Below are 230,686 nucleotides of genomic sequence, written 5' to 3'. Positions count from 1 at the left end.
AATCCAAATACATTCCAATGAATTCAAACTCTACCCCTCTTACAATTTGCCTGATTGACGATGATTTCATATATCAATTTACTGCTAAAAGAATTATTGAACTTGTAGATCCGTTGCAGAAAGTGTTGGTGTTTTCAAATGGAAAAGAAGCAATAGACTTTTTCTCTCAACAGCCTCCAAATAGCGAACTTTTACCCGATGTAATCTTTCTTGATATTAATATGCCTGTTATGAACGGGTGGGAATTTTTAGACGCTTATAACGACATAAAACCTGCGCTTGATAAGCCAATTAGTATTTACATGATTAGCTCATCAGTTGACGAAAAAGACAAAATACGCAGTAAAACCTTTAATGTAAAAGACTTCATAGAAAAACCTATAAACAAGGAGATGATGGTAGCAATCCTGCGTTTAACGCGTGCAGTAGCGTAGAGAAATTTTATAACTTGTTTGTCGCCGGTATCACAACTATGCTCAGCTTTTGTTGTGTCACTCTCTTGTACAATTTGCACTTCATTCATCTTTTTCCCCATTAGAAAAATCCGGCTAATTATTCTTTAAACCTCCCTATGGCTTTCGTGAAATACATTGGTAAATTCTCCCACAATCGATTTATCGTTTTTGAATCTTAGCCTTTCAAGTTTTAGTGCAGCAATGTCTTCGGCAAAAACTTTCCTGTGCATCGGGTGCATGGTACCTCCCGTTACTCCCGCAGGTTTTGATGGATCATACTGAAACTCCGCATCAACCAACGTTCCCCGCGGGTACATGATTCCAGGAACACCCTTACCCCTGTAATCGCAATCGTCCGGATGCTCCAGTCCTAAAGTATGACCATATTCATGTGCAGCAGTGGTAGAACCTACATACAAATTCTCGAGTTTAAAATAGCCGGTATTGCATCCCAGGCCATCTACAAAAGAGATATTTCCGTGAGCATAATCTTCAATTCTAAAATAATTGTTGCGAGGGTCAGTGTTTGCAAGTACTTCTTCCTCATCAATCATAGGTCTGCACTCAGCCGTAATTTTAAACTTTACCAGGAATGAAATTCCCTTTAGAGAGATCGTTCCTCTCGGCTCGTTCCACATGGTTTCTATCTCCGCTCTGATCGTCTCAGTAACCTTCTCATCGGCGGCACCACCATAGGTTATAATGTGTGAACTGATAAGAATAACCTGATCTTCCTGGTTTATTTCTACTTCACCCATTTGCCTGCTTTTATGCTGTTACTGAAAAAACTGCCCAAAAATAAACGTAGTATAGAACAGAAGAACTTATTACTCGTAGAAGAAAAACTGTGCTATTTTTTTTTATTATTTATTGACAGCACAAGTTATTGAATAAGAAGAGCGTTGTATATTTATAACAAGTTCTCTTACTTAAAAACGCCAACTATTGCCATCGTTAACTATTCGACAATTCAATTCTCTCGCGCAGGATGAGAAGGCAGACGTTGTCTATAACTTTGGCGTTTACCTCCTGGATTATGAAAATGTAAGACACCTTTTTTCTTTGTATCAACTGTCTTCTTTCTACGTCGAAATGGTCTACAACTTAAAAAATAAAAAATCGCTGGTTAGAATTAAAAGCCACGCTACACCCGATACCATTCAAAAGTATCTTTTAAGAATCGACATCAACGAATTGAAATATTAAGAAGGGCACTTCGTCAACGCTTGATATCTCTTCGCCAATTATTTGCTCAGAACAAGCGTGTTTTCTTTGTTATTCAAAACCCAATTGCTGAATTTATTTAAGAGCCCCTTACCGGCGATGATCCTTTTTCCTTTATCTGTTACTGCAACCACAATATTATCAAGCGAAAAACTTCCGATTTGTATATTACTCATTTTGTACCTGCGGCATGTATCAATCATTCCATTAGCCATTTCATATTCTGCTGTTCCCAAATAGTTCATGTTTCCCAATAAACCTTCCGCCTTCAAAGTTTCTTCCATCTCTTTATTGATCAACATGTCAGCCGCGCCTGTATCCAATAACCAAAATTGAAACATACTGCCGGTTTTTATTTTCACATAGGTCATACCATTGAGCGTAAGCACTTTAATGCTATCACTTGCCGGACCTTTAATGTCATTAACCAATGTCGCGCTCCAGCCCTTCTCAACAGTTTTCGTGTCCTCATAGGGGTTACCGCAAGTAGACATCATTTCATAAAACAGCAACGAGTTGGGATTGCTTAGTGTCTGCATTTCTGCATCTGTAATCCTCTTTGACTTGACCATACTCAGCTGGCAAGCGCAAAAATTATTTACCTTATCCTCATCCAGTTTTCGTTCGGTACTTTTTTGAATGTTGGTTTTACAATTCTCAATAAACTCCTTTTCAAAACCTTCAGCCTGTAGTAACAGAGACACGCCTGAGTTGGTGTAACACGCGTTGAACTGCTTTTCTAACGAGCTATCTGACTTAATCATTCCACTAATATCAATTACACCATTTGAAGTATTCTGCCTGTATTGCTTCAAACTAAAATACCGGTCTATCTTCTCTAATTGGCAGTTACAAATAGAAACTGCTGTAGAGTTTGTTCTGTCTTTTTTCATAGACTTCAGACAGTTGTTAACCATTTGAGTTCTACTAAGTATTACCCTTCCCTCCTTGGTATAAATGAAATCTTTCTTTTGTGCATAAGAGCAGGTAGCGGCCAGGCAGGAAAATAAAAAAATCAAACAGCAGTATTTCTTGAGCATTTCAGATAAAGGATAGGTTAGAAACGGGTTGAAAGAAAAAGAGGAAAAGTAAACCTCGTTTGTTTTTCGGCCAAAAAATTTTGTCAGTTAAAACCTACGAAAGATGCTCTTCCAAAGCCATCTTAACCATTGAAATCACTGGCCACCACAATCTTATCAACATTGCTACCTATCGCTTAACCTCACTTTGTGCAATTGCTTTATTTACTGTAGGTTTGTTTTTCTACAACTTTTTTAAACCGACCAAAGCATGAAGTTTATTGTTTCGTCATCATCGCTATTAAAACATTTGCAACAGATTAGCGGTGTAATTAATTCCAATACAGTTTTACCCATACTGGAAGATTTCCTTTTTGAAATAGAAGACAGAAAACTATCTATAGTTGCAACCGACCTGGAAACAGTGATGCGAGTGCAAATGGAGGTGGAAAGTAAAGTGAACGGAAGAGTTTGTATTCCTTCTAAAATTCTGATTGACTCGCTTAAGAACATTGCTGACCAACCGCTTACTTTTAATATTGACACCAACTTTGCAGTAGAAATTACTAGCGACAATGGTAAGTACAAAGTGATGGGCGAAAACCCGGACAACTTTCCTAAAGAGCCGGGCTCAGACGATACCACCGCTTTTACTATGCCAAGCAGCGCCTTGGTTACTGCTATAAATAAGACCTTGTTTGCTGTTAGCAACGATGACCTTCGCCCTGCCATGACAGGCGTATTTTTTGAGTTAAGCAAAGACTACATCCAATTTGTTGCCACTGACGCTCACCGGTTGGTTCGGTATAAAAGAACCGATGTAGCGTGCCCGAAGAACGAAAGCTTTATTGTTCCTAAAAAGCCGTTGAACCTTTTAAAGAACGCTTTACCGGATAACGACGACCCACTTACCATTAGTTATAACAGCAATCACTTGTTCGTTTCTCATGGTACCACCCAGCTAATTTGTCGTTTAATAGATGCCCGTTTCCCGGACTACAAAGTGGTAATCCCTACTGACAATCCATATAAACTTGTTGTGAACAAGGGAGATTTCCAGGGTGCACTTCGTCGCGTCAGTGTTTTTAGCAATAAGAGCACTAACCAAGTGGCGCTAAATATCAGCGGAAGCGAATTGCAGATGGCCGCGCAGGATGTTGACTTTAGCTTTGAAGGAAATGAAAGAATGAATTGCACCTACGATGGCGAGGACCTGCAGATTGCCTTTAATGCCCGTTTCTTAATTGAGATGCTAAATGCTGCAGAGACAAGCGACGTAAAAGTTGAATTAGCCACTTCTACCAAAGCTGGCATTTTGAAACCAACCGAAAGCGAGGACAATGAGGATTTGCTAATGTTGGTGATGCCATTGATGTTGAATAATTAGGTCTGAACCATGATTTAGAAGGATTTTTTGAATTATGGGAAAATAAATTGTTTTAAAGCCTCTTCTTTTTAGAAGGGGTTTTTTGTTTGTAGTTTCTTTTGGTGCCAGCCGCAGTTCTTTGATCGTTCATCCTTGCGTCGCATTTCGTTCTTTTCTTGTCTGAACTGGGAAAGTGGGATGACTGGGATTAATGGGACACGTACAGCGATCGCTACTGCCTTGTTGCCTTACTCCCTTTGCCTTACTCCCTTTGCCCCGCGACTTTTTCTTTTTATCTTAGATATCCCAACGCTTCCGACTAATGTTTCAAAATATTATCGACTATTTTCAAACCCTCGAACATCGTCCTTTGGAAAGGCTGGTGTTTTTAGTTGCGGGGATGCTTTTGCTATGGTTGGTTGAAGGCGCTATTCCCTTATTGAGCTTACCATACAGAAAGAACAAAGTGAGGCACGCTACTGTCAATCTCTCGTTTACTGCTATTCACCTCGTCATCCATACAGGCTTTGCTGTGCTGATCGTTTTGCTGTCCGACTGGACAAAAGCTCATGGTTTCGGAATTATTCACTGGTTTCATACTTCTGCTATTGCGGGCATCATCATCACAATTTTTGTCCTCGACTTTTTTGGCGGTTGGCTGGTTCATTATACTCAACACAAGATGGCTGGCTTGTGGAGATTTCATATCATCCATCATGCAGATAACCATGTGGATGTTACCACCGGTTTGAGACACCACCCTGTTGAAAGTATTTTGAGAGGACTATTTTTTCTTGCAGGGGTTATGGTTGCCGGCGCACCTATGTACGCGGTGATGATCTTCCAAACACTGCTGGTCGTTACTGTTCAGTTTACACACGCTAACATCCGTTTACCCAAATGGCTCGATAAAGGCCTCAGTTGGGTTATAGTTTCTCCTAACATGCACAAGGTTCATCATCATTTCGAATTGCCTTATACCGATAGTAATTACGGTGCTGTTTTTTCCATTTGGGATCGGGCTCTAGGTACTTTCATGTCGCTTGACACAAAAGATATCACTTACGGAATCGATAAGCATTATCCCAATGAAAAAGATGAAGATTTTTTGCGGTTGATGAAACATCCCTGGATGAAAAAAGTCTAACACGAAATGTAAGACTTGAGCATCATCCCATTTTCATACGACTTCAACTGCTACCTTCCAACTGCCAACTTTTAGTTGTCATCTTCGAAATCTTCTCAATCAATTTAATCAACTTATTTAACTCCCATAAGAGTAGGGAGCCTATTTTTGCCACCTAAACAACAAGCATGAAGAACACTCCTTTTACAGAAAAGCATAAGTCGATGGGAGCTAAAATGGCGGAGTTTGCAGGATACAATATGCCTATTAGTTACACCGGTATTAACGATGAACACGCGACAGTAAGAACCAATGCGGGGGTCTTTGATGTAAGCCATATGGGCGAGTTTATTCTAAAAGGAGAAAATGCCCTTAATTTGATCCAAAGGGTAACAACTAACGACGCCTCAAAACTAACTGCTGGAAAAGCTCAATACAGCTGTTTTACTAACGAAAATGCCGGTATTGTTGATGATCTTATTGTATACTGCTTAGAAGAGAATAGGGCGTACATGATAGTAGTAAATGCATCGAATATAGAAAAGGATTGGAACTGGCTAAATAAGTTCAATAGTAAGCAGGTAGAGATGCATAACGTTAGCGAGAAGACATGCTTGTTGGCAATACAAGGTCCGAACGCAACCAAAATATTGCAACCCCTAACGGAAACCGATATTATGAACCTCAAGTATTACACATTTGTAAGAGGCAAATTTGCGGGAGTAGAAAATGTGATTGTAAGCGCAACAGGTTATACAGGCAGCGGTGGTGTAGAAATCTATTTTGAAGATAAAGATGATAATGCGGATAAGATCTGGAACGCCATCTTTGAAGCAGGTAAGCCAATGGGATTAAAACCGATAGGTCTGGGAGCGAGGGATACCCTTCGTTTGGAAATGGGTTATTGCCTGTACGGGATGGATATAGATGACACCACAACTCCCTTAGAAGGCGGTTTAGGATGGATCACAAAGTTTACGAAAGACTTTACTGCAAGAGAAATTCTCGAAAAACAAAAAGCAGCAGGTATTACCCGAAAGCTGGTAGGTTTTGAAATGGTCGAAAAAGGAATTCCACGTCATGGCTACGAGATAGTAGATGAAAGTGGAAACAAGATTGGTGAAGTAACAAGTGGCACACAGGCTCCGTCGTTAGCGAAAGCAATTGGGATGGGGTATGTAGCTAAAGAATTTGCTGCGATAGATTCAAAAGTGTTTGTAAAGATCCGTGAACGTCAATTGGAGGCAAAGGTGGTTAAGATGCCTTTTGTATAAATAACAGCACAATAAAGATTATTAGCCGGGGCCATTATTGCTCCGGCTTTTTTATGACCAATAACGGGCTACGTGTGCATTACACATTCTACAAATATTATTAATCCACTTTTAAGGTCTTCCTTTTCTATACTTCTAATTTTGAAGAATGATGTGGAGGATAACCTGTCTTGCGCTTATAATGTCCCTTGTTTCCTGTTCTCATAAAATAGTAGAATCTGGAAAGGCCTCTTATTATGCTGACAAATTTGATGGCAGGCAAACTTCCAACGGAGAAATTTTTAAGCAAAGAAAAAAGACTGCTGCTCATCGCACCCTTCCTTTTGGAACTAAAGTAACCGTCAAAAATCTATCAAACGGAAGAACCGTAAAAGTTCGAATCAACGATAGGGGTCCATTTGTAAAGGGGCGAATGATTGACCTAAGTAAAAAAGCAGCGAAAAAACTGGATATGGTAAATGCAGGTGTAGCAGATGTAGAAATTAAATATAAAGGCGGCTCTATTAAATAACTTTTCAGCTGGCACTTCCCGCTTCTCTTCCTATTCTTCTTACAATCAGACACTGACAACCTTTAAGTAGTCTTTTGCAACAATTGAGGTGAGAAGACTCTCGTCGCACTCCTATCAGTTTTATATTTGCCGACATGAATAAAAAGCCGACGCTGTTTACGTCTTTATCTCCTGCATTACTTCACCTTACTAACCTAAAAGATGCCATAGTTGTAATTATCGATGTTTTTCGTGCTACCTCCACTATTTCCACAGCACTCTTTAATGGAGCAGAAAAGGTTATTCCTGTAGCTGCGGTAGATGAATGCAAAAGGCTGGGTGATGAAATTCCTAATGCGGTAACTGCAGGTGAACGGGAGGGTAAAGTAATCGAAGGCTTACAATATGGAAACTCCCCCGCAGAATATCCAAGAGCTTTTATCGAAGGAAAAACACTTGTATTAACGACTACCAATGGAACAAAACTACTTCACATGGCTTTTGAGAGAGGGTGTGCTGAAGTTGTTACCGGTTCCTTCACCAATCTAAGTTCCGTCTGCGAATACATTACAAACCAAGAAAAAAATGTAGTGCTTGGCTGCTCAGGATGGAAAGACATGTTTAACCTCGAAGACACTTTGTTTGCCGGCGCGGTCATAGACCGGGTAAAAGAGCGCTTTATTATACATGATGATGCGAGCCTGATGGCGCAACAGATATACAGGCTGCACGAGAATAACCTGTATAAGTTCATCCAAAATACAACCCATTGGCATCGCCTGGCGGCGTACGGTTTACAGAGAGATCTTCAATACTGCATCACCCATGATATCGCTAATGTTTTACCCATTTTTAAAAATGGAGAACTGGTAGTTTATCAATAAAATTATATCAGCCAGAATAAGCTGCAGCTGAAATCGTCCAAATTTTTACTTCCTACTTTGAAGCTTTTTTCGGGTCTTTTTTCTTAACAAACATTTCATTTAGATGTTTCTTTTAAGCATGTGTACCTCGCTGCTTTACGTTACTTTTGTGAATTGCCTTTTTTTGAACCAGACCAGAGTTGGCTAATGCCGGAGAAAGAAGAACCAGTGAGATTTTGAGCGGCATTTGTCATTCATCAACCATAAAAGATATTCATGGCTTTACCGCATCTGATTAAGCATATTTATAACAACGGAACAGACGAAGTAATCCGACGGGGAAAAAAGATACATGCAATCGGTAACGTAGAACTGATGGACTACGATGACCTGATGGCTGCAGTAACTTTTAGGGTCAAAGACGATATTTATTCTACTTACTATAAAGTACTGATTAATAAATTTAAAGAAGCTGCGACCTTATCTCTTCGTTGTAGCTGTCCTTATAATCTTGGCGAAATTTGTCGTCACGAATCTGCTGCACTTTTCCAATTGCAAGAGTTGCTGGACAGAAATATGCTGGATGAAAAAGATCTTTTGTACGATCAAAAGCATACGGTAGTAAAGATGAAGCAACTTGATTTAAAAATGATCAGGCTGCTGACTTCTCCCCAATCTTATGTAGAGGCTGAAGAATATTTACGAAATAACAAAGCCAATATAATTGAAGCAAAAGACGAGCGCGTAAAGGCCGAGGTTGAAAAGGATAATGAGAAATACAAAGTCTTAATTCAGAAAAATGAAGAGAGGAACTTTGATACCAGCTGCAACTGTGATAGCGATGATAAGCACCCGTTGTGTGTTCATAAAACAATTGTTCTGGTACAGCTATTATCGAGGTACGGCGTAAACTATTTTGACAGCATTCGGAATTGGGATAAAGAGAAAAACAAGTTACTGGAGGCGTACGGTTTTTCCCTTAACGACAATTTAAAGGGCAAATTCGAATTTGCGTATAAAGATGGGAAACCTTTTCTGCGCGTGCTTGATTCATCTATAAAACGCATTGCTCCACCTACAATAGGTCTTCAAAAAAGGCCTGCTTACGCACCAGTAGCAGAGGTTGAGGTTGAGGAGGAAGTAGCCAAGCCGGCTCCTATGCAGTTAGGTTTGGTGTTTATAGAGAACATGGATCAGTACCCGTTTGTGCAGGTTGAAGGTGTACAGGGCGAACCAAACGAGGAGCGGAATGCGTTTGCAAACAAGTCAGAAAAGCTCGACTTAAATAAGTTTATCAATACGGAGGTTTTTAGCGACGATGACAAAATGCTCGTTCAACAGCTACGAAAGTTTCAGTCCTCTGAAATCACTCGCTACCTAAATAGAAATTCTCCATTTAGCGGGATATGGGAAAATATTATACAGCAACACAATGATGAGTTGCCCGAAGAAACCCGGAGGCTAATAGTTGAATTTTTGCATCCTCGTTATAAGAAATTATTTACTGATGCAAACCCTCATTTCAGTTTTCTGTTGCCTTCACGCAAGCCGTTTACTACCGCTAATCTTCAAAAAATCCACTTAAGCGAAGAGCCTGCTATATTAAATTTCAATATTACTTATCACAAGGATTATTACGATGTGCAATGCTTTGTTAAGTTAAATCACATTGAAGTTCCTTTAACTGAAAGTGAGATAGCTTCTCCTCTCCTTTTTCTTCACGACGAGACATTGTTCTTATACGAAAAGCCAAATGACGTGTTGCTGGTTGAAAAATTTTCACAGGATGGCAAAGTGCGAATAGAAGAAAAAGATTGGAGCCGGAAATTGCAGGAGATGGTTTTGCCGCTGGCAAAAGATTACAATGTACAGTTCAATAACGTTAAGCGCGAAGACATAAAAGATCTAAAGCCCGAGGTAAAGCTGATGCTGAAAGAGAAGGGTGATTATCTAATGTTTCAGCCGCTCTTTATCTACAAGAGCTATGAAGTAAAACCATCTGATAAAGAAAAAATCATCATCCCTCAGCAAGACAAGTTGTTGGTTATACAACGAAACATGGAGGATGAGAAGGCACTTGTAAGTAAATTAGAAAGTCTCCACTCCCAGTTTATTCGTCCTGACGATTCTGATAATCTTGTCTTAAAAGGTGCAGAGGTTCTAAAGAACAACTGGTTCTTCCTTTTTATAGATGCAATGAAGGAAATGGAAATTCCGGTGTTCGGATTTGAGGCCTTGAAGAACTTCCGGTTTAATACTTCAAAACCTTCCACTAAAATTTACATAAGTAGCCATACCGATTGGTTTGATGCTAAAGTGGAGATATTCTTTGGTGAACAAAAGATTACCGTCGCAGATGTAAAGAAGGCTCTTGCAAACAAGCAGCAATTTGTACAGTTGCAGGATGGGTCCTTAGGGATTTTGCCTGAAGAGTGGATCAAAAAATATTCGTTGCTATTCAGGGTTGGTGAAGGCAAAAGCGAAAAGATGAAGCTGAGCCGATACCATTTTAGCGTGATCGAAGAGTTATATGAAAATCGTGATGAAGAAGAATTGTTTTTCCAGCTGGAAGAACGCTATGATAAACTGAAAGAGTTTAAGAACATTGAACCGATTGAAGCACCCCAGCATCTTAAATCGATTTTAAGACCGTACCAGGAGTCCGGTTTCCAGTGGCTGAACTATTTGCACGAAGTGAAATGGGGTGGCATTCTTGCTGATGACATGGGTCTTGGTAAAACTATACAGGCACTCTCATTTATTCAACACATTAAAGAGACAAAGGGAACGTTAAAAGCCCTTGTTGTTTGTCCAACCACGTTGATGTACAACTGGGAAAATGAAATTAAGAAATTCACCCATTCGCTTACTTACTATATTCATCACGGTGGCATCCGTGATAAAAGCCAGGTTTCAAAGCCGCAGGTCGACATCATCATTACCACTTACGGTACATTAAGAAGCGACATTAAATCTTTTGTTGAGCCGGATTTTGATTATATCATCTTGGATGAAAGCCAGGCTATTAAAAATCCTTCCAGTAAAGTAACAAAAGCTGCAAGCTTGTTAAAAGCTAAAAGCAGGCTTTGCTTAAGTGGTACCCCTTTACAAAACAATACGTTTGACATATTTGCTCAAATGAATTTCCTTAACCCGGGTATGCTGGGTACAATGGAGTTCTTTAAGCAGGAGTTCGCCGTGCCTATTGACAAATTCGGCGAGCAGGAGCAGAAAGAGCACCTAAGAAGATTATTGTATCCATTTATTTTACGCAGAACTAAAGAGCAGGTTGCGAAGGATTTACCTGATAAAACAGAGATGATCCTGTTTTGCGAAATGGGAGATGAGCAACGTAAAATCTACGAAGCTTATCGAAATGACTTTAGGGATAAAATTCTCGGCGTCGTGGAAAACCAGGGTATCGGAAAGTCACAACTAACGATATTGCAGGGATTGATGAAGCTGCGTCAGATTTGCGATAGTCCTGCAATTATGAAAGACGACGAGCCTTTCCCTAATGTTTCAATCAAATTGGATGAATTGGTAAGAGAAATAACAGAAAACATTAGCGATCATAAGGCTCTTATATTTTCCCAGTTTCTCGGAATGCTTGGTTTAATTCGCCAAAGGTTGGAGGAAATGGGAATTAAATACGAGTACTTCGACGGAAGTACCACGGCTATCGATAGGGAGAAGGCAATACAAGGTTTTCAAAATGATGAAACTTGTCGTGTTTTCCTAATATCCTTAAAAGCGGGTGGTGTAGGTCTAAACCTTACCGCAGCCGATTACGTTTACATAGTAGATCCTTGGTGGAACCCGGCAGTAGAACAGCAGGCTATCGACCGAACCCACCGTATCGGCCAAACAAAAAACATCTTTGCCTACCGGATGATTTGTAAAGACACGGTGGAAGATAAAATATTAAAACTGCAGGAAAAGAAAAAGGCCCTGGCGGCGGACCTGATAACTGATGATGCAGGGTTCGTGAAAAATCTCACCAGGGAAGATCTGGAGTATTTATTCAGTTAAACCTAATTAAATAAAACGATCATCATTTACTTGACGCAGCTTTTATCAATATTTGCGCCTGCAAGGTTTAAAGCATTTTATAACAAAAAAGCCTCCAACACAGGAGGCTCTTTGTTATCTTTTGATTGGAGGTTAGTTATGGATTAGCTGCTACAGAATTCCCTAACCAGTCCTTCACACTTGAACAACCTGCAAATTCTTTATCTATAGTAATATAGTAATTTGGAATATGGGACTTGAACCACTTCTCCAGAACATCATTCTTTTTTTGCTCAACCGCACGCTGGGAAATCTTACTATAGTCGTCCTTAATATTTTCTCTGTGAGGTTCAGTACGTGTTTGAAGATAAACAATCCTTACAGCCTTTTTACCTCTCTCGTCTGCGTAAGCTATAGGTTTTGAATATTGTCCTGGCTTTAAATCTTTAAGTGCTAGTACAAGATCTTTGTCAAGTTGATCAATGGTTACAAAACTAGATCCGTCACGGCCTTGCTTTCTGCCACCACTAAATTTACTAGACTCATCTTCGCTGTATTTGTTTACTGCTTCGCCAAAACCTATTGATCCAGCAATAATTTTTGATCTTACTGAATCGAGTTTAACGACAGCATCTTTAACTTCTTCATCGGTCACCGGCGGTATCCTTAGTATGTGGCGAATAACTGCATCATCACCTGAACGACTCACCATTTGAATTATGTGTAATCCAAATTTTGATTTCACTACTGGTGAAACTTGTCCTTCTTTTAATTTAAACGCAGCAGAGATAAAAGCAGGGTCCCAAAACTTATCATTCTTATTAATGCTGTACTGTCCACCGGCCTCTTTGCTTCCCGGATCTTCTGTATAAGATTTAGCTAACTGCTCAAACTTTTTTGTTCCGTCTTCCACTTGTTTCTTCCAGTCATTCAACTCTCTCGTTACATAACTTTCTACATCACGATTAGCTTTTGGATAAACGACGATTTCGCTTATTTCCAATTCACTCTCATAAAAGGCCAAACTGTCTTTTGGTATCTTGTCAAAATAATCGCGCACTTCGTTCGGTGTTATTTTTACACTTTCGACAATTTTATTTCGCATCTGCATGCTCAACTTCTGCTCTTTAATTGGTTCGCGGAAATCTTCTTTCAGCTGGTAAATGCTCTTACCTGCAACCTCTTCAAGGACTTCCTTTGAACCATATTTCATTATAAACCCACGAATCCTGTTATCTAGTTCCGCTTCAACATCTTCTTCACTCATTGGGAGCGAATCTTTTTGTGCCTGTAAAACAAGAGCCTTTTCAATCAAAGCTCTTTCAACCAGAACACATTCAGGGTTAGGAGGTAAAGGAACACCTTCGCGCTGGGCGTCAAGGATTGAATTATAGATATCAGATCGAAGTATAATTTTGTCACCAACCTGCGCTACAATTTTGTCTGCAATAACCTTCTTAGGTTGTGCATATGCACTGCCAGAAAAAACTGCGATAGCTGCAATTATGCTAAGTGTTTTTAAAAACATTTCTTTTGTATTGTTCTTCGTAACTTTTTGTTACTCATTCAAAAATATCGATTCAAAAATGGAAAAAGGTTGATCGAATTTGTTTTAACAAAAAAAATAGCTTCAAAAATTGCAAGCAATTATTTCGAAGCTATTTCTTATTTAACCGACGTTATTAATATTCTATAAAGTTCTCTTTACCTCTTCAGATTCAAACGCTTCAATGATATCTCCAACACGAAGATCGTTGTAGTTCTTTATAGTAAGACCGCACTCCATATTGTTCGCAACCTCTTTCACGTCATCCTTAAAGCGCTTCAGCGAACCAAGTTCAGCAGCTGCACCCTCGCCTTTCGGAAACTCTACGATACCATCACGAATAATACGAACCTTTGAGTTTCTGAAAATTTTGCCATCCAATACCAAACAACCTGCAACAGTTGCCTTATCGAACTTGTACACTTCCCTAACCTCCACATTTGCTGTAATCTTCTCTGTGAATTTAGGTTCAAGCATACCTTCCATGGCACTCTTCAACTCGTCAATTGCCTGGTAAATGATTGAATAAAGTTTGATCTCCAGACCCTCATTTTCGGCAACTCTCGCTGCCTGGCTTGAAGGACGAACGTTGAAACCTATTAAGATGGCATCAGACGCAGTTGCAAGGTTTACATCACTTTCTGAGATTTGTCCAACTCCTTTATGCACCACTCTTACGGCAATCTCTTCAGTAGAAAGTTTTTGCAATGAGTCACTCAATGCTTCTACAGATCCATCCACGTCACCTTTAATGATTAGGTTAAGCTCTTTAAAGTTACCTAACGCCAAACGACGGCCGATCTCATCAAGTGTAATATGTTTTCTTGCACGTAATCCCTGCTCACGAAGTATCTGCGCACGTTTAGTCGCAATATCTTTTGCTTCGGCTTCATCCTGGTACACACGGAATTTTTCACCCGCTTGCGGGGCACCATTCAATCCTAATACAAGAACAGGAGTGGATGGAGGAGCTTCGGTTAATCTTTGGTTACGCTCATTGAACATAGCCTTTATCTTACCAAAATGCTGTCCGCTCACCATAATATCTCCCTGCCGTAAAGTACCATTTTGAACAAGCAAAGTTGCAACGTATCCACGTCCTTTATCAAGCGTCGCTTCCACAATGGTTCCACTTGCCTCACGATCGGGGTTTGCTTTCAGATCGAGGATTTCAGCTTCAAGTAGAATTTTCTCAAGTAATAGATCTACGTTTTGTCCCTTCTTAGCACTTAATTCCTGGCTCTGGTATTTTCCGCCCCACTCTTCCACTAATATATTCATCCCCGAGAGTTGCTCATAAATCTTCTGAGGGTTCGCTCCGTCTTTATCGATCTTATTAATTGCAAAAATCATTGGCACACTCGCTGCCTGGGAGTGACTTATTGCCTCTCTCGTTTGAGGCATCACCGCGTCGTCAGCAGCAACTACTATCACAGAGATATCCGTTACTTTAGCACCTCTTGCACGCATAGCGGTGAAGGCTTCGTGTCCGGGAGTATCTAAGAAAGTAATCTTTTTGCCCGAAGTTGTCTTAACCTCGTAAGCACCAATGTGCTGAGTAATTCCTCCTGCTTCACCTGCAACTACGTTTGCGCTTCTTATATAGTCAAGCAAAGATGTTTTACCATGGTCAACGTGACCCATTATCGTAACAATTGGTGCTCTCGGTACCAAATTGTCTTCATCATCAACATCGTCTTCTTCCTCCATTTCGGCCTGCGCTTCCATGTCGATAAATTCTACGTCAAATCCAAATTCACCTGCTACGAGTTCTATCACTTCTGCATCCAGGCGTTGGTTGATAGATACCATGATACCTAATCCCATACACTTGCCGATAACTTCGGCGAAGCTTACATCCATTAGGTTCGCCAGTTCACTTACACTGATGAACTCAGTTACCAATAACTTGTTATCATCTCCCTCAGGACCTAACTGATCAGCAACTCCGTCTCTTTTAGCTTTCCGATATTTTGCTTTAAGGCTTTTTCCGCGTCCGGCTCCACCGGCAAGTTTTGCCTGTGTTTCCCGAATTTTATCCTGGATTTCTTTTTGATCAATTTCTTTGTCATCTCTGCGTTTATCTGTAGAGCGAGGGCCAAAACGATTTGCGTTTTGTCCTCCTGCTGCAGGCGGGCGATTTTGTCCACCTGGACCCCCTGGACGATTAAATCCACCTCCCGCTGAAGGAGCACCACCTGGACGACCGTAACCACCCTGACCACCGGCAGGTGGACGCTGTGCACCTGGTAACTCAGAGGAACGAGGACCAAAACGATTGTTTGGACCAGTGCTTTGTGTTTGACCCTGAGGCTGTCCCGGTCTTGCCTGTGGACTTATGGCTTGCTCACCTTTTACAGGAATGCGTTTGCGCTTCCGCTGCTTTTCCTGTGCGGTTTGAGGTTTAGGCCGAGTATCTGACTCTACAGGCAATTGAATTTTTCCTAAAATTTTCGGCCCTTCAAGTTTATCTGCTTTGATGTTAGAGATTACAGGACCATCAAAGGATGCGGCCGGAGCGAGCGGTTGTAGTAGCTCTACTGGCTCTGGTTGTAATTGTGGTGTTGGTACTGCAATAGGTGCTGCTACAAATGGCGCTGCTTGCTCAACTGGTTCTGCTTTGCCTTGATCACCGGCACCATCTGCTATTGGTTGCTCTTTGGCTTTCTTATCCTCAGCTTTTTTGTCTTCAGTCTTTTTTGAGCCTTTTTTTGGCCTTGTTGAAGAGTCGATCGCCGATAAGTCAATCTTAGCAATGACTTTTGGCCCTTCAAGTTCAGGTGCTTCAATTTTGAGGGAAGTAGGGGAAACATTATTGTTGCTTGACCTTGGTTCTTCTACAGGAATGTCTGAAGGAGCAACACTAGTTGCAGGTTCTTGTACCGGCGCCGCAGGTGCAGGCTCTATTGTTTTTTCTACAGCCGCCTCAGTTTTAGGAGCATCTGCTACAGGTTTTGTAGTTGGCTGAGAAACAGCGGCGGCTGGAGCCTGAGGCTTCACTTCTTCCTGAACCTGCTGTTTTACTTCCTGATTCTGTTCTGTACCTTTTGTTTCAGTTACTGCAACAGGCGCAACTTCGGGTGTCGGTTGTTGGGCAACTGGCTTTGGTATTTCTTTTTTATTGAAAGTAATTTCTTGTTCGTCGCGTTTTTTTCTGCTTTCCTGTTGTACACCTTTTGGTATGTCAACAAGATCAGCTTTATTTTTTGCCACCTTATCGCCCTGGAATTGGTGCTGGAGCGACCGGTACATGTCCTCACTAAGTTTGGCAGTAGGTTTCAAGTCGTCACGACTAAAACCCTTGCCAACCAAAAAGTCAACAATAGTATCCTGTCCAACATTAAATTCTTTGGCAGCGGCTAATAATCTCGGTAATTTAAGTTCTAACATTCAGTTTTTTTATTTGATCGGCAGCTACATCTCTTAGGTGCAGCTCAAAAGTAATCCTACGGTATCTTCCCAAAAACCATTTTTAGTGCTTCTCTTGTCAAAAGTGGGACACACCCTTAATGTAAAGTGTAGAAAAGCAAGCTATAGTACCGAACCATGTTCTTTATTCAGCAAAAACATAAATGTAACCTTTGGCGTCACATTAATTTATTCAATTCCCAAAAGAACTATTTAAAACATCTAAAGAACGAAAGAAGCATTTTTAAAAAATTGGTAATAGCTGATAAAAGATGATTCCTTCAAACACTATTCTTTCTCAAATTCATGCTTCAACACTCCGCGAATTTCCTCAATCGTTTCTTTTTCAAGGTCAGTACGTCGCTCTAATTCTTCAGGTGTCAATTCTAATACGCTTCGTGCAGTATCACAGCCTATACGCTTCAATTCATCTATTATCCATGCTTCAATTTCATCGCTGAATTCTTCAAGGTCAATATCGAACTCTTCTACATCACCTTCGTTATCGCGATATACGTCTATTTCAAAACCTGTTAACTCACATGCAAGTTTAATGTTGACACCTCTACGGCCGATAGCCAGGGAAACCTGGTCGGGCTTAAGGTAAACACTTGCGTGTTTCGTTTCCTGGTCTATATCCATGCTGGTAATCTTTGCCGGAGTAAGGGATCTTTGTATTAAAAGGTTGATATTATTTGTCCAGTTAATAACGTCGATGTTTTCATTTTTTAGCTCGCGAACAATGCCATGAATACGGCTACCTTTCATACCTACACAAGCTCCAACAGGGTCAATACGATCATCGAAACTTTCAACTGCTACTTTAGCTCTTTCTCCCGGATCCCGAACGATTTTTCGAACAACAATCAGGCCATCGAAGATTTCAGGCACTTCAATTTCAAGCAGTTTAGCAAGGAATTTTGGACTTGTACGGCTTAAAATAATGACGGGGGTGTTGTTTTTCAAATCAACCCTTTCAACTACCGCGCGTATACTTTCACCCTTTTTGAAAAAGTCGCTTGGTATCTGCTCAGACTTAGGTAAAATTAGCTCACTACCATCTTCATCAAGTAAAAGAACCTCTTTTTTCCAAACCTGGTAAACTTCCGCACTAATGATCTCACCTATGCGTTCACCGTATTTTTTAACTAATACATTTTTCTTCAAATCACTGATACGGCTTGCCAATGTTTGCTTCGCAGCCAAAATAGCGCGGCGTCCAAAATCGAAAATGTTTACTTCTTCGTATAACTCCTCACCCACTTCAAAGTCCGGTTCTATTTTCGTAGCATCACTATAGGCAATTTCAGCAAGCGGGTCCATTACCTCTCCATCCTCAACAATCATTCGGCGACGAATGATTTCAAGGTCACCCTTCTCGGCATTTACAATTACGTCGAAATTTTCATCGCTTGTAAACTTCTTACGTAATAACGTTTTAAACACATCTTCTACCACTTTCATCAACGTAGGACGGTCGATGTTTTCGGCATCCTTAAATTCCTGGAACGCCTCAATTAAGTTAATACTTGCCATAATTTATTAGATTAAAATACGCGTGCTTTCAGCCGCATTATTTTTAAAACTGAACTTGTACAATCGTTTTTTTGATATTTTCAAATGGAATTAAAAATTGGTTGGTCTCAGCTTTTTTTCCCTTACCTGTCGTTTGTTCTATCAAAATATCAGTATCTGTTACTTGCAACAATTTGCCTTCCTTTTCTGTATCATCATTAAAGGTAACTAGCACCTTTCGCCCGATATTCTTATTATACTGACGGCTATTTTTAAGAGGCTCGTCCACGCCGGGAGATGAGATTTCGAGTGAAAAATTGCCTTCAGGAAAAAGCGCTTTCTCTTCTATAAGTGCATACAATTTTCTATTGTACCTCACACACTTTTCAATTGACATTCCCTCGTCGCTATCTAAAAAAATTTTGATATTGTTGGTTGGTTTCACTTTGATTGAAACCAAAAAATCTCCTGGTTGTGCTGCAAGCAGGTCATTTAGCATGCCCTCAACTTCTGCAATGATTGTTTCGTTCGCCATGTAAAAAAGGAGAAGGGAACGATTTTCGTTCCCTTCAGTTGTTTCATTTCCAATGCAAATGTATGTAAAAGGATATATATCATCCAAATGGAAAAAGCATTTAATAACCTTTTAATCTCGCTTTTGCGTTAACTTTTTGCAAAAAACCTCAAAGCATCCTTTTTTAAGAATTGATAATATTCACTAACAGTACCTTCGTTAAATGATACTAATACGCATCCTCTTTTGGTTTATTGTATTTTATTCACTTTTTAAGCTTCTCATAAGGGTTGTATTGCCCCTTTTAATTAAAAACACTTTGCAAGCTAAGATGAAAGGTATGCAGGGAAACAGAGGTACTTTCGAAGACAAAGAACAAACCTCTGAAACAGCTTCTCAACCCTCTTTTAAAAAAGAAAACAACACTTCTTCTAAAGGCGACTATATCGACTTTGAGGAGGTTAAATAGGAGCACTCACATTAGTTATAATAGTACTCTTCTGGTGACTAAACAAATGAATAAGTGATGTTGCCATCTTTCTCGTCCTTTAAAGCAATGCCTAACTCTAATAATTGCTTCCTGATGGTATCTGATGTAACGTAGTCCTTTTTGGCTTTTGCCTGCTTTCTTAATTCTATAAGAACCCGCAGTACTCCTTCCATTTGAGCGTTGTCTCCTTGAACCTCGCTTTTCAAGCCAAATATATCCTCCACGTACAGCTTCATTTTCAATTGCATTTCGAGGAAAGTTTCCTCGCGCAACGCTGAAGACAGAATGTGTTTATCCTTTATAGAGTTGATGACCGGAACTATTTCAAATATATTGGCTAAGACCTTAGCAGTATTTAAGTCGTCGTTCATAAACTCTTCTAGCTCAGATAGCAAAGCCGATACTTTAGAGTCAAGTTCTATGTCTGTTTTTTCTTCGTTGAATTCAAAATCTTTTGCGGACATCTTTTGTAGTGCTTCATGTGCTTCCCAAAGTCGTTTAAGACCCTTTTCGGCTGCCTGAAGCGCTTCGTTGCCAAAATCTAGCGTGCTTCTGTAATGCGTTTGAAGAATGAAAAAACGTACTGTCATAGGACTGTACGCCTGTTTCAAAACAGGATGATTGCCACTAAATAATTCAGTAAGCTTAATAACATTGTTGTAGCTCTTACCCATCTTCTTGCCGTTGATGGTAATCATGTTATTGTGTATCCAATAGCGGGCGGCCATTTTATCGTTGCATACAGCACTTTGCGCAATCTCACACTCATGATGTGGAAACTGAAGGTCCATCCCGCCACCATGGATGTCGAACTGATCGCCCAAATATTTAGCGCTCATGGCTGAACACTCAATGTGCCAGCCGGGAAAGCCATCACCCCATGGACTGGCCCAACGCATAATATGTTCCGGAGGTGCTTTTTTCCAAAGAGCAAAATCCTGCTTGTTTCTTTTTTCTTCCTGGTTGTCAAGGTCGCGAGTGGTATCAAGTTGATCATCTAAAACACGACCACTCAGCGTACCATAGGGGAGTCCTTTTTTTGAAAAATCCGTATTGTATTTCTCAACATCAAAATATACGCTCCCATTTGTCTCATAGGCGTATCCATCTCTAATGATCTTTTCGATCATAACAATTTGTTCAACAATATGACCTGTTGCGGTGGGTTCGATACTTGGTTCAATTGTATTGAATTGTTTCATCGCCCAATGAAATAAGTTCGTGTACTTCTGAACAAGTTCCATTGGCTCCAATTTTTCCAATACTGCTTTTTTGCTGATCTTATCTTCTGCCTCACGCCCCTCCTCTTCAAAATGTCCCGCATCAGTAATGTTTCTTACAAATCTTACTTTGTACCCCAAATGTTGGAGATATCGATACACAATATCAAAGGTGATATAAGGCCTTGCATGACCAAGATGACTTTCGCCACTAACAGTTGGTCCGCAGACATACATGCCAACAAGACCAGGAGTGATGGATATAAATTCTTCTTTTTGACGGGTTAAAGTATTATACACTTTAAGTGAAGACATGCTATTGTGATTGATAAATAAAGATTTTTACAAAAGAGGCACAAAGGTAACCGAACTGCTTAGCAGCAGCAACAACAGCAGGGAAGATTATTTATGCGCAAGAATTTCATTCGTAGTATGGGAATTGAAGAGATTTGAAAGATACTTATTGTTGGCATTGCAGAAAAAGGAAGGAGGAAGCTTTGATTAAAATCAACCCAGATTTTTAGAATTGCAAAAAATGGACAGGTAAAAAGAATTTTGAGCAAAAAAGATTAATTGTTAAAAAAGATTATTACCTCGGCTCAACAAAAGGCTCCTTTTTATACACATCATAGTTCTTATTTTAAAAATAACTTTTTAACTGGGGGTTAACCGCTGATTATAGTTTCCCTTTGGGGCTAATTGCTACTTTTGCTTTAACCATTTATCAAAGTATTGAAAAGAAATCTATTCATAATTCTGCTGCTATTAGTTCAACACTCATTTGCGCAATCTTTCGTTACCCGGGCCTCTGCTACGAGCATTGGCAAAAACGATGTCGTGCAAATTGAATACATCGCTGAAGACGTTACCGTAGATCAATTCGTGCTTCCAAGATTTAAGAACTGGAACGTAGTTTCCGGCCCCAATTTAAGTAGTAGCACAAGCCAGATTGGAAATGTTATTAAACAACAGATTGCATATTCAGTTATGCTTCAGCCAACGACGTCAGGAACATTCCTTATACCAGGTGCTACAGCTCTTATTAATAACAAACCCCAAAGAAGCAATGGAGTAACAATCGTTGTAAAAAATGTTGATCATTTGCAAGGAAGCCAGCCTCCGTCTCAATCTTCTCCCCAAACCTCAATATTAGATCAACTGCCTTTTCAGGACCAGGTGCCGGCTAACCAATATTTGAAGAAAGGTGAAAAAGCAATCGATAAAATAAGAAATAACATTGTAGTAAGGCTAGAAGTAAATAAGCATACAAGCTATGTAGGCGAACCTATTCTTGCAACGTACAAGTTGTGTACGAGATTGAGGTCAAAATCTAAAGTGGTGAAGCAACCCCAGTTTAGCGGGTGTACGGTGATTGAACTTACAGGTGAACAACAAGACGCGCACATAGAAAAAATCAATGGAATTGAATACAATGTTTTTGTTATCAGGAAAGTTCAATTGTTTCCTTTAGAGGCAGGGAAGCTTGAATTGCCGGCGACCAGCGTAGAAAACAAAGTGACTTTCTATGATGCAAGTCATCAAAATTATAGGGACTTGTATTATGGCGCTCCATCCTTACCCGTTGAGGAGCAGCTGGTGACGTTGCAAAATAAAACGGATGTGATTGATGTAAAACCTCTGCCTCCCTTACCGACTGTTGGCACTTCGGAATTTAGTAATGCGGTGGGTAACTTCAACGTATCCTTAGCTATAGGCGAGGATGCATTAACTACTAACAGCACAAATCACCTACTTTTTACGATACAGGGAGTGGGTAACCTTCAGCAAGTAAAAGCACCCTCAATACAATGGCCAAAAGGAGTCGAAAGCTTTGATGCGACAGAGCAAATGGAAGATGAAAAGACAACCTTTCCGGTCAGAACAAGAAAAACTTTTTCCATTCCATTCGTTGTTGGTAAAAAGGGTGATTATACCTTACCAGCAGTTCAGTTTACTTACTTCGATCCTAATGCAAATAGGTATGTTACCAAAACGACTTCCGGACTTCTTTTACGTGTAGCACAAGGGTCGAAGACGTTTACAGGTAATGTAAAAAAGACTGGAACGAACGACAACTTGGGCTTTGACGAACGCCTTTATATTTTATTAGGAGCCGGATTATTAGCAATCGTGATTGGTCTTGTTTGGTTTAACAGGAGACCAAAAATGCCTCTGCAGCGTGCCGCTTCAAAAGTTCAGCTGCCCGTGCAACAGCAACCGCAGCCTGTAGAAATAAAACGTCCCGAATCATCAGAATATTTATTTAAAATAAGGGAACTGCAGCCGGAGACAGATAGTTCATCATTCTACAAATCATTATGCAAAAATCTCCACGCTTACTTAAATAGCAAGTTTGGAATTGATGCTGCGCAACTACCTTATTTCATTCAACAACATCCTGAAAGCGCGGGGGAACTACAACTGCTGAAGGAATTGCTTGACGATTGCAGCTTAGGAATGTACACGCCCGTTTACTCGATGGAAGAAGCGATGCAACATCGCTTGCTGGCTATTGAAGTTTTATGCAGACTTGAGAAATAAGAGCGAAAAAGGGTTAAAGCTCTGAGGCGTTTTACTCACTGTACTTATATCCTACCCCTCTAACAGAATGAAAAAAAACAGGGTTGCGGCTGTCTTTCTCGAAATATTTTCTGAAGTTTAGAATAAAGTTGTCGATGGTTCTTGTGGTAGGGAAGACATTGTAACCCCAAACAGATTGCAGGATTTTTTCACGCGGCACAACTTCATTTCTGTTTTCAATCAGCAGCTTAAGCAGCATTACTTCTTTCTTGCTCAGTTCAATTACGTGATTGTTCCAGGTTGTAGCTACCTGCGCTTTGAAGTCTATTTTGTTATTGCCAAATTCATACGTGTCTCCAATTGTTTCTTTATCCAGCAGCTTTTTATTTTTTAAAATCAGCTTATCAACCCTTAGTAAAAGTTCTTCGAGATTGAAAGGCTTGACCATATAATCGTCTGCCCCTTTTTTCAAACCAAGCACCCTATCGGCACTTGAATTTTTAGCACTTAATATTAAAATGGGTACTTCATTATTTTGAATACGGATTGTCTCAGTTACCGTAATACCGTCTACATGTGGCAACATAACGTCGAGAATAATGAGGTCGAAATATTCATCCTTTATTGCCTTCAGCGCTTCATTACCGTCGTAAGCCGAAGTTATCTCATAACCCTCCAGCTCGAGGTTTAGCTTAAGCGCATCGTGAAGGTTTTCCTCATCTTCCACCAGCAAAATATTTGCTTTACTTTGTTCCCTGATCATATTAATAACTATGTTTTAAAAGTAACCGTAAATACAGACCCAATTTCCCCGTTGTTACTTACAGTTATTTCTGCCTGGTGGTCTTTAGCAATTTGCTTCGATAAATATAACCCAAGTCCTGTGCCTTTGGCAGTCCTGGTTTCTTCGTTACCCACGCGGTAGAATTTTTCAAAAATTTTAGTTCGCTCGGTTTCAGCTATGCCCGGCCCTTCATCTTTTACAATAAAGTGTATTCCTTTCAGGTCTTTAGCCAGGGCAATGTCAACAGCCGTATTTCTTTGAGAATATTTCAAAGCGTTTTCAACCAGGTTAGACATCAGCAATTCAATCAATAACTCCTCACCATTAACAAATAAGTTTGGCTCTATAATAGCCTTCAAGTTCCTTGAAGAATGTCTTGTTTTAAAATCATTGAAAACCCTCGTTGCCACTTCGCTCACGTTCACTTCATTTTTCGAAATTTTGTATTCCCCTGCGTCCAATTGAGAAGCAAGTAATATGTTATTGCATAACGAATTCAATCGATTTACTTCCTGAAGCGTAATGTTAATCAGTTTTTGTTGCTGCTGCTCTTCCAACCGCCTCTTCTGCATGGTCTCAAGGTTCAGGCGGGTAACAGCAATAGGCGTCTTCAATTCGTGGGTTACAGCCATCATGAAATTCTGCTGTTGCATCGATAAGGTAATCTGCCTGCGTGTTGCGCGATAAACGAAAACAGCACCTATAAGTATTAAAGCTAAGAATGTAGATCCCTCACCAATGTATTGTGCAGTTTTTCTCCTTTCTGCATCAAGTATTTTGGCAACTTTTTCAGAATAGCCTACTTCATCATGCTTTAACTCATTCAACAAAAGGTCCGTCATCCTCGTGTTTTGATGTTGCAAAGAAATAAACCAATAGACTAACGCAGCGATGATGTATAGCAGTACGAACCAGTAGATGAGTGTTATAGTAGCAAACCGTTTCGTTTTAAAAATGCTCATGGTTATTTAACCTTTTCAACCCTGATACCTGCATTTAAAATATGGTCCAAAGGATCTTCACGCATATCTTGTTGTAGCGTAAAAGTGTACTTGCCTTTATGAAGTGGAGCAGGCTTATCGCTAAACGAAATGCGATGTTCAAAAATGTCATCCATTCCGCTGCCGAGCCAGCCCTGCCTATTATTTCCCAGGATAAATTCACGCCTCACTGTAACTACTTCCGTCGGTCCCTTTACGGTCAAATTCACCCAAATATTATTATAGTTATATGCGTCTTCATGTCTCAACACGAAGAAGATATTATACAGCGAAGTGGTATCTAAAATCTCAAATGTAAATGAGGGTCTTTCGGCACTCTTCCAACTATGCAGTGGAAAATAAGCGGTCTTCTCGTATATATTAATTGTTTGACAGCAGATCAATATATTCACCAGAAGCAGTATAAAGAGAACTTTGTTCAACAATGTTTTTTTGCAAAGATAAAAGCCGGACATATTATCCAATAAGAAGTTTATTTAGCAAATAAGATCAAAACTAAGCCCTGGCATTAAGACGGTCGGGGTTAGATATTTTTATACCAGCAATACCAATTCTATTAAACATCGTTGTGTCACTCACTTGTACAATTTGTTTTTTTGTTCAGCTTCCTTTAACTGGCCACCATTTTTACGTAGCAGCAAAACCGATTACACAAAAAACAAAAATGCATGTAAAAAGACTTAAACTAGTAGGTAGTAAATAGGGATTATAATACATTTAGAACTTGCTCCTTTGCTTTCTCCAGCTCATCTTTCATTAGCACTACGCTTTTCTGCATCTCCGAATCGTATGCTTTAGAACCGGTAGTATTTATCTCACGACCTATCTCCTGCATAATGAACGATAACTTTTTACCCTTCCCTTCCTCTGCCTCCTTTAAAATAGTTTTAAAGTAATTACAGTGGTTTTTCAATCGGACCTGTTCTTCTGTAATATCAATCTTTTCGATATAATAAATCAGTTCCTGCTCAAGCCGGTTCGAGTCGTAGTTGTCTTTTCCGACATTATCTTCCAGCGTTTTTGTTAACCCCTCTCTTATTCTTTGTTGACGCAACGGTTCAAGTGTTGCTATTTTATCTGCATGGATGGTTATATTTTCAATCCTTAGTTCAAGCTCATCTTGTAAAGATTTTCCTTCGTCAACCCGATGCTCTTTCAATTGACTGATCGCACTTTGCAACACTTGCTCAAAACCTGCCCAGTCTTCATCGGACAAAACATTATTGGTTGGAGTAATGACATCGGGAAGTTTGAGCAAGGCACTTAATACATCCCCCGGATTCAAATTCAGTTCCGCAGACAATTCTGCAATTGGTTTGTAATAAGCTTTTGCAAGTTCTTTGTTAATAGTCACCGGCTGCGCTGATCCATTCTGTTTAATGTAAATCATACATTCTACACTCCCCCTGATCAGCTTCTCCTGCAAAATATTCCTGATATCAAATTCAAATGGCTTTAATAATTGCGGAATCGTGATGCGAAGGTCGAACTGCTTACCATTTAGAGATTTAACTTCTACCAAAAAAACTTTGTCACCAACTGCCTGTTCGGCCCTTCCAAAACCTGTCATGGATTGAAGCATGCGTAAAAAATTGTTGTTGGTAAAAGTAAATGAAATTGACCCAAGTAATAATATCAAACTTCACTAAGCCTCGAAGGATTACTTATCATACTTGTTTCCAGTAAGGGCTTTATCAGGTGCTTTTGTCAATGATAGAATATCCTTTACAGCTGTGTCCTATGGGTAAAAAGGAGTAAAGGCGCTCTACAGCACTTTCAACAATTTAGCCGTTTTTGCTCAAACCCTACAAAGCTTACACTCGCTGAATGAGCATTCAACAAAAAAACCAGCCTTGAGAGCTGGTTTTATAATAAGCAAAAAACGATTCTTATTGTTTTGTAACCGTGAATTTATCGGTTGCAAAGTTTACCTGAATTTTATAAGTGCCACTAGTTGCAGGGCCGGGAAAATTCGAAGGAAGGTCATAACCGAAGTCTCCGCCCTGCCAAAGATTTGTGATTGAATTGTCTTTAACAGCAAATTTGTGACCCCAATCGCCATTAGTAGGGAGCAACAAATATTCCTTACCACCAACTAGCGGTAAAGTAATCTCAAACACAGCTGAATTAACACGCGTAAATTTTTGAGAAGCTTCAGGAACAGGGTTATTCCATCCGCCTGCGGTAGCATCGCCTACTATGAATAAGTTAGAAGGTAGGTTGCCTGTGTATGGCGTAACAGTAAACTTGCCACTTTGGAAATCAACAATTATTCTATACAATCCTGAAGTAGTTGGACCGGGGATATTATCGTTTAGATCAAATCCAAAATCTCCTCCTGCACTTAAACCTGCTTTTGATTTATCAGCTACGGAATACTTATGACCCCAATCTCCATTTAATGGCAATAGCAAATATTCGCTGCCTCCAATTAATTGGAATACGCCTCCAAATGTCGTTTCGTTCAACCTTGCAAATTCTTGCGCTGGCGCAGGAACAGGGTTGTTCCAACCACCCTGGGTCGCACTACCCACAATGAATAACTTGCCTGTTGTAGGCAGAACAACTTTAGGTGGCACTTTATAAGGAGTCATCATTACTTTAACACTGCTGGAAGTCCTGCTTTCGTTGTTGTTGCTATAAGATGAAGTAACGCGCACATCCATTGCAACAGGTACGCTGAAGGGATACCCGTATCCCAATAAAATTGTATTGAGTTCCTTTCCTGTAAAAGAAGTTGTAAGGCTACCTATAACTTCTTTAGTAAAAGCCTTTGTAAAATTTTTACCGGAAGAGTCAATCTGAATAATGTATTTGATGCTATTTGGGTCGCTCACGGCATGGTTAGGATATGTCCAGGTCAGCGTAAGAGCTGTCTTGTTTGAGTCTGCAGGAAGCGGGGCAACTGTAGCAGATGAAACACTAAGCACAGGCGCAATACTGTTTTGGTTCACCTGCAAATCGTTTACTTTATCGCAGGCAACGAAACTTAGAAAGGCCGCAGCGAGAAGAAATATTTTTGATAGACTTTTCATATTGTTTTTATTGAGGGGTTACAGTGAATTTACCGCGTTGAAAATCAACGACAATTTTATACACTCCACTTGCAGCAGGAGCAAGAAGGTCACCACCGCCAGCTTTGAAATCATCACCACTTACATTATTTGCATTGTTGCTGCCCGTTCCTCCATACTTCGCATCCCAACTTCCGTTGACAGGCAGTAGTAAATAAGAACCACCACCGACCATGCGAATAGTAATTTGGTATAACGTCTCACTTACTTTAGTAAACAGCTGCGCCGGATCTGGTACAGGATTATCCCATCCACCGGGTGTAGCACTTCCTACTATGTACAACTTTCCTGAAGGAGGAGGAGTAACTTTTGGAGGAATTTCATAAGGGGTTACAGTAAATTTCAACACGTTAGAAACAAGAGCCGCTGCGCCATTTGTACCTAACGATGTTTTTACCCTCATTTCTATATTATGCGGCATTTTTGGTTTCAACACCAACTGGTTCAGCAAGTAATCATTAAGCTGGCTATGTGTAATAGTCATACTTAAATCCTTGGCAATGCTTATAGTTTGTCTGCTAGGGTTGCTAAAGTTTGCCCCTGTGGTATCAATCTCTAACAGATAGTTTACGTTTTGAGAACTCGTACCTGTCGTAAATCTGTAATTAGGATTTGTCCAGCTCAGTTTAATAGCAGGATCTGCTTGATTGGCAAAAGAAAGAGGTATGGTGCCGGTGACAGATGCACTGAGCGTTGGTGCAGTTCCTCCTTCTAAATAGATCTGTGCTATCTCTTTTTTACATCCTGACACTAACATTACCAGAAGTGCCAACGATGGTAAAATGAAATGAAAATACCGTTTCATATTTAAAGTTTAAAGTAGTTTAATAGCCAGGGTTTTGCACCAGGTTTGAATTAGAAGTAAGGTCAATAGCAGGTATTGGGAAGATGTTGTATTTACTATCTACGGCAGTACCATTTGGCGTTCCACCTTTCCATGCCCACAAGTAAGCATTGGTTGTAAACTGGCCAAAACGAATAAGATCGGTGCGTCTTAAGCACTCCCAAAATAACTCACGACCTCTTTCATTTATAATGTAAGGGAGGGTAAGCTGAGCATAAGTACTTGCAGCAGGATCGTTGGGCCTTGCCCGTACACTTAGTTGGTTAAGATAGGAAAGCGCAGTAGCGTTACTTCCTCCAGTTCCACCTCTTAAAACTGCCTCTGCATAAGTCAGGTATATTTCTCCTAAACGAAACAAAGGAAAGTCGATATCAACCCAGTTTTTTGCCGGATCCATATGAGGTGCTGGTGCACCCGTCCTTGTTTTGTTTCTGAACTTTGTTGAAGAATATCCATCCGTGGTTACATCTAGCAATTGGGTCATGTTTTTGTTTTGACCTTGTGTCCAGAACTGGCCTCTTATATCCTGTGCATCAAAAAGATTGACGAACTGCTGGGTAATTCTTATACAGTTCCAATTACCACTTGTTCCTGAACTGTCAGCGGGTACGCCGGCAGGTCCATGAGTAAGTGTTGTGGTACCGCCCCAGTTTTGAGTATAGGTCCCGTCGTAATTGATAGTAAAAATAAATTCGTCAGTATTTAGATGATTATCGGCAAGCATCAATTCTTTATACTTCGGATGTAAAGTGTAGCCGGCTCCAATGATTTTGTTGCAATAAGTAATCGCTTCAGTATACTTAGGAGTACCTGTGTAAATTTGGGCATTCAAGTACATTCTTGATAACAGCGCCCAGGCTGCTGCCTGGTCTGCTCTTCCGTATTCATTTGTTCGTGGGGCAAGCAATTGAGTTTCAAGATCTTTTAGCTCACTTTCTATGAAAGTAAATAAATCTTTACGCTGTATTTGCTTTGGCAAAGGGCCACCAATAGGATCTGCGTCTGTAACAAAAGGCGGGTTGGCAAAAAGGTCCATTAGCACCCAGTACTGGTAAGCTCTTAAAAAACGTGCTTCTGCTTTGTACTTTCGAATACTGTCTGCACTGGTACCAGTGATCCCCCTGCTGCTTAAATTTTCGTCCGAAGATTGCCTGATAAAGTCGTTGGCTAAAGTGATCAGGAAGTAAGAACGAAAGTAAAGCCCGGCAACAGTTTGGTTTACCGAAGACCAGTTCATTTGATGAATACCAACAGGATCAGTATTACTGTGATAAGTCCAACCGGCCTCATCGGTAGTAAGCGATTGGAGGTACCAGTACATACGGAGGAAGTCAGAGTTTCCCTCGTCATTAATAATTTGAGGAGAAATATCAGGACTACCAGCGCCACCTGAATTCCCGGTAAGCGCCATAGCACCATATACTTTAGCTATCGCTTGCTTATATCCTACCGATGTTGAATACACTGCACCTGGCCCTACATCATTGGTGGGAACCAAATCCAGCTTTTTTGTACAGGCCGACATAAACAGTACTGTTGCTGCTCCTGCGATTAATATTTTAAAATCTTTATGCTTCATGTTACTAATATTATAAGCTCTGTTTACGAATTATTTAAAAGTCAAGATTTAATCCCAGGGAATAAATACGCGGTCTTGGATATATGTTATTGTCTATCCCGCTGCTAATCTCAGGATCTAATCCTGTATACTTTGTAATAACAAAAACATTTTGAACACCAAGGCTTGCACGTAGCGTAGCCCTATTGTTAGCAACCCTACCAAAATTGTATCCTACGTTAAAATTGTCCATTCTAAGAAAAGAACCATTTTGAAGGTAAAAGTCACTAAGTGGTTGTTGCTCTGTATTACCCACGAACTTTGTTTCGAGATAGTTCACTGATGCATTTCCGGTTACTTGAGCACCTAAAATTGTATTCAGCCTGCCGTTAGAACTATATACGTTGTTGTATACATAGTTATTAAAGCTACCTCTTACAACGAAACCAGCATTCCACTTGCCCGAAGTAAGGTTCGTACTAAATCCTAAAAACACATTTGGATCCGCTCTTTTTCCTTTATACTTGTCGTTCTCGTTGATGATACCATCGCGGTTTACGTCTTCGAATAATCCTTCAATAGGACTGCCTGTTACGTCGTAGACCTGGTGATAGAGATAGAAAGTATTCTTGCTACCGCCTACTGCATTCAGAAAAGCAAAACCTTGTACGCCGCCTATGCCCCCAGCTGGAAAGCCAAGGTAGTTAGGGTCATTTTTTACTTTAGTCAGATTTGTAATGGTATTCTTATTATAAGTAACGTTGAAAGCAACGTCCCATGTAACAGCAGCGTTTCTGATAGGTTGAGTATTAATGTTGAACTCGACACCTTTATTATTCATGTCACCTACGTTCTCCAGCTGGTAAGCAGAAAAGTTTGTACCTGCTGTTTGAGGAACCGAATTCAATAAGTCTTTTGTCTTTTTGTAATAGACGTCGATGCTACCGGTAATACGGTTATTAAGAAACCCATAATCAAGACCAATATTCGAAGTGGTTGTTTCCTCCCACTTGATCGCGGGATTGTAGCCGCTAGGACGATACATTTGGTAGAATGTATTTCCAAACTGGTAACTGGCCGACTGGCTACTTAATGAATAAACAGAGAGGAAGTCATAGTTATTTATCCCTTCCTGTTGGCCGGTTGTACCATAACCCAGACGAAGTTTTAAATCTGATACAGCCTTGCTGCCTTTCAAGAAAGATTCTTCATTAATTCTCCACGACAAAGCCAGCGAAGGAAAAGTTCCATACTTATTCAAAGGTCCAAACCTTGAAGAACCATCGCGCCGGATAGTGGCTGTCAGCAAATACTTTTCATCCAACACATAATTTAAACGACCGAAATAAGAGAGCAGGGTATTTTCAGGCCTGTTAAAAGGGAACGTAGGGCTTGCACCAATTTGTACGCCCCGAGCGTTATATCCGGCAAATGAATAATTGGTAGTAAGGTAATTATTGTAAGAATAACCGGCCAGGATATCGAACCTGCTATTGATTGATTTTAGATCTGTAGCATAGGCCAGGTAGAACTCCAATAATTTATTCTCCTTCTTTTGCTTGTACTCGCTGAACGAACCGCCAACAGCATATGCAAGCGCTGAACTATCCGAAATAAACGTTGATCCTTTTCCTAGAGATCCATCATAGCCCACATTTAGATTAGCACGTAGCTGAGGTAGAAAATGAAATTTATAGTCTAACTGTAAATTACCAATACTTCTATTTGTGTTACTATTTGCATCTCTGTCGTACAACATAGCAAGCGGGTTCCTGGCTGCAAGAGTATTTGGTTTACCGTCAGCACTTAACCATTCGAAATACCCACCAAAACGTTTATTGTTGCTATAAATAGGTTGAGTAGGGTCAAAGTACACTGCAGTGCCGATTGCTCCCTGGTCTGCAAAATGATATTTCTGTAAGCTTGTTTTAAGGTTAAGATCAACTTTTAAGTGTCCATCCAAAAACGTTGGATTTAGAACAAAAGCTATAGAACCTCTCTGTAATAAGTCTGTTTTTAAAACACCCTGCTGGTTTAGATAACCCAAAGAAAGTCTGTAAGGAAGCTTTTTAATTCCGCCAGTAAAACTAATGTTGTTGTCGCTTGTAAGAGCTGTTTGATAGATTGCCTTTTGCCAGTTTGTATTGGCAGTACCCACTTGTGATTTTTGCGTTGCGGTACCTTTTTCAGCTACGATAGAACGAATTTGTTCTGCACTCAATACTTCAACTTGCTTAGAATTCTGGGCTAAGGAATTAACTGAACTGAAATTTACCCGAAACTTATCACTGCGGCCTCTTTTGGTCGTGATCAATATAACGCCATTGGAAGCGCGGGTTCCGTAAATAGCGGCAGCAGACGCATCTTTCAGAATTGTAAAGGATTCGATGTCATTAGGATTGATAAAGCTTAAAGGACTGGCAGCACCGGCAATACCTCCATTATCCATTGGTACGCCATCGATTACGAAGAGAGGATCATTACTTGCATTTAGTGATGAACCGCCACGTATACGGATCGTACTTCCCGATCCTGGTGCACCGCCGTTAGAGATGATTGAAACACCGGCCACTTTCCCCGAAATCAACTGTTCGGGAGTGGTAATAGTTCCTTTTTGAAAATCTTTTGAGGTGATGGTGGTAATAGAACCGGTAAGGTCTTTTTTTCTAACTGTGCCATATCCGATAACTACTACTTCACTTAATGCAGTGTTGGCAGCTCTCAAAGTTACATTAACAGTGCCTCCACCAATGGCCGTTTCCTGGCTGCCGTAACCTACCGAACTAATAACCAAAGTTGAAGCATTGGCAGGCACTCTTAATGAAAAGGCTCCGTCGGTTCCTGTTTGTGTTCCTGTTTTGCCGCCCTTAACTATAACTGAAGCATTTACTACAGCACCCCCGCTCGTGTCTGTTACCCTGCCGGTAACTACTCTTTCTTGCGCAATCAATTGTCCTGAGAAAAGAAGCAAAGGCAAGACAAAAGCATAAATCAGTTTCTTAATGGTCATGATTCTTTGTTTAAAAAATTTTACTCTTACTAAAGCAGTTTGGATCGAAATAATCGGATTTTGAAGAATACATCAAGCGCAACGTGACAAAAGAATAGTCTTATTAAGACAAGACTTCCATAAATATGTTGCATCTAATCTCTTGTTTTTGCCGGCCCGTATCGGTTCTACTCCTATTTAATGTTGTATAAGAAATTGTTTGACAAATGTTTTACCCCCTGTTTCAGCCGTAAGAATATAAACTCCTGAAGAGAGATTTTTAATATCGACAGGAATAGTCTTATTATCATTCAAAGGCTGAGTATAGCTTTTGTATAGTTTTCCCGCTGAATCTTCTATTTTAAAATGAATTGCACTTGATAAAACTTCATCTAACGAAAGGTATACCTGCGATCCTTTAGCTGGGTTAGGATACATTGAAAAAGCAGTACCGGAGGAAGAGGCATTAATCACAGCGACAGTTGAATAACTAAAGCTGCCATCCTTGTTGCTCATCTTTAAGCGGTAGTAAATTTTCTTTTTACTCTTAGTGGCCGCAGGATCACTATCAACATAACTATAAGTAATCTGAGCATCGGAAGAATTTTTCGTTATTACGGTGGCAATGCTATTAAAATCAACTCCGTCAAAAGAGCGCTCAACAACAAAATGTTTCACATTATCCTCGTTCGTGGTCAGCCATCCAAGCGAAATATTATTGGTGGTTCGTCTGCCATTAAATGATAGCAACTTTAGGGGAAGAACAACTTGCCTGTCAATGTAGACATGATATTCTCCCGGCTGTAAAGTAATAGCCTGGCTTGTAGAAGATATATTGGCGGTTGTACCTGTTGGTCCGTTTAGTCCTGTGCCCGCTCCATTGCTCACAAAGCTGTACCACGTACCAGTGGATTGGAAAGTAACTGTACGTGTCTGCGGAACCACATCAAAGTTTGCCACCACTGTTACTTTCATTCCGTTTGGATTGGGGTCAGCTATTTGAAACCGCTTGAAGTTCCCGTTGTTATCGTAGAAGTCGTAGGTGAAAGCCGTACTATTAAAAACAGTAGGATTTTGCAAGCGTACACGGATCAATTTCGAGTACACGTCAAATAACTTCAGACGATTAGGGTCCTGCATATACTCCCAATGGGGAGGTTTTGCAGATACTCTTCCGCCATTTGCATCGATCGATACATCATATCCTCTTTCTCCAAACTGCCAGATCATTTTTGGCCCCGGAATGGTAAAGAACAGGGCCGCAGCTGCTGCCTGCCGTTCCAAAGCAGTTGCCAGGTTTTTTACATTATAAGCACCTGAGCTGTTTCCAAAAGACAAGTTTTTAAACATCAACCGTTCTTCATCGTGGCTTTCCATGTAGCCGATTTCAGCAGGAGTTGTAAATGCCTCCTCTGCGCTGTTATAGACAATCTTTGAAAAATTTGAGTTGTCATAGCCCATCGTTGCCTGGTTATACGCGGGATTGTTGTTACCCCATAATAAAAATCCGTGGTTGGCGTACTCTTGCTCTTCCTGCCTTTGCTGGCCGAGGAATTCAATTATCATGTATGTATTGGGGTATTTGGGAACCACATAATCATAATAACGTTCAAGATTTGCTACCCTGCTGGCGTCATAATTTTCAACGGTAGTACCGTTTGAAGTAGTTTGTGTAAATCCTTTTCCAAGGTCGAGCCTATATCCATCCACCTTGTATTCCGACAACCAATAATCGAGCGACCTTTCCACCAGGTATTGGGTAGCTGTTGAGGTATGATTTAAATCTTCGAAAACACTGTAAGGGTGGGGCGCAGTCTGATTAAACCAAGGGCTATTTGCGGCAGGTCTGCCATTACTCCAATACATTTTTCCTTGTGGGGTAGAAGCAGCATCCATGTGGTTGTACACAACGTCCAAAATAACAGCTATGCCGTTTTTATGGCATAAATCAATAAACTCCTTAAACTTGTTCTTAGTACCATACGCCTTATCTAAAGCAAGATAAAAGGTTGGGTTATAACCCCAACTGTCATTACCGTTAAACTCATTTACAGGCATTAATTCAATTGCATTTATACCTAACCTTTTAAAATAACTAATGGTGTCAATGAGCATTTGGTAGTTTCTTGCATCTCCAAAATCGCGCACTAAAAGCTCGTAAGTAACCAGGTTTCTTTTATCTGGTTTTGTAAAGTTAGTCACCTGCCAATTATATGGAGCCTGGCAAGTCTGCAACACACTCATGATACCATTTTTTGCTGCAGATACATTATGGTTGGTGGGATATGGTTTTAGATTAGGATATGTTGCAGTGGAAATGTAGGGATCATTGTAAGGATCTAACACTTTCTCCGTGTAAGGGTCTGCTACATAAATAGAATCATCAACTCTATAGTTGTAGGCGTATTCTGTACCTGAAACAAGACCGTTGAGCGTAAGCCAATAGTAATCTCCATCAGGAGTCTTATTCATTTGAAATTGTGCCTTAGGCGTCCAATCGCTTCCTGGAAAATCCCCTACGACAACTACATTATTTTTGTTAGGTGCAAATAGGACCAATGTAGCAGAGCTACAGTTAGGATCGTAATTAATACCCTCTTTTACTCCCGCAGGCAAAGCTGCTATGGTGTTATCAGGGGTGATATAATAGTTTATAGTATCGTAATAGCTAACGCCTCCCGAGATATATTCCGCGATAAACTCCTGGTTGCCTTTAATAGAAGGAGTTGCGCTTCCGGTAATCGTTGTATTTCCGCTTACCGGCCCGCTGATTTTTGTGCCATTAAAATATAAATTAAGTACACCATCGTTTGCCGCAGCGACAGCAGTCACAGGTACAGGAACGCCCAGCCCGGATTTAATGTCTTCGTGCGTTAAAGAATAAGTAGGCAGTATAAAAGGCTGAGTGAACTGAATTCCTTTGGTACCGGCCGGATATATGGGGACGTAAATATCAGAGCCGTCAGCATTTCTTTGAACGCGGCTTCCTGAGGCATCTCTGAAAAGCAGCACAATTTTTAAAATTCTTTCGCCTGCAGGTACACCAAAATAAGTACGTGGGTTGTTGATAGTGAAAGACCATTTATTTGTTCCGGCAGGTGTCGCGGTTGGGGCAGTAGTAGTGGCCCACGTGGTTGGAACGTATTTCCAGTCTGATTGAGATGTGCTAAGATTGGTAATTACACCAAAATGCATGTAGACTGTGCCGGTATAATCCAGCAAGCCTTTGTTGCCTTTAGTTGCATCAACAGTAATTGTTATTGGAGATTGGTCAGAAGGAAATTGGGGAGACCAAGTTAGCAGCTGACTTTTCGCATTAATAATGCATACTAAAAAAAAGAGCGTAAATGTTGATCTCATATTCAAGTGTTTCGTTAGGCACACATTTAAAATGTGTAAATTTTACACAATATTAGGAATTTTTGTAAATGCCCAAACAAAAAAGGGTGTATTAAATTAATTTAATAGAAGTTGTAGGTTGAGGAGGCCCGGGATTAAAAATCAATGGCAAACCATTTCTTCTTATTCTTTTCGTATTTCTCGAAATTAAACTTGTACAATTTACCCGGCCGGTGAGGCACGTTTTCTTCGTATTGATCAAGATCAATTAGAAAGTCCATAGAAAAAAACTTCTTCCGAAAGTTCCGACGGTCAAGTTCAACGCCCAGTATTACTTCGTACAAATTCTGTAATTCCCGAAGTGAAAATTTCTCGGGCAAAAGGTTGAAAGCAAGGGGATGTTCCTGTATCCGTTTTTGAAGCCAGTTATAACTTTCATCCACTACCTCCTTGTGGTCGAAGGCCATGTCGTTAAGATTTTTTACGTTGTGCCAATGCAGCTCATTATCGTAAATCTTCAATTCGTGGTGTTTTATATTGAGGAGGGAGCAATAAGCAATCGTAATAACCCTGCCTCCGGGATGGCGGCTGGGACTTCCAAATGCTTTTACCTGCTCCAGGAAAACATCATTCATTCCTGTTCGTTGCAACAGAATTCTGTAAGCAGCCTCTTCCAGTTCTTCTGTCTCCTTTACGATATCTCCTAATAAGGACCATTTTCCTTCAAAGTATTGAAGGTCGCTTCTAATCAATAATACTTTCAGCTCGTTTTCTTCAAACCCGAAAATAACACAGTCAACAGTTATAGGCACTGCAGGGTAAGAAGCAACCAAAGCCCTTGCATCCGTAATCAACTTTCCATTTCTTCTTCTTAATAGAGGGCTTGTAGCATCAGTTGTATTCATACGACGTCGTTTTCCTTAATTTTTTTATCTAAGTATTTTGTCAACCAAATTCGGCTGTTAAAGTAAATCATTTTCTTAGTGTATAAAATACATATTGTGTTGCAAGGACAAGACTTTGTTTCGTAGGGTAATAGTTGTTTTAAATCTATTCTTTAGGTTAATCCATCGATAGCAGGTTTTTACCGTTTTCATTTTCTTAACAAAACGAATTCAACTACATTACACATCTTCAAATTAGACCGTATCATGAGAATTGTATTCTTACTTCTATTATTGCTTCCGTCATCAATGATAATGGCCCAGCCTAAAACTTCCGGCACTGTTAAAGGAAAATTGATAGACTCTGCTTCGCGGCAGAATTTAAAAGATGCAACCGTTTCTATATTAAATCCCCAGGACTCATCTCTTGTTAAGTATGGCTTATCTAAGACAGACGGAAGCTTTACAATTGAGAATGTGCCTTTTGGTTCCTATATATTTTATGTCACCTTCCAGGGATTTCTTGAAATACAAAAAAACTTTACTGTCAACGCTGAGAAGCCTGAATATAATCCGGGTACACTATACATGAGTTCGTTGCCTGCCGACCTAGGTAATGTAACTGTGCGCACGTCCCCTATAACAATTAAAGGGGATACAACTGAGTTTAATGCGAGTATGTTTAAGACAAAGCCCAACAGTACGGCGGAAGACATGTTGAAAAAGTTGCCTGGTGTTGAAGTAGATAAAGAGGGAGCTGTGACCGCCCAAGGGCAGTCAGTAACCAGGGTGATGGTTGATGGAAAACGGTTTTTTGGAGATGACCCAAAGATGGCGACCCGGAATATTCCAACGGACATGATAGACAAAATAGCTTTGATTGATGCGCAAAGCGAACAAAGTGCGTTTAGCGGTTTTGATGACGGAAACAGAGAAAAGGTAATTAATATCATCACCAAGAAAGACAGGCGAAAAGGTGCATTTGGAAAGGGAACAATCGCGGCGGGAGACAAGGGTCTTTACTCTGCCAACTTAAGTGTTAACCGTTTTAATGGCAACCAGCAGCTATCATTTATTGGCCAGGCAAACAATGTAAACAACCAGAATTTCTCAATGCAAGATATACTTGGTGCTACCAATAGTGGCGGCGGCGGTGGTAATCGTGGAGGTGGAGCAGGTGGCGGTGGAAATCGCGGAGGTGGAGCAGGCGGGGGCGGCAACTTTGGAGGTGGAGGTAATTTTGGAGGTGGAGGGGCAGGCAATTTTATTGTCTCAAGTCAGCCGGGAATTTCACGTACAATTGCGGGTGGATTAAACTATAACGACGCCTGGAGTAAAAAGACAACTGCCAATGGAAGTTACTTTTACAATAATGTAAGAACTACTAATAATTCAGAAAGGTATTCCGAAACCTTTAATACGAATGACTCTTCTACTTTCAATAGTAATATCAATTCTTCGCTTAACGCTAATAAAAATCAACGGGCAAATTTTGAAATAGAACATCGTTTTGATACAATGAATTCTTTGTTGATTAGGCCAAATATCAGTTACCAGGAATCAGATAATTCAAGTCAAACTACGACGCAGGTAACAAGGGGAAAGCTGGTATCGCTCAATAACGTTCAGTCGAGGACCAACTCACATAACAACGGCTATACTTTCAACAACATGATGTTGTTCCGGCATCGTTTTCAAAAGCGTGGGCGTACCCTCAGCTTAAATCTAACACAAGGAGCAAATACTAACGACCGCGTCTCTAATAACCTAAGTTACAATACAACAACCCGGGGCAGAGATACTACTGACCGCACAAGCACTACCAGCAGGGATGGAAAAAGTTTCGGAGGAACGCTTTCTTATACAGAGCCCATTAGTTCGACATCTCAACTTGAGGTGAATTATAACTATAACTATAATGGAAGTAACTCCGATCAAAAGACCTTTAGCTTAAACAAATCTAGCAAGCTCTATGATCTTGTAGATACAACTCTTACCAACTTATTTAAAAATACAAACGCTTCTCACCGCGTTAGCTTGAATTACAGACAACAGTTAAGTAAACTTTGGAACTATACGGTGGGGTTAGGTGTTCAACACGCAGAGTTAACCAGCAATAATATTACAAAGAGGAGGTTTCTTGCCCAGTCCTTTAATAACCTGACGCCAACGGTGGCTTTACAGTACAGCAAGAACAGGACGCAAAACTTCAGATTTTTTTATAGGGGTAATACGCAGCAACCTAATATTACCCAGTTACAGGATGTGCTGGATAAGGTGTCCAATGTTCTTTATCACACCATTGGTAACCCTGCTCTTAAACAAGCTTTCAACCACAATATCAACTTAAACTATTCGAGTTTCAACGTCTCCACTTTCAAGAACTTTCTGGTGAGCCTGAATGGAAGTGTAGCTACCAACAGAATTAGCAACTACAATATCATTAACTCCTCCAGGTCAAATATTATCCTCGCAGCAGAAAACGATACACTAACACCGGGAACACAATTTTCAAAACCGATCAATATTAATGGGGGATATAATATCACCGGGTTTATTAACTACGGCTTTCCAATAAAAACACCAAAATCGAACTTGAATTTTACGACTCGTGTCACAGTTAATAAAGATGCAAGTTTATCAAGAACGTACACCGAGGTAAATCCTAATGCGCAGGATGTAAAGATCTTTACCAATAATTACATTTTAGGAGAAACGGTTCGATTAACAATGAATCTACAGGAACGACTTGATCTCAACTTCTTTAGTACATCCACTTATAATATTGTCAAGTACAGCGCCAATGCAACAACAGCTAATCAAAATGCAAATTCTTTTACGCAGATCTTTTCTGTAGAGCCAACTTATGCTACTAAGAGCGGTTGGGTTTTAGGAACAGACTTTAACTATACAATGTATCGTGGTCAGTCTGCAGGGTTCAATCAATCAATACCCTTACTAAATGCAAGCCTTTCAAAAATCATGTTTAAGAACAAGCGTGGCGAATTGAAATTCAACGTATACGATTTACTTAACCAGAACAAAAGCATTACACGAACTGTAGATCAAAACTCTATCGTAGACACAAGAACACAGGTGCTAACACGCTACTTCCTTATAAGTTTTACTTATAACTTACGAAGGTTTGGAGCACAGCCTCAAGGCAACGGCAACAACCCAATGAGGCAAATATTCAGAGGCGGTGGCGGAATGGGAGAAATGAGAGGAATGCGTCCACCTAACCAATAAAATGCTAAATGATCCCTGAAAGAACCTCGCGCATGCGGGGTTTTTTGTTATCAAAAGGTTTGAACCTTTTTAGCAGAAGATTTTTTTTAATAAAAAATTATTACTGATAGAATTGAAAGTATTAATACTTTTACAACTTCAAATTTTTGTTCATTTTTTGATCGTACTAGGAAGTTGAAAAATTTTATCACCCACAATTATCTTTCTGCAAGCCACCCATCTCTTAGTGGTGCTGTAAATCATTTGGGTTCTGATCACTTCTTGTATCTTATCCGACGACCACGTATCTGAGATAGCACTATAACTTTTACTAACGTAAATGCAGGTGTAGTGTACCTGTTTTGGCACGATCTTCTTTACAATATTTCTTATAATTTTTATCAACGTGGATCAGCAAATTATAATCAGGGTAGCCGATAGTGGCGATGTTCATTACGCAGCGACTATAACCGACGAAATGGAATCTTCAGCTAAAGCCAGGGGAACCGGGATAGCTAAAAGAAGTCCGGAATATGTTGCTCAAAAGATGACAGAAGGTAAAGCTGTTATAGCAACCACAGCGGACGGTACGTGGGTTGGCTTTTGTTATATTGAAGCCTGGGGACATGATCAGTATGTTGCCAATAGCGGTTTAATCGTGGCTCCGGCATTCCGCAAAAGTGGCGTTGCAAAGCAAATCAAAAAAAGAATTTTTGATTTGTCACGTGAAAAGTATCCTACTTCAAAAATCTTCGGACTTACCACCGGACTTGCCGTGATGAAGATCAACAGCGAGTTGGGCTATGAACCCGTTACCTATTCTGAGCTAACAGATGATGATCAATTTTGGGCAGGCTGTAAGGCATGCGTCAACTACGATACCCTAATGAGTAAAGACAGGAAAAATTGTTTTTGCACAGCAATGCTCTACGATCCTGCAGACCATTATGAGCCTGAGGAAACTGCCGCTGATTTTAAGCAGAACTCAAACCTGTACGAACGCTTTATGAACGTAAAGAAAAGTCGTTTGCTAAAGCTTCTAAAGAAGAAAGACCCCCAGGTGAAAGCAAAATCGAAGCTGCTGCTAAGCCTTTTATTCAACATGTAATTCCTCACTCTAAATTTTTATAAACCATTTCTGAGATGTCAAAAAAAGTAGTTCTTGGCTTTAGTGGTGGACTGGATACTTCTTTCTGCGTAAAATATTTTACCGAAGAAAAGGGATACGAGGTTCACAGTATTATTGTAAACACCGGCGGTTTTACCAAAGACGAATTAAAGCATATCGAGCATCATGCATATGCTTTGGGCGTAAAAACCCATAAGGCCGTTGAAGCCGAAGAAAGCTACTACAACAGCATCATCAAGTACCTCGTTTTCGGAAATGTTTTAAAAAATAACACCTACCCGCTCAGCGTGAGTGCAGAGCGTTTGATACAAGCACTTCATATCTCGGATTATGTGCAAGAGTTAAATGCAGATGCCGTTGCCCACGGAAGCACTGGCGCTGGCAATGACCAGGTTCGCTTTGATATGATCTTTAACATCATGATCCCTGGTGTTGAAATAATTACTCCTATTCGCGACATGAAATTGAGTCGTGAAGCAGAGGTAGAATTTTTAAAAAGTAAAAATGTAGATATGAACTTTGCCAAGTCTGTCTACTCTATTAATAAAGGTTTGTGGGGCACCAGTGTTGGAGGCAAAGAGACCTTAAGTTCTTACGGCATGTTGCCCGAAGAAGCCTGGCCTACACAGGTAACCCAAACAGGAACAGAAGAAATTAAACTCCATTTTGAAGAAGGTGAATTAACCGAGGTAAATGGAGAATATTTTGAAACGCCGGTAAAAGCCATTCAATACCTTCAAAGCGTTGTCGGACCTTACGGTATCGGTCGCGACATTCATATCGGTGATACAATTATAGGCATCAAAGGGCGAGTTGGTTTCGAAGCCGCTGCTCCCATGGTCATCTTAAAAGCACATCATGCTTTAGAAAAGCACGTGCTTACTAAATGGCAACTGAACTGGAAAGACCAACTGGCTATTTTCTACGGAAACTGGTTGCACGAGGGCCAGATTATGGATCCTGTTATGAGAGATATAGAGGCCTTTTTGCAGAATACCCAAAAGAACGTAACAGGCGATGTGTTTGTACAGTTGAAGCCTTACCACTTTCACATCATTGGTATTGACTCCAAGTTCGATTTAATGAGTGCTAAATTTGGTAAATACGGCGAAATGAATACCGGCTGGACAGGCGATGATGTTCGAGGATTCAGTAAGATCTTTGGTAACCAAACAATGATCTGGCACCAGGTAAAGGATAGTACAAAAGAGAGTTAGAACATTTTGGTAGCCCGCCTTAGTGGTACTATCAAGCTTCGGTTGCGTCGCACTCTTGTACGTAAATCAATCTTTTCAGCTACTCTTTCACTTTAGTCAAAAACGTTTTTAGTGTTAAAAAACATTCAAACAAACCCTCCTCCTGCAGTCGTTTCAACTTCAAACGCGACCAAATATGTATGGGGTAAAAATTGTGAAGCCTGGAACTTATTGAACAACGACAGCCTGAGTATAAAACATGAGAAGATGCCCCATGGCGCTGAAGAGATTTTACACTATCACAAGCAATCACAGCAATTTTTCTACATACTAAAAGGCAGGGCAGTTTTCGAAGTAGACGAAGTAATCGTGATTGTACACGAGGGAGAAGGATTGCACCTTGAAGCAGGTCGACGACACAGAATAATGAATAAAGACGAAGGCGCACTAGAGTTCCTTGTTATCTCTCAACCCTCTACCAGCAGCGATCGCCATAACCTGGTATAGAAGGGTAACCGCGGCTAAAAATAGAAAGCAGAAGTTTTCTAAGACCATTGTTAACAATCAACTAATATGTTTTTAAGAAGAGATCATCTAAACAACTTTTTATACTCCCCTTTGTCGGGTGCAAACTCAAGCTCCCCTTTAGGGGCGGGGGGGCTTCGGGTTGGAATAATTGGTGGAGCCGGCTATACCGGTGGAGAATTAATCCGCATTTTGATCAATCATCCAAATGTTCAAATCTCTTTCATAAACAGTAAAAGTAACGCCGGCAAGCCTGTTGCTTCAGTTCATGCTGACCTATTGGGTGAGACTGATATAGCCTTTTCATCAGAACTCTCCAACGATATTGATGTTTTGTTTTTGTGCGTTGGTCATGGAGATGCGAAGAAATTTCTAGCCGAAGAAGCCCCATCTCTAAAGGGAGTAAAATTGATAGACCTAAGTCAGGACTTCAGGGTTGCTGCTAACGCAAACTTTGAAGAGAGAAGTTTTGTTTATGGCCTTCCGGAGCTAAATAAAGAACAAATTAAGTCGGCAGAGAACATTGCTAATCCAGGTTGCTTTGCTTCTGCAATTCAGTTAGGATTATTGCCGTTGGCAAAGGCCGGACTACTAAAAGAGATCTATACAACCGGCATTACCGGCTCTACTGGTGCCGGGCAAAGTTTATCAGCAACAACACATTTTAGTTGGAGAGCAAATAATATCTCGGCCTACAAAACTTTAACTCACCAGCATTTAAAGGAGATTACTCAATCGTTACAACAGTTGCAGGGATCTTTTTCAACTTCATCAGAAACAAAAAGTGGACTATACTTCGTTCCCTGGCGAGGTGATTTTCCAAGAGGTATTTATATCAGTTCTACTATCGATTGCAATCTTTCATTGAACGAGGTGAACCAATTATATAAAGACTTTTACCAGCATGAGCCTTTCACTCATGTAAGTGAGACAATGATCGATCTGAAGCAAGTAGTCAACACAAACAAGTGCTTAATTCATATCGAAAAAGCAGAAGAAAAAATTGTCGTACACTCAGCAATAGACAACCTGCTAAAAGGCGCAAGCGGGCAGGCAGTTCAAAATATGAATTTGATGTTTGGGCTGGAAGAGACGGCGGGATTGAGACTGAAGGGAGGGGGATTTTGAGTGATAAGTTGTAAGTTGTAAGTGATAAGTTATGCAGAACTATAAAGATTTGAAAGTTTGGGATAAAGCTCATCAATTTACTCTGAGGGTGTATGAGGTTACTAAAGGTTTTCCAAAGGAGGAAATTTATAGCTTAACCAATCAAATCAGAAGATCCTCTTCTTCAATTCCTGCAAATATTGCTGAAGGCTGTGGAAAGAATTCCCAAAGCGACTTCGCCAACTTCTTAAATATTGCCCTCGGATCTTCAAACGAAGCCGAATATTTTCTAATTCTTTCTAAAGACCGGGGCTATCTGAAGCAAAAAAACTTTGATATTCTATTCACCCAATAAATGACGTAAAAGGAATGCTTATTTCATTAATAGGAAAAGTTCAAGATAAACCTTCAAACCCTTATCCTAATACTTCAACCTAAACCTGACTTATAACTTATAACTCACAACTTAAAACTCCCATGAAACTCTTCGACGTTTACCCACTTAACAACATCACCATTACTAAGGCTAAAGGCTCTTATGTTTGGGATGACCAGGGAACAAAATACCTTGATATGTATGGCGGTCATGCTGTTATCAGTATTGGCCATACTCATCCTCATTGGGTGTTGCGAATTGAAGAGCAATTGAACAAGATTGCTTTTTATTCTAACTCCGTAAAAATCCCTGTGCAGCAACAACTTGCTGAAAAACTGGGTAAGCTAAGTGGTAAAGAAGACTACCAGTTGTTCCTGATAAGTAGTGGTGCGGAGGCAAATGAAAATGCATTAAAGCTTGCTTCTTTTTACAACGGCAAAAAGAAAATAATCGCCTTTAGTAAGTCTTTTCATGGCCGAACATCGCTGGCTGTTGCAGTTACAGATAATCCTGCTATTGTGGCTCCCGTTAACGAAAATGAGAACGTTATTTTTCTTCCTTATAACGATGAGAAAGCGTTGGAAGATTGTTTCGCACAAAGAGGTGACGAAATATCTTCTGTCATAATTGAGGCTATCCAGGGTGTTGGTGGAATTATACCGGCTACAGAAAACTTCCTTCAAAAGATCCGTTCCTTGTGCAATCAATATAATGCTGTTTATATCGCTGATAGCGTGCAAGATGGTTACGGAAGAAGTGGACAATTCTTCGCTCATGATTACGGACGAGTAAGTGCAGATGTTTATACGATGGCTAAAGGAATGGGCAACGGTTTTCCAATTGGCGGAATTTTAATTGCGCCTCACATTGCTCCAAAACATGGAATGCTTGGAACTACTTTTGGTGGTAACCAGCTTGCCTGCGCTGCTGCCCTTGCCGTGCTTGAAGTGATGGAAGAAGAGAACCTAATTGAAAATGCTCAAAAGGTTGGTAGCTATTTATTAGATCGTTTAGCTGCAATTACTGAAATTAAAAACGTACGCGGACGAGGCTTAATGATAGGCTTTGATGTGCCCGAAGAGTTAAAAGACCTAAAGAAAAACCTGCTCTATAAGCAGCACGTTTTTACCGGTGAGGCGAAGCCGAATGTTATACGATTGCTTCCATCTTTGGCATTAACTAAAGACCAGGCTAGTGAATTTTTAGAAGCACTTGAAGCAGAGATTGCTTCACTAACCGGTGCTAAAAAAGAAAGTGAACGAGCAGTAACGGTATAAATTTTAAAAGCAATCTTTTTAGCAGTAAAATTCGTTTTTGCCATAACGTTGAAAAGCCCATCAAAAGATGTAAAGTACAAGAGTGCGACGCAAGAATGCATCATTGGAAAACTACAATTGGCTACCTAAATAAAAATAAAAGTTGAAAAATTTCATTTCCGTTTCTGATGTCAGTGATATAAACGCTTTGGTCAAAAAAGCGTTGGAGTACAAGGCAGATCCGTTTAAGGATAAGGCACTTGGCGCAAATAAAAGAATTGGTCTTTTGTTTCTAAATCCAAGTTTGCGCACAAGATTAAGTACGCAGGTAGCTGCACAACAACTTGGAATGGAAGCGATCGTTTTTAACGTTGACAAAGAAGGTTGGGCACTCGAGTTTGAGGAAGGCGCCATTATGAACGGCACCACTGTCGAACACGTAAAAGATGCTGCCCCCGTTCTTGGCAAGTACTTCGACATTCTGTGTATCCGTACTTTTCCCTCGCTTAAAAACCGTGAAGAAGATTACAGCGAGATGTACATCAGCCAGTTTATTAAGTATGCGGGTGTTCCGGTTATCAGCCTCGAAAGTGCTACGCTTCATCCGCTGCAAAGTTTGACGGATATTATCACGATTAAAGAATATTTGCTTAACTCCCCTTTACGGGCTGGGGGTAAACCTAAGATTGTTCTTACATGGGCTCCGCATATTAAGCCACTTCCGCAATGTGTTTCCAACTCGTTTGCTGAATGGATAAATGCCTGGGGTGAAGCCGATTTTGTAATCACCCACCCGGAGGGTTATGAGCTGGCAGAGAAGTTTACAAAAGGCGCTACCATCACTCATGACCAGGATGAAGCGCTCAAGGATGCGGATTTTGTTTATGTAAAAAATTGGAGCGCCTATAATGATTACGGGAAGATGCATAGCAGTGACACATCATGGATGTTGACCAACGACAAGTTGCAACAAACCAACAACGCTAAAGTAATGCACTGCCTCCCCGTAAGAAGAAATGTAGAATTGAGCGACGAAATATTAGACGGTCCGAATAGCCTGGTGACACAAGAAGCATCAAACAGGGTGTGGGCTGCACAGGCAGTAATTAGTACCCTTCTAACCTCCCCGAAGGGAGGGATTTAAAGCTGCTTGATTAAACAAAATGGTGACTGGTTTAAAGAATATTTTTAGAGCCGACTCATTTACTACTATTACACATTGTTGCGTCGCACACTTGTACATTTGACTATTCTTCGACATATTGAAAACAAATAATGCAAGAACTATTCGTTATTAAGATTGGTGGAAATGTGATAGACAGCGAAGCCGGGTTACAATCTTTTTTAAAGGATTTTGCTGCAATTGAAGGAAACAAGATTTTGATTCACGGAGGTGGAAAGATTGCAACAAAAATGGGGGAGCAACTGGGTATCGAATCAAAATATATCAACGGAAGGCGAGTGACAGACGATGCAACCATAGATCTTGTAACAATGGTATATGGCGGGTTGGTGAATAAAAAAATTGTTGCGCAATTGCAATCCTTAGGTTGCAATGCAATTGGTTTAACCGGCGCTGATGGTAACATTATTCCTGCTACTAAACGTCCCGTTAAAGAAGTTGATTTTGGCTGGGTGGGAGATGTGGAAAGTTCAAAGTTGAAGGTTGAGAGTTTAAAGTTATTGCTTGATAGTGGATTAGTTCCTGCCTTTGCACCGCTTACTCATGATGGACAAGGTCACATCTTAAATACAAATGCAGATACAGTGGCTTCATCTTTAGCTGTTGCTTTGTCTTATATGTATGACGTAAGATTAATTTATTGTTTTGAGAAAAAAGGCGTGTTAGAAAATGTAGACGATGACGAATCAGTCATTAAAATAATTAATAAGAAAACGTATCAGCAATTATTGAGTGAACAGAAATTGTTCGCCGGTATCCTTCCAAAAATTGACAATGCTTTTGCAGCCATTGATGCCGGAGTAAAAGAAGTTCTGGTAGGGGATGCAAACGATCTTATTCAAAATACAACAGGCAAAACCAGCGGAACTCTTTTTATAAATTAATGGCAGCGGACTTACTATATAGAAAGGCAGTAAAACTTCTGCACCAGTTAATTTCAACTGCATCTTACTCAAAATATGAAGATGGAACTGCTACAATAATAGAAGACTTTCTTACTGAAAATGGAATTCAGAATAATAGACTTCTAAACAATGTATGGGCAGTAAATAAACACTTCGATGTAGCAAAACCAACTATACTTTTAAACTCACATCACGACACGGTAAAACCAAGCCCTCATTATACAAACGATCCGTTTACGCCTATTGTTAAGGATGGGAAATTATCTGGTTTGGGAAGTAACGATGCGGGCGGGTGCCTTGTAAGTCTTATTGCTACATTCCTTCATTTTCATAATACAGAAGATTTAAAATACAATCTAATTCTTGCGGCAACTGCTGAGGAAGAAATCAGTGGTTATGGAGGAATTGAGTTGTTGCTTGGAAACGACAAATTTGAAGAAACGTTACAGGGAAAGGAGATTGATTGTGCTATTGTTGGTGAGCCGACAAAGATGCAGTTAGCAATTGCTGAAAAAGGTTTGATGGTACTTGACTGTGTGGCGCAAGGGAAAGCTAGTCATGCCGCAAGGGAAGAAGGAGACAACGCAATTTATAAAGCTGTAAAGGATATTGAATGGTTTAGCACCTATCGGTACCCGAAAATAAGCGAGTGGCTAGGGCCGGTTAAGATGTCTGTAACTGTAATCAACACAGAAAACAAGGCTCATAACATGGTTCCTTCCAGCTGCAACTTTGTTGTTGATGTCAGAATTACAGAAGTGTATAGCCATGAAGAAATATTTGAAATCATTCGACAAAACGTATCATCGCAGGTGGCACCAAGAAGCATGCGACTTAGAGCTACAGGAATTAACATTAACCACCCTCTTGTTCAGGCAGGAATGAGTCTTGGAAAAACTTGTTATGGATCACCCACAAGTAGCGATAAAGCGTTAATGCCTTTCCCCGCCTTAAAGTGTGGTCCGGGCGATAGTGCAAGAAGTCATACAGCGGATGAATTTATATTTTTAAATGAAATAGAGGAAGGAATTCAAGGTTATATTTCCATGCTAAATAAGGTAATACTTTGATAAAACAGTTTTTGATAAAGAAGGTGTGTAGTGAAGCAAATCGTCCGCCTTATTCTTACAAAGTGGAAGAATATTTCGAGGAATTTGTTCACAATTATATTCTACAGCCTTTTAATATTATACTAAACGAAAAGTGGAAAGTTTTGCTTTCTATAATGCTGTTTAAGAAGGACGACAACAGTCCGCAGGGTGTCAACATTTACGAGGCGTCTTTAGTTGAAGAGGAATTGATTAAATATTATCCTGTTGCAATTACTCTTGATGATATTTATGCAAACGATAAACCTATGGAAAACATCGTTGGCTTGTATTATAAAATTATCAGCCTGTTTTTCCTATCCAACTACCCAGGTATCTCGCAACAATATATGCTTGATTTAAAGGAAAAATTAGACTGGGAATATTTGCTGTCTCTTACTTATCCTGCCCCATATTCTGAACAGAAATATGTAGGCGATTAATACATCTTGTTTCAATAATTATTACCATGAAGTTGTGGCAAAAAAATACAAATACGTCTACCGCGGTAGAAACATTTACGGTTGGAAATGACCGGGAGATGGACCTGTTTCTTGCACCTTTTGATGTTCAGGGATCACTCGCTCATATAAAAATGTTGGAGACTATTGACCTTTTAACATCTGAAGATTGGAAGGTTCTATCGGCAGAATTAAAAAAGATCTATAAAGAAATTGAAGCAGGGAATTTTACACTGCAGGATGATGTGGAAGACATTCATTCGCAAGTAGAACTATTACTGACAGAACGATTAGGTGAGGTTGGCAAAAAAATCCATAGTGGACGAAGCCGAAATGACCAGGTGTTGGTTGATCTAAAATTGTTTTTCAGAAGCGCTATTGAACAACTTGTACAAAACATAGAACACCTTTTTCAACTGCTTCAGCAGAAGAGCGAAGCCTTTAAAGAGAACCTGTTACCGGGGTATACTCATCTTCAACTGGCAATGCCTTCTTCTTTTGGATTGTGGCTTGGAGCTTATGCTGAAAGCCTCGTTGATGATGTCATCACCTTACAATCTGCGTACAAAGTAGTTAATAAAAATCCGCTCGGTTCTGCTGCCGGCTATGGTTCTTCGTTTCCTTTAAACCGTACGCTTACCACTCAATTACTTGGCTTTGAAGATTTAAATTACAACGTGGTGTATGCTCAAATGAGCCGTGGCAAAAGTGAGCGGATAGTTGCACAGGCCGTAAGCAATGTAGCATCAACTCTCAATAAACTGTCGATGGATTGCTGCCTCTACATGAACCAAAACTTTGGGTTCATATCCTTTCCGGATGAGCTGACAACCGGCTCATCAATCATGCCTCATAAAAAAAATCCGGACGTGTTCGAGTTGATTAGAGCCAAGTGCAATCAACTGCAAGCTTTACCAAACGATGTTGCTTTGCTTACAACCAATCTTCCCTCCGGCTACCATAGAGACTTTCAGTTATTAAAAGAATACTTGTTTCCTGCTTTTGTTACAATTAACAGTTGCCTTGATATGATGCACTTGATGATCAGTAACATGAAAGTGAAAGAGAACCTTCTCAAAAACGAACAATACAAATACTTGTTCAGCGTAGAAGAAGTAAATAAACTTGTTTTACAAGGAACACCTTTTAGAGATGCTTATAAAAAAGTTGGGCTTGAGATCGAAGCAGGCAAGTTTGAATATTCTACAACCGTTAATCACACGCACGAAGGAAGTATTGGAAACCTTTGCACCGAACAAATTAAGGATGCAATGAGGGCAGCGATCGATGCTTTTGAATTTGGAAAATATCACAAAGCAATTGAAGATTTGACTGCTTAATGAGCGGAACTGGCAGAAGCAGGTATAAGTATTTTTGAGTTAGCGACGGGCATTGTAAAATAGAATTTACTACCGACATTCAATTCGGTTGTTACCCAAATTTTACCGTTATTTTTTTCTACAAAATCTTTACATAATTGTAGTCCCAGTCCGGTTCCCCGCTCGTTATTAGTACCCCGGATGGTAAAGGTTTCAAACCTAAAGAGTTTCTCCACTATCTCTGGCTTCATTCCACTACCGGTATCTTTAACGCAAATGGTAACCTGGCCAGCATCTACGGTTGCGGAAACAATAATGTAATCCTCCTTGCTACAATATTTAATGGCATTGCCGATCAAATTTCTTATGACCAGCTGTATCATTTCAGCATCTACAAATACCCCCGTTTCGTCTTCTATTGTACTACTTAAGTATATTCCTTTTTGGGTTGCTTTTTGTTGATAGTATGCTATTTCGTGCTTTACAATTTTTCTAATGTCAAGGTTTCCAGGATTAATTACTTCTCCCTTCAGTTGGCTTTTCGACCAGTGCAGCAGGTTATCCAAAAGGCTTGACGTATAATTCAGGTTTTTAGAAAGTTCGGGCAAATAAGTTTTAAACTCTGTCTCAGTAATTACCTGTTCGTCTATTAGCCTAACCATGTCCATGATATTAATTAGTGGACTTCTAACATCATGTGCGATAATGGAAAAAAGACGGTCTTTTTGTTCATTGAGAGCGGCAAGCGAAATTGCATCTTTCTTGCGCTGCGTGATATTGTTGAAGATTAAAATGCACCCGCTATAATCAGATGTTCGGTCGGTAAGAACGTTGATGTCAACCTCATAATAGTTCTTGCTGCCGTTTTTCTCTATTTCAATCTCGATCGTATTTTTTCTTCTTTCCATTACACCCTGGTATAGTTGATGCGCAAGAGGAAACAGCGTGAAAAGTTGAGCGCCAATTATTTTTTCGGGAAGGTGAGATAAGACGCATTCCATTTGACTATTCTTATCGATGACCGTGTTATAGGAGTCCAGAACCAACACGCCATCCTGCATCGACTCGAAAATTTTTTCCCTTGCCTCAGGAATAATATCCAGCAGTTTATACCGGAGAAGACCAAAAGAAATGATGGTGGAGGTTGCAATAAATGCAAAAGGAGTTAAATCAATATTCTGTTCAGCCCTTACACCAAGCTTATAGAGGATATTAAAAATCCAGGGTATCACGAGCGCATAAAAAATAATCCTCTTCTGCTTTACATAGATACGATCTGCAGTTTTAAAAGCAGTCGCAAGCGAATAAATAGACCACGCAAGTGCTGCATAGAAATATGCGGTGAATACATAATACCAGAAAGAAGGTTCGATGGTAAGTAAAGGAAATGCACCACTACTATTAACGGATAATGATTTATAGTAATAATGATGGTAATCGTTTGTAAAAACAAGAACTAAAGTACTAACAGGTATAAGAGCAATCCACGCGTGGAAGGGCCTGATAACAAGCTTTTGCTTAAAAATAAAAACATGAATAAAAAGGAGCAAAGCTAGCGGAAGCAAAGTTATGCCAACATATTCCAGCTGCAGCCAGAACTTGATGGTTGAAAGGTTCGACGAGAACAATTCTCCTGCATAAGTAAGCGCCCACCATCCGGCCAGGCCGATGACGAAAGCAAAAGATCTTTCCGCGGATTTTAAGCGGGTATAAATAATTATGGACAATATTATGGTAGCGAGACCGCTGACCGATAATATAAGTGCATAAGGATTTAATGATAGGTGCATGTAGCTGAAAACAGAGTATTTGAATCGATAACGAATTATTATAATAGAAATTATGTGAGACCTCTGCGGTGGGAAGCTATGAACTATAATGTGCCCTTTTTGGCTATAGTTCAATCTTTTACTTTTGTTTAGCAAAACATTCAAAGCTTGCGAACATCGATATTATAATTTAGACTTCGGACGGGCTTTGACGACTAACTTTGCGCCTTACCGCCCGAGGAAGAAACCCAACATGAAAGTATTACACACAGCAGACTGGCACTTAGGCAAACGGCTTGAACAGTGCGAACGAACCGAAGAACACCAGCAGTTTTTAGACTGGCTGATCGACAAGCTTTCTGAACAATGTATTGACGTTTTAATCATTGCAGGAGATGTTTTCGATACAGGCACACCTTCAAATGCTGCACTAAAACAGTATTACGATTTCTTATGGAGGGTTAAAAATACGTGCTGTAAAGAAGTAATTATTATTGGCGGAAATCACGACTCTGTAACGACGCTTAACGCACCCAAAGACTTACTTAAATATTTTAGTGTGCATGTTGTTGGGGGCGTTCCTGACAACCTGGTTGACCAGATTATTCCTATATCTAATGCGGCAGGAGAACTTGAACTGGTCGTTTGTGCCGTGCCTTTCCTGCGGGACAAAGATGTGCGCTTATCTATTTCAGGAGAAAGTTCTTCTGATATGGAAGCGAGATTAAAAAAAGGAATTTGTGATCATTACAATGCTTTTAAAGAACATGTCGCTCCATACAAAGCCGAAGGAATTCCGGTGATAGCAACAGGTCATTTATTTACTGCAGGTGGAGCGAACTCGGAGAGTGAGAAAGACATTCATGTCGGTAATCTTGGCCAAGTTTGCGGAGACCAGTTTCCTGAAGAGTTTGACTATATAGCGCTGGGCCATTTGCATCGTCCGCAGGTGGTGAACAAAATAAACCACATTCGTTATTCCGGTTCGCCGATACCGCTAAGTTTCTCCGAGAACCAGGATGAAAAACTGGTTTTGATATTAACTTTTGAAGGTGGTAAGCTAAGCGAATTAGAAGAGTTCAATATTCCCTGTTGTCGTAAGCTAATTAGGATAAAAGGTAATTTCGAGACTGTAAAGAACAAGCTTATTCTTCTCGAGGACGACAAGCTCTGCTATCCTGCCTGGGTGGAAGTGCAGGTGGAAACCGATGGTTATATCCATGAGTTGGAAGACCAGTTGAATAAGCTTATTCATAAGAAAGTCTTTATCGAACGATTATTCATAAGTCAACGAAAATTAAAACCGCTTCTTAATTTGAATGAACAGGTTTCTGAAGCAATGACTCTCACAGACCTCGATCCTAAAACTGTGTTTAGAAAAAAGCTTCAGTCTGCCTATCCCCAGGGAGATGCCGATGACTTATTGCAAACGTTTGATGAGGTGATGGAACTGATGAGGCAGAGCGAGTAACGCTTTGTATGGAACACTTTTAACTTGCACGTTTTCCCTGCATCAACATTTCTACAGCATGATCTAAAGAACCTGCGGGAATTACATTGCCTGAGTTAACAAAGAAGATCTCGTCTGCTTTTTCAATAGTATTTAGTCGATGTGCGATAATAACACGAGTTGTCTGCTCAGGTAATTGGTCAAGGATTTCAGTTAACAAGTGCTCGGTAACCGTATCAATGTTTGCAGATGCCTCATCTAAAATCAGGATTTCAGGGTTGCGCAAAACTGCACGCATAAAGGCAATCAATTGTTTTTGCCCCAGGCTAATACTTTCACCACTTGCACTCACAGGGGTATCTAGTCCCTGCTCAAATACGGAAAGCAATTTTTGCAGATGCGACTCTTTTATGACTTCCTCCAGCTCTTCATTATTGTATTTCAACAACTGTTCGTTGCCATAGAGAAGGTTGTCTTTCACAGTGCCTGTAAATAAAATCGGTTCCTGCAGTATAAAGCTGATTTTTTTGGCTCTCTCTTCTGCACTGTACGTGCGGATGTCGCGGCCGTTAAGAAAAACAGTTCCGTGGGTAGGATCGTACAAGCGGGCAATTAGTGAAGCCGTGGTTGTTTTACCTCCACCGGTAGGACCAACGAGCGCATAGGTTTTCCCAGGCAACAGGTCGAAACTAACATGATGAAGAATCTCGCTTCCGTTAGGATAAGCAAACGATACATTCTGAAAGGCTAAGCCGGGTTTATGCAAGGCCGTTGTTTCTCCTGTGCTCCTATCAGTGAGGTTTGATTGCAGTGATAAGATTTGAGAAATCCTATCCCAGCCCGCCATGGCTACCTGGAAGCTTGTCCATAAAGCAGCAAGCTGGCGCAAAGGATTATAAAAATTAACGGCGTAAGCAAGATAGCTAACCAATAAACCAATAGTAAAGCTGCCGGTTGAAATAAGATAAATGCCTAAGGCAAGTACAATCAATTGAGCGAGACTCGAGAACAACCCATAAACCGGCAGGAAAACATTATTAGCCATGCCAGCACCAATAGCGGTATTGTAGTTTTGATGATTTGCATCATTAAATCGTTTAAGGAAATAATCGCGGCGATTGAAGGCAATGATCACCCTGAAGTTGTTCAGGCTTTCCTGAATTTCGGCGCTCATGCTTCCGACACTTTTTAGGTTCGTAGCATTCTTACGTTTCACCCATGGAGACACCATCATTGTAAAAATAAGGATCAGCAGTGCAGGCAATAAAGTAGCTGCCCCAAGTTCAATGTTAATGGCAAGTAAGAAAACTCCGGCGCCCGTCATCGTTACTATACTTCCGATAAACTGCATTAACGATTGCGAAAAAAACTGGTTAATCTTATCTGTATCGTTATTCAATCTTGAGATTAGGTCGCCTGCTTTGTTCTGGTTGAAAAAAGCAATGGGTAATTCCTGTAGTTTATTAAAGAGTGCATTGCGCAAAGTGAAAAGCGTTCTTTGACCCACACTTCCCATCAGCTTTGTTTGCATGTAGCTGGTTCCCAACGCAAGCAGGTACATGGCGAGTAAAATTCCACCGATCATTAAAACGCCGTTGTATTGTTTGGTTGTTACATACGCGTCAACTGCATGACCAATCAATAACGGACCAACCAGTTGAAGAGATGAATTGACAAGGATTGCAATCAATGCAATGATGAGGTTTCTTTTTTCGTGGGCAATGAGCGAGTACAGCTTTTTGACAGCCTTTAAAGAGGAGGTCTTTTGCTGCTGCCCAGAAAGTTGATTAATGTTATAGTTCATAAGTGAATGTCAATTTAGTTGAGTAGAATTGCTGCAAGTACAAGTGTGTGACACAACAATGCGTAATAGATAGCCTTCCGCTGGCAACCAACATTACTAAGCCAATGACACCGATTCATAATTACTTGTGCTTTGTTGCGAGTTTAAGATCTGCACATAATCCACACTGGTATTCATCAATTCTTCATGCTTGCCCGAAGCTACAATTTCACCTTGCGTCAACAGGATAATTTGGTCATACTGCTCGATGGCAGCTATCTTTTGAGTAACTGAAATGAGTGTAATGCCGGAATAATTTGTGAGCACGTTCTGTAAGATTTTAGTCTCTGTGCTTTGGTCGACCCTTGCGGTAAAGTCGTCGAGTAGCAAGATGCGGGGATCGATAGCCAGTGCTCGTGCAAGCATGATGCGTTGCTTTTGCCCCCCGGATAAACTCGAACCTCTTTCTGATACAACAGTGTTTAAACCATTTGGAAGGCTTTTTATAAAATCTCCTAATTCAGCAGTATCAATTGCTTTTTGTAAAGAGGCGTCTGTAACGGTGTCACTAAATGCGATGTTTTCCCTAATGCTCATATTAAAGACAATGCTGTCCTGGAACACAAAACCTACCTGGCTATAAAAGTTTTCTTTGTTATACTCTTCAATGCGGTGACCATCGAACTCAATAACGCCGGCAGTTGCTTTTACAAGACCAGTAAGTAAATACAGTAATTGTGTCTTGCCTGCCGCAGTAGGACCAATCACTGCTATCCGTGAGCCTGGTTTTATATGTAGATCAATATTCTTCAGAGTAGGTTTTTGTCCATAAAACAATGAAACCTTCTTTAGCTGTATGTCACCCTGCAGGTTTGATGTAATGGTACCGCCAGCAATGGGATCGGGGGAGTTTAACACAAAGCTTATGCGTTGATAAGAAGCTGTTGCCTGCGCAATTACATTGCTCATAAAGCCAATAACAAGTATCGGAAAAATAAGCATAGCAAGATAGCTGTTGAAGGCTGCAAAATTACCGAGAGACATACTGCCCGTAATTACGTAATGGCCGCCCAGTAACAGAATGGCGAGCCCGGCCATGTTTGCGGTAAACACGATCACAGGTATTAGCCCCGCAAAAAGACGCAGGATAGAAAGGCCAAGTGTTTTTGCCTGGTTATTTACTTCAATAAACTTATCATATTCGAGTTGCTGCGAGTTGACAACCCTTATAAGTGCCGCACCTAAAATACTTTCGCTAATTACTTTGTTTAGCCTGTCTATTACTTCACGACCTTTTATAAAAAGCGCCCTTACTTTTTTAAGTACTACGAAGAAAGTGATGCCAATAATGGGGATAATAGCCATTACACAAAGCGCCAGTTTCCAATTGATAGTGAGCAATAAAATGCTTGCCCCAACGATGATGAATAACGACGATGCAATAGAGACGACGGCTTGTGAAACAAACAGTTTTATAGAATCTACATCTGCCGTTAAATTGGTTAAGAGCTTTGAAGGATTTGCCTGCTCTAATGCTGCATAGCTTAAATGCGAAATTTTGTCTGCCAGTCTTGAACGAAGATCTCTTGCAACTTTTTCTGACGTGTATGTTTGAATGATTGTCTGCAGGTAAGTAAAAACAAAGACGAGGACAGTGGCTAGCAAAAACTGTTTGATGATAAAGCTGAAACTAAACTGATGATGTTCGAACGTATCGATACCGTTTGCAATGATCTTTGGGAGCAACAGGTTAAGTGCGTTTCCCAACAACGCGAATAAAATTAAAAGAACAACGAGTGCGGTGTATGGACGTAGCAGGGAGAAGACGCCGGGTGGTTTTTTTGTAGATGTGGTACGGTTATTTGCAGCAGGAGTCATATGATTACGAAGATATTTGTTTTCTGCCGGGAATTATGCTCATTTACGAAGCCTCGCTTGCATTCTAAAACTGGAAATAATGGTTGTTTTACTCCCTTGTGATTTTAAGGAATCAAGCTAATTATTGAAATAAAGAATTTCATATTTTTAGAATAGGTTTAAGCCTTTTTTAGCAGTAAAATAAGAACTGACATAAAAGGACTGCAAAGAGTTTTACTGCCGAGGTTGATTTTGTACATGAAAAAAAGCAACAAGAATCCTGATAAGATGGAAGTTAATGTGATTGATGAGCGCCTACAAAAAGATGTTGAGTCTATACAACGAATTCCTATCATCCCTAAAATACTAGATGTCATTTGTAGGACAACCGGTTTAGGTCTTGTTGCAGTAGCGAGGGTTACTGATGAAAAATGGATTACATGTAGTGTGCTGGATAAATTAGAATTTGGTCTTGTACCCGGCGATGAGTTGAAACTCGAAACAACTATCTGCCATGAGATAAGGCAAAGTGGTAAGCCGGTAGTTATAAACGATGTAGCTGCCGACAATCATTTCTGCAATCATCCTACGCCGGCTATGTACGGGTTTAGAAGTTACATTTCTGTACCCATTCTTCGAAAAGACGGAACTTTCTTTGGAACCCTTTGCGGTCTTGATCCCAAGCCTGCCAACTTAAATACGCCGGAGGTTGTTGGCATGTTTAATTTGTTTTCTGATCTTATATCATTCCACCTGCAGGCTGCCGAGGAAATTGAAAACAGTGAGCTACAGCTTTTAAAAGAACGTGAGGACCGGATGAAAATTTTAGAGAAGAAAAATGCAGAATTGAAGAAGATGAACCAGGACCTGGAGGCTTTTGCCTACGTAGCCGGCCATGATCTGCAAGAGCCTCTTCGAAAAATCGAAACCTTTACAAGTCTCATACACAAGAAGGATTACCAGAACCTGTCTGAGACTGCCAAAAACTATTTCGATCGAATAATAAAGTCTGTAACGAGAATGCAGGCTTTGATTAGAGACTTGTTGACGTACTCACAAGTAAAAGGTCATGAACTTGCTTTTAAAAACACTTCGTTACTTACCATCGTTAATGATATACAACAAAGCTTTTCAGAAGAAATTAGCCAGAAGCACGTAAAGTTTATAGTCGGTAAGATGTGTACGGCCCCGGTTATTCCATTTCAAATGTATCAGCTGTTACAAAACTTGGTGTCTAACTCGATCAAGTTTAGACGGCATGATATACCGCCTGTGATAGAAATTTCAAGTTTTATTGAAAAGGGAAATAAGGAGGTGAGTGATAAGTTATCGGAGGATAAAGAATACTGTCACATTACTGTAGCAGACAACGGAATTGGCTTTGAGGCGGAACACAACGAGAGAATCTTTAAAGTTTTTCAGAGGCTGAATGGAAGAGAAGAATATGATGGAACAGGTATCGGCCTTTCAATAGTTCAGAAAATCGTTGACAATCATGGCGGATTTATAGCCGCTACCGCCGAAGTAAACAAGGGAGCTCGTTTTGACATTTATATCCCGGCTAATTAAGCACTACTCACCGCTTCACAATGCTTTGGCCTTTTCTTAAATATGCTACTATATCGGCCAGGTTTTGTTCAGTCAGCCCATTGTTGACGGGATCAGGCATCAGGCTTTTATCCTGCTTTTGTTTCTTCGTGATTTCGCCTAACGGAATAGTATGTCTCTGGCCGGACAAATCCTTCAAGACCATTGCCTGGTTGTTTTCAGATACTAAAAAACCAAATAACGAAGAGCCATCTTTTGTGTTAACCAGCCATCCGTCATATCCAAAAACTATAGCCGCGCTGGGGTTTATAATTGCATCGAGTAATTCGGTTTTGCCAAATTTCTTTCCGATGGTTGTTAGCTCAGGTCCGATGGCTTTTCCTATTGCACCTACCTTATGACATGATGAACAACGATTGATAAAAAGTGCCTTTCCCCGCGTTGCGTCTGCGGTCATTTTTTCTATCTGTGATATTGAATATGTTTTGTTGGAGCCCGGCATTGAAAAATAATTGGTTGCCTGCACGCGAACAGTCGCATCAGGATTTTGAAAGATTTTCTCCTGGATAATGGGCATCAACGACTGAGGAAGCTTCTTCTCTGCTGCAAGACCAATCAGTAACTGTCCGCCTACCGAATCAGCTGCCATTTCCCTCGCCCTCGACCTACGCTCATAAATAGATTGATCAGCGTCGAGAATCACCTGTTGTTTCACTTTCATCTGGGCCAGCTTTCTTTCATACCGGGTATTGATGTTCAGCTTACTCCAATCCAAAAGGTTGTACCAGTCGTTGCCCTGGCGGAAGGAAAGCCAGTAAGAAGCCTGGTCAGAAACGTCGCCTAACTTCTTAGTTGAAAGTGCAGCCATTGCATCAGCAGCAGTTTTATGATTGACAAAAGCGAGGGCTGTTAACGCAGCACGGCGTTCAACTACCGGCAAAGTTGCATTTTCGGCACGTGCCACTAAATCATTTACCGCTTCAACAGGGTGTAGTCGCCATGCAAGCGCTGTCATCTGCTTGTTCCATTTTATGGACGGCTTGTTTTCTCCAAACAGCTTTAATATAACAGGATATATATCTGACTCGTGCCCCTTCAAATCAGCGCCTAAAGTTTCGAGGTACCACCGGTCTTCGCCGTCAAAACGTTTAACGAGTTCCAATAAAACCTCTTTGGTCTTTTCGTAGGGAAGATCGCGCAACGAGATCGCTACCTCTCTTCGTACAAAGGCAGCGGTATCACCAGCGAGTTTCTTTGCATACGGGAGAATGTCGGTAGTTGTTTGTTGTAATGCCCTGTATGCTGCAGCTCTTATTTGAGTATCAGGATTAGCAAGCATTTTCTCAACTTCTGCCCTACCCTTTGGCCCTAATTGTGACAGTAGCCAAACGGCTCTTGCTCTTATGTAGCGATTGTTATCAGACAACAACGCAGTAACGGTTTCAGCTGCCGCTTCTCCCCGTTCTTTCAACTTTTCAAATCCAAGGTTTCGAACATTTATTGCAGGATTTTTAAAAGCTAACAATTGTCCTTCAGCAGTGCTCAAATTAATTTTCGGAGCAGTAAGCTTTTTATTTTTTGGGGTAATCCGGTAAATCCTTCCGTACCCATTGCGATCTCTCATTTGGTGACCCCCAACAACAGGATCGTACCAATCGGCTACGTAAATACTACCGTCAGTACCAACCGCTACATCACTTGGGCGAAACCATTTTTCCTTATCTGCATTTTGGGCAGAATCATTCCAAACATATCCAACATTATCACTGGCCAATGATGTAATAAAATTACTCCTGCTACCTAAGTCATACCCTGATTTTTTTAGTGTGGGATGATAGCTAAATATCGTATTCCTTCCGGCGTCTGCACTCAACAACATGCCCATATATTGCGAGCCCAGGATATCGCTTTCATACATCACCACTCCTGTTGGTGCACCTGTCCCTGAACGATCACCTGCCGGCATTACTCCCGGATCATCCTGGTGCCAATGTGCAGTGAAAATGTCTTGTCCCGGACGTTGATCAGCTTGCCAATACCGAGTTCCGTCCTCGCTAAAATAACCGGCGTTTCCACCTTCCATCAGCCATGTAGTTCGACACGTTACCACCTGGTCGTCGTTGTCATTCTGCCAAAGATTGCCGTACGAATCTGGAATGATCTCATACGAATTTCTGAAATTGTGCCCCATTACCTTCAAACCTGTTCCGTCTGGATTAATTCGCAAGGCTACTCCACCTACCCAAACTTTGCCGTCATCACTTTTCAGGTTGCCTTGGTTTTCCTTTGCGTAAGGTGAACCTCCAACTGCAAGACTTCCTGCACGTAGGGTCCAACCCGCCTTGTCTGTTACCACGTGCGGCCCTGAATTACCGGCGTTAAAATACCAGTTGCCATCCGGACCGGCAAAAACCGCATGTAGTGAATGGTCGTGATCTTTTCCCCCGAAACCAGTCAGCAGAATCTCCTTTTTATCTGGCTTATCATCCCCATTCTCATCGGTATAAACAATAAGATTAGGCGAGCACGAGACAATTACTTTATTTCCGATAACTGCAATGCCGACAGGAGATACAAGGTCACGGTCCTGCACAAACACTTTTGAGCTGTCTGCCTTACCATCGCCATCAGTATCTTCTAATATCATTACTCTATCACCTTGTGAGTGGTGTAGAAACCTGGTTGAGTCGTTGTTGAAGTTTCGATAGTTAACAGCCTCCGTTACCCAAAGCCTGCCCTTAATGTCAACATCCATATTTGTTGGATTGAAAAACATGGGAGATTCGGCCCAAAGCGTTGCTTCGAGATCATCGGGCAAATACAAATCAACCCTTTTGCTGATAGCGGCCCCGGCTTGAAAGTCAGTTGACTTTGGGGCTTCTTTATAGCTCCATAAATAAACGGAGAGACAAAGCAACAATGGGAAAAAGGTGAGGTAGTATTTTCTTTTCATGTGGCAATTCGTTGTAATAATGATAGTCGTGGCAACATCCTAAACAATGCACATAGCGTTATATCTTTTTATTAAAAAGCTGCCGTAAAAATTGAAGGTTATGTTTGTAACTGTCCAACATGTCGGCATTTTTGGGTATGGCTCCTTCGATCTGCATCCAACCGTCTCCGTAGTAATTCATTTCGTAAACAAGATCCCTGATCTGTTGCCACGGCAAACTTCCCTGCCCCAATAGAAACCCGTTCTCTTTCATGTGAAGTTCGCAAATGTTATCCCTGCCCAACTGTTTCACTTCTTTCAATACATCATATCCTGCATCAGCTGTATTGCGAAAATCAACGTAAGCTTTTACATTTTTTGAGCCCACTTGCTCTATAATGTCGAGGTGCTCTCTTGCATTTAAATAAGATTCAACTCCTAGTATAATACCCTGTTTTTCTGCTTTCGGTGCAGCCCGCTTTAGCCTGCGTATCACTTCCTTTTTTCCCGCTTCATCATTCCTTAAATCATTCTTATCAAAGAACGCCAGAAGAATAACAGTGACCCCGAGGTTCTTCGCAACGTCAATCGTATCCCATACCCATTCCTCAGTACGAGGATCAGATTTATATGGCACATTATTCAGCTCTCCGATGGCAAGGCTCGAAATCTTTACACCTGTTCTTTTTGAGGCCAGCAGGTAGTCTTGCTGTAAAAATTTATCGCGGAGATGTAGGTTGTTTTTTTCCGATCCCATGTTTACCATAATACCATCCAGTCCTATTTGTTTGGCCACATCAAAAGCACCTACATCACTGTTCTTACCTATCGACCAATCACAAGCCCCAATGTTGAATTTTTGTTTTCGGGCCCCAGCAAACAAATCGCTTACACCAGCGAAAGGAGCCAATGCAGAAAGTAAGGCAGTATTGCTAAGCAATTTTCGGCGGGTTAGCATAGCATCGTTACAGGTTGTTTGCGGAGTAGTAAAGACATTTATTAAACGTTTTTCAATATAGCACAAATCTTAGAAGAACAGCGCTGAAGTCAACCCCGATACTTTTAAAAGGTTATTGTACTGGTATTATTGATTGCTCTGGCTTATTGTAGGAATTTTTTTGCCGGCTTTACCTTTGAATTTGACATCGTTGTGTCACTCCCTTGTACTTTTTTAGCTCTGCTCGACGGAAGTTGAAAGTGTTTTTTGAACGACATGAGTTCGAGTTGCTGGGTTGGTGGTCAACATGGGCGTTTGTTGTTGGTCAGACGACTAACAACTTCGAGAGAACGGCGACCAACAACGGCGGGGAAAGAGGGCCATTCTTATTTCAACGCTTCATACAAAATTTCGATCGGATGTTTCGCAATTCTCCCCGTGCCGTCTTTAATCTGGTGGCGGCAGCTGGTGCCCGTTGCAGCGATAACAGTTTGAGGTTGATTTCTTACCGCAGGAAACAAAACTAATTCTCCAATTTTCATGCTTACGTCATAGTGCTCTTCTTCATACCCGAAAGAGCCGGCCATACCGCAACAACCGGAAGGTATTTCAGACACGGTATAATTCTCGGGTAACGAGAGACACTTCAAAGTATACTGAGTAGAGGACAACACCTTCTGGTGACAATGACCATGCAGCAACATTTGTTTTGCTTCGGCCGTAAAAGAATCCTTGGTGATATTTCCTCTCAGCATTTCCCTGGCAAACCATTCGTCAAAGAGGAAAGTATTTTTTGCTAAATACTTAGCCTGCTCTTTTTGATCTTCAGGTACAAGGTCGATGTACTCATCGCGCAGGGTTAGTATTGCCGAAGGCTCAATGCCTATAATTGGAATGTCATCGGTTACAACATCTTTTAGCAGATTTACATTGGCAACTGCAATTTTCTTTGCCTCTCTTACCAAACCTTTTGACAAATAAGTTCTACCACTCTCAACATGTTTTGGTATGATTACTTCATAACCTAAAACCTCCAGCAGCCCTATTAGCTTTTGCCCGATTTCTACATCATTGTAATTGGTAAACTCATCGCAGAATAAATAAACTTTTGATGACCGCGCATTATTGACTTGTACCGAATTTTTCCCGGCTGATATCTTCGAACTGCCATCCGTCATCTTCTTACTTCTTCTCTCCCACCACTTCAGCAAAGTTGTTTTACCTAGCAAAGGCATTGTTCTATCAGGATGAAAGCCTACACTTTTGTTAGCCAGCCGCCTAAGTGCGGCAGTACCAAATACTGAGTTGTAAGCCCAGGGTGCAACAGAAGCGAGCTTCATTTGTTTGCTAAAATTCGCTACCAGTTTAGATCTCGTAGGCACTCCTTTATGATCGTAATACTGTTGCAGGAACTCCGCTTTCATCTTAGTGATGTCAACACTTGAAGGGCATTCAGACTTACAACCCTTACACGAGATACACAAGTCCAATACATCCAGCACTTCGGCGTATAACTCCCCTGGCTTGTGTGTTTCGATGTTGGTGTAAAAATGCCTGAGCATATTTGCCCTCGCTCTTGTTGTATCCCGCTCGCTACGCGTGGCCATATAACTTGGACACATTACACCGCCTGTTACCTGTGTCTTGCGACAATCACCAGAGCCGCTGCACTTCTCGGCCAAATGCAAAATGCTTTCCTGCGCGGTAAAAGAAAAAGTGGTTTCAATATGCTTCCGTGGCTTGTCTTGTTCGTGACGGAGAAAGTCATTCATCTTCGGAGTTTCAACAATTTTGCCCCTATTGAATATTCCTTTCCGATCAAATAACTGCTTGATTTCATGAAACAACGCAAAGTTTTTTTCACCCATAATGAACGAAATAAACTCACCACGAAGACGGCCGTCTCCATGCTCACCGCTCAATGATCCGTTGTACTTTTTTACAATTATTGCCGTTTCCTCTAAAATGGTTCTGAAAAGATGCTTACCTGCAGTCGTTTTTAAATTCACCATGGGTTCAACGTGAATTTCCCCTGCACCGGCATGCGCGTACATTGAGTATTTAACCTGGTGCTTCTGCAGTAAAGCCTCCACTTCGGCTATGTAATTGGGAAGATCTTCTACATCGACCGCACAGTCCTCAATCAAGTTAACCGGCTGTGCATCTCCGGGTTCGTTGCGGAGTAATCCGAGACCAGCTTTTCTCAGGTCCCAGGCCCTCAATGTATCATTGCCCAGTAAGAGTGGCCACGCATATCCCAAACCTTCCTGCTGTAACTCTTTTATTAATGCATTTGCTTTTGCAAGTAAACCTTGCTTTGTTGTATCAAAAAACTCCACCATTAATATGGCCCTTGGTTCGCCTTCAACAAAAAACCTGTTTTTCGATTGGTCAATATTTGTTTTCGTATACTCAAGTATAATGTCGTCCACCAACTCTGAGGCTCTGCAATCATGTTTTAGTGCTACGAGGTTAGCTCTTAGAGCCTCATTGATTGTGTTGGTATGCAGCGCCACTACGCCTTTCTCAGTTGGTGGAAGATCAAGCAGCCGGAGCTTTGCCTCAGTTATAAAACAAAGTGTACCTTCTGACCCGGCGATAAGCTTGCTGATATTAAAAGAACTACCTGAAGTAAACATGCTGAGAATTGAGTCCAAAGCATATCCCGTATTTCGACGCTTAACAGATGCTTTTGGAAAACCTTCGCGGATAGCTTGCTGCTTTTCATCGTCCTGCATCATGTTTTCGATCGATCTATACACCTCCCCTTCCAGCGATTGAAGCTTGCATTTATCCTGGTATTCTTCTTTGGTGAGATCTTTAAAAACAACCTCAGAGCCATCTGATAAAAACGCCTTTACTTCCAACAAATTCGCCCTTGTATCTCCCCAGATAATAGAATGTAACCCACTTGAATTATTACCGATCATTCCACCGATCATAGCCCTGTTAGAGGTCGAAGTTTCCGGGCCAAACATTAGCCCGGTTGGTTTTAGCATTGCATTCAAATCATCCCGTATCACCCCCGGTTGCACGCGAACCCATTTCTCGTCTTGGTTTATTTCTAAAACTGCCGTAAAATATTTTGAAATGTCAACCACCATTCCATTGCCTACAACTTGTCCCGCGAGGGATGTTCCCGCGGCTCTTGGTATAATGGTGAGGGCATGGTCATTAGCAAATTGTATTAGCAATTGAATGTCTTCGACGGTTTTTGGCAATGAAACAGCGATGGGTTTTTCCTGGTAAACAGAAGCATCGGTAGAATAAACCATTCGCATAGCATTGTCGCGCTCTGTTCCTGCAAAGTATAATTCGCCTTCAATTTTTTCAGCTAGATCATCAAATGGAAAAGACATGCGGCAAAGTTCGTTTGTACGTTTGTGTAATTCTCAATACCAGGTCGAAAAAGGTTCAAAGCTTTATTTTATTTTTCCGAACAACTGAACTTCCCTAATGTAGCCCGAGGATCCCTCACCGGCAATTTTGATTATTTTTATTTTTAAGTACTTAGCTGTCACGGGAGGGAAGCTAAATTCCTGGTAGGGGGTTTTGAAGAGCTTGATATTTTGAGGTTGAAATTTACCTATTGATTCAAATGTTCCCAATGGCTTATCGTTACCTACCAAGAGTTCAAATTCCTTTACATTGTACTCGGTTGTACGAGCGATCAGCATAGTAAACATATCAAAAGTTGCCGCCCTCTCGTTCTTAAAACCATATACAGCTTCCTCACCTACATGTATAGTAACTTCATCTTCGTTGTGGTCGATCGAATACTTCCAGTTATCATTAGAAGCAACCAGTAGTTCTCCTCCATTCTCACTATCTAACAGATTTATCCGCCCCGTTTTTGTCGCCACAGCCGGTTCTGAATTAGTGGCAGAACTGCCTTCATCTTTGCCTTTGCTCTCCAGTGCTGTTTCATTGTTTGTTTCAGCTGACTGTTCAGTCTGTTTGGTTTCTACAACCGCATCCTCAGGATCATTTGTGCCCTTATTTTTAAATAAAGCAAATACGACTAACAATGCTATAATGATGAAAACAACCGGCAGGGCTTTGCCCAATTTTTTAGGGCGTTTTTTTTCCTGCTCCGCAGAAGTTGTGGCAACTTGTTCGGCTGAAGGCTGAAAATTTGAAGGCTCAGGAGCATTCATAGCTTTAAGCAAATGCTCGAACGAAGAGTCGTAGTCGCCGGTGAAGTCGATGTATTGCAATCGGGCAAGCCTGAAGGGAACAGGGCACGTTTCTACCATTAATGGATAGATTCTTTTGCCTTTGCTCATCGCATAAGAAACTTCGTCCATTACGTTTGCCGACTTTACGAATGCTTCTGATAGAATAACTATTACTCCTTCGGCATCACTTAACGCCTTTTGTATACATTCATCCCAAGGCACACCTGGCGCAATATCGAGTTGATCGAGCCACACATCTTCGCCTGCTTTTTTAAGATCGATTGCCAGCCTTTTAACAAATTCAGAGTCTTTTCTGGAATAACTGATAAAGAATTTGCCCGATTGCATACAAGAGTTTTTATTGTAATGAAGCTGCTGGAAGATGCAGTCTAAAGTACATATTTCTTTTATAACCTCGTTTATCCGTCTTTCAAATCCGTATCCATTTGCATAATCATTTGGCCTTAACCCTCCATCTTATTGGCCTCACCTATTTTAATTTCTGAAGAGAACAAGTACAATCTAAAAATGTTATATTTGATTACACCCGTCCTCACATTTCCTTTCCATATTAAAACAACATACACATGAAAAAAACTCTCGCCTTTCTTGTTGCCGGAATAGCAGGAATATTCTTTGTCGCAGCAATAAAGCCAACGACGACCACCGGTTTTGTAAATGGTACTCCTGAAATTAAATCTATCAGTTCGCTGGCTTTTGGTCCCGATGGCATTTTGTTTATTGGTGATTCTAAAAGTGCCAGTGTATTTGCTATCAATACAAAAGATGCAAAGAAGAACAAAGCTGGCGCCGTTGAGATGAAAAACATCGATAAGAAAATTGCAGCGGCGCTTGGTACAGAAGTCGCGAACATTACTATTACAGACATGGCCGTTAATCCTGTTAGTAAAGCCTTATACCTTTCTGTGCAGCATGCTGATGGTACTCCTGTACTTCTAAAAGTAAACGGCGATCAGATTTCGTCGTTTTCATTGAAAGACGTCAACTACTCTTCGGTTGTTTTAAATAACGCACCTGCTGAAGATGCAAAAGATCAACGTGGCAGACCGTTAAGAATATCAACCATTTCTGATTTAGGATATGCAGATGGAAAACTATTGGTAAGCGGTTTGTCTAACCATGAATTCAGCTCTTCATTCAAAAGCATTTCTTTTCCTTTTACCGATAAACAAGATGAGGCCACCTTAGAAATTTATCATGCTGCCCATGGAAGGTATGAAACAGCGGCACCGATTAAAACTTTCACAACAACAGAAGTGAATGGTAAAAAATACCTTGTGGCCAGCTATACATGCACGCCTCTCGTGCTGTTTCCAATGGACCAATTGAAACCTGGTACCCATGTAAAAGGAAGAACAGTTGCTGAAATGGGCGCTGGTAATACACCGATTGATATGATCTCTTTAAATAAAGGAAGTGAGTCATTCCTGGTAATGGCTAATACTGCCCGATCCGTTTCCAAAGTAGACTATAAGAATATTGCTTCATTTGAAGGAACATTAACCGAGCCGGTGAAAGGCACAGCAGGGGTTAACTTTACCTTAATGCCAGACATGAATAAGGTACTACAAATGGACAAGCTGGATGACGCTCAAGTGGTAGTTTTACAGCAGAAAGCAAATGGTGATGTTGACTTATGGACAGCCAATGACAAGAACTGGTAATTTCTCTATATACTTCATAATCAGGTTATACCTTTTGTATAGCCTGATTTTTTTTGCGTGCACTTTTCTCGCCTCCTGCAAGCAAAATAAACAGGAAAAAGTCTCGTTGGTTTGGAGCAATGACAAAGCGGTAGCTATTGCTATACCTGAAGATTTATTAGAGACAGCCGGAGCAAGCGCGGATGGAAAGATGTTGCAGGTACGGGTTGCAAAAGGCGAGGAGGCAATGCTTGGCGATTTAAGCAGCAAAAATGGCCACGTTATTTTTACGCCGCTTGTTTCCCTTACAAGAGGATTGTTGTATGAAGTTGTTGTTAACAACAAAGTGATTGGTACTGTAAAAGTTCCTTTAGCAGATGCTGCAGACGCCCCCGTAGTACTTAACGTTTACCCAAGTTCAGATACCTTGCCTGAAAACCTTTTGAAGATTTACCTCCGCTTTTCGACCCCAATGCGCGAAGGAGAATCTTTACAACACGTGGCTTTATTGGATCAAAATAGTGATACCGTAAAAAACGTTTTTTTAGATCTTCAACCCGAACTCTGGAACAAGGAGCGGACTGTGCTAACAATGTGGTTAGATCCGGGACGAATAAAGCGTGATTTAATTCCTAACCAAAAATTAGGAAACCCTCTACAAAAAGGCAAACAGTACACTCTAGCGGTTGCAAACAATTGGAAGGACAATCGCGGTTTATCGTTAAAGGAACCATTCACAAAGAAATTTTTGGTTGGTACAAGAGATGAACTTTCTCCTGATCCGAAAGATTGGCAATTGAAAATACCCTCTGCAAAAACAAATGCTGCGCTGGTAATTTCCTTTGGTGAACCGTTGGACAAATTTCTTCTGGATGAAACTATCAGAATTATACAAGAAGATAATGCGGGTGTTGCAGGTAGAATTGAGGTAACTAATCAGGAAAGAGAAATACTTTTTACGCCGGTCGACAATTGGAAGCCGGGCAAATACCGGCTCGTGGTCCAATCAATTCTTGAAGACCTTGCAGGAAACAACCTGAACCGCCCCTTCGATCGTGATACAAAGGTGAAGACTGTAAAAACAGATAAGCCTATCTACGAGAGGACCTTCGAAATAAAGCAGCCTGTCTCGCTGCCTTAAAACAATTTCAAACCGTAATATCCAATCAAGGTAAAAACGAGGCAACGGGTAATTACACCTATGCAGCACCATGTGATTAATTTTTGTAGAGGAGCTTTAAATCCAATTCCTACAGCAAGGCTTACAGGTGCACCTACTGACATCGTTCCTAAAAAACCCAATCCTATAATTCCGTATTTATTCCAGATGCGATAAATAAGACCTGTTTTAGCGTCCTCTTCCTTTGGTTTCTTTTTGCTCTTAAATAATCGCCTGATACGATCGCCTAAAAACGCAGCTATAAATACACCTGCCAGGCCACCTGTCATACTAGCGAGTAGTATTAACCAGGGCGAAAGCCCGAATGCAAAGCCTGCAGGTATTGCAGCATAAATTTCAAAACTGGCTAAACCCGCAACGGTCAGGATCTTTAAAAACATTGTGATGATTTATAAATGACAGGGGCGAAGCTAAGGCGATTTAATACATATCGTTGTTAAACTCATCTTGCTACTTCTGGCACCCTAACCTTAGTTTCACCCTTTTTCGACCTGTATTTGCTTTTTAAAAAAAGCTCCATAACCTCCATGATGTGGCATAGTCTTTTATGCTACTTTTATTATATATTTTAAATTTCTTCTTTATCCTGGTCGCGGTGCAGAAACTTCTTTCTGCAATATTCAGATCAACCAGATCATAAAGCAGGAATTGGCTATTCTCGACGAGGTTTATGGCAATAACTTTCTTCCCAAAAAATACAAAACGAACCTCGTGCCTTATTGCTGCACTACTATTACCTCTGCCGTTTATAGGTTACAAAGAAATTGTGATAGGAAAGCCGGAAGCAAAAGAACTGGCAAGAAGACATTCTATTGTTTGTAATAAACCCGCCCCTGATTTTTTTTCCGGAGCGCTTTTGGGTAACGGAGGGCTGGGAGTTGTAGTGACCACAAGGCCCGATGCCATTGTGCTTTATTTTGGTCACAACAATGTGTGGGACGTGCGGGTTGCGGAGAACCACAGGGAAGAATTGAAGGATTTTAATTACGTTTTTGACAAACTGAAAAAAGTACCTACTTCCATTGCTAAGCTTACCCAAAACAAATGGTACAAAGAATACCACAAGACAGCGTCTGACAATTATAATAAACCCTATCCCCGTCCATTCCCTTGCGGCTCGGTCGTGCTTGGATTTGACAGGAGAAAAGTAGAGCTCATGGGACATGAACTTGATATTTCAAATGGAGTTTGTACGGTAAGACTGTTAGCAGGTAAAAAGAAAGTTTTTCTTAAGTTGATGACAGACATGAATAAAGACAGGCTGCTAATGCAACTGGTAGATGCCGGCGGAAAACCTGAAGCAAACATTTTCACAAGAATAAAAGTCCTTCCTGATCCATCTACGCCCGCCGAATTTCCTCATTACGAAACACTTAATTCTCTTGCTGACGGCACGCTTGGGTTTCGACAAATTTTACCAGATGCAGTTGGTAAAAATAGAGAGGTGGCGGCCAGCGCTGAAGACAAGGCATTTTCTTTAGCCGTTAGAGTTAACTCCCGGCTAAAGAAGATAAAACAAATCAATGTGAACGGTGGTTTGGATGAGATGCCTGATCTCGAAAGCGCTGTTTCCGCAACTGGAACTTTCTCTGCAATGGTGTCTTTATCTGAAGGTAGAGACACTAACGTACCGCAAAAACTTGCGGACAAGACTGAGCCTTCTCACAATTTATTCACCGCAACACTACGGCAAAACGTAAGGGAATGGTCAAGGTATTGGAGTAAGTCATCTGTCGAATTGGGCGATAATTTTCTTGAGGAAGTGTGGTACCGAAACCTCTACTTTTTCAATTGTGCGGTTAAAGATGGCGTTCAATCTCCCGGCCTCTTTGCCAACTGGAGCTACAATACTATAGGTAGCCGATGGCACGGCGATTATCATTTCAACTATAACATACAACAACCTTTTTGGCTGACCTTTTCAAGTAACCACCTCGAGAAAAACCTTCCCTATGTAAACCTGGTGGAGTTTCTTATGCCCTTGAGCCGGCGATGGGCAAACGAGTACTATCATTTGCCCGGAGCTGCTTTTCCCCACACGGCTTATCCTGTTCAAATGTCTATGAATCCCTTTCCAATACCTGATTGGGGATGGGAAATAAGCGAGACCCCATGGGCGGTGCAAGGGCTTTGGTGGCACTACACTTACTCAGGAGATACGACCTTTTTAAGAGCGCGGGCGTATGAACCTATAAAAGCAGCAACACAATTTTTGGTGGCGTACATGAAAAGACCTGACGCATATAGCGGCAACCGGTGGAAAGATGACAAATACCATATTTTTCCAACGGTGCCTCCCGAGCTGCATGGCCTTACGCCGGGCTTCAATTACAACTATGATTGCTCACTTGACCTAGCCCTTACCAGGTTTATTTTTAACGCGTTTCAACAAGCGACGGCCGTATTAAAAACTGCTGAACAGGAGGCTCCTTTGCTGTCTGACATTACTGATATTCTCAACAATTACCCCGATTATCCCACCGCTACTTCAGATGAATTTGGAGAAGTATTCGTGTCTGCGCCAAAAGAACATCATGATGTTGTGTACAATATTCCCTTGTCGCTTTCCCCTGTTTTTCCCGGGGAAGACGGCGGGCTGGGAAGTGAAAAAAACCTTTTACAACAATTCAGAAATACCTACCGAAATCATCAAAATGAAGGCGGCAACGATTTGGTCTTCCTTAACATGCAGGCAGCAAGATTGGGCTTGCTCGATCTCGATCAGTTTAAGCGACAGGTAAATTATTGCTTACTTCCCAACGGCACGGCGGCCAATCTTGTTTCGCAAACAAGGGGCAGGTACACCGACCAGTCGAACTTTACTTTTATGGCTGATGCAGGCATTTGGTTCGAAAACTTTGCGCTGCCGGCAGTAATCAACGAATGTCTCATGCAAGGTTACGATGGATTAATAAGGCTTTTTCCAAATTGGCCAAAGGAAAAAGATGCGACATTCAATAACCTCCGGGCGGCAGGAGCTTTTCTGGTAAGCGCAAGCCAGCAGGACGAAAAAGTTACAGGCGTAAAAATCATCAGCGAAAAAGGCAATGAATTACGTATCATAAATCCGTGGGGCACTGATGGCGATGTAGTAACTGCAGCAGGAAAACGAGCAATTGGTAAATCCTTGTTAGTTTTAAAAACAACTCCCGGCGAGGTAATCTTGCTCCGTCCATGATTAATTTTTTTGGTACCGGCTTTTGTTTTTCATAGCATCATCGTTGCGTCGCATTTCGTTCATCATTAGTTACAACTTACGTCTTAGCCTTCCCGCAAATCCTTTCCAGTTTGGATCTTTTACAGCAATAAATGGCAGATGGCATAATATTAAAAGCAATACGTGCAATAGCTTTTTTTAGAGAAGTATTCAACAGGTCAACCATGATTGTCAACTATAAAGAAACGGGATGGGAAGTAGTCACACAACGTGCGCATGGAATAGTAGCAGCACAGGTAGCTATGCATTGGAAGGCGAAGGAACGTCCTTCAAGATGGCTTGAAACGTTGCTTGCCATAGCTGAACATGATGACGCAGAAGTGGAGTTAGGTGGTGAAGATTTAATTACAGAAACTGGTGGACCACTAAACTTTTCAATGAAGCTTTTTGACCTGGAACACTGCGAGCAGCTTGCCATGCTTACCATTACAAAAAGTCGTTACATAGCCCTGCTTACTTCCATGCACATGGATTTTTTGCACCGCGATGAAGAAAAAGAGAACCCCCAAGCGAAACAATTCCTCGAACATCAAAGAGCGTTGCAGGAAAAGTGGCGGGAAGAATTGGGTATTGATAAAAAGGAGGCTGAAAGAATTTATTACCTGCTCGAGTGGTGTGATGCATTCTCACTTCTACTATGCAGGCAACAAGTGCAACCTGAAAAAAGAGGCATTGAAATAAGTACAGGTCCAGATGGAACGGTGTACCAGTTATTCGAAATAGAGCCGGGAGTATTAACAGTGGAGCCGTGGCCTTTTGAGGCGAACTCGTTTTCTGTCGCCTTCGAATCAAGAGAGATACAGCAGCTAAAGTTTGAAAGCTCTTCTGAGTTTAGAACGGCATTTATAAATGCACCTGTAAAAGAAACTGTTTGGAACCTCGTTAAAAAGCGAGGGCCGGTAAGAAAACCTGCAAAGGTGTAAGTGCCGTTTGTCTCGCAAGTGTGCTCCGCTATCAACAACAGTCGAAGTGTGCGACGCAAGAATGTTTGTACGAGTTATAAAGCTGGCTCCATAAAAAAATACCGGACCTGAGAACAGGCCCGATACACTTCACAGCTACCAGATGAACCGTTATTATTCTTTCCGTTTGAAATTAAAAGCACGTGAAATGTTGAAACCAAAATATATATCACCATCACTCCATTGGCCGCTTGTTTTAGCGAGGTAGTAAGGGCCGATCATGCCGCGCGAGTTAGTAAATACCAACTGGAAAACGTGGCCGCCCGTTTCGATATCTAACCCTAGTGAAAGAGAATTATACACTTTAGAAGATACCACCTGGTTGCCGGGAAGTACGTTGTACTCCGCATCAATACTCATTCGATTGGTGATCTTCATGCGACCTCCTAAACCTAACGCGAACACATCATTTTTGTCTTTTGGCGTTGATACCATATTGAAATGGATAAGAGTTGGCGAAAGCTGTAATGAAAGTTTTCTGCTCAACTTACTTGCAATCAATAATTGCGACGTATAGGCCGTGCGAAAGCGTGAGGTTAAGAAAGGTTTATCTGCCTTTTTTGGAAAAGACGTATATGACATCAGCTCGTACAAACTAACTGATACGGGAATCTTTCCGGCAGTCTGCCTTAGTAGTTTTAGTTTAAAGTTTGCATCGCAAGTCTTATCCAGCGAGCTTCGCCCTACCCCGACTGAGAGAAAATCAGCAATGCCATAATCGAGTCCAAAACGAATTTCGGCATTGTCTAATCCAAACAGCTCGTATGCGCCATCGCTCAATTCTCCAAACCGGTGCATGATTAAAAATTGCAGCGTCTTTTTTGCAGGAGCTTCAGCGGTTGGTGTATTGATAAGTTGAGTGGCCTTAAACGTGCCGGAAACAACTTCCGGTTTAGCATCTTTACTTAAAGAGTCATTCAACATGTTGAGAAGAGCACTGTCCTGGGCAGAAGATGAGACAGTAAAAAGGAAAAAGCAAAGTGTAGCGGTCAGCAAATTTCTACGCATGATATTTATTTTGGATTACATTCTACTAAAACACGAACATCGATTTGTTTGGCTATTTTTTCGCTCACCAAAGCAGGGATCTTAATATTGAAATCACCGGGTGTTAATTTAAACTCTGAGGCACCAATTAATTTGTTGTCTCTAACCTCTATCGTTCCAGGCACATCAATGGTTTGCGTTACTCCATGCAGGGTTAATTGTCCTTTTATCTGCACAGGGTACTTGCCCGCGTTAGCGGCATTGACGTCACCGGTATAATTACCTACAAAAGTTGCTTTCGGAAATTTGTCGCTTTCTATATAGTTCTCGTTGAAGTGCTCTTGCATCAACTGTTTGGGAAATAGAAAACCTTTGACGAGGCAGGTAAAAGCAAGGTTCTTTTTAGTAGCGTCAATGACTGCATACAACTGGCGGTTTTCTGCCTTTATATCTTCCAAAGGTGTTTTTGAAAAAAAGCCTGCATAGCCATTGCGGGTGATAAAAGTTTGAGCCTGCAGACTACCGGTAAGTAGTGATAGTAAGCACGCAAATACGAGTGTTTTCATGTGTAGCAATTGAAGTGTTTTGAAGCATTAATTATTTTGAGAGCCCCTGTTAATCCAGTCTCTTATTTTGTTGATATCGCAATCTGAAAGTTTAGGCTTTTGATATGGCATAGCAGGGTACCCGCTTGCATGTGTAATAACGTTCAATAGCAATCCCGTTGAAGCCCGTTGTTGCACTTTGTTGTAAGTATCGAGGCTGACACCTCCTTCAACATTACCATTGCCGTGACAGCTGTAGCAGTTTGCCTGGAGGATAGGTTGCACGTTAGCAGCGTACTTCATATTAACAGTATCGCAAGGATTGGTCGTGCCTCCGGTAGGGGGAGTACTGCTCTTGCTTTCAACTTCTTCATTTGTTTTAGAACAACTCGCAACAAACAAGCTTATCACACATAAACAAACACAAATCTTCTTCATTCTTTAAATTTTATAGTAGAGTTTTATTTCTCAATAACAGCGTCAACAATATTTACGTCCATTAAAAAGCCTACACATCTTCCTTTCACCTTTACAGTGGCACCTTTTGCAGGTGTAGTTTCTGCACCATCCTGATTTTTTCTTACGCTACAATTAACACCTCCCATCTCATCCCCTACTAACAAAACGCTTATGGTGCTGTCCGACACTTGCACATTGTCGACAGTCCCAGTTACCTCAACCACCTTTTCAACGAACTGCTGGCTTGCTTTCTTTTCATCCTGCTGAAAAGCTGCGTACAGGTCCTTAGCACTTACACTATAATCCGCTTTTACATCTGCCAGGCTTGTGCGAGGCTTTTGATACATATAAAAAGCTGTAGCAGCAATGATGGCAACAAGCAATACCATCCCTGAAAAAAAAACACTCTTTTTTTTCATGTTTGATTTTTTACAATAATTAATGGCTACTTGAAAGACCTGCTCAGACTTAAGAATATACCCGTACTGGATACAGGTAATTTTCCTATACCAACTTGTTTAAGCGGCAGCTTTACATAAGGTGCAACGCTAATATTGGTATACTTGCCCAACGACTTCTGATAACCCACACTTAAGTTCATTATCGAGAACCAGTCTCTGGTTGATTGCATGTATTCATAGTCTTTTCGATAGGATACATTGTAGCGGTTATACGATACGTTATAGTCCTCGCGCGACATTATATAAGATGATATTCCGCCTGATACAAACCAGGAGTGCTTTTGAGTTCCAGCGAAATCATATCTCATGTTAATCGGAATTTCTATCATATCACAATAGCCGGTTGCGTTCTTAACTTCACTGTGCATGGGGAGTTTTAAAAAGGCTGTGTCCAAGTACTTACCATCGGTATAATAATTTTTTCTATCCCACAATGCGCCGCCTTCTACAGAAATTCTCCTGGCAAATTGATACCTGAGCATAACCCCTAAGCTATAGCCAACCTTGCTTGTCTTTTGAAGCTTTACTGTACTTACATCAGGTCCGGCAACAATTGAAAAAGAGAGCGTCTTTTTAAAAGGAGGCTTCTTTATATTTTTAGTTTCCTTACTTGCAGGAGGTGTAGACAAACCTTCTCCGTTTTTAGTAACAACGTTTTCAGGGGTATTTTCTTTTTTGGATGAATCCGTGATTACCTGGGATTGTGTTGATGAGGCAGTTGCCTTATCAAGGTCGGCAGTAGTGGTAGTAGGGCTTTCTTCGCCGGTTGCATTAATTGACTTAGGAGCTGAAGTTTGTGAGGAAAGAGATTTGCCGGCTAACTTTTTCCTTTTTGTAATAAGGGCAGTATTAACAGCCAAAGCTCCTTCTCCCGCTAAGCTTGCTTTGCTCATCTTAACACCCTTAATTGCTTTGCTGCCGCTTATTAAATTAACCTCGTTACTGCTTCCCGCTGATTTCGTTACTTCCCCTTTTCCATTTCCTGCTATCGCTTCTGTTTCACTTTCTTTTTTCCTTGATTCGACGTTCCCTATTTTAGGGTTTGAACCAAGTGAAGGTGTATTGTTTGCCGGATCAGATTGTATATCAACAGTTCTATTTGTTTCTACACTAGCCGCCATTTTATCGTTACCGATATACCTGCCACAAATAAAACCTATTGGTAAAAGAAAAAGCAACCATAAAAACCTGTAATCTCTTTTTCTTGACACCTCTTCGGCAACAACTCCTTTTTCATGATGCAGCTCTTGCTTCACCTTATTCCAATCGGCTCCACTTGTATCCAAAGGATACTCTTCGGCAGCCCGCTTGAACAAGTCTTCCATATCGTCATCTAAAGGCTGCATATATCTGCTTCTTGTAAATCTTTATCTAAAAAATTTTTTAATTGCATTCTTGCTTTTGCAAGATTTGACTTAGACGTTCCAACAGAAATGCCCAACTTTTCAGAAATCTCCTGGTGCGAGTAGCCATCAATAATATACATGTTGAATGCAGCCCGGTAAGACGGTGGCAAGTTCTTGACCTTGGCGATTAACTCCTTGTATAGGATTTTTGCATCCGCCGCCTGGCTTTTATCTTGTACCTCCCATATATGGTCTGGTAAGCCCCCAATCTCGGGCAGCATGTTACTTCTTCTCAACTCGTCTATCGCTGTATTAATCATGATGCGTTTCATCCAGCCCATCCAAATTTTCTCAAGATTTTCCCTTTCCGGACATTCAAATTTTTTAAATGATCTGAAGATTTTTACAAAAGCATCATTTACCACATCAGTTGCTTTTTCATACCGATAAATATATCTAAACACAACTTTTAGTGCATAGCCATAGTATCGCTCATAAAGCTTCTTCTGACACTTGTGGTCGTTAATCAGGCATCCTTCCATTATGGAATGTAAATCTTCCAATTGCTTTTGCAGGTTTTCTGGTTTCTTAATTACTAATACGTGTCCCTAAATGATTCGGTTGGTTTGCCCGGAAAAATTAATTAAAAAATGATTAGAGCCGGAAATAAACAGTTGCGAAAAAAATAATCGGGAGAAAAGGCAAATCAAAAGCCTTTAAAGAAGTAAAAGAGTATCAGGTTTGGTTATAAAAGTGCAGGTATTTTTTGCCTCGCTTAGTTTTAAACTTTTTATTGCAAAATCGAGAATTATCGAAACTACACTTTGTTGATATGCTAGTATATTTAACCCCATTTCACAGGTAAAACGAGATTTCCCAATTTCATTATTCTACAAATTCCCGATAAATGCATCAAACCAATTATGAATAAGATTATATCAGCGAAGTATTTCTATGTTGTTCTCATTCTTGCTGCCGTTGGAATATTTTCGGCAGCGTTTAAGCAGACTGGTCCGAATTCCACAAGTAATGTTCCTCCTGGTGCTGACACTGAGCAAAATCGTTTTACGCGGGTAGTGTTGGCGCAGAAACTAGAGGAGCCAATGCAGTTTGAACTTTTAAAAGATGGACGGGTTCTTTTTGCCGAACGAAAAGGAAAATTGAAATTATATAATCCTACAACGGGCAAAGTAACTGTGATTGCCGAAATTCCGGTAAGTACAAAATACAAGAGCTTTACCGGCGAGATAACCGAAGCGGAAGATGGTCTCCAAGGTGTTATCCTCGATCCTAATTATGACCAAAACCACTGGATTTATTTATACTATTCCCAGGTTGGAAACGAAGCCGTCAACGTAGTGGCGAGGTTTGAATGGTTAGGAGACAAATTAATCGAAAGCTCAAAAAAGATACTATTGAAAGTAGCCGTTCAACGCGAGGAATGTTGCCACGTTGGAGGCGGTATGTTGTTCGACAAACAAAACAATCTGTATCTGACTACAGGTGACAATACTTTTTCAAGATCCTCCAGCGGCTTTACTCCGATAGATGAACGTCCCGGGCAGTACCCAAGGGATGCGCAAAAATCTTCAGGCAACACCAATGATCTCAGGGGAAAGATTCTTCGTATTCATCCCGAGCCAGATGGCACATACACTATCCCTGAAGGCAATCTTTTTCCAAAAGGAACTGCTAAAACCCGCCCTGAAATCTACATTATGGGCAACAGGAACCCATGGCGTTTAGCAATTGATAGCAGAACCGGCTGGTTGTATTGGGGTGAGGTGGGCCCTGATGGATTCAATGATACTGTCGGTCGTGGCCCAAAGGCATACGACGAATTTAATATGGCCAAGCAAGCGGGAAATTATGGCTGGCCTTATATGGTTGCTGATAATAAAGCTTACTGGGATTATGACTTTGCTACAGGAAAGTCAGGAGAGCAATTTAACCCTGCGCATCCTATCAATAATTCACCCAACAACACCGGATTAAATGATTTACCACCGGCTCAACCTGCTATGATCTGGTATCCTTATATTGTATCGGATGAATTTCCTGAGTTGGGTAGCGGAAGCCGTAGTGCCACGGGCGGGCCCATCTATCACAGGTCTGATTTTAAAAATCCTAAGCGTCCTTTCCCTGCATATTATGAAGGAAAATGGTTTGTTACTGATTGGGCAAGAGGCTGGATTATGGCGGTGACATTAGGTGAGGACGGAAAGTATAAATCGATGGAACATTTTCTTCCAAAGGAAATGTTCAGAGGTCCTATTGATATGGATTTTGGTCCTGACGGAGACTTGTATGTGCTTGAATATGGAAACGGGTACTTTGCCGATAACCCTGAAGCCCAACTTGTAAAAATCGAATATAACGGGGGCAACCGTCGACCTGTGGTACAGGCATCTTCTGATAAAAAAGGCGGCGCAGTTCCGTTTAAAGTTCAACTGTCAGCTGCAGGTACAGAAGATTTCGACCGCGATGCACTTACTTACCAGTGGAAGGTGACTTCTAAAAATGGTACCCCTAAGATTTTCAACCAGGCTAACCCGGTTGTAACGATTACTACACCTGGAGTCTATACAGCGTTGTTAACAGTGACCGATGCCAAAGGTGCAAAAAACAGCAAGGCAGTACAACTAACTGCGGGTAACGAACCTCCGGTAGTGAACATTGATTTTAAGGGTAGTAATAAAAGCTTCTACTTCCCGGGAAAAAAGATCGACTATAACGTAAATGTAAATGACAAAGAAGACGGCAGCCTTGCAAGCGGCAAAATTACGCCTGCCCAGGTAGCAGTGACAATCGATTACCTTTCTGAGGGATATGATCAAGTTGTGATTGCGTCTAACCAAAGGAGTGTAGATGCTTCTGTACGATTTGCAACCGCTCAAAACTTAATCAGTAAAAGTGATTGTAAGGCTTGCCACAACATCGATAAAAAATCTTTAGGCCCTGCATTTACAGCCGTTGCACTTAAGTACAAAGGTGATAATGGAGCAGAGGACAGGTTGGCTAAAAAGATCATCTCCGGTGGTAGTGGTGTTTGGGGTGATGCCGCCATGCCTGCTCATCCTTCATTTTCAACAAATGATGCGGCCACTATTGTCAAGTACATTTTAAGCCTGAGCGAGAAACAGACAATAAAATCAAGACCTGTAAAGGGCAGTTATTCGTTGGATTCAACTACCAAAACAAGTCCTAAAGGAAACCTCATTTTTAGAGCAGCTTACAGAGACAAAGGAACTAAAACCGCTGCTGCCCAAACTGCCGAAGAGGTAGTTGTTTTGCGTAACCCGATTGTTCAGGTGTCTAATGTAGACAGGGATGAAAATATAGAATTTGCACCAGGCAGGGCAAGGGCGTTAGCCAAAGGGCCAATGTCTTACATTGGAATAAACAAAGTTGATTTAACTGGCATAGACTCGATAGAGTTCGCTGCCGGAGCATTCGGAGCTATGGGTCCTGCTTTAGGAGGAACTATTGAAATTCATTTGGATTCTCCAACAGGTAAATTAATAGGCACCACCCCTGAAATTACACCACCACAACCTGGAGGTGCAAGGCGAGGCGGTCGCGGAGCAAGAGCAAAAGCCGGCATCGGTGAAGTAACAGGTATGCATGATTTATACTTTGTTTTTGTAAATAGCAAAGCAAAAAACACAGACGTTACAATATCCGTATCGGATATAAAGTTTGATCAAAAGCTATAGCCGGGTGCCAACAATCTATAATTAGAAACCCTCTGTAAAAAGCAGGGGGTTTTTGATTTTATAGGTGGTAAATTTTGCTGGCCAACATTTGAATTTTCATCAGCTTCGTTGTGTCACTCACTTTTGCAGCATTGCTATTTTCAACAGTTCCTTAACTAAGCTTTAGTTCCAACAATATCCGGATTTTTCATTTTTGCCCGATTAATATCGAAAGCTTCATTTAAGTTAGAAGCTTGACTCCTTATCTTACTTATTCGATTGACGTTTTATAGGCTTAATTCCTATTCCAATAAATCTTAAGATTCTTGGTAGCACGTCCTGAAGCGATAATATCTTTTTTACCGTCTCCGTTTAAATCAATTACCTGCAAATCTTCTGTGGCCATGCCGTTGTCATCTATCCAATAAGAATCCCATTGATTGCCACTTTTGTCTTTTGATACATACATTTTGATCCCCACTTTATTCTCGGCGTTCGGACTTCTCCATCCTGCAATTACCTGGTCGGTTCCAAGACCAAGCAAATCGGCGGCAGCTAATGCGTGGCCTTCCTTCAACTGATCGTCCAGTACTTTTCGTGTCGGATTTTGCTCTCCCATGTAGACAGCAACTGCTACTCCGTGCATTGGTTCTATTGTCGCCAGGAACTTTTCTTTGCCGAAGTTGCCAACTCTAATTTCCCCCGTTCCCAGCTCTACACCTGCAATTTTCTCAGCGTTTGGTGCGCCGGTTTTACCTGGAAAATTTTGAACAAGTCTCACTCCTTCCTTTCCGGCAATATAAATTTTATTCTCTTTTGCAGACCCTTCATCTGCTATCGCAATGTTGTGTGTCATGTGCATGGCATTGTCTATAGTTACCGTTTGCCATGCCGAGCGTGGGTTAGCCGGAAATTTATAACCCATAATCTTAACCCCTTCTCCCTCACCATTTTTGTTGCCACGTCCATGCAATGGAACTACTACCAGGTAAAAGTTGCCATCTGCAGCTTTCATCCAGCGCATACGATGAATAGTTGGTTCATGATGTAGCTCGATCGCCTCCCATCGTTGGGTCGGATCTTTAGGACGAACGAGATAATGCACAGAACCAGACTTAGCTGTATCTGAAGTTTCGGCTGGATTCCATTGTGCTCCCACGGCTACTTCTACCTTGCCATCTCCATCCAGGTCTCGCGCAGCAATGCATACATTGTCTTGCTCTGTCAGGTTTTCTATCATCACAAAACGCTTCCAGTCACCATTGCGATACCACACGAACTGTTTCTTATCAGCAAGCAGAATATCTGGTTTTGAATCACCATCAACATCACCCAAAGCAAGACCGTAACCTATGGAAATATTATTATCAATTGTTTGGGCTTCAAACTTTGGAGGCAGAGGTGCATTGCTGCCGAAAAGGTTTAATTGAAATAACAGGAAGAAAGCAAGCATGATGTATTATTTTGATTGTAAGAAGATTTGGTTTGACAGTAAAATTCGAAGTATAATTTACTCCAAAAAGATTTGAGAAAGCAGCTGGATTTGAAGCTCTAACAAATAAGCAACTGCTAAACAATAACCGGTTTTATTGATCCCTCTTCAATGTTTTCAGGCAGGCTTACTTGTTTCAATGGATCAATGCCTAACCACAATAACGCTCCTGTTAACATAACCAAAGCGACGACAAAAAGTGGGTAGTCGAAGTTGTGAAACACGTCGACCATTTTCCCGAAAATAATTGCAAGGAAGAAAGCACCCATCTGTCCAAAGAAATTCATGGCGCCGGTAACGGTTCCTGCATTGTTTCTGCCTATGTCTGTACACACTGCATACGAGACCATCACACCAAATGAAAAGAAACCGTTTGCGGCAATAAGACAAAAAGCCACCGAATTGTTCTGAGGTAAAATGGCAGCTAAAAAAATAAGCACACCACAAATGCCAAGGCCGCTCATTCCTACAAACCGTCTCCCAAATCGAAGACCTTTTCGCTTAACTAAAAAGTCTCCGCAAAAACCTCCAAACAAAAAACCTACAATACCAACCACAAACAAAGTGAACACAATTTCTTTCATGACATTTTCAGTAAAATGCCTTCCCTCAACCAGGTAGACAGGCATCCAGGCAACGAAAAAGTAATTAGCCCACTGGCAACAAAAATACATCAGCATCAGGGCCCAAAGGTTCCAGTTTCTTAGAATGGTTTTCCAGGAGAGGTGTTGGTGACTGGCGCTAAACCGGCGATTGTTTTCTATATACTCAACCTCTTTAGGAGAGATTTTTTTCATCTCAGAAGGAAAATTCTTAAACCAGAGATAACAGACCAACACCCAGACTACGCCAATTAAAGCATTGACATAAAAAGAGGCACGCCAACCATAAGCGACAGCAATGGGAATAATAATCAAAGGCGCTATGGCAGAGCCAATTTGAGATCCAATGCCTACCCATGTGAGCGAGCGCCCAATCTCTTGAACAGGAAACCACCTTGAAATAACAATCATACAATTGGGATAAGTGCCCGACTCGCCCACACCAAAAAGAAAGCGAATAAATATCAAAGACATCAGGCCGGTGGCAAAACCTGTTAAAGCTGTAAAAAAGGACCACAACAGTACAATGCGGATAAAAAGCGCTTTAGGTCCTATCCGATCTCCTAACACTCCAGACGGAATTTCGAAGAGCGCATACGCTAATGAGAAAGATGCCAATACCCATCCGAACTGGGAGTTGTTTAAAGCAAACTCCGTTTTTATTCTTACCCCAACAATCGAGATGCAAATACGGTCAAGATAAGTAAGTGTGGTTAATGAACAGAGTAAAGCTAAAACCCTGAAACGGTAAGGTAGTTTTGGCAGCATCTCCTAAAATTATTGATTTTGTAAATAAGAGCAACACTTCCAGCCCTTCCAATTGTCGTCTACGAAACATCGCTAAGAAATGGTTAATTGTACCATATTTTGCTCAATTTCAGATTTAGTACTAAAAAAGTTATTGTGTAATATGGCAGTGGTTTTGTAATTACAAAAATCACTAATACCTGCAAAAGATGTCTGAAACACGAAGTTTACCTGTACAAAAACAGGTAGCCCTTGTAGCACATGATAAGAAGAAAGATGAGCTTGTCGAATGGGCTTTGGAAAATAAGGAGATCCTCAAAAACCACCAACTGATTGCAACAGGGAGTACCGGCAAATTGATAGAAGAAAAACTAGGCTTGCCGGTAGAAAAATTGCTAAGCGGACCACTGGGCGGAGATCAACAAATAGGTTCGTTGATAGCTGAGGGCAAGCTTCAATTTCTCGTCTTCTTTTGGGATCCGTTAGAGGCGCAGGCGCATGACAGCGACGTAAAAGCGTTACAACGACTTGCTGTAGCATGGAATATTCTGCTGGCCTCAAACAGGACAACGGCAAACTTTGTACTGCATTCAGATTTTATGGAACAAGTATATGAAATAGAGACGCCTGATTATTCTAATTACTAGAAAATTAAGAGACCGCTGACTTCACATTATAACCGTTTGATAAAAGCATTGCGAAAACAATGAAACCGCTGGTATTAAATACCAGCAGTTACAGTTTTCAATCTTGCCAGGGCAGTTTTTGCTACTAGCAGTGGATCCTGTGCATAGTAGTTTTTGTTGAAAACCTCTACGGACAGAACGAGCGGTTTATCTCTTTTTCCGAGGGTTTGCAGTATTCTTTGAATGGGAGCAACGCCATCCCCAGGATAGATCCTGTCTGCGTCAGTAATAGTGGCGGGAGGCAGGTTGGCGGTATAGTCATTCATGTGAAGAATTTCTACTGAGGCCGGGTTTATCAAGCCTAACGTATCAAGGCTAGAGCCACCTTTATAAAGATGAAAAATATCAAGCAGCACACGGGCAGAGGGATGACCGGACTCAAGAGCAACATAGGTCACCTCGCTGACCCTGCTTAGATTTTTAGAAAATCCCCACATTTCCAATTGAGGTATTACGCCTGTTGTATCACCAAGTTCAAGTACTGTTCTAAAACGCTCTGCTACCATTTTAAGATCAAGCACGGGATTGTTGGTGGCTCCGACAGGTGGGGCAGCAGTTCTCTTACAACCGATTTGCGCAAGTATATCCATCTCACGTTTCATCTGCTCGAGGCCTTCTTTGCGCTTCGCCTCGTCATCTATTATCCAGGGAGCAAAACCGATTGTGTTTTCAACTTTTATTCCTAAATCATCCAGTCGCTTTTTTGCATCTTTAAGTGTACCACCTTCTTTTAAATAAGTTTGCAGAGACTCAATCCAGATTTCGGCTGCTCTGAAGCCCGCTTTCGATATTACTTCCAACTCCTTTACAAACCCCAGCTTGTGACCCCTGATAGTGGCCATGTTAATACAATAGGTAAACTTACCTGAAGTCTTTTGGGCTGCCTGGGCAGAACTAACAACAGGCAAAAAAGGGAGGGTGGCTGTAGCACTTAATGATTTTATGAGATCACGTCTGTTCATGATAATGTAAGGAGTAGTTGTTTGATTATTGAAATTGACGGCATGCTTTTTAACTGTCACCCATCGTATTGATGACAACTAATATTGTTTACAATACTATTACATTTCTATTAACCTTGCTTCGATTATAGGCCACCATCATTTTAAAAAAGCCCCATCTGCTATAAAAATCTTTGCTCCTGCTTTACTGTAAAGCTTGTGACTGCTTTCTTCGTTCGCAACCTGGAAAGTGTTTCCGGCAGTTATTGTATGGATACTATCGTTAGAAAGCTCTATTTCAATCGCACCGGAAATACAGTAAACAATGTGTCCTTTTTGGCAAAAATGATCGGATTCAAAGTTTGATGAATATTCGATTTGCCTAAGTATCACATCTCCCAAATTCAAAGTTTTAATGCTGGCTATCCCGGTAATTCCTTTTTCTTCAACAACTGGAACACGTGTCCAATCGGTTACTGAAAACGGTATTGGGGTTGCCGGCATAACTATACGTTTTTAATGTTTTTGAGGTGTATTTCTAAAAGTAGCATAAAGAAAAAAAGTACAAGTGGGTGACACAACGATGTTGAATTTGGATCCAATTGTTTGCTACAAAAAAAATTACTTGCAGCTTTTTGAGGCAAGGGTTGTATTGGCGTTATTGGACATCTTTATCTAAAAAGCTTCGAACCTTGAGATTGATAATAAACAACTCGCCGTCTCTCACAATGAGCATCTTCAGTTTTGTTCCCACGTCCTGCAGCATGTTTTTATAGCTCTGGATATTGCCGGCAAGTACTGTATTAATTCCGGCTAAGATATCTCCCGGCTTTAAACCCGCTTTAGCAGCAGGCGAACCCTCCATCACGTCTTCGATTATTATTTGCCCGTTTACATCATACATCCCTAAACCGGTATAAGAATAATCAAAGGTTTCGCGGAAATGAGTGTTGGGTTTTAGATGAATTTCATGGTCAGCATAATTTACGATAAGGTTGAAACGGCGAAGCAGATCGTTGCCAATGAGGCCACCCAAAGTGGGGTATGAAGTGACGTTGTAGTCGTCGACAAAAATATGCGCTGGTACTTTTTTAAATCTGTATGGGCCGATTTTTATCTCTTTCACGGTAGTCAGTTTCATTGGCTTTTTACCTCCAATGCCTTCCGCTTGTGTGAACAAGACTTTTTTTCCTTTGACTAAAATACTGCTGTCATTAGCAAAATTGTCGGACATGAGCAGGCAAAGACCCGCACCTGAGTCAAAATAGAAGCGGCTTGCTTTGGTTACGCCATCGGTGATTGTAGCATCAAAAACAGGAATGCCGTTGATCGTTGGCTTTAAAATAATGCCGCCCCTAGGATATTTTATCTTTCCGGGACTGTAGATTTCGAGCATATTGGTGTCATAATCCACTTTTACAATAAACCTGCTAAAAAAGCTGTAACCTATTATTCCATCGATCCTTACCCCGTAGACACTGGTGAGCAAAGTGTAATCATTGATATGAAAATCGAGGTGTTCAATATCTAGCTTCGGCAGGTGTAAGGTTCGGTTCGGGACATAGATAATTTTCCTGATCATAGCTATGCCACGGAGAATTCTTTCGGAGGGAGTTTTAACCAGGTGTAAATATTCAACTATCGCAGAATCTAAGGAAATGCCTCCGCTGCCTGTATCCAGGATAAAATTCAGTGTATCAGGATGTTCATCCAAAAGGGCTTTTACAATGATGATCCCCCCGGAAAGAGTGGTAAAAGGAAATTTTGTTATCAGTGTGGCTTTAGGAGCACTTGCATCTTGCGCAAATCCACGAAAAACAATCGCAACAGTAAAGGATAAGACCAATAAGAATTTTAGAGAGCAGTCGGTTATTTTTCTATTTAGCAATCGTTGTGTCACTCACTTTGTCGTTTAATTTCTGGTCAGGCAAATCCAAATTACAAAACTTATCCTTGTTTACTCTATCACGCATCTAATTTAATTAGCTGTAATTTAAGAAACTGAGACAAAACAAGTTACGGCAGTCGAGAGCCGTGTCGTATTTTTGTGCTTCTTTAAAATGTAGGTATGCTATTAGCGGATCTTTACCAAAAGGCTTTAAATTTTGAATTTCTAAGTGTTGAAGAAGGAGTATTTCTTTTTGAAGATGCACCCACAGCTGACTTAATGAATATTGGAAATCAGCTCCGAAAAAAACAAGTTCCGCACGGTAAGGTTACCTGGATCATTGACCGCAATATGAACACTACTAATGTGTGTATAGCGAACTGCAAATTCTGTAATTTCTATCGCATTCCTGGTCACGAACAAGCATACATAACAGACATCGAAACCTACCGTCGAAAGATAGAAGAGACCTTTAGGTATGGTGGAGAACAACTATTGTTACAAGGTGGGCACCATCCGGGACTGGGTTTACAATATTATGTTGACTTGTTTCGTAAGCTAAAAGAGATGTTCCCCACGCTTAAACTTCATGCGTTAGGTCCCCCTGAAGTTGCTCATATTACCAAGCTGGAAAAAAGTACCCACCGCGAAGTGTTGATGGCCTTAAAGGAAGCAGGAATGGACAGTTTGCCGGGCCCGGGGGCAGAGATACTGGTCGACAGGGTTCGACGATTAATCAGCAAAGGAAAATGTGGGTCTCAGGAATGGCTTGATATAATGGCTGAAGCACATCAACTAAATATCACCACCAGCGCTACAATGATGTTCGGTCACGTTGAGACTGTTGAAGAAAGAATGGAACACCTAGTGAAGCTGCGCGAGGTACAGGCTAGAAAACCAGAAAATGCAAAAGGTTTTATTGCTTTTATTCCGTGGACGTTCCAGGATGTTGATACTTTATTGGCTCGTATAAGAGGGGTTCAAAATTTAACCACAGCAGATGAGTACATTAGAATGATAGCGATAAGTAGAATCATGCTTCCTAATGTCAAAAACATCCAGGCAAGCTGGTTAACTGTAGGAAAACAGGTAGCTCAGATCTGTTTGAACGCCGGTGCTAATGACTTTGGTAGTATTATGATCGAAGAGAATGTTGTTAGTGCCGCTGGTGCTCCTCATAGATTTACTAGCAAAGGGATACAGGAAGCGATTCGTGAAGCAGGTTTTGAACCGCAATTACGTAACCAGCAGTACCAGTTCCGCGAAATGCCCATGCTTATGGAAGAGCAGGTAATAAACTATTAGGAACGGAATTTTTTGAAGAAATAAAACAGCAACCAAATTAGCCAACAAAGGGCTAAAACAACACTGTTGCACCAACCTGTATAGCCAACAACACTGCGATAGCGATACTTAAATTATTCTGTACGCGCTTCAATTTTGCCCTTTCTGCGTTCGGAGTAAATTGGATGTTCGTTGGATTGAAGAATATAAATTGCGAAACTGTCCAGTTCTTGTTTTTATTCTTTACAAATAAAAAGATCTTAACTAAGAATAATATGGCTGCAAGTACGTACGTGTACTTTAGAAGCAGGAAGATGATAAAGTCTAACATAAGTGCTCGTTTTGTTGGGAGCAAGCGTTCGTTTTGGAATACGATAAATATAATAAAAGTTCTTGTAGAACAAGAATCACGGGGAAGACAGACTCTTTCGATCCTGTTCAATCCTTATAAATCCCATCTTTGAAGAAGTTGTATTAGTTGAACGACAACAAGTAGTCAAACTTCACTTCGTTTCCTACAATTTGCCTGTTTTTTATTTGTATAAACCGATTAATAGCTCGTAACTCTGGTAAGGAAAAGAAATCTTTTTCTTCTTCAATCAATTCTTTCAAGATGTTTATTGAGGAATTATCTAACGATCTTACCAGTGATTTAATCTCGGGAAAAGAATAAGTAGCTTGCATAAAAACATCTGTTTACAACGGAGAAATAAGCGGAGATATTATTAGTTCTGATTTCGTTTTATAAAACTAAGAATGAAACCAATAAGATTTCAATAAAAGGACTTATTTAATTTCATCTTAATTTTTATTAAGTAATCTTAACATTTCTGTGACTGCCTTAACCATTCCAGGTTTAAAAAATCCTTCCTTATTTCCTGTTAGTTCTACTCCTTCACTTATCTTTTGCGATAGCTAAAACTTACCTCGTAGTAGATGAAAAAGCTAGCTCTTTTGTTGCAAGAAAAATAATTTTTGACGCAAAAGGTCTGAGCTTGGCTGCGGGGCTATCTTCGCCGAATGACAGGTATAGACAGTGTACAGTTGAGAGATGTTATTGTTCATAAAGTAGGAAACCCAACAAGAAGCGAGAACCTGGTTTTATCAGAAAACGCATTAACTCTAAATGATGAACTTGTAAAAAGGATGCTGACAAAGTATTTCCTTTCTTCGTTTAATGAAAACGAGCACTACCACTTTACCCACTTGAGTGACTTGAATTTGAACGAAGTTTTCACCTATGTCACAAAAATTTTTGAGGACCCTTCTGCTTTTGTAGCTACTTCGGCTTTGCTTGCTAATTTTCTTCATAGTAAAAGTACCCATGCGAGGGTAAAAGAAGGTGAACTATACATCGCCCTTTTTGACCAGGTACCTCTGGGTACGGAATACAAACAGGCTATTGGAATCTTCAAATCAGAAAATAAAGAAAACTTTTTAAAGGTATTTACACATGGCAGGAGTCTCGAAGTAATATCTGAGGAAGGTATTAATATAAATAAGTTAGACAAAGGTTGCCTTGTTTTCAGAAACAATAAAGAGGAGGGTTATACAGTCTGTGTGGTCGATTCGACAAATAAAAAGAATGAAGCTCAATACTGGGTTTCCGACTTTTTACAGGTAGAGCCGTACGCTGACAGCTATCATAATACAGACAAGTATCTGGGGCTTTGCAAACAATTTATTACAAATGAATACGCAGAGAAATTTGAAATTTCGAAGAGCGACCAAATCGATTTGCTAAACCGGTCGATGGACTATTTTAAAACAAAAGACCAGTTTAGCCTGGATGAGTTTGCCGAAGAAGTGATTCATCATGCTGACGTTGTTGATACTTTTAAAGAATATAAAAAGACCTACGAGTCGGTAAAGAATTTTGAAATCGAAGACGAGTTTGACATAAATCTGTCTGCTGTAAAAAAGCAGGCAAAAATCTTTAAAGCAGTCTTAAAGCTTGATAGAAACTTTCACATCTATATTCATGGCCGAAAAGATTTGATCGAAAAAGGATACGACGAACTTACGGGCAAACATTTTTATAAATTATTCTACGACGAGGAGAGTTAATTAGATTTAGGAAAAGACCCCTAAAATCACTTAAAGTAAAAAATTCTTTGGTATCCATCCCACCTGTTTTTGATGTTGCACGAGGTAGAAATTTTTATATGTGGCGAGGATATTGACGGGCTCTCCCGGCAATAATATTGTCTTTCGAGCAGCCATATCGCCAGGTTGGTCCAATAAAGGTTGCTGATTTTTTAAAACCACTTTCTTAATCGGCGCTACTGCGGGAGATACTATATTGTCTGCAACAAAGCCGATATCTCCTCGGGGCAATGAAACTTTATACCATCCGGCCGTTGCTGCTTCCACTTTCAATGGCGTATTTGCATCTAATGTAATCACGCCTTGGCCATTACTTCCGGGTTCAGTTGAAAGGTTAACACGCCGATTATTTCTCACCCATTTATTCAGGTTACCTAGTGATGCCGTAATGCTTTCCGGTGTCTTGCTTACGCGGTTAACGAAAGGTAAAGGATCAATTGCGCCGTGGTATGTGTAAATGCCAAAATGCAAATGTGGATCAGTCGTTCGGGCGTTTCCTGTATTTCCTACCAGGCCTATCGTATCTCCAGTACTAACAGTTTGACCTGGTTGTGCTATTTGTTTATCAAGATGCGCATAGTACAATGTATAGTCCTTGTTATGTGGTCGAAGAAAAATTACCTTCCCACCCAGTACGTTTTCCTGCACACGCGTCACGACTCCGTCAACGGCTGCCACCAGGGGAGTTCCTTGTGGTGCAAAAATGTCTATCCCCTCATGCTTTCGCGCACCCGCATCTCTGCCTGCTCCCCAAAAACTTGCAATGGTACTTTTTACTTTAGGCGTAATAGGGAAGGCGAGCGTTGGGCCGGTACTGATGGAAAGGGTGTACTCTCCCGCTTGCAACAATTCAGGTTGCAATCTTAGGATATAACTTCCCTCCTTGTCGACTTCGTATTCCATCTTTGACGATGTGCTATCCATAGCCAATAAAAACTCAGGCTTCTCATTGGCTGTATTCGCCGGACGCCCTAAATCAACATAGATCGAAAAGCCTCGTGCAGGTTTTTTGCTCAAACTTATCGTAAGTTTTTCACCACGTCTTGCCTGGAAAATTATCCCGACAGCCTTTGGTTCTTCCTGGGCAAAATATCCTGTTTCGCTATAAGGGAGATTTATGGAGACGGGCTTGACAAGACTTTGTGTAGCAGCAGTAAGCCACTTTCTTCCTAACGCAGTCTCGCTTAAACCTGCTTTTGCAATTTTATCAGCATACTGTTCATGCGGACTTTTCTTTCCAAATAACCCTGAAGTATCTGAAGTTGTACATGAAGAGGCAACTAAGAGGATCGTAATAATTGTTGAAAAAAAATGTATAGTACGAGGCTTAATGATCATCTTCGGATCTGTTTCAAAAGTTAAGCCATTGGAGATGAAGGCACCAACACTTTAAAGAGAAAAATGCTCGTTTTTCTATATTCCATTTTTCATACACAAGCTCCCGTCTTTAAAAGTCTTTACCTTAATAAAGCAAACATTTACCGATTAAAACATGCCCCACATTTAAGAGTGCAAACTTTTTACTCTTTCAACAGTTACCCTATTATTTCTGCTTTATCTTTAGTGCTCTATAATCAATACTACTTTATCAAATGAAGTATGCTTTACTCTCAGTTGTGCTTTTAAATTTATTGGCTTTTTCGTGCAAGGGTAAGAAAGAAGAACCTAAAAAAAACCAGGCTCCTCCTCCTCCAACAGTTGATGTTATTATTGCAAGTTCTCAAACGATCCCTAATACTATTGAAGCTAATGGAACTGTAGTAGCCGGAGAGTTCGTAGAGGTAAGGCCCGAAATTAGTGGCCGGTTAACATACTTGAATGTAGCAGAAGGTTCACGTATCACACGAGGAAGCGTAATAGCAAAAATTAATGATGCTGACCTGAGAGCCCAATTAAACAAAGTAAAGGTGCAGCTACAACTTGCGGAAATTACAGTAGCACGCTATAAAAAGCTATTAGATATACAAGGTATTAACAGGGCCGATTATGATGTTGCGCTTAACCAGGTAAATAGCCTGAAAGCAGACATCGGTATAATACAAGCTGATCTTGCCAAAACCGTTGTTCGCTCACCCTTTAGCGGCGTGGTAGGTTTAAGGCAGGTAAGTAACGGAGCCTATGTTACGCCCGCTACAATTCTTGCAACTCTTCAGCAAATGGGTAAAATCAGGATCGATTTTACTTTGCCTGAAAACTATGCAAATTTGCTAAAAAGGGGAAATAAGGTGGTTGTTGAGACGGATGCAAATGCTCAATCAAAAAGACGAGCCACGATCATTGCGATAGAACCACAAATCAGTACCACTACCAGGAATGTTTTGGTAAGAGCGCGACTAGACGATGCAACAAATGTTAACCCGGGAAGCTTCGTAAAAGTATATGTAGATGCAGGTGAAGAAAATGGTATGATGATACCGGCCAATGCTATTATACCCGATGCAAGAGCCAAACAAGTGGTGGTCGTAAAAGGCGGCAAAGCAAAATTTGTAGATATAGAAACCGGTGTTCGCCAGGTAGGTGCCGTACAGGTAACCAGTGGATTGAATGCAGGTGATAGTGTTGTAATCAGCGGTGTGCTATTTGCACGACCTAATGCAGCAGTTAAAGTCAGAAAAGTAAGAACATTGGCAGAGGTGATTAAATAGTTTACAGCAGTAATCATAACGAATAGAACAATTGGTTAAATCATTTCTTCCAGGACTAATAATTATTGCTTAAGAGAAAGTTTCGGTTGCTTTTGTATACTCCCTGACTAAAGAACAAACCGTACAAGAGTGCGACGCAACAATGTCTAGTATAGATCAAAAGACGGCAAATAAATAATTTTTAATAAATCGAACAGCGAGATAAACTATGAATATTTCAGAATTATCGCTAAGAAGACCGGTACTGGCAACAGTTATAAATCTATTGATTATACTGTTCGGCCTCGTAGGATTTTATTTTCTCAGTGTGCGGGAGTATCCTGCAATTGATCCACCAATTGTAAATGTCAGAACCTCTTACACGGGCGCCAATTCTGACATTATAGAAACCCAGATAACCGAGCCGATTGAAAAAGCTGTAAACGGTATTCCTGGTATTAAGAGTATAACTTCTTCAAGCAGTGCGGGTTCAAGTAATATCACGGTGGAGTTCGATTTGAGCGTTTCCCTTGAGGAAGCGGCTAACGATGTTCGCGATAAAGTAAGCCAGGCAGTACGCAACCTACCACAGGATCTTGATGCTCCGCCCGTGGTAAGTAAGGCCGATGCAAATAGTGAGTTTATTATTTTGCTTGCTGTGCAAAGTCACACCAAAGGTTTGCTGGAGCTAAGCGACTATGCTGAGAATGTACTGCTCGAACGATTTCAAACCATCAATGAAGTAAGTGCGGTAAATATATTCGGGCAAAAGAGGCCGGCAATGCGCATTTGGTTTCAGCCTGATAAACTCTCTTCGTTCAACGTATCTTTTACAGAGGTGCAGAACGCGCTTAACCGGGAGAACGTAGAACTGCCTGCAGGAAAGATCGCCGGAAATAATACAGAGCTGATCATTCGAACACTGGGAAGGCTGACTACTGAAAAAGAGTTTGCCGATCTTATAGTGAGGCAAGACTCAGCCGGAATTGTTAGATTAAGCGATGTTGCGAAAGTTGAATTAGGTCCGGAAAATGAAGAACAAAGTTGGAAGTACAACGGCGTGAACGCAGTGGGTATGGCCATCATTCCTCAGCCAGGCGCCAATTATATCAACATTTCTGATGAGTTCAACAAAAGGCTTGAAGACATACGGAAAACAGAAAAGTCAGACATCGAGATGAACGTGCTGGTGGACACTACCCGTAATGTTCGCAGGTCGCTTGAGGAAGTTAAGGAGACCCTTATTATCTCGCTTTGCCTGGTTATCCTGGTAATATTTTTCTTCTTTAGAAATTGGTTGATAGCCATCCGGCCGCTGATAGATATTCCAATCTCGCTTGTCTCTTCTTTCTTCATCATGTACATAGCAGGTTTCTCGATCAACGTATTGACGCTCCTTGCAATTGTACTGGCGACGGGGTTGGTAGTCGATGATGGTATCGTGGTTACAGAGAATATTTTTAGAAAACTCGAAGAGGGAATGTCGATAAAAAAGGCCGCTCTTTTGGGAAGCCGTGAAATCTTTTTTGCTGTCATTTCTACTTCTATCACCCTTGCTGTTGTGTTTCTACCGGTTATCTTCTTGCAGGGATTTGTGGGTAGGTTGTTCCGTGAATTTGGTGTGGTGGTAGCCGGGGCTGTACTGGTCTCCGCACTCGTCTCATTAACCATTACGCCCGTATTGAATGTTTACATGACTAAGAAGAATAGCGGACATGGGAAGTTTTATGAGAAAACAGAACCATTTTTCCAGGGAATGGAAAATGGTTATAAAAAACTTCTAACCAGGTTTGTAAGGGTTCGTTGGATTGCGTGGGTGCTGGTGATTGTTTGCGGCGGACTTATCTACGTGCTTGGTAGTAATATTCAAAATGAAATCGCTCCGTTGGAAGATAAGAGCAATGTGCGCTTAAACATCACCGGACCTGAAGGCGCGAGCTATGACTTTATGACTAACGTAGGAAATGAATTAGTGAACTACCTCTATGACTCTATTCCTGAAAGGGATTATGTTTTTGGATCAATACCAGGTTTTGGTGGTGGAGGTGGCGTGAACTCAGGAAGTTTGAGACTTGCGCTAGTTGATCCTAAAGACAGGACCAGGACACAGTCAGAAGTAGCAAGAGATTTGCAAGGTAAATTGAGAAGGTTTAATAATGTGCGGGCTTTCCCCATTGAAGAACAAACGATCTCTGTTGGTGGCGGCCGTGGTTCATTGCCTGTTCAGTTCATTATTCAGAACCTTGATTTTGAAAAAATAAAAGATGTGATCCCGAAGTTCCTGGAAGAAGCCAGAAAGGATCCTACATTCTCTAATGTTGACGTAAATCTCAAATTCAATAAGCCCGAGTTGCAATTGCAAATCGATCGCATAAAGGCAAAAGATTTAGGCCTATCGATTACTGACGTAGGCGGGGCGGTACAAAGTGCCTTTAGTGGACGAAGAGCCGGTTACTTTACTATGAATGGCCGCCAGTACCAGGTAATCTCGCAGGTAGAAAGAGCAGATAGAAATGAGCCTGTTGATATCAATAACATTTATGTAACTACTGCCTCTGGTCAGAAAGTTCCTTTGAGTTCTGTAGTAAGTATGATAGAAACAAGTAATCCTCCTACGCTGTTTCACTACAATCGTTTCAAGGCAGCCACGATGCAGGCATCCCTTGCAGAAGGCAAAACAATTGGCGATGGGGTAAAGGCGATGCAGAACATTGCTTCAAAATTACTTGATCCAACATTCCAAACTTCGCTAAGCGGACCATCAAGAGACTATGCGGAAAGTTCTTCTAATACAAGCTTTGCATTCGGCTTGGCGCTCATGTTGATCTACCTGGTGCTAGCTGCACAGTTTGGAAGTTTTACCGACCCTTTTATCATTATGGTCACAGTTCCCCTGGCACTTTGCGGAGCGCTGTTAAGTCTTTGGTTGTTTGGACAAACGCTTAATATATTCTCTCAAATCGGAATGATTATGCTTATTGGGCTCGTAACTAAAAACGGTATTTTAATAGTTGAGTTTGCTAATCAGAAACGTGAACAAGGGATACCTAAAGTGCAGGCGGTACTTGAGGCAGCAGCCCAACGTTTGAGACCGATACTGATGACGAGTCTTGCTACCGCGTTAGGTGCCCTACCTATTGCATTAAGTTTAGGAGCTGCAGCAACAAGCAGAATTCCTTTGGGTATTGTTGTAGTTGGTGGCATTATGTTTTCACTGGTCCTCACGTTATTTGTAATTCCAGCGGTTTATACCTTTATATCAGGTAAACACAAAAAAGATGTAAACCTGGAATATGATGAAGTTCACCGCCAGGAAAAACTGGAAGAAGAAAAGTTATTACACTCAGGAAATGGAATAGGCCGTGAAGAATTAAAACCTTCACCTATGATAACAAATTAAACAGATGAAGAAAACACTTTTAAGCGCATTTCTTCTTTTTGCAATTATCAGGATCGATGCACAAGTTTTAACATTGCAGGAAGCAATCAACATTGCATTAAAAAATAGTCTGGATATTGAAATCGCAAGGAATAATGTTACCGCCAATGAAATCAATAATCACATTAGTGTTGCCGGCGGTTTGCCTAATGTAGATGCTAGTATCACCAATAACCAGTCTCTTACCAATCTTACCCAGAACCTAAGTAACGGTACTACCACTAAACGAAATGGTAACCTAAACAATTCGTTAAACGGTGGCATTGGTGGTAGTTTGTTACTGTATAATGGCTTAAGGGTACATGCAACCAAGAAAAGACTTGAGGCACTGCAACTACAGAGCGAACAGTTAGTAACTACGCAAATACAAAACATTGTAGCGAACGTGATGCTGAAGTATTACGATATAGTTCGCCAAAACAGCTACATAGAAACTTTAAAACAATCCATCGAAGCAACGCTCCAAAGAAAGAAGATTATAGATGTTCGACAAAGTGTAGGTCTTGCAAACAATGCTGACACATACCAGGCCCAACTGGATCTAACAGCAAGCCAGCAGGAATTGCAGAGCCAGGAACTGGTTATTATGCAAGCCAAATCAGACCTGATGAACTTAATGACTCAAAGACCTGATAGCGCCTTCGCAATTAGAGATACCATTATTGTAGATAGCACAGTCAACTTTAATCTGGTTAGGGAAAACCTTCAAAGAAACCCCGAAGTATTGTCTGCGGAACAGGAAATCAGGATAAACGAACTAATTGCCAGGGAAGTAGGCGCCCAGCGTTATCCTTCCGTCTCATTAAACACCGGCTTCAACTATGCACGCACTCAGAGTAGTGCCGGCTTTACTTTATTGAATCAGAACCTTGGTCCATATATTGGCTTCACTGTAGGCGTACCCATTTTTAACGGTGGTCTTACTAAAAGGCAAGTGCGGGTTGCTGACATATCTACGAAAAATGCGGGCGTGTCACGCGAGATCTTATTGAATACTTTAGAAACTTCTGCCGTGAAATCGTGGCAGGCATATCAGAATACTTTGCAGAGGTTACAGTTAGAAAAGGAAAACAACAGGATCGCCGCTGCACTATTACAGTTAACCCTTCAACGCTACGAGCTTTCTGCTGCTACAATTATAGAGGTTCGCGAGGCACAACGAAGTTTCGTCGAAGCCGGATACAGGCTAACCAATTTATCATATTCAGCAAAAGTTGCCGAAATTGAATTAAAGCGTCTCGCAAGCCAATTAGGCATTTAGATTTCTTTTGCCACTTCCATAATGAATGTTTTTGTCTGACCGGCAGTTGATCTTCTTTCATACCTGGTTGTGTCACTCCCTTGTACTGTATTTCTCATAGCGGCTTTGTTGTTTCTTCCTCCGAAATAAGCAACATTGATTTCGTTTGATTTTGATATTGAGCTTTGCATCATTTTTCGTTGCTTTTCAAATTCTTCCATAATAGGTAGCTCCATATTAACTCCAATCGGCTTATACCGTACCCGAATTGAGCTAACCAAAATTTTCCTGCAATCTCCTTTCGCAGCCCGCGTTTAATTAGTGTTGCTTCGGTAACGCGGTTTTAAAGTCCAATATCCTATATCCAATATCCAATTTTCTCATGAAAAACCTAACGCATTTTGCATTAGCAATACTACTGTTTTGCTCGTGCAGAAAAGTTGATCAACAATTAATTCCAGGTAAGGTTGTTGTACCGGAAGAACAGCCGTCCACTATTCAAAATCTTGGACATGTCTTTTCCGGTACAAACATTACATGGAAGATCCACCCATTAAACGCTGGCAACGAACCTCTCTTTACTTATCTACCAAGTCAAAATTCCGGTTACTGTTTATTGATGATTGACAACGGAAACATGGATGGTCTTACCCCCATAAATGCTTTTCGGTTTGTAGCAGTTAACATGCAAACAAATTCATCTAAAATCATCCCAGTCAAAGGACCAGATGGTAACGCTGCTAACTATTCTTTTGGTAGAATTATCATGGGCATTTTTGGAATGGATAAAAAATATTACGTTGCCACCCAAGGTTCTCCTACCGGCGGCGGACATCTTATTCAATATGATCCCTCTACCCAGACTGCGATCGATCTTGGCAAACCATTTAAAAAAGGAAATTCTGCGCTTGACATCTATACTTTAAATGTTGGTACCGACGGTGCCCTTTATGGAGGATCTTTCGGCGACGAAGGTGATGTGAAGACTTTTAGGTACGATTATAAACGTTTTGCCGTCGACGCTTCTACGCTCGACAATACATCTCGTTTCGTTACCAGTGTATCCGGCGATAGCAAGTATACTTATGCAGTTTGCGGAAAAAATAACTGGTTCCTATACGCAATTGATAGAGAGACTGGCGAAAAAAGAACTTTAAAAAGTAACAGTGGAAGCGGCGTTTCTATAGATATAGCCAGCCACACGGATGCGCCTTATGCTCATTCGGTTGCTACACATTTCAGACTATCAGGCTTTACGTCAACGGCTCTCAAAGAGTACGATAGGCCTATGACAAACAGGATGATCTACGTTCCGTATTCCGAAACGGATGCTACTGTGCCCCAGGTTTTTTGGAACGACGTTGAGAAGAAGGTTGTGTATAAACTAAATAATGGCCAGGCTGGTTCGATACCTGTTACTGGTTTGCAGGAAGATATTTATCCTACTACCGGCCCGATGATGTACTCAAATGATAAGCTCTATCTCGTCTGCTACAAACAAGGTTTATTAGGGTCTTATGCAAAAAGTGAAGGATTCAAAAAATTAGGTTGCACAAGTATGGGTATTCTAACTATGCTAATGCCTCCCGCTACAAGCCCTGATGCAGGTAAAATTTTTATGGCGGGATACCCGAAAGGAGCTTTGTTGCAGTATTCACCTGTACAAGACTGGACCGTGAATGTTGCGGGATTTACAAATACAAACAGTGGGTTTGCAACTACATCGTCTAACCCAAAACAAAGCGCTTTCTTCCAGGACGCTGATGCGTCAGGAACAAATGGCTCTATGAGTTTGCTCGGTATTAAGTATACCAAAAGCGGCTATGTTGCGGGTGCGGGCAATAACGATCGCATCACAGTTTCTGCCGGCCGTGAGCTAAGTATGGGCAGTTATAGAAACGGTACCGTTCGTAACCTTTACTTGCCTGAATTCTCGCATTACGAGTTTCAATCAATGTGTTTAACCAAAGACAGCAATTATGCGCTTATTGGAGCGGTACCTAAAAACGGTAAAATCGAAAGATTATATAAGTACGATCCTGTAACCAACAGTGTTGTAAAATCATGGGATATTCCGTTGTGGGATGATTTGTATTCTCCGCTCAGTCCTTTAAATAACGATTTACTCGTCGGCTTTTGCGGCGACGTTGTCTACCTTTTTGATCTTACGACAGGACAAATAATCTGGAAAGAGGTGTTGCATAGAAAAATCTATTCGATGACAGTAGGACCTGATAATTCAGTTTACATCAACTATATGAATTCATCGGTGTTCAACTACAAGATCATCAAGTATAATTTCGATGTAAGCGACCGCTTAAACCCTAAGGCAACAACAAAAGTGATTACAGAATTAGACGACCAGGACAATAACGAAAGAAGTAAGCCATCAGGAATGTTGGTGGTTCCAAGTGGAATCGCGGGAAACTACGACTTGTTTATTTCTGGATTGAACTCATTATATCGCATTAAGGTTTAGGGTTTTTTATGGGTACGGATTAATAGGACGAGGCTGTCACTGGGAAGTGGCAGCCTCAATTTTTTTATGCTACTTTTGAAAAAAGCACCAAAATTGATCCTAAATAGCAAGCTGCCTAATGTTGGTACCACTGTTTTTACAACCATGAGTCGCATGGCCACTGACCATAACTCCGTCAATCTTGGCCAAGGCTTTCCTGATTTTGAGATGAGTGAAGACCTGGTTGAACTCGTATCAAAAGCAATGAAAGATGGTTTAAACCAATACGCCCCGATGGCTGGTTTACCAATATTGTGTGAACGAATAGCAGAAAAAGCGTCTGACCTTTATGGTGTAGAAATTAATGCATCGACAGATGTTACAGTAACTCCCGGGGGTACTTATGCAATTTACACAGCGCTAACCACCGTACTTGAACCCGGTGACGAGGCCATCGTTTTTGAACCTGCCTACGATAGCTACATTCCTAACATCGAAATCAACGGCGCTGTTCCCGTTTTAATTCCGCTTGAATTTCCCGGCTACTCAATACCTTGGGATGTGGTAAGAAGCAAGATTACGGAGAAGACGAAAATGATCATCATCAACTCTCCACATAACCCAACCGGCAGTGTGATAAGAGAAGATGATATTGAACAATTACGGCAAATAGTAAAAGGCACCAATATCTTTATCCTCAGCGACGAAGTGTATGAGCATTTGATATTTGATGGTCTACAACATCAAAGTATTCTTCGTTTTCCGGACCTACTTGAGCGCGCTTTTGTTTGCTTTTCCTTCGGTAAAACTTTTCATAGCACAGGTTGGAAAATCGGCTATTGTATTTCAACTGCTCCCCTGATGAAGGAATTTAGAAAGGTGCATCAATTCAACTGCTTTTCTGTTCATACTCCATCACAAGTTGGCCTTGCCGGTTATTTACAGAATAAGGATTCGTACAATAACCTTGGTGCCTTTGTACAAAAGAAAAGGGATTATTTTAATCAACTAATGGCCGCAACCATCTTCAAACCCTTACCAAGCTTTGGAAGTTATTTTCAATGCTATAGCTACGCAGGACTAAGTGAGCTGGGTGACAAGGACCTTGCAATTATGCTAACAAAACAATACGGTGTTACACCTATTCCTGTATCAGCATTTTATCATGAGGGAATAGATAATAAAGTGATAAGATTTTGTTTTTGCAAAAAAGAGCAAACGCTGGAGAAGGCCGTGGAGAAACTGGCAAAATTTAGAGGATAATTTCACCGTTCATTTTTTAAACGTCTAGAAACAAAAAAACCCGTCATCAAATGAAAGGTTTTAATAGCGGGGCTCTAAAAGAGTTAGGTAGTAAATAAGGGTTTAGAGTCCAGTTAAGGTTAGGTAGAAAAGGAAGTTGTTTTTTAAATGCAATACAAATCTAGCCTACTCCCCTTGGGTGCACTATTAAACTTGCATTAAATGAACTTAAATAGTTATAAAAGAATAAACTCACGTGTCCTACAAATTCCTTTAGGTTTTTGCACTTCGTCTTAAAATAAGCAGGCCGGTTATAGCAGACAAAGCAGATCCTATTAAGATACTTAGTTTAGAATTTATAATAGTGTTGCTATCATCAAAAGCAAGGTTACCGATAAACATAGACATTGTAAAACCGATACCTCCCAGAAACCCAATGCCGATTAATAACTGAAAGTTGATCCCCTTCTGCAGTTTCGCTTTTGCAAACTTTATCAGCAGGTATGGAAACAAAACTATACCTATCACCTTACCTACAAACAATCCTGCAATAATGCCGGCAGAGTTTGTATTTAAAATAGCTTGACTAAAGTTGTTTGGTAAAATGATGGCAGTATTTACCAACGCGAAAATCGGGATGATAACAATAGCAACAGGCTTATGTAAAAAATGCTGTAGTCGCAACGAAACGTTTTTTTCATCCGTTTTGTGAAATGGTATTGCGAAGGCAAGCAACACTCCCGATAAAGTTGGGTGAACACCTGATTGCAGAAAACAATACCACATTAGTAGCCCGGGCAATAAATAAAATGCGAGGTTAAAGACTTTCATTCTATTAAAAATAAGGAGCAACCCAAAGATGGCTAATGCGACAGCCAAGTAGGAAAAAGTTATAGTAGCGGTATAGAAAAAAGCAATCACCACAATAGCACCTATATCATCGATAATGGCAAGTGCAGCAAGGAAAACTTTTACTGAAGTAGGCACTTTATTGCCAGCCAGTGCAAGTACACCTAAAGCAAATGCGATATCAGTAGCCATCGGTATAGCGAAGCCACTTTGTGTAGTTGTACCGTTGTTTAGTATGAAGTGTATCAGGGAAGGAACCAGCATTCCCCCAACAGCAGCCGCAACCGGCAAGATGGCTTTTTTTATGTCTGACAATTCTCCTACGTATATTTCTCTTTCTACCTCGAGTCCTACCATAAGAAAGAAGATTGTCATAAGGCCGTCGTTCACCCATTGTTCTACACTATAATTAAGAGATCCATTTGCGAAGGAAAGATCAATCTTACTATGCATGAAATCAACATAAAAATCTCCAAAAGACGAATTAGCTATCGAAAGGGAAATGATTGTACAAAACAGCAGTAGCAGCCCTGCAACTTTCTCGCTGTCGAAAAAGCTTTTGAAAAGATTGGAGAATCGATCGATCATTTAAAGGTTTAAGTTCTTTTAGGACTATTTCTGCTATTTGCGAAAAACAATGAAATTTTGAAAAATTTCTTTAATGGGTGGTAATTGATATTCAGTAAAAGTGAGTGACACAACGATGGCGCTATGAAAGGCTACAGTTGGAAACCAAAAACATTTTTTAGAACCCACCTTAACCAGCTTTGGGATAATCGAAAAACCAGAACTCCTTCTGTGCACCTTCAAAGTCAGACCACTTTTTTAGATCGGCCTTTACTGCGAAGACTGCGCATGTGGGCATGTCGTCAATAAAAGTGGCTGTGAGTTTACTTGCAAAAGTGGTGATACCAGGGTTGTGAGAAAACAGGGCAACATGTTTTAGATCATTATCAAGGCCGGCAATTGTATTAAAAAAATCGCTTACTCCGGCCTCATATAAAGCAGGAACGATGATGATGTGCTTCTGCTTCTTATCGTAAGCTTCTGCAAAATAGGTTGCGGTAGTTAGGGCTCTTTTTGCAGGACTACTTACGAAAGCATCTATTTTGACATCTTTTTTCAACAGCCTTTTCGCCATTGCGGCAGCATCAGTCTCACCACGCTGGTTTAAGGGACGGTCAAAGTCTTCTACATTAAAATCCCAGCTACTTTTTGCATGTCGAACAAGAAGTATTGATTTCATAAACAATCGTTTAAAAGACAATAATAAGTGGATCGAAGATGTACAAATTTAGTAGCCTCTTGAATTGCTTCCTTCCATATAATTAATAAAGGCCTTATTAACCACCTTGTTACCCCCTGCCGTCGGATAGTTGCCGGTGAAGTACCAATCCCCTGTATTTGTAGGACAGCTCGCGTGCAAATCCTCGATGGTTTGATAGATCACTTCAACTGGAAAGTCAATGTCTTCAGGTGTAATTAACTGCGCAATTTTTCCTGAGATCTCCTCTGTTGTAAAAGGCTTGTAAACCTGCCGTACTACATTTTCAAGATGTAGCTTATTGCACTGTTGCAGTTGCAGGCATTTCTGATACAAATCCTGTAACAACATTTCCTGGCCAGTTTCTTTTAATAATTCAACCGCAGCTCTGAATGCAATGAAATCGCCAAGTTTGCTCATGTCGATGCCATAGCAATCAGGATAGCGAATTTGTGGCGCTGATGAAACGACTATGATTTTTTTAGGACTGAGCCTTGAAAGCATTTTGACTATACTTTCTTTAAGTGTCGTACCTCTTACAATGGAGTCATCTATAACCACCAATGTATCTTCTCCCCTGCGAACTGTTCCATACGTGATGTCGTAGACGTGCTGAACCATTTCGTTCCGGTTCGAATCTTCTGTTATAAAGGTTCGAAGCTTTACATCTTTTATGGCAATTTTTTCCTGGCGGATTTTACGGTTGATCATCGTCGCCAGCTTCTCTTCGGTCACATCGCTTCCCCAACTTAAAATACGCTGCACCTTTATTTGGTTCAGGTAATCTTCCATTCCCTTACACATACCATAATAGGCGATCTCTGCGGTATTAGGGATATATGAAAAAATGGTGTCTTTTAAGTTATAGCTTACAGCTTCCAAAACTGCCTTGCTAAGGTGATAACCAAGAGCAATTCTTTCGCGATAAATTTTTTCATCACTACCGCGCGAAAAGTAAATGCGTTCGAAACTGCAGGCGCGTCTTTCTTTTACGTCCAGTACCTGTTCAACTCTGTATTCGCCATGTGCCTCAACTATTAGTGCATTGCCCGGCATTAACTCATGCACTTCATTTTCACCTACGTTAAAAGTCGTTCTGATTGCGGCTCTTTCACTGCCAGCAACAATTACTTCATCATCAATATAGTAATAAGCCGGGCGGATACCATTGGCATCTCTCAGTACAAAACTATCACCGTTACCGATCAAACCACCAATAGTATAACCACCATCAAAAAGGGATGCAGCCTCTTTTAAGACGCAACCAAGATTAAGTTTTTCAGGGTTTTCGGTATCTGCCTTTACAAGAAAGTGATGAATGACCTCAAGCATGGCAGCGAGGTCGCTTTGTTTAGAAAACGTACCGGGATCAAATCCTATATGCTTATATAGTTCTTCGGTATTTACAAGGTTGAAATTGCCCGCAAGCGCAAGATTCCTAGCTGGAATTACCTCTCTGCGGATGAAGGGATGACAAAAATCAGCGTTGTTCTTTCCCTGCGTACCATATCGTAAGTGACCCAACAGTAGTTCGCCCAAAAAAGGAAGGTGGCCTTTTAAAAGCCCCGGATGTTGTTTTATAGTCGGCTGAAACTTTTCGAGCTCTGCTACCTCTTTTCCGATCGTAGCAAAAAGGTCTGCAATTGATTGGGGAGCAACACTTCTAATTCTGTGCAAAAAGGGATAACCTGGTTCTACATTTAATTTTACTGCTGCCATCCCGGCACCATCTTGCCCACGGTTGTGTTGCTTTTCCATCAGCAGGTACAACTTGTTGAGGCCGTAGAGAACAGTACCGTATTTTTGAAGATAATACGAGAAAGGCTTTCGTAAACGAATGAATGCGAGGCCGCACTCATGCTTTATGTCATCACTCATGGTATATTAAAAGAAGGGGCGAAGGTACAACTCCCCAGTAAAAAAATTACTTAATTAAGACTTCACACAACAAACGCGCTCGGCAAGCCAAAGAAATTCGGTTACAAAAGTGTGTATAGAATTAGAAAACGACTCGTCTATCAGGTTGCCCTCCACGTCAAATTTCTTGTCTACCTGCGGTGTGATCAGCATGTAAGGACTTGGTATTCCAAATAAAGCACCGACTAACAGTTGTAGCTGCTGGCTTGCTCTCATTCCTCCCATTGAACCTGTAGACGCTGTGGCTATCCCGAAAGCTTTATGGAACTGTTTTGGAAAATGATCAAAAAGATTTTTCATTGGTGGCGTATAACTGCCATTATATTCCGGCGTAACGATGATAAAGGCATTGGCACCAAACATTCGCCGAGCAAGGGGCTTATATTCGTCAGGCGTATTGTCGATGGAAGAATACACTTGTTCCTGTAAAGTGGGAAAGTTCCATTCGCGCACGTCGAGGATGTTGATAGTGTGCGGCGTTTTTTCTTTTAATAACTTCTGCAAAAAAAGAGCAAGTCTAAAGGTTACACTTTCTTTTCGCGGACTTCCTGAAACAATCTCGATATTCATTACTATTCTTTTTTTGCGACCGCCAGCCACCCTTTGGGCAACATTGTTGTGTCACTCTCTTGTACTATTTGTGCTCCAATCAGCAATTATTCAATTCCTGTAAATCTCATCTTTTTTTAACCAAACCTCCACCTGCTCTTTCCGCCACCTCTATAACAATAAATTTGCCTTCTTGTTTTACTCTTATTTTCAAAAGCGCTCAAGACGGATTTTTGAATCTGCAAAAAAGGTCTCGAAAACGTGAAAAGCTATATAAAAAATAATGAAAAGCGAGCCACGCTTTTAGTGCTGGCCCGCTTCTCACAATGTCGTTTCGCAATTACGCCTGTTTTACCATTTCCACATTCATTGCCAGTTTTACATCATCAGCTACTACCAATCCACCGGCTTCAGTTACTGCACTCCATTTAAGCCCGTACTCCTTACGGTTAATTTTTCCCGACACTTCGAATCCCATTCTCTCTTGTCCCCACGGATCCTTTGTGCTACCGTTATACTCCACCTTCAGGTCGATAGACTTTGTAATATCACGAATGGTAAAGTCACCGGTAAGGGTATATTCATCATTGCCAACTTTTTTAATGCTTGTAGACTTGAAAGTCATTTTAGGAAATTGCTCAGCGTTGAAAAAGTCGTCACTTTTTAGATGAGCGTCCCGTTGTTCATTCTTTGTATCTACGCTGTCGACATCTGCTTCAAAGGTCACTTTTGCATCACTTAAATCCTGTTCGTTTACTTCAAGCGTTGCGTCAAACTTTTTGAAAATACCTGATACTGTTGAAATCATAAGGTGTTTTACCTTGAACATAATGTCTGAGTGATCTACATCAATTTTGTAAGTTGCCATTTTTCCTTTTTTATTTATTTGATATAATTAATACGCTTCTTAAGCCACCATTGGCACATCGATCAACAATAATTCTGAGTCAGTAGTCGCTTCTATTTCAAGTTGTTCAATATCCCATATGCCCAGTGCATCCCTTTTGTAAAGGGTTTGCTCATTTATTGTAACACTGCCATTAAGAACAAAAGCGTAGACACCATTACCGGCTTTTTTTATAACATAAGAGGTAGTGAAGCCTCCTTTAAAATTGCCGAGCGAAAGCCATGCGTCCTGGTTGATCCAGGTAGCTTTATCATCATCAGGTGCTACCACAGTTTGAAATTGATTTACCCGTTCTGCAGGATCAAAACTCTTCTGGTCATACCTAGGTTCAATGTTTCTTTTTTTAGGAATAATCCAGATTTGTAAAAAGTTTGCGTCTTTGTCTTTATAATGGTTGTACTCCGAATGCTTAATGCCTGTACCGGCACTCATAATTTGTACGTCATTCACGTTGATTACCGCTTGTGTCCCCGTACTGTCTTTATGTTCTATCGCTCCTTGTAAAGGAATAGAAACGATCTCCATATTATCATGAGGATGTGTTCCAAAACCGGAACCACCTGTAATAATATCATCGTTCAACACTCTTAACATTCCAAAGTGCAATTTTTCAGGATCGTAATAATTTCCGAAGCTGAATGAATGATGACTATCCAACCACCCGAAACTGACATGACCTCTTCGGTCTGCAGCATGAAGTATCGTTTTCATAATTCTTACTTTACGTGTATATACACTTATTGAAGCAAATTTTTTTACTCCTTAGTCCTTAAGTTTTCCAGCAGGAAATTTAGCTCCGTCGCGTTCTCTTCACTCATCAACACTGTACTATTGAACAGTCCGTCCACTTTCTTATTTGCATTTTCTAAAACAGTCATGCCATCAGTTGTAAGGGTAATAACGGTTTCTCTTTTATCAATATCCGAAGTTGACCTGTCAACAAATTTCTTTGCCACCAACCGATCTATTATCCGAGGCACATTTGAATTTCGTTCTATCATTCTACCGCCAATATCTCTTACACACATCTTCTCCGGGTGCTTCCCTTTTAAAATTCGTAACACGTTGTATTGCTCATGCGTCAACCCAAACTCTTTTAATTCCTGGCTGATTAAAGTTTTGAGCCACCAGGCTGTGTACAAAATATTCAATCCCGCCTTCTGTTTCTCCGAAGTAAACTTTCCTGTCTTTATTGCATCTTCTAGTTTCACAACACAAATATATGTACATACATCTATTATTCAAAATCTTTCTCTCCATACCATCATGCCTTCATTATCTACAATTCCTGTTACACTACAGCCTAAATGTTTAGGCAACACTTGGCCCCTTCCTATTTCTTACCAAGCTCTTTTTCTGCCTAACTTTACCGGCAACTTTATTGATAATTTTACTGTATGTATTCACCAAAACAAATACTGGAATTTCAACAACTTACAAAGCAATTAGCACAGGAAAACCACACAGAAAAGGCTTTTGAAATTGTTGAGGAATTACGAAAAGTGCTTCATTTTCATGAATACCGCTATTATATCTTAAACGACCCCCTAATCTCTGATACGGAGTATGACCAATTGTATAAGCTGCTCGAAAAAATAGAAAAAGCAAACCCTGAATTAATAACTACAGGCTCTCCCACCCAGCGAGTTGGTAACAGTCTCAATGCATCATTTAAAACTGTTCGCCACCTTGTACCAATGTTAAGTTTGGAGAATAGTTACAACGCGGAGGACCTTATCGATTGGGACAGGAAAGCAAGAGAAGTGGCAAAAAAAGATGAATTGGAATATTGTGTTGAGCCAAAGTTTGACGGTGCGAGCATCTCTTTAATTTATGAAAACGATCAATTGACAAGAGGCGCCACGCGAGGCAACGGCATGGAAGGGGATGATATAACAACCAACATTAAGCAAATCCGTTCGATCCCTTTAACCGCAGCATTCTCCCTGTTTGGTGTACAGCAAATAGAGATCAGGGGCGAAATGATGATGTCGAAAAAAGCCTTTAAGCAATACAATGATCAGTTAGCCGAACAGAATATCGCTCCACTTGCAAACCCGCGCAATGCGGCTTCGGGAAGTTTGCGGATGAAAGATCCTAAAGAAGTCGGGCGCAGAAAGCTGGAAGCATTTTTATATAATGTCAGCTATTATACAAAAACAGGTGAACCTATAGACTCTGAAAGGGAAACACTACTTCAGCAGCATTCGGGCATTTTACAAATGCTCTGGAACCTTGGTTTTAGAAGTCCTTTAAAGGAAATGAAAGTGCTCAAGGGAATACAGGCTGTTATTGATTACTGCAACGAGTTTGAAGCCGTACGCGATAATCTTCCTTACGAAATAGATGGAATGGTAATAAAGGTGAACGACCTCCATTTGCAGGAGCAGATGGGCATGACAACTCATCATCCGCGGTGGGCGATTGCTTATAAATTCAAAGCCCGGCAAGCAACCAGCAAATTGCGAAACGTAGAGTTCCAGGTTGGAAGAACCGGGTCAATTACACCTGTTGCCAAGATTGATCCTGTCTTCATCAGTGGAGTAACAGTTGGTTCTATCTCGTTGTTCAACGAAGACGTGATAAAAGAAAAGGATCTCAAAATAGGTGATACAGTTTTAGTAGAACGTGCCGGTGACGTCATCCCTTATATTGTAAAATCACTGCAAGAAGTTAGAGATGGAAGCGAAACGGAAATTATATTTCCTAAAACTTGTCCTGTCTGCGATAGCGAGTTATATAAAGAAGAAGGAGAAGCTGCATGGAGGTGTGTTAATATAGAATGTCCTGCGCAAGTGGTTGAAAGAATGATCCATTTTGTAAGTAAAGATGCAATGGACATTAAAAGTTTTGGAGAAGCAAACGTTAGAAAATTTTACGAGCTCGCACTATTAAAGGATATTCCTGGTATCTATACACTTGATTTTGCCTCAATTGGAAAAATGGCAGGATTTGGTAAAAAGTCTATTGATAACCTTCAATCAGCTATTGAGGAATCTAAGCACCAGCCTCTGAACCGCCTAATCTTTGCCTTGGGCATTCGGTACGTCGGTGAAACAACTGCTAAGGTCTTAGCTAACTCAATTAATCATCTGATGGACCTTTCGAATTTTTCAGAAGAAAAACTGCAAACACTCGAAGATATTGGAGTAAAGGTGGCAAAGAGTGTTCATACCTTTTTTCAAAATGAGCAAAACATAGAGATGCTTCGACAGCTGGAAGAATTGGGCGTTGAAATGAACAACAAGAAAAACGCAGTTGTTGAGGAAGGCGGATTGAGTGGCCAGACCTTTTTATTTACAGGCACTCTCAATAAGCTAAAAAGGAGCGAAGCCGAGGAAATGGTAGAACAACACGGAGGAAAGCTTTTGGGAAGCGTAAGCAGTAAGTTAAACTACCTGGTGGTAGGAGAAGATGCAGGAAGCAAGCTGGAAAAAGCAAAGAAAATTCACACCGTGAAAATTATTAGTGAAGACGATTTCATAGCACTTTTAGAACAAAATGTAACAGCTTAAATTTTTAGAATGCTGCAACGGGAGACTCTTACTTACATAGAAAACCTGACGAAAAATAACAATAAGGCATGGTTCGATGAGAACCGCCATTTGTTTGAGGAAGCAAAGTCGGATTTTGAAACGTTGGTTAAAAACATCATTTCATCTTTTGGAAAAATTGATCCTGACATAGCACCCTTGGAAGCAAAGAACTGCATCTTTAGACAATACCGTGATGTGCGGTTTAGCAAGGACAAAACTCCCTACAAACATCACATGGGCGCCAGTTTTGACAGGGGAGGAAAGAAGTCTGGCTTTGCGGGCTACTACCTACATATTCAGCCCGGAAATAAAAGCATGGCAGGCGGCGGTATTTGGATGCCCGAGGCTGCACAATTAAAGAAAATCAGACAGGAGATTGATTACAGCTGGGAAGAGTTTGCAGCAATTTTAAATGAACCTGCGTTTAAGAAAATCTATGGCGGCTTGGAGGAAGGTGAATTTAAACTAAGCCGTGAACCAAAAGGATATGATAAAGAAAACCCGGCTATTGAAGTCCTCAAATTAAAAAGTGTGGTAGCCATTCATCCATTAACAGATGATGAACTTGTGTCTAAAGATTTGCTGAAAAAAATCGTTGCGACTTTCACTGCACTTATGCCTCTGATAAAATTTATAAACCGTTCTTTAGAATAAGCAAGCGCAGACATGAAAAAGAGTAGTGGCGAAAACAAACTTCCAGTCGTTGATGATAGCAAGCATTATTCTTTCTTTCAGAATGTGTGGGATGTTGTGAGGCAAATACCAAAAGGACGGGTTACAACTTATGGGGCGATAGCAACTTACCTTGGAACAAAATCATCGGCACGAATGGTTGGCTGGGCAATGAATGCAAGTTTTATAGTGCAGCCGAAAGTACCTGCTCAAAGAGTCGTAAATAGAAACGGAATGCTAAGTGGCAAAGCTCATTTTGCTACTCCAACACTTATGGAGGAACTTTTGCAAAAAGAAGGAATACAAGTAAAAGATGAAAAAATAATAAACTTCAAAGAAGTGTTTTGGGATCCAATTGTAGAACTGGGCTAGTATTCAATTCGTTTCAACACGGCGATAAGATTTTACCGATTTTAGAAAAGTCTACTAAAATCAGTGATAGTAAGGACTGATTAAATAATAAACAATCGGGCCTGTTACAGCTACATACAACCATAGAGGCCACGTGTATTTTGCCAACTTCTTATGCCTCTCCCATTCACCTGTAAGCGCGCGGTAAGCCGTAAATAAAATAAACGGAAGTATAATTCCAGCAAGCACAATGTGAGTTGCTAATAACAATAGATAAACAACCCTTGTACTGCCAGCCTGCAACTTCTCTTGGGCATCTAATAATCCATCATGGTTAAGATCTCCGAACTTTGCTTCTCCTGCTAACAAGTGATGCGCTATGTAGGAAACCAGGAATAAGACGGACAAAAACATTGCGCCAAGCATCACGTTTCGATGCAGCTCATATTTTCCGTTCTTAATTGCAACCAACGCTACAATAAGCAGCACGGCAACACAACTGTTTATAACCGCATTGAATTTTGCGAAAATGTGTACATCAAAACCAGGATGATAATTCAACTTAAAACTTCCAAGAGCGACAATAACCCCAAAAACTACAACGGAGAAAATCCCTATTATCCAATATGCCTTCCTATCGTTTTTTGTGAATGTAGCTTCTAACATATTTCAAATTTTCAAGGAACTTATAACGAGGATGGTTCAAATATGTTGAACTTTTTCTTTTTATCTTTTTCCAGCATAAGTAGACCTATGTCTTTTGCAAGGGTAGACAATGAAGTTGTATCTAGTCCATTATAGTACCCTCTTACTACGTAGTCCTTGTCAAGCAACACAAACTTTTGAGAATGTATAAACGACGTATCTACCCCTTCCCCATCTACTAAACCTAACTTTAATTCATTTAAAGCAAAATCATAAATAGTTTTTCTATTTCCTGTCAGCATCCACCAATTGTCGTGATCCACCCCAAATTTGTCAGCGTACCTCCTTAAAGCTCCAACAGAATCTCTTTGCGGATCAATTGAAAATGACACGAATCGAACTATTGAAGAGTCAATAACTTTCCGCCCATTTTTATTGTTGTGCGAGAAAGACTGTTGCAATCTTGCCATGTTTTTCGTCATGTACGGACAAATGGAAGGACACCGGGTAAAAAAGAAATCCGCAACAATCACCTTGTTCTGAATATCGTACAAGCTTACACTATCACCTAATTGATTAACTAAAGAAATGTTTCCCGTTTTGTGCCAAATCGTGTCGGTTGTCGTTTTACCATCTACTGTCCTGGTAACAACCGAGTCCACAAAAAACTTTCTTGGCATTACTACAGCATCTTCCCCCGTTTGTTTTAAAATAACATAGCTAACAACAGGGATGAGCGTAGCAATACAAAGTGCGAATACTGCTTTCTTATTCATGATATCTTTTATAAAAAAACCATCGCCGGATAAGCGATGGTTTATTCAGGTTAATTGTTTTTAAAATTCGACCAGTTACTCCATCGTCTCCGTGCCTGTTCTCTTCTTTTCATGTGCGCCCTTTTCATCTGCCTTTTTATCGCTAGACGGTATTTCGCTTCTTTCACGAGTATAAGCATCATAGGTGTTCCTGTTGTTCCTATAAGAATCGCCCTCGTAAAGGAAAGCAATGATGGCCCAAATCAAAAGGGACAACGGTACTAAAATCGTCATTACAAGGTTTCTTATTTCACCTTTCAAGTGCATAAAATAGGCAACGATATAAAAAGCCTTAGCAAGCATAAGTATAATGATCGCTCCTTTTAGTCCCAGCCTTCCGCCGGCACTTTCTACACCAATCATTATATATCCTAAAATCAATTCAACGATTGTAAGACCAAGTAAGATCCAAAACGTTCTCCAGATTTCCTTAGTACCGCCGTGGTTATCGTGAACCGGATCTGTTGCTATTGATGCTGAATGTTCCATACCGTTTGATTAAATTATTAATTATTTTGATTAAAGTAGGTAAAAGCAAGTGAACACAAAAACCCATACAAGATCCACAAAGTGCCAGTATAAACCCGCCTTCTCTATCATCAGATAATGTCCCTTTTTCTCGAAAGTATCAAGCAAAGTCATTATCAACATAACGATATTGATAACCACTCCGGAAAGAACGTGAAAGCCATGGAAGCCTGTTATTGTAAAAAAGAAGTTGGTAAAGTTTGTAGAAGAGCCTGTTCCATCTGAATTTGCAAAAGGATTTCTTCCCCACCAGGCACCCTCATGATGCAAATGGTTCCATTCCCATGCCTGGCAACTTAAGAAAGCAAGTCCGCCAAGTATAGTCCAGATAAGATAAGTCACCACCTTCTTTTTATTCCTTTCATGCCCTGCATGCACTGCAAGCACCATCGTAACAGAACTAACAATCAAAATGAAAGTCATGATACTCACGAAAACAAGCGGAGCATTAGTTGCTTCACCCGCGCCTGGGTAAGACTTGAAAACTTCGTTAGGATTAGGCCATCCGTTGCTGGAAAAACGTACAGTACCATATGCAATAAGAAAAGCTCCGAATGTAAAGCTGTCACTCATCAAGAAATACCACATCATCAATTTTCCATACTCCACGTTGAACGGGCTTTTACCTCCATTCCACCATTTTGTATCTACTCCTACTGTTGTTGTTTCCATGTGTTCTGTTTAAGTTTGGTATGCAAATTTATTTCCGATGTTGAAACCAACATTAAAAAAAGAAAAAGATTTTTTATCTATCAAAAAAGTTCATCTCTCACTTATCTAACAATACTTAATTGTCAGTCTACCTGCTCTAAGCACTAACGATATTAAAAAATATAAACAGGTAAATCCAAATTGCATCTACGAAATGCCAGTAGGTACTGGCAACTTCTATCGGAACTGTACTATAGTTCTTTTTCCTGCTGTTATAAGCCCTTGCAAAAAGCACAATTAAAACAACCACACCTCCTAACACGTGTAACATATGCACTCCGGTTATAACGCCCAGGAACGAGCCGGCAGGGTTACTATTACTACCAATTAATTTCACGCCATGATTTTGCAGATACTCAAACCCTGTCCATTGCAATACAGTAAATAACACACCGAGTGCTGCAGTTATTGTAATAAGAACTCTATACCTCGCCATGTTTCTGTCCTTAAAAGCCTTAGTAGCCAAAAAAATTGTTAGGCTGCTTAACAGTATCACCACGGTTGAGTACCAAAACACCGGTGGAAGCGTAAATTCAAGCCAATTGTTTCCATCATTCCGCTTAACAATATAAGCACTTGTAAAACCTGCAAACATCATTAAAATACTTGCCATACCTACCCATAATGAAAATTTATGGGGATGTATCCTTTTTCGTTGTTGATCACTCACGGTTGCCATCATCTCTTAATTTTTTATTTTTTGTTACCAGCAGTTTCACCTAACCCGACATTGTTGCGTCGCACTCTTGTACTTTTCATCCAAGAGCCACATCTAACTATTGACTTTATCAAGTAATAAGGCTAGCAAAACAATGGGCAGGTATATGTAACTGCTAAACATTACCCGTCTTGCTGCTTTTACATCCATCTGGATATATAGCCTTACACATTGCATTACCATAAATAAGTTACAGATCAATACAATCCACAAGCTTACAAAGCCACTGATATTAAAATAATAAGGCAGTATTCCGCATGGTATCATAATCAGAGCATACACTACAGACTGTAACGCAGTGAACTTTGTCGGACCTTTATCTGCCGGTAACAATTTAAATCCCGCTTTGCTATAATCGTTATGAGCTACCCAAGCAATTGCCCAAAAATGAGGGAACTGCCAGAGAAACTGTATTCCAAATAAGATCCATCCGCCCACACTAAACTCACCTGTTCCCGCAACCCAACCAATCAAACAAGGTAACGCTCCGGGAAAAGCACCGACCAACACTGCTATAGAATTGACCTTTTTAAGGGGAGTATAGATATAAGCATATAAAAATAGACTAAAGGCAGAAAGTAGTGCAGACGAAAGATTAAAAAAACGCCACATCAACACAACTCCAAGAACGCCTGCTATTAAAGCGAAAGTATAAGCTTCCTGCTGACTCATTCTCCCATCGGCGACTGGTCTCTTACCAGTTCTTTTCATCATCGCATCTGTATCTTTCTCAACAGCCTGGTTAATTGCATTTGCGCTTCCTGTCACCAACATTCCTGCAACAAATAACAATACAACCATTTTTAGGTTGTAAGTAATACCAGGCGCAAGCAAATAACAGATTACACAAGAAAAAACTACCGTAAAACTCAAAGTAAACTTGATAAGCTGAAAGTAATCTTTCACTTTAGCAGCTACCTTATAGCTCGACGATATATTTTCTGTAGTACTCATCATCTCCATCCAATCTCTCCTTTTCAAAAGCAATGCCCCGAAAACTCAGGGCATTTATATTATTTTCTGCCGGCAAATGCAGGCAGAAAGGTTATTAATGATTAACAGTCTCCCCTGCTCCAACTGGTGTTGTTTGCGCAATAAAATCTTTTCCGTCTTTACCGTAATCGTAGGCCCAACGATGTACTTCAGGAATTTCACCCACCCAGTTTCCGTGACCCGGATTAATAGGCGTGGTCCACTCCAAAGTAGTCGATCCCCAAGGATTTTGAGAAGCTACTTTTCTTCCCTTGTACATAGAATAGAAGAAGTTGAACAGGAACAACAACTGAACAGCAAATACGATAATCGCAACAATGCTTATGAAAACATTCAAACCTGCAAACATCTTAAAGCTCTCCCAGTTTGTATAGTCGTAGTACCTACGGGGCATACCCGCTAGACCTTCGTAGTGCATAGGCCAAAAGATAAGATAGGCACCGGCAAATGTCACCCAAAAGTGAATATATGCCAAGGTATTATTCATATAACGACCGAACATTTTAGGATACCAATGGTAGATACCGGCATACATACCGAAAATACCTGCCACACCCATCACGAGGTGAAAGTGAGCGATAATAAAATAGGTATCATGCAGGTGAATATCTAGCGCTGAGTTACCTAACCAAATACCTGTCAATCCTCCTGATATGAACATGCTTACGAAACCTATTGAGTAAAGCATAGCTGGCGTAAACCGAATGTTTCCCCTCCAAAGCGTTGTAAGCCAGTTGAAGACTTTTATCGCGGACGGCACGGCAATAAGTAGAGTTAGCAAGACGAAGAACGATCCAAGGAAAGGGTTCAAACCAGAAACGAACATGTGGTGCGCCCAAACAAGAAACGACAGTATTGCAATAGCGAACAAAGACCCGATCATCGCCATATAACCGAATATCGGTTTACGGGAATTTGTACTTAAAATCTCTGAAACCATACCCATTCCAGGAAGAATAATAATGTAAACTTCTGGGTGGCCAAGGAACCAAAATAAGTGCTGGTACAGAATAGGACTTCCTCCCTCATTTGGAAGGGCTCCGATCCCGTTCACAAAAATATCACTGAGGTAAAAACTAGTTCCGAAATTCCGATCAAAAATCAGCAGGATAAAACCTGATAATAACACAGGAAATGATAACACACCTAATACTGCAGTAAAAAAGAATGCCCAAATCGTCAAAGGAAGACGAGTCATGCTCATTCCTTTTGTACGCATATTTAAGATGGTAGCAATATAGTTTAGACCACCTAATAACTGCGAAACAACAAATAGTGCCATACTAATCAGCCAAAGATCCATACCGGTTTTTGAGCCGGGTGAAGCTGATCCCAGAGCACTTAAAGGAGGATAAGCCGTCCAACCGCCACTGAAAGGACCTGTCTCTACAAATAAAGAAGATAGCATTATAAGGGCGGAGGTAAAGAAGAACCAATAGCTTAACATGTTCATGAACGGTGATGCCATGTCCCTTGCACCAACCTGCAGAGGTATGAGAAAGTTCGAGAAGGTACCACTTAATCCCGCAGTTAATACGAAAAACACCATTACCGTTCCGTGAATAGTCACCAAAGCATAGTACGCTTCAGCAGTAATATGTCCGCCCTTTGCCCAATGACCTAATAGAGTTTCAAGGATTGGGAAGTTTTGGTCAGGATATGCAAGTTGAATTCTAAAAAGAACTGACATCAAACCACCAAGTACCGCCCATGTCATACCTGTTATAAGAAATTGCTTCGCAATCATCTTATGATCCTGGCTAAAAATGTACTTAGTTATGAAAGTTTCGTGATGGTGATGAGCGCCATGACCATGGTCATCGGCGCCGTGAATAGTTCCGTGTGAGGTCCCCGTATGTACAATCTGCTCGTTACTCATACCATAAAATTTTTTACTCAAACCTTTGCAGGCTACAATAATATTTGCTTCTTATTTCAATTTACTATTCTGATTTCCACTAGACATTGGTGTAACAGACGCCGTGGTCACCTTTGCAGCACTATCAGGCGAAGAAGACGGTGCGCCTCCGGGTGCAGGAGGGGTAGCAGACGGATCTTTTTCAGGAAAAGCACCATAATAATATGGTTTCTGCTTTGCGATCCATGCGTAATATTCATCTTCCTCAACCACCTCAATTACCCCTTTCATTGAGTAGTGACCTGCTCCACATACCTGATCACAAGCAATCTCATATTGAAAATTAGAATTACCAGTTTTTTCTTTCATCTCAGCTGTCGTAAACTTTGGCGTAAACCATAATGTGGTAGGAATTCCCGGAACAGCGTCCATCTTCAAGCGAAAATGAGGAAGACCCACATCATGTATAACGTCTCTTGAACCTATTATCAATTTTACAGGTCGGTTTTTGATTACGTACATTGTGTTATCTGCAACAATATCATCGAAAGTAGCAGGATCAGCTTTTTGGTTTAGCTCTTTATTATCTGCCCAAATTAAACCGAGGTTATTATTAGAAGGATCTATATTCCTAAAATATTTTTTGCCAAATTGGTTATCCTTACCTGGGTATCTAAAGATCCAACCAAATTGTTTCCCGGTAACTTCTACTATTAAAGCATCCTTCGGCGCATCACCAGTAAAAATAAACCAGTTACGAAGACCAATTACAACTAGTATAGAAAGAACAATGGCAGGGACTACAGTCCAAACAACCTCCATTGTGTTATTATGAGGAAAGAAAAAAACTTTTCTCTTGTCGCTTTCCTGGTATTTATAAGCAAACCAAAATAAAAGTATCTGGGTAATGATGAATACAATACCTGTTACAGCAAGTGTGATATGCAACATCTCATCTACTTTCTCCCCCTCTTTAGACGCGCTCTCGTGCAACACCCGGCCTCCTAAAATCTCGTGGCAATAATAAACGCCCACCAAACCCAGGACTAAGAAAGCTATCATCAAAAAGCCATTGATCTTGTTATTCTGCTTTCTGCTCTTTTCCTCTCCTTTAAGTATAGCAACGTACTCACTTGCCTTCGCTATCTGGAAGATAACGACGAACAATAAGATGAGAACGGCAATGATAAAAAATGTTGACATAGTTGCTTCTAATATTTTCTATTCTATAAATAAGTCTTTTCTACCGTTACGTATGATGAATAATGCTCTCTTTTAAGAAAGGATGATTTTTAGGAATTAAAGGAACTTTTGCCAGCGCTTTTCCTACAAAGAAAATTAGCATTCCTACATACAATGCAGCTATTCCGAAATCTAGCCAACCTAGCGTTACATGATCTCTTGAAATACTAGCCATTACCATTTGGTTGAAATCCATCCAATGTCCAAATATGATAAGTACTGCCATAAAAGCCATTACTGTGTAATTCCTCTTTGAATTTTTCGTCATCAAAATTAGTAACGGACAAAGGAAATTAATCACAAGATTTAGATAATAAACTCCTTTCCAAACTCCCTCCTTTGTTCTTGGTTGAAAATAGGTTGTTTCCTCTGGTTGGTTGGAGTACCAAATCAACATATATTGGCTAAACCAGAGGTAAGTCCAGAAGATAGAAAACGCAAACATGAACTTGCCTATATCATGTAAATGCTCATCATTCGTATATTCTAAATACCCCTTGTTTTTTAAGTAAATAACAAAGAGTGCTATTAAAGCCATACCTGTAACAAAAGAACTGGCAAAGGTGTACCAGCTATACATTGTGCTGTACCAATGAGTGTCAATACTCATTAGCCATAACCACGGAGTTGTAGAACCAACAGTCAATCCAAACCATACTGTAAACAGGGCGGCAATAACTGTGTTTCTCACTATCCAGCGATTTCCTTGTTCTGGGTTCATTGACGTTTCATCACTTTCCTGCGAAAGCTTTCTCATTCTCATACCGAGATAACTCCAAAGTCCAATTGAAAGGAGGGTCCAGATAACAAAAAAAGGAGGATTTAAGAAGCCAGTCTTTTTAAGGATAATCTGATCGTTTCCCGGAATCCGCCAATGATAGATAAGATTGTGATCGCCATGATTTAAACCAAAAACAATAAAGAAAAGAATAAAGATTGCGATTAAACCAAAAATAGGTACTACAGCAGAAATCGCCTCGGGCACCCTTCTAAAGGTGACCTGCCAGCCTCCATGGGCAAGTGTTGTAACGCAGATAAAAAACATGCTGGCATTACAGATCAATAAAAAGAATATACTGTTGTAAAGCAAGGTACCCCAGAAAATAGCTTGCTGATGTTCATCACTGCTTAGTCCTTTTGTAATAAAACCAATAATAAAAGCAAGGATACCTACGCCCATTAATCCTATTGACCAGGTTTTCATATTCCCCGATACTTCAAATTGCTCTCTGTTAGATGCCATTATAATATTTTTTGATTGCAGTTTGTTTCTATCTTCTATTTTGCCATTGCTTGTGTTCCACCACTTGCAGATGCTGTAGCAGTACTATCAGCACCCGCTGCTGGAGCAGATCCTCCGCCTCCTTGTTTCGACTTAACATATTGCGCTACCATCCAACGTTGCTTTCTGCTTAACTGAGAAGCATAACTTCCCATCAGATTTTTTCCATAAGTCATCACATGATAAAGTGTGCCTTCAGACAGTGCTTCATATTTTGCATCTCCAACCAGCATAGCAGGTTTAGCCGCAAAAGGGCCGGTTCCACCCTTATAAAGAGGACCATTTCCGTCTAATGCTGTTCCATGGCAAATAGCACAATTAATCAGGTAAAGTCTTTCGGCTTCCTCCATCTCAGTTTCGTTCAACTTTGGTAATGGGTCTGCATAAGTAGCACTTTGTGCGTAACCAATACTATCGTTGTTTAAATGATAAGGAAGTTCTTCCCCACGGCTCACAGTACCTGCAACAGGCCGATTATTGTAAGTCACCCCTTTATTAGATAAATTGCCGTGATCAGCGTAGGTTTCGTAGGCCCTACTATTCTTCATATCAGGCATGTAATCCAGCCCGGGTTTGCTGTTGTCCCCACAGCTCATTATCAAAAGGCCTGAGAGGGCAAAGACAGATATAATTGCTAATTTCTTCATCGTTTGTTGTTCTTAATATTCCTTTATCCAATCACAGGATTTTCTTCCCTATACAATTTTGGCTCTACATCGTAGCGTCCAAACCACCATCCAGACTCTGCCACCTGGTAGTTTACTTCAACAGCTCCTGCACTCTGCAAAAAGCCTTTCAGATCATCCACATTTGTTCTGTCTGTGCATTCAATTGCCATTACAAAGAGGTCGTCTGTAGCCCTGGGATGAAAATGATGTTTGCGGACAAATGGCGCCAGTTGACACAGGTAGCAAAAAGTCATCACCATTCCAACCGCTGAAAACAATACCGTTAACTCAAAAGTAATTGGGATTAATGCAGGCAAAGGGAAGTTTGGTTTTCCACCAATATTCATTGGCCAATCTTTTGTAAAAACCCATCCCATGCCGGCCAAGGCGGTAGTAGTTCCCAAAATACCGTAGATGAAACCCGCAGTATGAAGGCTTGTTTCTCTCATTCCCAAAGCATGGTCTAAACCATGAACCGGGAAAGGTGTGTAAACGTCTTGAATCTTATAGCCTGCATTCCGTACTTTTTTTACAGCTGGAAATAAAACTTCTTCATCATCAAAACATCCAACTACATATCTTTTTAGTGCCATACTTTAAGCTTTTAGCCATTAACTTTCTTAATTACCAATAATCTCAACTGTCTCTTAGTGCGCATAATCGTGAGCAAATTCCTCCACCTTCTGCTCCTCCACTTTATCCATTCTCTCTTTATAATTCTCACCTGAAGTCTTCAATACATATTTAATTTCAGCAACAGCGATAGTTGGGAAGTATTTTGCGAAAAGGAAAAAACAGGTAAAAAATAGTCCAAACGTTCCTAGGTAAAAACCTATCTCCCAAATGGTAGGGCTGTAATAATAACTCCAACTGCTCGGTAGATAATCGCGATAAATGGAGGTAACTATAATTACAAAACGCTCAAACCACATACCGATATTAACTATAACACTCATGAAGAAAGTAAACACCACATTCCTACGCAGTTTGCGGAACCAGAAAACCTGGGGAGAAACAACGTTACAAAACATCATTCCCCAATAGGCCCAACCATAGGGGCTAAAAATATTTGCACGGCTGTAAAAGAAAGCGTAGGCTTCATATTCATTCTGGCTATACCACGCCATAAACAACTCCGTCAGGTATGCGCAACCCACAATAGAACCTGTCAACACAATTACTTTATTCATCGCCTCAATATGGCCGAGAGTAATGTATTCTTGTAGGTTAAGCACTTTTCGTACTACTATTAACAACGTCTGCACCATTGCAAATCCTGAGAAGATCGCACCGGCAACGAAGTAAGGAGGAAAGATGGTTGTATGCCAACCGGGAATTACGGAAGTGGCAAAGTCAAAAGATACAATAGTGTGTACAGAAAGCACCAGCGGAGTAGCCAATCCGGCAAGAACTAAAGATAAGGCTTCGTGGCGCTGCCAGTGTTTTGTACTTCCTGTCCAGCCGAAAGATAAAGTGCCGTAGAAAAACTTGCGAAACTTAGTCTTCGCTCTATCCCTTACTGTTGCAAGATCAGGTATAAGACCTGAGTACCAGAACAACAGTGATACGGTAAAATAAGTAGAGATTGCAAAAACGTCCCACAACAAAGGAGAGTCAAAGTTTACCCAAACCGGTCCCCTTGTATTGCCATAAGGAAAGATAAAAAATGCCAGCCAAACACGACCCATGTGAAATATAGGAAACTGACCGGCGCACATTACGGCGAAAATTGTCATCGCTTCCGCAGCCCTGTTTACACCCGTTCTCCACCCTTGTCTAAACAACAAAAGAATGGCTGAAATCAAAGTTCCAGCGTGACCAATACCCACCCACCAAACGAAGTTGGTAATGTCCCATCCCCAACCAATGGTCTTATTCAAATTCCACTGGCCTATCCCATAAGTAACATCTCTGTAAACACTATAAACGCCAAATAACAAAAGAGCGACAGAAATTGAAAATCCTATATACCACAACTTCGACGGCTTTGCCTCAATAGGACGAATAATATCTTCTGTTATCTGGTGATAATCTTTGTTACCGTCTACCAGAGGTTCCCTGATTTGTGATTCGTACTTTAAATGCATCTGATTTGGTTTAGAACCAGCCAAAGCTGATTTTAAATAATTTTATTGATTCTTATTGTCCAAACTTTCTTGTGTCTATTCAACATCGTTACGTCGCACGCTTGTACTATTAGTACATTAATGAACGCCTTCCATCTTCTCCTCTTTCTTTCCTTCCTGGCCTCCAACCGTTTCCCCAGCTGCCTCTTCACTAAGGTGAACAATTGCGTCATTATTCCTAACCTTAGCCAGGTAGCTGACGTTGGGTAGAGTATGCAACATTTCGAGAGAATAAAATAAGCGTTGTTGGTTGTCGGCCCGGTGCTGGTAAACTGCACTTTTCTTATCATTTACGTTACCAAAAACAATGGCATCTGTTGGACAAGCCTGCTGACAAGCACTTTTTACATCAAACTCTCCGTTCTCCCCCGACTTCAACGGACGGCTTTCTTTCTTAGCCTTTAGTTTTCCATCCTGGCACCGTTGTACGCAGAAAGTACATTTTTCCATTACACCACGGCTCCGCACAGTAACATCAGGGTTTAACACCATTCTTGTTAAGTCATCGTTCATCATAGCCGAAGCCTCTGTAATAACGCCTTTTTGGTTATCCGGGAAGCTGTCAGCACCCATATAATCAGACCAGTTGAAACGACGAACTTTATAAGGACAGTTGTTTGCACAATATCTTGTACCGATACAACGGTTGTACGCCATCATGTTAATTCCTTCGCTGCTATGCATTGTAGCGGCTACCGGGCAAACGTTCTCACAAGGTGCATTGTCGCAGTGTTGACAAAGCATTGGCTGGAACACAACACTTGGGTTGTCAAGACTTCCGCTGAAGTAGCGGTCAATTCTTAACCAGGCCATATCGTGGTATCTAGCTACCTCTTCCTTACCAACTACAGCCACATTATTTTCAGCCATACATGCAACCACGCATGCCTGACATCCTGTACAACTATTTAGATCAATGCTCATGCCCCACTTTATTCCCGGCTTAGGAAATAAGGGATAAAGTGTAGCATCTCTTTCGAAATTTTGTCCTTCTTTAGGTGCAAAATCTTTATGTAGCTCTTCTCTTCTTTCGCTAAACATTTCAGGCTCCTTTCTCAAGGTTGCCAAAGTTGTCTCTAAAACAACTTCTGTACGACCCTCGTAGCTCTGGTGAGTTTGGCTTTGAGCCACTTTATACTGGTAACCTGCATTAGAAACCTCAACTGCAGGGACAAAGTAATCTCTGGTTACTCCATTAAAGGCCACTAATGGAAATGCATTCTTACCTACAGCACCACCTGCTCTGCCTATATTGGTGTGCGCAGTTTCAATTAACTCTTTCCTTTTGTCTGCATCGTCATCAGTTATAGCAGCATCTGTACCGCGACCATAACCTAGGGCAATACCAATTGTGCTAGGGTTAGTACCCGGTACAATAATGATAGGAAGCTCTAGACTCTTACCGTTAACGGTAACCTTTATCACATCCTTTTCGGGATGTACCTCATAATCATCAGTCTGACCGTTATCTTCTAAATCTATTTTGAATAAGTTCTTCGCCATAGCCGGAGAGATAACAGCATAGTTATCCCAAGTGGCTTTTGTTATCGGATCTGGGGCTTCGTGTAACCACGGGTTATTACCCTGTTGTCCTGTACCTAAAGTAACTTTCTGATATAAAACCAACTCTGTATTTCCACCTTTTCTTGCTGAACCAATTGCACCTATTGCACCACCGACGGCTCCTCCATTAAAAGCAGAAGTTCCTCCTCTTGTCGCAGCAACTGTTTCTAAACCAACCACGTTTGCACTTCGTGCAGTATCAGGAGCATTTGACGTGACGTTAGTTAATACAGTGTTGATACTTGTACCTCCATTTATAACTCCGTCTTGCAATGCCTTGTCCCAGTTTGCTTCACCTCCTAAACGCCCAACCCAGTATTGCCTGTAAAAAGCAAGATAATCTGTTGGTGCACCGCTCCATTTCAATAGGCTATCCTGCCAATGACGGGTCTTAAATAAAGGATTTATTGTAGGCTGAATTAGCGAAATATTGCCTGTTCTTGACTCCGCATCACCCCAACTTTCAAGGTAATGATGATTTGGAATAACATACTTACATAGTTGAGAAGTCTCGTCTAGCTTAGTATTAAAAGAGACTGAAAATTTAACCTTCTTCAACCCTTGAGCAAAACGAGCACTATCAGAATAATTATAGACTGGGTTTGCTTCATAAATCAACAAGCCACCGACTGCACCTGCGTTCATGTCATTTACTAACGCATTAATATCAGCATCAACACCCTGGTGAGTATTATAGGTAGACGACCAGTTGATAGTTGTGCCATTAGCTCCGATTAGCTCATTGATTCCGTTCACAACAATCTGTACGTTTGGATCATTACTTCCTGCCAGTACCACTGCCGCTCCCCTGTTTTTGGCTAACATGCCAGCAGTCTTTTGAATAGCCTGCTGAAGTTTTGCATCCAAAGAAGGAGCTGTAGCAGCACCACCTAAAGCTGCATACAAAGCAGTTGCAATTGCGCCGGACTCAGAAGGCTTGTGATGATATCTTTCATCGGCATTTGCACCGGTCATAGTCATTAAACTTTCAAACTGAATATGACGACTCATATCAGCTTTGTTTCTGTTTAACTTTCTGCCAATGCTATATTGTTTATTAAATTCTACAGGGCTTACCCACGATGCAAGGAAATCGGCATTGATACTAACAATAACTTTAGCAGCTGCTAAGTTGTAAGAAGGTATTGCTCTTTTACCATAAGTAGCTTCATTAGCCAATAACATTCCGGAGTAACTGACAGCATCATACATAACGTGACGGCTACCAGGAAATCTTCCTAGAAACTGTGATATAACAAGTCTTGTGGTAGGAGATGTTATTGAACTTGTAAGTAAGACAACGGGGCGACCACCCAACCCGGCCAAATCTGCTGCCACCATTTTATCTAATGCATCGAAAGTACTTACTTCCTTTCCGTTTGCAAATGGTACAGTTAGCCTGCTGTTATCGTATAAATCGAGCACTGACGCCTGCATTCTTGGAGATGTACCTCCAAGTGTTACAGGAGACAGTTCATTACCTTCAATTTTTATGGGGCGACCATCTCTTACTTTGGCTAAAGCGGGAACCACTTCACCATCTTGTACAAAAGTTGTTGCGTAAAAATTAGCAACGCCAGGTATTACATCTTCAGGCTTGTTAACAAAAGGAATTGCCTTTTTAACAGGCATCTCGCAACCTGCAGCAACTGCCGCAGCAGCAGTACTAAATCCAAGGAATTTTAAAAAATCTCTACGGGGAGTTCTTGCATCCAACAAACCTTTATCATCTTCGACCAAGGGCAAATCTTCCTGGAATTCGTCAGCAGTGGATTGATAAGCATTTGACTTATTTAGCTCTCCAAAACTTTGCCAATACCTTTTTTGCTCCATAATTTATTAGTTGACGTTGGTAGTAACAATGTTAGCTACCAGCCTTTCTATTGTTATTTTATAAACTTAATATTCTATTATACTTACCTATCCTTAGCGAGACTAGTAATGACACTTTTGGCACTCAGTTCCACCAATTTTTTCTACGGTAATTCCTTTGGAACTATCAATCTTACCATTTTTCAAATCGTCATGAAACTTTTGATAAATGCTATAGAAACCGTTGTCTTTAAACTGCACCTGTGTAGTACGATGACAGTTGATGCACCAACCCATGCTTAGCTCAGCGAACTGGTATGCAACACCCATTTTTTGAACCTCGCCGTGACAAGTTTGGCATTGCACCTTTCCAGCTTTAATATGTTGAGAGTGGTTGAAATAAACGTGATCAGGAAGATTATGAACCTTGTTCCATTCAATTGGTTTTGCTTTATTTGGATCCCATACTTTCGATACATTAGGATCAAAACCTGCGTATTGATATAATTTTTTTATCTCGGCAGTACCATCCACTTCCGATCCATCTTCGCGGTAAATTTTATCTTTCCCTGTATACTCATTGATGGCCATGTGACAATTCATACAAATGTTTACCGACGGTATGTTAGCATGCTTGCTGTCTTGTGCACCGCCATGACAGTATAAACAACTGATCTGGTTAGTACCTGCGTGTACTTTGTGAGAGTAATAAATAGGCTGCTCAGGTTGATAATTTTTTGTGCGCCCTAAACCTATCGCACCTTTTACTGTCAGGTAACCTCCAACGCAGAATAAAAGAATTGCTACAATCGCTATATAAACTTTATTTCTCCAAAAAGGCACAGGCTCTAATGCAGGCTGTCCTTCTTTCTCATCTGAAAGTTTCTTTAAATTGCTATTAACCTGTAATAAGATTAAAACTACTACGGCAAGTACCAGAGTAAGAATACCATACACCAATGAGTTATCTTCACCTGATGTTGCAGCAGCACCTTGAACTCCCGTATCAGGACCTGCAGCTTTTGGATCAGGAACAGACTTGATATAAGCAAGAATAGCATCGATCTCGGGATCAGTAAGATTCGGAAATAAGTTCATCTGCGTTTTGTTGTATCTCAAATACAACTCATTTGCATATTTATCTCCTGTCTTTAAGAAAGCCTGGTTATTTCGTATCCATGCGTAGAGCTTCTTTTTATCTCCCCAGCGTTCTTCCACGCCGGCAAGTGCAGGACCAGTTAACTCTTTATGAGGTGCATGACATGATGCACAATTTGCAGAAAATAAAGCCTGACCATTTGCCTGAGCAAAACTTTTATCACTGAAGAAACAAGAAATGAGAACTACTAAACTTACTAATGTTTTTGCTATTCGTCTATGCTGAATCATATACACAAAAAGTTGTGCTTTGATGTGGAAAAATCTCCGAGAATGGGTGCAAAAATAGGTCACGATCTTCACATATTATCAACATAGTAAAAAAAATTTTTTCTAGTGTTGATGCGGGTTTCAAAGGATTTTTGAAAAAAATAAAAATTGATTGTCATTAATTTGTAACCGAAAAGAGTGCTAATTATTTAGGTTTTATAGAGCCGTTTCTTACTTAAAAAATTGCCTCATCTTTACACGATGTCTACCGCCATTTTACCATCACAAAAGAATCATTCCGTTGTTCAAATTGCCCTGTTTGCATCGGGTGCCGGAAGCAACGCAAAAAAAATTATTGAGCACTTTGAAAACAGTGGGCGGGTCGTAATTAAACTCGTTGTTTGTAACAAACCAGGTGCAGGTGTTGTTCAAATAGCAGCAGACAACAATATCCCTGTGCTTATGATTGAGAGAGAACGTTTTTTTAACGGTGATAGTTATTTAAACGAGTTAAACTTGGCATCAATTGAGTTCATAGTACTGGCAGGTTTTCTTTGGAAAATCCCAGAAACGCTTATCCAGAATTTCAGAAACAGGATTATAAATATTCATCCTGCTTTGTTGCCAAAATTTGGAGGCAAAGGAATGTATGGATCAAAGGTGCACGAAGCTGTTATAGCTGCGGGTGAAGTTGAAAGTGGAATCACGATTCATTACGTTGATGAACATTATGATAATGGTGATGTCATTTTCCAGGCGAAATGTTCCATCTTGCCAACTGATACTGCTGAAAGCTTAGCAGAAAAAATACATAAACTTGAGCACGAAAACTTTGCAAGAGTGATAGAAGAATGTGTAAGCAAATTGTAATCATAACGCGCTTACAAATCTTTCTCCATGTAAACCACGTTGGCTAAAGGGTTTTGGTAGTAAGCGGAAGTATTTACAAAACCCTGCTTAGCATATAACTTTATTGCTGGCTGCAATCTTTCTAATGTGTCAAGCACCATTTTTTTGTAGCCTCTGTTTGTAGCTTCGTTTAGACCTCGTACAACCAACTCTTCGCCTACACCGTGTTTTCGAAACTCAGTTCGTACATATAGCCGTTTCATTTCGCAAACGCCTTCCTTTGATAATGGTTGAAGGGCAACGCAACCTGCTACCTCGTTGCCTACATAAGCAAGCAATAAACAACCTTCAGGCTCACCATATTTTTTAAGGGGATTCTCTAATTCCTCATCAAAACGTTGAAAGCACAAATTCTCGTTCAGGCTCAATGAATATTCAACAAACAGTTCTTTTATAATATCCAGCTCCTTTGAAGCACTTTTTACCTGCTGAATATGAATCTCTCCGTTACGTTTGTTCTTCAGAGTCATCTTCTTTTAGATGGGTTAAAATGTTTGTTTCAAGCAGGTCTTCCATGGTATCGATGTCGTTTAAAACAGGCAGTTCAATATAAGTTAGTCGTGCGTTTGTTAATGAAGTCAATGTATCATCGAAAACACTTGAAGTGCTCCAGTCTTTTGGTTTAAATAAATCTGCATGTAATTGTTTCATTCCTAGCAAATAATAACCTCCGTCTGAAGCAGGACCGATCACAACATCTGTTGTAGCTAATTTATCGAAGGCCTCATTCAAAATTTCAGCCTGTAATTCGTAGCAATCACTTCCGATAATGCAGACTTTTTTACAGCCTAAATCAAAAACCTTTTTAAAAGCATTCATCATTCGTTCGCCAAGGTCTGCACCTTCCTGGACAAACTTTGTAAAGAGGTCATCATCAAAAACATCATTGACATGAACATAAGAAGAGTAAAAAATAAAGTGACTGCAATTGCATGAAATAGCGATGTCTCTTGTATACTGTAAAAGGAATTTATAAACCTGAAGCGTTTTCTCGTCGCCAAGGTCTTTTGCAAGGCGGGTTTTTACTTTGCCTTTCTCTGCATTGCGGACAAAGATGATTAGGGCATTTTCCATCGGAATATTTTTTAATTAATTAGGACGCAATCAAAGCAAGATCTTCAAGGAGCAATAGTTGTTTTATATGAGAGCTATTTTGGTGTTCCATATTCGTCGCCATGATGCTGGTATGATTGCGGTACAAGAGTGCGACGCAACGGCGGCATCAACAAAGAACAAATGTCGGCTACAAAATACTTTTTACTGTTTTCCCAAAACTACATTGCAATCTCTTTTACCTTATTCATCATTTGCACGCCATGCACAAGCGAGGCACCACCCCGGATGGCAGCCGCAACATGCACCGCTTCCATCATCTGCTCTTCGCTGTAGCCTTTTTCGTAAGCATTACTGCTGTAAGCGTCAATGCAGTAGGGACATTGAACTGCATGAGCAACTGCAAGTGCAATCAAAGATTTCTCCTTTGCCGTTAATGCACTGTCTTTAAATACCTCACCATACCAACCAAAAAACTTATCACCCATTGCTTTTTGGTATTCTGTAATATTTCCAAATTTTGAAAGGTCGGCGGAGTCGTAATAGGAGTCTGACATAATGTTTTATTTAAAATGAAACTATTGCTTTTTCTAAAAGTTTGACCATACTATAAACATACCCGAAAATTATTTGTTTAGTTTTCCAATCTAAAAATAACCTCGTGCACAACTACCTGGAGCAAATAAAAGAAACGGCATCTTTCTTAGTTAACGAAGGTTTTGAAAAACCGGTTGTTGGCATTGTGCTTGGTACCGGATTATCTGAACTTGTCAGCCATATACAAATTGAAAGAAATGTTGCTTATGAAACCATTCCAAACTTTCCGTTATCAACAGTTGAGTTTCATAAAGGCAATTTGGTATATGGAAAAATCGGTGGGGTAGCAGTCGTGGCAATGCAAGGAAGGTTTCACTACTATGAAGGTTATTCTATGCAACAAATTACTTTTCCAATAAGGGTTATGAAGGCAATCGGCGTTAAACATTTGTTGCTTAGTAATGCGGCGGGAGGCATTAATATGGGTTATAAAAAAGGTGACCTTGTCTTGCTCGACGACCACATCAACCTTCAACCTGAGAACCCTTTGCGCGGACTAAATCTGCCTGAGTTCGGTAGCAGGTTTCCTGATATGAGCGAGCCATACAATAAAGGTTTGAATGATTTAATAAGACAAAAAGCAAAAGAGAGAAATCTACCTCTTCACGCGGGGGTATATGCATCGGTAGTCGGGCCTAATCTTGAAACGCGGGCAGAGTATCGGTACATAAAATCTATCGGAGCAGACCTCGTAGGCATGAGTACAGTGCCGGAAGTCATTGTTGCTAACCAGGTTGGACTTCCATGTGCCTGTGTTTCTGTTATTACCGACGAGTGTGATCCCGACAATTTAAAACCTGTTGATATTAGCGAAATAATTGCCGTCGCAGGAAAAGCAGATAAAAAGCTGAGCGAGTTATTTGCAGCGGTGATTGCCGAATTGAGCTGAGATTTGCCTCATCCCCCGACCCCTTCTCTTCGCGGAGAAGGGGAGTAAGCAGCCAGCCGCTTCTAGAATCCGTTTTCATTTCCCTCTCCGCGAGGAGAGGGTCAGGGTGAGGCGAATAAAAAAAGCCATCCCTATAAAGAGACGGCTTATATACCTTATTAATCGGCAAGAAGTACAAGGTTTATGCAACCACCTGTGCTTCAGCTATTTTAGCCCTTATTTTAGCTTCTAGTTCGGTAGCTAATTCAGGGTTGTCGGTTATTAATTGTTTAACTGTATCACGGCCCTGGCCAAGTTTGTTTCCTTCGTAACTAAACCAGCTTCCACTCTTTTGTATGATACCTAGCTCTACACCCATATCTATTATTTCGCCCATCTTGCTGATACCTTCACCGAAAATAATGTCAAATTCAGCAGAACGAAAAGGAGGTGCTACTTTGTTCTTAACCACTTTTACTTTTACGTGGTTACCAATTGCCTCATCTCCATCTTTCAATTGTGCACTGCGCCGAATGTCTAACCGAACAGATGCATAGAACTTCAGAGCGTTACCACCGGTCGTAGTTTCAGGGTTACCAAACATAACTCCGATCTTCTCACGCAACTGGTTGATAAAAATACAAATGGTGTTGGTTTTATTAATCGTGCCGGTCAATTTTCTTAACGCCTGGCTCATCAAACGGGCATGCAGTCCCATTTTACTATCGCCCATCTCACCTTCCAATTCACTCTTTGGCACCAATGCCGCGACTGAGTCAATTACCACTACATCAAGCGCCCCGGACAAAATCAAACGATCTGCAATTTCCAATGCTTGTTCTCCGTAGTCCGGTTGAGAGATTAAAAGGTTATCTACATCCACACCCAGTTTTTGAGCGTATGCACTATCAAAGGCATGTTCCGCATCTATGATCGCGCACATTCCACCTTTTTTCTGAGCCTCTGCAATTACGTGAATAGCAATTGTTGTTTTACCGCTGCTTTCCGGCCCGTATATTTCTATTATCCTTCCTTTAGGTAAACCGCCAATTCCAAGTGCAACATCTAACCCTATTGATCCCGTAGAAATCACTTCATGTGGTACGTCAGGTTTCTCATTCATCATCATTACACTACCCTTCCCGTAATCTTTATCAATCTTATCCATTGTCAGCTTAAGGGCCTTCAACTTATCCGAATTACTCATGCAGCTATATTTTTGTCAAAATTATTGAATAGGTAAAGGTATAGTAATTAAGTTACTAACACTAACTATTTTAGTAATAGAACTAATATTTTTGGTTTTTGTAAACATACAGAACCTCTTAATTCAGCACCGTTGTGTCACTCACTTAATACTGAATTGCTTTATTCGGCTCCAGTCTCTATTCGTACCAAATCTTTTTACACATATATTTCATTGGGACGTTGTTATAAAAATTGACGTTACTATGTCTGTAGAAAAAAGTAATCAAAGCGGGATTAAGCAAAGCAACTCCAACCAGATGGCAGAACTATTGCAGTTTTTGATAATCTAAGAATTATTTTAATCTCTATAAAAAGACTTTATGAAAAAGCTAATAGTGCTGGCTTTGCTGACGTATGTAACTGCTTGTACAAACCCCGAAGACAGGGCGACAGGTGATGCAGATTCAACGTCTTTCAACCAGAGCGGTAATGAAAAAAACCTGAACACTGCTTCTGATGATCCTGAGAACCAGTCTCATGCAAACAACAACGATACATCTGCCATGCCATCTACTTCAAAGCAAAATGTGAACTCGCCCACCGAGGGAACCAACAGAAGTTATAAAGCCGGTGGCGATAGTAGTAATAAGAAATAAACAAAAACTTACGGAGATACTAAGAAACAACAAGCAATAAACTAAGTTGCTTGTTGTTTCAAAAAGTCTTGTAGTTCGACTCAATTTAATCAGCAAGAAAACAAGTCTTCTACTTAAGCTCCGGGCCTATTGCCTTCGTCTTTACTCTTAGCATTTTTAGTTATGTAAGCAATTACAATAATGATAACTATTACAGCGAAAACCACTCCTATTATCATACAAAAGATTTTGATGTAGATAAAGCAGAGAAAAAGTTATACCGGTTTTTTTTATAATGTGTTAGTGGAAGCAGCGCGATTAAATTTTATAAAGCACCTGGCAATTGGTGCAGAAAAAAGTTCGCCGCTTTGTTTTGCCTGCGTATTTTTTTATTAGCGGAATATTGCAACGAGGACAAGTCTTTTTCGTATGGGCTAGCCAATGCTTTTTTAGCACATAATTTTTTTTCCACTCTAAAAAGTCGAAACTATATATTCTTGCCTGGGACACCAACTCGTCCAACTGGTGCGGCGGAAGTGCGCCCACTTCACTTTCGGGATGTACTCTAATTCTAAAAAGCACTTCATTCTTAATTATATTTCCAACTCCACTAAAAACCTGTTGATCAAGCAGTGCATCGCATACCAATGTTTGCGGTTGTTGATCCAACTTGAGTATAGCTTTTTCTGAATCCCAATTATCGTTCATAACGTCGCTCGTCCAATCATAGATGTCGTTTAGATCTTCTTCGATGAATTGAACCGAGCACGCATAGAAGTTTATTTCACCTTTTTTAAATTTTAGTGATAATCGAGGCTTTGTTTCTTTTTGTTCGTTGATTCGATAAGAACCGAATAACATAAAATGTATTCGGACAGTAAAGTTTGGAAAGCAGATTAAGAAATGTTTACCCCAGCTTTTAAAATCGATGATCTTCTGACCGGCTATTCTTTGGATATCCATTTTACTATTGCCGTCTACATCTACGACTTTCTTGCCTTTAAAAGGTTGAACCAGTTCGTTCAGGATAACTATAGACGGACCTTCGGGCATACAATCGGCTTTGAGTTGCATTATTCAAAACGTACGCCATTGGCCTTTTAATTGTTGCGGTACATCTTTAAATGCAGGTTGCATGAAAGATGAAGTGTTCGAACTTCCAGACAAAAGAACATTGGGATATGCATTGTACGGTCCTTTAGAAGGGCGACCTGTTATTTACTTTCATGGAACGCCCAGTTCAAGATCAGAGCCTTCTTTATTGAATGCTTTTGGTATAAATGTCGAAGCTTTGTTGACCAGGTACCATCTTCTCCTTATTGCCGTTGACCGACCTGGCATTGGTCTGTCTGCATTTAACCCTAACGGAAGTTTCAATTCCTTTGCCGATGACGTTGCTCACCTCCTTCGATTTCTAAAAATTGAAAAGACAACTGTTTTATGTTGGTCCGGCGGAGGCCCTTTTGCGCTCGCTATTGCTAACCGATATCCTCCTATTATACAAGCAGTAAATATTATAGCAGGCTTTTCCTTACCGTTTAGTACGCCCGGCGTTTTCAAATCAATGCATGCCAACAAGTATTACTTCGGAGCTGCAAGAAGAATACCTTCCGTCCTGCGATTTTTTATGAATCTGGTTGTAAGAAAAGGGGCAAAGAAACCTTTTCCACAATGGCTTTCAGGTTTACCTGACGTTGACCATACGTTGCTAACAAATCCTCGAGCATTCAAAACATTATCAGCAAGTACTTTAAAGGAAGCGTGTCGTCAAGGAAGTAAAGGAGCGGTATACGAAGCGGGTTTGTATTTCCAGGATTATGGTTATAAACTAAACGAGATTATACAGCCGGTCCATTTTTGGTGGGGAACCAGTGATAATGCAGTTACCCGCCTGCATGCTGAAGCGGTGGAACATCAGGTACCGAAGGCGGTAATGCATTACCAAAAAGACGAAGGGCATCTGTCTATCTACGTTTCTTACTTTGAAGAAATAATACAGACTATTGCTGCATTAGAATAAGTTTGAATCAGCATCTTTTTTTTCATCCATTTTAAACAGACTTATGTTGCCCATTTGGTTAAAGGCGGGATTGTGGGGATTGTTGTCAGGATCAGCATTATTAATTGGTGCCGGGACCGGCTACTATTTTAAAATACCTCAGCGTCTTATCGCCGCTATTATGTCTTTTGGCAGCGGTGTACTTATTTCCGCATTGTCATTTGATTTGATGGATGAAGCCTATAAAAGCGGCGGTTTTCTCGCAACATCTATTGGCTTTATTGCAGGTGCTTTGGTGTATACCATTGCTAATATTATCGTCTCAAATAAAGGAGCGAAACATCGCAAAAGGTCGGGAGAACACCAGGCATCTGAAAGCGACAAAGAAGGAAGCGGCACTGCGATCGCCATTGGAGCATTGCTGGATGGAATACCTGAGTCAATCGTTATAGGAGTTAGCATGATAGAGGGCGGTGCCGTAAGTATGGTAGCGGTAGTTGCCATCTTTCTTTCGAATGTTCCCGAGGGTTTATCGAGTGCATCGGGGATGAAAAAAGCAGGACGATCGAAAAAATACATCTTCCTGCTTTGGCTTTCGATTGCACTTGTTTCAGGAATAGCAGCGGTTTGCGGTTATGTACTATTTGATGGATTCAGTAAAGAGGTCATAGCTGCCACGACGGCTGTTGCAGCCGGAGCCATACTATCTATGTTGGCTGATACAATGATACCTGAGGCTTTTGAAGAAGCGCACAACTACTCCGGCTTGATAACGGTCCTGGGTTTCCTTTGTGCCTTTATGCTGACGAAACTATTTTAGCCTTCAGTGATTTTAACCCTTTCCTAAAAAGTGCCTGAAATCCTTCTTACCTCTAAAAACTGAAACTGGAGTTGCACGGAGATTCCAGATGAACGAAATGCGTCGCAACGATGCGGCGTAGATGCACTTAGCCGGGAAAACAATTTAACGCTTAAGAAAAAAAGGGCAAAAAAATGTTTAAAATGCTATAACAAGGCTACAAATGTTTGAAAATTTCAAAGTCGCATCGTAAGTTCTCTTAACTTTAATTTTTTTCCTTCTGTATTTAAAAAAACGCGGTTTTGCAATGAAAAGTTTAAGACAAGCTTCTGGTGTATTTTCAAGGTTAAGGTATTCTTTAGTGATACCTTTTTTAGTGTTGACGTTGATTTTGATTTCTTTTGGTAGGAGAGCTAGTAAGCCAAGAGTGTTGGTTTTTAGTAAAACAATGGGTTGGCATCACAGCTCCATACCAAACGGTGTTGCCGCCGTTAGAAAACTAGGCCTCGAAAATAATTTTGATGTAGATACTACTACTGATGCCTCAAAGTTTAATGAGGAAAATTTGAAAAGGTACGCTACGGTTATTTTTATGAGCACTACCGGCGATGTGTTAGATCCAAGCCAGCAAGTTGCTTTTGAAAGATATATCCAGGCAGGCGGAGGATATGTAGGGGTGCATTCGGCTACGGACACGGAGTATGATTGGAGATGGTACGGCCGTCTTGTCGGTGGTTATTTTTACGATCATCCCGGTATTCATGATACTGCTCGCAACGTACAGTCTGGCTTGTTCAACGTGGTAGATCAAAGCAATATTGCTACCAAACACCTTCCAAAAGAGTGGAAGAGAACTGACGAGTTTTACAGCTTTAAAAACTTAGCTCCTGATACAAAAGTTCTAATTACGCTGGATGAGAGCACCTATAACGGTGGTAAGAAAATGGGTAATCACCCAATGGCATGGTATCACGATTTTGAAGGTGGACGTGCTTTTTACACTGCACTAGGCCACACAGAAGAATCTTACACTGATCCTTTGTACCTGAAGCATTTGCTTGGAGGTATCCAATATGCAATCGGTGAAAATGCACCATTAGCTTACTCAAAAGCAACATCACAATATGCTCCCGTAGAAGACAGGTTCGCAAAAACTACGCTTGCAGAAGGAGTTTTCTTTGAGCCAACAGAAATGACTATCCTTCCAAATTTCAACATTCTGATTGCTCAACGCAGAGGAGAGATTTTGATGTATGACAATAACACAAAAAAGGTAAAACAAGTCGGATTTTTGAATGTCTACTGGAAAACAAATACACCAGGTGTGAATGCAGAAGAGGGTGTTCTTGGACTTAATAAGGATCCAAACTTCGCTAAGAATAACTGGATCTACATTTTTTATAGCCCAATTGATTCTTCTGTTAACCGTTTGTCACGGTTCACGTTTAAGAATGATACGCTTGATTATGCAAGCGAGAAAACAATTCTGGAAGTTAAATCTCAACGCGAGATCTGTTGCCATACGGGCGGATCAATTGCATTTGGACCTGATGGTCTTTTATACCTTTCTGCAGGCGACAACTCTACGCCTTTCAATGAGCCTAAGGCGCAGTATGTGAGCAATAGCTTTGCACCTTTAAATGACCTTCCGGGCAAAATGCAGTATGACGCACGAAGGTCAGCCGGTAACACTAATGATCTTCGCGGTAAAATCATGCGTATCAGAGTTAAAGACGATGGTACTTATGAAATCCCTGAAGGCAATTTATTTTCAAAAGGAACTGATAAGACAAGACCTGAAATTTATGTAATGGGAAACAGGAACCCTTACCGTATTTCTGTTGACCAGAAAAACAGCAACCTATATTGGGGTGAAGTAGGTCCTGACGCCAACAACGATAGTGCTTCAAGAGGCCCGCGCGGCTACGACGAGGTGAACCAGGCTCGCAAAGCAGGCTTTTTTGGATGGCCTTACTTTGTAGGAAATAACTATCCTTATCGTGAATACGACTATGCTACAGGCAAAAGCGGAATAACATTCGATCCGGCTCACCCGGTAAACAATTCAAGAAACAATACTGGTTTGAGAGACCTTCCACCTGTTTCACCTGCGTTTATCTGGTATCCGTACGATGTTTCGCCTGACTTTCCACAAGTAGGTACGGGAGGTAGAAACGCAATGGCTGGCCCTGTTTATTACACCGACATGTTTCCTTCGGAAACACGTTTGCCAGACTACTACAACGGCAAGTTGATTATATACGACTGGATCCGTGGTTGGATGAAAGCTGTTACCATGGCACCAAACGGTGACTTTGAGAAAATGGAGCCGTTTATGGAACACACCAAACTGCGCAACTGTATCGATATGGAGGTTGGTCCAGACGGAAGATTGTATTTATTGGAATATGGTTCCGGCTGGTTTGCTAAGAACGAGGATGCTGCTTTATCTCGAATCGATTATAATGCCGGCAACATTGCTCCAAAAATAACTAAGCTCAGTGTAAACAAAACTTCAGGCAGATTGCCTCTTGCAATAAAAGCATCGGTTGCGGCAAGAGATCCTGAAAAAGAAAAACTTACTTATACATGGGATTTTGGTAATGGTGTTACCAAGACTACTACGTTACCCACTACTGACTATACTTATACCGAAGCCGGTGATTATAAGTTAAGAGTTTACGTAAAGGATCAGCAAGGTGCTTCAACAAGAAGTGATGACTTTGGTGTGTATGCAGGAAATGATGAACCTAAAGTATCAATCAAATTAATTGGTGCTAATAAATCCTTTTATGTACCTGGCAAGCCTATCAAGTATGCAGTTACTGTAACAGATAATAATCTTCCTGTGAAAATTGATCCTGCAAATTTGTTTGTGTCAGTTGAATATGTGGAAGGTTACGACAAGGCGGCATCAACAATGGGTCACCAGCAAGGTGCTGCGACTATCAGCGGCAAGAACTTGATGCTATCTCTTGATTGTAAGGGATGCCACAAGGAGAACGAAAAATCTATCGGACCTGCTTACATGGCCGTTTCAGAGAAATACCAGAAGCAGCGTAACGCAATGAACTACCTCACCCAAAAAATCATCAAAGGCGGAGCGGGTGTTTGGGGAGAAGTTTCAATGCCGGCTCACCCTCAACTTCCGCCGTCAGATGCTAGCCAAATTGTTAGCTGGATACTTTCACTTGCAAATAAGTCAGCAGCAGCTAAATCATTGCCTGCTGTAGGAACCATTACTCCTGAGCCTTCTAAGCCAAATGCAACTATGTTGTTATCGGCTAGCTATACAGACAAAGGTGGTAATAATATAAAAGCCCTTACGGGACAAACAACGGTTGCTCTTAAAAGTAACAACATCGCTTTCCAGGGAAATGAAAAGATGCAAGGTTTTACCCCAACGAATTTCAATCGTACGAACCTGGTGATGATCCCACAAGGTGGTGGTTGGTTCGCGCTGGATAACATCGACCTTACAGGAGTTACCACTGCAAGCATGGTTGTAGGTTGGCAAAAAGCACCTGAAGTTCTTTTACAATTTGAAGCCAGGTTAGATAGCCCTACCGGTCCATTACTTGGTGAAGGCGGACTTACTCCTAAAGCGGGTCAGCAGTCTGGTACTATTCGTATACCAATTAAAGCTGTTGCTGGAGGCAAAACTCATTCTGTATACTTTGTTTCTAAGGCTGCTTCTAAAGAGCCCTTGCAAGCAGGTATAACGGCGGTACAGTTTGGAGGATAATAAGGGGGTTTTCATAAAACTCCTAAAACACTAAACGAAAGACATAAAGGACTAGACTTCCTTTATGTCTTTCGTCTTTATAGGCAATTCAATTTGCTTTTAAAATTCCTACAGCACCTTATCTTTTTTATATTTGACAAAGGTAAAAGAGGTTTTAAAAAGGCCGGTGCAAACATTTTGGCTAACGTTTTTTAGTGAACGATTTGAACTAAATTGGCACTCATTTTCATAAAAAGTAAAACAGATGAAAAAAATATTATTGCTTGGCTCCTTGTTTTTAACTCTGAAAATCTCCACGGTTTCTGCGCAGGATTTAAACTGGCAGGTAGGGAAAAATAAAATACCCACAGTTTGGGTTGATAGTGTTAATCCGACCAGACCGTTGCCGGAATACCCGAGGCCTCAGATGGTCAGAAGCAACTGGATAAATCTGAATGGTCTGTGGGATTATTCTATTGTTCCAAAAACTCAACAAGACGCAACCCCAACTTCTTTTGACGGAAAGATCCTTGTTCCATTTGCAGTTGAGTCAGCCCTTTCAGGAGTTGGGAAAACTGTGGGAAAGGATAGCATCTTATGGTATAAGAGGCAATTCACCGTTCCTTCCAAATACAACAAACAAAACATGCTCCTTCATTTTGGCGCGGTAGATTGGTTGTGCGATGTATTTATAAATGGAAAGCTTGCTGGTACACACCAGGGAGGGTATGATCCTTTTTCGATCGATATTACTCCTTACCTAAAAAAAGGTTCAAACCAGGAACTCGTTGTAAGAGTATGGGATCCTACCGACGATGGACCTCAACCAAGAGGTAAACAAGTTAAACGCCCAAATAGTATCTGGTATACAGCCGTCACAGGGATCTGGCAAACAGTGTGGCTGGAGCCTGTTCCTACAACGTACATCGTTTCCACAAGACAAACGCCTGATATTGACAAACAGACCCTTACAGTTTCAACTAATTTGAGCAATCTTTTGCCAACAGACAAAATAAGAATATCAGCATGGGACGGTACGCAAAAAATATCTGAACAGTTAGTCGCCGGAAATTCAGAAGCAGTATTGCAGGTCAATAACGCTAAGCTATGGTCGCCCGAAACACCGCACTTATACGATTTAAAAGTGTCTGTGATTAGAAACAACAAAGTAGTTGATGAAATAAAGAGCTACTTCGCTATGCGCAAAATCTCTGTGGGAACTGATGCAAATGGGGTAAAGAGAATTTTACTAAACAACCAGTTTGTTTTTCAGTATGGACCGCTCGACCAGGGTTGGTGGCCCGAAGGATTATATACTGCTCCAACAGATGATGCATTGAAATTTGACATCGTAAAGACCAAGGAGTTTGGTTTTAATATGATCCGAAAGCACGTGAAAACCGAGCCTGCAAGATGGTACACTTACTGCGACCAAATGGGAATGTTGGTTTGGCAGGATATGCCTAGCGGCGACTTGGGTGCCAGATGGGAATCAAGGCCGGGTATAGAAGGGTTAGGCGAAGACATGGTTCGGACCGACGCATCAGAAGCGATTTATCGCAAAGAATGGATTGCTATCATGGACGCTTTCTATAATTTTCCATGTATCGTTATTTGGACTCCTTTTAATGAAGCATGGGGACAATTTAAAACAGAGGAAATTAGTGAGTGGACGGCCAAAAAAGATCCTACAAGATTAATCAATAGTGCAAGTGGTGGCAACTTCTACTCTAAAGCACAAATCATGGACCTGCATAATTACCCATCTCCTGCAATGCCAAGCGTAGAGTTATTTGGTACTAAACAAGCGCTTGTTTTAGGTGAGTTTGGTGGACTCGGACTGCCATTAGACGGGCACACTTGGCAAGACAAGAATAACTGGGGATACCAGAATTTTAAAAGCCAGGACGAGTTGTATGCGAGGTATGCAACATTTATAGACAGATTGCCGAAATTGATTAAACGGGGATTGTCAGCAGCAGTTTATACTCAAACAACCGACGTAGAAGTAGAAGTAAACGGGTTGATGACTTACGACAGAAAAGTAATTAAAATGCCGGCTGATAAGTTGAGAGCACTTCATAGTAAACTATACGACCCTTCTTTAGTTACCATTAAAGCATCTACAGCTGCCATAAAATAGCAAGATCTGTAAAACTAAAAAAGCCTGTTTACCACAGGCTTTTTTAGTTTTATTGAAAATGGACTACTTTTCTTCTTTTTCAAAAATTTTCCCAGTTTGCTTGTTTTTAAGGATTAATTTCTTTAACCCGTAATGTGTCATCTCTTCTTTAACCAGGTAATGATCGGCATCGTATTCTACCAGGTGGCTGTCTTTAGAAACCCCTTCTTGTCCTCTCCAAATGTCTAATTGTACAGGTTCCCAAAGTTTGCTTTTTGCAGATTTGTAGCAAGCGTCTAAAATTGCATTCACCACGTATCCGTCATAGAAACTTTCTTTCGGTTGTTGACCTTGTTCAAGGGCGTTGAACATATCCATAAACATATGGTTATACCCCAGCTCATTTAATTCATCACCTACAGGAAATAGCCAACCGGTATTGCTTTCAGCTTTCTCTGAAACGTAATCAGCACCTTTACCCGTAGTAAACATTTCCAGACCTGTACGCAAAAAGTTATTCGACCAGATTGTTCCTTCGGTACCCATTACTTCATCGCGAAGATCAAGTCCGCCACGAAAAGTCCAGCTTACTTCAAACTGTGCAATGGCGCCATTTTCATATTTTATCAGCGCTATAGAATGATCTTCTGCATCTATCGGTTTTACCTGTGTATCGGCCCAGCACATTACCTCTACAGGCCGTATATCTTTTCCGATATAAGTCCTGGTAATTTCCACGCAGTGGCAACCAAGATCTAGAATACAACCACCGCCCGCCTGCTCGATATCCCAAAACCAATCGCTGTGTGGGCCAGGGTGCGTCTCTCTTGACTTCGCCCATAATATTCTGCCAAGTGCGCCGTTTTTTACACTTTCATATGCCTTTAAAAATTTTGGAGTGTACACAAGGTCTTCGAGGTAACCGTTGAATATTCCTGCTTTTTCAACTGCCTCGACCATACGTTTCGCTTCTGCAGCATTTCGGCCCAAAGGCTTTGTTGTCATCACTGCTTTTTTATGCTTACAACAAAGCATTACCGCCTCTTCATGTAGATTGTTTGGAAGAGAGATACAAACAATATCAACATCAGGATGTGCTATAGCTTCTTCCATATTGGTGGTCGCATGTCCTACCTTATAATCCTCTGCAAACTTTTTTACAGACTCTTCGCGGCGAGAATAAATACTTACGATCTTATCCTTGTTACGATATCCTTGTATAGAGTCTGCATAAAAACGTCCAATAAATCCCGACCCAAGCATAGCAATTCGTTGCATAAAATTTTTAGTTTATTAAATTATTGAATTCAGGAAAAGTATTTATAAAGTGTAAAAGCTAAAGTAGCAATATCCTATAAAACCACCTATTGAATTACGACAAAAGTGACTGGAAAAAATATTTGGGCCGTCGCATTTCTCCCGCATTGCTTCCACTCATCTTTTTGTATTTCCACTGGTGGAAGAATTTTTTTTGAAACAGGTAGCCACGCCATTTTTGTGTTTTACAATCAACATAAAAATGACAAAGTCAGCTACACTTGCAGCGACTGTTTTAGTCGCAATACTTTTTAATGCCTGCTCACCCTTCAGAATTTCAGTAAGCAATGAACTATCCGCTGCCGCGGAAATGCCGGTAAAAGGCAAGAACGGAATTATGATTAACCAGAAGCTAAGCTTTGGTGAATACAGAACAGAAAAAATTAACCGATCATGGACCGAAGGAAATAGTATTAACGGCGGAGCCATGAAAGTTTTATGGGCTACCTATTCGCAAAAAAAGCAGAGTATTCATTTTTCACTTAAAGACACCGTAAACAATCGCTCTGAAGTTTTTTGTCTGGCAAAGACCCGTTCAGAAGATTGGACTGTTGGAGAAAGTCCCAATAGCCTCTTTAATATCATGGGTGATCTTCTTGGCGTTGGTGGAAAAAGTGATAATACGTTTGCCGTCAATATTTATCTTTCTAAAGAACCCGCTCCATGGGAGCTGATGCTCGACGTGCAAAAGGCTCAAGCGAATAGCAAACGCTATGTCGGTTTCCTTGCTCAAAACAAGGACAATTATTATACACTCCATCCAATTACGAGTGTAGAGAAAAATGGCAAAAAAGGTTCCATACCGATTGGGTCTGTTGGTTATGAAATCAGGAGTAAAGGTGGGGTCGCATTGGCGGCGGTATCGCTTATGGACCAGGGTAAAGTTTACATAGGAGCAACCGATCCCAAAGAAAGATTCTTGCTTGCAAATGCATGTTCAGCGTTGTTATTGCATGAGGTAATGTAGTGAGTAGGGGATTTCTATTGGGAGTAAAGCTTTCGAATTAAGAAAATTTAGGATTTCTGTTGCAGACAGGCCGGTTACATGCCCTTTAATCTCCATAGTGTTTCTTACCTTTGAATGCGATTTAAATTAAAAGTTATGATCAAGACAGGTAATCCCGTTATAAGTATATATACAGAAATGACTCCTAATCCGGAGACTATGAAGTTTGTTGCCAACAAACTTTTGTACCCGGGTAAGAGCATCGATTTTGCTGATGAAAGTTTGGCCGGTCCTTCTCCTTTAGCAAAAGAGCTGTTTAGTTTTCCATTTATTAAAAGTGTTTTTATAGCAAGCAATTTTGTAACACTTACAAAAACCGCAGATACAGATGATTGGCAGGACGTTATTCCAACCATCAAACAATTTCTAAAAGACTACTTGGAAAATGGTGGTGCTGTAATAAATGAGGATGAAATTGTTGTACAGAAGTCAGACGCAACTAATAACATTAGCGCCGACGACGATGATGTAGTTAAGCGGATAAAAGAGCTATTGGAAAACTATGTGAAGCCAGCTGTAGAAATGGATGGCGGAGCAATACAATTTAAAAGCTATGATGACGGCGTTGTAAACCTGATGCTACAAGGAAGTTGCAGTGGTTGTCCGTCAAGTATGATCACACTGAAAGCCGGTATCGAAGGAATGATGAAGCGTATGATACCTGAGGTAAAAGAAGTAGTTGCCGAAGCAGAATAGTACCTCACAAATATAGATAAAAAATAAACGCCCTTTTTAGTGGCGTTTATTTTTTATGCAGACTTCAGAAATTGCTTCTTTTACTTTTAACCTTTTTGATCGTTTTTGTTGCTATTCCTTAATTCCTCCCAAGCCTTTTTTGTAGGGCTATCATCATTGTTGTCGTTACCTTTTGTATTACTTGTGCTATTTTCATCGCCTTCTTCGGTCTCCAAGAAGTTAATATGTTTGGTGGTATTTGCTTCTTGCGGAGCTTGCAGGTTTGGATCTTGTTCTTTATCGTTCATAACATTTGTTTCTGGTATGTCCTCTAATCCTGTGCCAACGAATCCTCCAATTAGAAGTCCTCGAGAGCAAATAATTCCACTAGAAGGTTTAAAACTTATTCCATTAAATATTCCCTTTCTTCAATTCTTCAACAGCAAAATTTGCAGCACGCGCGGTAAGGGCCATATACGTGAGTGAAGGGTTTTGGCAGGCGTTTGATGTCATACATGCTCCATCCGTGACGAATACATTTTTTACATCCCAGATTTGGTTGTTACCATTTAAGATAGAAGTTTTCGGATCCCTGCCCATTCTTGCAGTTCCCATCTCATGAATACCCAAACCTGGAGGGTAAACAGAATCAGAGGCGTTGATATTCTTGAAACCGGCCTTTTCGAGCATCTCCGAACCACTTACCATAATATCTTTCAGCATCGACAATTCGTTCTGCTTGAATTCGCAATCTATCACCACGGTGGGCATACCCCACGCGTCTTTTTTCTGCTCGTTTACTGTAACCCTATTTTCCGCATAAGGCAAACATTCACCCATTCCCGTCATCCACATACTCCACGGCCCAGCCTCGCTCAATTGCTCTTTGAAGGCCGCGCCTATAGTTGCATCCGTAACATTACTGTTGCTCCTAGATCCTGATGATGCGAAAGCAAAACCCCTAATAAAATCTTTCTGAAGGTCCTTGCCAACATTCCTAAACCTCGGGATATATATACCTGCAGGTCTTCTTCCGTAGTAATATTTATCCTGGAAACCTTCATAAGATCCCTGTATGTGCGCCCTGTAATTATGATCCATCAGGTTGCGCCCGAGAACATCATTTGTATTGCCCAAACCATTCGGAAACTGCGGAGACTTTGAGTTCAATAAGATCAAGGCAGTGTTTATCGTTCCTGCATTTAGAAAAATAATTTTTGCATAGTACTCGGTCATCTTCTTCGTGTTGGCATCAATTACTCTAACGCCCGTGGCCCTGCCTTTGGTTGCGTCGTAGATAATAGAATGTACCACTGAGAAAGGACGAAGCGTAAGATTGTTAGTTGCTTTTGCTGCAGGCAAAGAGGCGGACACACTACTAAAGTAGCCGGCGAAAGGACATCCTCTCGCGCACTTATCGCGGTATTGGCAAGGACCTCGGCCATTGAGACCTTTGGTGAGGTTTGCAGTTCGAGAGATGATAACGTGGCGATCTTCATAGGATGACTCTACTACGCCTTTTAAGTGTTTCTCAATACAGTTCATTTCCATTGGCGGTTGAAACTCTCCATCCGGCAAATGAGCGATGCCGTCCCTGTTACCGCTAATTCCAACGAATTTTTCTACGTATGAATACCAGGGCGAAATGTCTTTATACCTTATTGGCCAGTCTACAGCAATCCCTTGTTTTGCGTTTGCTTCAAAATCAAGATCACTCCAGCGTTGAGTCCACCTCGCCCACATCAGAGACTTGCCTCCAACCTGGTACCCTCTGATCCAGTCAAAAGGCTTCACTTGTTCATACGGATGCTCCTTGTCTTTTACAAAAAAATGTTCTGTTGCCTCAGTGAAAGCATAGCACTTGCTTGCAATAGGATTGTCCTTAATTAAGTCCAGAGTAAGCGTATCTCTATGAGGTAAGTCCCATGGGTTTAGTGTAGCTGTAGGATAATCTTTTATGTGTTCTACATTTCGTCCGCGTTCAAGCACTAGGGTCTTTAAACCCTTTTCGCACAGTTCTTTTGCAGCCCAACCACCAGACATTCCCGATCCGATGACAATGGCATCGAAGGTATTTTGTTCTATCCCCTTCGAATTAATATTTACTGCCGAAGAATCAGAATATCCCATTATTGGTAGTTTGGTTGTTTTTGAGCAAAGATTGATTAATAAGGAAAAGGTAATTTTTTGGTACCAGCTCTATTGCATGATTGCACATCGTTGTGTCACTCACTTGTACTTTTTAATCCCTTATTCAGCGGGAAGAACGCGACAGGCAAAGTTCTCACTTACCATCGGAACACCTTCCTGACATACTCCCTGCTTATTTTCCAATCCTCGCGAATAGGGTTAATGGCAGGTTTATCAAGTGCCAGTTCTATAGCGGCTTTTCCCTGGTAGTTTATCTCTTTTAAAGCTTTAGCAATTGCAGGAAAATCAATTACACCTTCTCCAACGGCTTCCGTCCATTTTCCACTTGCGTCCTGGTCACGTATATGCATAAAGACCATCTTATGCCCGAATGTTTTTATAAACCACACCGGGTCGACACCTCCTCTCACAAGCCAGTTGAGGTCCGGTCCTAAAGCTAATTCAGGCACTCTTGCAATAGTTCCTTTAAGATCGTGCAAGTTGTCGACTACTTCAAAAGTGTGGTTATGCAGGTTCGGCTGTACTTTGTTCTTTTTACAAACAACTATGATCTTTTTCAATATTTCTCCCTGCGCATCTAATTCGTCTTCCGTTTTTTTATGTCTTGCGTCACCTACAGTAATTCCAAGCATTGATCCGCCAACTGCGTGAAGTCGTTCTATAATAAGTTCAATGTCTTCTAAAATTTCTGTGTGTTTACTCCTCATCCACATATTGGCATTATACGAGGTGCCAACGACCGGAAGCGAATGCTGTTGTATCAACTCTTTAAGTCTCGATACTGATCCATCATTGCGAAGAATGATTTCCATTAGTTCTACACCTTCAAGACCAGCATACTTTAAATCACCGAAGACTTCGGGTAGTATAGGAGTACAATCCCAATTGGGAGGATACCTGCTGGCATACACCCAAAGATGTCCATAAAGTGGAACTTTTTGAGAAAGATAACTTAAGTCAAGACTGGAAGCGTTTGCCAGGTTGCTTAACAATGCACCAACAGATAAAGTCGAAGAGAGTTTTATGAATGTTCTGCGGGAGCTATTTCCATTTTCGTTTCTCATGCAGGTTAATCTTAGATGGCATCTTGCTAAAGATGAAGTTAGGGGAAAGCAGAATAGAGTCTGTTCAAATTATGACGGCTTTTCAGCTTCTAGAAATTATCACAAAAAACAAAAACCATACGATAAAGGGCCAAACCTTGCTCTAGCCACATTGATGACTCCACAATAGATTTTACTTTGCGGCGACTGCCTCTGATTTTTGCTGCGGGGACTTTTCCAGGAATTTTTTGATCACATATTTTGCTACGTCTCGTCCCTGCTCGGCCCCGGCGTCTACACCTGTACGGTAATGTATACCTCCATAAACACGGCTTAGGGATGCCTCTTGTGCAGCAGAAACAAAAGAGGAAAAATGACGGCGCATTCCTATATATGCCAAGTCGCTGGTATCCTCAAAAGCAAAGTTGTCACCGAAACGTTTGGTAAGAATGGTAGCAGCAGAAGCAGAAATACCACTGTGGCCGCTGCTGTGCTCAGGAAAAGGTGGCGTTTGCAGCAGGGGAACCCAGTTGTTATCAATCACGTCGTTAATGATAGTTACGGGACGGATCACATTGCGAATAAATTTTTCCCGCCAGCAAGTAATTACTACGTCAAACATTCCGACAGAAGTAAGGGCATACATTTTAGCTGATTCTACTGGTTCAAGATTTTTCATCTTACATGCTATCCCTGTTATTCCGATCCAATGACCTACAGGCGTTATTTTCTTATTGCCAAACATCAGGTGGCCAGAGTGCTCTAATACAAATGGGTTGTCATCCCAATATTTTGCTATTTCCCTTTGCTCATCTGTTAGATGCGTACCAATTTGGTACACTTCATTTACAGCCGTATAAAAAGGACTCTTCTTCTCAAGTGTGTATGCTGGAGGAGCAGGACATTTAATCTCGGCGGCAGAGTCTAACGCAAGTGGTAGAATCTTACCCCAGTTTGGTTCCAACCCATCGAGGTAGTCTGACGGTGTAGGACGCCATTTTCCCTCCTCATCACTGCCTAAAAATTTAGGCATACCGCGCGTTTCTTTATAATTGTCAACCTTAGTTCTTTCCAATATTGATTTACCTACCGACGAACCAAATGCTATAGACCGGTCATACGTCTCTTCGTCTAATAATGACTTGAAATCACCCAATACCTTGTTTTGATAATTATCCAGGGTATCTGCAGAAAACGTAATTTTTTCTGCCACTGTAAAAAATGCTTTGGTAGCAGCAAGCAGGTAGTTGTACTTTTTATTTTTCTCTGGAACCGGCATTTGCGGAAATCCATGCAGCTCTTTGACTATAGAAGGATAATTTTCTTTTTCGAAGCGGATGGCTTCGTAGGCGGCAAGAGAGGTATAGCTATATATTCTGCTTGATACCGGAGGGGAAAACATATCGTGAATAATGACCTCGGTCAATTGATGCATGTTGTTGTGCAGCAAGTTGCGGTCCGTAAGCAGCGCAGGGTTAGCCTTCTGCTGTGGCTGCTGGCGGCAGCCTAAAGACGCGATAATAATCAACCATAAAAACTTTGTTTTCATACTTCAATATGTTGCCGGCAACGTTATTTTCTTGTTTAAGTCCGATTATACTTTTTTAAACTTGGCCAGAATTTCTTCCGCCTGGGGTTCGTTTTTATAAGAAAAAGCAAGCTTCCCTTTTTTGTCGTACACTGCTACAAAAGGTGTTTTATCTAAGCGATAGTAGTTACGCAAAACGTAGCTTGTTCCCTCCGTACCTACAATTATGTTTGGAAATTGAGATGTGGCGTATTTTCTTTCAAACCATGCAACGTCGTTTGGAGCTTTGAATGTTACCATTACTACGTTGGCCTTATCGAACTGGTGAATTTTTTTAAAAAGCTGATCCATTAACTTAATGCAATGATCGCAGTCAGGAGCAAAATAGATAAGTACCGTAGGATTATTTTTTTTTATCTCATTACTGCTAAAGTAACTACCGTTTGACTTAAGGATTTTAAAAGTCGGAATTGCTGCTCCGGGCCTGGAATTATCAACCTGGGAAAAAGCCACTGTAAAAAGTAAGAGGCTTACTATAACCGTTAGAAATATCTGTTTCATGATGTATATCCTTTTCGAGCCGATACCCGCACCCAAAAGGATATAGGTTACTGGCCTCACAATATATTGCAACGTACCGAATCGACCGGTAAAAGATTTGAATTTTTTGTTAACCCATAATTAAAAAAAACTTAGAAATCCTACTTTGAATCTTTTTTACCCGTATTCTTCAAAACCAGGAATGGGGGACCCTTGTGCCAGTCATATTTAGACTTCATCATAGCGGGCCCTATGGAAAAATTTCCTAGTATCAGGTCAATTTTGCCGTCTGCGTTTATGTCGCCAGCATCCATTGTTAACCATCTTCCCTGTTGTGCTTCTGGAAATGTATAAGGAGCGAATTTGTTATTCCCCGTGTTTTCAAGGTACACAAAACCTTCTTCAGGGTGATTTTTGTAATCCGCAAAAAAAGAAATCGCCGCTATATCGATATCGTTGTCGTTGTCATAATCTCTTGCAATGGCTTTAAAGCAACCATTTATGTGAAAGAAGAAACTTTGCCTGAAATTGTTTTTTCCATCGTTGAGGAAAATATATACCCCATGATAGGGCTTTAGAATAGTAGAATAATCTGCATTATCGCCGCTGGTGTATACGATATCCAGGCTTCCGTCTTTATTGTAGTCAACCAATTCAAAAAAGGAAGAACCATAGACAGCTGGAAAGCCCAATACCTTTTTTTCCTCGAACCTGCCCTGTCCTTTGTTTGTGTATAGAAAAACCCCTTCTTCGCCCTGGGAAAATAACACCCAAAAATCAGGCAAACCATCACCGTTGTAATCGTTGATATAAGACTTTACAGCGCCAGGCAGAGGCCTCAGGACGCGACGATCGAACCTGCCATTTCCCTTATTTTCCATCCACGATAATGCCCCGGTTAAAAAACCGAACTCGCACACGAGGTAGTCTGTTTTACCGTCGTTATTTAAGTCCTGCGACGTGATTTGAACAGGCCTTTGAAGTTCCTGGAATAAAGGGGTAGAGTCTTGCTTAAGTTTTCTGTTCTGACCTAAAGAAAGCTTTCTTCCACTACCATACTTTCCGTTATTCGGATTGAGTATACCGATGTCGCAAGTCAGCCAATCAGATTTATTTATTTCAATATCTACAATTGGTCCCCGGTTTTTAAGTGAATCAACCACTTTTAAATCACTATCGAAACGATAAAGAGATTGCTTTATGGCATCGCTTGTAACTACTCCTGCTAAAGCATCTTCCGTTATTTTAACAAGCGAAGTAGCCGGGTTCAAGGAAGCTTCTGCAGGGGCTTCAACAGCAAAAAGTGGAAGCCCCGTTTTTATACCTGCCTGCCCCTCTTTTTGATCATTTAAAGTATCGGGCGAAGTAGCTATAAAATAATTAATGATATTTTGCCACTCGTCGGGCTGAACCAGGGGTTTTTGAGGATAGTAATTTTTGCCCAAATCCATATCGTAGCGTGAAAAGGGATATGATTTGTTCTTCCATGCAAAAATTCCTAAGCGCGGCCCCATTGCAGGAAGGACTCCTTGTTCCCATGTTTTTGAGTTTAGCTGGGAAGGATCTGGTAATGAATGACAAGACTGACAATGCATTTTCGCCAAAGCTTCACCCTTTTTTATATCACTATCCGAGATTTCGGGATGGCTATTGTTACGAGCAACTTTGTTACAACCATTGCAGGAAGCAATTGCAGAAGTAAGCAGCAAAAAGATAGTTGCTATAACTAAGTCGCCCTGTTTTATAAAGTGCATTAATATTTGAACGTTCCTGATTGGAACAGTCGGTATTTAGGTTTAGGCAAAGTTCCGGTTCAATTTTTTTAAAAAGTCTACTTCCTATAAGCTAACCGTTCGAACGTTGCCCTTAAAATCCTTGATCTCTACTGATCTCATACTACCATCCGTGTTTACAAATCGTCCCGATTGCGATAAGAAGGATGCTCCATAGCCAATCTCGCGTTTCTGTCTCCTTCCGTCTTTATAGGTCACTAACACACTTGTCTCAGTCGGATTAAGGCTGATATAGCTAACTGGTTTCTTCATTTCAAAAGTTTTCAGGTTGCCCCTGTTATGACTAGCCACAATTAAACATTTTCCATTGTTTCTTCGCAGCTTTACCAAGGCTTTTGCGTTGCCGGGAACAAACCAACCGCTTTCCAAAATCTTTAACGGTCGAAATCCACCCTTCCCATCTCCTTTAAGAAAAAGACCATTGCATGCGTCGTAACGTCCAACCGACACTTCTGTTCCATAGTCGTTTCCGGTAGCAAGCAAGTCCAGGTTTCCATCTCCGTCGAAGTCTTCCGATAACATCCCATTCATACATGAATACTGTGTTTCTAATGGCAACGAAGACATTGTAAACTTTCCATTGCCATCATTCCTGACATAACTATTGTTGAAGTAGTTTACCTGTAATTTCAACGCCCCTTTCATCTCTTCTTCGGTAAACATTTTATCGAAAGTAGCATTGGCGTATTTCTTGTAATTCTGAAATTTTGACCTGAAAGAAATCAACTGCTTGGTCATGTCATCACGGACGTGAGCCGGGTATTCCTTTCTAGTAGGATCTTCTTGCGAGGCGGGCAAATAGATGGTCGGTACCGCGTCAAAATTTCCGTTGTTATCAAAATCCTTTGCATAAATGCTAACCGGGTATTTTTCTGATGCCTTAAAAAATGAGTTCAGGCCGAGATTTCCCACCACAAAGTCCACATCGCCGTCGTTGTCAAAATCTCCCGGAACAATACTTGTCCACCAACCTTTTTTATTGCCAACGTTGCTCGAGGCGGTTACTTCCTGGAAAGTGCCCTTGTTATTCGCATAAAATATGACAGGCATCCACTCGCCGGTAATTACCAAATCCTGCCAGCCGTCGTTGTTGAAATCAGTCCAAACAGCGTCGCAAACAAGTCCTATGTTTTTAAATGTTTTTGCTACGGTATTTGTTACGTCTGTAAACTTTGCTTCACCATTTTTAGAGTCATTGCGATAGATAAAACTTGATACCGGTTTTGGGTAATTCCATGGTTCAACTCTTCCTGCAATAAATAAGTCAAGGTCACCATCATTGTCATAATCCGACGCTCGTACACAAGATTTGCTCGTATGATTTACAGGAAGTCCGTCGGGGCTGATTGTAAAACCCTCCTTTCCATCGTTTATGTATAACTTATCCTGGTAAGCATCTGAGTTAGGTGCTTTTTCAAAACCTCCGCTTGCCGTAAACAGATCCAGATCACCGTCGCCATCTGCGTCGAATAACGTGATTCCTATATCCTTCCATTGCTTTGAAATATTATTGGCAAACGGGAAAATTGCCTTCTTTTTAAACAAACCATTAGATTGCTGAAGCAGCATTGTAGGGCTAATACCTGAAGGGCCTCCGACAACCATATCCTCTAAACCGTCTCCATTAATATCTCCAACGGCCAAAGCTGGTCCATACTCTGTAAACTTATGGGGCAACAATTTCTGGATATTAAAATCAATGAAATCTTTAGAAGAATCTTTATAGGGAATACCGAGTTGACCGGAAATGTCTGTGAATAGCATGTTCGTTGCAAAAACAGGATTAGTAAAGCTATCAGCTTTTATGGCATTCTTAATATCGACCGTAATGGTCTTATTTGCTTGAACTCCCCTAAGCACTTGCTTGTTTCCATTTGTCCACGTAACCACCATAGAATCAATCGTAGAAACATTACCTAGTCCAAAATGCGGATCAAGCTGTACCGAAGAAAGATAGCCACGGTAGGGACTCTGCTCGTAGGCCTGCTGTTTGCCCTGGTAGTACAGCTGTATCCATGTACCAATCCCATTTCGATTTAATGCATCACCAACTAATTTGACGTTAAGAAAATTATTAGCTGTTTCTTTTTCATGCGTGCTGTTATTTTCGTACAGCATTGCTTCGTCGTTGATATTATTGATAACCATATCCATGTCTCCGTCATTGTCGAGGTCAGCATAGGCGCCGCCGTTTGAAAAGGACGGAGCAGACAATCCCCAATCAGTGGAAACATTACTGAATGTGACATTGCCATTATTATGAAAAGCATAATTATGAAGTTTCACTTCCGGTATTTGAGACAATGTAAATTGCTTACTTGCTATGGCAGATGATTGTTGGCGGAAAGCAATAAAGTCGTGGTCAGTCAAGTCTTTAGGATAGCCGTTAGTAACAATTATATCTCTATACCCGTCGTTGTCAAAATCAGAAACAAGAGGGGTCCAGCTCCAATCTGTTTCAGAGATACCAGAGAAAAATCCAACATCGCTAAAAATAGGATCTCCGATGCTGTCGTTTTCCTTTACGCGCGGTCCCTGGTTTAATTGCAATGTATTTCTTACATACTGATATTGGTAGCCAAAATGATCGCTATTCTGGTAAGTCTGGTAACTGTTTGCGCCTAGCATCATTTTCTTCCGGTAGTTATCTTCGGGGCTCATGTCAACCTCAACCACATCTGAAAGTCCATCGTTGTTTATGTCGATAATATCCTGGCCCATTCCATTAGCCGAGGTATGCTTAAAGTAATCGGCAGCCTTATCCGTGAATGTTCCGTTACCATTGTTGATATAAAGGATATCATTAGAATTAAAGTCGTTGGTAACAAAAATGTCTTTCCAACCATCCCTATTTATGTCAGTTATGTTAACTCCATGTCCGTACCCCTCGATTGTAATTCCTGCCTCTTTGCTAACGTTCGTATAAAAGGGATGTTTTAGTTGTGAATTCCAATCATTCTTATACAGACGCCCTGTACTAGGAAAAGAACCGTCTCTAATTATGGGACGAAAAACAGCTGGATTATTTCCCTTGATAATTTCATTTACGACGATATATACGTCCAAATCCCCATCGCTATCGTAGTCAAAAAAGGCAGCCATGGTGGAATGAGTCGTATCATTTAAACCATATTCCCGAGCCAATTCTTTAAAGTGAGGCACTCCGTCCTTGTCACTTCCCTGGTTAATGTAGAGTAAGTTTTCTCTCTTTGCAACATTAGAAGATAGGGTCGCAGATACATACATATCCATCCAACCATCATTGTTAATATCAACCACTGATATACCACGGCACCATTTGCCGTCGCCCGCTACGTTCGCCTTTTCTGTTACGTCATCAAATTTTAATTCTCCTTTGTTCAAATACAATTTGTTGGGAACGGTGCTACCAGAAAAATATAAATCCTGCAACCCATCATTATTGAAATCCCCAATCCCAACACCACCACCATTGTAAATATTAGTGATGTCAATAGGGTTTATAGTATCATTCTCAACAAATTTGTTGTTGAAATGAATGTTACTTTTCGAAGAGGATACTTGTGTAAACAAAGGATGAGTTCTTTTACAAGAACATAAAACAAGAAAGGCTAAAAGAAAAGAAGGTGAGAATTTGCGAGCCATAAAAAGTGAAATTATCAACGTAATTGCAACGTAAAATAATAGAAAAGAGGTAGAGTAAACTCTACCTCCAGACTAAATTTTATTTAACTTTCAATAACTAGTAACCAGGATTTTGAGTAATCCTTTTAGTACCATCCGAGTTTAGTTTGTCAAGTGTTCCCTGCGGTATAGGAAAGTATTCATTCTTTCCCGCTGTGAACGACGCACTTTGCTTAAGAGGCCGTTGTGCCTTCTCTCTAGCAATGTAAGTGTTAATTGTAGGAGCCGCAATTCCCCAACGTACAAGGTCAAAGAAGCGATGACCTTCCATAGCCAGTTCCAACCGTCTTTCAAACATGACTGCTTTCATTGCAGTTGCTGCAGTAAACGTTGCAGGTGTATAAAGACCGATCTTGTAGTTATCTGCAGGTGTAGTTTGTGTTGAGTAAGTAGCTGTTGCAGCATTGTAATCGCTGTTTTTGTACACCCAGCCATTTGGATTTGCAGCACGCGCCCTAACAGTATTTACATAACCCATCGCCGTAGCTATATCACCGGCAGTTACAGCGCATTCAGCGGCCCAAAGCAGCACATCAGAAAAGCGAATTAGATTTACGTTATTGGCAACTAACTCAGTTGGTCCCCAATAAGCACTACCAACATCACTATAAGTACCTTTTTGAGATAGAGCATAGACATTCTTCTTAGGACTAAAATGGCCGTCATTCGGTACATTTCTTATCCAATCATCGCCAGGATGAGGACCCCAGTCAAGATAAGGAATTCCTTTTCTACCAATTGTCCAGTCGATCCTAGGATCTAAAGTACCAGTATAAGGAGTAGTTGGGTCACTAACTTTCAAACCATTTGCGTAAGATTCATCCAATAATGGAAGTCCATTTGCGTCAGTTTTGTGAGCGTTAGCAAGATCCTGAGATGGATTATAAAATCCGCAACAAGCACCAGGACCACCATTATAGGGGAAATTTAGGATGTCACCATAGTTTCCATTAGGGCTTCCACCCCAATCAACTGAAGAACCATCCTGAACTGAAGTCTGCACAGCAAAAACCGACTCTTTGCTGTTCTTTTGTGCAGGGTTGAAGTTCGAATAATATTCAGGATTTAAGCCGTATTTAACGCCCGCAGTTGTTTTTCCATTAGCGATAAGATCTTGTAAAATTGGGTAAGCTGCAGTAAACTTCTTTTGAAACATATAAGCTTTCGCCAAGAACGCTTTTGCTGCAGACTTATTAACTCTTCCCACTTCACTCCATGTTTCAGGCAAATTATCTACAGCAAATTTCAAATCCGCTTCGATTTTTGGCCATACGTCAGTTGAGTTCGTAACGTTAGTGTTTGTTGGATTTACCGTTTCATCTGCATAAATAATATTATTAAAGACTTTCTTTAGCTCCATATGATAAAAAGCTCTTAAGAAGCGGGCCTGTGCAGTAATACCGGTCTTTGTACTTGCGGACATAGCCGTATTTAGAGCTAGTGTATTTATTACATCATTACAACGCTGAGCTCCATTGTAACACAAATTCCATTTTTGAGGTACAGCACCGTTAGTTGCCGTAAGCGTGGTAAATTGCTCAAAAGGAGCAAAATCCGCTACGTCAGAAGGGTCAGATCCCTTGTATGCATCATCGCTCGCTACTCCACCGTAGCCCCAGTTGGACGCTGCTGAACCGTAGTTACCGTCACCAGTCGACCCGTTGCCATCTAGTAATGAGTAAGCACCTATCAACAACCCTTGAATGCCAGCCTCTGACGAAACAATTTCGGGACTTAATGTTCCAATTGGTGGCTTTTCCAGAAAGTCTTTGCTACATGCAGCCAATACCAACATGATCACAACTCCTGCACCGTATAAATATTTATATTTTATTTTTTTCATATCGCGAATATAATTATGACAATTAAAAATTTAAGTTAAGACCGACAAGATAGCCGGCTGTGTGGGGATAGTTACCCTGGTCAATACCAAAGCCCTGGTTAGCCCCAATGTTACTACTTTGCAGCTCAGGATCTAAACCTTTATACTTAGTTGCTGTAAACAAATTAGTAGCCTGGACATAAAAGCGTAGACGCTCAATACCAACTCTTGAAAGCACTTTTACTGGAACAGTATAACCAATTTGAATTTGCTTATTCCGTAAATAAGACCCGTCACTTACAAAGTAACTGTTAGTTTCAAGATCTCTACTAAAACTACCAGTTGTCATTAACTTAGGAATCGTTGTACTTGTATTTCCTGGTGTCCAAGAGTTAAGTGCAACCTCTCTCCTGATTGCTCCTTTGAAGAAATTAGGAAAATCGGTGTAAATTCTTGTCGCATCAAAAATCTTGTTTCCCTGAGAACCGAAGAAAAATGTCGAAAAATCAAAATTCTTGTAACTCATTGCGAAATTTAAACCATAAGTAAAATTTGGATTGGGATTTCCAATGTATGTACGGTCAGAAGCATCTATTTTTCCGTCAGGTTGTCCTGTTAAATTACCAGCTGCATCTTTACCATTATTGTCTTCATATTTAAAATTACCAGGCGCCGCATCTGATTGGGTTGGAGATTTACTTACCTCACCAGCATCCTGGAAAATACCCAAAACCTTGTATCCAAAGAACTCTCCTACTGAATGACCTACCTGATTACGAGAGACTGTAAGATTTCTTATTCCGTTTGATGAAAAGAAATCTACACCAGGTATTTTAACAATTTTGTTATTGTAAGATGTAAAGGTACCTGTCACATCAAATTTCAGATCTTTTGTGAAAGAACCATGATAAGTAAGATTAGCGTCTATCCCTGTATTTTGCATATCGCCAACATTGACTTTGGGAAGATTAGCATCTCCAACAAATTCCCTTGCAAATTCAATTGTTTGAGCGTCAAACAATAATCCACTTACTTTTTTCTTATACCAGTCTATCGTAAAATCTACTTTGTTCTTAAATAAGGTTGCATCAAATCCTACGTTTGATATAATGTCTCCTTCAAAGGTTGTTTCCGGGTTCCCTATATTGCTTCTATAAAAACCTGAAGATGGATTGTTGCTTGTACCTCTTATGTCATAGAAGGAACGACCTGCACTTGAACTGTATAGATTGTATGGATTGGTAGCTTGAACGTTTCCGGTATTGCCAAGCTTAGCCCAACTGTAACGTAACTTTAAATCATTAATCCATGAAACGCTTTTAAGAAAGTTTTCCTGTGAAATTCTCCATGCAATTGATCCACCTGGAAATATTGCGTGTCTTTTGTCTCCGACAAAAACTGAAGCACCGTCTCTCCGAACAGTCGCATTCAACAAATACTTACCCGCATAGCTATACTCTAATCTCGCAAATTGCGACCATAATGAACTTTGATAGGCGTACCCTGTGTTTACTTGTCCGCTTGGTGAACCGCGATCTAAAGTCCAAAAGTTAGGATTTTCGGAAAAGTAGCTACTACGTGTAGCACCAAGACCTCGTCCATAATACTTAACAGCTTCTGTACCTCCTAGAATTTTAAAGGTATGCTGTCCAATAGTATTACCATACGTCAAAGTATTATTATAAGTCCACTGTGTATTATAACTACTGTTTTCGGAAAAAGAGTTTGCTCCCGTATTTCCCTCTGCATTTTCGTACCCTACGTAGTTGAAGTTAAAGCCATAATTGTTTTGCATTGTACCGCCAAAATTTGTGCGGAAAGTCAGATGCTTCAACAAGTCTACTTCAGCGAAAACATTCCCATTCATGTTCCAGCTATTACCTTTATTATCCTTTGTACGATAAATATCAGCATAGGGATTACGGGCGTTTCCTAAGTCTTGTGATTTCGTTCCTGCAAAATTACCTTTGATATCATAAACGGGAATGAGCACTGATTCGCGAAATGCCATAGAAAACGGACTACCCTCACCCTGGTTACCAAACGTTGGGTTTCTAGTGTAATACAAGTATGCATTCTCACCTACCCTGATTCTATCACTAATACTAAATTGAGTATTAGCCCTCAATGAATATCTTTTTTGATACTGGAACTGGGCAATACCCTGGTTATCAAGGTAACCTAATGAAAAATAGTATGAACTTTTGTCTGAACCCGCGCTTACAGAGATATTATGGTTCTGCTTTGGAGCGTTACGCGTAATTTCCTTATACCAATTAGTACCCACCTTATTAGCACGAGTAATCTGGTTTGAGTTGATATCGTACTTTGACTCATCAACAGTTCCTGTAACACCAAAAGGTGTAATATAATCCGGGACAGTAGGATTTGCTCCTGTTCCATACTGCTTATGACTTGGAACCGCAATTCCCGAATTCTTTTGTTGCAACCAAATAGCGTTGGCCTCCTCTTGGCTACTAGCCATCTGGTATCCCTTACCCTGAGTCGTTACGCCATAGTAGCTATCATAACTTAACCTGGCTTTTCCGCTTCTACCTCTTCTAGTTGTTATAATAATAACGCCATTAGAGCCGGCTATGCCATAAATAGCAGCAGAAGCGTCTTTCAATACCTGCATAGACTCTACGTCGTTGATATTGATGTTTTGAAGATCACCGCGTACACCATCAACAATTACTAAAGGAGAGTTATTACCGAATGCTGTAATACCACGAATACGGATATCACTTGCTGCACCAGGCTGACCTGAAGTAATAATGGTAACGCCAGAAGCTTGGCCTTGTAGAGCTTCTGCACCTGTACCTACCGGTTGCTGACGAAGGTTTGTAACATTAACTACGGAGACGGATCCAGTGACGTCTTTTTTACGTTGGGTGCCATAACCCGTTACAACTACTTCCGATAGGGAAGAGGTGGCAGCTCTCAAAGCAACATTAACCGAAGAGCCAGAGATTGCTACAGTTTGATTTTCAAAACCGACGTAAGAAATGGTTAGTGAATTTCGTCCTTGCGGAACCGAAATAGAAAAATTACCGGAGGCGTCTGTTTGTGTAGCAGTACTGGTACCGGTTACGGTTACAGTAGCACCTGACGCCGGTTGATTGTCGGCACCGGTTACCTTACCGGTTACGACTCTCTGTGCAAAGGAAATTAGTGAGGAAAATACTAGCATCAAGACTAGTCCCCACCGAAGTGAAGTTAATTTGGCAAGCATGGGCGTTATTTTGTTAAAGGTTATTTAAAGCGCAATCTAAATAATAAATCCAAATTTCCAGAAAACAAGCACTTTTTTTCCAAAAAAAGATGAAAGACTTTGCTCTGTCGCTGTATTGACACGATTAAAAGTTTTTTAGCTGCTTGTTATAGTAGCTTTTTTCGTAATTATTTTATTCCAACTAATTGTATAATAATTAATTATAATTTGAACACTGGTTTTAAAATCTTGAGATATAATAATAAAAAGAGAGGCTGCCCATGGCGAGGCAGCCTCTCTTTGAAAATATTTACAATTATTAATAACCGGGATTTTGTTTCAAGACAATTGGTCCGTAAGAATTTGCCTGATCAATCTGTCCCTGAGGTAACGGATAAAATTCATCTTTACCTTTCTCAAAGGTTGCAGTAGGATTTAATGCATAAAAACTTGGTCGTGTTTTTTCAGCAGCAGCATAAGCATTCAAAGTATTAGCCATTAGACCTGTGCCATCATCACGACGTTGTAAATCGAAAAAACGGTGACCCTCCTGAGATAGCTCGAGATATCTCTCAAACAACACAGCTTTGCGAGCAACTTCTTTTGAAGAAAAATAACCTGTTGGGTAGAGAGCAATTTTATAGTTGTCTGCGGGGGCAGACGTTGCACTTGTTTTATAAGTTGCAGTAGCCGGATCATAATCCGCATTTTTGTATACCCAACCGGTGGGATTAGCTGCCCTGGCCCTCACCATGTTTACATAATCTAACGCTTTTGCAAGGCTACCAGCTTCAACTTCTGCTTCGGCAGCCATTAAAAGAACGTCCGCAAATCGCATTAGGTTTACATTGCCAGCATCCATTTGTGTAGGCCCCCAAAACGAAGGATCTGTAGAAACAAGATTTGCCTGGCCTTTTGCATAAACAGTCTTTTTAACACTAAAAGGGCCATTAGAACCGGGATCACGTATCCAGGCAGCACCGGGGTGAGGACCCCAATCAAGATATGGAATTCCGGGTCTCCCAATGACCCAATCAATCCGGGGGTCGAGAGTACCGGTATAGCCTCCACCAGGGGTAACAGTAGCTCCAGTATTGTAAGCATCTATTAATGGTAAACCATTTGCATCTGTTTTATAGGCATTTGCCATTGTGATAGAGGGGTTAAAGAAACCGCAACAACCTCCTGGGCCACCTCCATTTGGATAATTTAGATTGTCTCCATAGTTCCCGCTGGTTCCTGAGCCTGCATTGACTGCAGCCTGAAAGGCGAAAATAGACTCAGCACTGTTCTCTTGCTGAGGATTGAAATTGCTGAAGTAATTAACCAAAGCATATTTCTGACCATTCGTGGTTTTACCGTTTGCGATAATATTGTCGAACAAAGGTTTTGCCTGAGCAAACTTGTCCTGGTAAACATAGGTTTTAGCAAGGAAGGACATTGCTGCCCATTTATTTGCGCGGCCTGCCTGAGGAAGAGTCTCTGGAAGATTATCAGCGGCAAACTGGAAGTCTGCTTCAATTTGAGGCCACACATTAATATAATTACCAGATGCATCAATATTAGGAGGATTGGTATTTTGGTTTGTCTGATTGATTTCTTCATTAACAAAAGGAATGTTGTTGAACATCCTCTTTAAGTCAAAATGGTAAAAAGCTCTTAAAAACCTTGCTTCCGCCAATATTCTTTTTTGTTCATCGGCCGTAAGATCAGTTGCTAAAGGAACCGTGCGAATAACCTGGTTAGCCCTTCCTATGCCTGTATAATTATTAACCCATTTCTCGTTGAAGTATCCATTGTTTGCGTTGTAGGCCCAACTCTCAATTTGGTTAATATCAGGTTGGTCAGAGGGAGTAGATCCTTTGTAAGCTTCGTCGGCAGCTACGCTACCAAATACCCAGTTGGATGGGGCTGATCCCCAGTTGTCACTTCCTCCAAGTCTTTGGTACGCACCAATTAAAAGACCTTCTACGCCAACCCTATTTGACAGTACTTCCTGTGACAAAGCATTCACCGGAGGAACGTCTAAAAATCCCTTCTTGCAAGCTTGAACAACTATAACTACGGTGGTAAATGCAACGACCGACCATAAAATTTTTATCCTTTTCATATAAATCTTATTAGAATTAGAATGACAGGTTTATGCCTAAATTGAAGTTTTTTTGATTCGACGGATAAGCGCCAAAATCAATTCCAAAGTTTGTATTGTTGTTTACATCAGAGTTGATGAGTTCAGGATCGAGACCAGTATATTTTGTTGCGGTAAACAAGTTTGCTGCCTGGAAATATATTCTTAGTCTTTCAGCTCCTATGCGGCGGAGTTTGGCTGCAGGAACAGTATAACCAAACACTAGGGACCTCATTTTCAAAAACGATCCGTTCTCTAAATAATACGAGCTGAACTGAGTGTTTGTACTAAAGTTTGCTGAACGCTCTAATATCGGAACTTTGGCATTTAAGTTTTGAGGTGTCCACGAATTGTAAACAGCATCTTTGCTAACCGCGCCGTTGAAGAGCGATGGAAAGTCAATCCAATAGCGAACATAATTAATGACATCATTACCAACCGACGCATACAGGAAAGTGGAAAAATCGAAGTTTTTATAATTTAAGGAGATATTTAAACCTGTGGTAAAATCAGGGTTGGGATTTCCAAAATAAGTACGATCATTATCATTTATAACACCGTTATTATCTACATCGCGAAATTTAAGTCGGCCTGGCGCCGCGTCTTGTTGTTTAGCAGATTTCGTAACATCTTCCGCACTTTGAAATAGTCCTACAACGTCATAACCATAAAATGAGCCTAGAGGTATTCCTGGTTCTAAACGGGTGAAAGCGCCAATACGACCAGAGCCGGCACTTCCCTGCGGAATGGTTTTGCGACCGGCAGGTAAGCTCACAACTTTATTATTGTAGGAGGTATAGGTAGCGGTCAGATCAAAGGTAAAATCATTAGAGAATTTTCCCCTGTAAGACAAACTTGCATCAATACCCGTATTCTGAATGTTTCCGGCGTTAACGAACGGCTGAGTCGGTCCAACCTGCGTTGGGTCTGGCAATTGTCTAAACAGTAGTCCACTTATTGATTTTTTATACCATTCAAGCGAAAAGTCTACTTTATTGCTAAATAAAGTTGCGTCCAGACCAACATTTGTGATGATGTCTTCTTCCCATGTAGTTCGAACATTACCAATTTGTTGCTGATAAAAGCCAAGTTCCATCGCGGTGTTTTGTCCTCCTATATCATAATAGGATTGCGCCGCATTCTGGTTAAATAAGCCAAACGCGTTTGTTGCAGTAATATTACTGATGGATCCCAGTACCCCTGATCCGCCACGCAGTTTAAGTTCATTTATCCATGATGTGACTGGGAAGAATTTCTCCCTTGAAATACGCCAGCCAGCTGTTACCGATGGAAATACGCCAAAGCGATTTTCAGGTGCAAAGACAGAAGATCCGTCTCTTCGTACTGTACCACTTAGAATATAGCGATCGGCAAAAGTATAATCTACCCTGCTAAATAAGGAGAATAACGTGGTGAGATTGGGTCCGCCACTTGTGTTTTGCTGACCGACAGGAGAACCAGAGGCTAGGCTCATCAGTTGAGGATCGACACTAAGATTGTTAGGGTTTGTCAAATAATTTGATCTGCTCCCCTGGATGTTTCTGTTTAGATTTTTAATTGCCTCTGACCCAACTAACACTCTTAAGTTATGTTTCTCGTTGAAGACATTATTATAAGTGAGTGTATTTGTCCAGGTATAGTTGGTATTGTAGCCGTAGCCCTCAGTAAAAGCGTTGGGATTTCGGTTATTCTCAGCATTTTCATATGCGGTAAAAGAGAAGAAGCTGAAGTTGTTGTTATCGATAGTACCTCCAAATGAAGTGCGCGCGGTAAAGTGGCGCAAGAAGTCAAGTTCTGCGAACAAATTTCCGCTAACCTGGTATTGGTTACTTCTATCAAACCTTGCTCGTTCCCGGATGGCTACGGGGTTTTGGGCATTACCTAAACCTGCGGAACCTGTTCCGGCAAAGTTGCCTTTAATATCATAGACGGGTATTATTACATTTTGACGGTAAGCGTGTGAAATTGCATTTCCCTCGTTTTGGTTACCGAAACCCGGGCTGGACCTATAAAAGATATATGCATTTTCTCCTACACGTACCTTATTAGCAATATTGAAAGTGGTGTTTATCCTGGCGGAATAACGCTTCAAATAAGTATTCATCAAAGTGCCTTCCTGGTTAAAATAGTTAAGCGACAAAAAGTAGTTAGACCGGTCTCCACCAGACCCAACAGAAATATTATGACTTTGAATAGGTGCAGGGTCAAAAATTTCATTAAACCAGTCGGTACCTACTTTATTCGCCTGTGTAATTTGGTTTGAATAAAGTGCATACTTGGATGGATCAACCCGCGGATCTCCTGCCATCGCTGCTGTTGGAGTGATATAATCAGGAATTACAGGCGTTGTTCCACTACCATACTGTGGATTCGAAGGAGTTAATCCACTATTGATAAAGGATCGCTGAACTGCATCGGCAGTTTCTTGTGTGTTGGCAATTCTATATGGGTTTTTTCCTCCGTTAACAGGTATTTGAGTACCATAGAACCCATCATAAGACACCCGTACTTTACCTGACCTGCCTCTTCTTGTAGTTACTATTACCACACCGTTAGACCCGCGGACTCCATAGATGGAAGCTGCACCCGCGTCTTTTAAAACTTGTACAGATTCGATATCGTTTACGTTCAAATTATTCAAGTTTCCAGGTGTACCATCGATGATAACCAAAGGAGCAGAGGAACCAATAGAGGTAATGCCTCGCACCATCACGTTTACCGCACCTCCAGGCTGACCGGAAGTAAGGATAGTTACTCCTGACGCCCGCCCCTGCAGAGCTTCACTAACATTACCAGTAGGTTGCTGCCTTAAAGAACCAACATCAACAACAGCCACAGAACCTGTGATGTCTCTTCTTCGTTGCGCGGTATATCCCGTTACCACAACTTCAGACATTGTTGTTGTCGCTGCTCTTAATGAAACATTAGCTGTAGCCCCCGTCACTGTAACTGTTTGTGTTTCGGTTCCGACGTAGGTAACCGTCAGCGAGTTTCTTCCGGCCGGAAGCGTAATGGTGTAGTTACCATTAGCATCTGTTTGGGTGGCAACATTGGTTCCTGTAACTGTAACGGTAGCTCCCGAAGCCGCCTGATCGTTTACTCCTGTAACCCTACCAGTAACTACCCGTTGAGCGAAGGAAATAGAGGAAGATAGCATCAAGATAAAAATCACTCCCCATCGAAATGATCTAGATGTAGCAAGCATATACTTTTCAAATTAAAGGTGATTTAACAAAAATATATAGTATTTATTATATACTTGAAATAAGTAATGTTTTTTTTTACTCAGTCTCAAAAATTGTTTTTACATGAAAGAGGCGGAAACATATGATCTTAATAAGACATGTTATATTTTTTATATGCTGCTTATAGCTTAGAACTTTTTTTACTTGTTTTGTCAACAAAAAAAGACCAGCCAATTGGCTGGTCTTAATATTTAAAAATGTGGTTTTTAAAACTTGAAGAGCAAATCTCCATGAAGAATATCTGTTCTCTCTGCAGCAATAAGCACTTGTTGCTTTTTTATACTTTCTAGGGAGTTATTTCGATTGAGATTGTTAGGCATTTTTAAAGGATGGACAAAAATTGCTAATCCGATATATATGAGGTAACAAAATGTAAAGTTTAAGTTCTGTTTCATTTCCCGGTAGTTTTGATGACGCAAAAGTAGCGGGGTTATGAAGGCCGTCCTATAGCATGAACGTGTGATTTATAAGAAGTTAAGCGGATCGCTTTTATCAAATATCGCCCTACACAATCTTATCCTTAAATGCTTTAGCCACCGCTTCGCTTTTAGAGTTTACATGAAGCTTCTCATATATTTTCTTAATGTGCGAGCGAACAGTGTCAATCGCTATATACATTTCTGCTGAAATCATTTTGTAGCTGTAGCCGTTAACAAGTAGTGCGAGCACTTCTTTTTCCCGTTCAGAAAGGTTGTATTGCTCGCCTTTGTCTGCGTGTATTGTTGAAAACATCTTTAGCACCTGGGTAGCAATAGAAGAAGTCATTGGGGCACCTCCAGATTGTGCCTCCTGGATATACTCGAGCAATTTTGCCGGTGGAGTTTTCTTTAGCACGTAACCGTTTGCACCGTTACTAATAGCTTCAAACACGTTTTTGTTGTCATCAAAAACTGTCAGCATCAGAATTTTGACTTCGTTATTTACAAGTCTTATTTGTTTAAGACCAGCAATACCGTTCGTTCCGGGCATGTCAATGTCCATCAATATCACGTCAGGTTTGTATTCCTGAATCTCCGATAAGACATTGTTACAATTCTTAAAGGATGCGAGTACCTCAAAACCATCGGACCCATTGATCAGCATGGTAAGCCCTTCTCTCAGTTGCGGGTTGTCTTCGTATACCAGTAGTTTTATCATTCCACAAACTTACATCAAGGCAAAGAAGCCGTTCATCACATATTCATGTGAAAGTCAAATCGCATTGATTAAAAGGTGGTTAAAGAATTAAAAACGGTTGTGCTTTTTCTGAAGCGGTGGGTTAGCGATCCAAGAATGTTCAATAAAAATTTAATGCTAAAAAAAATCACGTTGAAAAAGATCAATAGTAAGAGGCCGACGGCTCAGGCTAATAGTAGCTATCTGTCTTAATCTACAATTCTCAATTTTGCGTAATTCAACATAATTTTCTTCTCGCCGTTTAAGTGAAACTTCACTGTGGCAATAGGATTATGAGCAGACCCTTCCATCTTTAGTACTTCACCAAAGCCAAATTTTTGATGTTCAACTTTTTGGCCGACCTGCAACCCCGTTGTATCGCTTGCTGAAAAGTCTGCGCTTGGTTGATGTTCTACAACTTTTGGCGCTGCCGGAGCTACGGGCATATAAGCCGGTTTCGTCTCTTTCTTTGTCGGCGGAGGTCCGTACTTTTCAGCTACTCTTGCACTGTTACTTTTCCATCCACCACTGCCGCCACTCATTCGGTCAAAAGCAGAAGTTCCCCCAAAATCATTGTAACCTTGGTTTCGTGCACCACCGCCAGCAAAACTTCTGTCGATATATTGTTCAGGCATTTCCTCTATAAACCTGCTTGGCTCGTTCTGAACAAGCTGCCCGAAACGGTAGCGGGTATTAGAATAGGTAAGCCACAGGTTCTTCTTGGCTCTAGTAACCGCCACGTAAAAAAGTCGGCGTTCTTCTTCTAATTCTTCACGCGTATTTATGGACATTGCGCTTGGAAAGAGCGTCTCCTCAATTCCACCTACAAACACACATGCAAACTCAAGCCCTTTTGCCGCATGTATCGTCATTAATTTTACAACGTCGCTGTTTTCTTTATCGTCGTCGGCGTCTGTCAGCAAGGTTATTTGCTGCAGGTAGCTTCCCAAAGTTTTATCACCCAATTCGCCGTCATCGTTGCTAGGGCTTTCTGTCCATTCTTTGATAGAGTTAAACAACTCCTGGATGTTTTCATACCTGGCGAGGCCCTCAGTCGTTTTGTCGTTAAATAAATCCTTTACAATATTAGTATGCTTGCCTACCTGCACGGCGACATCATAGGCATTTTTACTACTAAGCATGCTTTGGAAGTACTTAATCATTATTACAAAGTTTGAAATAGCCTCCAGTGCACCGGCCTTAAAGCCGAACTCGCCTGCCTTTGTTAGTACCTCCCACATGCTAATGTTGTGCTCATTGGCAAAAATTACCGCTTTTTCAATACTGGTTTTTCCAATTCCACGTACCGGGTAGTTGATAATCCTCTTCAATGCTTCCTCGTCGCGTGTGTTCACAATTACCCTTAAGTAAGCCAGCACATCTTTGATCTCCTTGCGTTGATAAAAACTCACTCCACCATAAATACGATAGGGAATACCCATGCGGCGAAGACTTTCTTCAAATGACCGGCTCTGGGCGTTGGTGCGGTACAAGATTGCAAAGTCACGATTATAAAAATGGTTACGCAGCTTTTGCTCTTGTATAGTATCTGCCACAAATTTTCCTTCATCATTATCCGTCATGGTGCGGACGAGCCGAATTTTTTCGCCCTCATGATTTTCAGTCCACAAGTCCTTGGGAATTTGCCCTTTGTTATTTTTGATAACCTCGTTGGCAACATTCAAGATGCTCTGTGTGCTACGATAATTCTGTTCGAGCTTCACCACTTTTACGTCGTCGTAATCTTTCTGAAACTGCAATATATTTTCAATAGTAGCTCCACGGAAACTGTAAATTGATTGCGCATCGTCACCCACTACCGCGATGTTTTCATGAACAGCAGCCAAAAGTTTGATGATTTGATATTGTACCGCGTTCGTATCCTGGTACTCATCTATCATGATGTACTTAAACTTGTGCTGGTATTTATACAGCACCTCGGGAAAATCCCGCAGCAACTCATACATTTTAAATAGCAAGTCATCATAATCCATTGCGCCGTTCTTAAAACAACGCGCGGCGTAACTCTGGTAAATTTGACCAATCAGGGGGCGATTAGACCGCATGTCTTCCTGCTGAATGTAGTAATCATTCTGGTATTCGGCCGGACCGACTAAAGCATTTTTAGCCTGGGAAATCCGATTGTGCACCACGCTCGGCTTATAGTGCTTATCGTCGAGGTTCATTTCGTTGATAACAGTCTTTAGCACACTGCGACTGTCATCGGTGTCATAAATAGTGAAATTGTTGGGGTAGCCTATCTTAGGACCTTCGGCTCTCAGCATTCTTGCAAATACGCTGTGAAAAGTTCCGATATATAAATTCCTTGCTTCAGAATTACCCAAAATCTTCTCAACGCGTTCCTTCATTTCTGCCGCCGCCTTATTCGTAAATGTTAGGGCAAGAATATTAAAAGCATCTATTTTGTGCTGGCTCATCAGGTGGGCGATACGGGTCGTAAGCACTTTTGTTTTACCGCTTCCTGCTCCCGCCACAATCATTATCGGACCTTCTTTATGTATTACTGCCTCTCGCTGCTGCTCGTTCAGCTCATTTAAATAGTTACCCATCTGGCGAAGTTACATCCTTCGCTTGTCTCGCTCAAGCTGTTTTGCATTCTCTTTATAATGTGTGGGAAAAGATTTTTGTACCACCGTCGTATCGTTATTGGACATCGTTGCGTCGCACTTTTGTACGGTTTTTACCTCATTCGTCTCTCTCAACTTCGTATTTTATCTAGGCAATAAAAAAGGTTTATTGACGTTACACTTTTGGCACGCTATTGTTAACAATATCTAAAACCGATATTTATGAAAATAATGTCTGAATGGTTTGAAGGGGTAGTTGATAATCTTTCAAGCTCTAAAAGTCGCTCGTCTGTTGTTTGTCTTGTACTGCTTGTGTTAGTTCTTGGTGCGGGTAGCCTATATATGTTGCTCAACTCGCCCTCGTAAATAGCAACTACTACTTGAATTTAACTTCCAAACCGGATCTAGCAAATAGATTTTAATTCTTAAATACGGCCAGATCTCGGCTCGTCCTTTAGGACGCTAATTAACTTTCACTTGTCAAAATACTTTTAAAATTGGGGCAAATTGCCTCATTTTTATTTAGAGTATTCCTTCAGCATTTCACGTTCCTTTTTTGATAAACTATCTATCCCGCGCTGGTGTATTTTCTCCAATAACTTATCCAGGTCTTGTTGCTGATTTCGTTTGTTAAGGTTATACTTATCTTCTACCGTGAGAGGACGATGATTTTTAAAAAAATAATTATCAATCAACAGGGCGTGCGGTTTATAAAGAATAAACAGAATAAACGCAATTGCGGGAACAGCGACCACTAAAAGTGCGAAGCTGTTCTCAATGATCATCGAAGGATAAAGCAATACAGCAACTAACATCCCGGCGAGTCCTCCACCTAAATGAGCATCATGACCAATATTGTTTGTTCTCGACCTGATGCCATAAATAGAGAAAAGCACATAGGCCAGTCCGAATAGCCATCCCGGTATTGCGGGCAGAAAGAAAAAGCCAATCTTCATTCCAGGGAAGATGGCAATTGCAGAAAACATGATGGCGAAAATGGCTCCTGACGCACCAACCGCACTGTAGTCCGGGTGATAGCGATGAATAAACAAGCTTAGTAAGTCGCCTCCAATCAGACCAGCCGTATAAATAATAAGAAAGTTTACCGGACCGATCACACTTTCAAGACTACCACTAAATATGTATAACGAAAACATATTGAAAAGGAGGTGAGGCCAGCCAACATGCAGAAACCCTGAAGTAACAAGGCGCTTATAATCTTTATAAACTAATACCTTATCAATCTGAAAAGCATATCGATCAAAGAAAGATGGGTCTTTGAAACCTCTATAAGAAACAAGAATGTTTAGAAAAATGAGAATGGTGCTAACCGAGAAAATTGCCATAGAGTAAAATCGTTCTCAATTTTAAGAAAAATAATTGGTTGCAAAGCGTCATATGAAAAAGACTTAACAAATTTGAAATAAGCGTACTTCAACTTGCTGGGTAACAGGAAAAATAAAAGATCCCAGCTTTTAACCTTTTTCGATGACTATTTTGTTTTACTTAAAAAGGTTTTCTACTGCTACAATTACTAATTTCCGTTCTATGCAAAAAGGCTTTGTTTTATTTATGTTTACCGTCGTACTCGCAGGAAGTAATTTTATAGCTGCTCAACCAAAAAGTGATGCCTTGCTCCAGTCCATTTTCCAACAAAATAAAAATGACATTTTCAATCAAGTAATCACCAATCCGACAAAGTATCGTTGCCAGGTTATCTACACCCAAATCGATAGGGACAAGAATAACGCGCCCCATTTCAAAAACTATTATTTCAATTACGATCCGCTTCTTTACTTCAACCCGGCTTCCACAGTAAAAATGCCCCTTGCATTTCTCTCGTTGGAGAAGTTGAAAAAACTGCAAGCTAAAGGGGTAAATAAATTAACCTCCCTGCAGATCGATAGCTCGTCCGATTGGCAAAAACCATCCTTTGCCGACCCAACTTCTAAAAATGGTTTTCCGTCTATTGCGCACTATATAAAAAAAGCTTTTCTCGTTAGTGATAACGATGCTTATAACCGGATGTACCAGTTCCTGGGGCAACAATACATCAACCGAAATCTACACAGTAAAGGCTATAAGGATGTAAGAATAACAAGACAATTTATGGGCCTGACGCCTGAACAAAACCGACACACAAACCAGGTACGATTTATAAACGAAGACGGAACTACTATTTACAGACAGCCTTCCGCATATAACACAGACAGTTTTGATTTTAGCCATACCGTGAAACTTGGAAAGGGATATTTAGATAAAAATGATAGCCTTGTTAACGAGCCCTTTGATTTTACCATGCACAACAATCTCTCTCTTAAAGACCTTCATTCTATGCTACAGTCTGTTTTGTTTCCGGAAAGTTTTCCAAAGAAGCAACGTTTCGATATTAGCAGCGACGACAGGCAGTTTCTACTTCAATACCTTTCTCAATTTCCTTCAGAAACTAACTACCCTAAATACGATACCTCGAAGTATTTTGACAGTTACGTAAAGTTCTTTTTCAACGATAATCACAGCTTGCCACATAATATAAGAGTCTTTAATAAAGTCGGTTGGGCTTATGGCTTTATGACTGACGTGTCCTACGTGGCTGATTTTAAAAACAACGTCGAATTTATGTTGTCTGCTACTTTGTATGTAAATAGCGATGAAATCCTAAACGACAATAAATATGACTATGAAACTATAGGCTATCCTTTCTTCTCCCAACTGGGACAAACGATATACAATCATGAGCTTCAAAGGTCCCGGCCCTTTAAACCCAACTTATCCGCCTTTACAATACAATACGAGCAGCGGGATAAAAGCGATACAAGACCTACTATTAAGGACGTTGACAATTAACCCAATTTGCAGGTTTTGGCTTTTAATCTATTAAACTCCTTTGCTTTACTTTTACAAAGCCATCAACCTCAAATTATCTTTTGTCTCCTTTGCAAAACACCTTCGTTAAGCATCATACTATCAAGCAGCTTTTATCTGCAATGGGCGAGGAGGACGCTGAGAAGGATTTTTATGTTTTTGAAAGAAATAAGGAGCTTCAAAGACTTCCGGTCAATTATCCTTATCGTTCCGACCATTTCACTATCGTTTTGGTAACTGAAGGAAATGCTCGTCTTAAACTTAACCTGATAGATTATTTAGTAGAAAAACACAATCTCTTAATAATTTCTCCAAACGACGTCCGCCAATTTCTTAGCATTAGCAGCAATTGCAACTACATAGGCGTAGGATTTACGCAAGACTTTTTAATGCACTCTGGTCTGCATAAAAAAAATATTGACGCGTTTGACTTTTTTTCTTCCCAGGCAAAGCCTGTGGTGAAACTGGGGGAAAATAATACCGAGATACTATTTCAGCTATTTTCAATTCTTCACAGAAAAAGCTCTTTAAGAGAGGAGGTTTTTTTTAGGGATGAATTCATCTATCATGGTTTTAGTGCACTGATTTTTGAGATTGCTTTCCTTTTCAGAAAGAGCAATACGGTGCATCTTAAGATCACGAGAAAGGAGGACCTCGTAATGAGATTTATGAAATTGCTTCCGCTGCATTTTAAGAACGAAAGGGGGCTTAAATTTTACGCGGACCTTATGTTCATTACTCCAAAATATCTAACCCAAACTATTAAACAAATCACCGGCAAAACTGCAGGAGATTTCATCGATGAAATGGTCATTATGGAAGCAAAGGTGCTATTGAACAACTTCTCCAAATCGATCGGGCAGGTGGCGGAGGAACTCAACTTTAGCGACCAGTTTTATTTCAGTAAGTTCTTTAAAAAACATACCGGCACAAACCCTTCCGACTATCGCTCAAGCCTATAAATGCGCAAGAGTCTCCTTTTAGACATATAAATCAGAAGTTTAGACATTAGTTGGCGGCTGAAGTTGTGGCAATTTTGCACGTCGAATAATAAACACTTTCTGTGGGGCTGTAACGAATTGGAAATGTATTAGACCGGATAAGAGACAGCTTTTGTTACAGCCCTTATTCGTTTAATATTTTGTTATGAACAGCATTGAAGGCGATAGTAGAAGAATTCTACTTTTGGTAGCCATTTTCCTCGGATCATTTCTCACCTCGTTTTCTCAAACCATTGTAAAAGGAACTGTAAAGGATGCCATTACTAAACAGCCGTTACAGTCAGTAAGTATTGTATTTAAAGGTGGGCGGGGCGTCACGACAAATGACTCGGGAAGTTATACGATTGCCTCTAACCAGGCTTATAACACCATCCTCGTTTCTTATGTCGGTTATAAGCCCGTGACTAAAACTATTCTTCCAAACCGGGAACAGGTTGTAGACCTGGAGTTAGTTGTAGCTGATACGAAAAATACGGTGGTAGTACATTCTAAAAGGGGCAAGTACTCCAACAAAAATAATCCGGCGGTCGACTTGATCCGGAAGGTAATTGACAATAAGACGAACAACAAAGTGACCTCGTATGATTTCGTTGAGTACGAGCAATATGAAAAAGTTGAATTGTCCCTTACGAACAAGCCCGAAAAAGTCGCTAACAGTAAGTTGCTCAAAAACTTTCAATTTGTTTTAGACAATCGTGATACCTCTAAGATTGAAGGCAAATCTTTGTTGCCTGTTTACCTGGAAGAGAAATTATCCCAGAAATATTACAGGAGAAAACCCGAGAAAGAAAAGACATACATTCTTGGAGAGAAAAAAGTGAACTATGGCGAGTATGTCGATCAGAAGGGGATCAGCAGTTTCTTAAAGCGTTTGTACGAAGGCGTAGATATTTACCAGAACAACGTTTCCCTGTTAACCAACCAATTCATCAGCCCGATAGCTGACCTGGCTCCAACTTTTTACAGGTTTTATATTACTGACACTGTTGAAAACGATGGCATTAAACTAATCAGGTTAAGCTTTGCACCCAAAAATCCAACAGACCTTGTTTTTAAGGGAACCATGTTTGTTACCCTCGACGGGAACTATTCTGTGCAGAAGATCAATATGAGCATCAGTAAAAATGCAAATCTTAACTGGGTACGCGATCTAAGAATTAAACAGGATTTCGAAAAGGGTCCTGATGGACGGTATCACGTTATTTCAACAAATACAATTACCGAGTTTGCCTTAACAAGAGGCGCTTCAGGTGGCATTTTAGGAGAAAGAACGGTTTCTCTCAAAAATTTCGCTGTCAACAAACCTGCAGCAGATAGTCTCTATGCAGGAGATGCCGTAGTTGCTACCGCAACCCCAAATACCTCTGACAGTTTTTGGATTGCTCACCGCCATCCTCAATTATCGGCAGTAGAAGCAAAGGTGTATACCAATATAGATAGTCTTCAAAATATGAAGTCTTATAAAAGACTAATGGATTGGGGAACGTTGATATTGGCAGGCTATAAAGCGGCCGGCCCCGATTATGAAATAGGCCCTGCAAATGCCTTCTATAGTTTCAATCCGGTTGAAGGTTTTAGGTTGCGTGTTGGTGGCAGAACTACCCCCAATTTCAATAAATCCATTTACTTCGAGAACTATGTGGCTTACGGTTTTAAAGACGAGAAGTGGAAATATTTTGTGGCCGGCACCTATTCATTTAACCATAAATCCATTTATGGTTACCCGTTAAACTACCTCAAACTAAGTTATCAACGCGATACCAAAATTCCCGGGCAGGAACTTCAGTTTGTGCAAGAAGATAATTTTCTCCTATCCTTTAAAAGAGGCAACAACGACAAGTGGCTGTACAATAATATTTTCAAAGCAGAGTATGTAAGAGAGTTCGCAAAAAACATTGCTGTTACTGTCGGCTTTAAAAATTGGAAACAAACGCCGGCCGGAAGCATCACTTATAGCAAGCCGGAAGGCAGCGGAGTTCTAGACAATATTCCAAACGTAACTACTTCAGAGATTTCAGGTGAAATAAGGTGGGCTCCACACGAGCAGTTTTACCAGGGTAAAGTATATAGAACGCCTATTATAAATAAGTACCCCATTTTCAAATTGCGTTATATCGCCGGTATCGAGGGTTTGATGAACGGGCAATACAACTACCAAAATCTGAACCTGAATATTTACAAACGTTTTTATCTTTCTCAGCTAGGCTATACCGATGTAACGATGGAGGGCGGTAACATCTTCGGAAAAGTTCCCTTCCCTCTACTGACCATTCACAGGGCAAACCAAACTTATGCGTACATGCAGAACTCGTACAATATGATGAACTTCATGGAGTTTGTAAGCGACCATTATGCAGCAGTAAACGTGGATCATTACTTTAACGGATTTTTCTTCAATAAGATACCCTTGCTTAAAAAGCTCAAACTACGGGAGGTGGTTACTGGTAAGCTGTTGTACGGCGGACTAAGAGATGAAAATAATCCGGATAAGAATAGCGAGACTTTTAGATTTCCAACAGACAATGCAACTAATCTTCCTACCACTTACTCTTTAAACAATCAGCCATATGCGGAAGTAAGCGTAGGTGTAGGTAATATTTTCAAATTGCTGCGGGTAGATTTGGTAAAACGTCTCACCTATCTCGACCATCCCAACACAACGCAGTGGGGAATTAGAACATTGGTAAAATTTGATTTTTAATAAAGACGAATAAAAGAGATTATATATCCTGAAAAGCTCCCCCCAATAAAAAAACCGTTTCAGATTTATCTGGGGCGGTTTTTGTTTTTATACCTGGCAACAACAAATAGCCCGGCATTCTTGCGTCGCACTCTTGTACTTCCATTTTCAACTCAACTGCTAATGATCGCTATGTTAGCAGGGTAGCATAAACCAAACTTTAAGTAATTGTAACCGACGCTTCACGAGCAACATAACATTGGATGAGCTAATTTTATAAGAATTTATCAAGCAATGAATCCGGAATTGAAAATATTTACACATCTCGATCAAGCAACTGGCAATCCGGCGATGGTAGATGTTGGCGACAAGCAAGTGACGAAACGAATTGCAAAAGCGCAGAGCATTGTAGTCCTTGGCAACGAGATTATGCAACATTTTACCGGAAGCGACATTCAAACCAAAAAAGGGCCGGTATTTCAAACCGCCATCATAGCGGGAACAATGGCAGCAAAAAAGACCGCTGACCTAATACCCCTATGTCATCCCCTGCCTTTGGAAAATTGCAAGATAGAAATCAACATAAACGACCAGAAGGAAGTGGTTATAAACTGTACAGCATCTGTTACGTCGAAAACAGGTGTAGAAATGGAAGCCCTAACCGGAGCTTCTGTTGCGGCTTTAACCATCTATGATATGTGCAAAGCGTTCTCTCATGACATTGTAATTAAAGAAACCCGGTTAATTGAAAAGACAGGAGGCAAAAGTGATTTTAGACGAGACCAATAAAATGCATCAAAAACATGCAAAGCTTGCCCGGCCAGACCTTGGAGAATTTGGTCGAAACGAGATTGCCATTCTTGGTACTACGTGTAATAATATTCGAACCCTTGCCAATAGCCTCGTCAAACAATTGTCTTCTTCCAGTAAGATTGCTTATGTTGATGCAGATCATAAAGATGCAGGCAGTTCGGATAACATTAACGATACTACCATAGCCAATGGGGGCTTTTTAGAATACACGAATAAGATTAGTTTTCAAAGACTCGATTTCAAAAACGACCTCAACAGCTTTCAACGCAGAGCTATTTTTAATGACCAGGATCTAATAATTGTAAACGGGAATCACTTTACAGCAAAAGCACAAATTGTGGTGATCGACCCCGTTAAAAATCTTGAGAAAAAATTAGAACAGCTTACAGATATTCGATTGATTTTATTAAAGGATGAAACTGTTAGCATCCCTGATTTTCTTAAAAGACATGAAGGTTTCAATGAAATTCCGGTGCTTTCTCTTAATGACGAAAATGGTATAGCAGAATTTATCCGTGAGCTTTTATCTAAAAGAATACCTCCTATAAACGGTCTCGTTCTATCCGGCGGCTTAAGCAGCAGGATGAAAAAAGATAAGGGCGATTTAAATTATCATGGTGTAAGCCAACGAGAATATTTGTACGAATTACTATCAAAGCATTGTAACAAGGCATTCATTTCTTGTAATGCCGAACAAGCTGTAGAACTTGGCGGTCGGCTTCCTTTCATTCAGGATAATTTTCTTCATCTTGGCCCAATGGGTGGCATCCTGTCTGCTTTACAGACTGACCCAAATGCCGCGTGGCTTACTATTGCCTGTGATCTTCCTTACCTTACAGAAAGGACAATTGAATACCTGGTCGCAAACAGAAACTCTTCAAAAACAGCCACTGCTTTCCTGGATCCTAGCGGGGATTTTCCCGAACCACTAATTACGCTTTGGGAGCCGAAAAGTTATTTTGTCTTGTTGCAGTTTCTTAGCCAGGGTTACTCCTGCCCACGGAAAGTTTTAATAAATTCAGACATACTGTTACTAAAAGCTCCAAACGAAAAAGAGTTTTTAAATGCAAATTCGCCTGAACAATATGAGATGGCGGTTAGCGAATTGAGACAAGGTGAAAAGTAATTAAGGATTAACAGAACAAAATTTACAGATTAACTATTTTTGAAATTGGATTTGTAAAAGGCTTAAAGCTGATGTGAAATAGTAGGTGAACCTGGCCAATGAATATTTTTAAATCGAAGTGATGGACGTAATACTTTTTGGAATTTCGAGGGAAATTGTAGGAATGAAAAAACTTACGATAAGCACGGCAGAAAATATTCAAACTGTCGGAGCACTGAAGCAATGGATGAAGCAGAAATATCCTCAAATTGAAAAGCTGAATTCGCTGGCCGTTGCTGTTGACAGTGAGTACGCCGATGACGATCAGACTCTTGTTGATGAAAATGAAGTTGCCATAATACCGCCTGTAAGTGGAGGCTAACAAAACTGTATGCTGGTAAAAATTGTCGAAGATATAGATGTAAGTGAAGCGTATCAATACCTTGAATCTCCTGATACCGGCGCGGTCAATTTATTTATCGGCACTGTTCGAAACCATACCAAAGGAAAGGAAGTTGTAAAACTCGTTTTTGAGGCCTACAAAAAGATGGCTTTAAAAGAAATGAATAAACTGGCTGAAGAAGCGAAACAGAGATGGCCGATAGAAAAATTGCTCATACTACATATCACGGGCGAAAAGAAGCCGGGGGAAGCGGTTGTAGCAATTGGTGTAACTTCGGCTCACCGCGACGCCTCGTTTGAAGCTTGTCGTTTTTTGATTGATGAGTTGAAGAAAACGGTCCCGATCTGGAAAAAAGAATTTTACATAGATAACAGTGTCTGGGTAAACGCACACCCCTAAGTGAAGATGGAAAATAAGTTATTGATTGATAAATACGGAAGGCAGCTCACCTACCTGAGGCTTTCGGTCACAGACCGGTGCAATTTCAGGTGCTACTACTGTATGCCCGAGGAAGGGGTAAATTTTGCCAAGCGTTCAGACCTCTTATCCTTTAATGAAATGTACCTGCTGTCCAATATCTTTTGTTCGATGGGCGTATCTAAAATCAGGATCACAGGTGGCGAACCATTTGTGAGAGCGGGCCTGATTCCTTTCCTTGAAAATATAAGCGCAATACCCGGGTTGCAGGAAATTTCAATCACTAGCAACGGAAGTTTTACGACGAAGAATATTTTGGCTTTAAAGGAAATGGGCATCAAAAAGATTAATCTAAGCCTCGATTCTCTTGACCGTAATCGCTTTTACGAAATAACAAGAAGAGACAGTTTTGAGTCTGTGTATGCAGGTGTTTTTAAATTGCTTGAGCATGGCTTCGATGTAAAACTGAATTGTGTACTGGCTGAAGGAAAAAACACAGAAGACATCATTCCATTTGTGGAGCTTACAAAAAATCATGATCTCTCTGTTCGCTTCCTTGAGGAAATGCCTTTCAATGGAAGTGACTCTTTTGCCGTTCCCATCTGGGACCACAAAGAGGTGTACCGTTACATCAATCAACATTTTCCGGTTATTCATAAGTTGGAAAGTGAGATCAGCTCCACTTCTGTCAATTATAAAATCCCTGGTTATAAAGGTTCGTTTGGTATTATCCCATCTTTCAGCAGAACGTTTTGCGGAACCTGTAATCGCATCCGCTTGTCTGCAACAGGTGAGTTAAGAACTTGTTTGTATGGTCCTGCTGCTGTCAATCTTCGTGATGTTATGCGGGCTGGTGCTTCCGAAGAAGAAATCCAGGAGGAGATTTTAGCTGCCGTAAGCATGCGCGCAAAAAATGGTTTTGAAGCCGAGGCCTTAAGCAATGAAGTGGCACATAAGTCAATGTCGTTTTTAGGCGGATAGGTTAGGTTCTATGAGCCCGGCGCTATAACAAAAATCGGACATCGTTGCGTCGCACTCTTGTACATTTTTTAGCGATTGAGCGAAACGATCAAAAAAACGTTGAAAACCAGCAATTGCCGTTGAAGTGAGTGACACAACGATGATGAGACCTTTACCACAGCCGGTAACCAAAAACTTTTCAATGATTTTTCCTGAACGATATAGCAGACAAATAAATTTAAAAGGCTTTGGAGCTGAAGCACAGGAAAAGCTTCAAACCTCAAAAGTATTGGTTGTGGGAGCTGGTGGTCTTGGCGTTCCTGCTTTATTATACCTGGCAGGAATGGGCGTCGGAACAATCGGAGTTGTTGACGGAGACACAATTGGAATCACCAATCTAAACCGGCAGGTGCTCTACTATGAGTCTGAGGTTGGAATGTCTAAAGCAGCGGTTGCTGCAAAAAAACTTGCTCAACAAAATCCTTCCATTAGAATAAATCTGATCGAAGTATTTCTAAGCGTAGATAACGCGCTGGGAATTATTGAGGAGTACGATGTAGTAATAGATGCTACGGATAATTTTAGTGCACGTTACCTAATCAACGATGCCTGTGTTATCCTTGGGAAGCCTTTTATTTACGGAGCCATCCAGGAGTACGAAGGTCATGTAAGCGTTTTTAATTTGAAGGATGGACCGACCTATCGCTGTCTCTATCCCGATTATCCTTCCCCTGGCGAAATTCCTGATTGTAATACTGCCGGAGTTCTCGGTGTGGTTCCCGGCATTATTGGAACGCACCAGGCTTTAGAAGCCGTAAAAGTGATTACCGGAATTGGAAAAACGGCTTCAGGCTATCTCCGAATTTTTGACTTGCTAAATAATGATCAATACGAGGTTAAGCTGAAAGCAAAGCCAGAAAACAAAAGGATCAAGGAGTTACAGGATAATTACCATGCACCCAATTGTTCTACTATTCCTACTTTAAAACCGAAACAATTGTTTGAATGGCTGAATTCTGAAAAGGAGTTTTTATTGCTCGACGTTCGCGAACAGGAGGAATATCAGCAAGGCCACCTGGTAAAATCTGTTCTTCAGCCCCTTTCGAATTTTGATGTTCGAAGTGTTGCTTCAAAAACCACAATGCTGGTTGTCACCCTTTGTCAAAAAGGAGGGAGAAGTATAAAAGCAGCGAATATTCTGCGTGACTATAATCACGATGTACAGGTATATAGCGTTGAAGGCGGAATGGAACAATGGCAAAAAGAAATGGGAAATAAACTAATTGTTTCATGAGTGACAATCCAAATTTGCTGTTGTTGTCTGCCGGTTTTTTCCTGATTGCAGCGCTTTACTCTTCTGTCGGCTTTGGTGGCGGTTCCAGTTATCTTGCCTTGTTAGCTTTATGCATTCCTGACTTTTTACAAATTAAAACTGCAGCCTTATTGTGCAACCTTGTTGTTGTTTCCACGGGTTCGTATTTATATTATAAAGAGGGATTTTTTGATAGAAAGAAATTTCTTCCGTTGGCACTTTGCAGTGTTCCCGCCGCATTTATTGGCGCAATGCTGCATCTTACCCAAAAATCATTTTTCATTTTCTTAGGCTGTGTTCTTGCTCTTTCGGGCATATTATTAATTACCCAATTATTTATAAAGGCTGTTGAGAAACCTGTTGTGTCAAACAAGTCGTGGCTGGTAAATATTGGTTTAGGAACAAGTACAGGATTTCTATCCGGGCTGGTTGGTATTGGTGGGGGCATTCTTCTGTCTCCGATACTTAACCTGCTCAAATGGGATACAGCTAAAAAGATTGCGGCCCTTGCCAGTTTTTTTATCCTCGTAAATTCTATTGCCGGACTTCTAGGGCAGGTAGCCGGCAACAATTTTCATGTCGAATTTCCATTGCTGTTGATACTACTATTAGCTGTTTTTCTCGGCGGACAACTAGGAACCCGGCTAAGTTTGCGATTATTGAAACCTGAATTAGTTAGGGCCCTTACCGGTATTCTAGTCTCGTATATTGGGGTGAAACTTGTTTTGAAGTACACGCTGAAAATTGATATTTGATGATTTCGGTCCAAAAAGCTTTAAACCTTATCCTTGAACAACAAAGAGGTTTTGGAACTGAAGAAGTTCCACTACTTCAATCTGCCGGACGCGTCCTTGCAGAACCTGTTTTTGCTGATCGTGACTTTCCTCCTTATAACCGGGTAATGATGGATGGCATTGCAATAAATGGAGAGGCCTTTGAAAGGGGTATAAGAAAATTTACAATAGAAAATATCCAGGCAGCCGGAGATCCTCAAAAGAAACTTGAAAACAACGGCAACTGCTTAGAAGTAATGACCGGGGCAATTTTGCCGGCAAATACAGATGTCGTTGTTCCATATGAACAATGCGAGATTGCGGAAGGCATTGCAATTGTTAAAGCCGAAACCGTGATAACAATGCAAAACGTTCATCTGCAAGGAACGGACAGTAAAAGAGGGGAATTGCTTTTAGAAAAATGGGAAAGAATAACGCCTGCGATGATTGGCATAATGGCTTCAGTAGGCTTATCACAAGTGAAGGTTTTACGGCTTCCGAAAATTACTATTTGCTCTACAGGGGATGAATTGGTGGATGTATCAGAACAACCAGATGCACACCAGGTAAGACGTTCGAATGTGTACATGCTTGCTGCAGCTTTATTATCTGAGGGTATTCATGCTGATACTGTTCATCTGCCGGATGATCCTACACGTATGAGTTCCGAAATTGCTTCCCTTTCAAATAGTAATGACGTTGTACTGTTTTCGGGTGCAGTGTCAAAAGGCAAGTTTGATTATTTGCCAACAGTTCTTCAGGAGTTAGGTATGCAGCAGGCCTTCCATACAGTAGCGCAAAGACCCGGGAAGCCTTTTCTTTTTGGAACGATTAAAAACACGCTCATTTTTGGTTTTCCCGGAAACCCGGTTTCTGCGTTTGTTTGTTATCACCAGTTTTTTAAACAATGGCTGCATCAATGCATGCGCTTCAACACCACAAAACAATTTGCAGCCTTAGCAACAGATGTGCACTTCAAGCCGGCTTTGTCTTATCACTTGTTGGTTACCCTTTTAAATAATAATGGCAAGATTGTCGCTACTCCAATAACCGGTTCAACGTCCGGTGATTTGGTTACCCTTACAAAAGCAGAAGGCATCATTACACTTCCTCCCGACCGTGACTATTTTAAGGAAGGTGAGGTTTTTGAGTTGAACTTACTCTAACAATAAACGAAGACCCGACATCTGTAACACCTTTCGTTTAGCTAGTAAAAAAAGCAAATAGAACTACTTTTGTTCAACATGCACTATAAGGTTTGCTTCAAAAAGAGATAGAGATGAAAGAATTGAAAGACATCATAAGGGCGTATGACGAAGCGCAGCAGCAAGGTAAACAAACAGCTCTAGCGACGGTTGTGCACCTGGAAGGTTCAGCTTATAGAAGGCCGGGTGCGCGGATGTTGGTGACAGAGGACGGTCAGCTTACTGGAGCTATTAGCGGTGGTTGCCTCGAAGGTGATGCTTTGCGAAAGGCGCAGCTTGTTATTGTGCAGAAAAAACCAATGCTCGTTACGTACGACACGACAGATGAAGATGATGCGAAACTGGGAGTGGGGCTTGGCTGCAACGGAATCATATCAATATTAATAGAACCAATTAGTGCGGATGATCAACTTAACCCAATTGGCTTTATTAAGACTATTTTAGAAAAGCGGCAGTCAGCAGTATTGGTTACGCTGTTTTCAATGGATAAAAAAACAGTTCAACCGGGAACATGTATGTTGGTGACAGAAGAAGGTTCAATTAAAACTTCGCTGGAAGGAGGACTTTTAAGAAATACTTTGGTTGACGATGCCCAGGTAGCCATACGCAACAAAAAATCAGTTACAAAAGAATACGAGGTAGAAAACCTTCTTACCGGTTTTGTTGAATTAATATCTCCGGCTGTTTCCTTAATCATCTTTGGTGCCGGTAATGACACTCTTCCTTTGGTTCAAATTGCAAGCGTTTTAGGATGGGAAACAACTGTTGTTGACGGCCGCCCAAATTATGCTACCCTGCAACGTTTTCCTTTAGCAAGTCGGATCCTTATTTCAAAACCTGAGAATGCTATCTCGCAGCTAACTTTCGATGCAAATACCGTTGCCGTTCTAATGACCCATAATTACAATTATGATATTGCTGCCTTAAAACATTTGCTCCCCTTGCAGCTACCTTATATTGGTGCTTTAGGGCCAAAGAAAAAACTGGACAGGATGATCGATGAATTAATCGAACAGGGAATATTAATTAACGAAGAAACGATTGCAGATCTCTACGGCCCTACAGGCCTGGATATCGGGGCAGAAACAGCAGATGAAATCGCACTATCCATTGTGTCGGAAATAAAAGCGGTGCTTTCTAAAAGACCAGGTTCTTCATTACGGTCCAAAGTCGAAACCATTCATCCCAGGGAAACACAAAAAGTTATTCCTTCATCTATAACAGTTTAATATGATTGCTGTCATCATACTTGCCGCCGGCGAATCATCAAGGCTGGGGCGTGCAAAACAACGTTTAGAGTATAAGGGAAAAACATTGCTAAATCACGCAATTGATACAGCAATAGAAGCTGCAGTTGGACCTGTTATTGTTGTAATGGGAGCCAGGGAAAATGAGATTGTTTCTGAAATAGACACAAAAAAAATATTAGTTGCGCACAATGCCCGTTGGCAAGAAGGCACGGCTTCTTCGATTCATGCCGGGCTTACTGCTGCAATGCAAAAGTACCCAGAGCTTGACAGTGTTATTCTTATGGTTTGTGATCAGCCGTATGTTGATCCATCTTTACTTAAGAACTTAGCAGATACCAGAAACACCTCGAATAAATCTATTGTAGCCTCTTCTTATAACGATACTGTGGGGGTGCCAGCATTATTCGATAAACGTTTCTTTCCTGAACTGCTTTCATTAAAAGGAGACGAGGGTGGCAAAAAGGTTTTATTCCATCATGACGCCGACATTTCTACCGTACCATTTCCCGAAGGCTCTATTGATATCGATACAGAATCCGATTATCAATCGTTGAGTAAGTAAGAGGTTTATCTATTTTTTTGACCTTTTTTCGAAATCGTCTAAGGCGGGTTAAGGTCTCTTTATCATTAATTGAATTCCCTATAATTTGAGCTTTTTAGCGGCTTCTTTCGTAGAAATGCAATAAATTTATTGTTGCCTTTTTAAACGATTGTATATATCATGAAGCCCTTGCTCTCATCAAAGCTTTTAATTGTTGCCATCTTCATTATTGTAACAGCCTGCTCGTTTGTTTTTCTAACTCGCAGTTCCCGTATTGATTTTACTACGCAAGTAAAACCCATCATCAACAAAAGCTGCATTACTTGTCATGGTGGAGTTCGGCAAAAGGGCGGTTTTAGTTTATTGTTTCGTGAAGAAGCGCTGGCTAAAACCGAATCAGGTAAGTTTGGAATTGTTCCCGGCGACCCGGGTAAGAGCGAAATGATCAGGCGGATTAATCTAAAAAATCCGGAAGAAAGGATGCCGTACAAGCACGATCCCTTAAGCAAGGAAGAGATTGATATACTAACGAAATGGGTGAAGCAAGGTGCGCAATGGGGTGAGCATTGGGCCTACGTTCCGGTCAAAGATGTTCCTGTTCCTCAGGCTACCACTTTTTTCGGCCTCATTAACAAGACGAAAGACTGGGCGAAAAATCCTATTGATAATTTCGTTCAACAGAAACTTGACGAGCAGGATTTGAAGCCCTCCGCACAAGCAGATAAAAAGACGTTACTAAGAAGGGTTAGCCTAGATATTATTGGAATGCCCGCACCTGAAAAGCTGGCGACCAAATACTTGCAGGATAACAGGGAAACTGCTTATGCAGAACTGGTAGACTCTTTATTAGCAATGCCAAACTACGGAGAAAAGTGGACGTCTATGTGGCTCGATCTTGCTCGTTATGCTGACACCAAAGGTTACGAAAGAGATGACAGCCGCAACATTTGGAAATACAGGGATTGGCTGATTCGTGCATTTAACGAGGATAAACCCTACAACCTTTTTCTTACAGAACAAATTGCAGGCGACCTTCTTCCCGGCGCAACTGATAACGATTATATCGCTACCGCATTCCATCGCAACACCATGACAAACGATGAAGGGGGAACAGAAAACGAAGAGTTTAGAACTGCTGCTGTTTTAGACAGGGTCAATACAACCTGGCAGGCAGCCATGGGAACCACTTTCGCTTGTGTGCAATGTCATGCTCATCCTTATGATCCATTTAAGCATGAAGACTATTATAAGTTCATGGCTTTCTTCAACGATACGCGCGATGAAGACACTTTTTCAGATTATCCTTTGCTTCGCCACTACGATGACACTTTGCAGCAACAAGTAAACAATGTGGTTAAATGGGTGCAACAAAATGTATCGCCACAAAAGGCAGCAGAAGTAAATACATTCCTTAAAACCTGGCAGCCCGCGTACAACTCTTTAACCTGCGACAGCTTTACAAATAGCGAGTTGAGCGATACTAAATGGCTTGCTTTAAGAAACAACGCTTTATGCCGTTTAAAAAATGTAGACCTTGAAAGCCGGGATCAATTGATGTTTCGGTATAAGGCTGATACATCCGGAGGAGTTTGGCAAATACATATCGACAACCCAGCTGGCCCCTTGTTAGCAACCATACAATTACCACAAGCCAAAGGTTGGACAATCACTGAATCGAAAATTGCCGGTTTCAATGGGAGACACGATTTGTACTTTACTTATACAAACAAAAATCTGAGCAAGCCTACAACTAACGGGGCTTTATTCGACTGGTTTTATTTCACGCAGGAATTTCCCGGGAAAGACAAAGTAGGTTATGCCGATATAAAAAATCAATACTTGAAACTCGTTTCCACCAATGTTCCCACTACTCCGGTCATGATGGATAATCCCTCTTCTATGCATAGGGCTTCGTATGTTTTTGAAAGGGGAAACTGGTTAACAAAAGGAGAAATGGTGCAACCTGATGTACCTAAATCACTGAACCCATTTCCAGCTAAGGCGCCGCGTAACAGGCTTGGGCTCGCGATGTGGTTAACTTCTAACCAAAACCCGCTTACTGCCCGTACCATGGTCAACCGTGTTTGGGAACAGATATTCGGAACGGGACTTGCCGAAACGCAGGAGGACTTAGGTTCACAAGGTATCGCCCCAACTCATCCTGAACTACTTGACTGGCTCAGTTACAGGTTTATGACCGACGATAACTGGAGTGTAAAAAAATTGATTCGAAAAGTCGTTCTAAGTGCAACGTATCAACAGGACTCGAGAGTAACGAAGGAATTGCTCGAAAAAGATCCAAACAATAAATATTACAGCCGTGGTGTACGGGTTCGTTTGTCTGCAGAACAAGTGCGGGATCAGGCTTTATGCATAAGCGGCTTAATTAGCCATAAAATGTATGGACCCGGCGTATTTCCTTACCAGCCCGAAGGCATTTGGCTTTCACCATACAATGGTGCAAAATGGAGACAAAGTACGGGCGAGGACCAGTACCGCAGGGCGGTGTACACATATTGGAAGCGTTCAGCTGCTTACCCTTCGATGTTAACTTTCGATGGTGTTTCACGCGAAATTTGCACGGCTCGCCGTATTCGCACCAACACTCCCTTACAAGCGCTGACTGCATTGAATGACTCTGTGTATGTAGATATTGCCCGACATCTTGCTGCACGTATGCAAAACCAGGGAGGGGGAAATGTGTCTAAGCAAATTGCAACCGGGTATGCGTTAGCAACAAACCATGAGATAGACGAAAGAAGAACCAAGGTTTTGATGAATTTATATAACCAAGCTTTTAATAAGTTTAAAAACGACCCGGTAAAAACGTGTGACATGAATGGCAACACAGGATATCCAACCGAGGCTGCAACAGCAGCACTCACGGTTATCGCAAACGCGATTCTAAACCTGGATGAAGTTGTAATGAAGAATTAAGATAGCGTCTTTTGGCACAAGCAAGTGTAGTTATTTCAACTTGGGTTGTGTCACTCACTTGTACTTTTAGAAATACTATTTGACAGGGTTTAACCACATAGGATCATAGGTACAATAGGTTTTCACATAGTTTAGAAAAAAGGATTAAAAAAGCCCTTTCTATGTGCTTCCTATATTTCTAGTGTTTCTATGTGGTGAAAGAAAGAGCCGAATAATGATCAAAAGGTAGAAGAGTGCGACGCAAGTAAAGTTTCATAGATGTTCCTGGCCGGAACCATAAAAAGAATTAATGACACAAAAAGAATTACATAATCAACGCCTGGTAAAGGAAGCGCAGGCAGCAGTATTGCAAATGCACACTCGTCGACATTTTCTAAAAGAAAGTGCAATGGGTTTGGGTGCATTGGCACTTGGCTCGTTGTTTAGCAGCTGCGGCAATAAAGCGTCTCACAATCCTATAACTTTTGATCCCGCACATCCACTCTTGCCAAAGTTGCCACCAAACGTCGCTAAAGCAAAGAGCGTTATTTACCTGCACATGGCCGGAGCTCCATCTCAACTGGAGTTGTTTGATTACAAGCCCGAACTTATGAAAATGGATGGGCAGGACTGTCCGCCATCACTGCTTCAGGGGAAGAAGTTTGCTTTCATTCGCGGCGTTCCGAAAATGCTTGGACCACAGGCAAAATTTGCCCAGCATGGACAGTCCGGGGCTTACGTCAGCGAAAATATGCCTCATCTTGCCACTGTTGCTGACGAGCTAAGTTTTTTAAAAGCAGTCACAACAGACCAGTTTAATCATGCACCTGCACAATTAATGATACACACGGGTTCGCCAAGATTAGGAAGACCAAGTCTCGGCTCATGGGCAACCTATGGATTGGGAACTGAGAACCAAAACCTGCCGGGTTTTGTCGTCTTAACAAGTGGAGGACAGAACCCCGATGCAGGTAAAAGTGTTTGGGGAAGCGGATTTTTACCGAGTGTTTACCAGGGGGTTCAATGCCGTAGTGAAGGAGACCCGGTGTTGTTTATTAAAGACCCTAATGGGATGGACAGAGATTTACGCAAGGCTTCCATTGATGCTATTAACCAGGTAAACGCGGAGGAATATAAAGAATACCAGGACCCGGAAATTCTATCGCGTATTTCTCAATACGAGATGGCTTTTAAAATGCAGATAACTGCACCGGAAGTAATGAATATAAATAATGAGCCACAATACATACATGATATGTATGGAACAAAACCAGGAAAGGCTTGCTTCGCTAACAACGTGTTACTTGCAAGAAAACTGGTGGAAAAAGGCGTTCGTTTTATCCAACTTTTTGATTGGGGTTGGGATACTCATGGAACTAGTGCGGATGGAGCGGTTGACATAGGCCTGATTAACAAATGCAGGGAAATTGACAAGTGTATAACCGCGTTAATCCTGGATTTAAAACAACGCGGATTGCTGGAAGAAACACTGGTTGTTTGGGGTGGAGAATTTGGCCGTACACCAATGATGGAAAATCGTGAGGGAAAACAAAATCCGTTTAAAGGAAGGGATCATCATACCGAAGCTTTCACGATGTGGATGGCAGGTGCCGGCATTAAAAAAGGCTATAGTTATGGCGAAACTGATGAGATTGGTTATAGTGCCATTAGTGGCAAAGTAGAGCCTTTCGATTTGCAAGCGACGATCCTTGATCAATTAGGTTTTGATCACGAACAATTCACTTTCGATTTCCAGGGAAGACCATTCAGGTTAACGGATACGAGGGGAAAGGTGATTAGTGATATATTGGCGTAATATAATTTTTTAGTTTTAATAAATCCCTAATAGATTTCAACCCTTAATGAACAGAAAAAAATTCTTGGAAACAACTTCCATTGCAACTACTGCTTTATTGCTTTCCTCTTTAAATGCTTTTGCTTCTCCAGTAACAGCCACTGATACCAATACTAATTTTAAACTCAAAGTACTTGCTACCAACTGGGGCTTTCCTGGCACCATGGATGAGTATTGCGCAAAGGTGAAAAAGGAAGGCTACGACGGAATAGAGATCTGGTGGCCTGCAACAAAAGCTGCACAAGACGAATTGTTTGCAGCGCTAAAAAAATTCAATTTAGAAGTCGGGTTTTTGAGCGCAGGAAGTCAAAGTAATTTTAAAGAGCATTTTGACACTTTCAAAACAATGATAGATGCAGCCGCTCATAATACCATTCAAAAGCCTTTATACATCAACTGCCATTCCGGTCGGGATTATTTTGACTACGAAGACAACAAAAAGTTGATCGATTATACATCAACACTTGCAAAGCAAACAGGCATAAAAATCTGTCATGAAACTCACCGATCACGCATGTTGTACTCGGCACCGATCGCAAGAAATTTTATAGAGAAAAATCCTGCCCTACGAATAACGCTAGATATTTCTCATTGGTGCAATGTGCATGAAACGCTTCTGCACGACCAGCAGGAGACAGTTAATCTTACATTACAAAGAGTTGATCATATTCATGCGCGCATTGGCCATGCACAAGGACCACAAGTAAATGACCCGCGAGCACCTGAATGGGATGCTGCAATAAAAGCACATTTTGCATGGTGGGATAGAGTGGTTGAGATGAAGAAAAAGAAGGGCGAGGTATTAACTGTTTTAACCGAGTTTGGTCCACCAGACTATATGCCCACCGAACCTTATACAAGAAAACCTTTAGCCGATCAATGGGCCGTGAATGTGCATATGATGCAGCTGTTGAGGAAGAGATACAGTTAGAAACAAGCTGCGAGGTTTGAACTTTTTTAAGCGACATTATGCATATGCCCATAATTTAAATTACGCTCCATAACTTTCCTTTACAATTGTAAGCCTAATTGCTCCACTTCATGCTCGAATTTCTTGGCCATTTTCATCCTGTTATCGTTCACTTGCCAATCGGTGTTTTATTAGTTGCGATATTTTTACAATGGCTATCGGGTAAAGAAAAGTATAGGGGTGTAAAACCTGCCATTGCCCCGATTTTATTATCTGGCTCTATTGCATCAATCGTTGCATGTGTTACCGGATACTTTCTTTCTATCAGCGATGATTATGACCAATCATCAGTGAACTGGCACATGTGGATGGCAATAGGAGTCGTATTGGTTTCATTAGTATTATACACAAAAGAGGTAAACCCCAAAGTTGAGGTTTCTAAGAAATTTCTGTCTATAGGTTTAGTCGTACTAATTACTGTTACCGGGCACTTTGGCGGTACATTGACTCATGGCTCTGACTATCTTTCGAAGCCTTTCTTCAAAATGTTCTCCGGCGACTCCGTTGTCAATACCGCCATTAAACCCGTTGCGAATGTTCAGGAAGCGTTGGTTTATGATGATGTGATTAAACCTATTTTAGAAACAAAATGTTACTCCTGCCATAACGAAAATAAACAAAAGGGCAAGCTGCGAATGGATGATATAGCGTTGCTATTGAAAGGTGGCAAGCACGGTAAAATCATAGATGTTAATAATGTCGATTCGAGTGAGATGCTTCAACGATTGTTATTACCGACGGACAATGAGAAGCACATGCCGCCAAAAGAAAAACCTCAGCCAACCGAGAGCCAGGTTGCTTTGCTACATTGGTGGATAAGCAACAATGCAGATTTTAAAAAGAAGGTAAAAGATATACAGCAGCCCGATAAAATAAAGCCTGTATTGCTCGCTTTGCAAAAGCCGGTAATCATTAAAAAGCAAGCGCTTAATCTTCCTGCAACTGCAGTTGAAAAAGGTGATGAAAAAATAATTCAACAGCTTACTAAAAAAGGTTTTGTTGTTCTACCCGTTGCTCAAAATACCAATTACTTAATGGTAACACTCACTGATGCAAAAAAGGTAATTAAAAAAGATATTGACCTGCTTGGTAAGTTGTCAAATCAAATAGTCTCTTTAAAAATTAGTAATTCAACTTTTGAAAATGAGGCCATTGGTTCTTTGTCAAAATTATCTAACCTGAGAAAACTTAACCTGGCAAATACGAACCTAACTGATAAAGAGTTGCCAGCTTTAAACTCATTGCAACATCTTCAAAATCTCAACCTCACAGGAACAAAAGTGAGTGCGCAGGCAATACTTCAATTACAAAAATTGAAAGAGCTTAAAACAATGTATCTGTACCAAACCAGCATATCAAAAAGTGATTCACTCAAATTGAAAACGGCCTTTGCAAAAACAGAAATTGATTTTGGAAATTATTTTGTGCCTCTGCTTCCTTCAGACACAACACTGGTAAAACAAGTGCCGGCAAAATAATTATAGCTTAATTAAGATTCACTTGAATCGGCTTTGTATAAGCAGTCTTAATCCACTTCTTAATTTCCTTTTTTACTATCCAGGTTTGAAGAAATTTGTTTAGTAAAATTGCTTTTAAAAAAGTTGCAAATGCCCAGGCAGGAATAGTATTTACAAGCTTAAACACCTTCTCATCCATCCTTAGCCTTTTGTGAATTTCACGGTTGTAATTAGAAAACATCTTTTCTTGATAGCACCCCTCCTTGTGGGCCCTTTGTAAAAATTGGGCTGCGATATAACCGGAAATCATACCTGAGCCTATTCCTTCTCCTGTTGTAGGACAGATAATAGAAGCGGCATCACCTACTAACAACCATCCATCTCCAAAAGATTTTCGGTTACTGCCGGATAGAGGTAGTCCATATCCTTTTACGGTTTCCTGGGGCGTTGCGTTCTTAAAGCGTGCAACCAGCAATGGATCTGTTTTAATAAGTTCTTCAAAAGCCTTCCTGACGTTTATATTCTTCTTGGCAATATAACTGCTAGCCATACCATAACCAACGTTTGCTTGATCATTCGGCAAAGGGAAAATCCAAAAATAGGAGAGTGGTAAAGACTTTGGAAAATAGAATTCAATTAGTTTATCCGAATGAATTCCTTCGATCCCTTTCCAATACTGTCGTACTGCACCCGCGTAATTTTCCCTATCAATTTTTACATCACCAACATTTTTTAGCACGACTGAATGCGCACCATCTGCACCTAAAAGCATTTTTGTTTCGATCTCTATTTTCCCTGACTTACCTGTTCCGTATAACTTCCAATTTTTATCAAGCTTTTCTATTTTATCTATCCTCGTTCCTAACCGAACGTCTGCCACAGCCGTGTTTAATTTTCCTACCAATAATTCATCAAAATCAACTCTTTTAGCAATATGGAAAAGAGGCTTTAAATTGTTCGATTCTCTTTCGTCCTTCTGCGCCATGTCAAAGTGTTTTCCGTTTGGAAGAATAAATCGAAGGCCTGCTGCCGGGGAAAAAAGGTTTCGATCGGTTAGAACGTTTTCTGTAAACCCAGGAAGAATTGCATGTAATACTCTTACAACATTTAGATCAATTGCATCACCGCAAATCTTATCCCGGGGAAATTCGGAGGCATCGACAATTGTATGAGCAATACCCATGTTTGACAAAGTAATTGAAGTAGTTACTCCAGCCGGACCGGCACCAACAATGCAGATCTCAGTAATAATTTTCTCTATTTCCATTGTTATAATTCAAGCAGCATGACGACCAATTTTTGGTATGCATATTCAAAACAAAGGTGATTAATCTTGGATTAATCACCTTTGAACTTATACTATTGACTTTTTAAAGAGATATTTTGAAAATTGCAGTAATCTGGACTAAATGGTTTCGGAGTCATAAATCAACACCTTATCCCAAAAGGTAGAGCAGGTTTCAACAAATTTAAGGTGAGTGGGATCTACCTGATATTGGTCGTGTTTCTCCATGCTTTCGAAGGCAAGCAATAAAGAATAAGAATACGATCTGTCAATCACAGGGCGGTCGGTAGAAGCAGGCTTTCCTACATCTCCGATTTTTACGTGTGAAATACCGGGTAAAGTTTTAACTGTCTCTTCAAATTTTTGAATTTCTGCAGATCCCAGGTCTGGTTTGAGCCAAAAGTAAACGTGGTGTATAAACATATGTGTTGATTTATTTTTTCTTTCCTTTTATTACCAATTCGTAAGAATGATCAATAAATTCTTTTAACTGTTGAGTTGACAAAGAACCGTCTATAATTACAGTGTTCCATAATTTTTTGTTCATATGGTACCCTGGTAATATCGATGGATATTGTTCCCTTAACTCAATGGCCTTTTCCGGGTCGCACTTTACGTTGAACTGCAAAGGTTGTTGATCTATTGACGCAAGTAGAAACATCTTACCATTTACCTTAAAAACCAAGTTGTCCGGTCCAAAGGGAAAACATTCTTCGACCGCCGGTTTTGCTAAGCAGTAGTCGCGAAGCAGCTCAATATCCATCTGTTATTTTCTTTTAAAGATAGGAACGGTACTGCAAGGCTCCCCATACATAATGCTTTTCACATACGGACGGAGTTTGTTCGTAATCTCCACATAAGCTGCCTCCGGAATGGCAACATCTCCGCATCCTTTTACAACCACTCTCTTATCAGTATACTCTTCACCTTTTATTGTTGCAAGATTTCTTAATAACAAGGTTTTGAGAATATCTTTTTCTTCACCATAAACAACTTCTTTGGCAACAGGTTGAAGGTTACTTGCAACAAGCATATATGCCCACATTGGAATAATTGCATCAGCTGAACAAGTAATAGCCACGTTCTTATCCCGGAACTGTTCCCAATCATATGTTTGCAACGCGGCTCTGAAATCTTTTTCTTTTAAGATCAATCCCATGAACAAATGATCTTTCAAATCGAAAACTGCGGTTTCGCCTTTCGGATAATATTCTTCGAGGTCTATAGAGGTAAGTGCACTTTCAGCAACTTTATTAATAATTACATTTTCCATACAAAAACAAAGTTACAAAATAGTATTAGTTACGTAGTGCCGGTTACCCGTTTCTAGTTTCTATATCCGAAATTTTGGGTTTTTGGATATTCGTGCCTAAAACATTCAATCTGTCAGAATTTGAGGCAGTACGTGTACTTCTTTGATCGCTAAAAGTTGAATGAAGAACAACTGTTGAATGGAGCGTCGCAACAAAAGTGACATGCGGAATAAATGCTGGTGAACAAAAATTTAAAAAATCACGGTAGACAAGTGTCAACAAAAAAGCCCCGCCAAAAGGCAGGGCTTCGACTATAAAATTTGAACTACTAATAAAAATCGAACCTGTTGTCTTTTACGTCAGCGGCTTTCTTCAAAGCTTCTACACTTTGGTAACTTGCCATTTGCTTTTGTTGCATCTCCATCTGTTTGCGAAGACCTTCGACATCCATATTGGTATTTGGAAGGGCAGTGATACTTTCTCCCCTGATTACAAAAACACCTGTATTTCCTGCAATTGGCTCACTTACTTTATTCTGCAAGCTTTTGTTGAAAGCAGCTCCGGCTATTTTTGGTTCGTTGCCGATATTAGGAATGAAAGGCTGAGCAAAGCTTACGCTGTCTGCACGAAGCACGCTTACTCCGGCACCCTGTGCTATCTGCTCTATCGTGCTTCCACCTTTGAATTTAGCTGATATAATTTGTTGAGCTTTCTTTTCATTAAGAATAATCGGCTCTGCGGTTGCACGTGCTTTCGCAATACTCATCATACCTTTTTCTGAGGTACCTGTTATAATTGCAACGACATACTTATCGCCTATTTCCTGCGGCTCGCTCACGTCGCCTGTTTTGTTCTCATAAACCCAGCGGACGAACTGGCGGCTTTCGCCTAAAGCTGCCACCTGGTAATCGTTTTGTTTGATTTCAGGGGCAGACAAAACCGTTAGATTTTGTTTTGCAGCATTTTCTTCAAATTGTTTTTTATCGCGGCTGTTCGCAGCGAATTGAGCAGCCAGATTACTTGCACTATTAATTGTTTCCTGGCTTGCTTCGATAGGTTTTGCCAGGTAGGCTACTTTGTAAGCCATCTCCATTCTCTTTTGTTCCAACACCTCGATATAATGGTACCCGCTATATTGAGCGTTTTCTACTTTAACTACTTTCTTATCTCCTATGGTTCCGTAAAACGCAGTTTCTGCGAACTCCTTGCTTAGGTTGGGAAACTGTTGCGATGTAAAGGTGTATTCACCTTTGGTATTCTTGCTACCCTCATCGTCGGAATATTGTAATACAAGTGCATTGAAATCAGCTCCTGAACGTGCTGCATTTGCAATACTGTCAATTTTTGATTTAGCTATGCTATCAGGTAAAGTAGTCTGTCCTTTTTCGCCGGTCTTAATTAGGATGTGTCTTACTTTAACGCTGTCTGGCATCATGCGACGGTCAATCATTTTCGCAAGCGTGTAGTGTGTTCCATCTACATAAGGACCGAAGACTTCTCCATTAGCTAATTTCTTTATGGTGTCCGCGTTTGGAACCATTAATTTAGAACCAAGAACATAGCCGTTGAAATAAGGGTTCTCTGAACCTACCCTCGCTAAATAAGTTTCAGGATCTGCTGCTGCTGCAAATTCACCTTTTAAACCGTTGAGTTGGCTTAACACTTTAGCGCTGTCAGCACTTGAAGCCGAAGCGTTAAAAGTTACATAAGAAACACTGCGACTTGCTTCATCCTGTGCAAAAGCTTCCTTATGTTTATTCATATAATCTCTTACATCGTCGTCCGTTACCTTAATTGAACTATCAGAGATACTTGAATAAGGAACGTTTACATAAGAAAAACGGGCAACTACGTTCTGATCAGCAATTGTACGTTCTGCCATCCACTTTGGTATGTATGAGCTTTCACTTAGTAAAGCCATATACTTTGCACGAAGGGTTTGATTAATAGTTGGAGTGATATAAGCCTCGTTGAACATCTCCATGTTAGGATTGTTCTTTTGCTTCTTTATCTGGGCAAAATATTGTTTAGCCTGGTTTACATCATACATGCCAGTTTTGGGATCGGTAAACTGCTGGCTTAACCACTGGGGCGGGTTTGCGCCAAACAATACATCATTTAATTCTTTTGCTGTAAACTGCAATCCTACTTTCTCATATTCCTGCTTCATTACGACCTCATCGATGGTCTGTTCCCATGCACTGCTAATCAACTGCTCGCGAGGTGGAGCTTGTGCTCCATACATCGCCTGCTGTAGTGTTATTCTTTTCTCGAAATCATTTTTATCAATCTTTTGGCCATTTACCTTACCAACATCTCCGCCTGGGCTACCTACTCCTTTTCCACGGCCTACAAAGGCATCCATTAATATGAAACCAACTAAACTTAGGGCTATCACCGCAATCACCACAGCAGCATACTTGTCCCTGATCTTTTGAATGACCGACATAACTATTATATAACTTTTAAAAGTGGACGGCAAAAATAGGGGAATATATTCTTTGTACAAATGTGGAAAAGTATATAAAAGCCTTATTAGCGCTATCTTTTAAGAAATTGCGGCACAATATTTTTGTGTTAATAACGTTGATCGGAGAAGTTAAAGTGAGATTTCAAAATTATTAATTTCCACAGTCCCTTGTTGAAAACACTAAAATCTGTGGAATTGTTACCTCATTTCCTTTTCCCAAGGTGGATATTTGTCTAGAAACTTCGCTTCGTTTTCTCAATTACTTTTCAACTGCTACCATTTCTGACACTTGTTCTATTTCTTCTAACACGAATTTTTTGCCTAAAAACTCAATTCTTTATCAACGCTCTTTTCAATCCCCATCTGTTAGAAAACTGCCACAATCCTTAATTTTACTATAATATGCATCTGAAAGCAATGTGTATAAGCGTGGATAAACGAGAACTTTTAAATTTGCAAATAATATAAATAAAAGTTATCCCGCTATTCACATCTGTAGTAGTAATAGGTTTATTTATAAATAATGTATTAAAGAATCTAATACAAGAGTTATGAACATAGCTGAAGCCAAAAGTAAAGTCGTAGAAAAGGGCTTTTTAGATATAGAGTTAGACGTGCAAATGGATTTGTTTGCAGAAATCGAAAGATTGAAAAAAGAAAAAAATGCAATCGTTCTTGCCCATTATTATGTGGACGGAGATATACAAGACGTGGCAGATTTTTTAGGTGATAGTTTGGGGTTGGCCCAAAAGGCACAATCAACAAATGCGGATATGATTGTTTTTGCAGGTGTGCATTTTATGGCCGAAACTGCAAAGATCTTGAATCCAACCAAAAAGGTTGTATTGCCTGACCTCAAAGCTGGTTGTTCTCTGGCAGACAGCGCTCCTGCCGGTCTGTTTAAGGCCTTCAAGGAAAAACATCCCGATCACCTGGTGATTAGCTACATCAACTGCACCTCAGATATTAAAGCATTGAGCGATATTATCTGCACCAGTAGTAATGCTGAAGCAATTCTAAATAGTTTACCAAAGGAGCAGAAGATAATTTTCGCTCCGGATAAAAACTTGGGCGGGTATCTTAATAAGAAGACCGGTCGCGATATGTTGCTGTGGAGTGGTGCATGCATGGTGCACCAAATATTTAGTCTTGAAAAAATTACAAAGCTTAAGGTTCGTCATCCTAATGCAAAGGTTATAGCCCACCCTGAATGTGAGGAAGCTGTACTTAGGATTGCAGATTTTGTTGGTAGTACCACGCAACTTCTTAAATACGCAGTTACAGACAAAACTGAGGAATTTATTGTAGCTACAGAAACGGGCATTTTACATCAAATGCAGAAAGATGCCCCTTACAAGACTTTTATTCCGGCACCGCCTAATAACGGTTGTGCTTGCAATGATTGTCCTTATATGAAACTGAATTCTATCGAGAAGTTGTATTTGTGTATGGAGTACGAAACGCCTGAAATTTTAATGGACGAAGAACTGAGGGTGGCAGCAAAAAAACCGATAGACCGTATGCTGGAAATAAGCAGGGCTGCAGGTTTGTTAGGTTAAGCTTTAAATGTTTTTAAAATAAAAATGGCAGTCTTAAAAAGGCTGCCTTTTTCATTTAAACTACTGTGGTTCAGTTTAAACTACAGAAATGCTAATAGTTATATTCCACTTCTAATAGAGCCTCATTCTGTCTGATCCTTTTATTCTTTTTAAATGTTTTCCACATGAAGCCAACGACCAACATGGTAGTAACTGCGAACGCCCTTATAGCTAATTCGTTCTTGTCGTATTTTTTTGGTGGTACATACATTACTCCATTTGCATTTGTTATAGCCGGATTAGGAATATACCTTCCTTGAGCGGGTATTGACTTCTCTTCGAAATCATGCTGCAAATCGTTCAAAGCTTTCTTTAATTCCTTTCCTCGCATTGGCATTCCATGTCCTGTCGCAGCCGTTTTCGGATGAAGGTTGACTAGCTCATCTACAGATTTTTTTGCTGCATCCCAATCACAGGTAAAGTATTTCGGAGGTCCGGAAATAACTTTTGTTTGCAGCATTACGGATATTGCCGATTCTTGTCTTGTTGTAACAAAGGCATCACCAGCAATTAATACGCTATCGCTATCTCTAAAAAGACTGATGTGGCCAGGCGCATGTCCCGGTGTGTGGAGGTCACGCCACTCAGGCAACACAGGAATTTTACCGTCTGACGGTAAAACTCTTAAAAACCTCCAAACGTTAATAGGGCTTTTTGGATACAAGAAGGCCATTCTTGCCATTAAACCACCACCAACTGTAGGATCGGGTGGGGGGTAATCAGAGTGCCCCGTTAGGTAAGGAATTTCCAAGTGATGAGCATACACAGGCACATCCCATTCTTCGGCTAGTTTTATAACTGATCCCACATGATCAAAATGACCGTGAGTTAATATGATTGCTTTCGGCACACTTTCGTTTCCAAACAGGTAGGCGGCCATCTCCTTTATTTTTGGTGCAGACCATTTCAAGCCAGTATCCACCAGCACCCACTGATCTGTTACAAGGTCTTGTACGGTAAAGAAGTTGACGAAGAGATCTTTTCTACCCCATACTCCTGGTGCAACGGTGAAAAGATTAGATGGTACTTGCATAGTTTTCATGTAACGTAAGTATTATTTTCCGTTGTATTGTTTCACAAAAGCATGCCACAGGTATAAAAAAAAGAGGGCCGGAAAGCCCTCTTCGTATTAATTTTCAACTAACTAGACTACACTGCGTGGCTGTGGTTTGCTGTTTTGAAACTTCCAGATGGTGTTGTTTTAGTCACAAGAGATGCTCCGATTTCTAACAGACCTAAAATAAGATGAGGGGTACTCACCCTGTCAGAAAAACCAAAAATCCATGGTGACGCGGCTAGTAAGATTCCCGCCATTAAATCCAGCGTTAGGTGAGTTTTCATTGACAATGTTTTAACAACACCCATTTCATAGTTCGTCATCAGGCTATAGACAAGTGCTCCTGCGCCTACAATTATTGGGATCCATTGTTCTGCTCCACCATTTGCAAAACCAAAAATCCATGGAGAAGCAATCAATAATATCCCCATCAGGTAGTCTAATACTCCGTGTGTTTTCGTGCTTATAACTTTCATATTAAATATTTTTATAGATAACTTATTTTCATAAAGTGTGCCAGCAGAAATTGTTTTAAAAAATGTGGAAGTAATAGTAACAGACATCAATTAAAAATCCCGTCCAAACTACTCCTTAGTATCGGCAGGCAATTGTAATTGTATTAACTGGTGCACAAGGAACAACCGCTAATTCCAATACGGCACATTCTTTTTATATCTTCTTAAAAAACAATTCAATATGTCAATTCAATCTGATCCTAAAGAAACAAATGGTAAACCGCAGCCGGCTACAAATGATCCTGAAGAAGTAATCAATACTCCTGATGAAGTACAGGAATCAAATGACGAGAAAATAGACCAGGATTTTCCCGGTTACCCTCATTATCCTGCTAAAGACGATATTTTAAATCCTGATAATTATACCGAAAGGGTGGATATCGATGTAGAAAATCTTACTCGCTCACATACGATACCTTCAGATCATATAAAGAACATAGAAGGCACTCCTGAATTAGAGCCGGACTTTACTCAGGTTCCGGAAGAAGAAGGGGAGGATATTGAAATGGTTCCGGGAAACGAGGCAGATGTTACTGCCGAAGATCTTGCAATGTTAGGCGATCGAGACCAGGATATGGATATGGATGAAGACGAACAACTGAAAGCAAGGGGATGGCAACCGGTAACGGGAAAAGACTTAGATGTTCCTGACGCAGATATGAATGGCGAAGATGCGTTGGGACAAGGCGATGAGGAAAATAGTTACTACAGTCTTGGAGGAGATAGAATGGAGAATTTGAGAGAGAACGATGACCAGAATAATTTTTAAACAAAAGGGGTTTAACTCTTATGGATATTCTCTTCTAAAAACGGTTTTGTTTATCTTAATTCCAGCTTTGTAATATTTGTAAGCCTCTACTATAAATTGCCCAAATTCAAGATCATTAAATTGTTGGGTCATCTCAAGGGTTGGTCTGAATTCTGCCATGAAACTATCTATCTCGGGAGCATTTAACCCTGTAAGTTTTTTAACTAATCCTTTGTTGAAACGATGACTTATAAATTTCTCCTGCTCTTCACTCACTAGTCTACGCTGAAAGGCAAGTGTTCTTTTATTCTTCCTAAACTTGAACATATTTATAAGCTCGTCCAGATCCACACCAATGCTCGCCATTCCACCCGGGTTTGGGTTCATTGACGAGCTTATTCCAGGCTTTTGAAAATTGAAAATTTTAGCATAATCAGCCCTGTTCTGCAAAGAGTCCAAGCGATAGTTCCTCTGCTTTACAAACACGGAAGGTAATTGCTGCACTTTTCGCATTATTGAAATATCAAACGCACCGGGATTTGCAATAGTTGCAACTGGGTATTTTGGAGTTGGCTTGTTTAAGTAAGAAAAGTAAATGGAGTCTTTTTCACTTACTGTTATAAAGTAGTGCCCAAGTGAGTCAGTTACTGTTCCTTTACCTGAGGTGCTTAAGACACTCACTGACTCTATTGGAGTTTTTTTAGTGATGTCATAGACTGTTCCACTAATTGTCATAATTTGTGATGTACCTATTAGGGGTATAGATAGTATCAGTAAGAATGAATATAAAAATCGAAACAATACAGGCGTTTTATGTTCAATATTACAATAGCCCATAATTCTATCAGGTGAAATAAAATCATTTAACTACATATTGGCAGTTATCAAAGTCAGGAGAGAAATAGATGTCCTTTTTTGAAAATACTATTCAATAAAAAAGCTATCCAAATACTTGAATAGCTTGGTGAAAAAATTATTAAGAGATTTCTATAAATTCTTATCGCCGATGTTTCTTTTAACTTCAGCTACATATTCTTTTATTTCCTGTTCTTTATCTTTTTTACAAATCAGCAATACGTCTTCTGTGTCAACTATGATAAAATCATTCAGACCTTGTAACACAAGTAGTTTGTTGTGAGCGGCTGATATCATACATTGTGTAGAGTCAATCACCATTATCTTGTCGCCTGCAATAGCATTACCGAGATAATCTTTTTCGAGATTATCATATGCGCTGGTCCATGTTCCAAGATCACTCCAACCAAAGCTGCTGGGGATAACATACACGTTATCCGCTTTCTCCATAATAGCGTAGTCAATAGAAACACTCGAACATTGAGGGTACATTCTTTCAATCGCCTGCTTTTCTTCAGGAGTATTTAGCTTATATCTTTCCGAGGCAAAAATATCATGAAGTTCCGGCTCATGCATTTCGAACCTTTTTATGATGACTTCAGCTTTCCATATAAAAATACCTGCGTTCCATAAAAAATCACCACTTGCAAGAAAGGTTTTAGCAAGTTCTAGATTTGGTTTCTCTGTAAACGTTCGGACCTTGAAAATTTGGTCTTCTACAGACGATTCAGTTTCATACTGAATGTATCCGTACCCGGTATTTGGGTAAGTAGGCTTGATGCCAAGTGTTACAAGAGAGTCATTTTTATCAACAAAATCGATAGCCTTTTGGCAAGTTTTTTCAAAGCCTTCAGTATCTAAAATAAGATGGTCTGCTGGTGCAATAATGAGGGTAGCATCAGGATCTTTATTAGATACTTTAAACGATATGTAAGCAATACAAGGAGCTGTATTTTTTCGGCTTGGTTCAGCTACGATATTTTCCTCCGGCATTTGAGGTAATTGCTCCTTTACAATTTCTACATACTCATTAGACGTAACAACAAATATGTTCTCTTTTGGTACAAAGCGTTCGAACCGTTCGAAGGTTTGTTGAATGAGCGTTTTTCCTGTATTTAAAATATCAAGGAATTGTTTCGGATAGCCAACCCTGCTTTTTGGCCAAAATCTACTGCCAATTCCGCCGGCGATAATTGCTACGTAGTGATTTTTATTCATGTTGTATAAAAGGTATAATAACCCATATTTTATTTATTAGACGATTCCTTCTCTTACTAAGTCGTGAAGGTGTAGTATGCCTAAATAATTTTGATTTTTATTAATAACGATTAACTGGCTAATATCATTGCTTCGTAATAATTCAAGTGCATTGACTGCAAGTTCGTCAGCCGAAACTGTCTTTGGTGAACGTGTTAATATGTCCTCAGCTTTAATGTTTGTAAGGTCATCACTTTTCTCGAGCATTCTTCTTAAATCACCATCTGTTATTATTCCAATGATCTCTCCTTGATCTGATACAACTGCTGTTGCACCCAACCTCCCTTTTGTTATTTGAACTATAATCCCTTTTAGATTAGTATCCGGCAAAACAACAGGCTTTGCATTCATCGCGTACAAGTCCTTTACTCTTAAATAAAGCCTTTTCCCCAAGTTGCCACCAGGATGAAATTTAGCGAAATCGGCCCCATTAAATCCAGCTTTTTGCATGAGGCAAACAGCGAGTGCATCACCCATTACTAATTGTGCTGTGGTGCTGCTGGTAGGAGCGAGGTTGTTAGGGCAAGCTTCTTTAGTAACCGTAGTATTAAGGAAATAATGGCAGTTTTTTACCAGGTAAGAATCGCTGTTTCCGCAAATAGCAATAAGGGTGTTTCCGAAGTTTTTTATTAGAGGAACGATAACTTTTATTTCAGGACTTTCACCACTTTTGCTAACGAGCATTACTATATCTTCTTTACCTATCATTCCCAAGTCTCCGTGGATAGCATCTCCGGCATGCATAAATAGACTAGGTGTGCCAGTACTATTTAAAGTAGCTACAATTTTTTGTCCAATTATGGCGCTTTTTCCAACACCACTAATTACCAATCTTCCTTTAGAATTAGAGATGGTTTCTACGGTCTTTTCAAAATCTTCGTTTATAAATTTCGTTAGACCGGCGACAGATTCAGCTTCCAATTCAATTGTACGAATAGCAATATGTAACAACGACTCGTTCATGCGGCGCAAAAGTAGTATTCATTCTGTATTTAATTATAAACTCTTCGGTTACTGGTTTTATCGCTTTTTTAGGGATAGTAGCGCTTTTTTTCTTTCAACTCCAATGCCCTAAACTTTAACAAATGGTCGTTTTAATAACAGGGCGCTTATACTAACTTCGCTACCCTTGTGAAAAAAATAACGCGCAACTTATTTTACCAGCAAGACTCAATATTCTTCTATTATCTAATGAAAGACTTTTAAAACTGGCCTGAGAGGGTGAACTGAAATAAAGAAAATGGCAACTAAAACAACTTCTACTACAACTACCGAAAAAAAAATAAGTGTAAAAAAGAAAAAGAGTGTGATAATTGGTCCTAGTGAAACACAACACTCTTACGACATTCATAAAAGTCTGCTTGACCATTTTGGTTTCGATAAATTCAAAGGCACCCAAGAACAAGCAATTAATAGTTTATTAGATGGAAAGGACACTTTTGTTATTATGCCTACCGGCGGCGGCAAAAGTTTGTGTTACCAGCTCCCCGCTCTTATTATGGAAGGGTGCGCAATTATTGTAAGTCCTTTAATTGCTCTAATGAAAAACCAGGTAGACCTGGTGAGAGGTTATAGCGAAAAGGATAACGTCGCTCACTTCTTAAACTCATCTCTTACAAAAGCTCAACAGCGCGAGGTGAAATCTGATTTGGTAGATGGTAAAACAAAGCTTCTTTACGTTGCACCAGAAACACTCACTAAACAGGAAAACCTTGATTTTTTCAGCGATCTGAAAATTTCTTTTTTTGCTGTTGACGAGGCACATTGTATTTCAGAATGGGGCCATGATTTTCGTCCCGAATATCGTCGTTTAAAGGAGATGATGTCTGCTATCAATCCTGATGTTGCGATGATTGCTTTAACAGCTACTGCCACACCAAAGGTGCAAAGCGATATTTTAAAGAATCTTGGTCTAAGAAATCCTACTATTTATATCTCTTCTTTTAATAGGGAGAACTTGTATTACGAAATTCAACCCAAGATAAAGAAGGATCAAACTATAAAAAACATTGTTCGTTTTATCTCTCAGAACAATGGCAAAAGCGGTATTATCTACACTTTAAACCGTAAAACAACAGAGGAGCTTGCTGAAATACTGGTAGCAAATAAGATAAAGGCTGTTGCTTATCATGCAGGTCTTGATCCTAAGCTTAGAGCAGAAAGGCAAGACAAGTTTCTTAAAGAAGATACTCAAGTTATTGTTGCCACCATTGCATTTGGAATGGGCATCGACAAGCCTGATATTCGATTCGTTATTCACTATAATATTCCTAAGAGCATTGAAAACTATTACCAGGAAACCGGACGTGCCGGACGTGATGGTTTAGAAGGAAAATGCATACTTTATTATTCCCATAAAGATGTCTCTAAGCTAGAACATCTCATGAGAGATAAACCTCTTAGCGAAAGGGAAGTAGGGGCACAATTAATTAATGAGACGGTAAGTTTTGCGGAAAGCAGCGTTTGTCGCCGCAAGATTTTGCTTCATTACTTTGGGGAGAACTGGGATACAAATCAATGCGCTGCCACAGGTGGTTGCGATAACTGTACTCCGAAAGAAAAAATTGAGGCCAAGGATAATGTGGTCAAAGTATTGAAGGCAGTGAAAGCATTGGACCAGCGTTTTACTATTGATTATGTGGTAAATGTATTAATGGGAAAACTTACCCCTCAAATACAGATGTATAGGCATAATGAACTCCCTGTGTATGGCATTGGTAAAGACGAGGATGAACACTATTGGAACAGCCTTATTCGTCAAATGCTCCTGTCAAACTTTTTAGTTAAGGATATTGAGGAGTATGGTTTACTGAAGTTTACGCCTACGTCTGAAGCATTCTTAAAAAAGCCTACAAGCTTTGGTATTGTCTTGAACAATAAATTTGAGGATGCGAATTCAGAGGATGATGAGGAATCAGATACTCCCGCGCCTACTGTTGGAATAGCTGCCGACGAGAAGTTATTTGAAATGTTGAAGGATCTTCGGCAAAAGGAAGCAAAGAAGAAAGGGCTTCCACCGTTTGTCCTTTTCCTTGAAAACTCTTTGCAGGATATGGCGACTATGTATCCTACTACTTTGAAGGAGTTGGAAAAGTGCCAGGGAGTAAGTGTTGGAAAAGCTCTTAAGTACGGAAGACCTTTTGTTGAGCTTATAGCAAAACACGTTGAAGAAAATGAAATAGAAAAGCCGGATGATTTTGTGATGAAGAGTGTTGCTAACAAGAGCAGCAACAAGATATTTATTATTCAAAACGTGGATAAAAAAATTCCGCTCGAGGATATTGCAAAAAACAAGTCGTTGAAGTTGGATGTGTTATTGGAAGAAATGGAAACAATCGTAGCAAGTGGAACAAAGCTTAATTTAAGCTACGCTATCGATGACATGTTAGATGAAGATGAGCAGGATGAAATCATAGATTACTTTAGAAGTTGTGAAACTTCATCTTTAGAAGTTGCACAGGAAGAACTAGCTGATAGTGGGTATGATTGGGAGCAGTTGAAGATCATGCGGATCAAATTCTTAAGCGAATACGGAAATTAGTTTTTCAATGAAAAGTAAAGACCCACTACAAAAAGTAGTGGGTCTTTTGTTTATATAGCCCGAGAAGATAAAATAACATCTCTTCTAATTGTCCCCAATTCTGTGGCCTTTAATGCTTCAGCCCTTTTACAAAGTGTTTGAAACAATAAGAACAAAATTAAAAGTTCTGGGAATTCGCTAGAGGAAATACAGTAAAACTGCAGTTCTATTGATATCATGTCAAATTTTTGCGGTGTAGAATTAGAATTTGTATGATTAGCGAGACAGATAGAAGTGTGGAAATTAGCAGATGGCCTATAAATTGTTCACATCTATATAGTTAGTACAATTTAAACGCTTGTTATATGGAACCTACTCTAGATTCATTAGGATACTTGAATGTTGTGGCGAATAATATCGGCAAGCTTACTTTGAAGGTTTTTGATACTAAAGGCTTAATTGCCAAAAAAATCTGTAGGGATATTATGACAGGCGTGCAAAAGCTTGATTTAAACATCAATGACTTGTCAGACGGTACTTATATCTTAAACGCTTTTCATGGGGATGTGTTCCTTAAGTCTTTTAAATTTGTTAAGCAGTAATTTTCTAAATCTCTATATCAAACCCGCTCTTGCGGGTTTTTTTGTTGAATAGAACTAACAATTGGGATTTTTCTCCACTGCTTTCATTTAACTAAATAAGTTTAGTAATTTTTCACTTAGTTCTAAATACCTGATTAATAATATTATTATGTCTATTCCTGTAGTTGACCTCGCTGACTTTTTAAGTGGGGATCCTGTATTGAAATCTGCTTTTGTTGAAAGGCTCGGTAAGGCCTATGAGGAAGTTGGGTTTGTTGCTCTCAAGAACCACGGTGTTCCCGATGAACTGATTGCTCACATTTATGAATACGTTCAACAGTTCTTTTCATTGCCTCTCGAGCAAAAGTTGAAATACGAGATTCCAGGACTAGCAGGGCAAAGAGGATATACAAGTTTCGGACGCGAGCATGCAAAGGGAAGTGAAGCGCCCGATTTAAAAGAGTTTTTTCAATATGGTCAGAATGTTGAGGATGGCGACCCAATAAAATCAGAATATCCTGAAAACGTGAAAGTCGCAGAGGTTGAGAACTTCAACGAAACCCTTTACCAGGCATACAAAAGTTTTGAAAAGAGCGGGACAGCCATGTTACAAGCAATAGCCCTTTACCTCGGTCTGGACGAACATTATTTTGATGATTATGTGCACAATGGAAATAGCATTCTTCGTTGTATACACTACCCTCCGATTACCGTTGAGCCAAAAAGTGCTATTCGGGCAGAGCAGCATGAAGACATCAACCTTATTACTCTGCTAGTAGGAGCCAGTGCTGATGGTCTTGAAATACTAACTAAGCAAAATGAATGGGTTGGAGTAACTTCTTTGCCAGAACAAATTGTTGTGAACGTTGGCGACATGCTTCAACGGTTCACTAATAACAAATTAAGAAGCACTACACATAGGGTTGTTAATCCGAAAAGGGAGCATTGGCATACTTCACGCTTTTCCATGCCCTTTTTTCTACATCCCAAAAGTAGTATGAGTCTCGCGTGTTTAGAAAGTTGCATTGATGAGGCCCATCCCAAGGCTTACCCCGAAGCTACCGCAGGAGATTATTTGGATGAACGGTTGCGAGAAATAGGCTTGAAAAAGTAGGTCGATCTTTCATCCTTCAATCGGGCACCATCAGTTGCGTCTAATACGACATATACCCTTCCTTAAAACTGTGTTTCATCATAGTATAACTGCTTTTGGTGGTCCGCAAATGCATTTTGTAAGAATGCATAAGTTATTTGTACAAAAGCAGAGATATATTTCTGAACAGGAATTATTAGAGATAAATGCTTTTGTTCAGTTGCTTCCAGGTGCTAGCAGTACACAATTACTTACACTTATTGGCTATAAGAGAGGCGGAGTAATTTTAGCAATCCTTACGCTTTTGCTGTGGATTTTGCCAGCGTGTGTCCTGATGGGTCTTTTTAGTTTTCTTGTATTATATCTCGATAAAGTAAACGTCTCATACGTCTTTAGATTTGTTCAGCCAATGGCAGTTGGATTTTTGGCGTTTTCTGCTTTTAAGACTTTTAAAATTTCAATTAAACATCCTGCGACTTTTTTTATAATGCTAGGAGCAACCCTTATTACCTATTTCATACAGTCTCCCTGGGTGTTTCCTTCTTTGATAATTGCAGGAAGTATAGTTAGCAATTTTAGCGATAAGAGAATTCCTGACTTTAAAGAAAAAAGTAAACCGGTTAATTGGAATAATTTTTCTCTTTTTGCCGTCATCTTCATAATAGCGGGATTGTTAAGTGAGTATGCACGTTATCACAATATTCCTTTGAGAAAGCCCATAAGTTTATTTGAAAATTTTTACAGATTTGGAAGTATTGTATTTGGAGGAGGAAGCGTATTAATCACAATGATGTTTGAACAATATGTTATTCGCGCGAAAACTCCTTATATGGGTTCCTCAGATTTCTTAACGGGTGCAGGTATGGTACAGGCTTTTCCCGGACCGATATTTTCGATCGCATCTTTTGTTGGGGGAATGGTTTTAAAAGATATGGGACCTCAATTTCAAATTCTTGGATGCGTAATAGGATCAATTGGTATTTTTCTACCAAGTCTATTGCTTGTTCTTTTCTTTTATCCAATTTGGAATAATTTAAAAAAGCACGTAATTGTCTTTAGAGCTATGGAGGGAATAAACGCTGTAGTCGTAGGTATTATGATCGCGGCAACAATTCTTCTATTTATGTCTATTCCAACTCGTTTTGAATGGATGAACATGGTGGCAGTTGTTGTTACGTTTTTATTGCTCCAATTAACTCGTATCCCTTCCCCGATTATTGTAGTAGGGTTTTTAATAATGGGCTGGCTTCTATAGTTTACAACCGGTAGTAATTGCTTCTTTCAATTTCTTCCTGAACAGCTTCGGGCACCAAATATCTGATTGATTTTCCCTCTCTTATTGATTCTCTAATTAGCGTTGATGAAATTTCCAATTGTGGAGCTTTTAAAACGTTTACCCTTTCCGGTGCTGCTGTAATCTCAAATCCCGGTCGGAGGTAAACGTGAAAAAAGAACCTTTTTTTCAAAATCTCATAATTCTTCCACTTCTGCAAATTTTGATAACTATCCGATCCCATAATTACCACAAACTCATTCTCTGGATACTTTTCTGTTAGGTAAGTAAGGGTATCGATTGTATAAGAAGGACGCGGAAGTTTAAATTCTATGTTTGAAGCTTTTAATTGCTCATCACTTTCAATTGCCAGCTGCACCAGGTGTAGCCTATGGTACTCATTAAGAAGGGTAGAGCTTTTCTTTAAAGGGTTATGAGGAGAAACTACAAACCAAACCTGGTCAACGTCTGTGTTGTTGGCGACAAAGCTGCCAATTATTAGGTGGCCTATGTGGATGGGATTAAACGATCCGAAGTAGAGGCCTATTTTCATATGTGCAACTCTTAACGTTATATTTCTTCTACTAAAATCTTTTCTGCCTCATTAATCCTGAGACTTAAGTTGTAACCCGAAACAGATATTGATATCGGATCCCCCAACGGAGCTATTTGTTCCACCTTTACCTTTTCTCCTGGAATACACCCCATCTCCATTAACTTAATAAAGATTTCATCTTTTTCAAAAGAGTGTATCACTACAGTTTTTCCAATCTTAATCTCTGACAATCTCTTCATAATGTAGGGTCTCTAACAAATGTAAAGTCTAAGGTTGGGTTTTAGTTACGATTTTTGGAATGTAAATCACAACGAATGCCTTTAGTTAGTTTTAATTATGCTGATGTTTCACAGTTGTCGTTGAAAGGAAGGAAGGAAATCAAGCAATTTGTCGTGGAGATCTTTCGGCTTGAAGGTAAGGCGTTGGAACATGTTAACTATGTCTTCTGTTCTGACGAGTATCTTCTCGATATAAACAGGTCTTTTTTGAATCACGACTATTACACTGACATAATCACTTTCGATTTATCTGAGGGTCATAAGACAATTGGAGAGATTTACATTAGTGTTGACAGAGTTAAGGAAAACGCAGCGTCGAATCTGGAGGTATACTCAAGAGAAATGGTACGGGTTATCTTTCACGGAGCGCTTCATCTTATTGGATACAAGGATAAAAGGAAAAGTGAAATAACAATTATGAGGGAGAAAGAGGATTACTATTTGCGTTTATTTGAGGAGAAATAATTTCTACTTTTTCTTATGTTCCACGTGAAACCCCTTTTTTTCTTGTTTTTAATGCTTCCCCTTTTTTCAATTTCGCAGCATTTAGGAACAACCACACTTGAAGTAAAAGATCTTCCCACTTTGCCTCGGCAGGACATTGTAGTTGAAACGTTCTTAAAGCCTTACTCCAATTCTCTAAATCCAGTAGAAAAAGAATGGTTCTATTGGACAAATTATAGCAGAAGTAATCCTAAGCGATTTTGGGATAGCGTTGTAGCACCTATCCTTGCAGTTTATCCTGGTTTCAGAAACTCCTATACAAATAGTTTAAGGAACGATCTTTATAAATCTCCAGGTCTACCTTTTGTGAAACCTAGTTCTACTTTGACAAAATCTGCTCAAGGTTTAGCAACTGGTCTTGCTTTAAAAAAGGCACCTCCATCTCACACTGCTCCTTCGGGTGCCACTTTTGAAGACAGAATGAAGGCAATTAGCATCAAGAAGTGTGCAGGAGAGAATATAAGCTTTGGTCCACCTAATCCTGTTTTAATGCTTGTTCTTCTTTTTATTGATGAGGGTGTTCCTGATCTTGGACACAGAAAAACCCTGCTAAGTTCAAACTTTGTTGAAATGGGTATTGGGGTTAGTTCTTACCCTGAAAATAAGTTTATGGTGGTACAAGACTTTGCCTGCAGCCAGGAATAGCTTGTTTCACGTGGAACAGAAGAAGTAGGGTTGTTGGGGATACAAGAAGTTATCTTTACAAGGTTAAATTCTAAAGATGTTTGATAAATACGATGTAATAGTAGTGGGTGCGGGGCACGCTGGATGCGAGGCTGCTGCTGCTGCTGCTAATCTTGGTAGCAAGGTTCTGCTGGTCACTATGAACATGCAAACTATTGCCCAAATGAGCTGTAATCCAGCGATGGGTGGTATTGCTAAAGGGCAAATTGTTAGAGAAATAGACGCATTAGGGGGATATAGTGGTATAGTAACTGATGAAAGCCTTATCCAATTTAGAATGCTGAATAGGAGTAAGGGCCCGGCCATGTGGAGCCCTCGGGCCCAAAGCGACAGGATGCTTTTTCATTTAAAGTGGCGGGAGATGTTAGAGAACACTCCTAATGTTGATTTCTTTCAGGACAATGTGGTCTCTATTAAAATAGAAAATGGAAGGGCATGCGGAGTTAAGACTGGACTCGGCCACGAAATACTAGCCAAATCAGTAGTAGTCACAAGTGGAACTTTTTTGAATGGGGTAATCCATATTGGTGAAAAAAGATTTGGGGGGGGTAGGATGGCAGAAAAAGCTTCCGTAGGGATAACAGAGCAGCTAGTGGAGCTAGGTTTTGAAAGCGATAGACTGAAAACGGGAACACCACCAAGAGTAGATGGAAGAAGTTTGGACTACAGTAAGATGGAGGAGCAGAAGGGTGATGATGAGATTGTAGGTTTTTCGTATTTGGATACGAAGAAAATACATTCCAGGGAACAAAGGAGTTGTTACATAACCTATACAAATCAGGAAGTGCATGATATGCTGAAAACTGGATTTGATCGTAGTCCAATGTATGCGGGCAGGATAGAAGGAGTTGGACCTAGATATTGTCCGAGTATAGAGGATAAGATTAACCGTTTTGCTGATCGCGATAGGCACCAGTTGTTCGTTGAACCAGAAGGATTTAATACAGTGGAGATATATGTCAACGGTTTTTCGACATCGCTACCCGAGCAAGTACAATTTGATGCACTAAGAATGGTTCCTGGGTTTGAGAAAGTTAAAATGTTCAGACCAGGTTATGCGATAGAGTACGACTTTTTTCCTCCAACTCAGCTTACATATTCATTGGAGACAAAGCGAATCCAGAATTTATTTTTTGCAGGGCAGATTAATGGCACGACCGGATATGAAGAGGCCGCTTGCCAGGGATTAATGGCAGGAATAAATGCCCATCAAAAAGCTTTTAACCTTGATCCATTCATATTGAAAAGAAGTGAAGCTTATATTGGTGTTTTAATAGATGATTTAATAAGTAAGGGAACAGAGGAACCTTATCGAATGTTTACTAGCCGCGCGGAGTATCGCACGCTGTTGAGACAAGACAATGCGGACCTACGACTTACCGAATTGAGTTTCAGGCTTGGGCTAGCTTCACAAGAGAGAATGGAAAGGGTAAGGACTAAGCAAAAAGGAGTTGAAACACTGAAATCCATTATGAAGGAGTATGCGGTTGAGCCAGAGGAAATAAACTCCTACCTGGAGCAAAAAAATTCAGCGCCTTTACTTCAAAAGCAAAGGCTGTCGCAACTATTACTTCGTCCCAATGTAGACCTAAAGGATATGATTAGCGCATCTTCACGTTTGTCGTCACTTGTTTCCGATTTTCGGGAGGATACAGTGGAGCAGGCGGAGATACAAGTGAAGTACGATACCTATATAAACAAAGAAAAGGAGCTGGTTGAAAGAATGAGCCAGTTGGAAGAACTTGTAATACCGGACAGCTTTAATTATGAGAAAATTATTTCGCTCTCCAATGAAGCAAGACAAAAATTTAATAAAATACGACCTCGAACGTTAGGGCAGGCGAGCAGAATAAGTGGAGTTAACCCTAGCGATGTTCAAATACTAATGGTCTATATGGGGAGATAAAAATTTTTATGTTAGGAGAGCGTCTTAATTAAACGGATCAACATAAAAAAAGGCTATAAGACAAAAAGAGCTTTTCTAAGCTCTTTTGTTTTTTCCTACAAATTTCCTTTTATGTTTTGGCCGACTGAAGCCGGGATTGTACTCCGGTGTGTCTCCAAAGTGTTCCGGAACAATTGCTTTAGTAATTGTTTTTCCGATTAGAGCCTCAATAGTAGAAAACTTTTTCTGTTCTTTTTCATTGATAAGAGTAAAGGCAGTACCATTTGTTTCAGCCCGTGCGGTGCGTCCAATCCGGTGTACATAATCCTCACCATCATTAGGAACATCATAATTAATAACCAGGTCAATATTATCAATATGAATTCCGCGGGATAGAATGTCTGTCGCAACAAGAATTCGCAGTCTTTTGTTAATAAAGGAAGCAAGCACTTGCTCGCGCATTCCCTGTTCAAGATCAGAATGAATTTCGTCAGCAGAAAAGCCTGCTCTTTTTAACTGGTGGGTTAAATCTTTTACAGTGTGTTTTTTAGAACAGAAAATAAGAACAGTATTGTATTCTGCAAGCTTTAGAAGGTGCTTTATCAGAGCCGGTTTTTGCGTGTCATACACAACAAACGCTTCCTGCTTTATTCTCTCTGGCGGTTTTGAGAGTGAGATTGTTATTTCTTCCGGGTTTTTTAAAATCTTTTTTGCCAATTCTCTTATTTTTCCCGGCATTGTAGCCGAGAATAATAATGTTTGACGATTGGTAGGAAGAAACGATATGATTTTCATGATGTCGTCATTAAAACCCATGTCTAGCATTCGGTCAGCTTCGTCTAAAATCAAATATTGGAGATGTTTAAGCTTTACATATCCCATATTTAAGTGACCAATTAATCTACCGGGAGTGCAAATAACGATTTCTGCACCTCGAGAAAGAGCTTGTCTTTCCTGAACAAAAGAAGCGCCATCGCCACCACCATAAACAGCCAGGGAACTAATAGAAGTAAAATAAGATAAGCCCTCCAAATTTTGAGCAATTTGAACAGCCAGCTCCCGGGTAGGAACGATGATTAAAGCATTAATATGCTCGCTCTCGGCTGAATTCATAATTTTTTGAATCAAGGGCAAAAGAAAAGCAGCAGTTTTACCTGTTCCTGTCTGAGCAGAAGCAATTAAATCTTTTCCCTGTAAAATTAGCGGAATTACCTTTTCTTGTACCGGAGTGGCCGTTTCATATCCTGTTGCCTCTATTCCTTCAAGCAACCTCTCGTCAAAACCAAAATCTTTAAAAGTCAAAATAGAACTTAATAATTGAATGATAGATGTGGTCGTACTATGTCTACGATTATCTCAAAGATAATTTAAAATGACAGCAATGGATTAATGATTAACAATACCTGGTGAGCACGCACTTTTTTAAATACAAAGAGCGAGACCAAAATAAAAAAAGTAAGTTCTTGTTTAACCAATTGAAACGTAAAAACTTATGCCGATAATTTTAGGATTGAGGCAAGGCTGTGGTCTGATTATTTTATAGATGTTTTTCCTAAAAGGATAAAAATGAAACCAGTAATAATTAAATTAAATCTTGCCGGAACCACGGTTCACGTTAACGCTAGTCACATCTTATATTATTATGCAAAACATAATGATAAAGGACAGATAGTAACAGAGTTATTTTTTACTGAAAAATTTGGACTAGAAGTTACTGAGACGCCAGCTGAGATAGATGATTTGATTAATGGTGAAGGAAAAGTAGTAGAACTGCTTAACGTTGGAGATTAACATAACATATTTAGTTAATTTGTTTTAAATGTATAGTTATGGCTGATAAAATTGGAGGAGTAGATCCTAACCTAACCAACCCAAATAATCCTGGTCGAGACCAGGCCCCTGTCGATCCCAGCAATACAAGTAGTGTAGGTCAGAAAGTAGAACAAGGGGTTGTTGATCCGAAGGCAGGAATTAGCGAGCAGAGCAGCAAGTGGGAAGACACCCAGGAAAGAAGTATTCCTGAAAATTCTAATGCAGGCAGATCTGAAAATTATATTAAAGATCCCTCGCCTGAAGAGAATAATATCGAGAGCGATCAGTAAGAAAACGTTTTAGTCAATTGGAAAACCTTCTTCAAAAAGGTTTAAAGGCTGGAACTTTGATTAATCAAAGCTTTTACTTTCTCAACTTTTGCGTCTACACCAAGTTTTATTGACGTGGATGATGGCTTTACTTCAACATCCGGAAAGACTCCCCGGCCATTTTTAGGTAAGTTAGCGTTTAACACCATCCTGTATAGCGGTAATGTTATTCTGACTCCGGTATTAGGTAATACTATTGTTGTTAGGAACATTGCCGAGTTTCCGTACGCCCCGCCACCGGTTTCTTCGCCAACGATCGTTACATTTTCCTGCCCTTTTAATTTGGACGTTACTAAGGTGGCAGCAGAAAATGTGTAGCCACCAGCTAGCAGGTAAATGTTACCGTCGAAATGATTCTTTTTCTTTGGCTTAAACGAATGGTTTTCAAAATACCTGAAGTGTATTCTGTCGTCCGAATATTTCTTTCCCGAAAAGTGCATGCTCAACCAGTAGATAAACCAAGGTTTAATATTCTTTTTATACGGAAATTGCCTTGTAAAAGCTGCAACTGTGTCGGCAACATGAAAAGGATTTTGAACTAAATATTGGGCAAACCTCGTGCATGCCAGCACACTTCCGCCAGAATTTAGCCTTAAATCAATTACGAGGTTCTTTACATTTTGCTCTTTAATTGTTTTAAAGCTCCGTCTAAAAAAACGTGTCAACTTCCCTTCGCTAAAAGTATTAACCGATAAGAAAGCAGTATTAAGCGCAGAGTCAATTTGCATATTTCGATTGTTTAACAGTTTTAGTTTTCGAAACTGTTTTCTTTCAAATTCACGAGGGGGGGAGCCTTGTTGTTTAGCAGTAGAGTCAGGCTTAGCTTCGAAGCTTTTGAGGGCCTTTTCTTGCTTTTGGCCTAAACTGTCTAGGTAAGCAACTGTGTAGATACTATCACTACCAAAAGCGTTGCGGTAATAAGCGGGAAAATTGAAACTGATTAATTGGTATTTGAAGTTATCAGAGTAGCCATCCGTCCCGATAAGCTGACAGAGACTGTCTAGAATTTGCTTTGTGCTGTAACCGTTTATTCCTGTAACAATAGTTCCCCGTTTAAGATCTTTATCGGCTTCTGCACCAACACGAGAGAGATTAGCAACTACAACTGCACTATCCTCCCACACTTTCAACGATAGAGGAAATTGCGGCAAACGCTTTTTACTGTAGTAAGCTGAGTACTTTTTCGATGACCTGACGGTTGTATGCCCACAACGGATTTTACTAATTGCCCAGGAAATCTTGTTTCTAAATTGTTGTTCGGTTAGAGAGTCTTTTAAAGAAGCTTGTGTTGAGAAAAAGTAACCGTTAACAGAATCTGGAGTGGAGTACCAGTATAAGCTTGGATGATTGGTTTTTAGTATTTGCTGAAGAAGTGAAAAGTCTTGTTGGAGCTGTTGAGCACTATATTTTCGAGTAGGATTGAAGGAGTTTTTTTTCGAAACGCTACACGAGACGCAAACAAATACCAATGCCAGAAACAGGATGCTTTTCATTTTCACATATGCAATATACTACCTGTAATTTTCAATCTTTTTGATGAAATGGTAAAACTTACCCTTGCTTAACTTTTAAAATTAGAAAAATAAGGCCGAAGTTTTTTTACTAGTACAAAGGTGTGACACAACAATGTCGCCATTGTTTCGGCTGTCGGCTACAAAAAGAAAATAAGTTTAGTAAAGTAAAGTCGGCAGTCTAGAGAGATGCAAAGAATTAAAAACAATTTAGCTATTGCTTAAAAGCATTCCATCCTTGCGCAGTAAGGTGATGCGTGCTTCCGCCTTTTGTTATTATATGAACACCTTCTTCAATGTCAGTTATGTAACCAATTACACTGATTTGCTCGTTCAAAACCAATTTATCATAATCGCTTTGTGGCACAGTAAAGACAAGTTCATAATCTTCGCCACCGCTTAATGCACAGGCAGTAGGGTCGAGCTCAAGTTTGTAAGCATACTGCTTCGCCTGGTCATTCACCGGGATTTTGTCCTCGTACACTACACAACCAACATTGCTTTGCTTACAGATATGTAACGTCTCGCTACTAAGTCCATCACTTACATCCATCATACTAGTAGGTAGAATGTTAGACTGCTCAAAAAATTCGATGATATCCTTTCTTGCTTCCGGCTTCAGTAACCGGCCAACGATATACTGTTCATTTTCGAGGTCGGGCTGTATCTCCGGATGTTCGAGGTAAATCTTCTTTTCTCGTTCCAGCAGTGTTAAGCCGAGGAAGGCACTACCAAGATCGCCGCTTACACAAAGCAAGTCGCCTTTTTTTGCACCACTTCTTTTTACAACTTTGTCAGCAGTTATTTCACCTAAGGCAGTAATACTAATAATAAACCCTTTTTGAGAAGTAGACGTATCGCCGCCAATAAGATCTACACCGTACTTTTCGCAGGCAGCGAAAACTCCTTCGTAAAAGTCATCAAGCGCTTCAACGCTGAGTCGGTTACTAAAAGCGATATTTAAGGTGATGTGTGTAGGAGTGGCGTTCATCGCATAAATGTCACTCAGGTTTACAACAACACTTTTATAACCTAAATGCTTAAGCGGCGAATACATCAGGTCAAAATGTATTCCTTCGATCAACATGTCGGAAGAAATAACGGTTTGCTTACCAAAGTGATCGATTACTGCACCATCATCTCCTATGCTCAAGATTGTCGATGCGTTTTGGATCTCAAAATTCTTTGTCAGGTGCTCTATCAAACCAAATTCTCCAAGGGATGCTATTTCTGTTCTGTTATTCATAAAAAGGTATCGAAATAAACAATAGGATTGGTCGGTTTAAGGGTTCCAGTTACCATTGATTGCTAGGAGCAGATCGTCATGTATTTTTCCGTTCGTGGCCAATATATTGGGCTGGTACGGAGAATAATAGTTGCCACCGAAATCGGTTACTTTACCACCTGCTTCTTCCAGTATCAGAAAGCCTGCTGCACTGTCCCACGCATTCAAGTTATGCTCGTAAAAGCCGTCGAACCTGCCGGAAGCTACCCAGCAGATATCTATTGCAGCACTGCCCAAACGCCTCACAGGAATATTGTTACGGATCAATTTTTCAAACACTTGTAAGGGACCATTTGGAGTGTCAAGGTATGAATAGGGAAATCCGGTTACCAAACAGCTTCGCAACAGGTCGGATTTATCGCTGACCTTTATTTTTTGGTCGTTGAGTGTTGCACCATAGCCTCTTTCAGAAAAGAAAAATTCGTTAATAAAAGGATTGTACACAGCCCCTAAAATCATTTTTCCATCTTGCTCCACTCCAATGCTGACACAACAAATAGGGATCCCATTGGCAAAGTTTACCGTACCATCAATGGGGTCAATGATCCATTTTGTATTGCTATCCATTTTCAAATCACCTGCCTCTTCGCTTAAGAGATAATGGTCTGGAAACTCTTCGCGGATAACTTTAAAAATGGCCTCTTCAGACTCTTTGTCCGCCTGGGTAACAAGGTCGTTAATATTCGATTTACTACTTACTGTAAAACTTCCATTGAAGTAATGCTGTAGAACTTTTGAACCTGCAAGGGTTGCTTTGATAAGTGTTTGCTTAAGCATTTGCAAATATACTGTCAAGTCATTAAAGGGAATTCTAAGAGCGAAACATTTAGATTTTTGTTGGATTGTATAAAAGGTCGTAATTCGTTGTTCTATAAAAAAACAGCCCTTTTTGCAGTTATCGGTTATTATAGTCAATTACAATGTCAAGTACTTTCTCGAGCAGTGTTTAAGCTCATTGTTCACAGCACTAGAAAACATTGACGCAGAAGTATGGGTTATAGACAATGCATCAACGGATGGGGGTGTTGAATATCTGCGGAGTAGATATCCTAAAGCACAATTTGTCTCTAATGCAGAAAATGTGGGTTTTGCGAAGGCTAATAACCAGGTTCTAAATGAATGCCAAGGCAAGTTTATTTTGTTCTTAAATCCTGATACCATTTTGCCCGAAGATTGCCTGACGAAATGCATCGGGTTTATGAAAGGTGATGCATCAGTAGGTGGATTAGGAATTAGAATGATTGATGGCAGTGGCGACTTTTTACCCGAAAGCAAACGGTCTTTTCCCACACCTTTGACAGCATTTTATAAACTTGCCGGACTAAGTAGTTTGTTTCCTGAATCCAGAATTTTTTCCCGTTATTCTCTTGCATACCTCAACCAGCACCAGAACCACGAAGTTGATGTACTAGCGGGCGCATTCTTACTTAGCCGAAAAGAAATCTTACTACAGTTAAAAGGTTTTGATGAAGCTTTTTTCATGTATGGAGAAGACATTGATCTGAGTTATCGCATACAAAAGTTGGGTTACAAAAACTACTATTTCAGTGAAAGCACCATTATTCATTTTAAAGGGGAAAGCACCAGAAAGGGAAGCTTAAATTATGTAAAGATGTTTTACATGGCGATGAGCATTTTTGTAAAAAAACATTACCAGGGAACTGCCGCCAATGTTTTTGCATCTTTTATACATGTTGCGATATGGTTAAGGGCAACAATTTCAGCCATAGTAAGATTTGTTTTAAAAATCGGCATGCCGCTTCTCGATGCTGTTATCATTTATGCCTCTTTTACCATTGTCAATTATTGCTGGGTAACATATGTTCGGCAAGGACAACCTTTTGTGCGACAACTGGTAGACATTTCACTTCCCGGCTTTACGCTTGTTTTTTTGGCTGCCGCAGCGCTTGCCGGCATTTATGATAATAGATACAGGCCTTCAAAAGCTGTCTATGCTGCTTTTGTTGCTGTTGTAGTTAATCTTGCTGTTTACTCTTTGTTACCTGAAAAATATCGCTTCTCTCGTGGTGTTATTTTGGTTGGTGGTCTAACCGCATTGATACTAATTACTTTTACACGTTGGGTTTTAATTAAGACAAGATTTGTAGAAGATGATTTCGAAGCAAACCAATCTCTGCAAACAATAATAGTTGGAAGCAGTGAAGAATATGATCGCTTAAAAAGTCTATTTGCACATGCGGGGTTGGAGGAGCGAGTTATAGGCAGGGTGGCAGTAGGTGAAGAAAAAGTTGATGCCATAGGAACACTGGACGAGCTTGAAATACTAATAAAAAATAGCCAGGTAAAAGAGGTGATATTTTGCCAGGGGTACCTTTCATTTAAGACGATCATTTCTTTGGTTCAGCAAATACCACATACTGTTTCAGTTCGCTTTTATTCAGTCAAAACCGAGAGTATTGTCGGAAGTGATTCTAAAAATACGTTGGGGGAGATCATCTCCGCTCACCCTAGCTTTTCAATTACCGAGGGCTATCAGAGAAGGATGAGGCGAATAATCGATGTATTTGTTGCAGTTCTGCTAGTAATTACTTTTCCTGTTCAATTTATAGTTTCCAGGATTGATTGGGTGAGACGGGCTGTAGACGTTTTACTTGTAAAAAAAACCTGGGTAAGCTATGTACATCACAACGATCATACTCTCCCCACCTTGCCACCCGGTGTTCTATCTGTTACCGGTAACCCTATATCTGCAGCGGCCCCTTTAACAGAAGAGGCTATCTCTAAACTGGACTATTTGTATGCAAAGAACTACGACTGGAAGCAAGATCTTAGGATCATTATAAAAGGTTACAAAAGATTTAAGACAGTCTAAAACGGTAGAAGGATTATCACATTTGAAGAAGTAATCGCACTTCATTTTAATGTAGTTTCGTTTTTTATTTCCAGTCCAACATTCATGTTAATAAGACGAATTTTATAGAATGTAAGGTTAGGTGAATTAACAGAAGATGTAATTTTTAGTAAACGAAATTGCCCCAATGATATCGGCTCTATTAAAAGGATTGGCTTTAGGATTAATGCTTAGTATTTCAGTAGGCCCAGTTATTTTTTCAATCATCAAACAAAGCCTAAATCACGGTCATAAAGGTGGACTTGCTTTTATTGCCGGTGTGTCTGCAAGTGATATAACAATCGTTGTAATTAGCAACCTGTTTACAACAATGTTTGACAACCTTATAGAGTACAAAGTTCCGATTGGAGTGGGCGGAAGTGCTTTGTTAATTGCTCTAGGTGTTTACATCACCTTTTTCAAAAAAATAAAAGTAAACGCGGCGGGTTTGCAGGTTATTGAAATGGAAACGCATCACTACGTAAAAATATTCTTATCAGGATATTTTATGAACCTGCTTAACCCAAGTGTAATCGGGTTCTGGCTTTTAACTTCTACTTCTTTGTTGGTGCAAACGCAGAACTACCGGCTGGTAGTATATATCACCTGCCTGGTTATTGTAGCAGGATTTGATTTTCTAAAAGTTATGCTTGCAGGCAAGATCCGAAACAAACTCACACCTCATAATATCCACATCATTAACCGTGTAAGCGGAATGATCTTAATTGGCTTTGGGCTTGCCTTAGTTTGGGGGATATTGGCGCTTGGAGATAGGCTAAGTAATATGAGCTTTTGAAGATCAAGTAACTGTTGCAAAAAAAGAAATGCGTTAGCGCTGGCAGTTGAACAAAGAGATGCTGATGAACGGAATGCGTCGCAACAATGCTTAATACCTGTCCCGCAGTTTGAACAAAAACGAACTCTTTTTATTAAAAGAGGAATAGTGATATAGCATGTGGGAAAATATTGCCGATCCGCCTTTTCAGTAATTGCTTGTGGGGAAAAAAGATAAAATTCCTGTCGCGAGGGTTGAGCCCAGTAAAGGTTAGCACCTTATCTTGCCACATATTTTTCCATGACAGTTAAAGACCTTTTTAGCCGGTTATTTCGTAAAATCCTTAAGTGGTTTCTTTGGGCTTTTCTTTGGTCAAATGTCTATTTGGTTGTATGTAAATGGATGTGGCCCCCCGTGACACTAACACAACTGGGAAGTCTTTTTAGCGGGCATGGATTGAAGCGCGATTATATTAGTGATGAAGAAATTTCTCCCTACGCAAAACTTGCAGTGATGGCAAGCGAAGATCAGTTGTTTCCTGACCATGGCGGGTTTGATTGGAAATCGATTGAAAAGAGCCTGCAAAACAAACCCGGAAAAAGAAAAAAGGTTGCCGGCGCCGGAGCAAGTACTATAAGTCAGCAGGTTGCTAAGAATGTTTTTTTATGGCAGGGGAGCGGTATTATGCGTTATGTGAGAAAACTGCCTGAAATCTATTATACTAAGATGATAGAGTGGGTTTGGGGGAAACAAAGAATACTCGAAGTATACCTGAACATAGCAGAAATGGGAGATGGTATTTTTGGCATCGAAGCAGCATCGGGAGCGTATTTCGGAAAGGCTGCTATAAAACTGAATCGACCGGAAGCTTCAATGATTATTGCCTGCCTGCCAAGCCCCAAAAGATATACGGTGAAACCAATGAGCCGTTGGGTAGCATGGAAGTATCCAAGAGTTTTGCAGCAAATGAGAAATATTGAGGATGACCCTGATGTAAGGAGTCTTGTTTATACTGCTGCTAAATGATCATCGTCTGTACAGACGCCATTGCAGTTTGAAATCGTTCTTCATAACCTCCTTTTACATCTACCCATGTTACAGATTGATTAATGAGAATGTCTTTATAAATATTGTATAGCTCTTCTCTCGATTGTAGGTCGGGATATTCTCGTAGTTCATCTCTTACCCAGGGTAAATCGGTATTGCAAAGCAGGTAAAGATCACAAGAGCTTTCAACAATTCTTTCTAAGATGAATTGATGGCACTTGCCGAAGACGTACTCGCACCAAACCTTCATCACATACATATCCGTGTCAACGAAGAGCAATGGTTTTAGAGTTTTCTTTCCGTTTGCCTCCCACAGTGCAATGGCCTTAGATGCATATTCTTTTTCCAATGCAAGCTGTCCTTTGGCAATGGTTAGCAAATCTTCAAAAATGTAATTCGTACCATGAGCAAGTAAATATTCCCGGGCGTATTCGGGACACCAGGCGGCATTAAAGTGGCTTGCAAGCGATTTGCATAAAGTGCTTTTGCCGGTACTTTCCGGGCCTATGGCTACCACCTTACTAACCTCTTGCATAGATTGCTTTTTTACGCCAAGACACCAGGCCGACAAACGCCATCACCAATAGCACCAAAAATTGAAAGCTGGTGAAGACATAGCCTTTTACAAAGTACAAGGGGATAGAAGCCGTATTTGTTATTATCCACCAATACCAGCTTTCTACTTTTTTCCTCGCCATTAATAACATCCCGGTATATGCGGTAGCTGAGGCGAATGCATCTGCAGCAGGAATGGCTTCAGGCGCAAACCCTTTCTTTAGATAAGAAAGAGCCGCAAATATGGCAAGATATAGACTTCCAAAAAAGAGCAGGTGCAGCGTCCACTCTTTAGCCGTGCTATATCTTATTGTCAAAACAGTTTTATTTGTTTCGTCTTTTTTCAGCCAAAGAATCCAACCATAAATACTCATGATTGTATAAAAAATATTCACGCTTGCTTCACCAAGAAGATGGCCCTTAAGACTAATGTAGATGTAGATGACAGTATTAATGATGCCGGTAGGATAAACCCAAATGTTTGCTTTCTGAGAAAAATACACGCTAACGATACCACAGATAACGGCAATAAATTCTATTGCGCCTGTTTGTTGTATACCGGTAATAAATCGCGTGTAGATTTCAGGAAAACTCAAACTACTTTTTTGTAAGATTTTGAAAACTTGTTTGGAAATAACCAGCAAGCGGTACTAAAGATTTAACCGTATACCTGTTGTAAAATCTTCTGACCTTCTTTTTGATGTTTTATTCTTTCTTCTATTTTATTCAAAGCTTTCCTAAATGCGATGAACAGATCTTCTTTTTCCTCCTGCTCATATGGAAGCCTGGAGATAACAATTAACACCAGGCTTTCAAAAAATTTTCTTCCGCCGGGCTTTTTAAAAAAGACTTCAATCAGGCTGGTATCACCTTTCGAAATACTATCTATAATCTGTTCCAGTTTTTCAGTGTCCATAACATTGCAAAGGTCTGGTTGGATTAAGCAAAGAAAGTGTTAGTATTCGAAAGAATTGCTTTTGCAGATAAAACTTGTTATGAAGGTTTACGCGTTTTTTCGGGAGAAAACGTATTTATACAAAAACTCCTTAGCCTTTTCTAAAGCTTAAGGAGTATGATTGACATTGGTCTTTTGGACTAGTCCAGGAATCAACAAATAAAATTAAAAATTGAAACCAAGGCGCAGTCCTACATTTTCAAGTGTTCCGCCTTTTTTCGAGAAGCCAGTATACTTTAGAGTAGCATCAATGTTTGGAGACAACTTTAAACCAACCCCTGGTGAATAAGCGAAACTTGTTCCCATACCTGATTTAGTTCCAAAAGCAGCTCCTAGCTGTGCATGAAAAAATGCAGCAGGAGTGAAGTAATATTTCACACCACCGAGAAGTGGAACGAACCCAACACTTCCACTACCATAACTTGATTTAACAGGCCAATGCGAATAGCCGGCGCTTACTGTTATTCCAAGGTCTGTGTCTGGCATTGTTTCGTATTGAAGATTACCACCGAGAACAACAGAATAAGGTTTTCCATTATCTCCTAAGGGCAAACCTGCTTCTACACCCACACCAAAATGCGACTTACTTGATAAAGCAGTCCGGCTTCTGCTCTCTCGTTGGGCATTGCTTACATAAACTACTGATGACAACAAGAAAAATAAGAATACTTTTTTCATTTCTATAGATTTTGAAGTGCTCTTTGCAAATTTGAAACCAAAAGAAAAACAGCTTCAAATTATTAGTCAGGTACTTGGTTTAATTGCGATACGAGAAACATAACGATCATAAGCATGCTTACATAAGGTTCTCTTTCCTCTAAAACGCTTAACAACCAAGTTGTTAATAATAGGATGCATTATAAACATGGCGGGGTAATTGCCATTAGATCGAAAATTATAGCCATGAAAAACAGTAATTTAAAAAGATGGATTTCCGCTTGTCTTATATTAAGCAGCGTGTTAGTAACAATCGACGGTAACAGCCAGGATAGGAAGCTGCCTGACGGATCTATTATCTATAGCGACGGTACAAGGAGACTTCCCAACGGCACTATCATCTACAAAGGAGGAGATAACCAAAATAAGGAATATCCGAATACTGGTAGTGTAATTACTTTGCCTGATGGTTCTGTAATATATCCAGATGGATCTCGGAAAAATTCAAACGAAGAAAAAAGGAATCATCGTACCAATAAAGGTCGAAATAATGGAATCGGCTTACCTCCCGGCCAGGCCAAAAAGGTATATGGTGGTAGTGCAAAAGACTATGCACCGGGCCAACAAAAAAAATCAAAGGGTAACGGCCACGGAAAAGGAAAAGGCCATAAAGACTAGACGCACATTCTATAAAATATTTTTAACAGCCGCCTCTTTTAGGGGCGGCTGTTGTGTACAGTAGTTTTTAAATATTTTTATGAAAAGCAAGCTTTAAAAATCTTTCTATGCACAATGCATTTCTTAGATGTTTTTTATTGATACCTATGATGGCCACGTTTAGCAATCGGCCTTTAAGCGAAAAGAGATCTACCGCTTTTAACCGGGGTATTTATCAGCAAACATCCAAGGCAATACAGGACAAAAAGAATGCTTTTGGAATTTCTATCAATCTGTATCGTCTTGCCAAAGCAGAAAAATTAGAAGACATAAAAGATCTGGAAGGTCAGCTTGCAAAAACTGCAGATACAAAGGTTAATCTGTACAAGATAACAGGCGACATCGCCATGATATTTCTAAATACAACTGACCCATTTTCTAATCCTACAACGATTCCTTACAAAATGTTGTATGGTAAGCGGGCGAAAAAAAGTGTAAGTGTCGGAGATGTGGGTGGGTTTCTTGCAACCACTGAAATACCAGAGATAACGCAATGGATAAAGAAAAATAAAATTGAAACTTTTGAAGGATTCTCAAAAGTGTATGATAATCTTTCAAAGGAGGTTAAAAAAGAACTGGAAGAAATGGGGACTGAAGACAAGGCGGACTTATTTACCGGATACGTCAGACCAATGGTTGTTCTATATTTTACTGCGCTTGAAAACAATAATTCAGTAGTCTTTATTGGACAGTAAGGCTGGCTACTCTTAACTTCTTCCTATAAAAGTTGGCTGATTAAAGCGTCAATTACGTAGAATACTTGTCTAGGGGTTTGAACATTTCAAGCATGCATTTGGTGGTAGCATAAAGATTAATCCTTTATATTTATTTGCTGTTTCTAAACTGCCATACATGAATAAATTGCTTGCATCTTCTGTTATACTTTTCTCAATAGTCCTCGTTTCATTGAGTTTTAATAAAAAGGAAACTGCCTCAGATGGTGACTGGCCCGAATACCTGGGCGGACCCGATCGTAATCACTATTCCAATCTTAACCAGATAAAAGCCTCGAACGTAAATCAGCTGAAAGTAGCGTGGGAATACCATACCCTTGACTCTGGTCAGATACAATGTAATCCTATCATTGTAAATGGAGTTTTGTATGGGATGACTCCATCCACTTCACCTTTTGCAATAGATGCAGCAACCGGCCAGGAAAAATGGCGCAAGGCGAAATCGCCGGATGACAGGCTGAGCTCAAGTCGCGGATTGGTATATTGGCAGAGTGGCAATGACAAACGCATTTTATATACAAAAGGGCCTTGGCTTTATGCACTAAATGTAGAGACGGGAGAGCCCATTCTTTCTTTTGGCGACAGTGGACGTGCCAGTCTTAAAGCAGGTTTAGGAGCGACTGCAAAAGACAAGATGGTTATTTCAAACACACCGGGAACAGTGTATCAAGACTTTATCATTATGCCGTTAAGGGTCTCAGAAGGAACCGATGCACCGCTTGGACATATCCAGGCATTCAATATAAGAACGGGTAAGCTAGCCTGGGTGTTTCATACTATACCATTACCGGGTGAATATGGTTACGAGACATGGCCAAAAGATGTTTATAAGAATACGAAAGTGGGTGCGGCAAACAATTGGTCCGGTATGTCGGTGGATCGCAACCGTGGTATTCTTTTCGTTCCTACCGGATCTGCTGCATTTGATTTTTATGGCGGTGATCGAAAAGGAACTAACCTTTTTGCAAACTGCCTGCTTGCCCTTGATGCAAAGACAGGAAAGCGTATCTGGCACTACCAGCTAGTCCATCACGATATTCTTGACCGTGATCCACCGGCGCCGCCTAACCTTGTTACCATAACCCGTAACGGGAAAAAAATAGATGCTGTTGCACAGGTAACAAAGCAAGGCAACGTATTTGTTTTTGACAGGGTCACCGGGGTGCCAATATATCCAATTGAAGAAAGGCCTGTTCCAGCTTCTGATGTACCTGATGAAAAAGCATGGGCAACACAACCCTTCCCCACTAAGCCTGCTCCTTATGCAAGGCAAACCCTTACAGAAGCAGACATCAATCCTTATTCAGAAAGCCATGATTCTTTAGTTACACTTTTCCGCAAGAGTCGATACGAGGGACCATTTACTCCACTCAGTAAAAGAGGATCGATTATTTTTCCCGGACTCGATGGTGGAGCAGAATGGGGTGGCACTGCTGCCGACCCTGATGGAATTCTTTATTTAAACAGTAACGAGATGGCCTGGCTAATTGCTGTTGGTGAGACAGCTTCAGAAGCGCAGTTGGCTGGAATGTCGTCGGGTAATCGTTTATACACAACCAACTGTATTTCCTGCCATGGATCAGAGCGGAAAGGAAATCCGGCTAGCGGATACCCCTCGCTAATAGGTATCGGCAGCAAGCGTTCAAGGGATTATATTAACAACATGATTACGCATGGAAAGGGTATGATGCCTGGCTTTCCTAAACTTGACGCAAAACAAAAACAAGCGCTTGTCGGATTTTTGTTAGGTGAAGAAAGAGCTGAAATAGGTTTAGCAAAAATGCAGGGACCAGTTAAAAAAGGGACTAAATCGAAAACAGCAGCAAAAGGCAATGTTGCCAAAGCGGCCCCTTCATATTCTTACAGGATTTCCGGATACAGCAAATTCTTAGATAGAAATGGTTTGCCGGCAGTGAGCCCACCATGGGGAACATTGAACGCGATTGATTTAAATACAGGAGAGTATGTATGGAAAATACCTTACGGAGAATATCCTGAACTGACAGCGAAAGGCATTCCGCAAACAGGATCAGAAAGCTATGGCGGACCAATCGTGACTGCAAGCGGACTTCTCTTTATTGCCGGAACAAAGGACAAAAAATTCAGGGTTTACGATAAAAAGAACGGGAAGCTACTTTGGGAAACGACACTTCCTGCAGCCGCATTTGCAACGCCAAGCACCTATGAGGTGAATGGAAAACAATATGTAGTAATTGCCTGCGGCGGAACTAAACTCGGAGCACAGGCAGGGGACAGCTATGTTGCATTTGCATTGCCTTAAAGTTGATTTATTATAAAGAAGAATTGTTTGATAACAATGTTCGCTGCTTAATTTTCATTTGCCTTTGCAAACACTTATGCGACTTGAATGACAGCTATTG

General features: G+C 40.5%; 185 protein-coding genes. 84 read left to right on the top strand and 101 right to left on the bottom strand.

The genetic code is table 11. The features are described 5' to 3' along the window. Positions 1-17: 17 nt before the first annotated feature. Complete coding sequence (locus SAE01_RS11125) at positions 18-434, top strand: response regulator (RefSeq protein WP_147203831.1); 417 nt, start codon at positions 18-20, stop codon at positions 432-434. A gap of 125 nt (positions 435-559) precedes the next feature. On the opposite strand, the gene SAE01_RS11120 is transcribed toward SAE01_RS11125, so the two are convergent. Then, positions 560-1,213: a peptidase M10 gene (locus tag SAE01_RS11120; RefSeq protein WP_147203830.1), complete on the bottom strand. Its 654-nt coding sequence runs from the start codon at positions 1,211-1,213 to the stop codon at positions 560-562. A 187-nt stretch (positions 1,214-1,400) separates the two neighbouring features. Here SAE01_RS11120 and SAE01_RS11115 point away from each other — a divergent pair, with 187 nt between their 5' ends. After that, the gene (locus SAE01_RS11115; protein WP_147203829.1) at positions 1,401-1,661 is read left to right on the top strand and encodes a hypothetical protein; all 261 of its coding nucleotides are present in this window, start codon (positions 1,401-1,403) and stop codon (positions 1,659-1,661) included. Between the two features lie 38 nt (positions 1,662-1,699). On the opposite strand, the gene SAE01_RS11110 is transcribed toward SAE01_RS11115, so the two are convergent. Continuing rightward, a complete protein-coding gene (locus SAE01_RS11110) occupies positions 1,700-2,572 on the bottom strand; it encodes a retroviral-like aspartic protease family protein (RefSeq protein WP_170234140.1) in 873 nt (290 codons plus the stop codon). Positions 2,573-2,969: 397 nt separating this feature from the next. On the opposite strand from SAE01_RS11110, the gene dnaN reads away from it, so the two are divergent. From dnaN to SAE01_RS11080, 6 genes are all read left to right on the top strand, one after another. Then, the gene (gene dnaN / locus SAE01_RS11105; protein WP_147203827.1) at positions 2,970-4,085 is read left to right on the top strand and encodes a DNA polymerase III subunit beta; all 1,116 of its coding nucleotides are present in this window, start codon (positions 2,970-2,972) and stop codon (positions 4,083-4,085) included. 301 nt (positions 4,086-4,386) lie between these two features. Beyond that, entirely contained in the window at positions 4,387-5,211 is an 825-nt protein-coding gene (locus tag SAE01_RS11100) for a sterol desaturase family protein (protein ID WP_147203826.1), read from the top strand. 167 nt (positions 5,212-5,378) lie between these two features. Continuing rightward, entirely contained in the window at positions 5,379-6,464 is a 1,086-nt protein-coding gene (gene gcvT / locus SAE01_RS11095) for a glycine cleavage system aminomethyltransferase GcvT (protein ID WP_147203825.1), read from the top strand. A 148-nt stretch (positions 6,465-6,612) separates the two neighbouring features. After that, positions 6,613-6,975, top strand: a complete 363-nt coding sequence (locus tag SAE01_RS11090; protein WP_246113213.1) for a septal ring lytic transglycosylase RlpA family protein — start codon at positions 6,613-6,615, stop codon at positions 6,973-6,975. A gap of 134 nt (positions 6,976-7,109) precedes the next feature. Further along, complete coding sequence (locus SAE01_RS11085; protein ID WP_147203824.1) at positions 7,110-7,838, top strand: 2-phosphosulfolactate phosphatase; 729 nt, start codon at positions 7,110-7,112, stop codon at positions 7,836-7,838. A gap of 255 nt (positions 7,839-8,093) precedes the next feature. After that, positions 8,094-11,849, top strand: a complete 3,756-nt coding sequence (locus tag SAE01_RS11080; RefSeq protein ID WP_147203823.1) for a DEAD/DEAH box helicase — start codon at positions 8,094-8,096, stop codon at positions 11,847-11,849. 136 nt (positions 11,850-11,985) lie between these two features. Here the strand turns inward: SAE01_RS11080 and SAE01_RS11075 are convergent, their stop codons facing one another. The 4 genes from SAE01_RS11075 to rimP form a co-directional block, all read right to left on the bottom strand. Continuing rightward, complete coding sequence (locus SAE01_RS11075) at positions 11,986-13,356, bottom strand: peptidylprolyl isomerase (RefSeq protein WP_147203822.1); 1,371 nt, start codon at positions 13,354-13,356, stop codon at positions 11,986-11,988. Positions 13,357-13,518: 162 nt separating this feature from the next. Next, positions 13,519-16,764, bottom strand: a complete 3,246-nt coding sequence (gene infB, locus SAE01_RS11070; RefSeq protein WP_147203821.1) for a translation initiation factor IF-2 — start codon at positions 16,762-16,764, stop codon at positions 13,519-13,521. A 306-nt stretch (positions 16,765-17,070) separates the two neighbouring features. Then, entirely contained in the window at positions 17,071-18,318 is a 1,248-nt protein-coding gene (gene nusA / locus SAE01_RS11065; RefSeq protein WP_147203820.1) for a transcription termination factor NusA, read from the bottom strand. A gap of 43 nt (positions 18,319-18,361) precedes the next feature. Next, on the bottom strand, positions 18,362-18,919 hold the full coding sequence (gene rimP, locus SAE01_RS11060; protein WP_147203819.1) for a ribosome maturation factor RimP: 558 nt from the start codon (positions 18,917-18,919) through the stop codon (positions 18,362-18,364). 223 nt (positions 18,920-19,142) lie between these two features. On the opposite strand from rimP, the gene SAE01_RS24470 reads away from it, so the two are divergent. Further along, positions 19,143-19,280 (top strand): hypothetical protein, encoded by a 138-nt coding sequence (locus tag SAE01_RS24470; protein ID WP_170234139.1) that lies wholly within the window; start codon positions 19,143-19,145, stop codon positions 19,278-19,280. Positions 19,281-19,318: 38 nt separating this feature from the next. Here SAE01_RS24470 and cysS read toward each other — a convergent pair whose 3' ends face one another. Then, positions 19,319-20,836, bottom strand: a complete 1,518-nt coding sequence (gene cysS / locus SAE01_RS11055; RefSeq protein ID WP_147203818.1) for a cysteine--tRNA ligase — start codon at positions 20,834-20,836, stop codon at positions 19,319-19,321. Between the two features lie 417 nt (positions 20,837-21,253). Between cysS and SAE01_RS11050 the strand changes: the two genes are divergently transcribed. Further along, positions 21,254-23,062 carry a BatD family protein gene (locus SAE01_RS11050; protein ID WP_170234138.1) on the top strand — a complete coding sequence of 603 codons (1,809 nt, stop codon included), beginning with the start codon at positions 21,254-21,256 and terminating at the stop codon, positions 23,060-23,062. Positions 23,063-23,093: 31 nt separating this feature from the next. Here the strand turns inward: SAE01_RS11050 and SAE01_RS11045 are convergent, their stop codons facing one another. From SAE01_RS11045 to SAE01_RS11000, 10 genes are all read right to left on the bottom strand, one after another. Then, positions 23,094-23,804: a response regulator transcription factor gene (locus SAE01_RS11045; RefSeq protein ID WP_147203816.1), complete on the bottom strand. Its 711-nt coding sequence runs from the start codon at positions 23,802-23,804 to the stop codon at positions 23,094-23,096. Between the two features lie 8 nt (positions 23,805-23,812). Then, positions 23,813-24,787 (bottom strand): sensor histidine kinase, encoded by a 975-nt coding sequence (locus SAE01_RS11040; protein WP_246113212.1) that lies wholly within the window; start codon positions 24,785-24,787, stop codon positions 23,813-23,815. A 2-nt stretch (positions 24,788-24,789) separates the two neighbouring features. Next, on the bottom strand, positions 24,790-25,248 hold the full coding sequence (locus tag SAE01_RS11035) for a gliding motility lipoprotein GldH (protein ID WP_170234137.1): 459 nt from the start codon (positions 25,246-25,248) through the stop codon (positions 24,790-24,792). A 284-nt stretch (positions 25,249-25,532) separates the two neighbouring features. Further along, positions 25,533-26,408 (bottom strand): YicC/YloC family endoribonuclease, encoded by an 876-nt coding sequence (locus SAE01_RS11030; RefSeq protein ID WP_147203814.1) that lies wholly within the window; start codon positions 26,406-26,408, stop codon positions 25,533-25,535. 307 nt (positions 26,409-26,715) lie between these two features. After that, the gene (locus tag SAE01_RS11025) at positions 26,716-27,861 is read right to left on the bottom strand and encodes a SusE domain-containing protein (protein WP_147203813.1); all 1,146 of its coding nucleotides are present in this window, start codon (positions 27,859-27,861) and stop codon (positions 26,716-26,718) included. A 7-nt stretch (positions 27,862-27,868) separates the two neighbouring features. Further along, positions 27,869-28,705, bottom strand: a complete 837-nt coding sequence (locus SAE01_RS11020) for a SusE domain-containing protein (protein WP_147203812.1) — start codon at positions 28,703-28,705, stop codon at positions 27,869-27,871. 19 nt (positions 28,706-28,724) lie between these two features. Further along, the gene (locus SAE01_RS11015) at positions 28,725-30,323 is read right to left on the bottom strand and encodes a RagB/SusD family nutrient uptake outer membrane protein (protein WP_147203811.1); all 1,599 of its coding nucleotides are present in this window, start codon (positions 30,321-30,323) and stop codon (positions 28,725-28,727) included. A gap of 34 nt (positions 30,324-30,357) precedes the next feature. Beyond that, positions 30,358-33,312 carry a SusC/RagA family TonB-linked outer membrane protein gene (locus SAE01_RS11010; RefSeq protein WP_147203810.1) on the bottom strand — a complete coding sequence of 985 codons (2,955 nt, stop codon included), beginning with the start codon at positions 33,310-33,312 and terminating at the stop codon, positions 30,358-30,360. Positions 33,313-33,489: 177 nt separating this feature from the next. Then, on the bottom strand, positions 33,490-36,651 hold the full coding sequence (locus SAE01_RS11005) for an alpha-amylase family glycosyl hydrolase (RefSeq protein WP_147203809.1): 3,162 nt from the start codon (positions 36,649-36,651) through the stop codon (positions 33,490-33,492). Between the two features lie 134 nt (positions 36,652-36,785). After that, the gene (locus SAE01_RS11000; RefSeq protein WP_147203808.1) at positions 36,786-37,535 is read right to left on the bottom strand and encodes an NUDIX hydrolase; all 750 of its coding nucleotides are present in this window, start codon (positions 37,533-37,535) and stop codon (positions 36,786-36,788) included. A gap of 246 nt (positions 37,536-37,781) precedes the next feature. Here SAE01_RS11000 and SAE01_RS10995 point away from each other — a divergent pair, with 246 nt between their 5' ends. The 12 genes from SAE01_RS10995 to argH all read left to right on the top strand — a co-directional run bounded on the left by SAE01_RS10995 (position 37,782) and on the right by argH (position 51,308). Further along, positions 37,782-40,763 (top strand): TonB-dependent receptor, encoded by a 2,982-nt coding sequence (locus tag SAE01_RS10995; RefSeq protein ID WP_147203807.1) that lies wholly within the window; start codon positions 37,782-37,784, stop codon positions 40,761-40,763. Between the two features lie 385 nt (positions 40,764-41,148). Next, positions 41,149-41,850, top strand: coding sequence for a GNAT family N-acetyltransferase (locus tag SAE01_RS10990; RefSeq protein WP_147203806.1), 702 nt, complete (start codon positions 41,149-41,151; stop codon positions 41,848-41,850). 35 nt (positions 41,851-41,885) lie between these two features. Continuing rightward, positions 41,886-43,088 (top strand): argininosuccinate synthase, encoded by a 1,203-nt coding sequence (locus tag SAE01_RS10985; protein WP_147203805.1) that lies wholly within the window; start codon positions 41,886-41,888, stop codon positions 43,086-43,088. 111 nt (positions 43,089-43,199) lie between these two features. Then, positions 43,200-43,574 (top strand): cupin domain-containing protein, encoded by a 375-nt coding sequence (locus tag SAE01_RS24925; RefSeq protein WP_246113211.1) that lies wholly within the window; start codon positions 43,200-43,202, stop codon positions 43,572-43,574. A gap of 66 nt (positions 43,575-43,640) precedes the next feature. After that, entirely contained in the window at positions 43,641-44,720 is a 1,080-nt protein-coding gene (gene argC / locus SAE01_RS10975) for an N-acetyl-gamma-glutamyl-phosphate reductase (RefSeq protein ID WP_147203804.1), read from the top strand. 31 nt (positions 44,721-44,751) lie between these two features. Continuing rightward, positions 44,752-45,054, top strand: a complete 303-nt coding sequence (locus tag SAE01_RS10970; protein ID WP_218029133.1) for a four helix bundle protein — start codon at positions 44,752-44,754, stop codon at positions 45,052-45,054. Positions 45,055-45,176: 122 nt separating this feature from the next. Further along, on the top strand, positions 45,177-46,352 hold the full coding sequence (locus tag SAE01_RS10965) for an aspartate aminotransferase family protein (protein ID WP_147203803.1): 1,176 nt from the start codon (positions 45,177-45,179) through the stop codon (positions 46,350-46,352). Positions 46,353-46,494: 142 nt separating this feature from the next. Continuing rightward, positions 46,495-47,475: an N-acetylornithine carbamoyltransferase gene (locus SAE01_RS10960; protein ID WP_147203802.1), complete on the top strand. Its 981-nt coding sequence runs from the start codon at positions 46,495-46,497 to the stop codon at positions 47,473-47,475. A gap of 131 nt (positions 47,476-47,606) precedes the next feature. Beyond that, positions 47,607-48,398 carry an acetylglutamate kinase gene (argB, locus tag SAE01_RS10955; protein WP_147203801.1) on the top strand — a complete coding sequence of 264 codons (792 nt, stop codon included), beginning with the start codon at positions 47,607-47,609 and terminating at the stop codon, positions 48,396-48,398. Then, complete coding sequence (locus SAE01_RS10950; RefSeq protein ID WP_147203800.1) at positions 48,398-49,489, top strand: M20 family metallo-hydrolase; 1,092 nt, start codon at positions 48,398-48,400, stop codon at positions 49,487-49,489. Before argB ends, SAE01_RS10950 begins: the two co-directional genes overlap by 1 nt. Next, positions 49,486-49,950, top strand: coding sequence for a hypothetical protein (locus SAE01_RS10945; RefSeq protein WP_147203799.1), 465 nt, complete (start codon positions 49,486-49,488; stop codon positions 49,948-49,950). Before SAE01_RS10950 ends, SAE01_RS10945 begins: the two co-directional genes overlap by 4 nt. A 26-nt stretch (positions 49,951-49,976) precedes the next feature. Beyond that, positions 49,977-51,308, top strand: a complete 1,332-nt coding sequence (argH, locus tag SAE01_RS10940; protein ID WP_147203798.1) for an argininosuccinate lyase — start codon at positions 49,977-49,979, stop codon at positions 51,306-51,308. On the opposite strand, the gene SAE01_RS10935 is transcribed toward argH, so the two are convergent. Then, entirely contained in the window at positions 51,305-53,077 is a 1,773-nt protein-coding gene (locus SAE01_RS10935) for a sensor histidine kinase (RefSeq protein WP_147203797.1), read from the bottom strand. The two genes, argH and SAE01_RS10935, sit on opposite strands and share 4 nt — an antisense overlap. Positions 53,078-53,309: 232 nt before the next feature. On the opposite strand from SAE01_RS10935, the gene SAE01_RS10930 reads away from it, so the two are divergent. Then, positions 53,310-54,527 carry an exonuclease SbcCD subunit D C-terminal domain-containing protein gene (locus SAE01_RS10930; protein ID WP_147203796.1) on the top strand — a complete coding sequence of 406 codons (1,218 nt, stop codon included), beginning with the start codon at positions 53,310-53,312 and terminating at the stop codon, positions 54,525-54,527. Positions 54,528-54,546: 19 nt separating this feature from the next. On the opposite strand, the gene SAE01_RS10925 is transcribed toward SAE01_RS10930, so the two are convergent. Both SAE01_RS10925 and SAE01_RS10920 read right to left on the bottom strand, forming a co-directional pair. Next, a complete protein-coding gene (locus tag SAE01_RS10925; protein WP_147203795.1) occupies positions 54,547-56,310 on the bottom strand; it encodes an ABC transporter ATP-binding protein in 1,764 nt (587 codons plus the stop codon). 96 nt (positions 56,311-56,406) lie between these two features. Next, complete coding sequence (locus SAE01_RS10920) at positions 56,407-58,167, bottom strand: ABC transporter ATP-binding protein (RefSeq protein WP_147203794.1); 1,761 nt, start codon at positions 58,165-58,167, stop codon at positions 56,407-56,409. Positions 58,168-58,404: 237 nt separating this feature from the next. Between SAE01_RS10920 and SAE01_RS10915 the strand changes: the two genes are divergently transcribed. Further along, positions 58,405-59,715 (top strand): GAF domain-containing sensor histidine kinase, encoded by a 1,311-nt coding sequence (locus SAE01_RS10915; RefSeq protein WP_147203793.1) that lies wholly within the window; start codon positions 58,405-58,407, stop codon positions 59,713-59,715. Between the two features lie 7 nt (positions 59,716-59,722). Here SAE01_RS10915 and SAE01_RS10910 read toward each other — a convergent pair whose 3' ends face one another. The 4 genes from SAE01_RS10910 to SAE01_RS10895 all read right to left on the bottom strand — a co-directional run bounded on the left by SAE01_RS10910 (position 59,723) and on the right by SAE01_RS10895 (position 68,089). Next, on the bottom strand, positions 59,723-62,647 hold the full coding sequence (locus SAE01_RS10910; RefSeq protein WP_147203792.1) for a PVC-type heme-binding CxxCH protein: 2,925 nt from the start codon (positions 62,645-62,647) through the stop codon (positions 59,723-59,725). A gap of 58 nt (positions 62,648-62,705) precedes the next feature. Beyond that, complete coding sequence (locus SAE01_RS10905) at positions 62,706-63,584, bottom strand: sugar phosphate isomerase/epimerase family protein (RefSeq protein ID WP_147203791.1); 879 nt, start codon at positions 63,582-63,584, stop codon at positions 62,706-62,708. A gap of 365 nt (positions 63,585-63,949) precedes the next feature. Next, positions 63,950-66,922 carry an FAD-binding and (Fe-S)-binding domain-containing protein gene (locus SAE01_RS10900; RefSeq protein WP_147203790.1) on the bottom strand — a complete coding sequence of 991 codons (2,973 nt, stop codon included), beginning with the start codon at positions 66,920-66,922 and terminating at the stop codon, positions 63,950-63,952. Positions 66,923-66,985: 63 nt separating this feature from the next. After that, positions 66,986-68,089, bottom strand: a complete 1,104-nt coding sequence (locus SAE01_RS10895) for a toll/interleukin-1 receptor domain-containing protein (RefSeq protein WP_147203789.1) — start codon at positions 68,087-68,089, stop codon at positions 66,986-66,988. 239 nt (positions 68,090-68,328) lie between these two features. Between SAE01_RS10895 and SAE01_RS10890 the strand changes: the two genes are divergently transcribed. Continuing rightward, on the top strand, positions 68,329-69,426 hold the full coding sequence (locus SAE01_RS10890; protein ID WP_147203788.1) for a hypothetical protein: 1,098 nt from the start codon (positions 68,329-68,331) through the stop codon (positions 69,424-69,426). Then, the gene (locus SAE01_RS10885) at positions 69,410-70,546 is read left to right on the top strand and encodes an Ig-like domain-containing domain (protein WP_170234136.1); all 1,137 of its coding nucleotides are present in this window, start codon (positions 69,410-69,412) and stop codon (positions 70,544-70,546) included. Before SAE01_RS10890 ends, SAE01_RS10885 begins: the two co-directional genes overlap by 17 nt. On the opposite strand, the gene SAE01_RS10880 is transcribed toward SAE01_RS10885, so the two are convergent. Beyond that, positions 70,543-70,965 carry a VTT domain-containing protein gene (locus SAE01_RS10880; protein WP_147203786.1) on the bottom strand — a complete coding sequence of 141 codons (423 nt, stop codon included), beginning with the start codon at positions 70,963-70,965 and terminating at the stop codon, positions 70,543-70,545. The genes SAE01_RS10885 and SAE01_RS10880 overlap by 4 nt on opposite strands. 290 nt (positions 70,966-71,255) lie before the next feature. Here SAE01_RS10880 and SAE01_RS10875 point away from each other — a divergent pair, with 290 nt between their 5' ends. Together SAE01_RS10875 and SAE01_RS10870 are read left to right on the top strand one after the other, a co-directional pair. After that, positions 71,256-73,763 carry a glycosyl hydrolase family 95 catalytic domain-containing protein gene (locus SAE01_RS10875; protein WP_147203785.1) on the top strand — a complete coding sequence of 836 codons (2,508 nt, stop codon included), beginning with the start codon at positions 71,256-71,258 and terminating at the stop codon, positions 73,761-73,763. A gap of 131 nt (positions 73,764-73,894) precedes the next feature. Further along, the gene (locus SAE01_RS10870; protein ID WP_147203784.1) at positions 73,895-74,725 is read left to right on the top strand and encodes a DUF3891 family protein; all 831 of its coding nucleotides are present in this window, start codon (positions 73,895-73,897) and stop codon (positions 74,723-74,725) included. 153 nt (positions 74,726-74,878) lie between these two features. On the opposite strand, the gene SAE01_RS10865 is transcribed toward SAE01_RS10870, so the two are convergent. From SAE01_RS10865 to SAE01_RS10840, 6 genes are read right to left on the bottom strand one after another with little or no spacing between them, the layout of a single operon-like run. Next, on the bottom strand, positions 74,879-75,772 hold the full coding sequence (locus SAE01_RS10865; protein WP_147203783.1) for a DUF5777 family beta-barrel protein: 894 nt from the start codon (positions 75,770-75,772) through the stop codon (positions 74,879-74,881). A 5-nt stretch (positions 75,773-75,777) separates the two neighbouring features. Next, positions 75,778-76,317, bottom strand: a complete 540-nt coding sequence (locus SAE01_RS10860) for a YceI family protein (protein ID WP_147203782.1) — start codon at positions 76,315-76,317, stop codon at positions 75,778-75,780. 27 nt (positions 76,318-76,344) lie between these two features. Next, on the bottom strand, positions 76,345-76,734 hold the full coding sequence (locus SAE01_RS10855) for a c-type cytochrome (RefSeq protein WP_147203781.1): 390 nt from the start codon (positions 76,732-76,734) through the stop codon (positions 76,345-76,347). Between the two features lie 23 nt (positions 76,735-76,757). Beyond that, positions 76,758-77,174 (bottom strand): OB-fold protein, encoded by a 417-nt coding sequence (locus SAE01_RS10850; RefSeq protein WP_147203780.1) that lies wholly within the window; start codon positions 77,172-77,174, stop codon positions 76,758-76,760. Between the two features lie 26 nt (positions 77,175-77,200). Then, a complete protein-coding gene (locus SAE01_RS10845) occupies positions 77,201-78,562 on the bottom strand; it encodes a porin family protein (protein ID WP_147203779.1) in 1,362 nt (453 codons plus the stop codon). Continuing rightward, positions 78,550-79,125, bottom strand: a complete 576-nt coding sequence (locus SAE01_RS10840; RefSeq protein ID WP_147203778.1) for an RNA polymerase sigma factor — start codon at positions 79,123-79,125, stop codon at positions 78,550-78,552. Before SAE01_RS10840 ends, SAE01_RS10845 begins: the two co-directional genes overlap by 13 nt. Before the next feature lie 360 nt (positions 79,126-79,485). Between SAE01_RS10840 and SAE01_RS10835 the strand changes: the two genes are divergently transcribed. After that, complete coding sequence (locus SAE01_RS10835) at positions 79,486-82,278, top strand: PQQ-dependent sugar dehydrogenase (RefSeq protein ID WP_147203777.1); 2,793 nt, start codon at positions 79,486-79,488, stop codon at positions 82,276-82,278. Positions 82,279-82,552: 274 nt separating this feature from the next. Here SAE01_RS10835 and SAE01_RS10830 read toward each other — a convergent pair whose 3' ends face one another. Together SAE01_RS10830 and SAE01_RS10825 are read right to left on the bottom strand one after the other, a co-directional pair. Further along, positions 82,553-83,710 (bottom strand): FG-GAP repeat domain-containing protein, encoded by a 1,158-nt coding sequence (locus SAE01_RS10830; RefSeq protein WP_147203776.1) that lies wholly within the window; start codon positions 83,708-83,710, stop codon positions 82,553-82,555. A 116-nt stretch (positions 83,711-83,826) separates the two neighbouring features. After that, a complete protein-coding gene (locus SAE01_RS10825; protein ID WP_147203775.1) occupies positions 83,827-85,119 on the bottom strand; it encodes an MFS transporter in 1,293 nt (430 codons plus the stop codon). A gap of 188 nt (positions 85,120-85,307) precedes the next feature. Here SAE01_RS10825 and SAE01_RS10820 point away from each other — a divergent pair, with 188 nt between their 5' ends. After that, complete coding sequence (locus SAE01_RS10820) at positions 85,308-85,745, top strand: methylglyoxal synthase (RefSeq protein WP_147203774.1); 438 nt, start codon at positions 85,308-85,310, stop codon at positions 85,743-85,745. A 74-nt stretch (positions 85,746-85,819) separates the two neighbouring features. Here the strand turns inward: SAE01_RS10820 and SAE01_RS10815 are convergent, their stop codons facing one another. The 3 genes from SAE01_RS10815 to SAE01_RS10805 form a co-directional block, all read right to left on the bottom strand. Continuing rightward, complete coding sequence (locus SAE01_RS10815; protein WP_246113210.1) at positions 85,820-86,824, bottom strand: sugar phosphate isomerase/epimerase family protein; 1,005 nt, start codon at positions 86,822-86,824, stop codon at positions 85,820-85,822. A 60-nt stretch (positions 86,825-86,884) separates the two neighbouring features. Beyond that, positions 86,885-87,229 carry a DHCW motif cupin fold protein gene (locus SAE01_RS10810; RefSeq protein WP_147203773.1) on the bottom strand — a complete coding sequence of 115 codons (345 nt, stop codon included), beginning with the start codon at positions 87,227-87,229 and terminating at the stop codon, positions 86,885-86,887. Positions 87,230-87,383: 154 nt separating this feature from the next. Next, positions 87,384-88,625, bottom strand: a complete 1,242-nt coding sequence (locus tag SAE01_RS10805; protein ID WP_246113209.1) for an aspartyl protease family protein — start codon at positions 88,623-88,625, stop codon at positions 87,384-87,386. A gap of 168 nt (positions 88,626-88,793) precedes the next feature. Between SAE01_RS10805 and mqnC the strand changes: the two genes are divergently transcribed. After that, positions 88,794-89,918: a cyclic dehypoxanthinyl futalosine synthase gene (gene mqnC / locus SAE01_RS10800; protein WP_147203772.1), complete on the top strand. Its 1,125-nt coding sequence runs from the start codon at positions 88,794-88,796 to the stop codon at positions 89,916-89,918. Between the two features lie 52 nt (positions 89,919-89,970). On the opposite strand, the gene SAE01_RS10795 is transcribed toward mqnC, so the two are convergent. Continuing rightward, positions 89,971-90,228, bottom strand: coding sequence for a hypothetical protein (locus tag SAE01_RS10795; RefSeq protein ID WP_147203771.1), 258 nt, complete (start codon positions 90,226-90,228; stop codon positions 89,971-89,973). A 143-nt stretch (positions 90,229-90,371) separates the two neighbouring features. Continuing rightward, entirely contained in the window at positions 90,372-90,581 is a 210-nt protein-coding gene (locus SAE01_RS10790) for a hypothetical protein (RefSeq protein WP_147203770.1), read from the bottom strand. A 336-nt stretch (positions 90,582-90,917) separates the two neighbouring features. On the opposite strand from SAE01_RS10790, the gene SAE01_RS10785 reads away from it, so the two are divergent. Then, the gene (locus SAE01_RS10785) at positions 90,918-91,964 is read left to right on the top strand and encodes a nucleoid-associated protein (protein WP_147203769.1); all 1,047 of its coding nucleotides are present in this window, start codon (positions 90,918-90,920) and stop codon (positions 91,962-91,964) included. A gap of 30 nt (positions 91,965-91,994) precedes the next feature. On the opposite strand, the gene SAE01_RS10780 is transcribed toward SAE01_RS10785, so the two are convergent. Next, entirely contained in the window at positions 91,995-93,341 is a 1,347-nt protein-coding gene (locus SAE01_RS10780; protein WP_147203768.1) for a M23 family metallopeptidase, read from the bottom strand. A gap of 254 nt (positions 93,342-93,595) precedes the next feature. Between SAE01_RS10780 and SAE01_RS10775 the strand changes: the two genes are divergently transcribed. The 3 genes from SAE01_RS10775 to SAE01_RS10765 all read left to right on the top strand — a co-directional run bounded on the left by SAE01_RS10775 (position 93,596) and on the right by SAE01_RS10765 (position 99,327). Continuing rightward, complete coding sequence (locus tag SAE01_RS10775) at positions 93,596-94,648, top strand: efflux RND transporter periplasmic adaptor subunit (protein WP_147203767.1); 1,053 nt, start codon at positions 93,596-93,598, stop codon at positions 94,646-94,648. A 208-nt stretch (positions 94,649-94,856) separates the two neighbouring features. After that, positions 94,857-98,027 (top strand): efflux RND transporter permease subunit, encoded by a 3,171-nt coding sequence (locus SAE01_RS10770; RefSeq protein WP_147203766.1) that lies wholly within the window; start codon positions 94,857-94,859, stop codon positions 98,025-98,027. Positions 98,028-98,031: 4 nt separating this feature from the next. Further along, complete coding sequence (locus SAE01_RS10765) at positions 98,032-99,327, top strand: TolC family protein (protein ID WP_147203765.1); 1,296 nt, start codon at positions 98,032-98,034, stop codon at positions 99,325-99,327. Here the strand turns inward: SAE01_RS10765 and SAE01_RS10760 are convergent. After that, a complete protein-coding gene (locus SAE01_RS10760; protein ID WP_218029132.1) occupies positions 99,324-99,587 on the bottom strand; it encodes a hypothetical protein in 264 nt (87 codons plus the stop codon). The two genes, SAE01_RS10765 and SAE01_RS10760, sit on opposite strands and share 4 nt — an antisense overlap. 101 nt (positions 99,588-99,688) lie before the next feature. On the opposite strand from SAE01_RS10760, the gene SAE01_RS10755 reads away from it, so the two are divergent. After that, positions 99,689-101,785 (top strand): hypothetical protein, encoded by a 2,097-nt coding sequence (locus SAE01_RS10755; RefSeq protein WP_147203763.1) that lies wholly within the window; start codon positions 99,689-99,691, stop codon positions 101,783-101,785. 66 nt (positions 101,786-101,851) lie between these two features. Then, a complete protein-coding gene (locus SAE01_RS10750; RefSeq protein WP_147203762.1) occupies positions 101,852-103,027 on the top strand; it encodes a methionine aminotransferase in 1,176 nt (391 codons plus the stop codon). A gap of 252 nt (positions 103,028-103,279) precedes the next feature. Here SAE01_RS10750 and nhaA read toward each other — a convergent pair whose 3' ends face one another. The 7 genes from nhaA to SAE01_RS10715 form a co-directional block, all read right to left on the bottom strand. Beyond that, complete coding sequence (nhaA, locus tag SAE01_RS10745) at positions 103,280-104,443, bottom strand: Na+/H+ antiporter NhaA (protein ID WP_147203761.1); 1,164 nt, start codon at positions 104,441-104,443, stop codon at positions 103,280-103,282. A 169-nt stretch (positions 104,444-104,612) separates the two neighbouring features. Next, entirely contained in the window at positions 104,613-105,101 is a 489-nt protein-coding gene (locus tag SAE01_RS10740) for a SixA phosphatase family protein (RefSeq protein WP_147203760.1), read from the bottom strand. Between the two features lie 48 nt (positions 105,102-105,149). Further along, positions 105,150-106,997, bottom strand: coding sequence for an amidophosphoribosyltransferase (locus SAE01_RS10735; RefSeq protein ID WP_147203759.1), 1,848 nt, complete (start codon positions 106,995-106,997; stop codon positions 105,150-105,152). Positions 106,998-107,051: 54 nt separating this feature from the next. Further along, the gene (locus tag SAE01_RS10730; protein WP_147203758.1) at positions 107,052-107,606 is read right to left on the bottom strand and encodes an NADPH-dependent FMN reductase; all 555 of its coding nucleotides are present in this window, start codon (positions 107,604-107,606) and stop codon (positions 107,052-107,054) included. 319 nt (positions 107,607-107,925) lie between these two features. Further along, positions 107,926-108,453: a YceI family protein gene (locus SAE01_RS10725; RefSeq protein WP_147203757.1), complete on the bottom strand. Its 528-nt coding sequence runs from the start codon at positions 108,451-108,453 to the stop codon at positions 107,926-107,928. A gap of 39 nt (positions 108,454-108,492) precedes the next feature. Then, positions 108,493-109,203: a pirin family protein gene (locus tag SAE01_RS10720; RefSeq protein WP_147203756.1), complete on the bottom strand. Its 711-nt coding sequence runs from the start codon at positions 109,201-109,203 to the stop codon at positions 108,493-108,495. Between the two features lie 44 nt (positions 109,204-109,247). Continuing rightward, positions 109,248-109,703 (bottom strand): MarR family winged helix-turn-helix transcriptional regulator, encoded by a 456-nt coding sequence (locus tag SAE01_RS10715; protein ID WP_170234135.1) that lies wholly within the window; start codon positions 109,701-109,703, stop codon positions 109,248-109,250. Between the two features lie 186 nt (positions 109,704-109,889). On the opposite strand from SAE01_RS10715, the gene ligA reads away from it, so the two are divergent. Genes ligA through SAE01_RS10700 form a run of 3 tightly spaced genes read left to right on the top strand, consistent with a single transcriptional unit; the run spans position 109,890 to position 113,072 of the window. After that, the gene (gene ligA / locus SAE01_RS10710) at positions 109,890-112,007 is read left to right on the top strand and encodes an NAD-dependent DNA ligase LigA (protein ID WP_147203754.1); all 2,118 of its coding nucleotides are present in this window, start codon (positions 109,890-109,892) and stop codon (positions 112,005-112,007) included. Positions 112,008-112,016: 9 nt separating this feature from the next. Next, positions 112,017-112,682, top strand: coding sequence for a DUF2461 domain-containing protein (locus SAE01_RS10705; protein ID WP_147203753.1), 666 nt, complete (start codon positions 112,017-112,019; stop codon positions 112,680-112,682). A gap of 12 nt (positions 112,683-112,694) precedes the next feature. Continuing rightward, complete coding sequence (locus SAE01_RS10700) at positions 112,695-113,072, top strand: MGMT family protein (protein ID WP_147203752.1); 378 nt, start codon at positions 112,695-112,697, stop codon at positions 113,070-113,072. Between the two features lie 60 nt (positions 113,073-113,132). On the opposite strand, the gene SAE01_RS10695 is transcribed toward SAE01_RS10700, so the two are convergent. The 14 genes from SAE01_RS10695 to SAE01_RS10630 all read right to left on the bottom strand — a co-directional run bounded on the left by SAE01_RS10695 (position 113,133) and on the right by SAE01_RS10630 (position 129,401). Then, complete coding sequence (locus tag SAE01_RS10695; protein ID WP_147203751.1) at positions 113,133-113,717, bottom strand: DUF420 domain-containing protein; 585 nt, start codon at positions 113,715-113,717, stop codon at positions 113,133-113,135. Positions 113,718-113,737: 20 nt separating this feature from the next. Further along, positions 113,738-114,472, bottom strand: coding sequence for an SCO family protein (locus tag SAE01_RS10690; RefSeq protein WP_147203750.1), 735 nt, complete (start codon positions 114,470-114,472; stop codon positions 113,738-113,740). Positions 114,473-114,547: 75 nt separating this feature from the next. After that, positions 114,548-115,000 carry a cytochrome C oxidase subunit IV family protein gene (locus SAE01_RS10685; RefSeq protein WP_147203749.1) on the bottom strand — a complete coding sequence of 151 codons (453 nt, stop codon included), beginning with the start codon at positions 114,998-115,000 and terminating at the stop codon, positions 114,548-114,550. A gap of 30 nt (positions 115,001-115,030) precedes the next feature. Then, complete coding sequence (locus SAE01_RS10680) at positions 115,031-115,711, bottom strand: cytochrome c oxidase subunit 3 (RefSeq protein WP_147203748.1); 681 nt, start codon at positions 115,709-115,711, stop codon at positions 115,031-115,033. Between the two features lie 136 nt (positions 115,712-115,847). Then, entirely contained in the window at positions 115,848-116,432 is a 585-nt protein-coding gene (locus tag SAE01_RS10675; protein ID WP_246113208.1) for a cytochrome c oxidase subunit 3, read from the bottom strand. Positions 116,433-116,522: 90 nt separating this feature from the next. Next, the gene (cyoE, locus tag SAE01_RS10670; RefSeq protein WP_246113207.1) at positions 116,523-117,449 is read right to left on the bottom strand and encodes a heme o synthase; all 927 of its coding nucleotides are present in this window, start codon (positions 117,447-117,449) and stop codon (positions 116,523-116,525) included. Positions 117,450-117,516: 67 nt separating this feature from the next. Beyond that, complete coding sequence (locus SAE01_RS10665) at positions 117,517-119,340, bottom strand: cytochrome c oxidase subunit I (RefSeq protein ID WP_147203747.1); 1,824 nt, start codon at positions 119,338-119,340, stop codon at positions 117,517-117,519. A 51-nt stretch (positions 119,341-119,391) separates the two neighbouring features. Next, positions 119,392-120,522: a cytochrome c oxidase subunit II gene (locus SAE01_RS10660; RefSeq protein WP_147203746.1), complete on the bottom strand. Its 1,131-nt coding sequence runs from the start codon at positions 120,520-120,522 to the stop codon at positions 119,392-119,394. 46 nt (positions 120,523-120,568) lie between these two features. Then, entirely contained in the window at positions 120,569-121,804 is a 1,236-nt protein-coding gene (locus SAE01_RS10655; RefSeq protein WP_147203745.1) for a quinol:cytochrome C oxidoreductase, read from the bottom strand. A gap of 35 nt (positions 121,805-121,839) precedes the next feature. After that, complete coding sequence (locus SAE01_RS10650; protein ID WP_147203744.1) at positions 121,840-122,490, bottom strand: c-type cytochrome; 651 nt, start codon at positions 122,488-122,490, stop codon at positions 121,840-121,842. A 23-nt stretch (positions 122,491-122,513) separates the two neighbouring features. Beyond that, on the bottom strand, positions 122,514-123,104 hold the full coding sequence (locus SAE01_RS10645) for a DUF3341 domain-containing protein (RefSeq protein WP_147203743.1): 591 nt from the start codon (positions 123,102-123,104) through the stop codon (positions 122,514-122,516). Between the two features lie 54 nt (positions 123,105-123,158). Further along, a complete protein-coding gene (nrfD, locus tag SAE01_RS10640) occupies positions 123,159-124,598 on the bottom strand; it encodes an NrfD/PsrC family molybdoenzyme membrane anchor subunit (protein ID WP_147203742.1) in 1,440 nt (479 codons plus the stop codon). Between the two features lie 117 nt (positions 124,599-124,715). Next, on the bottom strand, positions 124,716-128,033 hold the full coding sequence (locus SAE01_RS10635; RefSeq protein WP_147203741.1) for a TAT-variant-translocated molybdopterin oxidoreductase: 3,318 nt from the start codon (positions 128,031-128,033) through the stop codon (positions 124,716-124,718). Between the two features lie 102 nt (positions 128,034-128,135). Continuing rightward, a complete protein-coding gene (locus tag SAE01_RS10630; RefSeq protein WP_147203740.1) occupies positions 128,136-129,401 on the bottom strand; it encodes a c-type cytochrome in 1,266 nt (421 codons plus the stop codon). A gap of 222 nt (positions 129,402-129,623) precedes the next feature. On the opposite strand from SAE01_RS10630, the gene purN reads away from it, so the two are divergent. After that, positions 129,624-130,250 (top strand): phosphoribosylglycinamide formyltransferase, encoded by a 627-nt coding sequence (purN, locus tag SAE01_RS10625; protein ID WP_246113206.1) that lies wholly within the window; start codon positions 129,624-129,626, stop codon positions 130,248-130,250. A gap of 11 nt (positions 130,251-130,261) precedes the next feature. Here purN and SAE01_RS10620 read toward each other — a convergent pair whose 3' ends face one another. The 3 genes from SAE01_RS10620 to SAE01_RS10610 form a co-directional block, all read right to left on the bottom strand. Further along, positions 130,262-130,759, bottom strand: coding sequence for a GNAT family N-acetyltransferase (locus SAE01_RS10620; protein WP_147203739.1), 498 nt, complete (start codon positions 130,757-130,759; stop codon positions 130,262-130,264). After that, positions 130,737-131,363 (bottom strand): TIGR04282 family arsenosugar biosynthesis glycosyltransferase, encoded by a 627-nt coding sequence (locus SAE01_RS10615; RefSeq protein WP_147203738.1) that lies wholly within the window; start codon positions 131,361-131,363, stop codon positions 130,737-130,739. Before SAE01_RS10615 ends, SAE01_RS10620 begins: the two co-directional genes overlap by 23 nt. A gap of 200 nt (positions 131,364-131,563) precedes the next feature. Next, positions 131,564-131,899 carry an arsenosugar biosynthesis-associated peroxidase-like protein gene (locus SAE01_RS10610; protein ID WP_147203737.1) on the bottom strand — a complete coding sequence of 112 codons (336 nt, stop codon included), beginning with the start codon at positions 131,897-131,899 and terminating at the stop codon, positions 131,564-131,566. A 104-nt stretch (positions 131,900-132,003) separates the two neighbouring features. Between SAE01_RS10610 and SAE01_RS10605 the strand changes: the two genes are divergently transcribed. Continuing rightward, a complete protein-coding gene (locus SAE01_RS10605; protein ID WP_246113205.1) occupies positions 132,004-132,828 on the top strand; it encodes a purine-nucleoside phosphorylase in 825 nt (274 codons plus the stop codon). Positions 132,829-133,009: 181 nt separating this feature from the next. Here SAE01_RS10605 and recA read toward each other — a convergent pair whose 3' ends face one another. Beyond that, positions 133,010-134,014 carry a recombinase RecA gene (gene recA / locus SAE01_RS10600; RefSeq protein WP_147203736.1) on the bottom strand — a complete coding sequence of 335 codons (1,005 nt, stop codon included), beginning with the start codon at positions 134,012-134,014 and terminating at the stop codon, positions 133,010-133,012. Positions 134,015-134,375: 361 nt separating this feature from the next. Here recA and SAE01_RS10595 point away from each other — a divergent pair, with 361 nt between their 5' ends. Further along, complete coding sequence (locus tag SAE01_RS10595) at positions 134,376-134,651, top strand: hypothetical protein (RefSeq protein WP_147203735.1); 276 nt, start codon at positions 134,376-134,378, stop codon at positions 134,649-134,651. A gap of 297 nt (positions 134,652-134,948) precedes the next feature. Here the strand turns inward: SAE01_RS10595 and SAE01_RS10590 are convergent, their stop codons facing one another. Then, on the bottom strand, positions 134,949-135,683 hold the full coding sequence (locus tag SAE01_RS10590; protein WP_147203734.1) for a DNA-formamidopyrimidine glycosylase family protein: 735 nt from the start codon (positions 135,681-135,683) through the stop codon (positions 134,949-134,951). Between the two features lie 82 nt (positions 135,684-135,765). On the opposite strand from SAE01_RS10590, the gene SAE01_RS10585 reads away from it, so the two are divergent. From SAE01_RS10585 to SAE01_RS10570, 4 genes are all read left to right on the top strand, one after another. After that, positions 135,766-136,650: an alpha/beta fold hydrolase gene (locus SAE01_RS10585; RefSeq protein WP_147203733.1), complete on the top strand. Its 885-nt coding sequence runs from the start codon at positions 135,766-135,768 to the stop codon at positions 136,648-136,650. Between the two features lie 43 nt (positions 136,651-136,693). Further along, positions 136,694-137,449: a ZIP family metal transporter gene (locus SAE01_RS10580; RefSeq protein WP_147203732.1), complete on the top strand. Its 756-nt coding sequence runs from the start codon at positions 136,694-136,696 to the stop codon at positions 137,447-137,449. Between the two features lie 286 nt (positions 137,450-137,735). Continuing rightward, positions 137,736-141,173 carry a ThuA domain-containing protein gene (locus tag SAE01_RS10575; RefSeq protein ID WP_147203731.1) on the top strand — a complete coding sequence of 1,146 codons (3,438 nt, stop codon included), beginning with the start codon at positions 137,736-137,738 and terminating at the stop codon, positions 141,171-141,173. A 244-nt stretch (positions 141,174-141,417) separates the two neighbouring features. Beyond that, the gene (locus SAE01_RS10570; RefSeq protein WP_147203730.1) at positions 141,418-143,295 is read left to right on the top strand and encodes a glycoside hydrolase family 2 protein; all 1,878 of its coding nucleotides are present in this window, start codon (positions 141,418-141,420) and stop codon (positions 143,293-143,295) included. Positions 143,296-143,358: 63 nt separating this feature from the next. Here the strand turns inward: SAE01_RS10570 and SAE01_RS10565 are convergent, their stop codons facing one another. Then, positions 143,359-144,552, bottom strand: a complete 1,194-nt coding sequence (locus SAE01_RS10565; protein ID WP_147203729.1) for a Gfo/Idh/MocA family protein — start codon at positions 144,550-144,552, stop codon at positions 143,359-143,361. Positions 144,553-144,793: 241 nt separating this feature from the next. Here SAE01_RS10565 and SAE01_RS10560 point away from each other — a divergent pair, with 241 nt between their 5' ends. Both SAE01_RS10560 and SAE01_RS10555 read left to right on the top strand, forming a co-directional pair. Beyond that, positions 144,794-145,558 carry a hypothetical protein gene (locus tag SAE01_RS10560; protein WP_147203728.1) on the top strand — a complete coding sequence of 255 codons (765 nt, stop codon included), beginning with the start codon at positions 144,794-144,796 and terminating at the stop codon, positions 145,556-145,558. A 135-nt stretch (positions 145,559-145,693) separates the two neighbouring features. Continuing rightward, positions 145,694-146,293 (top strand): NifU family protein, encoded by a 600-nt coding sequence (locus SAE01_RS10555; RefSeq protein ID WP_147203727.1) that lies wholly within the window; start codon positions 145,694-145,696, stop codon positions 146,291-146,293. Positions 146,294-146,379: 86 nt separating this feature from the next. Here the strand turns inward: SAE01_RS10555 and SAE01_RS10550 are convergent, their stop codons facing one another. From SAE01_RS10550 to SAE01_RS10490, 13 genes are all read right to left on the bottom strand, one after another. Then, on the bottom strand, positions 146,380-146,580 hold the full coding sequence (locus SAE01_RS10550; protein WP_147203726.1) for a hypothetical protein: 201 nt from the start codon (positions 146,578-146,580) through the stop codon (positions 146,380-146,382). Positions 146,581-146,683: 103 nt separating this feature from the next. Beyond that, on the bottom strand, positions 146,684-148,402 hold the full coding sequence (locus SAE01_RS10545; RefSeq protein ID WP_147203725.1) for a GMC oxidoreductase: 1,719 nt from the start codon (positions 148,400-148,402) through the stop codon (positions 146,684-146,686). A gap of 158 nt (positions 148,403-148,560) precedes the next feature. Then, the gene (locus SAE01_RS10540) at positions 148,561-149,487 is read right to left on the bottom strand and encodes a sugar phosphate isomerase/epimerase family protein (RefSeq protein WP_147203724.1); all 927 of its coding nucleotides are present in this window, start codon (positions 149,485-149,487) and stop codon (positions 148,561-148,563) included. A 172-nt stretch (positions 149,488-149,659) separates the two neighbouring features. Next, positions 149,660-151,015, bottom strand: coding sequence for a vanadium-dependent haloperoxidase (locus SAE01_RS10535; protein ID WP_147203723.1), 1,356 nt, complete (start codon positions 151,013-151,015; stop codon positions 149,660-149,662). A gap of 45 nt (positions 151,016-151,060) precedes the next feature. Beyond that, a complete protein-coding gene (locus SAE01_RS10530) occupies positions 151,061-151,555 on the bottom strand; it encodes a TlpA family protein disulfide reductase (protein ID WP_147203722.1) in 495 nt (164 codons plus the stop codon). Positions 151,556-151,695: 140 nt separating this feature from the next. Continuing rightward, on the bottom strand, positions 151,696-153,288 hold the full coding sequence (locus SAE01_RS10525) for an FG-GAP repeat domain-containing protein (RefSeq protein ID WP_147203721.1): 1,593 nt from the start codon (positions 153,286-153,288) through the stop codon (positions 151,696-151,698). 84 nt (positions 153,289-153,372) lie between these two features. Next, positions 153,373-156,951: a CRTAC1 family protein gene (locus SAE01_RS10520; RefSeq protein ID WP_147203720.1), complete on the bottom strand. Its 3,579-nt coding sequence runs from the start codon at positions 156,949-156,951 to the stop codon at positions 153,373-153,375. A gap of 97 nt (positions 156,952-157,048) precedes the next feature. Further along, complete coding sequence (locus tag SAE01_RS10515) at positions 157,049-158,833, bottom strand: RagB/SusD family nutrient uptake outer membrane protein (RefSeq protein ID WP_147203719.1); 1,785 nt, start codon at positions 158,831-158,833, stop codon at positions 157,049-157,051. A gap of 22 nt (positions 158,834-158,855) precedes the next feature. Beyond that, the gene (locus SAE01_RS10510) at positions 158,856-162,047 is read right to left on the bottom strand and encodes a SusC/RagA family TonB-linked outer membrane protein (RefSeq protein ID WP_147203718.1); all 3,192 of its coding nucleotides are present in this window, start codon (positions 162,045-162,047) and stop codon (positions 158,856-158,858) included. A 298-nt stretch (positions 162,048-162,345) separates the two neighbouring features. Continuing rightward, positions 162,346-164,136, bottom strand: coding sequence for a RagB/SusD family nutrient uptake outer membrane protein (locus tag SAE01_RS10505; RefSeq protein WP_147203717.1), 1,791 nt, complete (start codon positions 164,134-164,136; stop codon positions 162,346-162,348). Between the two features lie 16 nt (positions 164,137-164,152). After that, the gene (locus tag SAE01_RS10500; RefSeq protein ID WP_218029131.1) at positions 164,153-167,359 is read right to left on the bottom strand and encodes a SusC/RagA family TonB-linked outer membrane protein; all 3,207 of its coding nucleotides are present in this window, start codon (positions 167,357-167,359) and stop codon (positions 164,153-164,155) included. Positions 167,360-167,903: 544 nt separating this feature from the next. Continuing rightward, positions 167,904-168,536 (bottom strand): response regulator, encoded by a 633-nt coding sequence (locus tag SAE01_RS10495; RefSeq protein WP_147203716.1) that lies wholly within the window; start codon positions 168,534-168,536, stop codon positions 167,904-167,906. Between the two features lie 227 nt (positions 168,537-168,763). After that, entirely contained in the window at positions 168,764-171,124 is a 2,361-nt protein-coding gene (locus SAE01_RS10490) for an ATP-dependent helicase (RefSeq protein WP_147203715.1), read from the bottom strand. A 240-nt stretch (positions 171,125-171,364) separates the two neighbouring features. Here SAE01_RS10490 and SAE01_RS24460 point away from each other — a divergent pair, with 240 nt between their 5' ends. Beyond that, positions 171,365-171,508: a hypothetical protein gene (locus tag SAE01_RS24460; protein WP_170234133.1), complete on the top strand. Its 144-nt coding sequence runs from the start codon at positions 171,365-171,367 to the stop codon at positions 171,506-171,508. Between the two features lie 152 nt (positions 171,509-171,660). On the opposite strand, the gene SAE01_RS10485 is transcribed toward SAE01_RS24460, so the two are convergent. Further along, on the bottom strand, positions 171,661-172,488 hold the full coding sequence (locus SAE01_RS10485) for a rhomboid family protein (protein WP_147203714.1): 828 nt from the start codon (positions 172,486-172,488) through the stop codon (positions 171,661-171,663). Between the two features lie 202 nt (positions 172,489-172,690). Between SAE01_RS10485 and SAE01_RS10480 the strand changes: the two genes are divergently transcribed. The 17 genes from SAE01_RS10480 to SAE01_RS10400 all read left to right on the top strand — a co-directional run bounded on the left by SAE01_RS10480 (position 172,691) and on the right by SAE01_RS10400 (position 193,686). Next, the gene (locus tag SAE01_RS10480; RefSeq protein WP_147203713.1) at positions 172,691-173,989 is read left to right on the top strand and encodes a serine hydrolase; all 1,299 of its coding nucleotides are present in this window, start codon (positions 172,691-172,693) and stop codon (positions 173,987-173,989) included. A gap of 80 nt (positions 173,990-174,069) precedes the next feature. Next, a complete protein-coding gene (locus SAE01_RS10475) occupies positions 174,070-174,969 on the top strand; it encodes a helix-turn-helix domain-containing protein (RefSeq protein WP_218029130.1) in 900 nt (299 codons plus the stop codon). A 184-nt stretch (positions 174,970-175,153) separates the two neighbouring features. Further along, positions 175,154-177,709, top strand: coding sequence for a DUF5686 and carboxypeptidase-like regulatory domain-containing protein (locus SAE01_RS10470; protein ID WP_147203711.1), 2,556 nt, complete (start codon positions 175,154-175,156; stop codon positions 177,707-177,709). 273 nt (positions 177,710-177,982) lie between these two features. Then, positions 177,983-178,477: a cyclic pyranopterin monophosphate synthase MoaC gene (gene moaC / locus SAE01_RS10465; RefSeq protein ID WP_147203710.1), complete on the top strand. Its 495-nt coding sequence runs from the start codon at positions 177,983-177,985 to the stop codon at positions 178,475-178,477. Then, the gene (locus SAE01_RS10460) at positions 178,434-179,627 is read left to right on the top strand and encodes an NTP transferase domain-containing protein (RefSeq protein ID WP_218029129.1); all 1,194 of its coding nucleotides are present in this window, start codon (positions 178,434-178,436) and stop codon (positions 179,625-179,627) included. The genes moaC and SAE01_RS10460 overlap by 44 nt, the downstream gene beginning before the upstream one ends. A gap of 121 nt (positions 179,628-179,748) precedes the next feature. Further along, the gene (gene moaD, locus SAE01_RS10455; RefSeq protein WP_147203709.1) at positions 179,749-179,988 is read left to right on the top strand and encodes a molybdopterin converting factor subunit 1; all 240 of its coding nucleotides are present in this window, start codon (positions 179,749-179,751) and stop codon (positions 179,986-179,988) included. Positions 179,989-179,997: 9 nt separating this feature from the next. Beyond that, positions 179,998-180,408 carry a molybdenum cofactor biosynthesis protein MoaE gene (locus SAE01_RS10450; RefSeq protein WP_147203708.1) on the top strand — a complete coding sequence of 137 codons (411 nt, stop codon included), beginning with the start codon at positions 179,998-180,000 and terminating at the stop codon, positions 180,406-180,408. A gap of 6 nt (positions 180,409-180,414) precedes the next feature. Then, a complete protein-coding gene (gene moaA, locus SAE01_RS10445) occupies positions 180,415-181,407 on the top strand; it encodes a GTP 3',8-cyclase MoaA (RefSeq protein WP_147203707.1) in 993 nt (330 codons plus the stop codon). Between the two features lie 181 nt (positions 181,408-181,588). Further along, positions 181,589-182,680 carry a HesA/MoeB/ThiF family protein gene (locus tag SAE01_RS10440; RefSeq protein WP_218029128.1) on the top strand — a complete coding sequence of 364 codons (1,092 nt, stop codon included), beginning with the start codon at positions 181,589-181,591 and terminating at the stop codon, positions 182,678-182,680. Next, positions 182,677-183,453 carry a sulfite exporter TauE/SafE family protein gene (locus tag SAE01_RS10435; RefSeq protein ID WP_147203706.1) on the top strand — a complete coding sequence of 259 codons (777 nt, stop codon included), beginning with the start codon at positions 182,677-182,679 and terminating at the stop codon, positions 183,451-183,453. Before SAE01_RS10440 ends, SAE01_RS10435 begins: the two co-directional genes overlap by 4 nt. After that, entirely contained in the window at positions 183,453-184,637 is a 1,185-nt protein-coding gene (locus SAE01_RS10430; RefSeq protein WP_147203705.1) for a molybdopterin molybdotransferase MoeA, read from the top strand. Before SAE01_RS10435 ends, SAE01_RS10430 begins: the two co-directional genes overlap by 1 nt. A gap of 113 nt (positions 184,638-184,750) precedes the next feature. Further along, positions 184,751-185,905, top strand: coding sequence for an XdhC family protein (locus SAE01_RS10425; RefSeq protein WP_147203704.1), 1,155 nt, complete (start codon positions 184,751-184,753; stop codon positions 185,903-185,905). 1 nt (position 185,906) lies between these two features. Continuing rightward, positions 185,907-186,488 carry a nucleotidyltransferase family protein gene (locus SAE01_RS10420; RefSeq protein ID WP_147203703.1) on the top strand — a complete coding sequence of 194 codons (582 nt, stop codon included), beginning with the start codon at positions 185,907-185,909 and terminating at the stop codon, positions 186,486-186,488. Positions 186,489-186,647: 159 nt separating this feature from the next. Then, positions 186,648-189,404, top strand: coding sequence for a DUF1553 domain-containing protein (locus tag SAE01_RS10415; RefSeq protein WP_147203702.1), 2,757 nt, complete (start codon positions 186,648-186,650; stop codon positions 189,402-189,404). A 289-nt stretch (positions 189,405-189,693) separates the two neighbouring features. Then, on the top strand, positions 189,694-191,199 hold the full coding sequence (locus tag SAE01_RS10410) for a DUF1501 domain-containing protein (protein WP_147203701.1): 1,506 nt from the start codon (positions 189,694-189,696) through the stop codon (positions 191,197-191,199). 46 nt (positions 191,200-191,245) lie between these two features. Next, positions 191,246-192,169 (top strand): sugar phosphate isomerase/epimerase family protein, encoded by a 924-nt coding sequence (locus tag SAE01_RS10405; protein WP_147203700.1) that lies wholly within the window; start codon positions 191,246-191,248, stop codon positions 192,167-192,169. Positions 192,170-192,279: 110 nt separating this feature from the next. Further along, positions 192,280-193,686 carry a c-type cytochrome domain-containing protein gene (locus SAE01_RS10400; protein WP_147203699.1) on the top strand — a complete coding sequence of 469 codons (1,407 nt, stop codon included), beginning with the start codon at positions 192,280-192,282 and terminating at the stop codon, positions 193,684-193,686. A gap of 7 nt (positions 193,687-193,693) precedes the next feature. On the opposite strand, the gene SAE01_RS10395 is transcribed toward SAE01_RS10400, so the two are convergent. The 5 genes from SAE01_RS10395 to SAE01_RS10375 all read right to left on the bottom strand — a co-directional run bounded on the left by SAE01_RS10395 (position 193,694) and on the right by SAE01_RS10375 (position 198,652). Next, positions 193,694-194,932 carry an NAD(P)/FAD-dependent oxidoreductase gene (locus tag SAE01_RS10395; protein WP_147203698.1) on the bottom strand — a complete coding sequence of 413 codons (1,239 nt, stop codon included), beginning with the start codon at positions 194,930-194,932 and terminating at the stop codon, positions 193,694-193,696. Between the two features lie 138 nt (positions 194,933-195,070). Beyond that, positions 195,071-195,373: a Dabb family protein gene (locus tag SAE01_RS10390; protein ID WP_147203697.1), complete on the bottom strand. Its 303-nt coding sequence runs from the start codon at positions 195,371-195,373 to the stop codon at positions 195,071-195,073. Between the two features lie 10 nt (positions 195,374-195,383). Beyond that, positions 195,384-195,713: an MmcQ/YjbR family DNA-binding protein gene (locus SAE01_RS10385; protein ID WP_147203696.1), complete on the bottom strand. Its 330-nt coding sequence runs from the start codon at positions 195,711-195,713 to the stop codon at positions 195,384-195,386. A 3-nt stretch (positions 195,714-195,716) separates the two neighbouring features. After that, positions 195,717-196,223: a DUF2480 family protein gene (locus tag SAE01_RS10380; protein ID WP_147203695.1), complete on the bottom strand. Its 507-nt coding sequence runs from the start codon at positions 196,221-196,223 to the stop codon at positions 195,717-195,719. Positions 196,224-196,531: 308 nt separating this feature from the next. Further along, on the bottom strand, positions 196,532-198,652 hold the full coding sequence (locus SAE01_RS10375) for a peptidylprolyl isomerase (protein ID WP_147203694.1): 2,121 nt from the start codon (positions 198,650-198,652) through the stop codon (positions 196,532-196,534). A 572-nt stretch (positions 198,653-199,224) separates the two neighbouring features. Between SAE01_RS10375 and nadA the strand changes: the two genes are divergently transcribed. After that, a complete protein-coding gene (nadA, locus tag SAE01_RS10370; protein WP_147203693.1) occupies positions 199,225-200,232 on the top strand; it encodes a quinolinate synthase NadA in 1,008 nt (335 codons plus the stop codon). A gap of 91 nt (positions 200,233-200,323) precedes the next feature. On the opposite strand, the gene SAE01_RS10365 is transcribed toward nadA, so the two are convergent. Together SAE01_RS10365 and SAE01_RS10360 are read right to left on the bottom strand one after the other, a co-directional pair. Further along, entirely contained in the window at positions 200,324-201,313 is a 990-nt protein-coding gene (locus SAE01_RS10365) for an MBL fold metallo-hydrolase (protein ID WP_246113204.1), read from the bottom strand. Positions 201,314-201,420: 107 nt separating this feature from the next. Further along, positions 201,421-201,804, bottom strand: coding sequence for an SPW repeat domain-containing protein (locus tag SAE01_RS10360; protein ID WP_147203692.1), 384 nt, complete (start codon positions 201,802-201,804; stop codon positions 201,421-201,423). Between the two features lie 220 nt (positions 201,805-202,024). Here SAE01_RS10360 and SAE01_RS10355 point away from each other — a divergent pair, with 220 nt between their 5' ends. Continuing rightward, a complete protein-coding gene (locus SAE01_RS10355; RefSeq protein ID WP_147203691.1) occupies positions 202,025-202,612 on the top strand; it encodes a hypothetical protein in 588 nt (195 codons plus the stop codon). A gap of 18 nt (positions 202,613-202,630) precedes the next feature. On the opposite strand, the gene SAE01_RS10350 is transcribed toward SAE01_RS10355, so the two are convergent. The 3 genes from SAE01_RS10350 to SAE01_RS10340 all read right to left on the bottom strand — a co-directional run bounded on the left by SAE01_RS10350 (position 202,631) and on the right by SAE01_RS10340 (position 205,666). After that, a complete protein-coding gene (locus SAE01_RS10350; RefSeq protein ID WP_147203690.1) occupies positions 202,631-203,326 on the bottom strand; it encodes a peptidase associated/transthyretin-like domain-containing protein in 696 nt (231 codons plus the stop codon). 252 nt (positions 203,327-203,578) lie between these two features. Then, entirely contained in the window at positions 203,579-204,664 is a 1,086-nt protein-coding gene (locus SAE01_RS10345; protein ID WP_147203689.1) for a mannose-1-phosphate guanylyltransferase, read from the bottom strand. Between the two features lie 36 nt (positions 204,665-204,700). Further along, positions 204,701-205,666 carry a KpsF/GutQ family sugar-phosphate isomerase gene (locus SAE01_RS10340; protein ID WP_147203688.1) on the bottom strand — a complete coding sequence of 322 codons (966 nt, stop codon included), beginning with the start codon at positions 205,664-205,666 and terminating at the stop codon, positions 204,701-204,703. Positions 205,667-205,943: 277 nt separating this feature from the next. Between SAE01_RS10340 and recQ the strand changes: the two genes are divergently transcribed. The 4 genes from recQ (at position 205,944) to chrA (ending at position 211,152) form a co-directional block, all read left to right on the top strand. Further along, positions 205,944-208,244, top strand: coding sequence for a DNA helicase RecQ (recQ, locus tag SAE01_RS10335; protein ID WP_147203687.1), 2,301 nt, complete (start codon positions 205,944-205,946; stop codon positions 208,242-208,244). A 344-nt stretch (positions 208,245-208,588) separates the two neighbouring features. Then, complete coding sequence (locus tag SAE01_RS10330) at positions 208,589-208,825, top strand: T9SS type A sorting domain-containing protein (protein ID WP_147203686.1); 237 nt, start codon at positions 208,589-208,591, stop codon at positions 208,823-208,825. Between the two features lie 148 nt (positions 208,826-208,973). Next, positions 208,974-209,918 carry an isopenicillin N synthase family dioxygenase gene (locus SAE01_RS10325; RefSeq protein WP_147203685.1) on the top strand — a complete coding sequence of 315 codons (945 nt, stop codon included), beginning with the start codon at positions 208,974-208,976 and terminating at the stop codon, positions 209,916-209,918. A gap of 70 nt (positions 209,919-209,988) precedes the next feature. Beyond that, complete coding sequence (gene chrA / locus SAE01_RS10320) at positions 209,989-211,152, top strand: chromate efflux transporter (protein ID WP_147203684.1); 1,164 nt, start codon at positions 209,989-209,991, stop codon at positions 211,150-211,152. A 1-nt stretch (position 211,153) separates the two neighbouring features. Here the strand turns inward: chrA and nadD are convergent, their stop codons facing one another. Both nadD and SAE01_RS10310 read right to left on the bottom strand, forming a co-directional pair. Next, complete coding sequence (nadD, locus tag SAE01_RS10315; RefSeq protein WP_147203683.1) at positions 211,154-211,723, bottom strand: nicotinate (nicotinamide) nucleotide adenylyltransferase; 570 nt, start codon at positions 211,721-211,723, stop codon at positions 211,154-211,156. Positions 211,724-211,740: 17 nt separating this feature from the next. Then, the gene (locus SAE01_RS10310) at positions 211,741-211,965 is read right to left on the bottom strand and encodes a FeoA family protein (protein ID WP_147203682.1); all 225 of its coding nucleotides are present in this window, start codon (positions 211,963-211,965) and stop codon (positions 211,741-211,743) included. 75 nt (positions 211,966-212,040) lie between these two features. Here SAE01_RS10310 and ybeY point away from each other — a divergent pair, with 75 nt between their 5' ends. From ybeY to mnmG, 3 genes are all read left to right on the top strand, one after another. Beyond that, positions 212,041-212,469, top strand: a complete 429-nt coding sequence (gene ybeY / locus SAE01_RS10305) for an rRNA maturation RNase YbeY (RefSeq protein ID WP_147203681.1) — start codon at positions 212,041-212,043, stop codon at positions 212,467-212,469. Between the two features lie 51 nt (positions 212,470-212,520). Next, positions 212,521-213,153 carry a CAP domain-containing protein gene (locus SAE01_RS10300; RefSeq protein ID WP_170234131.1) on the top strand — a complete coding sequence of 211 codons (633 nt, stop codon included), beginning with the start codon at positions 212,521-212,523 and terminating at the stop codon, positions 213,151-213,153. A gap of 76 nt (positions 213,154-213,229) precedes the next feature. Continuing rightward, complete coding sequence (gene mnmG / locus SAE01_RS10295; protein WP_147203679.1) at positions 213,230-215,098, top strand: tRNA uridine-5-carboxymethylaminomethyl(34) synthesis enzyme MnmG; 1,869 nt, start codon at positions 213,230-213,232, stop codon at positions 215,096-215,098. 75 nt (positions 215,099-215,173) lie between these two features. Here the strand turns inward: mnmG and SAE01_RS10290 are convergent, their stop codons facing one another. Then, complete coding sequence (locus tag SAE01_RS10290) at positions 215,174-216,379, bottom strand: DEAD/DEAH box helicase (RefSeq protein WP_147203678.1); 1,206 nt, start codon at positions 216,377-216,379, stop codon at positions 215,174-215,176. A gap of 264 nt (positions 216,380-216,643) precedes the next feature. On the opposite strand from SAE01_RS10290, the gene SAE01_RS10285 reads away from it, so the two are divergent. Together SAE01_RS10285 and SAE01_RS10280 are read left to right on the top strand one after the other, a co-directional pair. Beyond that, complete coding sequence (locus SAE01_RS10285) at positions 216,644-216,868, top strand: hypothetical protein (protein ID WP_147203677.1); 225 nt, start codon at positions 216,644-216,646, stop codon at positions 216,866-216,868. A 38-nt stretch (positions 216,869-216,906) separates the two neighbouring features. Beyond that, a complete protein-coding gene (locus SAE01_RS10280) occupies positions 216,907-217,179 on the top strand; it encodes a hypothetical protein (protein WP_147203676.1) in 273 nt (90 codons plus the stop codon). Between the two features lie 41 nt (positions 217,180-217,220). Here SAE01_RS10280 and SAE01_RS10275 read toward each other — a convergent pair whose 3' ends face one another. The 3 genes from SAE01_RS10275 to SAE01_RS10265 all read right to left on the bottom strand — a co-directional run bounded on the left by SAE01_RS10275 (position 217,221) and on the right by SAE01_RS10265 (position 220,791). Beyond that, the gene (locus SAE01_RS10275; RefSeq protein ID WP_147203675.1) at positions 217,221-218,711 is read right to left on the bottom strand and encodes a S41 family peptidase; all 1,491 of its coding nucleotides are present in this window, start codon (positions 218,709-218,711) and stop codon (positions 217,221-217,223) included. Between the two features lie 232 nt (positions 218,712-218,943). Then, positions 218,944-219,975 (bottom strand): thiamine-phosphate kinase, encoded by a 1,032-nt coding sequence (gene thiL, locus SAE01_RS10270; RefSeq protein WP_147203674.1) that lies wholly within the window; start codon positions 219,973-219,975, stop codon positions 218,944-218,946. Between the two features lie 36 nt (positions 219,976-220,011). Next, a complete protein-coding gene (locus SAE01_RS10265) occupies positions 220,012-220,791 on the bottom strand; it encodes an inositol monophosphatase family protein (protein ID WP_147203673.1) in 780 nt (259 codons plus the stop codon). A gap of 112 nt (positions 220,792-220,903) precedes the next feature. Between SAE01_RS10265 and SAE01_RS10260 the strand changes: the two genes are divergently transcribed. From SAE01_RS10260 to mtgA, 3 genes are all read left to right on the top strand, one after another. After that, complete coding sequence (locus SAE01_RS10260) at positions 220,904-222,847, top strand: glycosyltransferase family 2 protein (protein WP_170234130.1); 1,944 nt, start codon at positions 220,904-220,906, stop codon at positions 222,845-222,847. Between the two features lie 166 nt (positions 222,848-223,013). Then, the gene (locus SAE01_RS10255; protein WP_147203671.1) at positions 223,014-223,661 is read left to right on the top strand and encodes a LysE family translocator; all 648 of its coding nucleotides are present in this window, start codon (positions 223,014-223,016) and stop codon (positions 223,659-223,661) included. Positions 223,662-223,940: 279 nt separating this feature from the next. Further along, positions 223,941-224,666, top strand: coding sequence for a monofunctional biosynthetic peptidoglycan transglycosylase (mtgA, locus tag SAE01_RS10250; RefSeq protein WP_147203670.1), 726 nt, complete (start codon positions 223,941-223,943; stop codon positions 224,664-224,666). Here mtgA and SAE01_RS10245 read toward each other — a convergent pair. The 4 genes from SAE01_RS10245 to SAE01_RS10230 form a co-directional block, all read right to left on the bottom strand. Beyond that, a complete protein-coding gene (locus SAE01_RS10245) occupies positions 224,659-225,222 on the bottom strand; it encodes an AAA family ATPase (RefSeq protein ID WP_147203669.1) in 564 nt (187 codons plus the stop codon). The two genes, mtgA and SAE01_RS10245, sit on opposite strands and share 8 nt — an antisense overlap. Next, positions 225,209-225,838, bottom strand: a complete 630-nt coding sequence (gene pnuC, locus SAE01_RS10240; protein ID WP_170234129.1) for a nicotinamide riboside transporter PnuC — start codon at positions 225,836-225,838, stop codon at positions 225,209-225,211. Before pnuC ends, SAE01_RS10245 begins: the two co-directional genes overlap by 14 nt. A 62-nt stretch (positions 225,839-225,900) precedes the next feature. Beyond that, a complete protein-coding gene (locus tag SAE01_RS10235; protein WP_147203667.1) occupies positions 225,901-226,158 on the bottom strand; it encodes an HPF/RaiA family ribosome-associated protein in 258 nt (85 codons plus the stop codon). 204 nt (positions 226,159-226,362) lie between these two features. Continuing rightward, positions 226,363-226,875: a hypothetical protein gene (locus tag SAE01_RS10230; RefSeq protein ID WP_147203666.1), complete on the bottom strand. Its 513-nt coding sequence runs from the start codon at positions 226,873-226,875 to the stop codon at positions 226,363-226,365. Positions 226,876-227,100: 225 nt separating this feature from the next. On the opposite strand from SAE01_RS10230, the gene SAE01_RS10225 reads away from it, so the two are divergent. The 3 genes from SAE01_RS10225 (at position 227,101) to SAE01_RS10215 (ending at position 230,586) form a co-directional block, all read left to right on the top strand. Next, the gene (locus SAE01_RS10225) at positions 227,101-227,532 is read left to right on the top strand and encodes a hypothetical protein (RefSeq protein ID WP_147203665.1); all 432 of its coding nucleotides are present in this window, start codon (positions 227,101-227,103) and stop codon (positions 227,530-227,532) included. Positions 227,533-227,639: 107 nt separating this feature from the next. Then, a complete protein-coding gene (locus tag SAE01_RS10220) occupies positions 227,640-228,266 on the top strand; it encodes a hypothetical protein (protein WP_147203664.1) in 627 nt (208 codons plus the stop codon). Between the two features lie 157 nt (positions 228,267-228,423). Next, positions 228,424-230,586 (top strand): outer membrane protein assembly factor BamB family protein, encoded by a 2,163-nt coding sequence (locus SAE01_RS10215; RefSeq protein ID WP_147203663.1) that lies wholly within the window; start codon positions 228,424-228,426, stop codon positions 230,584-230,586. Positions 230,587-230,686: the final 100 nt, after the last annotated feature.

Source organism: Segetibacter aerophilus (assembly GCF_007991655.1).
Classification (GTDB): domain Bacteria; phylum Bacteroidota; class Bacteroidia; order Chitinophagales; family Chitinophagaceae; genus Segetibacter; species Segetibacter aerophilus.
This window is presented reverse-complemented; position numbering and strand designations above follow the sequence as displayed.

Excerpts from the sequence above, each read along its gene's own strand:
- SAE01_RS11125 (WP_147203831.1), top strand. The coding sequence starts at position 18 with ATGAATTCAAACTCTACCCCTCTTACAATTTGCCTGATTGACGATGAT.
- SAE01_RS11120 (WP_147203830.1), bottom strand. The coding sequence starts at position 1,213 with ATGGGTGAAGTAGAAATAAACCAGGAAGATCAGGTTATTCTTATCAGT.
- SAE01_RS11110 (WP_170234140.1), bottom strand. The coding sequence starts at position 2,572 with ATGAAAAAAGACAGAACAAACTCTACAGCAGTTTCTATTTGTAACTGC.
- dnaN (WP_147203827.1), top strand. The coding sequence starts at position 2,970 with ATGAAGTTTATTGTTTCGTCATCATCGCTATTAAAACATTTGCAACAG.
- SAE01_RS11100 (WP_147203826.1), top strand. The coding sequence starts at position 4,387 with ATGTTTCAAAATATTATCGACTATTTTCAAACCCTCGAACATCGTCCT.
- gcvT (WP_147203825.1), top strand. The coding sequence starts at position 5,379 with ATGAAGAACACTCCTTTTACAGAAAAGCATAAGTCGATGGGAGCTAAA.
- SAE01_RS11090 (WP_246113213.1), top strand. The coding sequence starts at position 6,613 with ATGATGTGGAGGATAACCTGTCTTGCGCTTATAATGTCCCTTGTTTCC.
- SAE01_RS11085 (WP_147203824.1), top strand. The coding sequence starts at position 7,110 with ATGAATAAAAAGCCGACGCTGTTTACGTCTTTATCTCCTGCATTACTT.
- SAE01_RS11080 (WP_147203823.1), top strand. The coding sequence starts at position 8,094 with ATGGCTTTACCGCATCTGATTAAGCATATTTATAACAACGGAACAGAC.
- SAE01_RS11075 (WP_147203822.1), bottom strand. The coding sequence starts at position 13,356 with ATGTTTTTAAAAACACTTAGCATAATTGCAGCTATCGCAGTTTTTTCT.
- infB (WP_147203821.1), bottom strand. The coding sequence starts at position 16,764 with ATGTTAGAACTTAAATTACCGAGATTATTAGCCGCTGCCAAAGAATTT.
- nusA (WP_147203820.1), bottom strand. The coding sequence starts at position 18,318 with ATGGCAAGTATTAACTTAATTGAGGCGTTCCAGGAATTTAAGGATGCC.
- SAE01_RS24470 (WP_170234139.1), top strand. The coding sequence starts at position 19,143 with ATGAAAGGTATGCAGGGAAACAGAGGTACTTTCGAAGACAAAGAACAA.
- cysS (WP_147203818.1), bottom strand. The coding sequence starts at position 20,836 with ATGTCTTCACTTAAAGTGTATAATACTTTAACCCGTCAAAAAGAAGAA.
- SAE01_RS11045 (WP_147203816.1), bottom strand. The coding sequence starts at position 23,804 with ATGATCAGGGAACAAAGTAAAGCAAATATTTTGCTGGTGGAAGATGAG.
- SAE01_RS11040 (WP_246113212.1), bottom strand. The coding sequence starts at position 24,787 with ATGAGCATTTTTAAAACGAAACGGTTTGCTACTATAACACTCATCTAC.
- SAE01_RS11030 (WP_147203814.1), bottom strand. The coding sequence starts at position 26,408 with ATGCTTCAATCCATGACAGGTTTTGGAAGGGCCGAACAGGCAGTTGGT.
- SAE01_RS11025 (WP_147203813.1), bottom strand. The coding sequence starts at position 27,861 with ATGAAAAGTCTATCAAAAATATTTCTTCTCGCTGCGGCCTTTCTAAGT.
- SAE01_RS11020 (WP_147203812.1), bottom strand. The coding sequence starts at position 28,705 with ATGAAACGGTATTTTCATTTCATTTTACCATCGTTGGCACTTCTGGTA.
- SAE01_RS11015 (WP_147203811.1), bottom strand. The coding sequence starts at position 30,323 with ATGAAGCATAAAGATTTTAAAATATTAATCGCAGGAGCAGCAACAGTA.
- SAE01_RS11010 (WP_147203810.1), bottom strand. The coding sequence starts at position 33,312 with ATGACCATTAAGAAACTGATTTATGCTTTTGTCTTGCCTTTGCTTCTT.
- SAE01_RS11005 (WP_147203809.1), bottom strand. The coding sequence starts at position 36,651 with ATGAGATCAACATTTACGCTCTTTTTTTTAGTATGCATTATTAATGCG.
- SAE01_RS11000 (WP_147203808.1), bottom strand. The coding sequence starts at position 37,535 with ATGAATACAACTGATGCTACAAGCCCTCTATTAAGAAGAAGAAATGGA.
- SAE01_RS10995 (WP_147203807.1), top strand. The coding sequence starts at position 37,782 with ATGAGAATTGTATTCTTACTTCTATTATTGCTTCCGTCATCAATGATA.
- SAE01_RS10985 (WP_147203805.1), top strand. The coding sequence starts at position 41,886 with ATGTCAAAAAAAGTAGTTCTTGGCTTTAGTGGTGGACTGGATACTTCT.
- argC (WP_147203804.1), top strand. The coding sequence starts at position 43,641 with ATGTTTTTAAGAAGAGATCATCTAAACAACTTTTTATACTCCCCTTTG.
- SAE01_RS10970 (WP_218029133.1), top strand. The coding sequence starts at position 44,752 with ATGCAGAACTATAAAGATTTGAAAGTTTGGGATAAAGCTCATCAATTT.
- SAE01_RS10965 (WP_147203803.1), top strand. The coding sequence starts at position 45,177 with ATGAAACTCTTCGACGTTTACCCACTTAACAACATCACCATTACTAAG.
- argB (WP_147203801.1), top strand. The coding sequence starts at position 47,607 with ATGCAAGAACTATTCGTTATTAAGATTGGTGGAAATGTGATAGACAGC.
- SAE01_RS10950 (WP_147203800.1), top strand. The coding sequence starts at position 48,398 with ATGGCAGCGGACTTACTATATAGAAAGGCAGTAAAACTTCTGCACCAG.
- argH (WP_147203798.1), top strand. The coding sequence starts at position 49,977 with ATGAAGTTGTGGCAAAAAAATACAAATACGTCTACCGCGGTAGAAACA.
- SAE01_RS10935 (WP_147203797.1), bottom strand. The coding sequence starts at position 53,077 with ATGCACCTATCATTAAATCCTTATGCACTTATATTATCGGTCAGCGGT.
- SAE01_RS10930 (WP_147203796.1), top strand. The coding sequence starts at position 53,310 with ATGAAAGTATTACACACAGCAGACTGGCACTTAGGCAAACGGCTTGAA.
- SAE01_RS10925 (WP_147203795.1), bottom strand. The coding sequence starts at position 56,310 with ATGAACTATAACATTAATCAACTTTCTGGGCAGCAGCAAAAGACCTCC.
- SAE01_RS10920 (WP_147203794.1), bottom strand. The coding sequence starts at position 58,167 with ATGACTCCTGCTGCAAATAACCGTACCACATCTACAAAAAAACCACCC.
- SAE01_RS10915 (WP_147203793.1), top strand. The coding sequence starts at position 58,405 with ATGAAAAAAAGCAACAAGAATCCTGATAAGATGGAAGTTAATGTGATT.
- SAE01_RS10910 (WP_147203792.1), bottom strand. The coding sequence starts at position 62,647 with ATGAAAAGAAAATACTACCTCACCTTTTTCCCATTGTTGCTTTGTCTC.
- SAE01_RS10905 (WP_147203791.1), bottom strand. The coding sequence starts at position 63,584 with ATGCTAACCCGCCGAAAATTGCTTAGCAATACTGCCTTACTTTCTGCA.
- SAE01_RS10900 (WP_147203790.1), bottom strand. The coding sequence starts at position 66,922 with ATGTCTTTTCCATTTGATGATCTAGCTGAAAAAATTGAAGGCGAATTA.
- SAE01_RS10895 (WP_147203789.1), bottom strand. The coding sequence starts at position 68,089 with ATGCAATCGGGCAAATTCTTTATCAGTTATTCCAGAAAAGACTCTGAA.
- SAE01_RS10890 (WP_147203788.1), top strand. The coding sequence starts at position 68,329 with ATGAAAAAAACTCTCGCCTTTCTTGTTGCCGGAATAGCAGGAATATTC.
- SAE01_RS10885 (WP_170234136.1), top strand. The coding sequence starts at position 69,410 with ATGACAAGAACTGGTAATTTCTCTATATACTTCATAATCAGGTTATAC.
- SAE01_RS10880 (WP_147203786.1), bottom strand. The coding sequence starts at position 70,965 with ATGTTTTTAAAGATCCTGACCGTTGCGGGTTTAGCCAGTTTTGAAATT.
- SAE01_RS10875 (WP_147203785.1), top strand. The coding sequence starts at position 71,256 with ATGGCAATAACTTTCTTCCCAAAAAATACAAAACGAACCTCGTGCCTT.
- SAE01_RS10870 (WP_147203784.1), top strand. The coding sequence starts at position 73,895 with ATGGCAGATGGCATAATATTAAAAGCAATACGTGCAATAGCTTTTTTT.
- SAE01_RS10865 (WP_147203783.1), bottom strand. The coding sequence starts at position 75,772 with ATGCGTAGAAATTTGCTGACCGCTACACTTTGCTTTTTCCTTTTTACT.
- SAE01_RS10860 (WP_147203782.1), bottom strand. The coding sequence starts at position 76,317 with ATGAAAACACTCGTATTTGCGTGCTTACTATCACTACTTACCGGTAGT.
- SAE01_RS10855 (WP_147203781.1), bottom strand. The coding sequence starts at position 76,734 with ATGAAGAAGATTTGTGTTTGTTTATGTGTGATAAGCTTGTTTGTTGCG.
- SAE01_RS10850 (WP_147203780.1), bottom strand. The coding sequence starts at position 77,174 with ATGAAAAAAAAGAGTGTTTTTTTTTCAGGGATGGTATTGCTTGTTGCC.
- SAE01_RS10845 (WP_147203779.1), bottom strand. The coding sequence starts at position 78,562 with ATGCAGCCTTTAGATGACGATATGGAAGACTTGTTCAAGCGGGCTGCC.
- SAE01_RS10835 (WP_147203777.1), top strand. The coding sequence starts at position 79,486 with ATGAATAAGATTATATCAGCGAAGTATTTCTATGTTGTTCTCATTCTT.
- SAE01_RS10830 (WP_147203776.1), bottom strand. The coding sequence starts at position 83,710 with ATGCTTGCTTTCTTCCTGTTATTTCAATTAAACCTTTTCGGCAGCAAT.
- SAE01_RS10825 (WP_147203775.1), bottom strand. The coding sequence starts at position 85,119 with ATGCTGCCAAAACTACCTTACCGTTTCAGGGTTTTAGCTTTACTCTGT.
- SAE01_RS10820 (WP_147203774.1), top strand. The coding sequence starts at position 85,308 with ATGTCTGAAACACGAAGTTTACCTGTACAAAAACAGGTAGCCCTTGTA.
- SAE01_RS10810 (WP_147203773.1), bottom strand. The coding sequence starts at position 87,229 with ATGCCGGCAACCCCAATACCGTTTTCAGTAACCGATTGGACACGTGTT.
- mqnC (WP_147203772.1), top strand. The coding sequence starts at position 88,794 with ATGCTATTAGCGGATCTTTACCAAAAGGCTTTAAATTTTGAATTTCTA.
- SAE01_RS10795 (WP_147203771.1), bottom strand. The coding sequence starts at position 90,228 with ATGTTAGACTTTATCATCTTCCTGCTTCTAAAGTACACGTACGTACTT.
- SAE01_RS10790 (WP_147203770.1), bottom strand. The coding sequence starts at position 90,581 with ATGCAAGCTACTTATTCTTTTCCCGAGATTAAATCACTGGTAAGATCG.
- SAE01_RS10785 (WP_147203769.1), top strand. The coding sequence starts at position 90,918 with ATGACAGGTATAGACAGTGTACAGTTGAGAGATGTTATTGTTCATAAA.
- SAE01_RS10780 (WP_147203768.1), bottom strand. The coding sequence starts at position 93,341 with ATGATCATTAAGCCTCGTACTATACATTTTTTTTCAACAATTATTACG.
- SAE01_RS10775 (WP_147203767.1), top strand. The coding sequence starts at position 93,596 with ATGAAGTATGCTTTACTCTCAGTTGTGCTTTTAAATTTATTGGCTTTT.
- SAE01_RS10770 (WP_147203766.1), top strand. The coding sequence starts at position 94,857 with ATGAATATTTCAGAATTATCGCTAAGAAGACCGGTACTGGCAACAGTT.
- SAE01_RS10765 (WP_147203765.1), top strand. The coding sequence starts at position 98,032 with ATGAAGAAAACACTTTTAAGCGCATTTCTTCTTTTTGCAATTATCAGG.
- SAE01_RS10755 (WP_147203763.1), top strand. The coding sequence starts at position 99,689 with ATGAAAAACCTAACGCATTTTGCATTAGCAATACTACTGTTTTGCTCG.
- SAE01_RS10750 (WP_147203762.1), top strand. The coding sequence starts at position 101,852 with ATGCTACTTTTGAAAAAAGCACCAAAATTGATCCTAAATAGCAAGCTG.
- nhaA (WP_147203761.1), bottom strand. The coding sequence starts at position 104,443 with ATGATCGATCGATTCTCCAATCTTTTCAAAAGCTTTTTCGACAGCGAG.
- SAE01_RS10740 (WP_147203760.1), bottom strand. The coding sequence starts at position 105,101 with ATGAAATCAATACTTCTTGTTCGACATGCAAAAAGTAGCTGGGATTTT.
- SAE01_RS10735 (WP_147203759.1), bottom strand. The coding sequence starts at position 106,997 with ATGAGTGATGACATAAAGCATGAGTGCGGCCTCGCATTCATTCGTTTA.
- SAE01_RS10730 (WP_147203758.1), bottom strand. The coding sequence starts at position 107,606 with ATGAATATCGAGATTGTTTCAGGAAGTCCGCGAAAAGAAAGTGTAACC.
- SAE01_RS10725 (WP_147203757.1), bottom strand. The coding sequence starts at position 108,453 with ATGGCAACTTACAAAATTGATGTAGATCACTCAGACATTATGTTCAAG.
- SAE01_RS10720 (WP_147203756.1), bottom strand. The coding sequence starts at position 109,203 with ATGAAAACGATACTTCATGCTGCAGACCGAAGAGGTCATGTCAGTTTC.
- ligA (WP_147203754.1), top strand. The coding sequence starts at position 109,890 with ATGTATTCACCAAAACAAATACTGGAATTTCAACAACTTACAAAGCAA.
- SAE01_RS10705 (WP_147203753.1), top strand. The coding sequence starts at position 112,017 with ATGCTGCAACGGGAGACTCTTACTTACATAGAAAACCTGACGAAAAAT.
- SAE01_RS10700 (WP_147203752.1), top strand. The coding sequence starts at position 112,695 with ATGAAAAAGAGTAGTGGCGAAAACAAACTTCCAGTCGTTGATGATAGC.
- SAE01_RS10695 (WP_147203751.1), bottom strand. The coding sequence starts at position 113,717 with ATGTTAGAAGCTACATTCACAAAAAACGATAGGAAGGCATATTGGATA.
- SAE01_RS10690 (WP_147203750.1), bottom strand. The coding sequence starts at position 114,472 with ATGAATAAGAAAGCAGTATTCGCACTTTGTATTGCTACGCTCATCCCT.
- SAE01_RS10685 (WP_147203749.1), bottom strand. The coding sequence starts at position 115,000 with ATGGAACATTCAGCATCAATAGCAACAGATCCGGTTCACGATAACCAC.
- SAE01_RS10680 (WP_147203748.1), bottom strand. The coding sequence starts at position 115,711 with ATGGAAACAACAACAGTAGGAGTAGATACAAAATGGTGGAATGGAGGT.
- SAE01_RS10675 (WP_246113208.1), bottom strand. The coding sequence starts at position 116,432 with ATGATGGCAACCGTGAGTGATCAACAACGAAAAAGGATACATCCCCAT.
- SAE01_RS10665 (WP_147203747.1), bottom strand. The coding sequence starts at position 119,340 with ATGAGTAACGAGCAGATTGTACATACGGGGACCTCACACGGAACTATT.
- SAE01_RS10660 (WP_147203746.1), bottom strand. The coding sequence starts at position 120,522 with ATGTCAACATTTTTTATCATTGCCGTTCTCATCTTATTGTTCGTCGTT.
- SAE01_RS10655 (WP_147203745.1), bottom strand. The coding sequence starts at position 121,804 with ATGGCATCTAACAGAGAGCAATTTGAAGTATCGGGGAATATGAAAACC.
- SAE01_RS10650 (WP_147203744.1), bottom strand. The coding sequence starts at position 122,490 with ATGAAGAAATTAGCAATTATATCTGTCTTTGCCCTCTCAGGCCTTTTG.
- SAE01_RS10645 (WP_147203743.1), bottom strand. The coding sequence starts at position 123,104 with ATGGCACTAAAAAGATATGTAGTTGGATGTTTTGATGATGAAGAAGTT.
- nrfD (WP_147203742.1), bottom strand. The coding sequence starts at position 124,598 with ATGCATTTAAAGTACGAATCACAAATCAGGGAACCTCTGGTAGACGGT.
- SAE01_RS10635 (WP_147203741.1), bottom strand. The coding sequence starts at position 128,033 with ATGGAGCAAAAAAGGTATTGGCAAAGTTTTGGAGAGCTAAATAAGTCA.
- SAE01_RS10630 (WP_147203740.1), bottom strand. The coding sequence starts at position 129,401 with ATGATTCAGCATAGACGAATAGCAAAAACATTAGTAAGTTTAGTAGTT.
- SAE01_RS10620 (WP_147203739.1), bottom strand. The coding sequence starts at position 130,759 with ATGACTCTGAAGAACAAACGTAACGGAGAGATTCATATTCAGCAGGTA.
- SAE01_RS10615 (WP_147203738.1), bottom strand. The coding sequence starts at position 131,363 with ATGGAAAATGCCCTAATCATCTTTGTCCGCAATGCAGAGAAAGGCAAA.
- SAE01_RS10610 (WP_147203737.1), bottom strand. The coding sequence starts at position 131,899 with ATGTCAGACTCCTATTACGACTCCGCCGACCTTTCAAAATTTGGAAAT.
- recA (WP_147203736.1), bottom strand. The coding sequence starts at position 134,014 with ATGAGTAATTCGGATAAGTTGAAGGCCCTTAAGCTGACAATGGATAAG.
- SAE01_RS10595 (WP_147203735.1), top strand. The coding sequence starts at position 134,376 with ATGAAAAAGCTAATAGTGCTGGCTTTGCTGACGTATGTAACTGCTTGT.
- SAE01_RS10590 (WP_147203734.1), bottom strand. The coding sequence starts at position 135,683 with ATGCCCGAAGGTCCGTCTATAGTTATCCTGAACGAACTGGTTCAACCT.
- SAE01_RS10585 (WP_147203733.1), top strand. The coding sequence starts at position 135,766 with ATGAAAGATGAAGTGTTCGAACTTCCAGACAAAAGAACATTGGGATAT.
- SAE01_RS10580 (WP_147203732.1), top strand. The coding sequence starts at position 136,694 with ATGTTGCCCATTTGGTTAAAGGCGGGATTGTGGGGATTGTTGTCAGGA.
- SAE01_RS10575 (WP_147203731.1), top strand. The coding sequence starts at position 137,736 with ATGAAAAGTTTAAGACAAGCTTCTGGTGTATTTTCAAGGTTAAGGTAT.
- SAE01_RS10570 (WP_147203730.1), top strand. The coding sequence starts at position 141,418 with ATGAAAAAAATATTATTGCTTGGCTCCTTGTTTTTAACTCTGAAAATC.
- SAE01_RS10565 (WP_147203729.1), bottom strand. The coding sequence starts at position 144,552 with ATGCAACGAATTGCTATGCTTGGGTCGGGATTTATTGGACGTTTTTAT.
- SAE01_RS10560 (WP_147203728.1), top strand. The coding sequence starts at position 144,794 with ATGACAAAGTCAGCTACACTTGCAGCGACTGTTTTAGTCGCAATACTT.
- SAE01_RS10555 (WP_147203727.1), top strand. The coding sequence starts at position 145,694 with ATGATCAAGACAGGTAATCCCGTTATAAGTATATATACAGAAATGACT.
- SAE01_RS10550 (WP_147203726.1), bottom strand. The coding sequence starts at position 146,580 with ATGAACGATAAAGAACAAGATCCAAACCTGCAAGCTCCGCAAGAAGCA.
- SAE01_RS10545 (WP_147203725.1), bottom strand. The coding sequence starts at position 148,402 with ATGGGATATTCTGATTCTTCGGCAGTAAATATTAATTCGAAGGGGATA.
- SAE01_RS10540 (WP_147203724.1), bottom strand. The coding sequence starts at position 149,487 with ATGAGAAACGAAAATGGAAATAGCTCCCGCAGAACATTCATAAAACTC.
- SAE01_RS10535 (WP_147203723.1), bottom strand. The coding sequence starts at position 151,015 with ATGAAAACAAAGTTTTTATGGTTGATTATTATCGCGTCTTTAGGCTGC.
- SAE01_RS10530 (WP_147203722.1), bottom strand. The coding sequence starts at position 151,555 with ATGAAACAGATATTTCTAACGGTTATAGTAAGCCTCTTACTTTTTACA.
- SAE01_RS10525 (WP_147203721.1), bottom strand. The coding sequence starts at position 153,288 with ATGCACTTTATAAAACAGGGCGACTTAGTTATAGCAACTATCTTTTTG.
- SAE01_RS10520 (WP_147203720.1), bottom strand. The coding sequence starts at position 156,951 with ATGGCTCGCAAATTCTCACCTTCTTTTCTTTTAGCCTTTCTTGTTTTA.
- SAE01_RS10515 (WP_147203719.1), bottom strand. The coding sequence starts at position 158,833 with ATGAAAAAAATAAAATATAAATATTTATACGGTGCAGGAGTTGTGATC.
- SAE01_RS10510 (WP_147203718.1), bottom strand. The coding sequence starts at position 162,047 with ATGCTTGCCAAATTAACTTCACTTCGGTGGGGACTAGTCTTGATGCTA.
- SAE01_RS10505 (WP_147203717.1), bottom strand. The coding sequence starts at position 164,136 with ATGAAAAGGATAAAAATTTTATGGTCGGTCGTTGCATTTACCACCGTA.
- SAE01_RS10500 (WP_218029131.1), bottom strand. The coding sequence starts at position 167,359 with ATGCTTGCTACATCTAGATCATTTCGATGGGGAGTGATTTTTATCTTG.
- SAE01_RS10495 (WP_147203716.1), bottom strand. The coding sequence starts at position 168,536 with ATGATAAAACTACTGGTATACGAAGACAACCCGCAACTGAGAGAAGGG.
- SAE01_RS10490 (WP_147203715.1), bottom strand. The coding sequence starts at position 171,124 with ATGGGTAACTATTTAAATGAGCTGAACGAGCAGCAGCGAGAGGCAGTA.
- SAE01_RS24460 (WP_170234133.1), top strand. The coding sequence starts at position 171,365 with ATGAAAATAATGTCTGAATGGTTTGAAGGGGTAGTTGATAATCTTTCA.
- SAE01_RS10485 (WP_147203714.1), bottom strand. The coding sequence starts at position 172,488 with ATGGCAATTTTCTCGGTTAGCACCATTCTCATTTTTCTAAACATTCTT.
- SAE01_RS10480 (WP_147203713.1), top strand. The coding sequence starts at position 172,691 with ATGCAAAAAGGCTTTGTTTTATTTATGTTTACCGTCGTACTCGCAGGA.
- SAE01_RS10470 (WP_147203711.1), top strand. The coding sequence starts at position 175,154 with ATGAACAGCATTGAAGGCGATAGTAGAAGAATTCTACTTTTGGTAGCC.
- moaC (WP_147203710.1), top strand. The coding sequence starts at position 177,983 with ATGAATCCGGAATTGAAAATATTTACACATCTCGATCAAGCAACTGGC.
- moaD (WP_147203709.1), top strand. The coding sequence starts at position 179,749 with ATGGACGTAATACTTTTTGGAATTTCGAGGGAAATTGTAGGAATGAAA.
- SAE01_RS10450 (WP_147203708.1), top strand. The coding sequence starts at position 179,998 with ATGCTGGTAAAAATTGTCGAAGATATAGATGTAAGTGAAGCGTATCAA.
- moaA (WP_147203707.1), top strand. The coding sequence starts at position 180,415 with ATGGAAAATAAGTTATTGATTGATAAATACGGAAGGCAGCTCACCTAC.
- SAE01_RS10440 (WP_218029128.1), top strand. The coding sequence starts at position 181,589 with ATGATTTTTCCTGAACGATATAGCAGACAAATAAATTTAAAAGGCTTT.
- SAE01_RS10435 (WP_147203706.1), top strand. The coding sequence starts at position 182,677 with ATGAGTGACAATCCAAATTTGCTGTTGTTGTCTGCCGGTTTTTTCCTG.
- SAE01_RS10430 (WP_147203705.1), top strand. The coding sequence starts at position 183,453 with ATGATTTCGGTCCAAAAAGCTTTAAACCTTATCCTTGAACAACAAAGA.
- SAE01_RS10425 (WP_147203704.1), top strand. The coding sequence starts at position 184,751 with ATGAAAGAATTGAAAGACATCATAAGGGCGTATGACGAAGCGCAGCAG.
- SAE01_RS10420 (WP_147203703.1), top strand. The coding sequence starts at position 185,907 with ATGATTGCTGTCATCATACTTGCCGCCGGCGAATCATCAAGGCTGGGG.
- SAE01_RS10415 (WP_147203702.1), top strand. The coding sequence starts at position 186,648 with ATGAAGCCCTTGCTCTCATCAAAGCTTTTAATTGTTGCCATCTTCATT.
- SAE01_RS10410 (WP_147203701.1), top strand. The coding sequence starts at position 189,694 with ATGACACAAAAAGAATTACATAATCAACGCCTGGTAAAGGAAGCGCAG.
- SAE01_RS10405 (WP_147203700.1), top strand. The coding sequence starts at position 191,246 with ATGAACAGAAAAAAATTCTTGGAAACAACTTCCATTGCAACTACTGCT.
- SAE01_RS10400 (WP_147203699.1), top strand. The coding sequence starts at position 192,280 with ATGCTCGAATTTCTTGGCCATTTTCATCCTGTTATCGTTCACTTGCCA.
- SAE01_RS10395 (WP_147203698.1), bottom strand. The coding sequence starts at position 194,932 with ATGGAAATAGAGAAAATTATTACTGAGATCTGCATTGTTGGTGCCGGT.
- SAE01_RS10390 (WP_147203697.1), bottom strand. The coding sequence starts at position 195,373 with ATGTTTATACACCACGTTTACTTTTGGCTCAAACCAGACCTGGGATCT.
- SAE01_RS10385 (WP_147203696.1), bottom strand. The coding sequence starts at position 195,713 with ATGGATATTGAGCTGCTTCGCGACTACTGCTTAGCAAAACCGGCGGTC.
- SAE01_RS10380 (WP_147203695.1), bottom strand. The coding sequence starts at position 196,223 with ATGGAAAATGTAATTATTAATAAAGTTGCTGAAAGTGCACTTACCTCT.
- SAE01_RS10375 (WP_147203694.1), bottom strand. The coding sequence starts at position 198,652 with ATGTCGGTCATTCAAAAGATCAGGGACAAGTATGCTGCTGTGGTGATT.
- nadA (WP_147203693.1), top strand. The coding sequence starts at position 199,225 with ATGAACATAGCTGAAGCCAAAAGTAAAGTCGTAGAAAAGGGCTTTTTA.
- SAE01_RS10365 (WP_246113204.1), bottom strand. The coding sequence starts at position 201,313 with ATGAAAACTATGCAAGTACCATCTAATCTTTTCACCGTTGCACCAGGA.
- SAE01_RS10360 (WP_147203692.1), bottom strand. The coding sequence starts at position 201,804 with ATGAAAGTTATAAGCACGAAAACACACGGAGTATTAGACTACCTGATG.
- SAE01_RS10355 (WP_147203691.1), top strand. The coding sequence starts at position 202,025 with ATGTCAATTCAATCTGATCCTAAAGAAACAAATGGTAAACCGCAGCCG.
- SAE01_RS10350 (WP_147203690.1), bottom strand. The coding sequence starts at position 203,326 with ATGACAATTAGTGGAACAGTCTATGACATCACTAAAAAAACTCCAATA.
- SAE01_RS10345 (WP_147203689.1), bottom strand. The coding sequence starts at position 204,664 with ATGAATAAAAATCACTACGTAGCAATTATCGCCGGCGGAATTGGCAGT.
- SAE01_RS10340 (WP_147203688.1), bottom strand. The coding sequence starts at position 205,666 with ATGAACGAGTCGTTGTTACATATTGCTATTCGTACAATTGAATTGGAA.
- recQ (WP_147203687.1), top strand. The coding sequence starts at position 205,944 with ATGGCAACTAAAACAACTTCTACTACAACTACCGAAAAAAAAATAAGT.
- SAE01_RS10330 (WP_147203686.1), top strand. The coding sequence starts at position 208,589 with ATGGAACCTACTCTAGATTCATTAGGATACTTGAATGTTGTGGCGAAT.
- SAE01_RS10325 (WP_147203685.1), top strand. The coding sequence starts at position 208,974 with ATGTCTATTCCTGTAGTTGACCTCGCTGACTTTTTAAGTGGGGATCCT.
- nadD (WP_147203683.1), bottom strand. The coding sequence starts at position 211,723 with ATGAAAATAGGCCTCTACTTCGGATCGTTTAATCCCATCCACATAGGC.
- SAE01_RS10310 (WP_147203682.1), bottom strand. The coding sequence starts at position 211,965 with ATGAAGAGATTGTCAGAGATTAAGATTGGAAAAACTGTAGTGATACAC.
- ybeY (WP_147203681.1), top strand. The coding sequence starts at position 212,041 with ATGCCTTTAGTTAGTTTTAATTATGCTGATGTTTCACAGTTGTCGTTG.
- SAE01_RS10300 (WP_170234131.1), top strand. The coding sequence starts at position 212,521 with ATGCTTCCCCTTTTTTCAATTTCGCAGCATTTAGGAACAACCACACTT.
- mnmG (WP_147203679.1), top strand. The coding sequence starts at position 213,230 with ATGTTTGATAAATACGATGTAATAGTAGTGGGTGCGGGGCACGCTGGA.
- SAE01_RS10285 (WP_147203677.1), top strand. The coding sequence starts at position 216,644 with ATGAAACCAGTAATAATTAAATTAAATCTTGCCGGAACCACGGTTCAC.
- SAE01_RS10280 (WP_147203676.1), top strand. The coding sequence starts at position 216,907 with ATGGCTGATAAAATTGGAGGAGTAGATCCTAACCTAACCAACCCAAAT.
- SAE01_RS10275 (WP_147203675.1), bottom strand. The coding sequence starts at position 218,711 with ATGAAAAGCATCCTGTTTCTGGCATTGGTATTTGTTTGCGTCTCGTGT.
- thiL (WP_147203674.1), bottom strand. The coding sequence starts at position 219,975 with ATGAATAACAGAACAGAAATAGCATCCCTTGGAGAATTTGGTTTGATA.
- SAE01_RS10265 (WP_147203673.1), bottom strand. The coding sequence starts at position 220,791 with ATGCTTAAGCAAACACTTATCAAAGCAACCCTTGCAGGTTCAAAAGTT.
- SAE01_RS10255 (WP_147203671.1), top strand. The coding sequence starts at position 223,014 with ATGATATCGGCTCTATTAAAAGGATTGGCTTTAGGATTAATGCTTAGT.
- mtgA (WP_147203670.1), top strand. The coding sequence starts at position 223,941 with ATGACAGTTAAAGACCTTTTTAGCCGGTTATTTCGTAAAATCCTTAAG.
- SAE01_RS10245 (WP_147203669.1), bottom strand. The coding sequence starts at position 225,222 with ATGCAAGAGGTTAGTAAGGTGGTAGCCATAGGCCCGGAAAGTACCGGC.
- SAE01_RS10235 (WP_147203667.1), bottom strand. The coding sequence starts at position 226,158 with ATGGACACTGAAAAACTGGAACAGATTATAGATAGTATTTCGAAAGGT.
- SAE01_RS10230 (WP_147203666.1), bottom strand. The coding sequence starts at position 226,875 with ATGAAAAAAGTATTCTTATTTTTCTTGTTGTCATCAGTAGTTTATGTA.
- SAE01_RS10225 (WP_147203665.1), top strand. The coding sequence starts at position 227,101 with ATGAAAAACAGTAATTTAAAAAGATGGATTTCCGCTTGTCTTATATTA.
- SAE01_RS10220 (WP_147203664.1), top strand. The coding sequence starts at position 227,640 with ATGCACAATGCATTTCTTAGATGTTTTTTATTGATACCTATGATGGCC.
- SAE01_RS10215 (WP_147203663.1), top strand. The coding sequence starts at position 228,424 with ATGAATAAATTGCTTGCATCTTCTGTTATACTTTTCTCAATAGTCCTC.